Here is a 230686-nt window from a genome sequence, read left to right as displayed (position 1 = left end):
GACGTGTTGCTAACGCCCCCAGTTCGCTTAGGGCATCGGGCATCCGTTGTTCTGCTGTGAGAAAATCAGGGAAAGAGGCTAAGATACGCCCTGCCAATGAGATATCTTTGGCTTCAAAGTTGATACCTGAAGAGGCGCAAAAGCGTTTGATGATAGGCAGTAGCGAATGCGTAGCTAAATAGGGCGACTCATCGGTAATGGTATAGATAATGTTTTTCATTTTTATCTTTTATTCAATTCAACAAAAGGTCTTTCGGTAGCCCCTACGTATATTTGTCGTGGACGACCGATAGGCTCTCCTCCTTGGCGCATTTCCTTCCATTGGGCAATCCAACCAGGGAGACGACCAATAGCAAAAAGCACAGTGAACATCTCTAAGTGCATACCCAAGGCTTTGTAGATGATACCCGAATAGAAATCTACATTAGGATAGAGATTACGCGATTTGAAGTACTCGTCTTCCAAAGCTACCTTTTCGAGATGTTTGGCAATGCCAAAAATAGGATCGTCGATTCCCAAAGCGTTGAGCACCTCATCGGTAGCCACTTTGATGATTTTAGCCCGTGGATCGAAGTTTTTGTATACACGGTGCCCAAAGCCCATCAGGCGGAAAGGGTCATTTTTGTCTTTTGCTTTATTAATAAACTTATCGACATCGCCTCCGTCTTTATGAATTTCTTCAAGCATTTCAATCACCGCTTGGTTTGCCCCGCCGTGAAGACGACCCCAAAGGGCTGAAACCCCAGAGGAAATACTCGCAAACAGACCTGCCTCGGAAGACCCCACCAAACGCACGGTAGAAGTAGAGCAGTTCTGTTCGTGGTCGCCGTGAAGGATGAGCAGTTTGTTGAGGGCACTCACTACCGTAGGGTTGATTTTATATTCCTCAGTAGGGATTTCGAAGAAGAGGCGCAAAATGTTCTCGATATAGCCCTTGCTATTGTCGTAATAATTCAGCGGTAAGCCCTCGCGTTTGCGGTACACCCAAGAAGCGATGATAGTTACTTTGGCAATGGCTTTACAGACCGCTTGATACACGTTTTTAGGACAATGCACGTTTACCGGCACAGGATTAAAAGCGGTGAGCGCACTAGTAGCTGATGCCAATACCCCCATAGGGTGAGCCGAGCGCGGGAAACCGTCCATAATATGGCGCATATCCTCGTGAACAAGGGTATACTTGTGAATTGTTTTTTTGAAATCGTCATACTGTTCGGCAGTGGGGAGTTCTCCAAAAATAAGAAGATAGGCTACTTCGAGGAACTCGGCTTTAGCAGCTAAATCTTCGATATTATAGCCACGATAGCGCAAGATGCCCCGTTCGCCGTCGAGAAAGGTAATGGCACTCTTGCAAGAACCCGTGTTTTTGTAACCCGAATCCAAGGTTACCAAACCAGTGAGGGCACGCAATTTTTCGATATTAATCGCTTTTTCGTTTTCGGTGCCTACTACGATAGGAAATTCGTATTCTTTCCCTTCAAAAATCAGTTTTGCTGTGTTTTCCATAGTACAATTTGTTTTTTATTTTTGGGCAAAGTAAGAAAAATTATTTCACATTTACAAATAAAATAGCGATAAATCTATCTTATTTAACAATCTTTAACGTTTTATGATTAAAATATAAGACAAATATATCTATAACGAAAATAGCGATGGAAATAAAGGGGTGCAAGTCGCACGGGTGAGAGAAATGAGGAAATGGGAAAATGAGAGAATGAGGTGCGAGCCGCACGGGCAGTGTGAGCCACACGGGCAGGAAAAAAATTAGCAAATTAGGAAATGAGAAAATGGGATGCGAGCTAGAGGAATGAGGCTGTGCCTCAGAAATCAAACAAAATTTAAACAAAATCAAGGCTACGCCTTGTGAAATGCAGGAGAAGCGACAGGCAGTCGTAGCACGACGGGCAGTAATGGAGTTCTCGGACGATTCAGACTTGTCGGACATAAGTAAGAAGAGATTAAAGGCTTTATTGGGAAGAGCTAAGGAAATGGAAAGATATCGGAGAAGTTCGGAAGAGAGCTGAGAGAAATTTTGGTGAAAAAAGGGTGTAAGATGGGTGGGGTTAGCTTATAGAGAGCTTATAGGAAGCTTATACGAATCTTGGACGATTGGTATAGAAAGGGTATGTAAAAAGTTGATTAATAATATAATACAACAAGGCTAAAAATGGCAAAAAGAGGGTTTCGAGGCGAAAGAAAGAGGAAGAGGCAATAGGAGGGAGTGTGACGAAAAATCAAAAGAAACCTCCCCCTTAGCCCCCTCCAAAGGGGGAATGTGGTGACGGAAAAGCGGAGGAAACCTCCCCCTCTCACATACTCCGCTCTCGCGGACTTCCCTCGAAGAGGGGGAATTAGGGACGGAAAAAGTGAAGGGAATGTAGGTTCGTAGCATAACGGGAAATTATCTTTGGCAAAGTGTGTACGAGCCCAGCGAAGGGTACGAGCTACAAGCTCGCACCAGCAAGGGACGAATGACGAAAAAGGGGGAATGTGGCGACGGAAAAGGAGAAGATAAGATGAAGTGAACTGGCTCCAAAGGGGAATGTAGTGAGGGAGTGAGGGGTATATCTGATTGACAAATTTGCTCATTTGGTAATTGTTTCTTACCTTTGCACTTTGAAATATAAAGTACTGATGACAGATAATCAATTTAAGAAATATAACCTCATTGTGGGGTGGACTGTTTTTGCCGTAGCTCTTATCACTTATGGGCTTACGGTAGAACCTACTGTTAGCTTTTGGGATTGTGGCGAGTATATTGCTACCTCAGCGAAATTGGAAGTGGGTCACCCTCCCGGAGCGCCTTTATTCCAAATGATGGGCGCTTTTATAGCTGCTTTTGCTCCCAACTCGGATAAGATTGCGCTGTTTGTGAATTATATGTCGGTTTTATCGAGTGCTTTTACGGTTCTTTTCTTGTACTTCATCATTGTAAATTTGACCAAGAAAATCGCTTTAAAAAGAACCGATTCTGTTGAAGAAAAAACGCCTGCTACGCTTACCCAAGGGCAGTTTATCGCTGTTTTGGGGAGTGGGGTTGTAGGGGCTCTTGCCTATACTTTCTCGGATAGTTTTTGGTTTAACGCGGTGGAAGCAGAAGTGTATGCAATGGCAATGCTATTTATGTCGGCTATGTTTTGGCTGGGCATTAAGTGGACGGACAGTTTGCACGAACCACGTGGCGACCGCTGGTTATTACTGATTTCGTTAGTAGTGGGGCTTTCGTTTGGGGTGCACTTTATGGCGTTACTGACCATTCCTGCCATTGGTATGCTTTATTTCTTCAAGAGTAATTACAAGAAAACGGTAGTGAACTTCATCATTGCTAATGTAGTTTCTATCGCTATTTTGCTGTTGATATTTAAACTGATATTACCTTACACGTTGGCGTACTTTGGTTATTTGGAAGTATTTTTTGTGAATAGCTTCGGTATGCCGTTCAACTCAGGGACTATTATTGCGGGACTCTCGGTTATTGCGTTTTTCTATTTTACGCTGAACTACGCTTATAAGCAAAACAAAGTGCGCTTGCAAACGGGCATTTTATGCTTGTTGTTTGTGTTTATAGGGTTTTCGTCTTGGCTAATGATACCTATTCGCGCGAATGCTGATACGGTTATCAATGAGAACAGTCCGACTGATGCGCGTTTGCTATTAGCTTATTACAACCTTGAACAATACCCCGAAACGCATTTGTTCTACGGTCCTATGTATTCGGATAAATACGCTGGATTAGACGAAGAGAACCCATATGAAGATGCGAAGCCAAAATACGAGCGCGATTATGCCTTAGGCAAATACATCATCGTAAATCAGTACAAAAACGCTCAGATGGCATCGAATAGCAAACAAGAGGGTGTTTTGCCGAGAATGTGGAGTGCGCAACACGCGGCGAATTATATGAAGCTCACAGGGCTACTTACGTTTAGAATAAAAGAAGAAGCGTATAACGAGCCGAAGCTCTATCAGTTCTTACAAGAAGTGCAAAGGCAAATGCAAATACAACCGCTTCCGCCTGAGCGTTACGACCAATTTCTTACCGAATATCGGGACTATATAGAAGTAGAGAAGCCAAGTTTTTGGAAGAATATGCACTACTTGTTCGAGTATCAGTTTGGGTATATGTACTTCCGCTATTTTGCTTGGAACTTTATAGGCAGGCAAGATGATGTGCAAGGCAAGATGGAGAATGACCACGGCAACTGGCTATCGGGCATTAAGCCTATTGATAGTTTGCGCCTTGGGTCGCAAGACAACCTTCCTGCCGACGTGCTGAACAATAAAGCTCGTAATACTTACTATTTCCTACCTCTGCTCTTAGGACTCTTAGGGTTATTTTTTATGGCGACGAAGAGCGAACGCCAAACGTGGGTAGTGATGATGCTTTTCCTCTTTACGGGCTTGGCAATGAAAATATACCTGAACGAACGACCGTTTGAACCGCGAGAGCGAGATTACCCGTTAGTAGGTTCGTTCTACGCTTTTGCTATATGGATAGGAGTGGGTGTATACGCGTTATTCCACGCACTTAGGAAGGTGCTTTCGCCACGAATAGGAGCGCCTTTGGCAGTGGTAGCGAGTTTGCTTGCTGTACCTGTGCTGATGGCAAGTGAGAATTGGGACGACCACAACCGCTCGCAAAAGTATTCGGCAGAGTTTATTGCGGACGCTTATTTGAGTTCGGTAGCTAAAGATAAAGACGCTATGATATTCACCATTGGCGATAACGATACGTTCTTACTGTGGTATGCTCAAGAAATAGAAGGCTATCGCACCGATGTGCGGATAATTAATACCAGCTTGTTGCAAACGGATTGGTATATCGACCAAATGAAGCGCCAAGCATACCAAAGTAGTCCTATTCCAGGTGAAATGGTGCACAAACAATATGCTCACGGGGTACGTGAAGGGGTGTATTTCCAAAAACGTACCGAGAACCGCTGGAACATTAAAGACTTTGTGAAATGGGTAACCAGCGATGACCCCAATACACAGCTTAGTAGCAGTAGTAGTGAAAGTAGAACTTTTAACTACTACCCTACAAACAAAATACGGATTCCTGTAAATAAAGAAAACGTACTAAAGAGCGGCATTGTAAGACCCGAAGATGCTGATAAAATAGTAGACTATATAGATATCACGCTTCCTAGTGCCATCGATAAAGCACGTATTGTGATGCTGGATATTTTGGCTTATAACGATTGGAAACGCCCGATATACTTCTCCGGAGGTAGTATGGACTCTGCTGAGTATATCTGGATGAAGGAGTACTTACAATTAGATGGACTGGTGTACAAACTTGTGCCTATTAAAACAGAAATCGATAAGAAGCACCCCTTTGATATGGGTCGTATAGACAGTAACTTGATGTACGACATCATAAAGAAATGGGATTGGGGCAATATGGGTAAAGCAGGTATTTACTTAGACCCCGAAACACGTAAGAACAGTATTATCTTCCGCGGTAATTTGGCACGTCTTACCGAAAAACTGATAGAAGAAGGCAAATTAAATAAAGCCAAAGATATCTTGGATATCGGAATGAAGCATATGCCTTTGGAGGCTTATGGCTATTACTTCACTCTCGATCCTTTTGTACAAGGTTATTTTAAGGTAGGTGAGAAAGAAACCGCTCGTAAATTAGCCTTGCAGATATTTGGGAAATATCAAGAAGAACTGAATTATTACGCACACTTATCGCCAGATGAGCGATATGCTAATACTGCCAGAATACAGTATACCATAGACCGCTATGGAGAATTATTATTGCTCATAGCGCCTTTGGATAAGGATTTTTACGAAAGACAAGTAGAGGTGCTCAGAGCGAAGGCGAGTCCGTTTATGAAATCGCAAGAGCTTGATGAGTATATGAAGATGCTAATCGATGAGGAGGAGGATACGCTTGTTCAGGCAGGAGCAGAGAAAGATAGTGGAGAAGAATGAAAATATCAGTAGTTATCAATACCTATAATGCCGAAAGGCATTTGGCTACTGTGCTGGAAACCACAAAACACTTCGATGAGGTAGTAGTGTGTGATATGCACAGCACCGATAATACTATTGCAATAGCCGAACAATACGGCTGTAAGATAGTATATTGCAGACGCTATCCGTATGTAGAGCCTGCACGTAACTTTGCTATTGCACAAGCTCAAAACGAATGGATATTAGTCATTGATGCCGATGAAACAGTACCTGAAAAACTGAGAGAAGAGCTCTACAAACTCACTGAAGACCCTGATTTAGGAGGTGTTTATATTGCTTTTAAAAACTATTTCATCGATGAATATATGCGCTCCGCCTTCCCCGATTTCAAACTGCGATTTTTTAGAAAAGAAGGAGCCTATTGGTCAGAAGAAATACATTCAACAGTAAAAGTAAAAGGAAAGGTAATAAAATTACCAAGAAGCCGTAAGGATTTAGCTTCAGAACATTTAGCAAACGATTCGGTAGCAACCATTTTAAGTAAGAACAACATCTACAGTACCCAAGTAGCCGAGCGGCATAAAGGCAAAAAAATAGGATGGATAAAACTATTGTTTTCACCTCTATTTTGGTTTATAAAATACTATTTTATTAAAAAAGGCTGTTTAGACGGTAAACGCGGCTTTATTTTTGCGGTACTCAAAGCACAATATAAATTCTCTTGTTTAGCAAAAATCTATGAATTTCAGCAACAAAAAAATTATCTTGGTAATGCCTCCTGACTTTGGGGTTTACAAAATGCTCGAAGACCATTTGAAAAAAATGAGCTTTAGTCAAGTTTCTGTGCTTGCTCCTACTTTCCGATACAAATTTAAAGACCGACTCTTAAACTTTATGCAAAAGAGCCTTTTTAAAAATCGAGCCTATAAAAAACAACTCATTGATATCTACTACAACATCGAAGTATCTAATACTCTTAGCTCTTTTGCTGAAGGTAGTGTGGATTATGCTATTGTAATACGCCCCGACAAACTAAATGCTGCAACTATATCCCGCTTGCACTCTGTGGCTAACAAAGTAATAGCTTATCAATGGGATGGTCTTGCTCGCTTCCCTAAGGTTTTTAAAGTAATTCCTCTTTTCAAACGTTTCTTTGTATTTGACCCCGAAGATTACAACCGTTATAAGTATCAGTACCCTAACTTATTGCTTTGTACAAATTTCTATTTTGATACCTCCGAAGAAAAAACTCTTGTAAATAAAAATGAAGTAATGTATGTAGGGGTATATATACAAAACCGCATAGATTCTTTGTTGAAAATAGTAAATAAATTGAGTGAATATACACAACTAAGTCTTAATATAAATCTGTTCAACAGAGGTAAAGACCCTCTTCATCACCCTTTTATCACATTTTTCTCTAAAGGAATAAGTTATACCCAATACTTAAACATCACTAAAAAAGCTGCTATATTATTAGATATAAAAACTATAGAACACAGCGGACTCTCATTTAGAATATTCGAAGCTATTAAATACGAGAAAAAACTCATTACCGATAACCCCAGTGTGAAACAATATGATTTCTATCACCCTAATAACTTTTATGTGTTTGAAAACGATAATTTTGAGGGGCTTACCGAGTTTCTAGAAAATGAATATGTACCTTTAGTTAAAAATATTAAAGAAAAGTACAGCTTTGAAAATTGGGTAAAGTGTGTATTGAGTTAGTTCTGCCAATACTTAAAGCGAGGAGCTAATAGTATAAAAATCATTAAAGGAACTAGTAGGTAACCACATTCAAAAGCGTGAAAAAGCACATCTGTGTTCATAATGGGTAAAGAAATGAGTAACAAATATTGTTTAAGAATATCTTTAGAGAAAATAATAGTTATCAACCATCCTATGAAAACCCCCAGCCCTACAAGTCCAGTGTCTATTATAATTGCTGCAAAATCATTGTGCACATAACCCAAAAAACCATCCATTATATATCGTTGGTAACCAGAGCCATTACCTATCCATAAATTAGCTTCTTGAATTGCTTTAAAAACTCTACCATACATTTCATTGCGACCAGAATCAAAAAAGTAGGATGTGTGAGCAACTAAATACCATACCCCTATAATTGTTGTAAGTCCTACAAAAATAAACAGACTGTATTTCACAACTTTACTGAGATATTTCTCTATAAAAAGATACACAAAGAAAGCTACTACTATAAACCAACTAATAATAACTATTCGTGCTTGTACCATCAATGCAAAACAAAAAACTAATATGCCATAAGTTATGAGTTCTGGAGTGCTAATCAACTTCTTATCTTTTCTCCATAATAATCCTCCTAATCCTCCTATTGCTAAAATAATCCACGAAATAAAACTAAAATGCTTGAACTTAGACCAAAATAGTATTTCATAATAAGGAAAATAAGCTTTGTTTAAAGTTATAAAGTTAAAAAAGTGTTGATTCTTATCAGCACTAACAGCAAAAGAATAAAAGATTAGATTAGCTACTAACAAAAGTAAAAATCCTTTAAAACAAATAGTTATAAAACTCTCTTGCTGCTTTTTACTAACCGAGAAGCCTAATAGAACAATAGGAATAAGCAAAGAAAAGATAATGTTCTCACCTTCAAATAATGTTTTTACGCCATAATCAAAGTCTTTTGCCCAAAAAAGTCCTATGATTTTTATGAGTATAAAAAGCAAAAATAATAAGATAGAAAGGGAGGGTTTTATAAAATTACGATGAACAATTCCATATAAAGCACATAAGAAAAGTAATAAAATATCTAACCGAAAGGTGATTTTGTGCTTATATGTCCATAACAATACAATACCACTCCCTACAATGGTGATGATATTTCTGAGCCATTCTCCTCTCTCAAATAAAGAAGCGTGATGTAAGTATATCCAGCATAGTATTAGTGCTATGCTGTATAGAAAAACACTATAAAATAATGCTTTTTGAGTAGTTTCATTCCATATAGGAATGTTAATTTGTAAAAACAAAAAAGTCATTACTAGAGGAAGTCCAGAAAGTAATAAAAAATAGTTATTTTTTAATAAGTTTTTCATTAGTTATTTATAGTTTTTTGATAGTATAACAAGCTATTTTCAACTGTTTTTTCAAAATTGTATTGTGTGTGAATAGTTTGTCGAGCATTTTTAGCTATAGTTTTGTTTAGCACATCATCTTGAAAAAGTTTTACTATATATTCATAATATTCATCCTCTTTCTTCGCTATAAAACCATCTTTAGTATGCGTTATAATATCTCTAAATGAAGGAATATCAGCAGCTACTACAGCTTTACCGAGTTCCATTGCTTCACAAAGAGCAAGTCCAAAAGTTTCTCCTTGCGAAGGAAAAATAAATGTATCTGCTTCTTGTAAGATTATTTTGAGTTCTTCGCCCTGTAGATGTCCGTGGTTGATTACATTTTTCTGTTCGCCTAAATTATTTTCCTTCAAGTAGTTTTCATAATTTTTTCCTACAATATGCAAGGTAGCAGTAGGAAATTTTTGAAGTATTCTTTTAAAGACATTTAAAGCTATGTCAAAACCTTTTTTTGTAGTTACCGAACCAAAGAAAAACAGAGAAAAAGGGAGTGTTTCAGAAAGGTTTTGTGCAGTGGTGGTTACCCCATTGGTGATGATTGTTCCTTTATTACCAAAAGTTTCTTCGTACATTCTTTGAGAATTTTTAGAAACACAAATTAGATGAGAAGCTTTCTTTAAAGCCTCAGTTTCTATCACTTCTACTCCTAAAGAAGCCTTATAACCAAAATATTTCTTCAATATTCTATAACAGCCGTGAGTTCTTACTACATAGGGAGTTTTTAGCTCATCTAAGAATAGAGAAGCTCCCTCCCAATCGTGAGTTTCTATCACATCGGGATAAATATCCTCTTTTTGTAAAAACTTTTGAAGTTGTTGTGTAAGATTTTTTATTTCTTTTTTAAAAAAATAGGCTTCTAACGAAGCTATCTTGAGTCGTTTTCCTAACGACCTAAAAAGCTCTTGTACAAAATGCTTTTTAAAGTAGTTTTTCTTTGTAAAATGAAGGTGTAAATTATCTTGGCGCTCATTTAAATCTACATTGTTATCACCAAAAACTATTACCTTATAACCCTTTTCTAAAAGAGCAGTTACATATTTTTTGTAAAAAGAACCTGTTCCTCCTGCTGCCGAAAGCTTAGGGTGTGCATATTCTCTTGTGAATATTAATATGGTTTTCATTATCTAATTTATTTAGTATTTCAACATCTACCTTGGTATCAAACTTCCGTGCAAAAAACTTTTCTTTTTGAGAGGTAAGTTCCTCAAAATCATCTTCCTTAAAAAGCACAGGTAATTCAACACCTTCTCTTTCCCAATTTATATAAGTAATTGAAGGTTTTATTTTTATATCTTTATAGGTTGTTTGTAAGTTTACAAGAACAGATTGAAAATAAATCTCATCGGGGCAAGAGGTATATTGAAAATAATCATCTAATATCTGTCGGTTTTCTTGAATATAAGTTAGTAAAGTATAAAAAGTTTTTTCACAGAAAGCCCACCATTGGCTACCTGCATATTGTTGGATAAAAGGAGCTTTTCTTTCTTGAGCTCTATAAATAATCTTAAAGTTTTTCTTTGAAATTCTCCTTTTGAGCAAATGCCATAGAATAGTAATTTTTTGTCCAATAGAACTACGAAAAAAAGGAGGATAGCAATCACTATTACCTCTCCTTTCAGAGTGTAATATTTGATAATGTTTCAACTTATCTTTTACCATTTTGCTATTCCAATTTACTTCCAAAGGTAAAAAACTCATAAAGTCATATTCCTTATTTTTTTGCAAAAAAGCATCTAATTCTGTGATAGGTTTTATAGGATAATCTTGCCCACTCATCAAGATAAAAAAACCTTTACTATGTGCTTTTGCAGCAGCCTCCATTAAATAAATAGTAGCAATAACTATAGAAAAACCTCCCCATACACAAGGCTCTCTTTGAGGTATAAATACAATATGTTCGCCTTGTAATTGTGATGTAAAAGGTTCTATAGGAGTTTTAGCATCTAAGTGAATAAAAAACTTAGAGTTACCATCGTCTAAAGCCTTTATCATTCGGCAAAGTTGTTCAGGATTTCTATGGGCAAGTATCAAGTAATTTTTCTGCATAAATAAGGTAAAAGTTATTTGATTTGTAAATTATCTAACTTGTCTAAAATAGTTGTATCCACCCTGGTATCAAACTTCCGTGCAAAAAACTTTTCTTTTTGAGAGGTAAGTTCCTCAAAATCATCTTCCTTAAAAAGCACAGGTAATTCAACACCTTCTCTTTCCCAATTTACATAAGTAAGTGAGGGTTTTATTTTTATATCTTTATGGGTTGTTTGTAAGTTTACAAGAATAGACTGAAAATAAATCTCATCGGGGCAAGAGGTATATTGAAAATAGTCATCTAATATCTGTCGGTTTTCTTGAATATAAGTTAGTAAAGTATAAAAAGTTTTTTCACAAAAAGCCCACCATTGGCTACCTGCATATTGTTGGATAAAAGGAGCTTTTCTTTCTTGAGCTCTATAAATAATCTTAAAATTTTTCTTTGAAATTCTCCTTTTGAGTAAATGCCATAGAATAGTAATCTTTTGTCCAATTGAACTGCGGAAAAATGGAGGGTAACAATCACTATTGCCTCTCTTTTCTGAGTGCAATATTTGGTAATGTTTTAATTTATCTCTTACCCTTTTCATACTCCAATTTCCCCAAGCTTCCAAAGGCAAAAAACTCACAAAATCATATTCCTTATTTTCTTGCAAAAAAGCATCTAATTCCGTGATAGGTTTAATGGGGTAATCCTGCCCGCTCATCAATATAAAAAAACCTTTACTATTTGCTTGTGCTGCTGCTTCCATCAAATAAATAGTAGCAATAACTATAGAAAAACCTCCCCATACACAACGCTCTCTTCGAGGTATAAATACGATATGTTCGCCTTGTAATTGTGCTGCAAAAGATTCTATAGAAGTTTTAGCGTCTAAGTGAATAAAAAACTTAGAATTACCATCGTCTAAAGCCTTTATCATTCGGCAAAGTTGTTCAGGATTTCTATGGGCAAGTATCAAGTAATTTTTCTGCATAAACAAAGGTAAAAGTTATTTGTTGATTTCTAGTTTATCTAATCTATCTAAAATAATAGCATCTATCTCCATATCAAACTTCCGTGCAAAAAACTGCTCTTTAGCAGAGGTGAGCTTCTCGAAATCCTCTGTTAGGAAAACATTGTTTTTCCTAAAGTAATTTACATAAGTAAGCTGATTTTTAAGAATAATCTTTCTACCCTCTTCCTTCAAATTCAACAATATTGAATGAAAATACACTTCGTCTGGAGAAGAGGTGTATTGGTAATACAATTCCAATTCTTTGCGATGTTTCTGTATATAAGAGAGTACATCGTAGAAAGTATTTTCAGAAAATACCCAAAACTGACTACCGGCATACTGTTGAGCAAAAGGGGCTTCTCGCTGAGGGAGCTGGCATAATTTTTTAAAGTTTTGTAAGGAAAGCCTACCTTTGAGCAAATGCCATAGTGTCCTGCCTTTTTGAAATAAAGAACTATGTGAGAAAGGAGCATAACAATTGCTATCGCCTCTTGTCTCGGAGTGTAGAATGTGATAATGAGCTAACTTATCCTTTACCATTTTGGGCTTCCACTTCTGCTCTAAGGGAAGATAATCTATAAAATCACAATGAGCGTTTTCCTCTAAAAAAGCATCTAACTGAGCAATAGGTTTAATGGGGTAATCTTGTCCGCTAAGTAGTATAAAAAAACCTTTGCTCTGCGCTTTGGCAGCAGCTTCCATCAAGTGAATAGTAGCAAGCACAATCGAAAAATCCCCCCATATACAACGCACTCTTTCAGGTATAAATATAATATGTTCATCTTGTAACTGTGCTGTAAAAGGCTCTATAGGAGTTTTAGCATCTAAGTGAATAAAAAACTTAGAATTACCATCATCTAAAGTCTTTATCATTCGAGCGAGTTGCTGTGGATTCTTATGAGCGAGTATCAAATAATTCTTCTGCATAGAAAATAAAAATAAAAATTCTTCTTCTGCAAAAGTATAACATCTTGATGAGATAACCAAAAATAGTTCCTCTTCCTCCCCTCATCTTTTGTTTAAAACACTGCCCACCTACACTCTTTCTCAACTTTTTTCGCCTTTCCCTTCTCTCTATCCACTTTTTTCACTACCTTTGCCCCCGAAATCTATTACTCACAGATCCAGTGTTTACTGGTTTTACCTATTTTAAATGAATAAACTACTCATTCTCGGAAGTATCGCTTTCGACCAAATAGAAACTCCTTTCGGAAAAAGCAACGCTATTATGGGGGGCTCGGCTAACTATATAGCCCTTGCTGCCGCTCAGTTCGAAGTCCCCTCGGCTGTCGTCTCTATCGTAGGCGACGACTATCCACAAGACTACTTAAACCTCCTCACTCAGCGTCATATCGACATATCGGGCATTGAGATAGTGCACGGAGGAAAAACGCTCTTTTGGAGTGGCAAGTATCGTAACGATATGAACCAACGCGACACCCTCGACACCCAACTGAACGTGCTTGCCAATTTTAAGCCCGTAGTACCCGAAGCCTTCCGCAATGCCGAAGTGCTCTTACTCGGCAACCTCCACCCTACTCTGCAAATGGACGTACTCGACCAGATGCTATCACGCCCCAAATTAGTGGTGATGGACACAATGAACTACTGGATGAACCACACTTGGGACTTGCTAATGGAGGTAGTCGCCCGCGTAGATATGATTACAATCAACGATGAAGAAGCTCGCCAACTTACCAAAGAGTATTCACTCGTGAAAGCCGCCCAGCGCATTATGGCAATGGGAGTGAAGTTCGTGGTGATTAAAAAAGGCGAACACGGGGCGCTATTATTCCACGACGACAAAGTGTTCTTTGCGCCAGCACTCCCCTTAGCCGAAGTATTCGACCCCACAGGTGCCGGAGATGCTTTTGCTGGCGGACTCGTAGGCTATCTCACCAAAACCCGCGACTATTCGTTCAGCAATCTAAAAAATGCTATTGTTCACGGCTCGAACATCGCCTCGTTTTGCATCGAGAAATTTGGAGTTGAGCGCCTGCTTACCCTTACCCAAGACGAGCGTCTCACCCGTTTACAACAATTCCGTGACCTTACTCAATTTGACATTCAACTTAAGTAAGAGATAAGAAGTAAAAGTGTTATCTGTTGCCTCTTATCTCTTACCCCTTACCTAAAAAGATATGCTTTACAAAAGAAGTAGCGAACTATTCGCAGCCGCACAACAAGTACTCCCTGGCGGAGTCAATTCTCCCGTACGCGCTTTCAATGCCGTAGGGGGACACCCTATTTTCATCAAAGAAGCCCAAGGCGCTTACCTCACCGATGAGGACAACCGTAAGTACATCGATTATATCGCCTCTTGGGGACCTCTCATTTTAGGACACGCCTACCCTCCGGTAATTGAGGCAGTAACCGAGCGCGCCAAGAAAGGTACTTCTTTCGGTATTCCTACCGAAGTCGAAGTCCAAATCGCCGAATTAGCGGTCTCAATGGTGCCTCATATCGATAAAATCCGCTTTGTGAATAGCGGAACTGAAGCTTGTATGAGCGCTATACGCTTGGCTCGTGGCTATACCGGTCGTGAGAAGATTATCAAGTTTGCCGGTTGTTACCACGGACATTCCGATGCTTTTCTCATTGAGGCTGGTAGTGGTGGCGCAACTTTTGGTAGTCCCAATAGTCCTGGCGTGACTCAAGGCACGGCTAAAGATACGCTTTTAGCAAACTACAACGATTTAGCCTCCGTAAAAACCCTCTTTGAAGCCAATCCACAGCAAATCGCTTGCGTAATTATCGAACCCGTAGCAGGAAATATGGGCTGTGTGCCTCCTGCCGAAGGTTTCTTGGAAGGATTGAGACAACTCTGTACCGAAAACGGAGCGCTTTTGATATTCGATGAAGTGATGACCGGCTTCCGTTTGGCAAAAGGCGGAGCGCAAGAGGTCTTTGGTATCAAAGCCGATATCGTTACCTTCGGAAAAGTGATTGGTGGCGGACTCCCAGTAGGGGCTTTTGCTGCTAATAAAGAAATTATGAGCTATTTAGCTCCCGAAGGTCCCGTGTATCAAGCAGGGACTCTTAGCGGAAATCCTTTGGCGATGAGTGCTGGATTGGCAATGCTCACAGCGCTGAATGAACAACCTGAGGTGTTCGACAGTTTAGCGAAAAAAACAGCTTACTTGCACGAAGGCTTTGAGAACGTACTGAAACGCGCAGGGTTCCCTTACCAAATCAATAGCTTTGGGTCGATGTTTACCCTCTTCTTTGCCGAAGAACCCGTAACCGATTTCGCCAGCTCAGCTAAGAGCAATACAGCACGTTTCCGCAAGTATTTTCACGGAATGCTACGCGAAGGTATTTACTTACCTCCAAGTGCTTTTGAAAGTTATTTCCTCAACGACGCCCTTACTTACGAAGATTTAGATAAGACCATCGGAGCTCTCAACAGAGTAATTATGGAGTTGTAACACTCATAGTTAGCGTCATACTACACTTTGTCAAAGTCTCTAACCGCACGTACTGCTACGATACTTTTTGGCAAAGTGTTTTTTTATTATAGCTTATGAAAATTGGTTTGCGAATTTTCGTCCTACACTTTGAAAAGAAACATTCTCTTGTTACATATCCAGCTGTGAGTCCTCGTTGGCTACCTTCAAAGGGGGAATGTAGTGACGGAAAAGCGACAAGCGGGGAAATTAGTAAATTAGGAAATGAGAGAATGAGAAAATGAGAGAATTAGAAAATGGGTAAGTGGAGAAAATAGTTCTTTGAGCTGTAGGATTAGTGAGACAGGTAGGACAAGAGTATTGAACAAGTGGAACTTGTGGGACGAGTTTGAGGGTTTAATTTCAGGCAGAAGCTTTGATAACGGTTGTGGTAAAGAGATTGAAAATCAGGGGTTGTATTATATTTAACAAAAACTTTAACATTATTTTAACATATGGGGGGGGTAAATTCGTACTTTTGCTCTAAATTAATTTATAAAAGAAAAAAAATGTACAGAATTATTACCACTATTGCAGTGGCGTTTGCTACTATTACAGCGGTTAACGCCCAAGAGTTTAAAGTAGGAGCTAAAGCAGGATTACTTTTTCCTACAGTTTCTAATATTAAAACTACTTTTACCGATTCTGAAGGGATAGCAGCCATTGAATATAAAACAGGCTTTAAGACAGGCTTTCATTTTGGAGGTTTTGTAGAATACGGCTTTAACGACCATTTATTTGTAGAAGGAGGTATAGACTATTCTTTTCAAGGAGCTAAATTGAAATCACTTGAAGCTACTACCATAGATAACAATGGTAAGATTGACATTCAAAAGGAAGATATTCAAAAGGGGAAATGGAATACGCAACAGCTTAATATTCCTCTTTGGGTGAAGTATGATATTGCTGGTTTTCGCCCTAAAGTAGGGGTAAACTTAGGTTACTTAACTAAAATAGAGATAAAAGGAGAAGGAGATAACCAAAAAGAAGAGACTCAATCACTTCCGCCTAAGAAAAGGTTTGACTTTGGTTTAGGTTTGGGTGCTGAATACAACTTGCCTTTTGGCTTATTCTTCGACGCTACTTTCAATTTAGGACTTACTAACTTATCTAACGAAAGTAAAACAGAATTAGACAATCAAGGAAGAGTTTCTTCCTTCCGTCCTTCTGTAGAATTTAAAAACCGTGTAATCCAAATAGGTGTAGGATATAAGTTTTAAAAGAACATTATACTTAAAAGAAAAGACTGCTGTAAAAAGCAGTCTTTTTTTGTTAAAGTACCTATCAAGAGTTAAACAAATTAATTATAAATATAATTCTTTACTCAGTTATAGATTTCCGACTCACTTATGAGCCCCCGAAGGGGGACAAGCCACAAATAGGGTTACTTGGTTGAAAAGAAACATTCTCTTGTCACAAACTCCGCTATCGTGGGGCACATACCCAGCTGTCGCTGGCTACCTTCAAAGGGGGAGTGTAGTGACGGTGCGAGGTTGTAGCACGACAAGCGGGGAAATTAGCAAATTAGGGAATGAGAAAATGGGATGCGAGCTAGAGGAATGAGGCTGTGCCTCAGAAATTAAACAAATTTTAAACAAAATCAAGGCTACGCCTTGTAAACCAGCAGAGGGATTGTTAGTTTATTCAACTTTGCCCAAGTTTGAAACTTGGGCAAAGTTTGAGATGAAAAAGCGATAGTTGGGACTGTTAGGAGGATTCGGAAGATATCGGAGGAGTTCGGAAGAGAGGAGGGAGGTTTTTTGGTGAAAAAAGGGTGTAAGGAGGGTGGGGGTAGCTTATAGAGAGCTTATAGGAAGCTTATACGAATCTTGGACGATTGGTATAGAAAGGGTATATAAATAATTGATTCATAATATAATACAACAATGCCAAAAATGCCAAAAACGGGGTTTCGAGGCGAAAGAAAGAGGAAGAGGCACTAGGCCTTAGGCCATAGGCACTAGGGGGAGTACGACGGAAAGGAGAAGGGATAATTAGGGAATTAGCAAATTAGAAAATTAGTAAATGGGGAAGTGTGAGGGCTTAGGCAATAGGCAATAGGGGATAACCTCTCCCTATCCACATACTCCGCTCTCGCGGACTTCCTCAATGAGGGGGAATGTAGTGACGTGACAAGAGGCTGTATGGAGCGTTAAAAGAGCGTTAAAATATTTGCTATTAGTTGTCAGTTATTATTTGTTTTATATCTTTGCGCCCTAAAAGTAACATAAATGACTATTCAACAGATTCAGAATGAGCTTATTGAAGACTTTTCGCTGTTTGATGATTGGACGCAACGTTACGAATATCTGATAGAATTAGGCAAGTCGTTACCACTTATTGACGAAAAGTACAAGACGGAGGAGTACCTCATTAAAGGCTGTCAGAGTCAGGTGTGGTTACACGCCGAAGAGCAAGATGGCAAGCTTATCTTTACCGCCGATAGCGATGCGATTATCACCAAAGGGATTGTTGCTTTATTAGTGAAAGTGTTCTCTGAACAAACGGCTGAGGATATCCTAAAAGCGGATATGAGTTTTATTGATAAAATAGGACTGAAAGACCATCTATCACCTACTCGTGCGAATGGGTTGGTGAGTATGATAGGGCAAATGAGGGGATATGCTGCTAAGGTGTTAGGGAATAGATAAGAAGGAATACACCTGGCGGTGTAGAAATTAAACAAGTCTATTCAAATCAAACAGATATATTTTTATTAGATTTCTGAGGCGTTAGACTTATCTCTTTAAAAAGAAAAATTAAATGACTGAAGAAAGAAAAATAGAGCAATTGGGCGAGAAAATCGTTGAGGTGCTCAAGACAATATACGACCCTGAAATACCCGTAGATATTTACGAATTGGGGCTTGTTTATGACGTGTTTGTGAACGAAGACTTCGATGTAAAAATATTAATGACTCTCACTTCGCCTAACTGCCCCGTGGCAGAGTCTCTCCCAATGGAGGTGAAGGAAAAGGTACAAAGTATTGACGAAGTGCACGAAACGATTGTAGAACTCACTTTTGACCCGCCGTGGAATCAGGATATGATGAGTGAGGTGGCGAAACTTGAATTAGGATTTTTGTAAAAATTATAAATAAATCACTTATGAAAAGACTTTTATTTTCAACTTTACTATTGTCTTCAGTAGCTGTATTTGCTCAGGAAGACCAAACGAATGACGGTGTAGCACAAGACCCTACGGCAGCTCCAACAGAGGAAGCTCCTGCTCCTCGATGGACAAAGGGAGGTAACGCTTCACTGATGTTCTCGCAAGCCGCCTTCAACCACGATTGGACAGGAGGGGGAACTAACAACGTAGCAGCAAGCCTTGCGGTGAGCTATGCTTTTAACTACAAGAAAGACAAATGGGCGTGGGATAACAACGTATTTGTTGATTACGGGATTACTAAACTTGAAGGTGATGACTATTCAAGAAAAACCACTGACCGTTTTGAGGTGAACTCAGTACTCGGTTACCAATTGAACAACCCACAGTGGTACTATTCATTCTTCTTGAACTTCAAAACACAAATGACCGATGGTTACAAATATGAGAGCACAGGTCGTACGCTCATAAACCAAATGCTTTCACCTGGATACTTACAATTTGGTCCTGGTATGTTGTGGAAGAAGAGCGATAACCTAAAAGTAAACTTGGCTCCTGCAACTTCTAAAATCACGACTGCTAAAAGCCGTTGGACAGAAACAGGTCCTTTCTACGGTGTTGAACAAGGAAAGAACATTCGTTATGAACTCGGTTTCTACTTGAACGGTTATGCTAAGTTTACTGTAATGGACAATGTATCTTTCGAGAATATCCTCAGCTTGTATAGCAACTATCTCGACAAACCACAAAACGTAGACTTGGATTATACTGCAAACATTGTGATGACTATCAACAAGTACTTATCAGCTAACTTTACTTTCCAAGCTATCTACGACGACGACGCTGCTAAAGCTTTCCAAATTCGTGAAGTATTGGGCTTAGGAGTAAACTACAAATTTTAGTGTGAGGTACGAGTCGCACACACAATTGTAGCACGTTAGCAATTAGTAAAAAATAGAGAAGGGACTACCTTAATGGTAGTCCTTTTTTGTTTTGTTATAGAGAGGTTGCGGATTATTCGGAAGAAGCATTTGTAAGAGCTAAGATTGGTATTTAGAAAAATAGTAGTACCTTTGCCTCACACATTATTGCTGAATTAGAGAAGAATTGGAAAAACTAATTGCATACATACAAAAAACAGTTCCTGAGCTAAAAATACAGGAACAGACGCTTAGAGAGGCTTTCCAAAAAGAGAGCGTTGCTAAAAATGCCTTGCTGTTAGACTTCGGACAAGTGTGTGAGCATTATTACTTTGTAAACAAGGGAGCTCTTAGAATATACTTTTACGATGAAGGAGAGGAATACACGAGCTGGATAGCTTTTGAAGATTACTTTTTTACAGAGCAAAATAGTTATATAAATTGTTTACCTTCTCGTTATGCTATTACAGCTATTGAAGAGACTGAAGTACTGAAAATACATAAGCAACAAATGCATTCACTTCTACAAAATAGCTATGAGTGGCAACAGTTCTTCATACAGAATGAGCAACAAACAATATTACGGCTGATGGAAACTATTGAACTCTTCCAAAGACAATCCGCTAAAGAGCGATATGAAGCCTTGTTCAGCTTTCCTGCCTTTATACAAAAAGTGAAACAAAAAGACCTTGCCACAATGCTCGGAATGACTAAATATTCTATCAGTAGGCTAAAATCTTACAAGTAAAGAGAGGAAGTTGCCAAATAGCAACTTTTTTGTGTATTGCTATGCGTAATTTTGCATTTATAAAACAAATGTAAAATGAACCAAGAAGAACAATACAGTTTTAGTCCGCTGGACAGCTATCAGTGGATAAAGAAAGAGGCTTTTGCTTATATAAAAGCCCAACAATGGATAGATGAAGCGTTGTTTGAAGACTTTTTAAACACTTTTGAAGATTATTTTAAGCACTCATTACAAAAAGTATCTCATCTTATCAAGAATGAGTTGGACGAAGGGAATGTGCAATTTGCGGTTTTAGTAGTAGCTTTGTATGAAGCTTTTGTGAAGATAGGCAAGGACGGAAAAGAGGCTTTCAAATGTGTGTGTCTTGCTATCAATGAGCCGATAGCTCCTTTTATGGAGCAGAATACTGAGGCTTTCTTAACAGCTTCGGAGTACCCTTTTAAGGCGATCGTGGAGATATCAAAAGCACGAGAAGCGTATTATTTTGGCAAGAGTTTTGGCTTTGAACGCCTTATAGACGATGATTACGGTTATGTATTGCAAATTAAAAAGTGTTTGTTTCACGAAGTACTAAAAGCTCTTGAACATACTTTTTTGCAGAGAATTATATGCCAAGTAGACTGCGGTTGGATAAAAGGCATTAAAACAGAACTACACAACTTACATTTTGCACGACCCACTACTTTTGCTACGGGCAATACCTGCCAAATGTGGTTTATAAAAGAAGAAAAAACAGAAGATATACAATGACCCTAAACCTCGATTTCCTCAGTCAGTATTTTACCGAAGTACATTTCGATAAAGATGCCCTCATCACCCGTGCAGGCGATGTGGAGCACTCGCTCTATTACCTCAGCGAGGGCATCGTGCGCTTCTTTTATTACAACCCCACAACCGACAAGGAAACGACGGTGGATATTCTCTTTGCTGAGCAGTTTTTTATGTCGTATGCCTCGTTTGTAAAGCGTGAACCTTCCCTCTTCTCTATTCAAGCACTCAAAGAGGTTACTGCCTATAAAATAGGGCGTGAACACCTTGAACACCTCATAGAGCAGCAAGAGTACCTACAAATAAAAGCTGATATTTTGGAACATCTGCTCATTGAAAAGATGCAACGAGAAGCGCAGTTTTTATTGCAATCACCCGAAGAGATTTACTGCAATCTATTAGAGAAAGACCCTAAACTTATCCAGAATATCCCGCTGAAATATATTGCTTCTTATATTGGCATTACCCCCCAAGCGCTGAGCAGGATTAGGAAAAGAATATTTTAATGGTTAATTATCGTTATTTTATTTTTGTAAAGTATAGCATTACTAAGTTATTTTGGCTTTGTGTGCTGTAGGAGAACTTGGTGTTATTATCTGAAAAGACAAACGGCAAGTCTACTTAGTTTTGAGAATTGGTAACGTTATAATATTTGACACCCTCTTTTGCCTAGTAAAATGAATAAAGTTGTGGCAAGGAGCGCCGAAAAAATAAGTTTTCTCATAGAATTGTTATTTTAATGCGCCACACACACATAACAAATTATCCTTTGTCAAATGTTCTTTGTTAATTACTTTTACATTCTTTCTATATTTTTCGTTACCACTTTCTTTTTATTTTGTTGTTTATCAAACAGCTACATTTTTACTTATCTATATTTTCACTATCCAATGTTTTTAGTATATCTTTAACGTTTTATCTTTGCGCCAGAATCAGGTATTAGGGGATAGGTGTCAGGTGTCAGGCACAAACTCTTACCTCTTAACTTTTAACTAAAATGAAAGGAAAACAAAGAACTTTATTAAACAGTATTGGCAAGCTCGCCTTGCTACTACTTTTTAGCTTGCTTTCTACCGCCCTTTCTGCTCAAAATAAAAAGATTAGCGGAAAGGTAATCGATGAAAAACACCAGCCTGTGCTGGGGGCATCAGTAGTGGTGAAAGGCACTACCAAGGGTACTACTACCGATTTCGATGGGAATTTCACGATAGATGTACCTGCTAAAGCCACGCTATCGGTTTCGTTTATAGGGTATCACACCCAAAATGTAGCGGTAGGCAACCAAAACCAACTCACTATCGTGCTCAAAGAAGAACAAGAGCAGTTAGACGAGGTAGTGGTGGTAGGTTATGGTACTGTCCGCAAGAAAGACCTTACGGGAGCGGTTACTTCGGTGTCTAACAAAGCCCTCAAAGAGAAACCTATTGCCAACGCAGGGGAAGCGCTCCAAGGGCGTGCTGCTGGGGTGCAAGTAACCTCAGCGGGAAAACCTGGTGACAATGTGTCTTTTCGCATTCGCGGTATCAGTACAATTAACAATAGCGAACCGCTACTGGTTATCGATGGGGTACCTACCGACCTCGGTATCAACGCGCTCAACGTAGATGATATAGAAAATATCGACGTACTAAAAGATGCTTCGGCAACTGCCATTTACGGTTCTCGTGGTGCTAATGGGGTGGTGCTTATCACTACCAAAAAAGGAAAAAATGGCGACGGAAAACTGTCGTTCAGCACCAATGTAGCCCTTCAACAAGCTACCAACTTACCCGTGATGCTCAACGCCCGCGAGTTTGCTTCTTTTCACAACGAAATGATTGCCAACTACAACCGCACCCCTGGGGTAAGTCCGCTTACACAACGCCCTGATTTCGCCAATCCTGAGGACTGGGGTGAAGGCACCAATTGGCTCAAAGCGCTCTTCCGTCCTGCTTTTATGCGCAACTATTCGCTTTCATACTCAGGCGGTAACGACAAGAGCAATTACTACGTATCAGGAGGTGTGTTCGACCAAGATGGGATTATCCTCAACACTTCTTACCGCCGTTATACAGTGCAGTTCAACGGCGAGTCGCGCGTAAAACCGTGGATTAAGTTTGGCAACAACCTCACCCTCAGCCACGACGAAAAGAAATCGGGCGACTACAACATCCGTATGGCGATGGCTTCTTTGCCTACACAACCTATTTACAATGAAGACGGTAGTTACTCAGGTCCTGATTCGCCTGCCCATCAGTACAGCGATATCCGCAACGTGATAGGTACTGCCCTTATCAACGGACAAAACACTACCAAAGGCTATAACATTTTGGGGAATATCTTTGCCGAAATTACCCCTGTGAAACATTTGGTATTCAAAACTACTGGAGGTCTTGATTTTAAATATTGGGACAACCGCAGTTTCTCTCCTAAGTACAACTGGAAACCAATACCTAATCCGCTCTCTAATCTCTACCAAGATGCTAATAAGAGTACTACCCTCCTATGGGATAACACACTCACTTATACCAATACTTTTGCCCAAAAGCACTTCCTCAATGTGATGGTGGGCACCAGTACACAAAACAACGTGTATAGCAAAATCAATGCGAGTGTGAGCAACTTCTTGAGCGACCAGCAAAACCAACTCAGCAAAGGCTTGGAAAACCCTACAGTAGGTGGCACAATGAACGATTGGGCTATCCTCTCCTTCATCGGGCGACTCAACTATACCTATGCCGATAAGTACTTGCTCACTGCTACCGTGCGTCGCGATGGTTCTTCGCGTTTCTCCAAAGAAAACCGCTGGGGTACTTTCCCTTCATTCTCTTTGGCGTGGCGCGCTTCAAACGAGTCTTTCTTTCCTAAAAACGACTATGTAAACGATGTGAAATTGCGCGTGGGTTACGGTATGACTGGTAACCAAGGCGGTATCGATAACTATGCTTATTTCACCAAATTGCGCACAGGGCAATATGTGTTCAACAACAATTTAGTTTCTACCCTCTATCCTCACGTGATGCCTAACCCTAATGTGAAATGGGAAACCGTAGAGCAATTCAACGGGGGTATTGACCTCGCGCTACTCAAAAACCGCTTGAACCTCACTTTCGATGCCTATATCAAAAACACCAGCGATATGTTGGTGCCAATGGCGGTATCAGTAAGCTCTGGCTATTCGGATATTGCAGTACCGAGCATCAACGCCGGTAAAGTGGAAAACAAAGGGGTAGAACTCACAGTATCATCAGTGAATGTGAATAAAAAAGATTTCCAATGGAATACTGATGTAAACGTATCGTTCAACCGCAACAAAATCGTGAAGATGAACGATGGTGTGCCTTTGTTCACTGGTTTCGAGGCGTTCCTCACCAAATTGCAAATCCTCTCCGAGGGTCATCCTGTAAACGCTTTCTATGGCTATGTAATGAACGGACTTTTCCAAAACCAAAGCGAGGTAGACAACTATGCTACCCAAGTCGAAAATGGTACCGCCCCTGGTGATGTGAAGTTCCGCGACCTCAACAACGACGGGGTCATCAATGCCGAAGACCGTACTTATATCGGCAATCCGTTCCCTGAATGGACGTTCTCTATGAACAACAATTTCAACTACAAAAACATTGATTTACAAATATTTTTACAAGGCGTAGCAGGCAACGATATCTACAATGCCAACCGTATATGGCAAGAGGGAATGTCGGTACCACAAAACCAAATTGCCAAAGTAAAAGACCGTTGGACTGGCGAAGGCACTAGCAATAGCATTCCGCGTGCTATCTATGGCGACCCCAACCAAAATGCGCGTCACTCTACCCGCTTTGTAGAAGATGGTTCGTATTTGCGTATCAAGAACGTAACTTTGGGGTATACACTTCCTAAAGAGGTTACTCAAAAATTCCATACCGATATGTTGCGCATATATCTGTCTTGCCAAAATCTCTATACTTTCACCAAATACAGCGGTATGGATCCCGAAGTAGGCACTGGTGGCGTTGATGGCGGTACTTACCCTGTAACCCGCACAGTTAGCTTTGGATTAAACGTGCAGTTTTAGGTGTCAGGTGTCAGGTAATAAAATATAACACAATTATAAACAAAAAAATTACCCCTATGCAGCCTTTGTGGCTTGCCCCCTCTCCCAAGGAGAGGGGAACGGGGGAGAGGAATTAATATTATGAAAAAGATATTATACATCACCCTATTGGCATTTCCGCTCTTCACGGCTTGCTCTAAGTTTTTGGACAAGACCCCTTATGAAGATTCAAGTGCTGAAAACATAAGCGATGCGGCATCGGCAATTGCCCTTACCAATTCGGCTTATAAACCCTTGCAACGCTCTAACCTCTACAATATGCGCCTCTGGACGCTCGACATCGTAGCAGGTAATAGCATCGTAGGCGCTGGAGGTGGTAACGACGGACTCGAAACCATCACTCTTTCCAACTTCAACGCAACTGCCGATAACCCTTTGGCGCTCGAAATATGGCGCGGTTGTAACCCTGGTATTCTCTATTGCAATACGGCTCTAAAAGCTTTGCTTTCTGCTAATATCCCTGAGGATATCAAAAACCGCTGTATCGGTGAAGCCAAATTCCTCCGCGCGCACTACTATTTCCTTTTGGTGCAACTCTTTGGCGATGTGCCTCTTCAGCTCGACCCTAAAGAGAGTTTGACTAACAAAACGCCTTTCCGCCAAAGCAAAATGAAGATATACAACGAGGTGATTATCCCCGACCTCAGAGAAGCTTTCAACCTATTGCCTACACGCGAGCAATATAGCAATGCCGATAAAGGTCGCGCTACCAAAGGGGCTGCTGCGGGTATGCTCGCCAAAGTATACCTCACTTTAAGTAGATATAGCGAAGCTCTTGAAATGTGCAATGCTGTCGAAAACCTCGGCTATACCCTCAATCCTGATTATTCCGATTGTTTTGGCGCTGCCGAACACAACAAAAACACTGCCGAGTCTATCTTTGAAATTCAGTATTACGGACTTACCAAAGATGATTTCTGGGGCGAAGAAAACCAAGCCTCTTGGCTCAGTACTTTTATGGGTCCCCGCAACAGCGGTTGGGTAGGGGGTGCTTATGGGTGGAATCAGCCTACACAGGAGTTTGTAGACCAATACGAGGCTGGCGACCTCCGCAAAGATAAGACGATTCTCTACGAGGGTTGCCCTAATTTTGAAGGGAATGCGTACCGCGCTTCAATGTCTAACACAGGGTATAACGTGCGCAAGTTTTTAGTGCCACTAAGTCAGTCTCCCGACTTCAATACCAACCCTGCCAACTTTGTAGCGCTCCGTTTTGCCGATGTGCTCCTAATGAAAGCGGAAGCTCTCAACGAATTGGGTCGCACCACCGAAGCTGAAGTGCCTTTGTACAAAGTGCGCACCCGTGCTGGGCTTACCCATCGCGCCGATATAGAGAACCTCACCCAAGCGCAAATGCGTGAGAAAATACGCCACGAACGCCGTATAGAACTCGCTTTTGAAGGGCATCGCTGGTTTGATATGATTCGCTGGGACAACGGTCAGTATGCACTCAATTTCTTGCACTCCATAGGCAAAACCAACGCCCGCGAGAAACACCTGCTTTTGCCCGTCCCTCAAAAAGACCGCGACGCCAACCCTAACCTTACCCAAAACCCAGGTTGGTAAGTGCGAGCCGCACGGGCAATTAAAACAAATTACTTAATTAACAAATAAAAACAATTTCACCCTTGTCGCTTTTGCGGTTTCCCTCCCCCTCGCCTTCGGAGAGGGGGAGAACGGAGGGGGTGAGGACACAAACTAATATGAAACCATACTATCTAATATTAACCCTCTTACTGCTCCTTACGGGCTGTAAAAAAGAGGACTATATGGAACTCTTCAAAGAGGGAAAACCCTTTGAATTGAAGGCTCCTAAAGAAAACGTAGCCTTAGATGCTGCCAACCCCGAACAAGAAGCGATCATGTTCACTTGGACGGCGGCTTCCAATCGCGGCACTAATGCCGCTATCACCTATACTTTCCAAATGGATGTGCAAGGCAACAACTTTGCGGGAGGTATCAGCGAGAATGTAGGTCGTGAAGCCTATGAGAGAGTGTATAAAAACGAGGAACTCAACAACCTCTTGCTCAATACTTTCAAGGTTGCGGCAGACACCGAAGTTACGATGGAAGTACGCATCATTGCCCAAGTAGCCTCTGGCGAGGGAATGAAACAACATACCAATGTAAAGACTGTCGTTTTCAAAACACATACCCCTATCAGCAATACGTTGTATATCATCGGTAGTGCTGCTCCTCACGGTTGGAGTGCCGATCAAGCCGAAGAGATGAAACCTGTTGAGGGTACTCCTAAAGCCTTTGCGTGGTCAGGACGATTGTCCGCTGGCGAAATCAAGTTCATCACTACCAAAGGTCAGTTTATACCATCGTATGGCAAAGGCAGTAATAATAGCGAATTGCACTTCCGCAAAACCGATGCTGATACAAGCGATGAGAAATTTGCGATTGCCGAAAGTGGTGTCTATACCGTAAAAGTGAACCTCATCAACCTCACCATAAGCATCACCAAAGGCGAAGCGCCTGAATATACCGAGTTGTGGTTCGTAGGTGAACCTACCGGTTGGAGCTTCAAGAAAATGACTGTAGACCCTACCGACCCATTTGTGTTCCACTACAACGCCGATTTAGGCAACGGAGGTGAGTTCAAAATAGGCACTAAAGAAGGTGATTGGTCAGCAGTATTTTTCCGTCCGAAAGAAAATAATACTGCTGAGGGTAGCGACCTCCCCGTGAAGAAATGGGCAGGCGACCCCGATAACAAATGGAAAATTTCAGCAGGTACTTACAAGATTACGCTCAACACTCGTACAATGAAGATTGACATTGTGCCTTTCACCCCTTATGCAGGAATGTATATGATTGGTAGCGCTACCGATGCTGGTTGGGATATCAACAATCCTATCGCAATGACTGTCGATAGTGGCAATCCTAATGTCTTTACGTGGGAAGGCGACTTGAAAGCGGGCGAACTCAAATTCTCTTGCGACAAGAAAAGCGATTGGGGTGGCGACTGGTTCTTGGCTGCTAAAGCTGATAAAGCACCCGCTGGTGTGGAAGAACCGATGATTTTCAGCGCCCACGGCTCTAACCCCGATAACAAGTGGAAAATCACTGAAGCAGGCAGCTACAAAATCACCCTCAACCAACTTACCCAAAAGGTGATAATCAAAAAGCAGTAAGTTGAAAAGTCTCCACATACCCAGCTGTGTGCACTCGCTGGCTTCCCCCAAGGGGAGGGAGTTTAAGAGAGTTCAAGAACAAAACATCTTTATACGTGTTAAACAACCCTCCTTTCCGTTCGCATCTGCGGATTGCCCCTCTCTCCTTGGGAGAGAGGGAACGGGAGAGAGGAATAATTATTAATTGAAAATGAAAGTTTTATATACTTTATTCTTCGCCACTACGCTCAGCCTCTTCTCTTGCGAGAAGAACGACACACCGAGCAATAACCCTATTACTTATGGCGAAACTTATTTGAAAATAGATATCAGCACCGATAAGGCGGTCTATACCCCTGGTAGCACAGTGCGCTTCTCCTTGGCGAGTATGCCCTCTGGCTCCTACAAAGTACGCTACTCTTACTTAGGAGAAGTTATTAAAGAAGAACCTCTTACCAGCGCCTCTTGGCAATGGGTAACCCCTGCCGATGACTATCGAGGTTATTTGGTGGAAATCTACCAAGAAGCTGGCGGTAAACAAAATACTTACGGCAGTATCGCTGTGGATGTCTCTTCCGATTGGACAAAATTCCCCCGCTATGGCTTCTTGTCCTCTTACGGCAAAAACGAGCCTATCGAGAAGAATATCGACTTTATGAATCGCTGTCACATCAATGGTATTCAGTTCTACGACTGGATGTACGACCACCACAAACCGCTGGCTGGCACTCCTCAAAACCCTGCTAATGAGTGGCCAGACCTCTTCAAACGTCCCACTTTTCTTTCTACTGTACGTGGCTATATCAGCGCTGCTCATAGCAAGGGTATGAAAGCGATGTTCTACAATTTGGCTTTTGGGGCGCTCAAAAATGCGGAAGCCGATGGTGTGTCTAAAGAGTGGTTTCTCTACAAAGACAACCAGCACAAAGAGAAAGATGCGCACGTGTTAGGCGACTTTGCCCGCAGTAGTATCTATCTCACTAACCCTGGCAATGCGCACTGGCAAAACTACTTAGCAGGGCGTAACAGCGATGTCTATGCCGTTTTTGGTTTCGATGGCTATCATATCGACCAACTCGGGGGACGTGGCACGGTGTACGATTACAATGGCAATAGTGTAGACCTCTTGCCTCAATACGCTTCGTTTATCAATGCGATGAAAAGCGCACACCCCGATAAACGCCTTGTGATGAACGCGGTAGGGCAATACGGTCAAACCGAAATTGCAGGTACCAATAAAGTGGATTTTCTTTATACCGAAGTATGGGACGAAAAAACCTACGACCAATTGGCAAAAATTATCCTCGACAACTACAATCGTAGCAATAAACAACTTAAAACGGTATTGGCTGCCTATATGGATTACGAAAAATCTAAGAATGCAGGTTTTGTAAACGAACCTGGTGTATTGCTCACCAATGCTGTGATTTTTGCCTTCGGAGGGGCTCATTTAGAGATAGGCGAACACTACCTCGCCAATGAGTATTTCCCTAACAAAAACCTTCAAATGAAAGCCGACCTCAAAAAAGCGCTCATCACCTACTACGATTTCTTGGTAGCTTACCAAAACCTCTTGCGCGACGGCGGTAGCTATACCTCAGTACAAGTAACTGCCGAAAATGCAACCATAGCGGCTTGGCCTGCTGCGAAGGATAAAGTGGCGGCTCTCACCAAAACCGTGAACGGCAAGGATATAGTGCACCTCATCAATTTCAACGGGGTAACCTCTATGGACTGGCGTGATATCAATGGTACTCAAAAGAAACCTACCACAGTAACCGACCTTAAAACTACCGTTGCTGTAACTGCACAACCCAAAAAAGTGTGGTTCGCTACCCCCGACCTCTTTGGCGGTGCTCCTCGTGCCGTAGAATTTACCTATAACAACAACCAAATCACCTTCACCCTCCCCTCCCTCAGCTATTGGGATATGGTGGTGATAGAGTATTAATGAAAAAATTAGCAGATTAGCAAATGAGAAAATTTGCTAATTTGCTAATTAATAAATTTGCTAATTTATGAGATTTCTTACTTTCATAACAATAACTATCCTCTCCTGTGCTACAGCAGTAGCACAGGAGTTATTTTCGCCTAACAAAGCGCTGAAACTCTCTTTTTCGCTCAACGCGGAAGGCACTCCTGTCTATTCGCTTTTTTACAAGGGAAAAGAAGTAGTTAAACCGAGTAGATTAGGTATTGAACTATTTAGCTCCAATGAAGTGAAATTTGGCGCCGAAATCACCAAAAAAGAGGGGGCAAACACCTCTCTCTACCATAACTTTGAAGTGGTGAATACCCAAAATACAACCGTTGATGAAACTTGGCAACCCGTATGGGGCGAAAGCCAAAACATTCGCAACCACTACAACGAGCTATTGGTGAGCCTCAAACAGAAGGACACCAACCGAGAGATGAACCTGCGTTTTAGATTGTTTGATGACGGCTTAGGGTTCCGCTATGAGTTCCCCGAACAAAAACAAATGCCTTACTTTGTGATTAAAGAAGAACGCACCGAGTTTGCAATGACGGGTGATCACCAAGCGTGGTGGATACCAGGGGATTATGATACCCAAGAGTACGACTATCAGCAATCACGCCTCTCCGAAATACGCGCTATCAACCAAAAAGGGCGTCAGGCAAATTTAGCACAAACAGGCTTTTCAGATACGGGCGTACAAACCGCTTTGATGCTCAAAACTGACGATGGTTTGTACATCAACCTGCACGAAGCTACTTTGGTGAACTACGGGGCGATGCACCTCAACCTCAACGACAAGACCTTTGTGTTCCAATCGTGGATTACCCCCGATGCTAACGGCGCCAAAGGTTATATGCAAACCCCTGCCCAAACACCTTGGCGTACAGTAATTGTAAGCGATGATGCCCGCGATATTTTAGCTTCCGATATCACCCTCAACCTCAACGAACCTTGTGCTTTGGCTGATACCTCTTGGATTCACCCAATGAAGTACGTAGGAGTATGGTGGGAAATGATTACCGGTATGAAAGAATGGTCGTATACTTACGATGTACCCAGTGTGCATATCGGTAAAACCGATTACACCACCCTCAAACCCCACGGCAAGCACGGGGCTACTACCGAGAACGTGAAGAAATATATCGACTTTGCCGCTGAAAATGGTTTTGATGGTGTACTGGTAGAAGGTTGGAACATCGGGTGGGAAGATTGGTTTGGACATTCCAAAGATTTGGTATTCGACTTCCAAACGCCTTACCCTGATTTTGATATCGAAGCTATTCACCAATACGCCAAAAGCAAGGGAATTAAGATGATTATGCACCACGAAACCTCCTCGTCTATCCGCAACTACGAGCGTTTTATGGATAAAGCCTATCAGCTGATGAACAAATACGAATACCCCGCCGTAAAAAGCGGTTATGTAGGGAATATCATTCCGCGAGGCGAAAACCATTACAGTCAGTGGGTGAACAATCACTACCTTTATGCTATTAAAAAAGCCGCCGACTACCGCATTATGCTGAATGCGCACGAGGCAGTGCGCCCTACGGGTTTGTGTCGTACCTATCCTAACCTCATAGGCAACGAGTCGGCGCGCGGAGGCGAGTACCAAGCCTTTGGCGGTAGCAAGCCCAATCACGTGTGTGTGTTGCCCTTCACCCGACTCATTGGCGGACCTATGGACTATACCCCTGGCGTGTTTGAAATGGACATCAGCAAGAACAACCCCAACAACCATTCACACTGCAATGCCACTTTGGCAAACCAATTGGCATTGTACGTAACGATGAGCAGTCCGCTGCAAATGGCTTCCGACCTTCCAGAGAACTACCGCCGTTTTTCCGATGCTTTTCAGTTTATCAAAGAGGTTGCCCTCAATTGGAGCGAAAGCCACTATTTAGAAGCCGAACCAGGGGCTTATATCACTGTGGCACGCAAAGCCAAAGGCACTCGCAATTGGTTTATAGGCAATACTGCCGGCAAGGATTTTACTTCCAAGATTCATTTCAGTTTCTTAGAGCCCAAAACTACTTATGTAGCCACTATCTATGCCGATGCCAAAGATGCCAACTATCAAACCAATCCGCAAGCCTATACCATTCAAAAAGTATTGGTGACCAACAAGAGCAAGCTCACCCTGCACTCAGTAGCAGGAGGGGGTTATGCCATTAGTTTGTACCCCCTCACCGATAAGGCACAAGCCAAAGGATTAAAAAAACGATAGCAATTACAGTAATAATAGTGAAATAGAAATCTGTCCGAAAAGTTTTGTTTTGTGAGGGCGATTTGCAAATCGCCCCTACAATGTAACTAAAAGCAATTGATTATCATAATCAACTTTGCCAAAGGTGTGAGCCACACAGGCAAAAACTTTGACAAAGTATAGTGATGCAAATGTGATTTTGAGACTTTTCGGACAATCTATTTATTTTTTGTAACCACCAAAACAAATTTGCTAATTTGCTAATTTTTCTTACTTTTGCCTCTGAAAATTAATGTTTGAAAATGAAGTACAAAAGCCTTATCATAACCCTCCTACTACTCCCCTACTGTGCTTTGGCTCAAATGGGGCAAAATCAAAAGCTCATTCACAACCTCACTGCACTTATCAAACAGAAAGATAACTACACCCAGCAAAAAGAACGCAAAATAAAGGAAGCTATCGACTTGTTACGAGTGCCCAAAGCCTCTGCTGAACAACGCTATGCTATCAATCAACGCCTCTTCGACGAGTTTAAAACTTATATATCCGACTCGGCAGTGTACTACGTGAAAGAGAATATCCGCATCGCTGAAGAACTCCAAAAACCCGACCTCCAAAACGATTCCCGCCTTTCCCTTGCCTCTCTCTACATCATTTCGGGCAACTACTTAGATGCTGCCGACCTGCTCAGGGCTATTGATAAAGAGCAACTGCAAAAACCTCAGCTCATTCAGTACTACAACTGCTACCTCAACCTCTACAACAACTACGCTTTCAACAACCCCGATGCCAAAACCTATATCGCCAAAAGCAATGCCTATCGCGACCTCCTCCTCAATTTAGTCGATAAGAATTCCACTCACTATATCCTTCTCTATGCCGGTGTGCTTACCGATGCCGGCAGGTATGACGAAGCCGAAAAACTCCTTCTCGACCGCTTTGCCCTAATGCACACCGATGAACACGAAAAAGCCGTATTAGGCTATGTGCTCGGCACGCTCTACAAAAAGAAAAAGAATGTCCCTAAACAAATAGAATACTTTGCTATTTCGGCGAGTTGCGACATCAAAGATGCTATTAAAGAAAACGCCTCGATGCTCGAACTTGCCTCAGCGCTCTTTCAATTAGGCGAAGTAGAAAACGCTTACACTTGCATCAAATCGGCGATGGAAGACGCTACTTTTTGTAACGCTCAACTGCGTTCCGATGAGGTGATGAAGATTTTCCCTATCATCGAAAAAGCCTATCAGGAACGCATTCACAGTCAGAATACCAAACTGCGCAACGCCTTGCTGTTAGTAGGGTTGTTTGCCATTTTCCTCATCATTGCCGTAGTATTGGTTACCCGCCAAATGAAGCGCATTGCCAAAATACGCAAGGAACTCTACCACAAAAACCAAGATTTAGAGCAACTCAACGAACACCTGCGCGAGGTAGTAACCCAACTGAACGAAAGCAACGAAGTAAAAGAAGCCTATATAGGCGAGTTTTTCAACTTGTGCTCGGTGTACATCAGCAAATTAGAGAAATACCAAAAAATGCTTACCAAAAAGGCAAAAGACCGCAATTGGGACGAACTCAACAAAGTACTCCGCTCTACCGAGATGATAGAGCAAGAGCTGAAAGAGTTCTACAAGCTGTTCGACGATATTTTCTTGCATCTATTCCCCCACTTTATCACTGAGTTCAACGCTCTATTAGCCGAAGACGAGCGTTTTGCCCCCAAACCTCACGAAATGACCCCCGAGTTGCGCATCTTTGCCCTTATCCGCTTAGGCATCACCGATAGCTCTAAAATAGCCACTTTCTTACATTATTCCACCAATACCATCTACAACTACCGCACCCGCGTGCGCAATAAAGCTATCGTACCGAGAGAAACTTTTGAAGAAAAAGTAATGAAAATAGGCAAGAAATAACACAAAAAGTAAGCTACTTTATTGCTAATCATTTCTTTTTTTGTACCTTTGTGGCGATAAAATAAAAACAACCAAATACAATTAGTATAAAGAATGAAAAAAATAGTAGTAACTGGCGGGTTGGGCTTTATTGGCTCTCATACCGTTGTAGAATTACAAAACGCAGGCTTTGATGTGGTTATCATTGATAACCTTTCCAACGCCCAAGAAAATGTAAAAGACCACATTGCGAAAATTACAGGTAAAATGCCCGTATTCGAGAAATTCGACCTGCGTAATAAAGCTGATGTACAAGATTTCTTCAAGCGTCATCGCGATGTGCAAGGGGTGATTCACTTTGCTGCCTCTAAAGCGGTAGGTGAGAGCGTGGAGAAACCACTTTTGTATTACGAAAATAACCTTACCAGCCTTGTATACCTCTTGCAAGAACTGAGCAAGTTACCCAAAGCACACTTCATTTTCAGTTCGTCTTGCACCGTGTACGGTCAGGCAGATGAGTTGCCTATCACTGAGAATGCTCCTGTGAAAAAAGCCGAATCACCTTATGGTAACACCAAACAAATCAGTGAGGAGATTATCAGCGATACTTGCAAGGTTACTCCTTCGCTCAATGCGATTGCCTTGCGCTACTTTAACCCCATTGGGGCACACCCTTCGGCTGAAATAGGCGAACTACCCTTAGGCGTACCTCAGAACTTAGTGCCTTATATCGCCCAAACGGCTATAGGTTTGCGTGAGAAACTCTCGGTTTTCGGTGGCGACTACCCTACCCCCGATGGCACTTGCATTCGCGATTATATTCACGTAGTGGATTTGGCGAAAGCTCACGTGATTGCGCTTCAACGTTTGTTAGAAAGCAAGAATACTGAAAACTATGAAGTTTTCAATATAGGAACTGGTAAAGGTAGTACTGTTTTGGAAGTAATCCAAAGCTTTGAACGCGTATCGGGCAAGAAATTGAACTACCAAATTGTAGGACGTCGTGCTGGTGATATCACCGCTGCTTATGCTAACACTGATAAGGCTAACAACGTACTCGGTTGGAAAGCCCAAAGCACTTTGGACGATGCGATGCGCTCGGCTTGGCAATGGGAACAGAAAGTGCGAGGTAGGTCGGTGCGAGCCGCACAGGCAGGAGAAAAATTAGCAAATTAGGGAATTAGGTGTGAGCCACACGGGCAGTCGTAACACGACAGGTAGTAATGGAGTTCTCGGACGATTTGGTCTTGTCGGACAGAAGTAAGACGAGATAGAAGGCTTTATTGGGAAGAGTTAAGGAGATAGAAAGATATCGGAGAGATTCGGAAGAGGTGATTCAGGGAAAAAGTAAAAAATGAGCTATAAGATGGGTGGGGTTAGCTTATAGAGAGCTTATAGGAAGCTTATACGAATCTTGGACGATTGGTATAGGAAGGGTATATAAGTAGTTGATTCATACTGTGATACGACAAGGGTAAAAATGTTAAAAACGGGGTTTCGAGGCGAAAGAAAGAGGAATAGGCACTAGGCCTTAGGCCATAGGCACTAGGGGATAACATCTCTTTATTCACTTACTTGGCTATCGTGAACAACCTTTTAAAGGGGAATGTGGTGACGGGAAGGTAGTACGAACCACATAGGCAGGTATGAGGTTGTAGCACGACGGGCGATTTATTACCATTAACTTTGCCAAAGTTTGAAACTTTGGCAAAGTGTTATGACGCATAGGCACTAGGGGATAACATCTCTTTATTCACTTACTTAGCTATCGCGGACAACCTTTTAAAAGGGGAATGTGGTGAAGGGGCAAAGATAAAAAAGTTAATAACAATTTTTGGATTAAGAAAGGGAAGGGACTGACTGAGGAAACTCAGATAGTCCCTTTACCGCTCATTATATGATTAGATTATGAACGAGCTTTTAAACGATTTTTCTAATACACACTTCATAGGAGAACTCTCCCTTGGGGTAGTGTGCTTCCGCTTGCTTTTAGCAATAGTCTTTGGCGGATTGGTAGGCTTCGAACGTGAACGCAAGCACAAGCCCGCTGGCTTTCGCACGTATATACTCGTGTGCTTTGGCTCTGCGGTAGTTTCGATGATTCAAGACCAATTACGCATTAGTCTTATTGACTTTAACGCACATTTTCCTGAACTGGCAGCTCTTTTCAAAAGCGATTTAGGGCGTTTGGGTGCGCAGGTAATTAGCGGGATAGGCTTTTTGGGGGCTGGTAGCATTATTAAAGAACGCGGAGAAAGTATTGCGGGAATGACTACCGCAGCGGGTATCTGGGCTACGGGTTGCGTAGGCTTGGGTATTGGCTGGGGTTTTTACAATATCGCTGTGGTGGCTATTACTTTTATGCTTATCATTATGATATTTCTCAAAAGAGTGGAATCACAGCTCATTAAGAGAAATTTTGTAGGAGTTTTTCAGGTTACTTATGAGGAAGAAGAACTAAATGTGGCTGAAACTATAGAAATCTGCTCGGCTATTTTCCGACGCAAGTCAATGAGTATAACAAAAGTAGAAAAGGACGTCGAAAATCACACGCTTACCTTTACGATTGCTACCGCTGATGTTTTGAGTATAGGCAGTGTGGTGAGTTTGCTTTCGGCTAAAGAAGGGATTGCGGCAGTTTCGCAAATACAGTAAGAGCGCATCGGTATGTACGATTTTATTATTATAGGCGGAGGCTTAGCAGGTGTTACTTTTGCTAACTTTTTGGAAAAACACGGCAAGAGCTTTTGTTTGATAGCCGACCGCTCACAAGTAGCTAGTTTGATTGCGGGAGGAGTGTATAATCCGGTAGTTTTAAAGCGATTTACTCCCATATGGCGAGCCGAAGAGGTAATGAGTATGATTGAGCCGTTTTATACCGAAATAGAGGCTAAAACGGGTGTTTCTTTTCATATATCAATGCCTGTGCTCCGAAAGTTTGCTTCGGTAGAAGAACAAAACAACTGGTTCACTGCTGCTGACCAACCTTTGCTTTCGGGTTACCTCAGCACTACATTAGTGCCCGAAACCAATCCCGCAGTACCAGCTCCTTTTCTTTTTGGAGAAGTAATGCGTACAGGGAGAGTGGAAGTGAAGAAGTACTTATCGGAATGCCTCAGGCATTGGCAGGAAGAAGGAGTTTATCACGCTAAGACTTTCGATTATGAAGCACTTGAGATTTGCGATACACACGTGGTATATAGGGGAGTGGAAGCCCGCAACATCGTGTTTTGTGAGGGCTGTGGCATTAGTAAAAATTCTTATTTCAGTTCTTTGCCAATGCGCCCTTGTAAAGGTGAGACCCTTACCTTTTACGCTCCCGATTTACAGTTGCACACTATCCTAAAAAGTGATGGTAGTATCATTCCGTTAGGGGGTGATACTTATATTATGGGAGCAACTTATGACCCCGAAGACCTTACAGATACTATTACAGAGGGGGCTCGCAAAGAACTATTAGAGAAACTGCGCAAGATGGTGCGTTGTTCTTTTGAAATTATCTCACACCAAGCGGCTTTACGCCCCACGGTAGCTGATAGGAGACCTTTAATAGGAAGCCACCCGTTGTATCCTCATCTTTGGGTGCTGAACGGCTTAGGGACAAGGGGAGTGCTCAATGCACCCTTCTGTGCTAAGATACTTTATGAAGCGGTGTACGAAGAGAAAGAGATTCCTAAAGAGATGAACATAGCGCGTTTCGCTAAACGACTTAGAAGATAAAAAATAGGGAAGAGTTGTGTTCTGCAACTCTTCCCTATTTTTTCTTAATACTTAACCTTTTTAAAGGTCTTTCCCAATGTCTTTTCGCCAGTAAGCACCTTCAAACTGTATCTTACTGATATTGTCGTAAGAGTGTTGTAAGGCTTCTTTGAAATCATCGCCAAGCGAAGTAATGGCGAATACGCGACCGCCAGCGGTGAGGAGTTTGCCGTCCTTCAAAGCAGTGCCTGCGTGGTATACAGTGCTCCCAACAGCTTTTTCTGTGCCTGTAATCTCTTTCCCTTTCTCATAATTCTCAGGATATCCACCCGATACCATTACCACCGTCGTAGCACTCTGGTGGGATACTTTCAGCTCTTGTGAAGCCAAAGTGCCGTTGTAAAGAGATTGGAAAAGCGGAATGAGGTCGCTTTCTATACGGGGGAGAACAGCTTCGGTTTCGGGGTCTCCCATACGCACATTGTATTCTATCACGTAAGGCTCGCCGTCTACTTTTATGAGTCCGATAAACACAAAACCTTTATATACGATACCTTCCTTGTGCAATCCTACAATAGTAGGTTTTACGATGCGCTCTTCAATCTTCTGCATAAAGGCTGTATCGGCGAAAGGCACCGGCGAAACAGCCCCCATACCGCCTGTGTTGAGCCCTGTATCTCCTTCACCTATGCGCTTATAGTCTTTGGCGGTAGGCAATATCTTATAGTCTACCCCATCGGTGAGGACAAAGCAACTGAGCTCAATGCCTTCGAGGAATTCTTCAATCACCACCTTAGTGCTTGCTTTCCCAAATTTTTCGTTGATGAGCATACGGCGCAATTCGGCTTGGGCTTCTGTTAAGTTATCTAAGATAACAACTCCTTTACCGGCAGCCAAACCATCGGCTTTCAGTACATAAGGGGCTTTCATCGTGCTGAGGAAAGCACAACCTTCTTCCACTGTATCCTTAGTAAAGCTCGCATATTTAGCTGTGGGAATATGGTGACGTACCATAAACTCTTTGGCGAACTCCTTACTGCCTTCAAGAGTAGCGCCTTGCTGTGAGGGACCTATCACTTGCACGTGAGCAAGGGCAGGGTCGGCAGTAAAGAAATCGTACACTCCTTGCACTAAGGGGTCTTCGGGACCTACCACTACCATTGCAATCTGTTTTTCGAGTACAAAGGCTTTCAGCGCGGGGAAGTCGGTAGGGCTGATAGCCACATTGGTAGCTACAGTATGGGTACCCCCATTACCAGGGGCAATATACAAGGTGTCGCATAGCGGACTTTCGTGTAGTTTTAGGGCAAAGGCGTGTTCGCGACCGCCAGAGCCTAAGATAAGTATATTCATTTTTTAATTTGGTGCGAGCCACACAGGCATATAATCTATACTATTTGCTAATTTTCTCATTTGCTAATCTTACAAAACGGTATGGGTTGCATTTTATGTTGGTTAGCACGGTTGAGGCGGGTATATATCTCGAATACTTCACGCTCTCTACCACTAAATTCCTCAGCTTTTTTGCCCTGCTCGGTTTGGAGCATTGCCCATTCAAGCTCATCGTAAGTAGCTTTCAGTTGGTCTTCATCGCTACGGTCGTCGCCAAAAAGCCCGTCGGAAGGTTTTGCTTTGAGAATACTTTTTGGGATATGCAGATACTCACCGAGTTTGTACACTTCACTCTTCATCAGGTCGGCTATGGGGCTTATATCTACCCCACCATCGCCGTATTTGGTAAAGAACCCTACTCCAAAATCTTCAATCTTATTGCCCGTGCCTACTACTATATAGCCTTCGAGTCCTGCAAAATAGTAAAGAGTCGTCATTCGCAGACGTGCACGAGTGTTAGCAAGTGCCATTTCGTAAGTAGATTTATCAGTAGGGGGTATTTGTGTCACAAATTGGTCGAATACAGGAGTGAGGTCTACCCGCAGGTCGCTCACATTAGGATAATGTGCTTTGAGAAACTCTATATGCTCCTCAGCGCGGCTCACGTGGCTTTCAGCTTGGTGAATAGGCATTTCGAGGCAGAGAGTAGGCAAGCCCGTACGCGCACAAAGGGTAGAGACGACTGCCGAGTCTACCCCGCCCGATACGCCTATCACTAACCCTTTTACACGAGCGTTCTCGGCGTAGGTCTTTATCCAATTAATTATTTGAGAAGCTATATTTTCCATTATATTGAAGTGTTTAACTCTTATGGCGACAAAAATACTACATAATTACCAAATCAGCAAATTTATCATTCACCATTAGAAAAGCCTTTCGTCTAAAAGACTCAAATACTCTTTCTCGGTAACGATTACGTGGTCTAAGAGTTTGATGTCTAACATATCACCTGCTGTTTTTACTCTCTGGGTGAGTTCGATATCTTCCTTGCTGGGGGTGATGCTACCCGAAGGGTGGTTGTGCACTAATATCAACGCAATAGCTCCTTGCTCCAACGCTGTTTTGAAGAGCAGTCGAACGTCTACGGTAGTATGGGTAATCCCTCCTGAAAAAAGTCGTGCTTTGTGTATCACACGATTGGTGCTATTGAGGTAGAGTACCCAAAATTCTTCGTGGGGCAACTCGCCTATGAGAGGTTGCATTAGGGTAAAAACGTTATGAGCTACCTCTATTTTAGGCTGTAGTTCGGGAGTTTCGGCAGTGCGTCGCCTACCCATTTCGGTAGCGGCGAGAATGGTAATCGCTTTTGCCTGCCCAATACCTTTGAAGGCTTGTAGTTGTTGCAAGCTCTGTTTGCCCAAAGTCGTCAAGCTATTATTCACCGAAGCCAAAATGCGCCTACTCAGCTCCACAGCACTCTCATCCGCCGACCCCGAGCCTAATAGTATCGCCAAAAGCTCGGCATTACTAAGGGCTGTTTTACCTTGGGCAATCATCTTCTCACGCGGTTTATCGGTATCCGCCCAGTTTTTAATGGTCATAATTTAGTTAGGGGTTTAAGGTTGTTTTAATAATACTCTATGATTCTCTTTTTTGTAGTTGTGAGTTTGCCATCTTCGTATTCTTTGACTACAATAGCACTGCCTTGGGTATCGTATTCATACTGGTAAGTGGTAGTAACAATAAGACCAGTAAAATATTTCTGCTCACGCTTTTCTAAATAGCCCTTGCTGTTGTAAGTATATGTAGAAGTTAAAAAAAGCTCATCTTTACTACCTGAGTAAAAGGCTCCTTTAATGACTTGTCCTTTTTTGTTATAGGTTAGTACATTTTTCTGTTTATTTCCGTCCTTGTGTTCAATATTTATTTCAGTCTTTAGATTGGTATGGTCATAAGTGTAGTTCATTACAATCTTTTCGTCATCTTTTTTAAAAACATCTGTTCGGGTAAGCTCTAAGCCTTCTGGGTTTAGCTTACTTATGCTTTGGTATAGGATATCTCCATCGCTGTTGTAAGCGGTTGTTTTCACTTCGTCAGCAGAGCGAGTAACATATATATTTCTGGGCGTCTGTTCAGCCTCGTTATCATCAGGAGGGGTTAAGTGAATCGCTTCAGTATAATAGCCTTTTTCATCAAAAGTATACAATACTGAATCAGAGGCTTTGGTTTTCTCTTCAAAATAAACTCTATCAACATTGCCGTAGTAATAGGTTAGTTCGAGCATTTGTTTTACTTTGCCGTGCAATTGGTTTTCTTCTAAATCTGTAGAAGGTTTAATGTGTGTTTTACAGCCTACAAAGGCTATTAAAATCATTGAGATAATTACTGTTCTTCTCATAAGGGTTAGTTTTTAGTTATTAGAGAGTATTGGATAATCTTCGGGTATATTGTTCATTTCTTGATATTTCTTGTTGTTACTCACATACCCAGCTGCACCAACTCCCTCGCTTTACCTGAGACCTGAAACCTGTTACTTGTTACCTATTACCTGATAACTTATTCGCCAGCCAGCTCACATAAAACAGCTGAAAGCTGTGATAAAGCATTATCGGCAAGAGGAACATCACTTTGTTATCGTCAGGAATACCCAATACCATCATAAACAAACTCCCGTGTACTAACGATTTCTTCGAGCCACAAAAAGTAGTAGTAATCGTATCTTCGCGGTTAAAGTGCAAACGGTGCGACGCCCATTGCAAGAGATAGTATACAATGAAAAACATACCCACCACTGCTACTGCGATAATCGCAAAAGTAATCGGTGGGACACTGCCAAATATACGGTTTACAAAAGCGGTCGAAAAGCTCTCGTAGACAATCAGCAGGATAATAAGCCTATCAAACTTGCCTATCAGTTTGCCGTAACGCTCTATAAACTTCTTGCACAGCGGATTAAGCAAGAGCCCTAATACTATCGGCAACAGTACTTTTAATAATAATTGCTGTATAATTGCTACTTGGTCTACTGCCCCACCACTATTGCTTTCCATAAAAGGGTGCATTAGCATAGGGGTAGCAAAGATTCCTATGAGCCCCGAGATAGAAGCGTTAAAAATCGCTGAGGGCACGTTCCCTTTTGCGATAGACACCATCACTACCGATGACGATACGGTAGACGGCAAGCAAGCCAAAAAGTATATCGAAAGCCACAACACGTAGAATTCTGTGCCCTGTGCTATCTTGTAAAAAGGCATTACCAAGAGCGGAAACAGCACAAAGGTAGCTATTTGTACCAGCAAGTGTAGCTTCCAGTTCTTAACGTCGTTCAGCACTTCTCGCAAGTTCAGTTTGAGTCCGTAGAGCAGGAAGATAATCACAATCCCCCAATCGATAAAGGTTCCTAAATTAAAGTATGCGTTATAGCTTTCTCGATAAGGAATAAGGTAGCCCATAAGTACCATTAGTACCAAGAGCCACAAGAATGCGTTTTTAACAAAAATTTGTGTAAGTTTGTCATTTGCTTTCGTTTTAACTATTGTTTTTGTTCCCGTAAAAAACTGATATTTAAATATTTATATACCTTTTCTATACCCATCGTCCAAGATTCGTATAAGCTTCCTATAAGCTCTCTATAAGCTAAGACCACCTTTCCTGTACCCTTCCAAGTATTCTGAACCGTTTCGTTTCTTTTCGTCTCCATCTACCAATCTGTTAATTTCCTAATTCTCTAATTTTCTCATTTGCTAATTTTTCCCGCATTTATCAACTATCAAAGCTACAGCACCGTCACCCGTTACATTACAAGCCGTGCCAAAGCTATCCATCGCTATATAAAGTGCAATCATTAGTCCCTGTTGCGCCTCATTAAAACCAAGAATACTATTCAGCACCCCCAAAGCAGCCATAATAGCCCCTCCCGGTACCCCAGGGGCAGCAATCATCACCACCCCCAGCATCATTATAAAACCAGCAAACAGCGAAAAGTCATAAGGCATTCCTTGAAGCATCATCAGGGCAAGCGCACAAGCCGTAATCTTCATCGTACTGCCCGAAAGGTGAATCGTAGCACAAAGCGGAATCACAAATCCCGCTATCCGTTGCGAAATGCCTAATTTCAGTGTCTGCCTCAACGTTACAGGAATGGTAGCAGCCGACGATTGTGTACCCAAAGCCGTCGCATAAGCCGGTAGCATTGTAGCCAGTGCCTTAAACGGATTCTTCCCTGCAATACTTCCCGCAATCAGGTATTGGATAATGAGCAAAGCAATGTGCATCACAAAAAGAACCAAAATCAGTTTAAAGAACACCTTCATTATTGCCATTACCTGTCCGTTAAAGGTAATTTCAGCAAAAATACACATAATATAAATAGGCAATATCAGTATAATAGCCCTAACGATAAGCCATTTCACAATATCGCCAAACTCTTTAATCACCTCTGTAAGTTTTGATTCTTCTCTAAACGACAACCCAATCCCGATGATAAAAGAAAACAGCAAAGCACTCATCACATCAGCCAAAGGAGGCATCTCAATGGTAAAATAAGGAGGCAAACTCTTTCCTTTATCTACAATGGCGCCCAATTGTTCCCCCTGCAATAGCGAAGGAAAAAGAGATTCGCCCACCAAGTAAGTAGAAAAACCCGAGAAAAGCGTAAAAGCATACGCAATTCCTATGGTAATAAGCAGTAATCTACCTGCATTTTTACCCAAATCACTAATCGAAGGCATAATAAGCCCTATCAAAATCAGCGGTATTGCAAACTTTAAAAAGTTGCTAAACAATACCTGAAAAGTAATAAGAATGCGGTACAACCATTCAGGTGCATAATAGCCCAACGCTATCCCAAACAGGATACCACAAACCACCTTAAACAAAAGATTATTAAAAATATTTTTCATTTTTTTATATATTTTCGTGTATGATAACCGTCACCAACTCCCCCTTTGGAGGTAGCCAGCGATAGCTGGGTATGTGTAAGGGGGAGGTTTATAATCAATTAGTAAATTCAACCCTTGATTGGTATTATAATAAAAGTTGAGTATCTATAAAAGAATAACGTGGCAAATATACAATATTTTCACCTTCCTTTGCTAAAACAAGTTCTGAAATTCAATAAGAAAAAGAAAATTTAAATCTTATATCTGTTGATAATCAACATTATAAAATTCTACAATAAAATATTTTTCTAAAAAAGAATTACAAAGATTTGTCCCTTTTTAAAAAAGTCCCTACATTTGCACAATATTTAGGTTTCTGCTCATAGGTCTCATATTTCAGACCTCAGCTTCTGAAACCATAACACCACAACCTATGGCTTAATGCCTATGGTCTAAACAACTAAAAATAAAAAAGAATGTTACAAAAAGGAAAAGTAGCACAAGTAATTGGACCTGTGGTCGATGTAGAGTTCGCTTCTGATAATGAACTCCCACGCATTTATGATTCCTTGGAAATCACAAGACCCGACGGTACCAAACTCATATTAGAAGTACAATCGCATATAGGCGAAGACGTAGTGCGCGCCATTTCTATGGACTCCACCGAAGGACTTAGCCGCGACACCGAAGTGATTGCCACAGGCAGTCCTATCAAAATGCCCGTAGGGCACGATATCTACGGTCGCCTCTTCAACGTAATTGGTGACGGGGTCGACGGGCTCGGCAACCTGCCCAAAGACGGCGACAACGGCTTGCCTATCCACCGCGAAGCTCCCAAGTTCGAAGAACTCTCCACCACTACCGAAGTACTCTTCACCGGTATTAAAGTCATCGACCTTATCGAACCTTATGCCAAAGGAGGTAAAATCGGTCTGTTTGGCGGTGCGGGTGTAGGTAAAACGGTGCTCATTCAAGAATTGATTAATAACATCGCCAAAGGACACGGCGGTCTATCAGTATTCGCTGGGGTAGGCGAACGTACCCGTGAAGGAAACGACCTGCTACGCGAGATGCTCGAATCGGGCATTATCAAATATGGCGAAGGTTTTATGGAATCGATGGAAAAAGGCGGTTGGGATTTGAGTAAAGTAGACCGCAAGGCACTTAAAGAATCAAAAGCTACTTTCGTTTTCGGGCAAATGAACGAACCTCCTGGAGCACGTGCTCGTGTAGCCCTCTCAGGGCTCACTATTGCCGAGTACTTCCGCGATGGTGCTGGCGAAGGTCACGGTAAAGACGTGCTTTTCTTCGTCGATAATATCTTCCGTTTCACCCAAGCAGGTTCTGAGGTATCCGCCCTTTTAGGACGTATGCCATCAGCGGTGGGTTACCAACCTACGTTGGCTACCGAAATGGGTGCGATGCAAGAGCGCATCACCTCTACCAAGCACGGTTCTATCACCTCAGTACAAGCGGTATACGTACCTGCCGACGACCTTACTGACCCCGCTCCGGCAACTACCTTTGCCCACCTCGATGCGACCACCGTATTATCGCGTAAAATCGCCGAGCTCGGTATCTACCCTGCGGTAGACCCTCTCGATTCTACTTCGCGTATCCTTACCCCCGAAATTTTGGGTAAAGAGCACTACGAGTGCGCACAACGCGTGAAAGAGCTCTTACAACGTTACAAACAATTGCAAGACATTATCGCTATCCTCGGTATGGAAGAGCTTTCAGAAGACGATAAAGTAGCCGTTGCTCGTGCACGTCGCGTACAGCGTTTCTTGTCACAGCCTTTCCACGTAGCCGAGCAGTTTACAGGCTTACCAGGAGCTTATGTAGATATCAAAGACACTATCAAAGGCTTTAATATGATTCTCGACGGCGAACTCGACCATCTTCCAGAAGCTGCCTTCAACCTTAAAGGCACTATTGAAGAAGTAATCGAAGCAGGTGAAAAAATGCTTGCCGAAGCACAAGCTAGTTAATAAGAAAATTAGCTAATGTTAAATAACAACAAAAAAGCCCGTATGGCTCGCACTTATGTTAGTAGAAATCTTTACTCCTGAAGCCCTTTTGTTTAAAGGTGAAGTAACCTCGGTGAAGGTGCCTGGGGCTAAAGGAACATTTGTAATATTAAATCACCACGCCCCTATCATCTCATTGCTTACGGAAGGCGAGGTAAAGCTCTTTGAGGGCAAAAAAGAACTGCAACATTTCACTATTACAGGAGGTACCTTGGAGTGCAACCAAAACAAAATAGTGATTTTAGCAGACTAAAAGAAAGTTTTTTTTGTTTCATTGTAATTAAAAATTAAATGTAAATAACCGACTCTTGTAAATAAAGCAGTCGGTTATTTGTTTTTTGCTTTTCTGAAAAGAATGTTATATCTTTGCATTGTCAAATCTATAATCAAATACACTTATTAAAATAATAAATATAACATAACTTTCTTGTCTCTTAACTAAGTATTTTTATGAGCCCACAAACTATACAGAAATTCTCTGATGAGTTCCTTCCCGAAGAAAAGGAACTTATCGTGCTCATTGAAAGTCCTACCAATGGAGCAACTTATTATAATGGAGCTTGGGTACCTTCTAACGAGCCTTTGGCATATATTGATGTAAAAACAGGTGAACTTTGCGAAGAGAATATCCGTTTGGAATGGTTGGTAGCTGATGAAAGTAATTGGCAGTATTACTTCGCTCCGTTAGAAGTTTTCCGCATCAAAGTACGCCCTAAGAAACCTGAATTCTCACACCCTGAGCAACGTTGCTTTTTGTTGGTAGCAGTCTTAGAAGATAACGTAACCGTACCTCGTTTCGACCCTATTATTGAGGAATACAACACCGAAGTTACTTATGAAGATGAAGACTTTAGTTTAGAACTCAACCGAGAATACGATTGGTTTGAGGGTGAAATCCTCTACACCGATGAAGAAGTGCAATTCACCGTAGAAACTACCGAACTAAGTGAGCTACAAGATATCTTAAAATCTTTCAAAAATGCTACTAAGGGCAAATTCTACAGATGGGTAGCAACCCTCAAAACCTTTGCCACTGAAAAGCTTACTCCCTTAGCTAACAAATGGCAAAAAGAAGCAGATGCTACTGCCCCTGAGATTACTCCCGAGCGTTTTGCTCAGCGTATGAGTATCACAAGTATCATTCTTTTTGAGGAGGAACGTTTCTGTATCTATTTTGATGACGACGATATGTTCTGGGGGCACGCCATTGCCGTATACGGGAACCTCAACGGCGAGCTCGAAGAGGCTACTATCGAGGGGTAAAATGATTGACAAACAAATAAACCCTATGGACTCACAGTTTCTCATATACCAAAATCAAGAAGGAGATGTTAAGATAGATGTACGCTTCCAAGATGAAACAATATGGCTTTCACAAGCCGAAATGTCTGTTCTTTTTAGTAAAGATAAGCGAACTATAAGCGAACATATTTCCAACATCTTTAAAGAAGGAGAATTAGATGAAAATTCAGTTATCCGGAATTTCCGGACAACTGCTACTGATGGAAAAGAATATTGGGTAAAATATTACAATCTCGATGTGATCATCTCAGTAGGTTATCGAGTAAAATCACAACAAGGAACGCGTTTTCGTATTTGGGCAACTCAGCAACTCAAAGAGTATTTAATCAAAGGTTTTGTGTTAAATGACGAGCGTTTTAAGCAAGGTACTGCGATGAACTACTTCGACCAGCTCCAAGAACGCCTCCGCAAAATACGAATCTCTGAACGGTTCTTCTATCAAAAAATTAAAGATATATACAAAACCAGTATAGACTACAACGCTCAAGATGAGCAAACCATAAAGTTCTTTAAAGTAGTGCAAAACAAACTCCTATGGGCGGTTAGTGAGCAAACAGCCGCCGAGATAGTCTATAATCGTGCCGATGCCTCTTTGCCCCTTCTGGGAATGCAATCCTACGACAAAACAGCTACTGCCACTATTAAAAAAAGTGAAGTAAGCATCGCCAAGAATTATCTCAACGAAGAGGAAATAAAGCTTTTGGGCTTGCTTGTAGAACAATATTTAGCTTTCGCCGAAACTATGGCACAACAGCAAACGCCTATGTATATGAAAGACTGGATAGCCCGCTTGGATATTATCCTGCAACTCAATGGCAGAGAGCTCTTACAACACGCTGGTAAGATTTCACACCAAATGGCTATAGAGAAATCTGCTCAAGAGTATGAAAAATACCAAACTAAGCAACGCCAAATAGAACGTGAAAACAGCCTTAAAGAATTGGAGGACGACCTGAAACAATTAACAAATTAATCCTTTTCTTCCTTAATCTAAAAAACAGTGATTTCAAAAAATACCATAGATAAAGTATACGACCAAATGCGGGTGGAGGAAGTCATTGGCGACTTCGTTCAACTCAAGCGTGCAGGGTCTAATTACAAAGGATTGAGTCCGTTCTCCAACGAGCGAACACCCAGCTTTATGGTCTCGCCCGTAAAGCAAATATGGAAAGACTTCAGTAGTGGCAAAGGCGGGAATGCTATTGCCTTCCTAATGGAACACGAGCACTTCACCTACCCCGAAGCTATTCGCTATTTGGCTAAAAAATACCATATCGACATTGAGGAAACTCAGCAATCTACCGAAGAAAAAGCACAAGCCGATGAGCGCGAGAGTCTCTATATTGTCTCAGAATACGCCCAACAATATTTTCAGGATACCCTCTTTAATACCGAAGCCGGTAAGGCTATCGGTATGACCTATTTCAAAGAGCGCGGTTTTACGGAGGAAACAATCCAAAAATTCCGCTTAGGCTTCTCCCCCGACGAGTGGACTGCCTTCACCGATAACGCCCTTGCCAAAGGCTATCAGTTGGAGTTCTTAGAAAAAACGGGACTCACCATCGTCAATGCCGACCGTAAGTTCGACCGCTTCAAAGGGCGTGTAATGTTCCCCATTCACTCTATGAGCGGACGCGTATTGGGCTTCGGAGGGCGTATCCTCACCAACGACAAGAAACAAGCTAAATACCTCAACTCTCCCGAAAGCGAGATTTACCACAAGAGCAAAGTGCTCTATGGAATCTTCTTTGCCAAACAAGCCATCGCCAAAGCCGATAACTGCTATTTGGTTGAAGGCTATACCGATGTGATTCAAATGCACCAAAAAGGCATCGAAAATGTAGTAGCCTCAAGCGGAACAGCACTTACGCAAGACCAAATCCGCCTCATTCACCGTCTCACACCCAACATCACGGTGCTGTACGATGGCGATGCCGCTGGCTTACGTGCTTCCATTCGTGGGGTAGACCTCATCTTGGAACAGGGTATGAATGTAAAAGTCTGCACCTTCCCCGAGGGAGACGACCCCGATAGCTTTGCTCGCAAAACTGCCTACGAAGACCTCGTGCTATACCTCGAAAACAACGCCACCGATTTTATTCGCTTCAAAGCCTCCCTCCTAATGCAAGAGGCGCAGAACGACCCTATCAAAAAAGCCGAAACCATACGCGATATGGTAGAGAGTATCTCTAAAATCCCCGACCTTATCAAGCGGGAAGTATATGTGCGCGAGTGCGCTACCATTATGGACATCTCGGAACAGGTGCTCTTCTCTACTTTGGCGCAAATTCTCAAAAAGGACTTTTATGAAGGACAAAAAGTAGAGCGCAAGCAATCTACTATGCAAGTGGTACAAACGCCAGAAGAGACTCAAAAACGCACAATAAACCGTTTGGAGGTGTTAGAGCACGATTTAATAAAGATTCTTCTTTCTAAAGGGAATGAAGATTGTGTTTTCACCGATACTATTCTGGTAGAAGAAGAAAACGGCGACCTTAAAGAAAAACAAGTACAGCAAACTCTCAAAGTTTACGAAAAAGTATTCCTCGAACTTCAAGAAGACGAAATAGAGTTCGCTAACCCCGATTTTAAGCAGATATATGACCAACTAATGACAATGTTCCAAGAAGATGCTTCCTATGATGTGAGTAGGCTTGCAAACGAACTTCCTGTGGAACTCAGTGCTAAGGTATCCGATTTGGAAATGGAAGACGAGTTTAGACATTTAGACAATTGGTTAAAACGAGATATTGTCGCAAAGGAGAAAGACAGAGACCTCAACAGAATTATCTCGGATATCATTCTAAATATTCGTTTGCTATTAATAATGCACCTCATCAACAATTTAGCAGAGAAAGTACGTACTGAAATAACAGATGAAGAACGCAAAAGCATTATGGAAGAGGTCATAGGATATAACCAACTAAAAACAATATTAGGCAAGCGCTTAAATGTGATAGTAAATTATTAAATCTTCACCTTTTTGCCATTCTTCATTATTTTTGTACTTTTGCACTTTGTAATGAAAACTATAATATTTAGAAATTATTTGCTTTATGTTACTTGCAATTTACTTTTGCTTGCCAGAAAGACATTCTCTTAGAAGAAAACAGCAAGGAATACCAAAAGCTATTCGTCCGAAGAGTCTGACAAGCCCTATAACTAACCTCTTAAGAACTAACGTCTAAAATATATATGAAGCCCATTGAACGAGCGGCACGCCTTTTTGCCGATATCAACGAACTGCTAATTTCTAGCGGTGCCAATACCCGTAGGGTAGAACGCAATGTAGAACGCATTTCTAATGCACTGAACTACCATTGCGAGAACTTCTATTCGCATTCGGCTATCGTGCTAACAATACAGGACAAAAGCACAGGCGAAAAAGAAACTATCGTGCGCTCTATCCCGCATCACGGAGTAAACTTCAGTGCGATTTCCGATATCAGTATCCTATCGTGGGAGGCTATCGAAAAGAAACTCCCTATTGAGGAAATCGAAGAGCAGGTAGCTACCATCAAGGCACGCCCACATTACAATATGTATGTAATGTGGTTCTTCGTATCAATAGCAGGAGGCTCATTAGCCTACGTATTTGGCAAAGAAAACGCAAGTTATGCCGAGTTCGCTATGTCGTTTCTCGCTACTTTATTAGGGTTAGCAGGCAGACGAGTGTTGCAGTTGCGCAAGTTCAATGTGTATATCTGTTGGGGTTGGGCTGCTTTCGTATCGGTGGCTGTGATGAGCATCTTCCGCTTGCTTGGCGTACAAGACTATCACAATGCCTTGGCAGCTTGTGTATTGTGGTTAGTGCCTGGGGTACCTCTTATCAATGGCTTTATCGATATGCTCTCAGGCTGTATTGTAGCAGGAATTGCTAAACTCACTCACGCTGCTATTTTAGTGTTTATGATTTCATTAGGTTTTTATTTAGCTTTACTATTATTCGGTTATGAACTTCCTTGATATATTTTTAGGTTTAGCAGAACGCATCTTTTGGTCGATGTGGATTTCTATCGGTTTTGCTTTATTGTTTAACACACCACGTCGTGCTTTATGGATAACAGGTGTATTAGGCGGTATAGGGTGGGGTATTAAGTTCATTCTATTAGCAACCTTAATGCCCGAACAAATCGTGATTACTTCTTTTCTGGGAGCTTGTGTGGTAGGGCTCTTAGCCGTGTATTTCGCCCACCGTGTACACACACCTCCTATTGTGTTTACCATCCCCGCCGTAATTAATATGATTCCTGGTAAATACGGCTATGAGTTTATGATGAAAATCATACAAATAGTAACCGTTGAAACCCCACAAGACGAAACATTAGATTTACTCTACCAAACCTTCAAACTCGGTTTACAAACAGGCTTTATTACTATGTGCTTAGCCTTTGGGGTGATTGCTCCTATGCTGTTATTTAACACCTATTCGGTAAAAGGTAAAGACCTAAACGACCTCATCAAACGTCGCCTCTTGCGCAAGAAAGCTGAAGGCAATTTACCAAAGGAAGAAGTGGAGAATGAACCGATATAGTTAATTAATAATTGACAACTAAAAATGGAAAATATATTACAAAACATCGCCTTAGTACAACAACGTATTGCCAACACTTGTGAGCGCGTAGGTCGCAAGCCGGAGGAAGTAAAGCTCCTCTTGGCTACTAAAACGGTAACTCCTGAGCGCATCAAAGTAGCATTAAATGCAGGATATACACTCATCGCCGAAAACAAAGTGCAAGAGCTCAAGGAGAAGTATGAAGCGCTGAAAGACACTCTACATACCAATCATTTTATCGGTCATTTACAAACGAATAAGATAAAAGATATTTTGCGTTACGAGGTGAGTTGTGTAGAATCGGTAGACCGCCTCGATTTAGCCCAAAAACTCCACAACCGTTTGGAGAGTGAAGGCAAAGAACTCGATATCTTTATTCAGGTGAATACGTCTAACGAAGAAAGCAAGTTTGGTGCCGACCCCTCTGAGGTGCTCAATCTTGTAAAGCAAGTGGCTACACTGCCTACCCTACATATCAAAGGACTGATGACTATCGGTCTGTTTAGTGCCGAAACCGAAAAAGTGCGCGCCTGCTTTAAACTCCTTAAACATCTCCAACAAGAGATTATTGCTCTCAACCTCCCTAATGTAGACCCCCGAGAACTCTCAATGGGAATGAGTGGCGACCTCGAAACCGCTATTGAAGAAGGTGCCACTATCGTGCGCGTTGGTACCGCTATCTTCGGTAAGCGCATCTACCCCGATAGCTACTATTGGAACGAAAAATAGTCGTTAGCTGTTAATGATTATTCTTTAAGCCTTTAGCTATCGGTATCGAACACATTCGAATAGTCTGACTCGTTCGTATCAAAACTTTGGCAAAGTTTCAACTGTCCTTCGTGCTACGACCTCCCTCCATTTTCTAATTTTTCTTCCTCTTTTTCTTATTCCACTGGCGCGAGCTTTTAACTCGTGTCCTTATTATTAATTTCTTAATTTTCTGATTTTTAACTTCTAACACCTAACATCTAATATATTTCATAAATAAACCTTAAAAAAGTTTTCGTTTTTGTTGTGTTTTATATTTTCTTTATTTACTTTTGCCCCACTATTTACTAAATACAGTAGTTAATAGGAGAAATAAGTAATTTCTAACAACTAATTCCCTTCTCCTATTCCCTATTTTCTAAAATAATAAATAACTAAAAATAATGGAACACCAAAATCAACAAAACAAAAGTTACGCATTACCCATTGCGATGATGTTCGCCTTATTCTTTATGATATCATTCGTAACGGGCTTACAAAATCCTTTCGGGGTAATTGTAAAAAACCAATTTATGGCAAGCAACCTCGAATCACAATTGGGGAACCTAGCCAACTTTATCGCTTATGCTTTTATGGGGATTCCCGCAGGGCTAATGCTACAACGCATCGGTTATAAGAAAACTGCTTTAACAGCTATTGCCGTAGGCTTCGTTGGCGTTTGTATTACTTTCCTTTCAGGTAATATGGGTAGCTTTGGAGTATACCTCACTGGGGCATTTATCTCAGGCTTCTCTATGTGTATGCTGAACGTGGTAGTAAACCCAATGCTCAACACCCTCGGTGGTGGTGGCAAACGCGGTAACCAACTCTTGCAATTCGGAGGGGCTATCAACTCTATTGGGGCAACTATCGTGCCCGTATTAGTAGGGTACCTCATCGGTACTATAAGCGCCGGTACCTCTATTGCCGATGCCAATCCTGCCCTCTTCTTAGCAATGGGTATCTTCGCTTTGGCATTTATTGTACTTGCCCTAATGCAAATACCCGAACCTCACGCAGCGGTAAAACAAAAAGATGTAACCGATAAACACAGTCCACTATCTTTCCGTCACTTTATATTAGGAGCGATAGCTATCTTCCTTTACGTAGGGATTGAAGTAGGAATTCCCAACATCGCAAACCTTTTTATGACCAGTAGTCCAGAAATGAACGGCTTAGCAATAGATACCACTATTGCAGGTTCAGTAGTAGGTACTTATTGGTTCCTGATGTTCATCGGTCGTCTTACCGGAGGTTCATTAGGAGCGAAGTTTTCAAGCAAAGGAATGCTTACTTTTGTATCTTCCTTAGGAATTCTTTTTGTTATCTTAGCTATATTAATACCCGAAACACAAATGGTAAATATGCCTGTGTTCAAATCTGATATTTCTTTTGGGTTAGCCGAAGTGCCAATAAGCATAATGTTTCTCATTCTTTGTGGCTTGTGTACCTCAGTAATGTGGGGAGGTATTTTTAACCTCGCTACCGAAGGTTTAGGTAAATATACAGCCGCTGCCTCAGGTATCTTTATGGCGATGGTATGCGGGGGTGGTATTTTGCCAGCTATCCAAGGTTGGGCTGCCGATGCTTTTGGTTATATCCAAAGTTACTGGGTAATTGTATTAGCATTGCTATTCCTCTTGTATTATGCCCTCGTAGGTAGTAAAAATGTAAATACCGATATCAACGTAGATTAATAATCAAATTTCCCTAAGTTAGAAGAAAGACTGCTCCCACTTTTAGTGGGGCAGTCTTTCCTATTTTCTCTCCTAAAATTTCTTCAAGCTTCTCTCATACAGCAAATTTTCCCTTCGTTCTATCTTCACTCAAAGCCCGTCATTCGCAATTTGCTATTGATTGAGTATTATTAGTATTTCTAATATTGTGGCGTTAAATACGTTTTGTCTTTCCTTGTTACAATACTTTGCCAAAGTTTTAAATTACCTATGTGGCTCGCTCCTTTGGCAAAGTTATACTGTATCTCGTGTTACGACCTCCCATTACCTTCGTGATTCGTCATTCACCCCTCGTCATTTCTTTCGCTTCCCTGTCGCTACATTTCCCCTTTGAAGGTACCCAGCTGTCGCTGGGTATGTGTAAAGGCGGAGGTTTCTATTACACTTTTCCCTTATTGCCTATGGCCTAAGACCTCACACTTCCCCATTTACTAATTTTTTAATTTGCTAATTCTCTAATTATCTCTTCCCTTTTCCGTCACTACATTCCCCCTTTGAAGGGGGCTAGGGGGAGGTTCCTTTTAATTTTCCGTCATACTCCCCCTAGTGCCTATGGCCTAAGGCCTATCACCTATTCCTTTTTCTTTCGTCTCGAAACCCTCTTTTTACCATTTTTAGCCTTGTTGTATTATATTATTAATCAATCATTTATATACCCTTTCTATACCAATCGTCCAAGATTCGTATAAGCTTCCTATAAGCTCTCTATAAGCTAACCCCACCCTCCTTACACTCTTTTTTCATCAAAAATCCTCCCTCCCCTCTTCCGAACTTCTCCGATATCTTCCGAATCCCTCAACCCTCTACATTTGCTAATTTACTAGTTTTCTCATTCTCTCATTTCCTAATTCAACAGCCTGTGTGGCTCACACTGCCTGTGCGGCTCGCACCTTTGGCAAAGTTAATTATCAGCATTTCTGGCATTATTGGCATTATTTGGCATTATCAGTATTATTTCTTACCTTTGCCCCACTTTGTTAATTATCAATTGTCAACTGTCAATTATTATGAGAGTAGTTATCACCGGAATGGGTATTTATTCCTGTATAGGCACTTCACTGGGCGAGGTGCGCGATTCGTTATACCAAGGAAAATCGGGTATTGTTTTCTTGCCCGAACGCAAAGAATACGGCTATCGGTCTGCGCTGACGGGATTTGTAGAAAACCCCGACCTAAAAGGACTCTTAGGTCGTCGCGAGCGTATTTCTATGGGGCAAGAAAGCGAGTTCGCCTATATGGCAACCCTCGAAGCCCTTAAAAATGCCGGTATCGATAGCGATTTCTTACAACAAAACGAAGTGGGAATCCTCTACGGCAACGACAGTGTAGCCGAGTCGGTAATTCTTACAAACGATAAGATAAGAGAGAAGAAAGATACTACCCTCGTAGGCTCTGGGGCGGTATTCCGTACGATGAATTCTACCGTAACGATGAACCTCTCTACTCTCTTCCAATTGCGAGGGGTAAATATGAGTATCAGCGCAGCTTGTGCCAGTGGGTCGCATTCGGTAGGCTTAGGCTACTTACTTATCCAAAGTGGTATGCAAGACTGCGTAATATGTGGCGGAGCTCAGGAAATCAACAAGTACAGTATGGGCAGTTTCGATGGTCTTGGGGTCTTCTCAATGCGTGAGGACGAACCCACTTTGGCTTCTCGTCCCTTCGATGCCGGTAGAGACGGCTTAGTACCCAGTGGAGGGGCAGCTACTTTGGTGTTGGAGAGTTACGAGTCGGCGATGAGGCGTGGGGCAACCCCAATTGCTGAGGTGGTAGGCTACGGCTTTTCGTCTAATGGCGGACATATCTCTACACCCAATGTAGAAGGACCAGCCCGTGCTATGGCACGCGCCCTCAAAAATGCAGGGATACAAGCCAGTGAAATCGACTATATCAATGCGCACGCCACTTCTACCCCCATAGGCGATGCTAACGAAGCAAAGGCTATTTATGAGATTTTTGGCAGTAATATTCCTGTGAGTTCCACCAAATCAATGACCGGACACGAGTGCTGGATGGCAGGAGCTAGCGAAGTGATATACTCAGTGCTGATGATGCAAAACAGTTTTATAGCTCCTAATATCAATTTTGAAACCCCCGATGAAGCTTCTGCTAAGCTAAATATTATTCCCGAAACTGTAGAACGCCCTATTAAAGCCTTTTTGAGCAACTCTTTTGGCTTCGGAGGTACTAACTCAGCGTTGGTAGTAAAAGCGTTTATTTCTTAAACTCTAAACGTCCTCCTGCAATAATTTCTTCATAAGTAATATATCCTCTATTCAGCGGTTTGTCGTTGAGTAGTGTTTTTGCTTTGCTGTTTTTTCTTTTTTCAATCGTAAAAGTCTTGCCGTTCTCTAAATGCAACGTAGCTTTATCGAATAGCGGTTCACTTAGATAATACCTGCTGTTGGCAGGGTTAAGAGGATACAAACCTAACGCGGAAAGCACATACCAACTGCTCATTTGTCCGCAGTCCTCATTACCACAATGTCCGTCGGGTGTATTTTTGTATTGAGTGTTCAATATTTCGGTAACGCGCTGGGTAGTTTTTTCGGGGTGAGCTGTAAAGTGATAGAGGTAAGCCACGTGATGACTCGGTTCGTTGCCGTGCACATACTGTCCTATCATACCAGTACTAAAAATAGGCAGCTTTTCATCGGCGGTAACTGCCAAAGTGAACATCGAGTCGAGTTTTTGTTCAAAAGCCTTAATGCCTCCCATTGCATTGCGCAATCCTTCGATATTTTGTGGCACAAACCAACGATAATGCCAAGCGTTGCTTTCGCAGAAGTATTTACTATAATCTTTGGGGTTAAAAGGCTTGATAAATTGCCCTTTGCTATCCTTAGGGCGGAAGAAAGTTGTTTTTTCGTCGAAGAGATTACGCCAGTTCTCAGCGCGTTTGGCAAAGTAAGCTTCATCTTCTTTTTTATTCAAAGCTTTGGCGAATTGTGCAATACACCAATCGTCGTAAGCGTACTCTAAGGTTTTGGACACCGACCAGTTTTCATCAGATTTATCTAAATCGTAAGGCACATAACCATATCGCTTATATAAGTCGATTTCGCGTTCGTTTACCATTGCACTTTGCTTGCAAGCCTCATAAGCCAAAGGAATATCCATCGGGATTTTCTTAAAATACGCATCTACGATAATAGGCACAGCGTGATAGCCTATCATCATATTGGTTTCTCCTCCTTGCATACTCCACACCGGTAGCGCACTATTTTCGCGGTAGTGTGCCAAAAAACTACTGATAAAATCGGCGGAGGCTTCGCGGTGTAACAAGGTATAAAGCGGATGAGCCGCACGGAAAGTATCCCAAAGAGAAAAAGTATCATAACGCTTTTTGGGTGCATCGACATCGCTGAAAAGATTAGGCGCCAACATCGATTGGTAGAGCATTGTATAGAAGATCGTTTTTTGCTCCTCAGTACCGCCTTCTACCGTAATCTTCTGCAACTGCTTCTCCCATAGATTGCGAGCTGTCTCGCGATAGTCGTCGAAAGCAAAATGAGGTGCTTCAACTTCCATATTTTTATACGCTTCTGCAATGCTATGCATAGAGAGAGCTGTTTTCACTACAATGGCTTCATTATCGGCGGTAGCATAGCGGAGTACAATTTTAGAACGGTTGCTCTTGCCGTTTTCTTTTTCTTCTGTAAATTCTTTATCAGCAAAGGGTTTGGAGAGTTTGATGACGAAATACACCTTTTGGTTACGTGCCCAACCGGTAGAAAAGCGATAGCCTTCCAAAGTTGTATTATCCACCACTTTTAGATAGGTTTCGGTAGGTTTATCCCAGTTGATGCTATAACCTAAATCTATTGTAATTTTAGACTGTTCGTCTTTAGGAAAAGTATAGCGTTGCACTCCTACACGAGGAGTGGCGGTAAGTTCAGCTTTGATACCATAACTCAACAAATCGACGCTATAATAGCCTGCCGTAGCGGTTTCGTGTTTGTGAGAGAAATAAGAGAAGGGCAAACGATTGTTTGCCTCTATGCGCTCGTTAAACCTGCTATTGGTAGGCATTATCAGCACATCGTAGAGGTCGCCCGCACCCGTACCTGAGAGGTGGGTGTGTGAAAAGCCAGTAATGATGCTATCGGGATAGAAGTAACCCGAAATTCTGTCCCAGCCAGGGATACCTATATCGGGGCTTAGTTGCACCATTCCGAAGGGAGTCATCGCTCTTGGGTAGGTGTTACCGGTACCATCGGTACCGATAAACGGATTTACGTATTTGGTGAGTTGCTTTTTAGGCAACTCTTTTTGTTCTGACGCGTTGTGGCAAGCCGTAAGAGCAAATGCTAAAAGGTAAAAGTATGGTTTCATATAGGATTGAGAGTTATGAGTTGCAAAGATAGGAAAATAATTGGGAAATGAGAGAATGAGGTGCGAACTTGAATTAGAGGAATGAGGCTGTGCCTCAAAAATTAAACAAATATTAAACAAAATCAAGGCTACGCCTTGTAAAATGGGGTGCAAGCTTGTAACTTGCACCAGACGAGGTTAACTTTGGCAAAGGTGCGAGCCGCACAGGCAATTTGAAACTTTAGTAAAGTTTATAACATTACTCATTTGCTAATCTTTAAATTTGCTAATTAGCTAATTTTTTTTCTCATTTCGTTGAGTTTCATCAGTGCCTCTACGGGGGTGAGGGTGTTGATGTCGAGACTGAGTAAATCTTCTTTTAGGGCTTCTAAGAGTGGATCGTTCATATCAAAGAAGCTCAATTGCATTTCTTTTTGGGCGTTTTTAACCACTTCGGCAGTGGGTACTACATTATGACTCTCCTCGAGCTTTTTAAGCATTTTATTCGCCTTCTGAATGACATATTGAGGCATTCCCGCCATCTTCGCTACGTGTATGCCAAAACTGTGCGCTGAACCACCCTCGGTGAGTTTGCGCAAGAAAAGTACGCTGTCTTTGGTTTCTTTTACCGATACATTGTAATTCTTGATGCGCTCGAACTGCTCACTCATCTCGTTAAGTTCGTGATAGTGGGTAGCAAAAAGGGTTTTGGCTTTGCTGGGGTGCTCGTGCAAATATTCGGCGATTGCCCACGCTATGGAAATACCATCGTAGGTGCTGGTACCACGCCCGATTTCGTCCAAGAGCACCAAACTTCTATCGGAGATATTGTTCAAAATAAGGGCTGCCTCATTCATCTCGACCATAAAAGTAGATTCACCCATAGAAATGTTATCGCTTGCTCCTACGCGGGTGAATATCTTATCGACGATACCTAATTGAGCGCTGGCAGCAGGTACAAAACTACCTATCTGTGCCAAGAGGACTATCAGGGCAGTTTGTCGCAGGATAGCCGATTTACCCGACATATTAGGTCCGGTAATCATTATGATTTGCTGGCGTTCGCGGTCTAAATACACATCATTAGCAATGTAGGGTGTACCAACGGGTAGTTGCTTCTCAATCACAGGGTGGCGACCGTCTTTAATCTCAATAGCATACCCCTCGTTCATCTCGGGACGGTGATAGTTGTTTTCCATCGCCAAAGTAGCAAAACCACAGAGGCAATCCAGCTGACCGATAAGCGTGGCGTTCGTTTGTACCTGACCGATATATTCACTGATAAAAGCAATCAGTTCGGCATATAGCGATTGTTCTAACTGAGCGATTTTTTCTTCAGCACCTAATATTTTAGCTTCGTATTCTTTGAGTTCTCCGGTGATATAACGCTCGGCATTCACAAGGGTTTGCTTGCGTATCCAATCCGCGGGGACTTTATCTTTATGTGTGTTACGCACTTCGATATAGTAGCCAAACACGTTGTTGCTATCTATTTTCAGAGAAGGAATACCTGTGCGTTGGCTTTCGCGCAAGAGCAAATCGTCTAAATAACTTTTACCCGAATGCGAGAGTCCGCGTAGTTCGTCCAATTCTGCCGAAAAACCTTTGGCGATAGCATTGCCTTTGGCTATGTTCACAGGGGCATCTTCATTGAGTGTTTCGGCGATGCGCGCACAGAGTTGTTCGCAACTGTGGAGTTTGTCGCCCAAAAGGGTAAGCGATTCATTGGCAGAAGCCAAACACAACTGTTTTATCAGGGGGATATGTTCCAAGGAAGCGCGCAATTGCACTACCTCCCGCGGATTGATTTTCAGGGTAGCGACTTTAGAAATCAGTCGTTCGATGTCGCCCATACGGCTGAGGGCTGTTTTCACCTGCTCTAATACATCGATGTGTTTCAAAAAGTAATCGACCACCTCGTGACGCTGACGGATTTTGTCTAACTTCTTCAGTGGTAACGCCAACCAGCGTTTGAGTGTACGACTGCCCATAGGCGATAGCGTTTTATCAATCACATCGAGCAAACTCACCGAGGGGGTGGTATTGCCCGCATAGAGTTCCAAATTGCGAATGGTGAACTTGTCGAGCCATACGTAAGCCTCTTCGGCGATGCGCTGAATGGCAGTAATGTGTTGGAGTTGGTGGTGTTGGGTTTCGGATAAGTAGTAGAGAATAGCCCCTGCGGTAAGAATCGCTTCGGTGAGTTCGTCTACACCAAAGCCTTTGAGAGAGTTGGTTTGAAAGTGTTTGGTGAGTACCTGCTGGGCATAATCGTCTTTAAAGACCCAATCTTCCAAGTAGAAACAGTGGAAGTCGTCGCCAAAATGCTCAGCAAATTCCTTTTTTTGGTGTTTAGCAACGAGCAGTTCGCTGGGGCGGAAGTTCTGTAAGAGCTTATCGATATAGGTTTTATCGCCTTGTGCTACCAAGAACTCACCGGTAGAAACATCGAGAAAAGCTGCACCGCAGCCTTGTTTGCCCAACCATACCGAGGCTAAGAAGTTGTTGCTCTTGCTTTGCAATATATCGTCGTTGAGGGCAACTCCTGGGGTAACGAGTTCGGTAACACCTCGCTTTACGATGCCTTTCACAAGTTTAGGGTCTTCGAGCTGGTCGCATATTGCCACGCGGTAGCCCGCTTTTACGAGCTTGGGAAGATAGGTATTGATAGAATGGTAAGGAAAACCCGCTAATTCACTGCGCTCGGTGCCGTTGTTGCGGTTGGTGAGCACAATGTCGAGGGTATGAGCGGCTTTTACGGCATCTTCACCGAAGGTTTCGTAGAAATCGCCTACCCTAAACAGCAGTAAAGCATCAGGATATTTGCTTTTTATCTGATTGTACTGCTTCATCAAGGGGGTTTCTTTTGCCATATTTTTTAGTGAAAAAGTGAAAAGTTTATGAGGAATATTTATTATTTCTTATTTTTATAAAAAAGCTCTGAATGACTACCTATTCTATCTAACATAATTGTTTTTTCAGTATCATCTTGTTCCCAAATAAGTAGTAAGTCAGGTTCTATATGACATTCCATACAACCTTTATAATTTCCTGTTAAAAGATGAGGTTTTTTATCCATTGGGATACCTTCAGAACCTTTTTCTATCAAAATATTAATTATTTCTATAATTTTTGATAGCTTAATAGGTTAGTTTTTTATATTTTTTTAGCTCCTTTTTAAAGGTCGTAGCATAAACAATACGATACAAATCTTTATTTTCTTTTGTGTCATTCATCTTCTTCAGATAAGATATCGTTAATCAATTCTTGAGCATTTGTATAACCTTTTACGAGTCCCTTTTTATATTTAGCGAGTTCTGTTCTTCCTTCCTCAATAGCTTTTATAGTTTCTTTATTAGGAATATATTCCTCTACAGGTTCCGCTACTATAGTAGGTTCTACTATCACATTATATTTCTTGAAAAGAGATTCAAACATAGGCACGTCTCCCTCAGGGATACTCACATTGTAATTGACCATTTTATTGTAATTTACAGTTCTCATATTCTATTTTTTTTTGCAAAGATAATAATAATTTGCTAATCTGCTAACTTTACATTTGTCTATTCTATAGCGGCAGTGGAGTTATACTTTTGGATAAGAGTGATAAAAATCGTTTTTTGATAGGTCAGACTTGTTGAACAAATCGGATAGGTTAGAGAGAGCGGAAGGAAACGGAGAAATTCAAAAGAAGGGAAGTAGGGTTTTTTATGAAAAAAGGGTGTAAGGAGGGTGGGGTTAGCTTATAGAGAGCTTATAGGAAGCTTATACGAATCTTGGACGATTGGTATAGAAAGGGTATATAAATGGTTGACTCATAGTATAATACAGCGATTCAAAAAATGGTAAAAACAGGGTTTCGAGGCGAAAGAAAAGGGAAGAGGTGATAGTCCTTAGGCCATAGGCACTAGGGGGGAGTATGACGGAAAAGGGAGAGAATGACGAATGACGAATGACGAAAAAGAGGGAATGTGGCGACGGAAAGGGGAATTAATGATGGAAAAGTGTAATGGTAATCATTATTGGGTAGGGTATTTATGAGCTAATTTTACAAATTTGCTCGTTTGCTAATTATCTTCTACCTTTGCACTTTAAACTTGTGAAGACTAATTGCTATGAACACGTGGAACATCATCGTAGAGGGCTTTAATAAAGCTGAGGTTACCAAACACGAAAGTATTTTCAGCCTTGGAAATGGGGCTATGGGAATGCGGGCTAACTTTGAAGAGGACTATACGGGCGATACACTTCAAGGGAGCTACATCGGTGGGGTGTATTACCCCGATAAAACCCGAGTGGGTTGGTGGAAAAACGGCTACCCTGAGTACTTTGCCAAAGTACTCAATGCGCCCAGCTGGATAGGACTGCACATCAAAATAGACGGGGAACTATTAGACTTAAACACTTGTTTGGAGGTAAAAAACTTCCACCAACAACTGAATATGAAAGAGGGTTGGTACGAGCGAAGTTTTACGGCTACACTTCGTAACGGTGTGGAAATTGCTGTAAAAGTGGTGCGTTTACTCTCGTTGCGTTATGATGAAATAGGAGCTTTACGTTATGAGATTAGTCCTCTTAATGCTGATACTTCCATAGAAATAGAAAGTTACTTAGACAGTGGTATTAAGAATAATGATGCTAACTGGGACGAGCATTTTTGGAATACTTTGGAAATTTATTCGGAAAACAACTGCGCTACTATACTTGCTGAAACTAAAAAGACAGCCTTTAAAGTGCAAACCTTTATGGAAAATCATCTTTTTATAGAAGGAAAAGAACTGAATATCAGTGGAAAAGAAAATAGAAAGGAGAACTATATAGGGTTGCAGTATGAAGTAACTGTTAAGCAAAACCAAACCTTTCGTATTGAAAAATATGGTGGCTATACACCTTTGACAAAGTCTAAAACTTTGTCAAAGGTGCGAGACACACAGGCATTAACATTTGAGGAGTTATTGGAGATGCAGAAAGAAGATTGGGCGGCGATATGGGAGACATCGGATATTGTGATTGAAGGTGATGAGAAAGCGCAACAAGGTATCCGGTTTAATATCTTTCAGCTCAACCAAACGTATCAGGGCAAGTATGCCCATTTGAACATAGGACCTAAGGGTTTTACGGGGGAAAAGTACGGTGGTAGTACCTATTGGGATACTGAGGCTTATTGCCTGCCTTTTTATATGGCTACCAAAGGCGCGGAAGTAGCTCGCAATCTGCTGTTGTATCGCTATAAACAGTTGCCACAAGCTATTGAAAACGCCCAAAAACTTGGTTTTACTGACGGGGCTGCACTCTACCCTATGGTAACGATGAACGGTGAAGAGTGCCATAATGAATGGGAAATTACCTTTGAAGAAATACACCGCAACGGGGCGATTGCTTTTGCGATTTATAACTATACCCGTTATACGGGCGATGAGTCGTACCTGAAAGAATATGGAATGGAAGTGCTTATTGCTATTGCACGTTTTTGGGCACAGAGAGTTAATTTTTCAGAAGAAAAGAAACAGTACGTAATCTTAGGGGTGACAGGACCTAATGAGTACGAAAACAATGTGAACAATAATTTCTATACGAACTATCTTGCCTCTTGGTGTTTGAGTTATGCAGCGACTATGGCACTGAAATACAAGAGAGAAAAGCAATGGGTGACTATTAAAGAATTGAAGGAGTGGAGTGATATTGTGGAACATATGTACTTGCCTTATAGCGAAAAGTATGATGTATACTTGCAACAAGACGGTTTTTTAGATAAAGACTTGAAGCCTGTAAGTGCGATTCCTACTGGGGAGCGCCCGCTCAACCAACATTGGTCGTGGGATAGAATATTGCGTTCGCCTTATATCAAACAGGCAGATACGTTACAGGGGTTTTATTTCTTTGAAGAGCGATTTACCAAAGAACAACTCCAAAAGCACTATGAGTTTTATGAGCCTTTCACCGTACACGAGTCGTCACTTTCACCTTGTGTGCATAGTGTCCTCGCATCAGCCTTAGGGAAGACAGAGGAAGCCTACGCGTTCTACCTGCGTACAGCTCGGCTTGATTTGGACGACTACAACAAGGAGGTACACGAAGGGTTACACATCACCTCGATGGCAGGCACGTGGCTCAGCATTGTAGAGGGCTTTGCTGGTATGCGTGTAAAGAACGGTGCACTAACGTTTATGCCTCGCTTGCCTAAACAATGGAAGCGTTTATCGTTTAAAGTGATATTTAGAGGAGAGGTAAAAGAAGTGATTATTTAAATGACAAAAGATTACCTTCTTTATCTATATTTACCTCTCTACCTTTCTTTATGAGGATATAGTAATAATCTTCCCATTCCTCATTGCTTTTAGTATAGGGTTCAGCCTGTTCATATTCAAAAGGAATGATTGTATTACCGAGATTATCAATCATTCCCCACTTACCTTTATACTTCACCATTGCCTTTTTACTATCGTTGAAATCATCAGCGTCATCATATACAAAAGGCAATACTACTTTACCTTTAGTATTTAAATAGCCATACTTATTACCTTGTTTAGCGCGAGCCAGACCACCGAAAAAGAGGTCTATTTCGTCATACCAAGGGGTGAGTGTTTCGTTATTAGTACTAAGAAGTTTCTTCTTATCATTGAGTTGTACAATAAAAACACCTTCGGAATACGAAATAAAGTTATACTCAGCAGGAATGAGTTCTTCACCCGAAGGGCGTATCACCCCATATAAATTATTAATAGTAACATCATAAAAAGGTATTTCGGCAGAAGGGTAGATGTTGATATAATCATACTTCAAAGGTGCTACGACGGTACCTTCGGCATTTACGAGTCCGTATTTATTATCTTTTCTTACCATTGAAATTCCGTTTTGAGACGGATATACCTCATCGTATTTTCTGCGCCAATCGGTATTACAAGCCGTACAGAACAAAGCTAAAGTAATAATAAATAGTCTTTTCATAAGTATATGTATTTTTAATATTAGTATTTTATTTCTCTTTCTGTAAATCCTACGATATATCCATTGACGAATACAATGCGAGTAACCCAATTACCTTGCTTATCAAAAGTATGTTCAAACTTCTGGTTATTTACGCCGGTAGGAATACCTTTTTTATCATATGTATAATGCATTACATCGGGTTTGGTGTTTCCCTCAGCAATACTGCGTTCCACTACCCTACCCTCACGGTCGTAACGCACTGAGATGCGCATCTCGGTAGGCGGATTTCCTTCGGTTACCATTTTGAGCAAAGTGCGTTGGTTATTTTTATCAAACTCCTGGAATACCTTTGCTTTGCTATCGGGTGTTACTAAGAGACCTTCGGTAGGGTTACCGTTGGCGTCCCACTTATTAAAAGTATAGGTTTGTGTAGGCGAAGCGCTACCCTCCATCATTGTACGATAAGTTACTAAATGCCCTTGGTTATTATATTCATAGAGTCCTGTAGAACTCTGTATACCTCCGTGAGCCATTCTCAATATTTTCACTTGTAGAGGTTTTTGCTTAGCATTGTAAACATAGTCGTAACGCAAAGTAATACCACTGTATTTTTGTTCTAACTGCAAGGTGTTTCCTTCTTTATTAAATTCATAATAATTTTCGGTTGCAAGACGTTTTTGTTTAAGATTACCTTGAAAGACATCATAAGTACGTTCGACAAGAGCTTTTACTTTACCATTGAGTTCTTTCTCCAAACGTGTAGCTGGAGTATTGATAATTTGTGCCATTCCGATAAAAGGAAATAACAACAGGATTAAAAACTTTTTCATACTGATATATTATTATTTTACGCCGACAAAGGTAATAAATATTTTTAAATAAAGCTACATATTTAATTCATAAATGTTCCACGTGGAACATTTATGAATTGGCGATTGAGAATTGATAATTAAGAACTCATTTGTTTATCTGCTATTTTCTCACTACTTTTGCCGCATACTTTTTACTTATATGAATCGGTTTATAGTAAATAGATATTTAGTTCCTAAGGGTTTTAGTGGTATTACCCTCTACCCTTTTATATTTACTAATGACCCAAAACTATTGAAAGATGCACAATTCATCAACCACGAACGCATACATTTAGCTCAGCAACGAGAACTCTTGGTAATATTTTTCTATATATGGTATGCTGTAGATTTTATACTGAAATATATTAAGTATAAAGATAAGAAGAGAGCTTACCATAATATCATCTTTGAACGTGAAGCGTACGAGAATGATTACAACTTTGAATATTTGAAGAAGAGAAAAACGTTTGCTTTCTTACGAGGTAAAAGGTAATAAGTGAAAGACAAAAAGTAAGTATATAAGAAATGTTCCACGTGGAACATTTTCAATTGATAATTCATAATTGATAATTGACAAGTAGTAACTAACGACTAAACACTAACAACTAATGACAATTAAAGATTACAGCGTATCACAAGAGGATTTTACCCTCGTATATGATTCATTATTAAAACTTTACCGCACTACTCCCCTACCTAATAACCTTAAAAAATACTATGAGAGTGAGGATTATATTTCGCACACAGACAGTCGCAGAACACTATTTGATAAACTCTATCAATGGGTGAAAAATTATAACTTAAAGCACAAAATAAAACTCATCAAACAATACAAAAAAGGAAATGTTCGTCTGCTTGATATAGGTGCAGGTACAGGCGACTTTGTGCGTAGTGGTAAAGAGTATGCACATTGGGAGACTATGGGCATAGAACCCAGCGAGAAAGCACGTACCAAAGCAAAAGAAAAAGGAGTTTTGTTACAAGCTGATTTTAGTAACCTCCTCCCCCACTCTTTTGATGTGATTACTATGTGGCACGTATTGGAACACGTACCCGATGTAACACAAGAAATACAGCTCATCAGTAATTTACTGAAAGAAGATGGTTTAGCTGTTATAGCTGTACCTAATTATCGTTCGTGGGACGCACAGCACTATGGAGCCTACTGGGCAGCTTATGATGTACCCCGACACTTATGGCATTTTTCTAAGGATAGCATTGAACAACTTTTTGCCAAAGAAGGTTTTGAGTTGCTTGCCACCCACCCTATGCTTTTTGATGCCTTCTATGTGAGTATGCTTTCCGAGCAATATAAAACAGGAAAGAAACATTTTCTTAAAGGTTTCATCAACGGAGTCCGTTCAAATTATTATGGTTGGAGAAAAGGAGAATACTCATCGCAGATTTATGTTTTAGGCAAGAAATAAGAAGTAAGAGCTAAGAATTGTCTATTTTTTTATATTTCTGAAACTAAAAATAGTAAAAACTTAAAATAAGACGTTTTTATAAGACTTCTCAACTATTAACCTATACTTTATTACTTTTTAAAAAATAATACTTTAAACAAGCTGTAATAAAGTCAGTTTTGATAAAGTAGACTTATAGAAAAGTGTTTATAATATAAAATAAATTTATACAAGGTAAAAGAAGGTAGTAAAATGTTTCAGGTGAAACAAGGTGTAATGAATAGTGACAAAAGAGAGTATTTTCACTTTTTTAGTAACAAAATTAAAAAATATTTCTTTTACACGTAAAACTTTCTTACTTTTGCCACGTAATTCAAATTAAACATTATAAAAATGAAAAAACTCATCTTAACAGGCGTAGCACTGCTCGCCCTTACTGCTTGTACCGACAAGGTGGCGTTTGTAGATAACTCTAAACTTCTAAACGACTATCAAGAAAAAAAAGACATCGAGGCAAAACTAAAAGGACAAATTAGTGCCTACGAACGAAAACGCGACAGTATTTCAATGGCGTTCCAAACTGAAGCGCGTGCTTTCGACGCTCAGGCCAAAACTCTCCCTCAGAACGTAGCTCAGAAAAAATACAACGAACTGATGCAAAAAAGCCAAATATTGCAACAACATTTGCAACAAGAAGAACAAAAAATACAAATGGAAAGCCAAACTCAAATGGATTCTTTACTCAGCAAAGTGAAGAAAAATATTAAAGAGTACGGAAAACAAAAAGGTTACACCTTTATTCTTGGTGCTAATGACGGCGGCAGCGTGCTCTACGGTACTGAGAAAAAAGATATTACCAAAGAAGTTACTGAATACTTAAATAATCAGTACAAAGGTAAGAAGTAATAAGGCCACAGGCATTAGACCATAGGCAATAGAAAATAGACTTTGTCAAGAGGTAAAGACCCGTGTGGCTTACAACTTTTGACAAAGTTTTTTATACACTGCTTGTGCGAGTCGCACTTAATCAGTTAATTGTAATACGTTAGGAAAGAATGCTTGTAGTATTAAAAAAACTCCAAAGACTAACAATATAATGCTAATCGCGCGTTTGATTTTGTAGATATGAAAAGCAGTAAGTCGGTTTTTGAGTTTTTTAGCAATGAGAATTTTAAAAATATCTATTGCAAAGTATACTAGGATAATAGAAGTAAAAAACACCAATATCCTACTGGCATTCATATCAAGCTTAGGACCAAAAACAATAATAATTCCTAACCAAAAACCCAAAACGCCTATGTTGATGAAATTCAGTAGAAAACCTTTGATAAAGAGGGCTACATAGTTCACTTTTTCAGCTACTTGTAAATAGGCATTCTCTTTGTTATCTATTGTTTTCTTGAAGTCTTTTTTCAGTTTGATGAACGAGATGAGTCCGTAAGCTATCATTATGAGTCCACCGGCGAAGAAGAGCTTAGGGTCGTCCTTGATTTCGCGTAGCAAACTGCTGGTAGTGAAATAGACAATGAGAATGAAAACAGTATCTGCCAGTACTACTCCTGAATTGAAAGCAATAGCTGCCCTAAATCCTTTGGTAATGGCTGTTTCCAGCAATACAAAGAACACAGGACCTATGGTAAAAGCTAACAACAAGCCCAAAGGTAATGCAAGCAATACATCCGCAAACATCTATTTCTACCTAAAATTTGATTAACTGCACAAAAGTACTAAAAAACTGCTGAATTACAAAAAATAAGGGAGAAGTTTTTAGCACCTCTCCCCTACTCTATTGGTTTTGTGATAATTATTAACTATGGCTTAATAACCTCATTTATTTGTTTGAGAGTTTCTTCATCTTTCAAATCAACTAACATATGAAGGTCATCAGAAAGATAAAAAGTTTTTACATCAGGTACATAAACCATATAAGTCTTGCAAACAGTTCCACAGCCACCAGCTTCAGCACAGTCATAAAGCAACTGTCCACAACTATAATCTCCATTACAACCCTTTGTCCAATCTCCACCTTTAGCACCTGAACAAGCTACTGTATATTTATCTTTCTTGCGAGAAACTTTCTGGTCTTCATATCTACCAGCAACATCAAAACCTACACCCCAGCTTGATTCAGCAATGATACTTGACAAGAAAGTGATGGTATTGTCATCTTTGTTTAATTTGTATGAGATAAGTAATACTTTCTCATTTGGAACAAAGTCTACTGATTTTTCTGATACAGTTTCAAAGAACTCTTTATAAGTCATTGACTTATTTTGCAAATCTTGCAATGAATTTTGATTTTTATCCTTAGAGCAAGACACTAATACTACTGCAAAAAACAGTACAAACAACGAAAATTTTATTATTTCTTTCATACTAATTAAATTTAAAATTATTAATTTAATTTTCTTTGCACGTTCTTTTTTATGAAGACAGTAACCCGTAGCTCAGTTAAGGAATAATACTAATAGTTAGCCCATTCTATATAAATATACCTTCAATAAAATCATTTCATTTCTCCATCATACATACCATTATTAAAGATTAATGATACAAAGGTATAAAAATATTTTATAAAACAAAATAAAATAGATATTTGTTTTAAAAATAAATATAAAAAAAGTATTATAATCTAAAAAATAAAAAATAATAGAATATTATTCTATATCATATATTAGTAAAATTTTCTATATTTCTAAAAATCTAACTACCATAAAAGGTTTAGTTCTTCAGATGTTTTAACAGAACATACCGCATTGCGTCGTAGAAAAGAGCAGTGGATAGATGCCCTGTGTTCCAGATTTCCACTTTCAGATCTCCATAAGCGGGAGCGTGCTGGTGAAGTGGCAAAAACAAATCATATCGTGCCATCACTGGAAATACATTTGGGGATTGATTTTCTTGCCATTGGGCTGAGAAATTTAGGTGATGTGTAATGATTTTGTTTCGCTCGATTTCGCTTTCAGTAGCCTTTTTCTTTGGGAAAATAAAAAACTTTTCGTGTGCCACTGTTCCTACTATCGGCACATAGAAATCTGCCGAATTATATGCCACTCGATGCCTGTTTGCTATCACAGCCCCCAAGCTAAATCCGCCAATTTCGATAGTCTGTACTCCTTTTTGTCGTAAAGTGTGAATCAGCTTTTCGGTTAATTTCACACTTGTTGCCATCGTTGCCATAAAGGTCGATAGGTTCGCTGTGCCCTGTTTCAAAGCCCCTTTTTGCTTATGAAAAGGAGTTCGGACTACGATTAGGTTTATACCTAAATCGTTCAGTATCGCTTTTTTGAAAATCTTAGAAAAAATCCCGTAAAAAGGATATTCCGATGCTCCGTGATGAAAAATGAGTGTATTGGAAGTGTCTGAATCCCATTTGTATACTAAAAATGCGGGATCTAAGACACCTGCTTTGGTAGAAGCTTTTACCTCGTATAATCCTTCTTTGTTCCAATCGGGAATTTCTAAATTTATAGCTTCCAAGTGTTCTGTAAAATCGGCTGTTTCTACTCCGTTAGGAAAATAAACAGGTTCGGAATAAGCTACTTTGTCTACTAAAAAATTCAGATTAAAAGCAGGAATTTCTTTTTTAATCGCAGAATCTGATGCTTGTACGAATGTTTTATCTATTTTTTCGTAAGACGGATTCCGAAACAACCACAGAAGACCAATTGCTAAGAAAATAATAACTGACGATAAAAATAAATATATCATCTTTTTGATTTTCATTGTTTTCAAATTTGTATTCAACTTTGCCAAAGTGTGAAACTTTGGCAAAGTGTAGTGACGAGCCGTACGGGCAAGAAACTTTGGCAAAGTGTAGTGATGCAAAAGCAACTTTAACTGCTTGTCGTGCTACGACTAATCAATCAGTTCAAAGTCTAATTGCTTTTTCATTAGGTCGGTGTTTTTCACACGTATCATTACTTCATCACCAAGCTGATACATTTTGCCAGTGGCTTGCCCTACCAAGGCGTATTGTTGTTCGTCGAAAGTGTAATAATCATCTTTGATGTCGCGAGCACGTACCAATCCTTCGCATTTATTCACGGTAATTTCTACATAAATACCCCATTCGGTTACGCCCGAAATCACTCCTACAAACTGCTGATTCTTATGCGCTTCCATATATTTCACCTGCATATATTTGATAGAATCACGCTCGGCTGAGGCTGCTAAACTCTCCATTTGTGAGGAGTGTTTGCATTTGGTTTCATATTCGGCTTCAGGTTGTGAGGGGGCGTTATCTAAATAGAGTTGCAAAAGACGGTGTACCATCACATCGGGATAACGGCGTATAGGTGAGGTGAAATGGGTATAATAATCAAACGCTAAACCGTAGTGCCCTATGTTTTTAGTAGTATAAGTAGCCTTTGCCATTGAACGTATTGCCAAGGTATCGACTAAATTCTGTTCTTTTTTACCTTTTACTTCTTCTAAGAGATTATTAAGTGAATCAGTAGTGGTTTGGCGATTTTTCAAATCCAAACTATAGCCAAATCGTCCGATGACTGTGTTGAACTGTTGTAGTTTTTCGGCATCGGGTTCATCGTGTACGCGGTATACGAATGTCTTTTTCATTTTGGCTACATACTCAGCTACCTTTCTGTTAGCCAAGAGCATAAACTCTTCAATCAGTTTGTTGGCTTCCTTGCTTTCTTTGAAATATACTCCTGTAGGGTTGCCATTCTCATCGAGGTCGAATTTCACTTCTACTTTATCAAAAGTAATAGCTCCTAAACGCATACGCTTGCCGCGAAGTTTTTCGGCTAAAGTATTGAGTGTGAGAATAGCCTCTACCACATTGGCAGGGACAGCTCTATCGGTATCGGTAATGGAAGTTTCGGCAGAAATGGTGTACCCCTCCCCTACTTTGGCTTGTTCTATTACTGATTGTGCTTCTTCGTAAGCAAACCTAAATGACGAGTGTGTTACAGTGCGTCCTATCCAAATATCTACTACTTCGGCTTTCTTATTCATCTCAAACACTGCTGAAAAGGTGTATTTATCTTCATCGGGGCGGAGTGAACAAGCGAAGTTACAGAGGATTTCGGGTAACATTGGCACTACCCTATCTACCAAATATACTGAAGTAGCGCGGTTATAGGCTTCTTCATCTAATATAGTGCCTTCTTTCACGTAGTGTGATACATCGGCGATGTGTACCCCTATCTCGTAATTACCATTCTCTAACAATTTGAACGACAGTGCATCATCAAAGTCTTTTGCATCACGAGGGTCGATAGTAAAAGTGAGGGTTTCACGCATATCACGACGACGAGCAATCTCCTCATCAGTAATAGAAAAGTCTAACTTTTTAGCAAAAGCTTCTACCTCTTCTGGATAGGTATAAGGCAGACCGTATTCGGCTAAGATAGAGTGCATTTCAGTAGTTTGCTCTCCTGGTTTGCCGAGTATCTGTTCCACTACCCCCATAGGAGAATCGCTTTTGTCTTTCCAATCTTCAATGCGTACAATTACACGGTCGCCGTCCTGAGCACCATTGAGTTTGTCTTTCAACACAAAGAAATCGGTATACATACGAGCATCAGTAGGGACGACAAAGGCGAAGTTCTTGTGCATTTGCACAGTACCTACAAAGCGCACTTTGTTGCGTTCCAACACCTTGCTGATTTCTCCTTCCATCTTATTGCGATTTCTAAAACGAGGGAATACATACACTTCCACCAAATCACCGTGGAGGGCTTTGTTTAGAAAATTTTGTGCTACAAAAATGTCGTTGTCTAAACCATCAACTATTACATAACCATTACCGCGCGTACTCACATCAAGCGTACCCACATAATAGTGTTGCATAGGGATAGCTTGATACTTTCCACGGTCGATTTCTACAATGCGTTTTTTCTCTTTCAGTTGTACGAGTTGTTTCACCAGCATATCACGACGTGGTGCATCGGTAATGTGGAGTTTGGCAGCGATTTGCTTGTAGTTAAAGCTCTCTTCGGGGTGTTCTTGTAACACCGAGAAAATCGCTTTGATAAGCTCTTGCTTGTTGCGTTTAGCTAAGCTCTTATTCTTTTTAGGTTTTCCTGATTTGCCTTGCTTTTGAGTTTTATTTGTTTTTTTCATATTGCAAAAGTAAATATTTTTGAGTTATCAACAATCACCAAATTATAAATTGAAAAAGATTTCTTTCTAAAAAAAGAAGGGTTATTATTATGATGACGTTCATAAGAGGGATAAAATTAGGCTGAAAAACTTGCTTTTTTCAGTTTAAGGATATTATGATTAGTTATCAACAATAAAAAGTGATTTACGGTTTTTTAAATGAATATTTTAAGCAAAATTGTTGATAACTCTTTTTGATATTATGCACAACTTTTTGTTGAGAACTTTTCATTGGGCAGATTGTTCATAACTGACAAAAAGTAGTGGATATTTTATAAGAAATAAATTTGCTTTTTTCATCTTCATTTTTGTATACACAGAAAACATAAAAGAGCAAATATTTTAGTGTTTTTTCTTCCTCAAGTTATGCACAATTTAAGAATGGACAATGAACAATACCGATAAGGATAATGAACAACACTTAAATAAAAAAAGTAGGAACGAATATTATCCGTTCCTACTTTAAAAAAAATTGAATATCTCCACAATGAACTATACTTCTTCTTGATCTTTCAAGTGCTGAATGTATTGTGCTTTTTGGATTTCGGCTCTTCTACGTACAGAAGGTTTAGTGAAATGTTGTCTTTCACGTAGTTCACGTACTACACCTGTACGGTCGAATTTGCGTTTATAACGTTTTAAAGCTTTATCGATGCTTTCTCCGTCTTTTAAAGGAATTATTAACATAAAGATACACCCCCTTTCAATTTTCAGGGCGCAAAGATATGAAGTAATTAGCAAACGAGCAAATTTTTTAAGTAGAAAATTTTAGATTTAAGTTTCAGACCTTAGATAAGTCCGGCTTGTTCGACTTGTTTGATAACTAATGGTTGAATACTGTCATCACTTTCAAAAAACCGGTATTCAGGGAGAATTTTCTTAAAGACTTCTTGCAATTGATGAGAATAGAGTAGGGGAGTACCAAAAGAAATAGCAATGCCGTGAGCGATGAGCTCTTGTGCTACTTTTAGGTTTTTTCTGAAACCGTGTAATATCCATAACTGTTGTGAGCGGGTGCGCTTGCGGAGTTGTATTACTTCGGCATAAGCTTTCACACAGTGAATGATAAGTGGGAGCTCTAAACTTTCGGCTAATTCTATGTGTCTTAAAAAGATTTCTTGTTGTAAGGATAGGGGAGAGGTAACGTTCTTATCGAGACCACATTCACCTATAGCCCAACAGTTGGAGTGCTGGACTAAGGGTATAAGTGCATTCCACTGCGCCTCGAAATCGTTTAAAAACCAAGGGTGAATACCTACTGAGAAAGGTTCGCTGGTATCGGCGGTAAGTGGATACTGATTGCGAATCACCAAAGTATCGGAAGTTGAGTGCTGGGTATGCGAATGAACGTCGAGGTACATTTCTCAGGTAATAATAGGTAAAATCCGTTATTGCGGAGTATATCAGTAATAAGTATTATTTGGGTGCGGCAAAGAGTTGCGTCCAATATTTACCGCTACGAGCAACACCTACTTCGGTAACTTGGGCATTCATAATATTAGCGCAATGTCCTGGACTTTCGAGCCAACTTTTCATTGCTTCTTCTTCATTTTGTTGTCCCATAGCTACATTTTCAGTCCACGTAGCCCATTCATAACCAGCGTTAATAAGTCTCCCTCCAGGATCTTGTCCGTTTTTACTATGATGAGTTAATACGTTGCGTTTAAGCATATCGTCACTATGGGCTTTGGCTACTTTTTCTATTGTTTTATTCCACTTTACAGGAGGTACGGGTTTAAAATAATTACTACCACAATTGCAACCTTTTTGTCGTTGCTGATTGATAAGAGTGAGCATCTTTTCAGAGTTCAAACCTGTGGTCTCACTATCTTGTGATTTACTACATTGTAGTGATAGGAGCGCTAAGAATAAAAAGAATAGTTTTTTCATCATTGATATTTAATATTTTTCTTTGTTCTTTAACTGTTTTAACCAGATTTTGAAAGGTTGTTATACAACACTTTTGGTGCAAAGGTAATAAAAATAGAGCTACTAAGCAAGAAAAAAAATAGAAAAAATTTGCTATGTAATAAAAAAGTTGTACTTTTGTCGCCGGCAAGTCCTACACGACCAGCTCCTGAAAAATCCTCCAGGGTGGGAACACAGCAAAGGTATTCGGTTGTAGCGGTGCGATGTAGGTAGCTTGCCACTTTTTGTTTATAGGGGTAAGCTATTAGGTTAGTTCATTCCTCTTTGGCGTGCGATTTGTTCATAGGCTTGTTGTACTTGTTTGAACTTTTCTTCGGCGCCTTTTTTTATGGCTTCATCTTCAGTAATCACTCTATCGGGGTGATATTTTTTTGCCATATTTCTGTAAGCTTGTTTTACTTCGGCATCAGTAGCTTGGGGGCTTATACCTAAAATAGCATAAGCATTTTCATTGGGAGTTTGGGTATAGCTATTACTACCATAAGTGTTAGCAAACATTGCTTTGATGCTTATAAAATCACTTTTTTCTATCTGGAAGTAATAGGCTATTTGCTCTATTTGTTGTACTTCGTCTTGGCTTACTACTCCATCGGCTTGAGCAATACCAAAGAGAAAATAGAGGATTTGCAAGCGTGTTTCGTAGGTAGTACGCGCTCGTACGTACATTGCTACTCGGGGAGCTTCTATCTGGCGTCCTTTTATTAGTTCATTAAAACTGCGAAACACGGCATTGGCGCGTTCTTTACCATAAAGACGCACAAACTGCAAACGCACGAAATCTAATTCGGCTTGGGTAACACGTCCGTTGGCTTTGATAACTAAGCTACAAAGTGAGAGGAGATTCAGCTCGAATGTAGCGGGTGATATGTTTTGCTGAAATGGGTTGCGAAAGGACTGCTCGGTGGGTAGCTGTTGGGTGAGTTGTCTAAAAAGCCAAAAGAAAAAAAGAAATATAAGAATAGAGAATAAGCTCATACTATATAAATTTTAATAATGCCAATAATACCAAAAATGCCAATAATACTAATAATTAAATATGAAGCTAATTTACTAATAATATGTGATTTCTCTTTCTACGATATATACTAATTTGTCTTCCAAAAAACATTTCTTCTCTATCCAATTACCTTTTTCATCGTATTGATAAGAAAAGGTATAGTTTATTTTCTTTGCTTTATTATGGGTCTTCTTTTCGAAGATTAAGAGCATTTCAGTAGGAAAAGGCTCCTTTTTATAGGTATATACTGTTTCGAGGCTTTTATTCTTTTCGTTGGATTTGGTTATTTGGTGGGTAACGAATCCGTTTTTATTATACTTTGTCTTCTTGGTGTATTTTACTGATTTATCGGGATTGTAGACTTTGGTTTCGAGTTGGTTATTCCTCTTGTCGTACTTATATGAAGAGTAGTTTTTGATACTTTCATCGGTGTTGTAATAAGTAGCATAGGTAGGGTAACTGCGTTTGTTTGTATCACTTGAAAGTACTAAATATTCCTTACCTGTTTTAGGGAAGTAGACAGTTTTCTGCATTTTTTTCTCTTTATCGTCATAAGTAAGGGTGTACTCACGCAATAGAGTATCGGTTTCATCGTATACTTTTAAGTTTGTTTCTCGGTTATTATCGTCGTAAGTTACTTCTGTTTTAAGGTTGAACACATTTCGGTCGGCAAACATAATTTGTTGGACAACATATCCTTGTTCATTGGCTAAGAGAAACAGATTTTCATCGTAATAGAATTTCTTTACAGCTGTTTTTTGAATGCGGTGTTTTTTGTTTTCTTTTACTTGATAGGGGATAACGCGCACGGATTTTACGTTGCCTTTTAAAAAGAGTTCTTTGAGCAAAAATATGTTCTGCCCAAAGGTATTAGTGGCTGTTAGTAGGGCAATGAGAGTATAAATATATTTCATAATAATTTGTTTTATGGGGGCAAAGATAGGAGGTAATTAGCAAATGAGCAAATTTGGAAAATTAGAAAATTTGGAAATGAGAAAATGAGAAAATGAAGAAGAGTCTGGTTAGGAGCTCTCGGGGAGACTCGGGAAAGTGAGCCACACAAATAGTTTTTAAGAGAAATAGGGATAAGAATTTTCAAAAAGAAAAATTTACTATTGTATAGGTAGCTTGGACGAACCTTAAACGAACCTTGAACGAATGTTGGACGATAGATGGCGCTTTTTTGGGAGGAGGCATTTTGTAAAATGGAGTTTTGATGGAAAAATGTACTACTTGTGTTGCTTGTAGGGTAGGAAAATGTACTGAGTAGGGGAGAGGGCATTTGGGTATGGCTGGAATTTAAAAAATATAAGGCGAAGGGTAGCGGTAAAAGTGTTGAAAAAGAGGACATAGAAGCAGTTTGGGAAAGTTGAGGTATACAGCTTAATACATTAATTATGAATAAATTAAAGGAGTTATATGCAGTTTTTTTAGTTTTTTTATTTGCGTAGTTCATTTTTTATTTGCACCTTTGTAAGATTTTTTGATACACTTGCGCCTTAAATGGCTTGGTGTTTGTGAACTAAAAAATGTAAAAACAGAAACAGAAAACTTATGATGAAGAAAGTCCTTTATTTTTCATTTTTTGCACTTCAGCTTTCGGTATTCACGTCTTGTAATGATACCCCTAATGCTGAGAAGGCAACAGCTTCGGCTACTGTTGAGGCACCTAAACCTCCGGTGTATGAATTTGGTTTCAACCTGAACGATTACACGATAGTGAAAGATACGATTAAGCAAGGTGATACCTTTGGTAAACTATTAGAAGAGAACAATATAGGAGCGGTGGATATTCATAATATCACCCAAAAAACCAAAGGAGAGTTTAACCCTAAGAATATACGTACGGGTAAGGTTTACGCTTTTTTGTACGATAAAAAAGACCCCTCGAAACCCCATAGCTTTATCTATCAGCCGAACGTTACAGATTACGTAGTGGTGCGTCTTGGAGACTCGGTTCACGCTTACAAAGCGCAACGCAAAGTAACGATTGTGGAAAAGGCATTGGCAGGAAATATCAACAGCAATCTTACGGTTGATGCCCTTGCGGCGGGTATCAGTGCGAATGCTACTTACCAAATGGGACAGATTTTTGATTACACCATCGACTTTTTCCGCTTGCAAAAAGGTGATAATTTTAAGATTATTTATGAGGAACGTTATGTGGACGACACTATTTTTGCGGGAGTTGAGAAAGTGAAAGCGGCTTATTTTGAGTGGCAAGGGAAACCTTATTACGCTTTTAACTTCACTACCGATTCGGCAAAAGGCACAAATGGCTATTACGACGAAAAGGGGAATATGATGAAGCGAATGTTTTTGAAATCGCCTTTGGATATCTTCCGCATTACGTCTAAATTTGGAATGCGTTTTCACCCTGTGCTTCACCGTATGAAGGGACATTTTGGTACCGACTATGCAGCACCTACGGGTACGCCTATACGGGTGACGGCAGCAGGAACGGTGATTGAGGCGGGCTATGGTTCGGGTAATGGTAACTACGTGAAGGTGCGCCACAACAATATGTATACAACACAGTACTTGCATATGTCGAGAATATTGGCACGCAGAGGACAACAAGTATCGCAAGGACAGGTGATTGGACTTGTGGGAAGTACCGGCTTGGCAACAGGTCCTCACGTGTGCTATCGTTTCTGGAAGAATGGAAGACAAGTAGACCCACTCAGAGAGAAGTTACCAGAATCGGTGCCTATTGATGCGCGACTTAAAGCTAAATATTTGAAGGAGATTGCGCCACTAAAAGAACAGCTTGATGCGCTAAAAGCGACCCCTATTGAAATGGAAGAGGAGGTAACGAATGTACAAAAGCAAACGGTGTCGTAACAATGGTTAATGATTAGTGATTAATGGTTAATTAAACAGAAATACAAATGAAAAAGTTTATTTTTTATCTATTGGCTCTTGTGGGCTTTACCGCCTCAGCACAAGTATATGAATTTAAGGTAGTAACCGCTATTGAATCGGTGGTACCTTCGGGAGCAGGACGTTCGCGACTTATCTCGGCTAATGAAACACGCAATTATAAAGAATTTACCACTACGCGCTCGGAAGAAGGAGACGAACGCAACAAAAGCGACCGTGATGAGATTCGCGTAAAGGGCTTTGATGAGACCAAACTCCTCAACTTCTTTAATCTCGGGGGGATTCGTTTTCAGAACATCGCTGCCAACGATGCTCTTCACTTCTAAGTTGAACACTATGAGTGAAGAAGGATGGGAACTTGCTTTTGTTACCAGTGGAGTAGAGAGCAATGCAGGAAGCAATGATTCTACAGGTATTTTTATCACCCGTTTTGTGTTTAAAAGACTGAAAAAGTAAGTTTCATTAAGTAATTTGTCAATTAGCAAATTAGCTAAAGGTGAGGCGTCATTATTTTGTAGTTTTGCACTCTGAAACATAATCTAAAACAAATAGTGAAGTGAGTAAAAAAGAAAAATTAATTGACCGTATTCAAGAGCTACCAAAGGATTTTATAAAAGATGAAAACACTCAACTATAAAGGCTTTATAGGAAGCATCGAAAAAGAAGAAGATAATACTTTCTATGGAAAAGTATTAGGCTTAGATAAAGATACGCTCATCACCTATCAAGGAGACTGCTTAGAGGACTTAAAAAATGACTTTATGGAAGCAGTAGATGACTATATTGCTCATTGCAAGGAATATAATATTCCTTTACAAGACAAAAAGACTTCTACGCTAAACACTTTTGTAAGAGAAACTTTACAAAAGGCAGCTGTAATGTAAGATAATAATACAATTCATTATAAGAAAAATGTTAAAAAATAGTAATCCAACACAAACCAATGCTTGGAAAGCATTGCAAAAACATTTTGCGGAAGTAAAAGACCGCCATATGCTTTCTCTATTTGAGAAAGACCCCGCTCGCGGGGAGAAATTCGCCATCAAATGGCACGACTTCTATGTAGATTATTCTAAAAACCGCATAGACGAAGAAACCCTTAAACTCCTTGTGCAACTCGCCGAGGAATGTGGTTTAAAGGACGCTATTGGCAAATACTTCGGTGGCGACCTTATCAACAACACCGAAAAACGCGCCGTATTGCACACCGCCCTTCGCGCGCCCGAAAATAGCGTAGTAAACGTAGATGGCAAGAACGTAATGCCCGAAGTAGCCGCTGTAAAACACAAAATCAAACAGTTCAGCGAAGAAGTCATCAGTGGCAAACGCAAAGGTTATACTGGCAAAGCTTTTACCGATGTGGTAAATATTGGTATTGGTGGCTCTGACCTCGGTCCGGCAATGGTAACTGAGGCGCTTAAATTCTACAAGAATCACCTCAACGTACATTTCATTAGCAATGTAGATGGCGACCACGTGCTCGAAACTATCAAGCACCTCAACCCCGAAACTACCTTGATAGTGATTGTATCTAAAACTTTCACAACACTCGAAACCCTTTCGAACGCGCTTACTGTAAAAGAATGGTTCCTAAAATCGGGTAGCGAAAAAGATATTGCTAAACACTTTGTAGCGGTGTCTACTAACTTGCAAGAAATCGATAAATTCGGCATCGACCCTGATAATGTATTTCCTATGTGGGACTGGGTAGGCGGACGCTTCTCATTGTGGAGTGCCGTAGGTCTCAGCATTGCCCTATCAGTAGGCTATGACAATTTTGATAAGTTGCTCAAAGGAGCTCACGCTATGGACGAGCATTTCCGCACAGCTCCTTTTGAGAAGAATATTCCAGTAGTATTGGCATTGCTCAGCGTGTGGTACAACAACTTCTACGGAGCTGAAAGTCAAGCTATCATTCCTTATACTCAGTATTTGCACCGCTTGGCAGCGTATCTACAACAAGGTATAATGGAAAGTAACGGTAAACAAACCGACCGTGATGGCAACCCTGTAAGTTACCAAACTGGGGTAATCATCTGGGGTGAACCAGGAACGAACTCTCAACACGCGTTCTTCCAGCTTATTCACCAAGGTACTAAATTGATACCTACTGATTTCATTGGCTTTAAACACTCATTGCACGGCAATACCGACCACCACAACAAGCTAATGGCTAACTTCTTTGCACAAACCGAAGCTCTTTTAAAAGGTAAAACCGAAGCCGAAGTGCGCAAAGAAATGGGTGACAAGGTAAACGAAGCCTTAGTGCCCTTCAAAGTGTTTACAGGAAACCGCCCTACAACCTCTATCCTCATCGATAAACTCACCCCTGAAAGTTTGGGTAGCCTTATCGCTATGTATGAGCACAAGATATTTGTAGAAGGCGTGATTTGGAACATTTACAGTTACGACCAATGGGGCGTAGAGCTCGGCAAACAGTTGGCAAGCAAAATCCTTAAAGACATTGCCGCTACCGAACTTTCTGCTCACGACAGCTCTACAACCAATTTACTAAAACAATTCAAAAAATAGAATTTCAAAGACGAAAGGCGAATTACGAATGACAAACCACACGTAATTCGTCTTTCGTAATTCGTTATTACAAATGATTCACATTAGAACAGCCGAAGAAATAGAACTACTACACCAAGCAGCCCAAGTAGTATCACGTACTTTGGGGATAATGGCAAAAGAAGTAAAACCAGGGGTAACCACCCTATATCTCGATAAAATCGCCGAAGAGTACATCCGCAGTCAAGGGGCTATCCCAGGATTTTTGGGTTTGTATGGCTTCCCTAATACCCTATGTATGAGTCCTAATGCGCAAGTGGTACACGGCATTCCTAACGACCGCCCATTGCAAGAAGGCGACATCATCTCAATAGATTGCGGAGCATTGAAAAACGGTTACTATGGCGACCACGCTTATACTTTTGAAGTAGGCGAAGTAGCCCCCGAAGTAAAAGAACTATTGCGCGTAACGAAAGAATCGCTGTACATAGGTATCCGTCAGTTTCGTGCGGGCAATCGTGTAGGTGATGTAGGGCACGCTATACAACAACACTGTGAGGCACACGGTTATGGAGTAGTACGCGAACTCGTCGGGCACGGCGTAGGACGCAAAATGCACGAAGACCCCGAAATGCCTAACTACGGCAAACGAGGTAGTGGTAAAAAGTTTAAAGACGGAATGGTAGTAGCCATAGAGCCGATGATCAATATGGGTACCAAGAGCATACGCCAACTCAAAGATGGTTGGACAATCCTCACCGCCGATGGCAAGCCTTCTGCCCACTTTGAACACGATGTAGCGCTCATCGATGGTAAACCTAAATTGCTCTCCACCTTTAAGTACATATACGAAGCCTTAGGCATTAAAAGCAATGAGGAGGACGAGTTTTTGCTCAATTAGATGAATGAACACTTTTATTTCCAATATCTCTGACAATTCTGAATCTTACGTAAAGGTTTTAGAAACTGAACTACTTTTTATAGATGAAGGCTTAGAAGAGACAAAAAGATGTCTTTATTCCTCATAATGAAGTAATGAAAGGATTACGAGAACTCATAGAGAATTGGAAAAATGGAAGATCTAACGATTATTTGGTTGCCAAAAGCTAAAATTTGTGAAATGCTTGAGTATAATCCAAGAATAGGAACAATAGTAGATAATAGAAAGGATGTAAGAAGAGTAATTGTACTTCGTAATTTTTCAATTTTTTACCAAATTATAGAACAAAAACAAGTGATTGAAATTATATCTTTTTGGGATAACAGAAATAACCCCGAGAAGTTAAATCTCAATAGAATATAACTCAAAAACTTATAACTAACGACAAATAAATGTACAGAACGCATACTTGTGGAGAGCTACGTCTCTCTCACGAAAAACAACAAGTAACCCTCAGCGGATGGGTACAACGCGTCCGCAACAAGGGATTTATGATTTGGGTAGACCTACGTGACCGCTATGGCATCACCCAGCTTATATTCGATGAAGAACGCACTGATAAAACAGTTTTCGAGCAGGCGAAAACCCTCTCTCGTGAGGACGTGATTCAAATTCAAGGTACTGTTATCAAACGCGAGGCTGCTAACACAAATATTCCTACCGGAGAGGTGGAAATCCTCGTTACAGCACTCACCTTGCTCAACCATTCCGAACTCCCTCCTTTTACCATTGAAGATAATACCGATGGCGGTGAAGACCTCCGTATGAAGTACCGCTATCTCGATATACGCCGTACCCCTGTGCGCGATAACCTTATTTTCCGCCACAAAGTGGGGATAATGGTGCGCAACTATCTATCCGAACAAGGCTTTATAGAGGTAGAAACCCCTGTACTTATCAAATCAACACCCGAAGGCGCTCGTGACTTTGTGGTGCCTAGCCGTATGAATGCTGGTGAGTTCTATGCACTTCCACAATCACCACAGACCTTTAAGCAGTTACTAATGGTAGGCGGATTAGACAAGTATTTCCAAATTGTAAAGTGCTTCCGTGATGAAGACCTCCGTGCCGACCGTCAGCCAGAGTTTACCCAAATAGACTGCGAAATGTCGTTTGTAGAGCAAGAGGACATTATCCAAACCTTTGAAGGTTTGGCAAAACACCTCCTCAAAGAACTTAAAGGCTTAGATTTTGGGGTTTTCCCTCGTATGACGTATGCCGAGGCGATGAAAACTTATGGCAACGACAAACCCGATATCCGTTTCGGTATGAAATTCGGCGAACTCAATGATCTCGCGCAACACCGCGATTTCAAGGTATTCAACGAAGCCGAATTAGTAGTAGGTATTGCCGTTCCTGGTGCCAACAACTACACCCGCAAAGAGATTGATGCTTTAGTAGAATGGGTAAAACGTCCGCAAGTAGGCGCTTCCGGAATGGTATATGTAAAATGTAATGAAGATGGTAGCTTCAAATCATCAGTAGATAAATTTTATAACGAGGACGACCTCAAGGCGTGGGCAAAGCGCACAGGCGCCCAAGCAGGCGACCTTATCTGTATTCTTTCAGGCAAGGCAAATAAAGTACGCGGGCAACTCAGCGCCCTCCGTATGGAACTCGCCGAGCGTCTCGGCTTGCGCAACCCCGATGAATATGCTCCTCTATGGGTAGTAGATTTCCCTCTTTTGGAGTGGAGCGAAGAGGAAGAACGCTTCTTTGCAATGCACCACCCTTTCACCTCGCCTAAACCTGAAGATATTCCGCTACTTGATACCGACCCAGGTGCTGTACGTGCCAATGCTTATGACCTCGTGCTCAACGGTAATGAAGTAGGCGGAGGTTCTATACGTATCTTCAACCAAGAATTACAAGCCAAGATGTTCCAGCTATTAGGCTTTGCCCCTGAGCAGGCACAAGCACAATTTGGCTTCTTGATGAACGCCTTCCGATACGGCGCTCCTCCTCACGGTGGCTTGGCTTTTGGCTTCGACCGATTAGTAGCACTGCTCGGCGGACAAGAAACCATACGCGACTTTATCGCTTTTCCTAAAAACAACAGCGGTCGCGATGTGATGATTGATGCCCCTTCGCTTATTGATGAGGCACAACTGAAAGAACTCAATATTCAATTAGCAAATTAGAAAATTTGTCAATTAGCAAATAAAAGGCTGTCGCAAACTAAAATTTGTGACAGCCTTTGTTGTTTTGTGAAAAATAATATTACTTTTGCAATGTAAAACGCTAAAAATAAAATGTATATGAAACAAGTTTTAAAAGCAGTAGGCTTAGTGCTCTTACTACTCACCTCTTGTAGTAAAGAGGAATCTAACCCTAACAATGGGAACGGTAACGGCAATGTTACCCCACCCGTAGAACAAAAAGCAATTGTGATCACTTCGTATAGCAAAAACTACGGCTATGCAGGTGATAGCGTGGATATTTTAGGCGAAAATTTTCCTAAAAAAGAACAATGTAAAGTAACTTTTGGAGATACTGAAGCTACTATCATCTCAGTTTCAGTCGATGGCAAGAAACTCACCCTTGTATTACCCCGCAGTAGTACCTATTTGCCAGAGTTGAAATTCTACTTTGGCGAAAAAACTGTGGTAGACAACAAAGTAACCAATGACTATGAGCAAAAAATAGGTATTATTGACAAGGCTGTAGGACAATGGATAAAAACTCAATGGGAAAAAATATCCTCAGAACATCATAGTAATTTTATGAAAACCCAAATTGTGGGTGAATATTTATACTCCACTCAAATATGGGGAGGAGCTGCAAATCTTGTCATTTTTAGCAAAGATAATGGTATTTCTTGGAAAAGATGGGAGGATACAGGTCCTTTTAATCACGAATCAGATTTCTATGTTACTCCTAATAATGAAGGTTTTAATGTATATGATTTTAAGATATACAAAGTTCCTTATGGTGGTACAGAAGACCCATTTCCTCTCATTAGGGCTGGAAAATATTTTTTTAGTAAAAAGGGTATCAAGTTCAATAGAGTGGTTTGTGATGATGAAATGAAAAATATTATTATTGTCTCAATAGATGGTGATGTATATAAATCAACTAACGGAAAGGATTTTTATTCTGTAAGAGAAGTTGAAAAATCTGATCGAAGAATGGATTATCAGTTTCTTGCTTTTAAAAGAGATGTAAACCATATATGGATTGGAGGACTTATCAATAAAGGTATGGCTACTCCCAAAATATTATTTTGTAATGGTAATAACGAGCAATGGACAGAATATGTATTTCAAAATGAACCAGATGGGATGGCTGTTGCTGTAGATTTTCCTACTAATCAAATAGGCTATTGTTTAATATCTGGATCAGTTGACAAAATATACAAATCTACTGATGGGGGGTATTCTTGGCAAAAATTACCTTTTGAATTTCCTATTGATATACGATCCTTAGCTTTTCAAGATGAAAATATAGGCTGGGTATCATTAGACAAAGTCATCTATAAAACCACTGATGGAGGCAATACTTGGCAAAAAGAGTTTGAAGCCGAAAGCAATATCAAAAAACTTTACTATACTCAAAATGTGTTATACGCTTTTGCCGAAAATGGTTTGCTATACCGCTACTATTTTAAATAGTGAATTTGCAGACTTAAAATAGAACATCGATTTTTGTATTGAAAACGGATTAGATATGGTAGCTTTTTGCCATTAGTGAAAAGTGAAAAAACATTTTTCGTAATTTGTATTTTGTAATTCGTAATTATTTTGTATCTTTGCCTTAATTAAAAACAAAAAATGAACAGTATGAAAAGAATTTTATTAGTGGTAGCTGTTGTTTTTGCAACTGTTACCTACGCACAAACCGGAAAAGGAAACTGGATGGTAGGCGCTGATTTGGGTCTTTCATTTCAATCTAAAAATGTAGTAGAGAAAGATGATCAGGTACAATATATGGATCAAACCATAACTACTTTTAAAATTACACCTAACTTTAACTACTTTGTGGTTAATAACTTAGCAGTAGGGTTAGGAGTGGGATATGAACACTCAAGAGACAAAAGAGCTAATAGTAGTTGGGATACGGAAACAAATACCCTTATAATTGCACCTAATATGCACTACTACTTCCCTGTGGGAGGAAATTTAGCGCCTTTTGTAGGGGCAAGAGTAGGTTTTACAAGTAGAAAAAATCCCTCAGGGATTGGTGCTGGTGAATGGAGAGGATTGGTAGTAGGTGGTAAAGCAGGTCTTGCTTACTTTGTAAACCGAGGAGCTGCTATTACAGCTTATGCAGAGTATGACCATTTTTCTTTAAAGCATACAGAAAACACTAAACGCAAAACCAAAGAGGGTGTTTTGGGTGTAGGTATAGGTGTTGCCTTGTTCTTCTAAGTAGAAAATCCTTCATAATTATAAATATGGGGTGTTTTAAAAAGTAGCGATATTTTTTAAGACACCCTTTTTTAGTTGATTTAATAAAAGTGTAGTTTACGCTACAGAAAGTCTTTCAATTGACAATTGATAATTGATAATTGACAAATGTGATGGGCACTGATGGGCAACTTCGTTGCTGGATTTACACGGATTGTGATACAAACGTAATTGTAAATCAGTGTTGTATGTTTTGAACAGGTGTTAAATAAACTTTAAACGGAACCATAGTGGGTTTTCAGTGGCTCTACAGTGGCTCTACAGTGGTTCTACAGTGGCTCTACAGTGGCTCTACAATGAAGGTTAATTAAATTATAATTGAACATTGATCGAGTTTATAGTGTTGCTATCTACTAATGTGACTCATTTTGTTGGTTAGATTTGTTGGACAGGTGTGGACACACGGGTAGCCGTAGCACGGCGGACGATTAACTTTGGCAAAGTGTATACAGCAAACGAGATTAATAATTAGAATTACATATTGAACAGACGTTATGGTATAACCATTCTAAAAGATAAAACAAAACGAAAAATTTCTTTAAAAAAATTTGCACATTCGAAAATAAGTTGTACCTTTGCCTTATTAATAACAATAAAAATATAGAATAGTATGAAAAAATTTTTATTAATCGTAGCAGTTGCTTTTGCGAGCGCTACATATGCACAAACTGAAAAAGGAAACTGGATGGTAGGCTCTGACTTGGCTCTTTCATTTAACTCTGTTAAAGAAACACCTCGTTATGACGGAACATCAGGTAATGTACAAACGCAAAATACATTTAAGTTTGTACCTAATTTAAATTATTTTGTAATTAATAATTTAGCAGTAGGTTTAGGTTTAGAGTACCAAAGTACTACTACCAAAGTAAAACCTGTAGCAGGTTCAGAAACAAAGGGAACAACTTCTGCGTTTGTTATAGCTCCTAATGCACATTATTATTTTCCTATCGGTGGCAACTTAGCACCTTTTGTAGGAGCAAAAGTAGGATATGCTTGGGCTTCAGCAGGAGATAATAATAGTGATAAAGAAAGAGGATTGGCATTAGGAGTAAAAGGAGGTATGGCTTACTTTGTAAACCAAGGTGCTGCTCTTACAGGTTATGTAGGTTATGACTATATGAACTTGAAGAACAAACAAGACAATAAAGCAGAAACGAGAATAGGCAACTTCGGTGTTGGTATCGGGGTAGCTTTGTTCTTCTAAGCTGAGAGATTTTATAACTAAATAAGAATATGGGGTGTTTTAAAAATAGCAATATTTTTAGGCACCCTTTTTTAGTTAAGAGTGAAAAGTACGGCGTTTGCATTTAAAGACCTAACCTCTCATTCCCCCTCAGACCCCGTAGCACTATCGTATTGTAAAACGCACTAAATAGAAGTAATACTTAGAATTATTTTGAAAAATGGGAACAGAAGTTTTAACAAAAAAATCTTATACCCCTACCCCTGAAATAGAAGGAAAGGTAGAAAAACTTACAGAGGAAGAACGTCAAAGAATAGAATGGGCTCTCAAGGAAGAAGCCTTAGGCTTAGTTGTTTCTAATGAAGAAGTAATGCGAGAAGCAAGAGAATTGTTATGCCAACGAAAAAGAAAATAAATTGGACGCATACTGCAAAAATTGAGTTCAACGAAGAGATAATTTATTGGATAGATGAAAAAGAAAATTATGCTTATGCCGAAAGAATTATAAATGAAACTGAAAAGGCACTATCTTTTATAGCAGAAAATCCATATAGTTGTACTCCAACAGACTATGAGAATATCCGCAAAGTATTTGTGCTAAATCGGTACATCATATTCTTTAAGATAAATCAAGAGGATATAAGAATATTATATTTCTTTAATAAAGACGACAACCCTAAGAAGATAAAACTATATTAGTTTAATAAAAGTAATTGAATATGAAACACAAGTTATTTCCTGCAGCACTACTTCTTTTAGTAGCCTGCAACCAAAACCCTAACAACACTAACGACGAAAAGATGAACTATCCTCAAACACGTATGGATAATACCGTCGACACTTACTTTGGCATTCAGGTGGCTGACCCTTACCGTTGGCTCGAAGACGACCGTTCTGCTGAAACCGCTCAGTGGGTAAAAGCCCAAAACGATTTTACGTTTGGTTATCTCTCTAAAATACCTTATCGACAAGCAATAAAAGAGAAACTCGAAAAACTCTGGAACTATGAGAAACTGAGCGCTCCTTTTACCGAAGGTGATTATACCTATTATTACAAGAACGATGGCTTACAAAACCAATCGGTGCTCTATCGCAAAGATAAAGAAGGCAAAGAAGAAATTTTCTTAAATCCGAATACTTTTTCTAAGGACGGAACAACTTCATTAGGAGACATCGCTTTCTCCGAAGATGGTTCGTTAGTAGCTTATCTCATTTCAGAAGGCGGTAGCGATTGGCGTAAAGGGATAGTGCTCGATACGAAAACTAAAAAGGCAATAGGTGATACCTTAGTAGATATAAAATTTAGTAGTATCGCGTGGAAAGGCAATGAAGGCTTCTTCTATTCCAGCTACGACAAACCCAAAGGGAGTGAACTATCAGCAAAAACTGACCAACACAAACTTTATTATCACAAACTCGGCACGTCTCAAAAGAGTGATAAGCTCATTTTTGGTGGCACACCAGCTGAGAAATATCGTTATGTGTCGGGCACAGTATCCAATGACGGGAAATATCTGTTCATTTCGGTTGCCAATGCGACTTCAGGTAATAAACTATTTGTAAAAGATTTATCTAATCCTAAATCTTCTTTGGTAACTATTACCAACAATTTCGATGGAGATACAGGATTTGTAAATAACCAAGGCACAACGCTCTTTTTAGAAACCAATATCAATGCGCCTAACGGTCGCTTAGTGAAAGTAGACTTTAAAAATCCACAGCCAGAGCATTGGCAAGATGTTATCCCTGAAACCAAGAATGTGCTCAGTATTACTACCGCAGGCAAATACTTATTTGCTAAATATATGGTAGATGCTCTTTCTCAGGTAAAACAATACGACTACGAAGGGAAGCTCATTCGCGAAGTGAAGCTCCCCAGTATAGGTAGTGCGGGAGGTTTTTATGCTAAAAAAGATGAAACACACACCTATTTTAGTTTCACCAATTACGCATATCCTACCCAAATATACAAAATGGATTTGGCAACAGGAGCTACTGAACTCTATTGGAAACCCGCTATTGCTTTTGATGCCACTCACTACGAATCTAAGCAAGTGTTTTATACCTCTAAAGACGGCACAAAAATACCAATGATGATTACCTATAAAAAAGGAATCAAACTCAACGGTAAAAATCCTACCTTATTATATGGATATGGAGGGTTCAACATCAGTTTGATGCCTACATTCGGTGTTGCCAATGCGGTGTGGTTGGAACTCGGGGGGGTATATGCTGTTCCTAACTTACGTGGAGGAGGTGAATATGGTAAACAATGGCACGATGCAGGCACTAAGATGCAAAAGCAAAACGTGTTCGACGATTTTATAGCAGCTGCTGAATATCTTATAAAAGAGAAATACACCTCTCCCCAATACCTTGCTATCAGAGGAGGCTCTAACGGAGGACTCTTGGTAGGAGCCACTATGTTACAACGCCCCGACCTGTTTAAGGTAGCTTTACCCGCAGTAGGTGTACTCGATATGTTGCGTTATCACACTTTTACTGCAGGAGCGGGCTGGGCTTATGATTATGGTACATCTGATGATAGCAAAGAAATGTTTGAATACTTAAAAGCCTATTCACCCTTACACAATGTAAAACAAGGAGTAGCTTATCCTGCTACCCTTATAACAACAGGAGACCACGACGATAGAGTAGTACCTGCTCACAGTTTTAAATTTGCTGCGGAATTGCAAGCAAAACAAACGGGCAACAACCCTATTCTTATACGAATAGAGACTAATGCAGGGCACGGAGCAGGGACACCAGTGAGCAAAACTATAGAACAAAACGCCGATTTGCAAGCATTCACTCTTTGGAATATGGGGATTAAAACACTCCGATAAAGAGTAGGGGAGAGGAAAAAGGAAAATAGCTTCGTAACAATATTACACAATTTTTTATACTATTTAGTAGCCAAAAGTGTTTACAAAAGAAGTATTAAATAGGGTAAAAAGTAAACTCATTCTTTTACTTTTTTTTTACATTTCAAGGGGTAAAAGGGGTTAAAATGTAAAAATAGTGTTAAAGTTTGTAGGTTATTGAAAAATATTGTTGAATAAATTTTGTGTGTATAAAATAAATGCGTACGTTTGCGCCCTAATTAAATGTGAATTTAAACAATGTTTATGGCAAGAAGAATATTTGTAATGCTACTTGTACTATTAGTACTAGCTGCGTGTAAGCGTGGCGGTGGCGACAGCAAAGGAGAGCTTGTAGGTGTTAAGGGGAAGAGCTGGAAACAGCCCGCTCCTTACGGTATGACGCTTATTCCGAGTGGTTCTTTCATTATGGGTAGTTCCGATGATGATAAAACTGCGAGTTTTAACGCACCAGTGAAAACTGTGAGCGTGGGGTCGTTCTATATGGACGAAACCGAAATCACAAATAGTGAGTATCGCCAGTTCGTGAATTGGGTTCGCGATTCAATTATCCGTACTCAGTTAGCTGAAATGGCGGAACAAACCGGTCAGACCCAAGGCAGTGGAGGTATCGGTGAATATGCATACTTAGATGCGAACACCGAGAAGATGAATGCTTATCAGCAGTATCTTCAAAACACATATGGCGACCAAAAAGCACGAAAATTGAACAAGAAAGTAGCACTTATTTGGGACACTAATAAATTCCCAGATGAATACTACTCGGAAGTAATGGACAAAATGTATTTGCCCGAGGAAGAAGCTTACAATGGCAAACGCATTATGGACGTTCAGAAGTTCGAGTTTAAATATCAATGGCTTGATATGGATAAAGCCGCTCGTACTCGCGGTAACCGTAAAGACTTCATTAAAGAGGAAATCGTGAAAGTATATCCTGATACTACTGTATGGATTCGCGACTTCAACTATTCTTATAACGAGCCAATGCACAACGACTATTTTTGGCACGAAGCCTATGGCGACTATCCTGTGGTAGGCGTTAGCTGGATTCAAGCCAAAGCCTTCTGTGAATGGCGTACTCTTAACAAAAACTCTTATCAAAAATCAAAAGGTGATTACACTGTAAACTCTTTCCGTTTACCAATCGAATCGGAATGGGAATACGCAGCACGTGGAGGTCTGCCAGGAGGTACTTATCCTTGGGGAGGTCCTTATACCTATGATGATAGAGCTTGTTTCCTTGCAAACTTTAAACCAATGCGTGGTGACTATGCTGTTGATAATGCACTCTATACCGTAGAAGCTAAGTCGTACGAACCTAATGGTTACAACCTCTACAATATGGCAGGTAACGTATCAGAATGGACAAACACCTCATATGACCCCAATTCATATGAATATATGTCTACAATGAATCCTAACGTACTTGATGACAAGAATCACCGTAAAGTAATACGTGGAGGTTCTTGGAAAGACGTTGCCTTTATGTTGCAAGTAAATACTCGTGATTATGAGTACCAAGACTCAGCCCGTAGTTATATAGGGTTCCGTACCGTACAAGATTTTATGGGTATCAGCGACAAACAACAGGCTAAATCAGCAAGAGGATACAGATAGAATTAAAAGAAAAATCAAAAAAATTAACTAATAAATTTAACAAATAAAAAAAAGTCTTATGGCAGGAAGTAGATCAACAAAGAAATTGTTTAATATGGTTTATGGTATAGGTGCCTCAGTTGTAATTATCGGTGCCTTAGCCAAAATTTTGCACGTGGATATCTTAGGTATCAGCGGTGGCGTATTGTTAGCAGTAGGGATGGGAACAGAAGCATTCGTCTTCTTCTTCTCAGCTTTTGAACCAATAGATGAAGAGTTCGATTGGTCATTGGTTTATCCTGAGCTAAAAGGAGGTGCTCCATCAGGACGCCAAGGAGCTTTGGCTTTACAGTCAGGAGAAGATAAGATTCTTAGAGAATCATTATCACAAAAATTAGATGGTATTTTAGCAGAGGCTCGTATCGATGCGAATATGATGCGTTCATTGGGAAGATCTATTGAAAACTTCGCAGAAGCAAGTAAAGAAATCGCTCCAGTGGCTAATACGATGGTGGCTACTCACAAATATGGTGAAGAGCTTTCAGCAGCAGCATCAAATTTAGAGTCATTAAACAGCCTTTACAAATTACAATTAGAAAGAACAGAAAGACAAGTATCTGCACAAGCAGGTGTTGTTGATAACTTAGATTCATTAAATCAGCAAATGCTTACGTTTAAAGACAACTTAAGATCTTTGAACACTATCTATGGAGGAATGTTATCTGCAATGGGCGGCGCACGATAAGAGTAATTATTTATTAACTTATTAAAAAAATAGCTTATGGCAGGTGGAAAATTAAGTCCAAGACAGAAGATGATTAACCTGATGTACTTAGTATTCCTTGCGATGATCGCATTGAATATGGGCAAGCAAGTACTAGATGCATTCGGGTTAGTGAATCAAAAGTTTGAATCATCAAACAAAAGAGCTAATGAAGGCACATCTAATGCTTTAGCCGAATTAGCAAATAAAGCAAATGAGAATCAAGCTCAATATGGTGAGATATATGAACAATCCAAACAAATAAAAGAACTATCAGATGGATTGTACAGCTATATCCAAGATATTAAAACCAAAGTAGAAGATGTAATTGGTCAAAAAGACATTCCTGTAAATCAAAGAAACTATCAGGCAATGGATCAGTCAGATTTTACTGACAATTATTTCTTTGCTGAGGGAGCACAAGCTAAAGCTCACGCAAGTGAATTCATTGAAAAAATGAAAACCTATCGCGAAGGAGTATTAAAAGTATTGGGAGATAATCCAGCTTATAAAGCTTTAGCCGATAAAGTAAGCGTGAACTTTAATACTGACGACGTAAAGAATAGAGAAGGCAGAACCGTAAAATGGTTAAATTTTAACTTTGAAGGGTTTCCTTACGTTGCAACTTTAGCAAAACTCTCAATGATGCAGTCAGACATCTTAACTACTCAACAAGAATTTTTCGATACTGCTTTGGCAGGTAGTTTGAAGTCACAAGTTTCAATGACTAACTATACAACTTTACTTGAACAAGGTAAAGGAGCGTATTACCAAGGTGAGAAATTCGATGGTTCTATCGTATTGGGTAGAAAAGACGCTACTACACGTCCTAATGAAGTAGACATCGCTATCGACGGTAGAAAGTTAGGAACAAGTGAATACACCATTGAAGATGGTCGTGTGAAATTAAACATTTCAGCAGGTAATACAGGTGACCACAAAATTACAGGTAACTTGTACTTCGACCAAGACGGAAAACGTATTGCTGTACCTGTAGCACAATCTTTCTCTGTAATTCCTAAACCAAACTCAGCAGTTATTTCAGCTGATAAGATGAACGTGGTGTATCGTGGTGTTGCTAACCCTATCACTATCTCTATGCCTGGTGTTCCTGATAACAAAATTTCAGCATCAGCACCTGGTTTATCTAAAGCGAGTGGTAGTGGTGCTTGGGTAATGCGTCCAGGACAAGGTAGAGAAGTTACTATTCACGTAACAGGTGAGCTTGCAGGACAAAAATTCAGCTCTTCTAAAATGTTCCGTATTAAAAATATCCCACGTGCTGTAACCAGCTTGGGCGGACAAATAGGAAACGCTAAATTACCAAAAGCAAACGTATCTGTAATGCCAGTGATGGCTGTTTTGGAAGACTTCGACTTCGACTTGAAACTACAAGTAAACGAATTTAAAGTGTTTATTCCAGGACAACCAAGTGTATACGTGAAAGGTAGCAGAATGAACGAACAAGCAAGAGCAGCTGTTCTAAGAGCTAAACGTGGTGATAAAATTCAGATATTTGACGTGAAAGCAAGTATCATCGGTAACTCTGAGCTCAGATTGCCTCCTGTATCACCAATTGTAGTTGAAATAACAAACTAAGACAAACCATTATTATGCACGTAAAAGATATAATATTATTATTGCTTTCAGTATTTGCATTTCAGCTCTCCAAAGCTCAGGTAAACATCTTAAACGCAAAAGTAGCAAGCGAAATAGGTGTTAAATCTGAAGCGCGAATAGAAGCTGATAATGACAAACCACTACCTTATGGCTATGTGGACGACCGCGATATCCTTTGGTCAGTAGAGGTATGGGAAGTAATCGACCTCAACGAAAGAGCTAATTTTCCCCTCCTTTTCCCTACTGATACCTTGGAAATAGATGCTTATCGTCGCTCATTGTATGATGTACTTTTGAAGAACATCAAGAATGGCAAAATTCAAGACATCTATGTAGATTCTTATTTTACTCAAACAAAAACAGCAGAGTCAATAGAAGCATCACTATCAAAAGTAGATACTTTAGATGTAGGCTATGAGCAACTTAACGCAGGAGAGGCTCTTTCTCCTGAATATGTAACTCATAGAAACTTAGAGTCTGCAGATATCGCTCAGTACCACATCAGAGGTATTTGGTATTTCGACAAACGCCAAGGTGAATTAAAATATCGTTTGCTCGCGTTAGCTCCTGTAGCTCCCGACGTAAACTTTATAGATTCTGATGACTCTACTATGTCGGCATTAGTACCTCTATTCTGGGTATTCTATCCGCAAGTACGCGATATTTTGCACGAAGCGAAAACCTTTAATAGGAAGAATGATGCTCGCCCTGTCTCTTTCGATCACGTTTTAAATGCACGAATGTTCAGTTCCGTGATATTTAAAGAGGCGAATGTATACGGCGACAGAAAAATCAAGGAATTCCTTCCTGATAATGCACTCTTCCAATTGTTAGAAGCTGACAAAATTAAAGAGAAAATTCGCGACAGAGAGCAAGATATGTGGACAAACTAATTTTAAATTCACAGAAATATTCTTTAAACTGCTTTGAAAGAGCGTTGCTATCAAAAGCAATGCTCTTTTAAAGCAGTTTTTTAATAGAAAATAAATTTGTAAACTATGGATATCAAAAATGCACAATTAGCAGTTGATAATTGGATAAAAGAACACGGGGTTCGCTATTTTAATGAACTTACCAATATGGCACAGCTCACTGAGGAAGTAGGAGAGGTTGCCCGTATTATAGCTCGCCGTTATGGAGAACAGTCCGAGAAAGAAAGTGATAAAAACAAAGATTTAGGCGAAGAACTTGCCGATGTAGTATTTGTTGTGCTTTGCTTAGCCAACCAAACAGGGATTGACTTGCAAGAGGCTTTCGATAAGAAGATGCTAAAAAAAACACAACGTGACCACGACCGTCATCACAATAATGAAAAACTAAAATAATTACGCTACATTATTGTATTTATCATTAGATTTTGTATCTTTGCCCTATTAAAACAAGTAGTATAAAATGGCTAAAACAACAAAAGATAACAAGGAAATGAGTGTAGAAGAGGCTAAAAAACAAGCTCTAAAACTCACCTTAGAAAAATTAGACAAAACCTATGGCAAAGGAACTGTACGTGCCTTAGGCGATAATCCTGTCGAAGATGTAGAAGTTTACTCTACGGGTTCTATCGGGCTCGATGCCGCTTTAGGCGTTGGAGGATATCCTAAAGGGCGCGTAATCGAAATTTATGGACCTGAATCTTCTGGTAAAACCACCCTTACACTGCACGCCATCGCCGAAGTACAAAAAGCTAAAGGGACAGCTGCTTTTATCGATGCTGAACACGCTTTCGACCCTGTTTACGCACAACGCTTAGGTGTAGATGTTAAAAATCTACTAATTACTCAGCCTGACAGTGGTGAACAAGCTCTTGAAATCGCCGATGCTCTTATTCGTTCCAATGCAGTAGACCTCGTAGTAATCGACTCGGTAGCAGCACTTACTCCCAAAGGTGAGATTGATGGCGAAATGGGAGACTCTAAAATGGGGCTTCACGCCCGACTAATGTCTCAGGCTTTACGCAAAATCACCGGTAGTATTAGCAAAGCAAAATGTATCGTTATTTTCATCAATCAGTTGCGTGATAAAATAGGTATTACTTTTGGGAATCCCGAAACTACTACAGGAGGTAATGCACTTAAATTTTACGCCTCTGTGCGTATAGATATCCGTAAAGACGGAGGACCTCAAGGAAGCGCTGCTATTAAGGACAGCAATGGCGAAATCATCGGTAATAAAACCAAGGTGAAAATAGTTAAAAACAAAGTAGCATCGCCTTTTAAAACCGCTACTTTCGATATTATGTTTGGCTTAGGCATCTCTAAGTCTGCTGAACTTCTTGAGTTAGGCGTTGAGGCTGATATCGTAGATAAAAGCGGTGCTTTTTATAGCTATAAAGGCACCCGATTAGGTCAAGGACGTGATGCCTCTATTGCAATGCTTAACGACAATCCAGAAATAGCTGAACAAATAGAAGTAGAACTACGCGAATGGCTTAAACATAATGAACTCTCTTCTAATCCTAAAAAAGGTAAAAAGAGTACTAAGGCTAAAGATAAAAAGGCAGTAGAACCTGAGTATTCTGAAGAGGAATACGATGAAGCCGACAACTATGACGAAGAAGATGATTAGTTAAACACCAATATAATTGAGAAAGGCTGTGCAGAACGTTCTGCACAGCCTTTCTTTTTTAATAATTGAAACAATTATTTCTTTGCAAAAGTAAGGAGTACGCCTCCTTGTTCATCGGTAAGCAACAGTTGGTCTCCTTTTAGTTGGTATTGCCTTACCTTTTGCATAGCCATACCAAAAGCATCAGCAACCTCCATTTTTTCTGCACAAAGCATTAGTGTAGAAGCTAAATCACCAAATACAAGTTCTTTATCGGTGAGGGTTTTAATACTTCCCATAAAGGTATTACAGCTGTCAGAGCCGTTCACCTTCATTTCACTGATATTGAGTTTTAATGTAGGCTGTGCCTCAGGAGTGATAGCCTTTTCTCCCATACTCACTAGTTTCCATTCGCCTTGCAAATCAAACCGAGAGTCTTTTACCTTTTCTATTTCGCGCACCAAAGTATAAGCAACATTTGGCGCACCGGCGGAGGCGTCCTTCAGCGGTTTTTCGCTTACTTCTATCTTTTTAAAGTAGCCTTCTTCAAAGGTAAAACCTTCAATAGGAGCACAAAAAGCCTCCCATTGTGCTTTACTCAAATTATCGCCTTTGTACACTTGCAAGCATTGCATTTTGCCAGCTCCTGCACTGCTTTCTACTTGGGAGCTATTTACCCAATATACCGCTTGGGTACTGGTAGAGCAACTCCCCAATCCTATTGCTACGCTCAGTAGCGTCATAAACTTGATTTTCTTCATTGCAAATATTTTATATATTTTTTTAACGTCAGTTCAATATAACAAAAACGCCCGTCGCGTTGCGACTATTTGATGTATTTCTTCAGCGTTTTCATTAAATCATTAGCTCTTAGGTTATCTCCTTGCGACAATAAGTTTCCTTCCGGGTCTATGAGAAAAGGCGCAGGGATACTCGTTACCCCATATTTCTCAGCGGTTTTGCCATCGCTGTCCCACACATTATGCCACACCATTCCTTCTATTTTGATAGCGTCCTGCCAAGCGTCTTTATCCTTAGGTCTATCTATCGATACTGATAGAATTACAAAATTCTTCCCTTTGAACTCTTTATACGCTTGTTTGAGGTATTTGTTTTCCTTCTTGCAAGGCATACACCACGAAGCCCAAAAGTCTACCAGCACATATTTACCACGTAACGAAGATAACGCTAACTTTTCACCATTAGGCTGTGGTAAGTTAATTTCAGGTACAAGGTTATGGCGTTGCAACGCTTGTGCAAAGGATTCCGCAGTTGCCAAAAAGAAAAGTGCTAAGGCTGTAAATAAAAATCTTTTTCTCATTCGTAATCTTGTTTTTTAGTTATTGTCTTTGCTCATACAAAAACCTGACCAAAGTCGTAGTACGACAAGCAATTCTTCATATCAGAATTAACTACTAACCACTAATCATTAAAAATATCCTCCTTTTTTACGGTCTTCCATCGCCGCTTCCGTTACTTTGTCGTCTATGCGGGTCTCACCGCGTTCCGAAATACGCGAAGCAGTAATCTCATTCACCACCTCTTCAAGAGTCGCTGCATTGCTCTCTACGGCAGCAGTACAGGTCATATCACCTACCGTGCGATAGCGCACACGCTTGTTTAGGATAGTATCGTTTTCATCTATCTGGATAAAAGGCGACACTGCAATAAGTCTACCTTCGTACTCAATCACCTCGCGATTGTGCGCAAAATAGATAGAAGGAAGTGCTATTTTTTCTTGCTGAATATAATTCCACACATCTAACTCCGTCCAGTTCGAGATAGGAAATACCCGCACGTTTTCGCCTTTCTGTATCCGACCGTTGTAGATGTTCCACAGCTCCGGACGTTGCAACTTAGGGTCCCATTGACCAAATTCGTCTCTTACTGAAAAAAAGCGCTCTTTGGCACGTGCTTTCTCTTCATCTCTACGCGCCCCTCCTATGCAGGCGTCGAAGTGAAACTCCTCAATAGTGTCCAATAAAGTGTGTGTTTGCAACCAGTTACGAGAAGCAAACTTACCTTTGGGCTCGGTAAGTCCTTTCGCTTTAATAGTGTCTTCTACTTGTCGCACAATCAGTTCCGCACCTATGCGTTTAGCAAGGGCATCGCGATATTCAAGAGCTTCGGGGAAGTTATGACCCGTGTCGATATGTACCAAAGGGAAAGGAATCTTCATAGGAGCAAAGGCTTTCATTGCCAAGTGCACCAAGGTAATAGAGTCCTTACCACCACTAAAAAGCAAGGCAGGACGCTCAAACTGCGCCGCTACTTCGCGCATTATGTAAATACTTTCAGCTTCTAATTGTTTTAAATGTTCTTTATTCACGATTGTTGATTAGTTAGAACCCCAAATTAAGGGTTAATATATGTTTTATAAATATTCTTGTTCGTGTACGATAGCCATCTTTATTTCCCTTATCAGCAAAAATAGTATTATGATAACTAACGTAACTTAGAAAGCACAAAGGTAGTACATTTTTTTTGATTTCAAAAATATACTACCTTTTAACAATTGTTTTCTGCTCTTTTCTCCTTTTCCGTCACTACATTCCCCCTTTGAAGGAAATCCACATCGTCACTCGTCACTCTTCATTCTTCATTCGTCATTTCTTCCCTTTTCCGTGATACTCCCCCCTTTGAAGGGAAGTCCGCGAGAGCGGAGTATGTGAATAGGGGGGATGTTATTCCCTAGTGCCTATGGCCTAAGGCCTATCACCTATTCCTCTTTCTTTCGCCTCGAAACCTCTTTTTTAACATTTTTAACCCTGTTGTATTATATTATGAGTCAATCACTTATATACCCTTTCTATACCAATCGTCCAAGATTCGTATAAGCTTCCTATAAGCTCTCTATAAGCTAACCCCACCCTCCTTACACCCTTTTTTCATCAAAAATCCTACTTCCCCTCTTCCGTTCTTCTCCGTTTCCTTCCGCTCTCTCTAATTTATCCAATTTGTCCGACAAGTCTGATCTATCAAAAAATGATTTTTATCACTATTCATTTTCTAATTTCCTAATTTCCATTTGCTAATCTGCTAATTTTCTCCCGCCCGTGTGGCTCACACTGCCTGTGCGGCTCGCACCTTTGGCAAAGTTGAATAAACTAACAATCCCTCTGCTAGTTTACAAGGCGTAGCCTTGATTTTGTTTAAATTTTGTTTGATTTCTGAGGCACAGCCTCATTCCTCTAACTCAACCTCACACCCCATTTTCTCATTTCCTAATTTACTCATTTTCTAATTTTTCTAATTTCTGAGATTTACGCCCAACCCACATTCATTAACAAAAAAACAAATGGCAAACTTTGTACAACTACAAAATCTACCATTTGTTCCTGTGTATAACCAAAATGTTTATTTATTAGCTTTGCAATATCCTAAAACAAAATCTTCTATCAAAACAAAAAAGACCTTATACATAGTGTTTCCTATCTTAATATCCGTCTCCTTGTCATTAGGAAAAAAGTCTTTTACCCTCACATCGTTTAGGGTAAGTGTAGGTTTGTTGTGAATTTTAAAACCTACTTCTTTGGCACACCACGTCATTGTAAGTTTCTGAATGATGTTATGAATCGAATAATTCGCTGAACGATAATTCCATTGAGTGAATTTATGTGCAATACGCAATATTTTCTCTCGTTTCTTCTCAATATCCACCCCCACAGGTTTATTACTTATCATCACGACAACTTTATCAAACGAATGACTAATCGAAATAAAATCTTTTCCCTTTAAAAAAGGCTTCCCGTAAGCATTGTAATGCAAAGAATTGGGGGCGTGTCCTAACTGAGTTAGCAATAAACGCGTAGCTAAAAAGTTCTTTTTAGCCCTCTCATTGCTAATGGCATTGTAACTCTCCTTTTGTTCAGGAGTAAGAGGAGTTTCTTCTTCCAACACAGCAAGCTCCTCCCTTACCTCCCAAATGTACAAGGTGGTTTTTTTATCTACTTTTATGGTGCTCTCTAATGGCATATATAATTCCCCTCCTAATTTCGCACAAAGATACTGAAAAAATCTTAATTCTTACAAGTTATATAAACCACCTCTGTATCTTTTTCTTTTCTTTCAGAAATCAATAATATGTTAAAACAACGCCCTTATAATGAGCTTATTTAGCATCATTTTAATAGTTCATAAACAATGAAGACGTTAATTTGTGTTACAAGCATAACTTTTATTCTTTTGCTTTCCTATCAAAAGTTTAACAAAAGATTAACGCTCTTAAACGAAAAAAAGTCTTCACGATGAGGAAAAATCGTGAAGACTAAAAAATAAAATATAACTTTTAAAAAAATAAAAATGATAGCAAATTCTTATTTATAAAGAACTTTTTTTACTGCTTTTACTACGTCGTCAGCATTTGGCAAAAACTCTTTCAAAAGTTCTGAAGAGAATGGTGCTGGCGTATCAGTGGTAGTAATGCGTTGTACAGGCGCATCAAGATAATCGAAGATGTGCTCTTGTACTTGATAAGTAATTTCAGAAGATACACTGGCAAAAGGCCACGCTTCTTCCAAAATCACTAAGCGATTAGTTTTCTTAACCGATGCGAATACCGTGTCAAAATCAAGCGGACGTACAGTACGCAAGTCGATGATTTCACACTCAATACCTTCTTTGGCTAAAATATCAGCAGCTTTATGCGCTTCTTTAATAATTTTACCGAAAGAAACGATAGTTACATCAGTACCCGCACGCTTAATATCGGCAACGCCTAATGGAATAGTGTATTCTTCTTCTGGCACTTCACCTTTATCGCCGTACATTTGCTCAGATTCCATAAAGATAACAGGGTCGTTATCACGGATAGCCGACTTCAAGAGTCCTTTTGCATCGTAAGGCGTAGAAGGAACTACTACTTTCAATCCAGGGCAGTTAGCATACCAGTTCTCAAAGGCTTGAGAGTGGGTAGCCGCCAACTGACCAGCAGAAGCGGTAGGACCACGAAAAACGATAGGAATATTAAACTGACCTCCTGACATCTGGCGCATTTTAGCCGCGTTGTTAATGATTTGGTCAATCGCTACTAATGAAAAGTTGAAGGTCATAAACTCTACAATAGGACGGTTACCATTCATAGCAGCCCCTACTGAGATACCTGCAAAACCACCTTCGGCGATAGGGGTATCAATAATACGTTTAGGCCCAAATTCATCGAGCATTCCTTTAGAGGCTTTATAAGCGCCATTGTATTCGGCTACCTCTTCACCCATCAAATAAATAGACTCGTCGCGACGCATTTCTTCACTCATCGCTTCGCAAACGGCTTCTCTAAATTGTATTGTTCTCATTTATATTTATTAAATAAGGTATATAACTAAAATTTCTGTTTTGAAAGCACAAAAGTAATAATAATTATTTAATCTCCTAATTTTTTACTACTTTTATTTTCTATATATTATCTAAAATGTTATATATCAAATATTTATTATGTTATTTACCTTATCTCTAATCTCACCACTCTCTGGTTAAATCGCCTATAAAAATACGAAATCTTATATAGCATACGGAAGATAAAAGGGTAGCGTCCTTGGTCGTACTTACTCATAAAATACTCTTTCGCCACGTGCAACTTAGGGTGCCACTGCTCCATCGCCTCGCTATACTTTTCACTCCATTGAAATTCAGGACGCCTGTCTTTATCCATTGCTTTTAGTGTATCGTGGTTCTTAGCGTGCCCTACTAAGGCATAAGCGAGCATATCGAAGAGAAGAGTAGCCTCAGTAAATGCTTCACAGAGATGTATCATAAAATCTTTTACCTCAAACGGAGGGAAATACATCAGTACCCCCTCAACAATAATGAGTATCGGCTTGTGGTGAGCTTTTACTTTTTCTATCCATTCGGTATCAAAGAGAGACATTTCTAAAAAACTACGTCTTTCACTCTCCTCAAAAAACTGACGCCGGATAGCAATTACCTCAGGCAAATCGAGGTCATACCAATGGGTAAGTTCCGGACAGCCCAAACGCTCATAACGAGCATCGAGACCCGTACCCAATTGTATTATTACTGCGTCGGGGTGTTGCTCTATAAAAGCACGTGTTTCTTTGTCTATTAGGTGAGCGCGCACACACACGCCTGCTTGGGAGAATTTAGCTTTCTTGAACCGGCTAAAATCATAGTCTATTTTGTTTATAATCTCAGCAGCCTTCTCATCGCGTAACAGCGGTTGAGGTTCTTTATTTTCAGTAGCTTTTGCCCATAAAGTAATGAGCATTGTTTCGGGTATTTTGTTCATAGGTGTTAGAGGTTAGAATCAGACCTGTCGAACGAGTCGAACAGGTCTGATTCTAAAAATTAGAACTCGTGAAAGAAAGCGGGGTTTCCAGTAGTGCTAAGCACTTGTTCTACAGTTTCAGTAGCAGGGTTGAAATCGAATAAGCCTCTTTTATCAGTACCGAAAGCACCAAAGAGTACTCTATCTTTCAGTTTGGTGATGAGAATACTATGTCCGTCAGTAAGCGGAACGCCCCTTATCTGGCTGATAGATTTGTTGTTGAAATTTATGAGTACTGCTATAGCGTTTTTAGCAGTATAGGGGTTTGCGCCACCGAGTTCCACGATACCCACATAAGCTACAGCTTTACCATTGCCTATATACTGGCAGTTATACACGCTAGCAGGCTTGTAAGGCTTGTATTTAGTGCCTGCAATAGGAGTAGTAGAGATATCCCACGATTTGCTACTGTCGAATTCAGTCTTGCCTTTGGGAATACAGAGGAAACCGCATTTAGTATTGTCTTTGGAATATCCAAAATAACCTGCGGTAGCTATATAAAGGTCACCTGCTTCATTGGTAAAGAGCATTCCTTTACATTGTGCCATAGGGCGAGTGGGGAAAGTGAGTTTGGTAGTGGTTTCCGATACTACTTTTTCTACCACATCAGTTTGAGGGTCGATGATAGCCACATCACACTGTTGGTAGTCGGCGTAAGGTTGCCAACCTGCACCAGGGTTGATTTGGTTGAGACATAGGTAATACTTGCCATCGCGAATAATACCCATAGCAGGCTCAGGACTACTGTCGCCGTGAGCATACTTAGCGAGGTCGATTTCTCCTGTTTTTTGCATTGTCTGTGGGTTGATAATCCACACCACGCCTTGTGTGTACATAGGCACATAGGCTTTGGTAGCACTTACTTTTTCGAGATGACCTACCATCGAATTAGAAAGCCCTGCGAGATTTGCTCCTTTGGTGAGCTTTTTGGTAGTAGGGTCGTAAGTATATTGGGTGATACCGCCGACACCTTTCATAGTGTCGAAGAGGTAGACACTTTTCCCTTCTACTTGTACCGAAGAGCCAAACTCTACTTGCTCAGCTTTGGAGTTATCAATAGCGATACCTCCTGCCATTTTATGAAAGATTTGAAGGTAAGAACTACCACTCATACCATCGGGGTTTTTGACAGAAGTTTCTAATAAGAAATCACCTGTATAAACCACATTACTTGGTGGTATGGGAGCAGGGGTAGGGTTGTCGTCTTTCTTGCAACCCACCGAGAGAAGTGCTAAAGAGCACACAGTTAAAAATACTTTTGAATACATAAAATTAGTTTTTAGTTATTATTATTAGTTGTTAGACTCGTCTGACCTTTAAAAAGTAGCAACCCTATAAACATCAAGGCATTACCCAAGCTGATAGCCGATACATTCAATCCGTTTTTAATAGCCGAATCTGGTAACAAATAGGCTATAAGATGAATGATGCCAATACCTATAAACATATTGAAAAAGGCTGCTACGCGAGGATAAACGGTCTTTTTCCTTACAAAAGCTATGAACTGTGAGATGTTCATCAGTAGGAAAAAGACGATAAAAATGTAATAGCAAGGCACTAATACATTATTAGAAAAGGTAGTAGCTATATTGTGAGCTAAGGTTGCATCGGTGGGGTAAAGCTGTTTGTAGATAAGCATCACCACAGCACAATTAAGGTGCACCCCACAAGCTGCCATTACCAGCCACCCCCAGATACCTACTTTGTAAAGCTTTGAGAGCGTTTCACTACCTTCTTTCATCAACTTGTAAATTTGCCAATACCCTATGCTCTGCAGAGGGATACCTATCACACCTAAGAATCCTCCCCACATAATGCGCGATAGGGGTAAGGTAAGTGAGAAGTTCATTAGTGATTTTTCAGGGTTTTCTACCTGAATGTACCCCAATAGCATATCACCGGAAAAAGTAATAAGTGATGCTATTAAGCCTAAAATAAATCTTTTTTTCATATATAATTGTTTTTCATCTCTTGCTTCACTTTTTATAGCCAGCCAATCAAAATTGGTTTGTAAAATTTTCGTCCTACGCTTTAGATTCGCTTTAAATTCGCTTTTAATTTATTGTAGACCCACTGTAGACCCACTGTAGACCCACTGTAGACCTACTGTAGACCTACTGTAGAGCCACTGTAGAGCCACTGAAAGTATAGTTAAAGTATATTTTTAGTTCGGACGAGAGGGAGTTAGAATATTACTCTTAGCTTCACCCCTCCATTGATTCCCATTAATGGGCGGTTAAATTCTGATAAGGTCTTTTCATTCGTTATATTCCGCACTTTCCCCGAGAGGAATACTTTATTATTCAAGAAACTGTGCTCAAAACCTATATCAATGGTCGTACTGCGCGGAATGCGGCGTTTCTGCAATTGCGTCATTTCAAAATCATAGTAATATTCTTCTACGAAAGCAACATCGGCAAAAAGGCGTGTGTTTTGCCCCGTGCCACCAAAAAGGTTCTCGCGGTGGAACTCCAAGCCTGCATTCGCCATTAAGTATGGTATATTAGGCATACGTTTGTTTTTAGTAGGGTTAGGCACGGTGCTTTCTGGCTCGTAAGCACGTGTATCGCGCAGGTCTTGATAAGTAGTGTTGCCGTATAGATAAAGCGAAGGCAATACATCGGCTTTGGCTTCAAACTCTACCCCAAGAGTACGCATCTCACCAAAATTCTGGTATTGTGCCCCTATGAGTCCGGCAGTATAACGTATCATATCTTGCAAATACATATAGAAGAAGTTCATTTCTATCTGAGCATTGGTAGGGTGCTTGCCTGTAAGGTCGAACAGCAAACCGAGGTTAGCGCTGAGGTTACGCTCTGGCAATAAATCAGGAATGGGGATTACAGCTATACCATCGCCTAAGAGCTCCGTTTCCGAAGGAATACGCACCTCATAACCAGCAGAGAGTTTTCCCATTAGCGAAGGCAGGAAGCGGTAACGCATCGCATTATTCACCCCAAAATCGCTTTTGCTTACATCTACATCGTACTTACCGGGGACGAAGAGTGGCGCCATTTGGGTGTGCATAGTGTACATATAATGGCGTACTGTGAGCGAGTTCAAAAACACGTCGTTAAGCGTGCGGAAGTCGTATGTAAGTCCGCTTATCCAACTGCGCATTTGCGAATCGAAATTCACTTGCTTACCCAGACTCAGGGTCTTTAAGTCGTCTTTGGGCGTACCGTTTGCCATAGAAAACACACTGTTGATATTCAGCGAATGGCGTTCAGTAAGAATGTACTCTAAATTGGTTTTATTAATAAAAGTGAGCTTTTTATCGTCAGAGTCCGATGGATAGTTATAACCTGCCTCACCGCCATAGCGCGAAGGGGTAGGGTAGGAGCTACCGTCCCACTCATAGCGACGGGTGGCTTTGTCGATGAAGTTCATTTTGGTAAGTACCAATCCGTTGAACATATCGAGGTTTAAGCCTTCTGTGAGGAAATTATCTTTTTCGAGTTTATTAGAGAGCCCCGTCATTAACGACTGACTATGGGCTTCTCGTATATCGTATTCAATACCTTGAATTTCCTTATAGGTTTTGACGAACACGGGTTCTAATTCTACTTCGTCGAACCACCATTTCTTTGCTTTGAAGCTCCCGCCAATGATGAGCTTGCGGTACTTATCGTGGTTGCGGGTGATGCGCAATCCTTCTTGAAAAGGAGAATCGAAAGTGTAGTTATTATCCGATGAAGTATAACCCCCACCAATACCGAATACCAATCCACGCTGTTTGAGGTTGCGTTTGAATACCCCTTGTGCCTTATGGGTGTTGTAACTTTCATATCCATAACTGAGGTCGGCATATTTATCGGGGTATTCGCGAATAACGATATTGATAGCTCCTCCAAGCGATGAGCCCCCGAAGCGTGCTGGTACTACTCCTTTGTAAATCTCAATACGGTCAATCATATCTATGGGGATATCATTGATATCGATATAATCCGTTTGCTCACCTAAGGGCAATTCGTCTATAAAAAAGCCTATGCGTTTGCCTTCTAATCCTCTTACTGAGATACGTGAACTACTGCCCACCCCTCCTGAAGAACGCAAAGTGATACCTACGGTTTTTAGAAGAATGTCCTGTACACTGCTTACCGTACCTCGTAGGTTACTCATATCAATTACCGTTACGGGCATACTCTGCTCTTTCTTTTGGTGAGCGATACTCTTGCCCGAAACAGTTACTCCGCTTATTTCTTCGGCTTGTTCTTTCAGCGATACATCTGAGCGCATCTGTCCTTTCACACTGATTTTCTTTCCAAAGGTTTGATAACCGAGGAAACTAAACCACACGGTATAATTCCCTTCGGGCAAATGTGCCAATCGATATTGACCGCGTGCATCGGTGCTTACGCCTTTGTTTAGTTCTTTGATGTAAACATCGGCACCTATTAAAGGTTGGTGAGTTACTTTATCGGTAACCGTACCAATGAGTTCGGCAGTGTTTTGAGCTGATATAGAAAGACTGAAGAGTAGTAGTAAAAGAAAAGTTTTGTTTAACATAGATATCGGTTTTTGCTTCTCAAACTTTGGCAAAGTTGAATAGACTAATAATCAGTATTTAATCGCTTGCTAACTGCTAACGACTAAAAAACTAAAGGCTAAAATATTTGGTGGTTTGAAATATGTTATTTACTTTTGTTCTAAACAACAGATTTCAGAGCGCAAAAATACAGCAAAAAGGAAGTGCGATTGTTTAATTTCCTTAGCAAAGTTTTACATCTGAATAGCAAATAAAGTGATTGGTTGTTTGTAGCTGGCTAGTGGTGCTGACGGCAAACAGCTGATGAACGTGATAAACGACTGATGAATATGATAAACGAAATAACATTACCTTTGGCAACCAACGAAGAAGAGGTACAAAATTATTACGAAAGAGTGAATGAACAAATGGGGGTATTCCAATTGGAACAACAAGCCTTAGGCAATCATACTTACTACCGATGGCAAGTACAAATGAAGGAAGAAGTGACTTTTGTGGGACGTATGGATATTCCTTCAGTGCGTCTTTATTTTGTAACCCGAACCCACAAAGGTATGGCAGTGCAGATAGACGGGCTAAATTGTATCAGTAAGGCGGGGACTCACAATATCTTTTTTGGTAAAGAAGAATGCTTGGGCAAAGACTTGTTGCATAAAGATGATATTATAGAAGTGATTACGGTTGCTATCAGTGCTGAGCAATTTGCGCAAATAGCTACTCAATACCCCGAAACTTTTATGGCGTGGTACCAGCGCTATGAGCGGGGTGGTAACTTTATTCTTTCGCCTGAACAATCACTTCCTACTGACTTTGCTATGCAAACCGTTCTTGACCAACTGCAACACGCTTCTCTTTTAGGCAAGGCAGCACGACCTTATGCCGACCTAAAAGTGCAGGAACTTTTTTTGTTACAATTACATCAATACGAACAGCAACAGCTACAAGTATACCAATACTGCAAAACCCAAACCGATGTGCGGAAGATGTACGAAGTGCGCGACCGCCTTACGGCTCAGTTGGACGTTACGCCTTCGATAGCTGAATTGGCACGTGCCGTAGGTGTGAACGAAAAGAAGTTGTGTTATGGTTTTAAAGAGGTATTTGGCACTACTGTTTTTGGTTATCTATACGACTATAAAATGGAGTTGGCACAACAACTGCTCCTTCACACCGATAAGAGTATAGGTGAAATCGCTCTCACCTGTGGGTATGATTATATATCGCATTTTTCGACTGCCTTTAAGAAGAAGTTTGGTAGAAATGCAAAGGAGGTAAGAAATAAGAGGTAAAAAAAGACTGTCTATGGTTTTTAGACAGTCTTTTTTATAAAAATTTTTCTATGAAGGCTTACTAGAACTTGTAACCTACCCCTACTTGGAATACGCGGTTTTTGAAATTCAAAGTAGGAAGTTTATATCCGTTTTCTGAATACGATTTAGTCGATAAATCGGTAAGACCTAAATTAAAGGAAGCATCGAAAAAGAAACCAGAATCGAAGTTGTATTCAGCACCAAAGCCTAATCCTAAATCGAATTTCTTGTCGAGAGTTAAAGGTTCATTGTCTACATTTACTAAACCAAAATTCGAATTATCTTTACCGCTGGCTTTAGCTTTTGACACAAAACCTAAGTTCACCCCTATTTTAGGGCGGAACCCATTGAAGTCGTATTTAATCCAAAGGGGAATGTTGAACTGCTCGATTTTCAATTTACCGTCCTTAATATCTAATTCTCCAAGCGAAATGTTGTTGATGCTACCACTTAAAGAATTGATATTAGCTCCTTGGAAAGCATAGTCAACACCAGCTTCTACCCATAATTGTTCGTTGAAGCCATATTCGATAAAAGCTCCGAAGTGAAACCCAGGGGTGTAAGAAGAACTAAATTTGGCGGTTCCTGTAACTCCTCCTACTGAAACTGAAGTTTCAGGGTCAGAAACATTGGACATCAAAAAGCCGGCTTTAGCACCTACTTTAAATTCTTGGGCGTTAGCCGTAATGATAGTGGCGATTGCCACAACAAAAGTAATAAATGTTTTTTTCATTTGTAATATGATTTAATGGTTTTTACTTATGGTTATTAATATCTCTGAGCTCTTTGAGTTTTCAGAGGGGTAGTAGAATAGTAAATTAAATGAAGTGTGATATAAAATTTGGATTTCTGATGAGTTTTTATTTTGCAAAGATAAATAAAAAAATTTAATTAGCAAATTTGGAAATGAGAGAATGGAGTAAATGCCAATAATACCAGAAATGCCAATAATGCCACTAATCAACTTTTCCAAAGGTGTGAGCCACACGGGCAGTGCGAGCCGCACAGGCAGTGCGAGCCACACGGGCAGCCGTAGCACGGCAGGCGGGGAAAAATTAGCAAATGGGGAAGGGTTGAGAGGTTCGGAAAATATCGGAAGAGTTCGGAAGAGGGAAGGGAGAGTTTTTGGTGAAAAAAGGGTGTAAGGAGGGTGGGGGTAGCTTATAGAGAGCTTATAGGAAGCTTATACGAATCTTGGACGATTGGTATAGAAAGGGTATATAAGTGTTTGACTAATAGTATAATACAGCGATGCGAAAAATGGTGAAAACGGGGTTTCGAGGCGAAAGAAAGAGGAAGAGGTACTAGGACTTAGGCCATAGGCACTAGGGGAGAACATCCCCCTAACCCCTTTCAAAGGGGGAATGTGATGATGGAAAAGGGAAGGAATGACGAGGAACGAATGACGAATGACGGAGGTAATAGGAGGAATGTGGTGACGGAAAAACGAAGGTAAAGAAGCGGTAAGGCGAGGCTAAAGCGAAGTTATTGCTTGTAAAAAAGTCTTTGTAGCGCCTTGTTTTTCGTTTATATATTGGCGATTGATATTGCCTATAGCGGTGCGCTTTTCGGGTGAAGTAACAAGGTTATTCATCACCTGGGCGAATTCTTCTTTACTGCTTACGGAGAGAACGCCTCCTAAGGTGACTAACTCCTTTGCTTCATTGAACTTTTCATAATTCTTACCGATGATTACAGGTACCCCAAATACGGCGGGCTCTAAGACATTGTGTAAGCCCGTAGTGCCCATTCCGCCTCCTACATAGGCTATATCGGCATAGCTGTACACTTTGGTGAGAATGCCTATGGTATCGATGATGAGTACGTCGTAATCAGAAAGGTTAAGAGAGTCTTTCTCGGAGAATAGGGCAACTTTACGGTTTAACTTCTGCTGGTTGTATTTGAGTTCTGCGATATCGGTAGGGTGAATATTATGAGGGGCAATGATGAACTTCACTGGGGCAGTGCAAGTGTTGATATACTGCAAGTAAATGTCTTCGTCGGTAGCCCACGAACTACCGAAGACCACACATAGATTGTTTCCTTTGAACTGCTCTACAAAATCTAAATGGTTGTCTCGTTCCAATATTTCGGCTACACGGTCGAAGCGGGTGTCGCCACTGACAGTTACATTATTGAAGCCTAAGTTTTTAAGTAGTTGCTGAGAAAGCTCGTTCTGCACAAAAAAATGAGTAAAGCAATGCAGGGCTCGGCGCATCATTCCACCGTAAGGCTTGAAGAAGATTTGATTTTTGCGAAAAATACCGGAGAGCAAATAAGTGGGTACTTGTGCTTTTTTGAGCTCAGAAAGGTAATTGACCCAAAACTCGTATTTCACAAAAATAGCCATTGCAGGATTTACCATTTGCACGAACTTGCGGGCATTAGCAGGTGTATCAAGAGGAAGATAGACCACTATATCGGCATCGGGGGTGTTTTTGCGCACCTCGTAGCCTGAGGGAGAAAAGAAGGTAATGAGTATATTATAGCCTTGTTTTTTCAGGGCTTTAACAACGGGCAAACCTTGTTCGAACTCGCCGAGAGAAGCGGTATGTATCCACACATAGCGGGTATGAGGGTCGAGTTTTGCGGTAAGGGTAGTCCATACGGTTTTACGTCCGCTTACAAAGAGGTGTATTTTTTTGTTGAATAGGGCAACGATGGGGAGGATTGCCTTGATGATATAAAGAGAGAATGTATACATTTTAATGATGAATTACGAATGACAAATGACGATACAAGGCGCAAAGGTAGTAAAAAAGGGACAATAAAAAAAGCGCAAGCCGTCGGCTTGCGCTTTTTCACTTGTTATATTTATCTGTTTACAATGAGTTTTCTTTAGTGAATTTTACGATTTCGGAAATACGTCCGAAAGCAACGCCCACTACTGTATCGGCAGCGCCGTAGTACACTGCTACTTTGTCCTCTTCGATAGAATGCAAGGCAGCACAAGGGAATACCACATTAGGCACATCGCCGGTAGTTTCGTAGAGAGTGGCAGGCGCCAAGAGGTAAGGCTGTGTACGAGCGATTACCTTGCTTGGATTGTTGAGGTCTAACAAAGCAGCCCCCATAGAATAGCGGAAACCGTTGCAAGTGTTGATTACCCCGTGATAGAACAATAGCCAACCATCTTTTGTTTTGATAGGCACAGCTCCTGCTCCTATTTTAGTACATTGCCAAGCGCTATCTATAAAAGGTGTTACTTTCATCACGCAGCGGTGTTCACCCCAGTATTTCATATCGGGGCTATAGCTGATGAAAATATCACCGAAAGGCGTATGTCCGTTATCACTTGGGCGGCTAAGCATTGCATATTTACCATTGATTTTCTCAGGGAAGAGCACCCCGTTGCGGTTGAAAGGCAAAAAGGCATTCTCGCATTGGAAAAACTCTTTGAAATCAAAAGTATAGGCAATCCCGATAGTAGGACCACAATAGCCATTACACCAAGTTACCCAATAGCGGTCTTCGATAAACGTTACGCGAGGGTCGTACTTATACTCAGAATGAAGGAAATCAGTATTACCACCTTTCATCACGATAGGTTCGTGGTTGATTTCCCAGTGGATAGCATCTTTACTGAAGCCAGCAAAAATGTTCATTTGCACTGCTTTGTTGTCGCAGCGGAAAACCCCTGCATAGCCGTCGCCAAAAGGTACAACAGCCGAGTTAAAAATACTGTTAGAGGTAGGGATATCATACCTACCGATAATAGGGTTTTCAGAATAACGCCACATTACATCGGTACAACCCGCAGGGCGTTCTTGCCAAGGAATTTTTTGACTCATTATTTTTGTTTTAGTTATTAGTTATTCTGTCTTTTTGCTTGTCGTACCACGACCTACAATTACACTGTTTTCTTAATTAATTCTGTGATAAACGCTATTTGCTCGTCGTCAAGCTCGGTGTGCATAGGCAGAGAGATGACTTCTTGTACTAATTTATTAGTAACACCAAAATCAGCTTCGTTATAAGAGTTGCGGGTATAGGCTTTTTGGGCGTGCAATGGTATAGGGTAGTAAATACCAAAAGGCACTCCTTTTTCACCCAATACTTTGGCGAGTTCATCGCGTTTGCCATTGGTAATACGGAGAGTATATTGGTGGAACACGTGGTCGTTACCTTTGGCAATTACAGGGGTAATGATATGAGGATTGCCTTTCAGTGCTTCGGTATATTTGCGAGCTGCTTCACGGCGGCGGGCGTTATAATCGTTTAGGTGAGGGAGTTTGGCGCGCAATACTGCTGCTTGTAAAGAGTCGAGACGAGAGTTTACCCCTACTACATCGTGGTGATAACGCACATACATACCGTGATTTACGATACCGCGAAGAGTGTAAGCCAAGTCGTCGTCGTTAGTGAAGATAGCCCCTCCGTCGCCGTAGCAACCTAGGTTCTTAGAAGGGAAGAAAGAGGTTGCCCCTACGTGACCGATAGTTCCTACTTTTTGTTTGTGTCCATCGGCAAAAGTGTAATCGGCACCAATGGCTTGCGCATTGTCTTCAATCACAAAGAGGTTATGTTTTTTAGCCAAAGCCATAATAGCTTCCATATTGGCTGGCTGACCGAACAAATGCACGGGTACAATAGCTTTCGTGCGGGGAGTAATCGCTTTTTCAATTGCCTCGATGTTGATATTGAAAGTATCATCGTATACATCTACGAGTACAGGGGTGAGTTTTAGTAAGGCAATCACTTCCACAGTTGCTGCGAAGGTAAAATCGGCAGTGATAACTTCATCGCCTTCTTTGAGTCCGAGACCCATCATTGCTATTTGTAGGGCATCAGTACCGTTGGCGCAAGGGATTACGTGTTTTACCCCCATATAGTTTTCCAATTCCTTTTGAAAGGCTTGTACCTGAGGTCCATTAATAAAAGCGGTGGTGTTGAGTACTTCTTCAAAAGAAGCTTGTACGTCGTTTTTAATTCTTTCGTACTGACCTTGTAGGTCAACCATTTGTATTTTTTCATATGTCGAATATTATTAATCCTTAGTTTTTAATCCTTAATAGTTAGTGTTGCTTTGCCACGACTTTTGTCAAAGTCCTAATAGCCCGTCGCACTACGACTACGTAATGCCTACCGCGCCACAGTTCTATAGCCATTAAACACAGCCTTCCACAGTGCAAAGATACAAAAATATTTTGAATTATATAAAAATATTCCCTTCTTAATACATAAGGGTTGACTCACCTTCGTAAGCCAACCCTTATGATATTAAAAAAACTTCTTATTCCTAAAAATATTTCAACTTCTGTGTGAAAATCGTTACACGCTGACCGTTAACCGACATTGTTTTCTTTGTCCAGTTGTTCTTCTTGTCATACACAAACTCGTAAGTCTCTGTTTTAGTAACGTTACCATCTTTGTCAAAGTATTTAACCTCCACCTCATTGTTGTTTTTGTCAAAAGCTGAAACAACTCTCTGTTTCAAAGCGTTATCTTTGTCAAACACTTGCTTTTCTACCATATTCCCTTTGGCATCGTAAGTATATACCGTTTTGCTGGTAAGCTCGTCCTTTGTAAATTTAGACTCTTCCGATAGTTTCCCCTCAGGAGTATACTTATAAGTCGTTTTATCTTGGCACATTCCTGCTATACAATCCGTGCGTTCTACAAGCTGATTCTGTTCGTTATAAACATTTATTCGGCTCATAAAAATATTCCCGTCGGGCGTCTCTACATCGTGCTTGGTAAGGTTCCCTTTTTCGTCATACTCATACACATTCTTAGAAAGCAACGTGTTCGAATCATCTCTCGAAGCCGACTCTATCATATTCCCGTCTTTGTCATACACATCCACGAATTTAATCGTCATTCCATTTTGCTTCGATTGCATTTTCACAACAGTTCCCTTTTTGTCAAACTGCGAAAAAAGCTCAGAGTTCATCGGTATTTCTTCTCCGTTTTCACCAATTTGAATACCCGATTGCACAACCGTTTTTACTTTCCCTTTCAGCTGAGCACGCTCCCAACCATTCTTTTTCTGACTCTGCCCAAAAGCGACAGTAGTAGCTAATAAGGCAATAGCTATGATTCTTTTCATAATAATGTTCTATTTAAAATAATACTTTTTTGGGGCGCAAAAGTACAAAAGATTTCTAAATGTACCAATACACCATATCCTCCTATTCACCAAAACTATGCCAAAACAAAGTAAAATAAGAATAACAAAGCTCCTCTTGTTATATTTATAACTAAATAACCATTGTTTGTTTCTCTTTTTAAAGAATTTTTCTACCCTTATTTAACCTCAATTCGATATAATAAAATACTATTTTCAATCACCCGTCGTACTATTTTCAATCACCCGTCGTACTACTTTCAATTGCTTGTCGTGCTACGACCTCACACCTTTCCCGTCCCTAATTCCCCCTTTGAACGGAAGTCCGCGAGAGCGGAGTATGTGTAAAGGGAGAGGTTTGTCAGCTTTTCCAGCTTGTCCCCCTTCGGGGGTTCGGGGGTCTACCGAATAAATGATTCGCTACAATTCCCCCTTTGAAGGTAGCCAGCGACAGCTGGGTATGTGTAAAGGGGAATGTCATCACCTATGCCTATGTCCTAAGACCTCACTCTTCATCATTTACTAATTTGCTAATTCTCTAATTATCCTTCCTTTTCGCGCCATACTCCCCCTATTGCCTATGCCCTAAGGCCTAGTGCCTATTCCCTTTTCTTTCGCCTCGAAACCCCGTTTTCACCATTTTTAGCCTTGTTGTATTATATTATGAGTCAATCACTTATATACCCTTTCTATACCAATCGTCCAAGATTCGTATAAGCTTCCTATAAGCTCTCTATAAGCTAACCCCACCCTCCTTACGGCTCATCTTTTACCTTTTATCTAAACTCTCCCTTCCGAATATTTCCGATATCTTTCTTTCTCCTTAGCTCTTCTCAATAAAGCCTTCTATCTCGTCTTATTTCTGTCCGACAAGTCCGAATCGTCCGAGAACTCCATTACTGCCCGTCGTGCTACGACTGCCTGTGCGGCTCGCACCTTTGGTAAAGTTGAACAAACTAACAATACCTCCGCTGGTTTACAAGGCGTAGCCTTGATTTTGTTTAAATTTTGTTTGATTTCTGAGGCACAGCCTCATTCCTCTAATACAAGCTCACACCCCATTTTCTCATTTTCTCATTTCCTCATTCTCTAATTTTCTAATTACAAGCGGTTCTTCTCTTCTTCTCCAGCTCCTTGTCCTTTATACTTGCTTTGGGTGGTATTGAAATTGTAACTCAGTCCTACTTTAAATCCAAAATTGCTGTAATTCTGAGCAGTACTATTACTAATGTACGGATTTTGTACGCGTGTGTGCTCATTGAGACCGTTATAAGGGTCCGAAATTACGGCATACACTGTAAGCGATTGGTGGAAGAACATACGGGCAACCCCTACGACTATTCCGCTCATATCCTTGTAGGCGTAGACTTCTCGGTTTGAACCTTTGTTCATATAAATAAACATCGCCAAGATTAACCAGTTTTCAGTAGGAGTAATTTGGTTCATCATTTCTACCATAAACCTACCTTCACTGGTGTAAAACACATTGTTAGCAAAAGGTTTTTTATAAGTGAGCGTAAGTTTAGGCATCCATTTGCCTATTTGGGTTTGCGCATTGAGCACACATTTCAGTTCGCTAAAATCGTCGTAATTGCGAAGGGTTTTTTCAACGGCATCGGGATTGATGCTTGAGAGTTGGTAATCGGAATAAATACCCTTGTGAATATTCGAATAACTTACCGAAGCCGAAATAGGACCATAAGTAGCCAAGGCATTCCATTCATCAGTAAGCTGAGGCACAATATATGGGTTTCCGCGATTGTACAAGAAAGGAGAACTATAACTGTTGTAGTCGCTGAGCTCATAAAAAGCCGGACGTTTGATTTTGCGTGCATAACTAAAGGTCAGTTGAGTTTTATCCCAAGGGAATGCGATAGAAATATTGGGTAACCAATCGCGGTAGGTCTTGCTTTTTACGGGGCTCTTTTGTCCGTTTTCGTAATAACCAAAGTCGGCGTACTCGTAGCGCGTACCGAGTTTCAAACTCACTTTTTTAATAGGGTAAGAGAAGCTCACAAAACCAGCCGAACGCGTTTCGGTATTCTTAATATCCGAAGCCGAAAGCACATTATCGGTATAGTCCTCAGTGCGATGCAGGTCGCTTGCCTCTACGCCATAGTTTATAGCGCCCTTGCCAAGGGTTTGCAAGAAAGTAGTTTTGAGTCCCCACCAATCGGAAGCAGCATCGGAATGGGTGTGCACATTACGAGAGGTTGTGCTGAGGAGGTTGTGCTCCACGACATCGGAAGTGTTATCGGAACGCTGACCGATATAATCTACATCGGTTTGCAGTTTCAGTTTGTCAGTAATTTTGCCTTCGTAATAGGCATTAATGCCTAACTTTTTATCTTGGCTAAAGCGGTCGTATTCATTGAGCCCTTTGGCAGTAAGGAGGTTATTTTTGAAGGTAGTGGTCTCTTGGGTGCTAAACCTGTGTCCTACCCAAGGTTCTACACTCCCTCTCACACTTGCGCCTATGGAATGTTTGTCCGAAATCTCGTGTGCTACCCCTATTTTAGCATTTATTCCTTTGGCATTACTCCTGTTAGTTTCGTCGCTTGTTACCCGCCAATCATTGCTCTGGGTATGCACTTGCAAATCCTGATAGAGGTCGGCATTTTTCTTGTTGAAGTTGTTGAAGTTACCTATAGTAGTAAACCAGTCGGTTTTGCCTTTGCGATAGTTGAGACTAAGCCAAGTAGTTATCATAGCTCCTTTTTTTAACACATAGTTTTCATTTTCAACCGACCCGCTGAGTCCATCGCCTTGTTTCTTTTTCAGTTTGATATAAATTACCGCACCCACCGTATTGTCGTGTTCCGCACCAGGTTGGGTTTCCAGCTCTATGCTCTCAATATCTTTGGGCGATAACTGATTCACCTCATCTAAATTGCGCACCCTGCGGTTATCGATATAGAAGATAGGATTGCCTTTGCCAAACACCTCATAACCTCCACCGGTGTAGGAAGTGCTCACCCCAGGCAAGAAGTTGATAAGCATTTCGGCTTTGGGTAGGTTCTGCAAGGTCGATTGCGCCACATTGGTACTGATGCGCGTACCCTTCTGTTCTAATATCGGGCGATGAGCTGTTACCACTACTTCTCCTAACTGATTGGTAGCAGGAGTCAAAACAATGGTGCCCAAGTTGCTCCCTGAGGGCGTAAATACCACCGTTTGATATTCCAAATGCGTAATTTTGATAACCACCTTTTTACCCTCAGCGGCATTGGGTAGTTCAAAAACACCTCGCTGATTGCTTATTGCCCCTTTTACAAGGGTAGAGTCGGGGAGAGTCATTAGGAGCACATTGGCAGCACTCACAGGCTTTTTTTCAGTATTCAATAAGGTTCCTTTAAAAGAAGATTGTGCAAAGCCATTGGCAGTTACTGCTAAAAGCAGTGATAGAATAATCTTTTTCATTGTTTGTATGGTTTTTGGTTACTAAATGTAAACTAATTAATTTCACGGCGCAAAGATATAACAAATAAAAGTATTATGCAATACAAAGTACCATAAAAATAGCGTTATGATATCATTATTTTTCCATTACGCTGATTATCAATTATCTTTTCTTGATTATTTTTTAAAGAAGAGCGCTAATATCTTTCACTTTCTGCTCTATAAACGAAGAATTTTCAGAAAGGTTGGAATAAGAAGTAAAAAACTTTGCCAAAGGTCGTAGCACGACAAGCTACTTCGAACTTCAAAGTTTATACTGCAAAAAATGCTTGTCGTGCTACGTCTATTCGTTGTTCTCAATCGTCTTATAAGCCTCTATAATACTGCGTACCAGTGGGTGACGCACAACATCTCTGTCGTCTAAGTGAAGGAAGGCGATACCCCGTACTTTTTGAAGGATAAGCATAGCTTCTTTAAGTCCGGAGGAAACTTTACGAGGTAGGTCTATTTGTCCAGGGTCGCCGGTAATCATAAACTTGGCATTGCGCCCCATACGGGTGAGGAACATCTTCATTTGGGCGTGAGTGGTGTTCTGTGCCTCGTCAAGGATTACAAAAGCGTTGTCTAAGGTGCGCCCGCGCATAAAGGCAAGAGGCGCAATCTCTATGATTCCTGCCTCAATAAAGGCGTTGAGTTTTTCGTGCGGAATCATATCGCGCAAGGCATCATAGAGGGGTTGCATATAGGGGTCGAGTTTCTCTTTGAGGTCTCCAGGAAGAAAGCCGAGATTCTCGCCTGCTTCCACTGCCGGACGAGTGAGGATAATCCTACGCACTTGTTTTTCTTTAAGAGCTTTTACGGCTAAGGCAACGCCCACATAGGTCTTACCTGTACCCGCAGGTCCTACGGCAAATACCATATCGTTTTGGTGCATCAGCTCTACTAATTTTACTTGATTGGGGGTTTGCGGACGTATGATTTTGCCATTCACGCCGTGCACAATAATGTCCTCTTCGCGCACTTTTTCGCTCTTCTCAGTATTAGTAGCCGAAAGAATACTATCGATAGTGCGCTCGTCTAAGCGATTGTATTTCGCGCAATAGGCGATGAGCTTTTCCATTTGTTTCTGAAAATCTTTTAGCAAATGTTCTTCGCCAAAGACAATAAGTTTAGACCCCCGTGCTACGATTTTCAGCTTCGGGAAGAGCGTTTTGATGTATTTGATATTATTTTCGTCTTCGCCACAAAACACTTGGGCGCTCACGTCAGTAAGTTCTAAGTTTAATTCGTTCACTTTATTTAGTTATCAGTTAAGAGGTATGAGTTAAAAGTTTTGGCAAAGATATGAAAAAATTGTCAATTAGCCAATTTGTTAATAAGCAAATCACTCGTTAGATAAATCCGCACCCTCTGCCCTGTCCGACAGCTCTCCCTAAGTCTCTCTCTAATTTACTAATTCTCTCATTTCCTAATTTTCCTCTTTCCGTCCCTAATTCCTCTTTGAACGGAAGTCTGCGAGAACGAAGTATGTGTAAAGGAAGAGGTTTGTCATCTTTTCCAGCTTGTCCCCCTTCGGGGGTTCGGGGGCTTACCGAATAAACGACTCACTACATTCCCCTTTTCCGTCACACTCCCTCCTACTGCCTATGGCCTAAGGCCTATTGCCTATTCTTTTTCTTTCGCCTCGAAACCCCATTTTTCCTATTTTTTGTGTTGTTGTATTATATTATGAATCAACTTTTTATATACCCTTTCTATACCAATCGTCCAAGATTCGTATAAGCTTCCTATAAGCTCTCTATAAGCTAACCACACCCTTCTTATAGCTCATTTTTTACTTTTCACCTCAACGCCCCCTTCCGTTTCTTTCTGATACCTTCCGAATCCCCAAACACTTCCCCATTTGCTAATTTCCTCATTTCCTAATTCTCTCATTTCCTAATTTCCTCATTTTTCCAATTTGCTCATTTTCTAATTACTTCTTACCTTTGCAAAAAATATTAAATAAGATGAAAAAATTAGTTTTATTCCTCACCATTTTGTCCGCTTTGCTATCAGCCTCTTGTAGCAAAAGCAACTCCGATGAACCTACCCCCAACCCCAACAACCCTATTGTTCCCACTCCACAACCCAACCCTAACCCGCAGCCCAATCCACAACCCAATCCGCCTACCCCTTCCCCTTCCGATAAAAAGATACTTACAGGTACCTTTATACAGCTTTTTGAAAAAGGTGATTGGAGCGAGGCTCAATGGGACAATTTTTTAGGCGAAATTAAAGACTTGGGTATGAATACCCTCATCGTGCAACACATAGGATATATAAATCCTTCTAATAACCTCACTTGGTTCGATTCAAACAATAACTTTACTACCACCAAAATTAAACCTACCCTACAACGAATCCTCGCCTCAGCTCAGCGTAAAGGCATAGAAGTGCACATAGGCTTGCTCTTTGATGAAAGTTATTGGCAACACCAAACCGATGCGTCGTGGCTACAAACTCAAGCCAATTATTGTATTGCTATTGCTGAAGATATCCAACGCCAGTTTGGTACTCACCCAGCCTTCAAAGGGTGGTATATCCCACACGAACCCGAGCCTTATGCTTATAATACCGATGATAAGATAGCTCTTTTCAGAGAGAAATTTATAGACCGCATCTCTAATCGTTTGCACCAGCTGAATAACAAACCCGTTTCAATTGCTGCCTTTTGGAATAGTGCACTTTCGTCTCCCGAACAGTTGCAACACTTTATGGCTGAACTCGCTAAGAGTAATTTAGAAATCATTATGTTACAAGATGGGGTAGGGGCACAACACGTAACCCTCAACCGCCTTGCTGAGTACTACCAAGCGGCTGAGCGCGGACTATTTCAGGAAAACAAAAACTATAAAGGCGTATTTTGGTCAGACCTCGAAACTTTTGCCTCACCTAATGGTCAGGTACCTTTTCATCCCGCCACTTTCGATAGAGTCAAACAACAACTCACTACCGCCTTCTCCATTCCCAAAGTAACCAAAGTAGTATCTTTTGCATATTTTGACGATATGTACACCCAAAGCCCCAATAAAACCCAAGCTGATGCTCTACGTGAAGCTTACAAACAATATATAAAAAACAAATAACAATAAAATTAGCTATAAAAATGAAAATAGCCATAGGAAATGACCACGCAGGAGTCGATTATAAAAAAGCCATTGTAGCTTTTTTGGAAAGTAAAGGAATAGAAGTACTCAACTGCGGTACTGATACTTCTGAAAGTGTAGACTACCCCGATTTTGGTCACGCCGTAGCCAAAGCCTTAGAAGAAAACAAAGCCGACCTTGGTATTGTGATTTGCGGTAGTGGTAACGGCATTGCAATGACCGCCAATAAGCACCCTCACATCCGCTGTGCCGTTTGCTGGACAAAAGAGCTCTCTGCTCTTGCTCGTGCCCATAACAATGCCAATGTGCTAAGTATTCCCGCCCGCTTTACCGCCATTGAGCAAGCCGTAGATATAGCCAAAACCTTTCTCAACACCCCTTTTGAAGGCGGTCGCCACGAAAGAAGAGTAAAAAAGATTTAAATCGCATTTGCGTCGCTACACTTTGCCAAAGTGTGCAACTCGCACCTTTGGCAAAGTTAATTATAATCAATTGCTTTTAGTTATATTGTAGGGGCGATTGGCAAATCGCCTTCACAAAACAGAGCCTCTCAGACAGGCTTTTTTTGAAGAAGTAAATAATACTTTGTTAAATAAAAAAGATTTTATACTTTTGCCAAAAAATAGTAGTATTATGAATACAATCACATTACAAGCAACTATCAATGAAGCTGATTTCCCTACTTTCTTAAGTTTGTTCGAAAAGTTCAAAGTAAAAACAGTTCTTTTGAGTAAAAAAGAAGGGAAAAAAACATATCCTATTGAAACAGCTATTCCTAACGAGGAAACACAGAAAGCTTTTCAGGAAGTGAAAGAAAAAGGTCACCTTATGAAAAAATATAAAGACGTTAGACAGCTTTTTAAAGATATAGATGATGAACAGCTTTGAAGAAGAAGAAATAATTTTTGATGTTGTAGCAACTGTAGCTTTCAAAAAAGACAAAAAAAGATATAGTAAAAGCTCTAAGAAGATTGAAAAAGTTCTTAGTGTAATTGATATTTTACAGAGAAAAGGAGTAGAAGGTATTCCTAATGAAATGAAACCTCATTATTTAAAAGGGCAATATAAAGACTGTTTAGAATGCCATATAGAAGGAGATTTTCTTATTATATGGATACAAGATAATGAAGAAAAAGTAATCTATTTGATGAGGCTTGGAAGTCATTCTTAATTATTTAAGTAGAAAGTGTCCTTGCAGACAAGCACTGTTATCGGCACTATAAAAGCGAATTATAAGCCCCTTCCTTTGCGATGGGGCTTTTTTTAAATATGAATAATCATTGGTTAGAACGTACAGAGCTTTTAATTAAACAACAAGGTATTACCACTTTGCAAAATGCCCATATCCTCATTGCAGGCTTAGGGGGCGTAGGCTCTTATGCTGCCGAATTTGTAACTCGTGCAGGCATAGGAGCTCTCACTATTGTCGATGCTGATACTGTTTCCCTCTCTAATATCAACCGCCAGTTGCCCGCTCTTCATTCTACGATAGGGCAAGCCAAAACCGAAGTGATGAGAGCACGTCTTTTGGATATCAACCCCGAGCTGAAACTCACCGTCATTCACGAATTTCTCACCCCTGAGCGCGCTTGGGAAATCGTAACACCCGACTTCGATTATGTCATCGACTGTATCGATAGTATTACCCCTAAGCTGAACCTTATTCTTGCAGCTAAACGCAAACACGTAAAGCTCGTGAGTTGTATGGGCGCGGGAGGTGCTACCGATGTTTCCCAAATAAAAGTAACCGACCTGATGAAAACGTATAACTGTCCGTTGGCAAAGTTTATTCGCAAACGGCTCAAAAACGAGCGTATTCACTCAGGTATAAAAGCCGTATTCTCTTCCGAAATAGTTTCCAAGGACTCTATGCAACGCACCGAAGGTCTCGACTATAAAAAGTCTTTCTATGGTACCATTAGCTTTATGCCAGCCGCTTTTGGGTTATACGCTGCTGCTACTGCGGTAAATTACCTATTAGCAAAACAACAAAATAAAGAAAATGTTAATTTATAATGTGAATCAATGTTTGAGAAATGATTGTCTCTGATTTACAATTTCATAGTCGCTTTTGCATCACATCTCCCCCTTTGGAGGAAGCCAGCGAAAGCTGGGTATGTGTAAGGGGGAAGGTTTATAATCAATAAGTTAATTCAACCCTTTGTTAAAACTAAGCAAAGAAAATCATCAACTTATAATACAATCAAGTGATTTTCATTTATAACAACGCTGAGGTATGACTTTCTTTAAAACTTAAAAGTCCTTTTTTATGTTGATTATGAAAATCTTACATTTCTCAGTTTCATTTATTTTCTAAAAAAATTGCTTTTTTTAAAAAGAAAGCGTATTTTTGCCCCAAATATACAAAGTTCGCTGTTTGATGAGTGATTTAAAAAAGTTGGTAGCGTTATTAGAAGAGAAAGCCATTGTCTTACAGAGCAAATTCAATAGTCTTAGGGAAGAAAATGGCAAGCTAAAACAAACCATTGAAGAACTTCGCAGTGAGAAACAGTCGCTGGAAAGCACTATCACTACACTGAAAGAGAAGAACGAAACACTCGCCATAGCCAACCGTATATTAGGCAGTAAAGATAATAAAAGAGAAACTAAATTGAAGCTCAATACGCTCATTCGCGAAATCGATGCGTGTATCACTCAGCTTACTAAACAATAGCAATGGAACAGGACGGATTGAGAATTAAACTTTCGGTAGCCGATAGGTTATACCCTTTAACCATTGCTCCACAACAGGAAGAGGGTTTTAGAAAAGCCGCTAAAAAGATAAACGATATGATTCAAGATTTTGAAACCGTTTATGAACTACGCGATAAACAAGATGGCTTAGCAATGTGCGCTATCGCTTTGGCAAGAGAAATAGAACAAGCCAAACTCAACGAAACGCACGAAGACGAATCCCTCAAAGAAACCTTAGCACAGGTATACAACGCCTTAAACCAAATAGGTTAAAAACACGTTCCTTTACATAGAAAACTTACTGCCTATATTGATTGTCCTTTCGGTAAACTCAACATTAACATTTCACAAAAGGGAGAGTTACAGCGGCTAAAGCGCGCCGGTCTTCAGTTGCCGGATACTTGCCCCACTGAGTATCCCTAAACCTGTTTTTCAGAGTTTTACGTGAAACATATTAATCAATATAGGCATTTTTTATATCAATATTTTATTTTTTAAACAACAAAGATGGATAGTACAGTTATTATAAGTATTGCAGTTTTTATTATTGCCCTTTTCATAGGGTTCGCTATCGCCAAATCGCTGGAAAAGAAGAACGCCTCTAAAATCATTCTCAACGCTAAGAATGAAGCCGACGTTCTTCTGAAAAATGCTAAAGCCGAAGCTGAAAATATCAAAAAAGACAAGATATTCCAAGCTAAAGAGAAGTTCCTTGAACTAAAAGCTGAACACGAAAAAACAATCTCCGCCAAAGATAAAAAAATGGCAGAGGCTGAGAAGCGTATACGCGATAAAGAGTCGCAAGTGTCCAATGAATTGGCACAAAATAAGCGCTTAAAAGATGAGTTGGAAAAGAAAACAGAAGAAGCCGACTTTCGCTTGCAAACTCTCGACAAAAAACAAGAAGAAATAGACCGCCTACACAAAAGTCAGGTACAACAATTAGAGGTTATTTCAGGCTTGTCTGCCGAAGAAGCTAAGAAACTACTCACCGATTCATTGCGCAGTGAAGCCCAAGCCGACGCGATGGCTTATATCCAAAATACCATTGAGGAAGCCAAGCTCACTGCTCACCAAGAAGCGCGCAAAATCATTATCAACACCATTCAGCGTATAGGCACTGAGGAAGCAGTAGACAATTGCGTATCGGTATTCAATCTCGAGTCTGACGAGGTGAAAGGTCGTATCATCGGTCGTGAAGGTCGCAATATTCGTGCCCTCGAAGCAGCTACTGGGGTCGAAATCATTGTAGACGATACCCCCGAAGCGATTATCCTCTCTTGCTTCGACTCGGTACGTCGCGAAATCGCACGTCTTTCTTTGCACAAGCTCGTAACCGACGGGCGTATTCACCCTGCACGTATTGAAGAAGTGGTTGAAAAAACTACCAAACAAATAGAAGAAGAAATTGTAGAAATAGGTAAACGCACCGTAATTGACCTCGGTATCCACGGATTGCACCCCGAGTTAGTAAAATGTGTAGGACGTATGAAATACCGTTCGTCATATGGGCAGAACCTCTTGCAACACTCACGCGAGGTAGCTAAGCTTTGCGGAGTAATGGCAGCCGAGTTAGGCTTGAACCCTAAACTTGCCAAACGTGCCGGACTCTTGCACGACATCGGTAAAGTACCGCAGATAGAAAGTGAGACTCCTCACGCACTCCTCGGTATGGAATGGGCAGAGAAATACGGCGAAAAACCCGAAGTGTGCAATGCTATCGGGGCACACCACGACGAGATTGAGATGACCTCCTTGCTTTCGCCTATTGTACAAGTATGCGATGCTATTAGTGGAGCACGTCCCGGAGCACGTCGCCAAGTACTCGATTCGTATATACAACGTCTCAAAGACCTCGAAGATGCTGCTTTCACTTTCCAAGGTGTGAAGAAAGCCTATGCAATCCAAGCAGGTCGTGAGTTACGTGTAATCGTAGAAAGCGAAAGAGTAACCGACGATAAAGCCGCAGAACTATCATTCAACTTATCGCAAAAAATCCAAACCGATATGACCTACCCAGGTCAAGTAAAAGTAACGGTAATACGTGAAACTCGTGCTGTGAATATCGCGAAGTAAAGTTATATGAATTATATACAAGACTACCTATATCAAATTATCGCCACTGCCATTGCATTGGTGGTCTTTATTGCTTTGCGTTACTTGGTGAACTCTATCATCAATAAGTTCGGAAAAAAAGCGGAGTTCGTAGAGAGTCGTACTCATTTGGTAAAGAAGTATATAGACTATTTTATTTATGCGTTAGCTATCCTTACCATTGTCTCTATTTGGGGAATAAAAACCGAACAACTCTTCCTTTTTGTTACTTCGATACTTACTGTAATAGGGGTAGCGTTTTTTGCCCAATGGTCGATTTTGAGCAATATTACAGCGGGAATTATCGTGTTTTTCTCTTCTCCGTTTAGAATAGGTGATACTATTAAGATTTTAGATAAAGATTATCCTATCGAGGCTAAAATAATCGATATAAAATCTTTCTATACTCTTTTGAAAACAACAGAAGGCGAACAGATAAGTTTGCCAAATAATCTTTTGCTCCAAAAAGGGATTGTAATTGTTTCGGAAAAGAAATATGCGGTGAAGATAAAACCGTAAATTGCTTACGTGCTTTGCTAATAACAAAAACCCTAATATATGCTGACCAATTACATCAAACGTTCCGTGATTATAGCCATCGCATTGGCGGTAGGCTTTTTGCTCTATGGGTTGCTTCCTTATGAAGAGCCTACTAATAAAGGCTTGGCACTCCTTGCCTTTGTCGCTATCTTATGGCTTACCGAAGCCATACACATTACCGTTACAGCACTCTTAGTTCCTGTATTGGCAATACTCTTGGGCTTAGAGAGTACCAAAAGTGCCCTACAAGCTTTTGCAAACCCTACAATCTTCCTATTCTTTGGAGGTTTCGCTATTGCTACTGCCCTGAGCGTACAAAAGCTTGACAAGTACATCGCTCATAAGGTGATTGCTATAGCCAGAGGTAATTTCCTGTTGGCGGTATTTTTCCTCTTTTTGGCTACGGCTTTGCTCTCTATGGGTATCAGTAATACAGCTACTGCTGCAATGATTATCCCTTTGGCAATGGGTTTACTTAAAAACATCGACTACGAAAGTAATAAAGGTACGTATGCTTTTGTGATACTCGGGGTTGCTTATAGTGCGAGTATAGGAGGTATGGGTACCTTGGTAGGTAGTCCACCCAATGCCATTGTCGCCTCTCAACTGAATATCACATTCTCAGAATGGTTGCGCTATGGTATGCCTACAGTATTAGGTTTAATGCCTTTGATGATTGGTACGTTGTACGTAGTGTTCCGTCCGAAACTAAACATTAAAATCACCTCTACTGAAGGTGTAGTAGATAAGCTCAACGGCAAGCAGTATCTCACCATTCTCATCTTCCTTATCACAGCCCTTTGCTGGATATTTAGCGACCTGATTAACGAAACGCTCACTTCTTTTATAGGCATCGAGAAAATCAAAGACTTTGATGCAGTGGTTGCAATGATTGCTGCCGTGTTCGTATGTTTCTTTGGTGTGGCCGAATGGAAACAAATACAAGAAAACACCGATTGGGGTGTGCTAATGCTCTTCGGAGGCGGACTCTCACTAAGTGTTATCCTTACACAATCGGGAGCGAGTAAGGCATTGGTAGACTCTGTGCAGTTTCTCATCGCTGATAGCAACTATTTTGTAATAGGACTTATGGTAGCTACCTTTATCATTTTCCTAACTGAATTTACCAGTAATACCGCCAGCGCAGCTCTCTTAGTACCTATCTTCATATCGGTAGCCGAAAACTTAGGAGTTAATCCTTTGGGTCTTTCACTTATCATAGGTATAGGAGCCTCTTGTGCCTTTATGTTACCTGTAGCTACGCCTCCTAATGCCATAGCTTACGGCACGGGCAAGGTAAGTCAACGTGATATGATAAAAGCAGGTTTTGTATTGAATATTCTTTGTATTATCTTTATATCAGTAGTAGCCTACTACTTTTGGAGATAATAGTTAATGATTAATGATAATAAAAAAGCGGTCTACTGACCGCTTTTTTATTTCAAATATGTTTGAAATCTATTTATTGTATTAGCAATTAATCATTGTTTTACCAACCTGGGTTTTGTTGCCAGTTGGCTCTACCTTTTTCATAGAGAATGTCACTTGGAGAAAGTGGCCAAACCATTTTATAATTCCCCGCAGGGATATTAAGCTGGTAATACTGGTCAGCAGGGTCTGAAACAATAGCACTGAGGTTCTGAGGAGTACCACGTACTACGCCCAAATTCCAACGCTTGATGTCTGCCATACGGAAGCCCTCGAAAGCAAGTTCGCGGTTGCGTTCGTTTTGAATCTCTGTCCAAAGGTCTGTATAGGTTACACTACCAATACCACGAGCGGTGCGCAATCTGTCTAAGTAGGTTTTAGCATTAGTTTGATCGCCGTTTTTATAAGCAGCTTCAGCGGCTATGAGGTATATTTCGGCAATACGGAACACTTTAGGACGGTGCATATAAGTAGACGAACCATTGGGTGTTTGTTTTAGCAAAGGGTTATCGGGGTATTTATTCACCAAATACAAATCGTTGAAAGTAGCACTACCATAGTTAGCGAAAAGTTTTTTAATATAAATAGACTTACGGTAGTCGTTGTCGTTATACAAATTTACGAAATCTTGAGTAGGTATTGCTTTTGGTAAATACTTTATCTCAAATCTACGCAATCTGTAGTTCCATTCTCTTTGGTATCCTAAATAGACATCGTTAGCTGAAGGCAATTCGGCGGTATTCCCTACATCGTATTTAGCGTAAAGCTGTACAATGCTTTCTGCAGTATCATCATCTTTCCATACTTTTTCTAAATCACTACTGCTACTTACTAAACTATAACGACTGCCAATAATTGAAGTAGCTGCAGCATAAGCCTCTGCCCACTTGCCTCTATAAAGCAATACTCGCGCTTTGAGTGCTGCAACTGCATCTTTGGTAAACTTCTCTGACCCTAAAGCACCTGTTACATCGCTAAGACGTGTTTCAGCTTGTGCTATATCAGCTAAAATAAAATCGTAAGTTTCGCCTACTGTGCTTCTGTTAGGGAAGTTGTTGATAGTAGGCCCGCTTAGCAAAGGCAATCCATAAGCTGAAGCCTCGTCGGTAGGGCAATAATGCGTAAGCAGATAGGTGTAGTAATAAGCACGTGCCAAATACAATTCGCCCATATTGTGTTTTATCTGTGCCGCATCGGTGCGGTAATTTTCTTGGGGAATAGTAATAGTAGGAATCCCTCTAAACCTATATTTATATTTTGTATTGCCCCCCAATAGCGTTGCCAAATAGTTGCTGTAGCTGCATTATTGACAGTAAACAACGTCCAGTTTTGAAAGTTTGTAATTGTTTCGTTAGTACCGTCTCTTAGAGCCATATTTAGGAAATCAGCTTGCAAGTCGGTAGCATACATAGCACTTCCATATATGTTTGTACGCAACTTACCATACATACCATTCACCCAAGATTGAGCATCTTGTACGGTTTTAAAAGAGTTAGCTTGGCTCAAATCTTCATAAGGTTGTTGGTCGAGGTTGAAACAGCCGGTAAAGAAGAGAGGAGCTACTACTAAAGTTATTATTTTATAAATCTTTTTCATTGTTTTACATTTTTAAAAATTAACATCTACCCCTAAGGTAAATTGACGAGAAGGAGGATAGCCACCTGATGAAATAGCATTATTGTACTCAGGGTCTGCACCTTCGTATTTGGTAAGCGTAAAGATATTGCGGGCGGTAGCATATAGGCGTACTCCTTCAAAGAAATTCAATTGTTTGATCACTTCTTTCGGGAGGCTATAGCTAAGGGTAATATTTTTTAAACGCATAAATGAGGCGTCTTGTATCATACGCGCATCCGATGAATTTACGAAAGTGGTAGTGTTTATCTTAGGGTGGCGGGTGTTATCACCTGGATTTTTCCAATAGTCTAATATTTTTCTACTTAGGTTGTGATCTCCAAACTGGTCAGGATTTTCGGTGTACTTCATATCGTAGTTCCACTTATATTTTTCCAACGAAAAAGAGAATGCCATATCGAGCGAGAAAGTTTTATAGCTGATATTCCAACCGAATCCACCATTGATAGGAGCTTGCATTTTCTTGCCTGTGGTTTGTCCTAATTTACTAGAGTCGTAAGTAGTTGTTACTCTATTATCATCAGTTACTTGCTCCATACGGTCATCACCTGGTATGTAATACTCCATTTGTCCGGTGGTAGGGTTTACGCCTTTGGGGATAACAGCTGCCCATTCAAGGGCACGACCTAATTTATACCCTATTTCAGAAGAAGGAACCACATTAGAGGTTTTATTGCCAAAAAGAGCAGTTATTTCTTGCTTGTTATAGTTTACGTTGAAGTAAGGACGAATGCTCAAGTCTTGATTTTCACTTCTGTAGACTACTGATGAGAAGGTGAAGTCTATCCCACGGTTGCGCATACCCCCTGCATTGTCAAAGAATTGATTTTGCCCTGAAGTACTATTGAGCTCTCGACTTGAAATCATATCGTAAGTCTCGCGGTCGTAGTACTCGATATTGAAAGAAGTTCCTCTATCAATCACAATATTAAGCCCTACAGTAGTTTTACGTTGCTCTTCCCAACGTAGATCAGGATTACCCAAGCTACCTACTGTATAAGCTGTTTTACCTTGATAGAAATTATCTGGTTTTATAGTAGTGATATGTTTGTAGCCTCCTAAAGCATTTCCTGAAAGCCCTGTACTGAAGCGCAAATTGAGGTCTGAAAGCCATTTTACATCTTTTAAGAAGTTTTCTTGTTTTAGCTTCCACATCGCGCCTATCGCCCAGAAATTACCATAATGATTGTTCTTACCAAAGGCTGACGAACCATCACGGCGCATTGATAGGTCTAAGAAGTAACGAGTGTTATAAGAGTATTCTACTCTTCCGAAATAAGAATTGAAAGTACTTACAGTCTTTTGGTCTTCTATTCTTTTATCTTTACTACCGTGTCGGAGCATTGTTAGCCCTTCTGAAGGTTGTCCGAAAGTAGTAGCATCTAATTGTTTACTGCTATTTTCAACCGACTCTTGTCCTAATAACACATTGAAGCTATGTTTTTTGTTTTCTCCTAACAGGAAGCGATATTCTAACGTGTTAGTAATTGTTTTTCTGAGTGTACGACTGTTAGACACTGAAGTGTAAGGATTAGGGTCATCGAAAAACTTATAATCTATAAACGAAGGTAACTCTTTTAGTTCTGATTCGCCATACCCGTATTGTATCCCTCCTTGTGTTTTGAATATGAGGTTTTTAATAGGCTCTATAGAGACGAATCCCGAAGGCAAGAAGTCATCGGAGAAAGAGTTGCTAGGGTGTGTTTCGGCATAGTAGTCGGGGTGGTAGAAACCAGCTGAACGACTGGTGATTCCAGGGATATAGTTTTTGCGACGACCATCTTCGTAAGTAGGACTGTAAAGTGGCAAAGCTATCACCTTAGGTGTATTGAGGGTGGAACCTCCTTCGCGCTCGGTATGTCCTGCTGCAAATGAGAAGCCTGTTTTTAACCATTTAGTAATTTGGGTATTGATACTACCATTGACAGTATAACGACGGTAATCGCTGCGAGGTGCTGTAGAACCCTCTTGGCTGAAGTGCCCAAACGACAAATAATAAGTACTATTATTAGTACCTCCTGAAATAGAGACATCAGTACGTATCAATGGTACAAAATCTCTAAAGAAAACCTTATCCCAACGGGTATTGTAAGGATTATCGGCTAAAATTTTATCTGCTGACTGTCTCGCTACATCCTTGCTTGAACTGAACTTACCTACAGCCAAGTTTACTGCTTCAGGATTTTTTCTATCCAAAAGTCCATATACTCGCGTGGGGTCATCATATCGTCAAAAAACTTACGGCTAGCGTTGGTAAGCGCTGTAAAGCCGAGTTGGTGACTGATGGTTACGCTTGTACGCTCGTTATTACGCCCTTTTTTGGTAGTGATAAGTATCACCCCATTGGCGGCACGTGCTCCGTAGATAGAGGTAGAAGCCGCGTCTTTAAGTACCGTAATACTCTCGATATCATTAGGGTTGAACCTGCTCATCACACTACTGCTTACGGCTATTCCGTCCATTATATAAAGAGGTTCTTGGGTTCTCTCACCTCGTAGTGCGCCTTGGAAGTTGTTATACCCGTGGATAAGAATATCGCTATTGCTACCAGGGCGACCTGAATCGCTGGTTACCACTACCCCTGCTAATCGTCCTTGTAAGGCATCGGATACGCTGGCTACCGGAGCGGCACTCACATCTTTACCTTGTACTTGTGCGACTTGTGCGACGGTGCGGCTGGCGAGCTTAGGAGCTCCATAGCCGGTAACCACCATCTCTTCAAGCTCTTGTACATCTTCTTTAAGAACTATGTCTAATCGTTTGGTGGAGGCGGTTATTTTTCTCTCTACTGTCTTCATTCCTAAAATCGAAAAACTCAACGTTTCTCCCACTTTGGTTTGGATAGTATAATTCCCGTCTATATCGGTAGCGGCACCGTGCTGGGTACCCTTGATTAATACCAATACACCTAATAAAGGCTCACCTTTTTCATCTTTTACAGTACCTGAAACCTCTATGTTCTGTGCTGTAACACTAAAAATTACCAGCAAGAAAAGAGCCCAAGAGTACAACAATCTCAGTTTTGTCATCTATATTTAATTTTGCGCAAAAGTAGTAAAAAGGTTTCAATAATGCAAGAGTTTTTAACACAAGTAAATACATTTGTTAATTTTTAATGTTTTAGGACTCTTTTATTGGTATTTTTAACCGTCTTATCCGTTGTATATTAAATATTGTTTTTGTACCTTTGCCCCGCTGTAAGAAAACCGCCTAAATGTTTCTTTATGTCGAAAAAACTATTGATAGCTCTTGCTGTTCTATTATGCCTTGCGGGCATTGTCTTTCTATTCTTCAAAACTACTAATCAGGAGGCGTATACCTCCGTAGATGATATTAATAAAGAAACTCTTCAGGGCTACATAGGTTCGGCTTCCTGCAAGCAGTGTCACCTAAAAGAGTATAATGAATGGACGCTCTCCGACCATTACAAGGCAATGCAAATCGCTAACGATAGCACCGTACTCGGCAATTTCAATAACACTACCTACACCGCCGATGGCATCACTTCTCGTTTCTTCAAGCGCGATGGCAAATTTTTTATCCATACACAAAGCGAAGATGGCTCTTACAAAGACTATGAGGTATTGTATACCTTTGGTTATTACCCCCTACAACAGTATATAACCGATTTTCCTAACGGCAAAAAGCAAGTCTTCCGTCAGTCGTGGGATAGCCGCCAAAACAAGTGGTTTCACCAATACGCAGGCGAGGTGATTCCTCCCGATGATTACCTGCATTGGACGCAAGCGGGACAGAATTGGAACCTAATGTGCGCCTCTTGCCATAGCACCAACCTGCAAAAGAACCTCAACCCTTATACCGACTCCTATCACACTACTTATAGCGAACTTACCGTAAGTTGTGAATCCTGCCACGGAGGGGCTAAAACGCACGCCGAGAGTAAGGGGAAAACTCGCACGTTTGTCCTTGCCTCGCAAACCCAAGAACTCAATGCCTGTATGCCTTGCCATACGCGTAGGGGAGAGGTAACCCAACACCACACTATGGTAACAGAGGTAATGGACGAATATCTGCCCGAAGTGCCCGTAACCGACCTTTATTTTCCCGACGGACAAGTGTTAGGTGAAAACTATAAATATTCGTCTTTCTTGCAAAGCAAAATGTATCACCAAAACGTGCGCTGTACCTCTTGCCATTCACCTCACACAGGCAAGCTGAAAGCCGAAGGTAGCAAAGTGTGTTTGCAGTGTCACGCACCTAAGTACGCTTCTCAGGCACACACGTTCCATAAGGGCAACCCAGCCGAAACCGATTGCCGTGTGTGCCATATGCCTACCCGCACTTATATGGGCAACGATGTGCGCCACGACCACAATTTCTACGTCCCTCGTCCTGATTTGTCTGCTCAGTATGGCACACCCAACGCTTGCAATGCTTGTCATACCGATAAAACCGCTGGGTGGGCAGCCGAAGCTGTTACCAAGTGGTACGGCAAACAGCGCAAACCGCATTTCGCCGAAAATCTTATTAAAGGAAGTAAAGGAAATATCACCGCACTCAGTAGTCTGTTAGAAGACAAAACAACGCCCGCCATTGTGCGTGCAGGAGCCATTCACTATCTGGGCAATCACCCTTCTGAGAAAAGCTTTGCGCTTATTAAAAAAGAACTTCATAATCCTGACCCACAAACGCGTTATCGTGCCGTGGTGGCTATTAGCGAATATCCTCTGAATCTCTATGAAAATGATTTGTTACCCTTACTTACCGATAAGGTGAGGGCGGTACGTATGCTCGCAGCCAATGCCTTGCTCACCCAAAAAGGATTAGAGGCTTGCAGGGTCTATAACCGATTTGAACAAGCACACCAAGAGTACAAGGAGTTTGTGCTCTCACAGTCCGATTTTCCATTAGGGAGCGCTACGGCAGGCGACTATTTTGTGAAGATAAACGATACCGATAACGCCATTCGTTTCTACGAGCGCGCTCTGCTGAAAGACAAACAGCTGAACTACATTCGCCTAAACCTCGCCGTTCTTTACAGTGGCAAAGCCCAAAACGACAAGGCAGAAAGCTTCTTAAACGAAGCCTTGAAGTACGAACCCAAAAACGCCCAAATCTATTACGATTTGTATTTGCTCTATAGCGAACTTGGGCGCGAGGCAGAAGCCAAAGTTGCGCTTAGTAAAGCCAAAGCCTTAGGAATTAAGGGCAGGTTTTAATCCTTAAAGCATACCGCTTACAACACTCCTACCGCTTACAACCACCCCTTCTCCGCTTCTTACTCATTAACCATTAACCATTAATCACTAATCATTAAATCCTAATTGGTATATTTTTTGCAATGGTCTTGTTACTATGAAAATACAATTAAAACGCGTATACGAAACGGAAAGCCCTGAGGACGGCTTTCGTATCTTAGCCGATAGGCTTTGGCCTCGTGGCATCAAAAAAGAAGTACTTCATTTAGATTTTTGGGCGAAAGAGGTAGCTCCTTCTACAGCTTTGCGCAAACGCTATCATCAAGACGGCAAATTCGAAGATTTTAAAGCAGATTATACCCAAGAACTCTTGGCAAACCCTGCTTTTGCATCTTTCTTAGAGATGCTTAAACCTCATAAAGTAATCACCCTCCTCACCGCTTCTCAGCTGATTGAAAAAAGTGCCCTCCCCATACTCAAAGAGGCAATCTCCAAAAACTCCCTAAAAACCTCTTAAAATAACATTAGCCGAGTATCTGACTATCAATAGCCGAGAGTGTGTATAGAAGAATATTTTCCCCACATTACCTCCGTTTTTCCCGTCTCTAATTCCCCCTTTGAAGGTAGCCAGCAAGAGATTTTCATCACATTTCCTTCGTCATTCGTCTCTCGTCATTCGTCATTTCTTCCCTTTTCCATCATACTCCCCCTATTGCCTATGCCCTAAGGCCTAGTGCCTCTTCTCTTTTCTTTCGCCTCGAAATCCCGTTTTTACCATTTTTTGCATCGTTGTATTATATTATGAGTCAATTGTTTATATACCCTTTCTATACCAATCGTCCAAGATTCGTATAAGCTTCCTATAAGCTCTCTATAAGCTAACCCCACCTTCCTTACGGCTCATCTTTTACCTTTTATCTAAACTCTCACTTCCGAATATTTCCGATATCTTTCTTTTTCCTTAGCTCTTCTCAATAAAGCCTTCTATCTCGTCTTATTTCTGTCCGACAAGTCCGAATCGTCCGAGAACTCCATTACTGCCCGTGTGGCTCACACTGCCTGTGCGGCTCGCACCTTGGGCAAAGTTGAATAAACTAACAATCCCTCCGCTGGTTTACAAGGCGTAGCCTTGATTTTGTTTAAATTTTGTTTGATTTCTGAGGCACAGCCTCATTCCTCTAATACAACTTCACACTCCATTTTCTCATTTCCTCATTTCCTCATTTTCTCATTCTCTAATTTCTCCCCCGTCTGTGCGGCTCGCACCTCGTACCTAAAAACCACAAAATCACCATATTTGTTTTTATTTCTTTCTTTTTTAGTAAATATTTTTTTTGAAATAATTTGCACATTTATTCTTTTCTTTCTACATTTGTAGTGTTTTTTAAAACCTAAATACCTTCCAAAAGAGAATACAATAAATTTTAACTGTATAATAAGATGAGAAAAACATTATTATTCGTAGTCTTGCTATCGGTGATGGCAACTACATTCGCACAAGAGAAAATCAAAGACGTAAGAACCAAACCCGACCTCTACTTCTTGCAAATCGGTGAGGTGGCAAACAGTCTTGAACTCTTACCTCCTCCTCCTCAACCAGGTAGTATCCTCTTCCTTAACGACGAAGCCCAATACCAATGGGGCTTAATGCAACGCCGTACCCCTCGTGGTGAGCAAGCCGTATCCGATGCTCGTGTAGAGGGTCCTGGTGTGCCTAATGCTTTTTCCGAAGCTTTTGGCATCAAGATTTCTAAGGAAACTACTCCCGAAATCTTCAAACTCGTAGTAAATATGCGTGAAGATGCAGGCGACCTCGCTACTCGTGCCGCCAAAGAACACTATATGCGCGTGCGTCCGTTTGCTTTCTACGAAAAGACCACTTGCAATCCCGAACAACAAAAAGAACTCTCTACTAATGGTTCTTATCCCTCTGGTCACACCGCTATTGGGTGGGCTACCGCTTTGGTGCTTGCCGAAATCAATGTGGATAGACAAAACGAAATCCTCAAACGCGGATATGAAATGGGACAAAGTCGCGTGATTTGTGGTTACCATTTCCAAAGTGATGTAGATGCCGCTCGTCTCGTAGCAAGTGCCGTAGTAGCGCGTCTCCACGCCAATGATGCCTTTATGAAACAACTCGAAAAAGCTAAAAAAGAATTTGAAGGACTTGTAAAAAAAGGCAAAGTAAAGAAAAGTGAACGTATGACTAAATAAAATAAGACTATGAAAAAGATATATTTTATGATGTTCAGCCTAATGGCTGTGGGCTATACCTATGCCCAAGAAGAACCAACCACCGTTACCGATACCACCGAACCTATGCCCGCTACACCTGTACAGGAAGCTCCTAAACCCGAAGAAAAGTTAGAAGTAAAACCCGGAGGACGTATTTTATTGGACGCTGGTTATTTCAATGCCAATGAGCAAAAAGATAAGTTTGTAAGTGGGGTAGCTATCCCCGATGTGCGTATGGGCTTAGGCGTACGCTATGGTAACTGGAAAGGAAAAGTAGATATTGGCTTTGCTTATGGCAAAGTTTCTCCTAAGGATATCTTTATCGAATACGGTTTCAGCAAACACACACTTTTGCGTGGAGGTTATTTCGTACATCAATTCGGTATGCAAAGTGCCACCAGCTCTTCTTTCAAAATATCGATGGAAGAACCCCAAAGTAACGAGGCGTTCTTCAACTCTCGTCTCATTGGTTTGATGCTCTTGCATCAAAAAAATGACTTTATGGGTACTTTAAGCCTCTTTGCCGAAGGCGAAACAATGAAACAAAGCTCTGATAAAACAGGAGACCAAGGTATGGGTATGATGAGCCGTTTGCTATATCGTCCTATGCGTGAAGAAGGTAAGCTATTTCACGTAGGTATATCAAGCGCTTTTGAAACACCACGTTATAATAGCGACGCGACACATAACCACAACTCTTATGTACTCAAAACACCATTCCCTACTCGTATCGCCAAGGTTACTGCCCAAGAAGCGATTATTGATAACGCTACTTTCCTCTACAAGTTCTCTCCCGAACTATTAGTGGCAAGAAACCGCTTGGCGTTAGAAGCACAGTATTACTATGTGAATGTAAATCGCAAGAGTGGATTTGAGAATTTCAAGGCAAGTGGTGCTTATGGTATGTTCCGTGCTATCGTAAAAGGAAGCCCTTACGAATATACTGATATTGATGGAGGTATCGCTACCCCTAAACCAGGAGCTATGGAACTCGTTGCCGGTTATAACTATACCGACTTATCCGATTCTAAAGCAGGAATCTTAGGAGGTCACCTCAACGATTATTCGCTTACCTTCAACTATTATATCAATAAGTATATGATTTGGCGTGTACGTGCTTCCTACACCGGTGTTACTTACCGCGCAGGAGTTCCCGACACCAATCTAAGTCTTATCGAAACACGTTTGCAAATTAAATTCTAAGTGTGAGCTGCACGGGCAATTGTAAAAGGACTGTTTGAAAAGTTTTTATAGAGGTATAATTGTGGATTGTCCCCTTTTGGAGGGGAACGGGGGAGGTTTATTATCATATAGTTATAAAAGACCTCCCACCATATAGCAGTCACAAACTTTGCCAAAGTTCGTAGCACGAGATGCAATTAAAACTTTGCCAAAGTTACAAAGTTAAAGAATATAATTATCTAATTAAAACACAGTATGAAAATAAGAATCATAACTCTACAAGCATTACTACTCCTCTTGTGTCCGCTCTTAGCGATGGCACAGCTCAACCGCTCCGAAAGCTTCAAAAGCCAATACAAGCTCAAAGAAGTGGTTATCCTCAGCCGTCATAACATTCGCTCCTCACTATCAGTGAACGGGAGTACCTTACAAAAAATGACGCCTCACGAGTGGATAAAATGGAGCGCTGCCCCCAGTGAACTTACTCTTCGTGGGGGAGCACTCGAAACCATTATGGGTCAGTTTTTCCGCAAATGGACAGTAGCCGAAGGGCTCTTTGCCGAAAATGCTGTTCCCTCTGTTGATGAAGTGAATTTCTATGCTAATAGTATGCAACGCACCATTGCGACGGCACAATATTTCTCCTCAGGATTTATGCCCGTAGCTAATTTGCATATCAACCACCGCTTTACCCCCAGCAAAATGGACCCTGTGTTCTTCCCTGCGCTTACCAAAAGTAGCCCTGCTTTCAAAGCACAAGCAATGAAAGAAATTGCTGCTATGGGAGGTAAAAAAGGCATTGTGGGCATCAACGAGGGTTTGAAAGACTCTTACCAACTCTTGGAAAAAGTACTCGATTTGAAGAACTCACCAGCTTGTAAATCCGGTGAAGTGTGTGCTTTCAACGATTACAACACCCAGTTGAAACTCGAAAAAGGCGATGAACCTAATATGAAAGGTTCGTTGAAGTTAGCCAACTCCGCTTCCGATGCTTTTATTTTGCAATATTATGAAGATAAAGACCCTGTGCAAGCAGCATTTGGCAACAACCTCACCACCTCCGACTGGGAAAAAATCGCTAAGGTAAAAGATGTCTATGGCGATGTGCTTTTCACCGCTCCTATTGTAGCCGTGAACGTAGCGCACCCTCTTTTGGTGTATATGAAAGACGAGCTCAACGCTAAAAACCGGAAATTCACATTCCTTTGTGGTCACGATTCTAATATTGCCAGCGTGAATGCAGCTTTGGAAGTAGAAGAATACAGTTTGCCCAAATCTATTGAGAAGAAAACCCCAATAGGTAGCAAACTCGTGTTTGAAAAATGGGTAGACAACAGCGGTAAAGAGTTTGTATCAGTAAACATCGTATACCAAACCACCGAACAATTGCGTGGCATAGAGCTATTGGATATGCAAAATCCACCAGTAGTATTTCCTTTAAAGCTCAAAGGCGTGAAAGCCAATGCCGATGGTCTCTACACGTTAGAAAGTGTAAACGACCGCTTCGACAAAGCTATTCGTGCTTACGAAGCTATCAAATAGTATAGTATATTTATTAAAACAATAAAAAGCTGTCCTGAGATGGGACAGCTTTTTATTGATATCTTTGAGGTTCGTATAAGCTAAGCCTATTTGGAAAAAGAAAGCTTTATCACACATTTGAAAAATGTTTTTTTAAGATAATTGCTTGATTTCTTTTAATACCTCAGCATTGACAATCTTTCTTTCCTTATCAAAAAACCAGCCGTACTTATTGAAGTAATAAATAGCGGATTTGATATGGGCTTTCAATAGTTTGATATTTTTATAGGATGCTTTTTGATATTCGTGTACAACAACGGCTTCGGGGAAGAAGATGGTTTTGTAGGCACGATGGATGCGACGGTTGAGGTCGAAATCTTCCATATACATAAAAAAGTGCTCATCGAATAATCCTACTTTCTCAAGGGCTTCGGTGCGCAAGAACATAAAACAACCCGAAAGGATGGGGATGTTCATTGTTTTGTTATAACTAAAAGCGTGTAACTCAAAATGTTTGTTGCTTTTATCTCTCCATTTTTTAAAAGGGATAAAACGTCTAAAAATGAGGTCGATAGGAGAGGGGAGGAGTTTGCAAAGGTATTGCAATTGACCATCGGGATAGATGATTTTTGGCATTATATTGCCTACCTCGGGGTGCTCATTCATATAATGAGTGAGTTTTTCTAAGACACCTTCTTGTATTACAATATCAGGATTTAAGACTATGTGATAGGGCTGCCCTTGCTCTATAGATTTTTTGATAGCAATATTATGAGCTTTGCCATACCCTATATTCTCGTTGTTGAAAATATAGTGTATTTCCTTATCGGGGTACATCGTTACAACGCTTTTGAGCTCATCGGTAGGCGAGTTGTCGACAAGGAACAACTGTAGCGCCTCACTTTTGCAAGCAAAGTAGCTATCAATGACCTTTTTGAGAGGTGTGAGGTCGGTTTGGTATAACACTATGGAGGCTGAGAGTTTCATTAGTTTTTGCAATATAGTTCTAAATACTGATTACTCATATTTTCAATGCTATAATCATCTATGGCACGTTTGTATATATTTTCAGCGTACTGTTGTTTATTGTTAAAGGCTTTTGCAATAGCCTCGGATAGAGAGGCTATGTTGTCTAACTCATAGAAAACTACTTCTTCTTGGTTGTATTGTTCTTTAAAGATGGCTATATTAGAACATACAGTAGGTAATTTGCATTGTCCTGCTTCAATAAGTGAGAGGCTAAACCCCTCGGAATAAGAGGTCGCAGCATATACATCAAAATACTTTAAGTAACTAATAGCATTCTTTTTGTAGCCCAAGAACCAACAGCGATCGTACACGTTTTCTCGCTTAGCTAAGGATTTTAAATTTTCTAACTCTATGCCATCTCCTACTATGATAAAGAAATAATCTGGGAGGTGTTTTAGGACTAATATAGTTTGGTGTATTCCTTTTCTTTTGGTGAGTAAGCAATGGGTTCCGATGACCTTAAATTGCTTTTTAATGTTTAATATTTGAGATTCTTCCTCTACTTTAGCATCTATTTTTTCTTTGTGATAAGCTCTTCCATTATAGATCACTTGATATGGTTTGTGAATTCTATTTTTATAAGTATCAGCCATTAAATAGGTAAGATAGACAATAAAGTCTTGTTTATTTAATATTTTCACCCATATTTTTTCGAATATATAGGCTATAAGTTTGTTGTAATTGCCTTTTAAGTTATCGTAAATAATTTGGTGTAAGGTAGATATGAACTTACATTTATCAGTTTTTTTTCGGTGATACCAAGTGTAAAGATCGGGTCTAAGAACGTGAGTATGTACCACATCATACTTATTGAAATCTATTTTCTGAAAGAAAGAAATTCTATAAGTATTACAAGGAAAAGAAAGAGCATTTTCTCTTTCATCAAAATAATATACATCTATTAAAGCCACTTTATTTATAAGTCCCTCAATAATATCTTTAGTGACAATCACAGGGCCTTCGTTGATGAGAGAGGGGATTATAAATGCTATTTTCATATTACTCTTGTCTATTTTTCTCTATTTAATTTATCCTAAAATAGTTTTTAACCAATTATCTATATACAATTCGTCTGTAACAGAATTTCTTTCTTGTTTTTCAAAAGGTGATAATTCTATGTCATTTATGTCAAAAGTTTGAGCCCAACTTTTGTTGTATAAAGGATCTTTTTCAATAGATTTGTTAGTTGTCAATATTTTTTTCCCTGCGCCATAAGTTTCTGTAACCCTCATAGATAGTCCTGTTTGTGCAGAGTGATTGATATCTACTACTATATCACATTTGGATAGACAATCTATATATTCCTCTCGATTCATAGGTGAAAAAGACAGAAGAGACTTATCTAAAGGGATACGCAATAAATACTTATACTTAAAAAAAGTACGATAGGGGATGTAACAGAACTGTTTTACAGTTAAGTTATTTTTTTTACAATAGTCTAGAATCTTTGCTATGGCATCATATCGTTCCATAGTAAATGAATTAAAAAGGAAAAAATCATACTGAGTAGGGACTTTATCATCTCTTATTTTCTTGATATCGTCTGTATAAAATAATTGTAGAAATTTTAAATCTTTTCTCTGTTCAAAATCTTTATAATCAAAAGTATACGATTTATCAAAACAAGGAATTAAATATTCGTAAGGATACCTTTTCATAGAATCCCATTGGTACATTGTGGTTCGTATATTGGGGAATTTCTTTTTTAATTTTTTAATAAAAGAAACAGGCATTTTATTCCCTTTAATCACAAAGAGATCTGTAATAGTTTCTTCTTTTTTTACTTGTTGCCATATAAAGAAGAAATATATTTTTTGATATAGATTGATTAGTTTAGGGTGTATGTTGTTTAGGAGGGTATATAACCCATTGGTTTTTCGTTCGGGGAAAAAAAATGTTTCTCCAAACAACTCCCTTAACTTTTCTGTGATTATTTTATGATAATCATAAAACTCAGGAGCAATAAATATTATTTTTCTTTTCTCCATAGGGTTGTACATACTTTTTTCAAGCTATTAGTTTTGTTTTTTGATGTTAGAACTTAGTGTCAAACATATATTTTATCTCTTCTGCCTAAGAAATTTATAAATAATTTTTAAAAGTCTTGTAGGGAGTATTCTTAAACTTGCTCTTAAGGTAAAAATAAAAAAATTAGGGAGCAAAGGTTGTAGTTTTAAACTACGTTTAAGTTTGAATAATTGCCACTCTCCTTTGATATATTCTTTTCCTCTTCTTCTGGAGAGCATACTATCACCAGCTCGCACTAATACTAAGGCATCACCTAAGTTCCCTACCTCATATCCTTTAGCAATTACACGTAACCATAAATTGTAATCTTCTAAAAAAAGATGGTGTTGATAACCTCCTACTTCTTCAATAATATTTTTACGGAAAGCTACTGCCACGTGATTAAACGGACTTCTTGAAATCGCATATTTTTTAATTTTCTCATTACCTATAGGTACTTTTCTATAACTTGAAATAGTATTTTTATCTTCTTTAAATTCTGCTATATATCCACTAAGTAGAACTACATTAGGGTGTTGAGTTATAAAAGCTACTTGTTTTTCAAAACGATTAGGCAAACAAATATCATCTGAGTCCATACGAAACACCCAATTATAAGAGCAGTGTTTTAACCCCTCATTCAGGGCCTTTCCTAATCCTACATTTTGTGGAAGACGAATAATTTTAATAGGTAAAATAGTAATAAATTGTGTTACCACTTCCTCCAATTCAGGGGTAATAGCTCCATCAAAAACCATTACAATCTCAGTAGCTGGAAGTGTTTGATTTTTTAAACTCTCCAAGCATTCTCTTAGAAATTCTGGTTTTTCTTTATGGTATAATGATAATAGGACAGAGAAATTCATAAAATTACGTATTTCTATATTTTTTAGCTATTAGAAAAAAAGACAACAAACGATAAAGAGCAAAATAAAGAGACAATATGAGAAATATTATAGTGTATTTATTAAAAATTATTATACATAAGAGAAAGCTTATAAAAACTAATAATATATAATAAAAAACTCTGAATCTGTCAAAGTTAGGAATTTTTATGTAATTACTTGTATAGAATCTACTTTTTGAGGAGAATTCAATAGTAACACATAAAGGATATACAATCCATAATAAGAAACAAAAGAAAATATCTTGTTCTATAAAAGAAAAAAAAGCAAAATATCTAAAAAAAATTAAAAGGGAATAGGACAAGATATTCCAATGATTTCGTATGTTATTATGTATAATATAAAGAAATGAAATTCCTCCGAGAGTATAAAAAACCGGATTTATATAATAGGGATATGATAGATAAATAATACCTATAATGATACTTAAAAATAATATTCTAATACTATAAATAATTAATTTATATTTCTCATAGTATTGAAAATCTTCTTTTTTTAATCGTAATGTTGGATTTATCTCCTTTTTAATCACCTCGCAATCATTATAGATATATCCTATCTCATAAGTAAAATAGATAGAAAATATAAGAAGAAATGTAAATATAAATTCTATATTTGATAAATAGGAAACAATAAAGATAGAAATAATATAAGTAAAAATCCAAGCAATTCTAGAGATATTACTTTTTAGTCGTGAATAGAACAAATAATAAAAAGGTAAGAATATTCTCATTTTAGTATGTATAGGTAACTTTCATATTTTTTTTCTTCCAGTAAGCCATATTATTCTTGGTAGATAATATAATAGGTCTTTCTGCTTTCTTTAGTAAATCATAATCAGATTTGTTATCTGTAATTACATAATTAATTTTTTTATTTTCAAACAGAATATGTTTTTTGTACAAAATATCTTTGCTAAGTTTTCCTGTACAGATATCATTCTTATCAAATTCTAAAATAGAAGAATCATATTGATTGATGCCTAATTGGACAGCAACTTCTTTTATGATAATATCTAAACTTGCTGAACATAATATTTTTTCTTCGTCTTTTGGTAATGTAGAAACTAAACTGAAAGAAAAATCAATTTTTATATTAGTTAAAACTTGATTGTAAAAATCATTAGCTAATTGTTCTAATTGAATTTTAGAAAATCCTTTTAATAGAGAGATATATAGATATCTATAAATATCATATTTCAGCAACTTCCCTATTAGTACTAAAAGAGACTTTATAATATATATATTTAGTATTCTATACTTTTTTCTTTGCTTTTTCTCCATCACAAAAGAGATAAAGTCAAAAGTCGTATTTGACTTATATAACGTCCAGCAAACATCAATTATATTAATTTTCATATTTCCTATTTAAGTAGTCCATCATAAATGCCTTTATTTATTTTATAAAAATATTCTTTTCTTGGAGAAATACACAAAGGTAAATAAAAATACTTAAAAGTATATTTGATAAGATTTGAGATTTTCCAATACAATGGTACATAATTCCTTTTTAAGAGTTTGAAAAAATTTCTATATCTATAATATTGACGAAAAGGAGAATGTATAGCTATTTTTTTTACTCCAATAGAAAGATCTTTTTCCCCTAATTGATGGCTTAAAAAAATATCTTCACAAATAAAAAAGCGAAAATTCGCTCTATGTGTAGCTCTCCAACACCATTCAAAATCAACAGCATCAATAAATAAATCTTCTTCCATATTTCCAACTATCTCAAAATTTTGTATAGGAATAAAAGAAGCAGAACTAATAATTTCTGTAACCTCAGTAATATTTGGAAATACTTCTTTACCTTTTTGATAGTCCCTTTATATATTTTCTTTTCTCTCCTATTGTATGGACGAGGAGCAATTCCTCCTACTTTTATTTTTTTTCATAGAGGAATTTATATTTTCTATAAAGGTGCTCTACTAAATCTATAGGAGGAATGCTATCTTGATCAAAGAAAATGATAAAAGCATATTTATTTTGTTTAAAATAGTTTATACCAATATTCTGGGCTGTTGCGATTCCCTTATTCCCTCCTATGAAATGATACACAATATTTTATACACAGAAAAATCTACCTCTTGTGCATTAGAAGAGTTATCAGCTATGAAAACTGTATCTACTTGTTTATAAATACTTTCTAAAACTTTATGAGTTACTTCCCAATTGGGGTTGTATAACACTATTATACAACCTATTTTTTTGTTTTCGTTCATTGCTAATACTGATTAATATTAAAATAACAACTATCTGAGTTGTGTCTAAAATATAAGGATTAGTTGTTGCGTATACAATATAGCACAAATACATAAAAAGTAAATCTTTATAAAAGATTTTTTTTATAGCAAGGAATAATAAAAAAGATATAAAAATAAGAGAGTTTATGAGTCCTAATTGATTAAAAAAATACATTGCTTGTATCTCAAAATACAAATTATCTGTATAATCACGAAAAGAAGTTTTTATCATTACATTATTACCTAATCCTTTTCCTAATAACAATGTAGAAACATCTTTTTGTACATCTCTAATAAGTACATCTACTTGATCATTTCTAGTTCCTAATGAATAATCACTTTTTCTATCTAAAATCTCTTGAGTGTATTCTATAACACTACCTATACTCAATGCAAATATAAAAGAAAATATGATAATTCTATTTATTAGTTTTCGTTTGTGTAAATTATTAAATAAGTACCAAAAAACAAAGAATACAAAAATTGCTATTAAATAAGCAAAATTACCTGCTATTATACTACTGATAAGAAGTATAATTTGCAATGTTCTCCTATGCTTAAATGTATAATCTTTTAAAAATGTGAGAAAAAAAGCAAAGGGTATTAAAGCATTTCCTTTTATCTGCACCCTATAAAAAAACCCATCATAAGTATAGACATCTCCCCATCCTTGGCCTTGAAAAAAGAATCTCAAAGGTAAATAGTTATTTATAGAAAAAAAGAGATTCATAATAGCTTCTATAGCTATTAAAACAAAGCATTGTAGTAAAATAAAGAAAAAAAAGATTCTTTTAGTAGTAACAAGAGGTAAATATACCCAATGAGATAGTAATAGGCACAATATAATAATATAAAACCTAAAAACTAAATTAATAGAATTCTCCCTTATCAAAACAGCATAAGCTAATAGGAATATTGACCATATAAATATCAGTTTTATTGTTTTTCTTGACGATATATCTATAGTTTTATTCTTCCAAAAAAAAGAAACGAATAGCAACCCTATTAAAAACATATTACCCAAAGTAGAGTATGCATTTAGAGGGAACTGCCTTGTAAGAAAAAGAACTACTCCAGCAAATAGAAAGTTAATTACTAAGGATTTACTTATCTTCATAAAAAAAATCTTTAACCCAATTTTCTATAAAAAAAGAGTCTATAAATTCCTTAGGATAAGGAATAAAATCTTTTTCAAAAAAAGATTTAGGTATTTCTAAGTTTTCTCTATTAATAATTAGAATATTATTCTCATTATAAAAACTATAATTAGCGATGTCCTTATTAGTAGTTATTAGTTTTCTATTTATTCCAAAAAGAACTTCTATAGTACGCATTGTTAATCCTGTTTGTAAAGGATGTGCTAAATCTAATATAGCTCTTGACTGTGTACTATATTTGACAACTTCTTTTGGGGAAATGGGTTCCTGTATTGTCATACTGCGCACAGTTCTAATTGATTTAGAGATGTAATAACTCATTTTTCCTACAAATATAAAAAACTTTACCTTTAATTTTTGTTCCTCTAAAATTGAAGCTATTTTTTGTAACAAAGTAGCTCTATCGGAATGTGCCCATCCTATGAAAAATAAATCAAATAAAAAAGAGTGATTACTTTCATCTCTTTTATACTCTGAACGATAAAAAAGAGGTTTAAATTTTAGCTTGTTATCATTCAAAGCATCTACTCTATCAAAAGAATATATAGTGTCAAAATAAGATTCTATTTTCTTATAATTAGACATTCTTTTTATAGAATCCCAAAGATACAAAATAGTTTTGGCGGTCTTATTTTTTTGACGAATAATTTCTAAAGATTTAGGTGTGATAACGCCTCCTTTGATAACAAAAATAAAGTCATAATTTTCTTTACATTTTGTAGCAATAAGTATAGAGTGTTTACTTTTAATTCTATTAGATATACTTCTTATTTTTAAATGATTTGATATTGTATAAGTGATTGTTTTAGGTGTTTCACAAAAATAATCAACCTCAAATCCTAATTTTTCAATAGCTTGCTGAATAATTAGATCATAATCATAAAAGCCTATACCTATGAATAAAACTCTCTTTTTCATTTATACAATCCTTTGGCTTTCATTTCGTCTATAGACTGTTGGTACTTATCTTCTTCTACTTCTTGAGTGTTTACCCAATCAGTGAATTGTTTTAGTCCTTCTTTAAAAGATATTTTAGGTTCAAAGCCTAACAATTGTCTTGCTTTAGTGATATCGGCATAATTATGGCGGATATCTCCTAAGCGATAGTTGCCCGATATAGTAATGGGTACTTGTATACCATAATTGTTTGAAAGCTCTGTCGCTACAGTGATCACATCAGTAGCTACTCCTGTTCCTACATTGAATACTTGGTTGTTAGCTGTTTCTTTTTCTATACCCAAAACGGTAGCATCTACTACATCGCTGATAAATACAAAATCGCGTGTTTCTTTTCCATCTTCAAAAATATTGATGCCATTGCCATTTTTTATTTGGGTAGAAAAAATGGAAAGAATGCCTGTATAAGGGTTTTTAAGAGATTGACCTGGACCGTATACATTTTGGTAACGGAAAGCCACCCCTGCAATACCTATAGTAGGACATACAGTCATTACCAATTGTTCTTGTACCTGTTTGGTGATGCCATATACTGAGGTAGGGCGAATGATCGCATCTTCGGTAGTAGCAACTAATTCAAGCACATCTGAATGATTTTGAGGGTCTTTTACTTCAAAATCACCTTTTTGCATATCCTCATCGGTACGTTGTAGAGGATAAACAAAGGTGTTTTTAGTTTTATTGTAGTACTTGCCTTCTCCATAAATAGCACGAGATGAAGCAACTACTACTTTTTTTACCGAATGTTTCTCATTGGTAAGAATATCCAATAACAAAGCTGTAGCTCCTATATTGACATCAGTATAATGTTGTATTTCATACATTGATTGCCCTGTACCAGTCTCCGCAGCTAAATGTACAATCACAGTATTTTCGGCAATAGCTTTTTGCAAAGTTTCGCGACAAGCTACTGTTCCTTTAATAAGGTGTACCTTATCCTTAATACTTAGGTATAAAGAAGAGGTTTCTTCAGGGTTTTTGCCGTGAATTTGTTCTGATAGGTTATCGAGTACTGTTACTTGGTGTCCTCTTTTGAGGAGCGTTAGAGCGAGGTTAGAGCCTATAAAGCCAGCACCTCCTGTAATAAGTATTTTTTCCATTAGTCTATAAAATTACCGTTGTTATCAGTTTTTTTCCATTTTTGTTGTTCAAAGCAATAGCGCTTTATTATTTTGGCAGGAGCCCCTACGATTACGCAATAATCGGGGAAAATACCCGATACAACACTATTAGCTCCTATTGTAGTATGTTTACCTAATTTTGTATTAGGTAGTATTACTGCATTATTGTATATTTTACTATCTTCTCCAATTATTACTTCTCCCACTTCAATATCTTGTTGTTCAATAGGAATAGTAGTATCTTCATAAGGATGATGAATATCTGTAATAGTCACGGAAGCAGCTACAGCTGTATTTTTACCTATTTTTATTTGGTTAGCACAAGTTAGGTGTAGAAGCTGTTGGATAGTTACACCATCTTCAAATATAATCTTAGGGGTATACGTTTGTTTATTATATTGACTAACTCCTTCTATTCGACAAAACTTCCAAATATAGACTTTTTTTCCACACTCAATATACTTTTTTGTTATTTTTAGCGGAGAATCAATAAAAGTTCCTTCTCCTAAATATTTAAAAAAAGGTTTGTTTAGTAAGAACCATAGTCTTTGTTTGAAAAAATAGAATCCTCTTTTTACTATTTTATTTGTTAATCTACAAAACATATCAAAATTTATTTTATTTCATATCCTCCTTATAATAGTTACTAAATTTCTTATGGGTATATTAAAGACTTTTAATAGTAAAATGAAGTATAAAGATAGTAATAATATTTTAAACAGTACATTCCACCAAGAGAAAATCATATCCAAACCATAAAATAACCCAAAAGTAATGGTTATAAATAACAATAAAGCAAATATAGGTGCTTTTAAATTCTTTTCCTTACAGTCCATCTTGCTATAAAGAATAAAATTCATTAGGGCAAAGGACACTGCTGAAGAGATAGCTGCTATATAAATACCTCCATATCTCATTAACGAAAGGTTGAAAGTTACACTTACTATAGCTCCTATAATAGTAGCACCTCCCATTACTTTTGTTTTCTTTTCAGCAATAATGATTCCTCCAGAAATTACATTTTGTCCTGTCATAATAACCCCTATCATCAAAATAGGCACTAATAAATAACCTTCATAAAATTCTTTAGAAGCCATTATTTTAAAGACTTCTTGGCTAAATAAGGTAATGAACATAGCCCCCATATATACCACAAAAAAGAAAGTGTTTTGTGTTTTTTTAATAAAAGGATCAAAACTATCCTTTCCATAATGTTGAAATATTTCGGGCTCTACTGCTTTATAAAACCCTTGTATTACAATATTGAGTGTAAGTGCTAAAGTATATGCTAAACTATAAATTCCTATTTGTGACATTGGGACAAACCGTTCTAAAATAATTCTATCTGAGAGGCTCAATGCTAAATAAGCTAAAGCTCCTGGTAGCAAGGGAGTTGAAAAAACAAGCCCTTTTTTCAGTTCTGTAAAATTGAAATTAAGGGTTGCATTGCGTACAATAATCACCCAATAGACAAAGAAAAAAGGAATGAGACTGAATAATCTGCCATAAAAATGTCCTAATATTCCCCACTTAAAAACAACAATTAACAGAAATATTAGCAACATTTGTAAGACCGTTCTACTCAGATTCAGAATAGTAAACCATTTAGCTTGTTGTTTTACGCGATATAGTACCAAAGGTATTACAGAAAACACTTCTAAAAAATTTGAAATGACAGCTAATTTAAAATAAGGGTCCCAAGGCACTTGTATATGGTATTTTTCAATAACAATAGGCAATAATAAGTAAGCTAACAAAGAGAGTAAAAGGTTTATCCCTGCGATAATGATATAAAAATTACCTAATAATCGTTTCCTATAATTTTCATCTTCTTTTTCAAAATAGAAACGTAGTACATAAGTATTGAGTGAAAGTACACAAAGTACAAAGAGGAACATCACAAAGGAGTTGGTATAGCTGATAATCCCATAATCTGTCTTAGAAAGATAATGGGTATATATAGGTAATAAAAAGAAACTTACTAATTTAGGGATAATCTCTCCTATTGCATACCAAATTGATTGTTTCAATAGTTTACTCATAATGCATTTAGAAAGGCTTCTTTATCAAAAGGAGCAAAAAATGTCACATTTTTATCTGTTACTATTTCAGTATTAAGAGCTGAAATAAAATCTTCAACTGTATCTACCAAATACAAATTTTTTCTATCAAAAATATGTTTATGATCTTCATAAGGGAATTCTTTCAAAAGGATTACTCTTCGTTCAGATTGTAATGCCTCATAGATAGTAGTAGATATGATTGTAAAAATAGTATCACATTTTCCTATCAGATCGCTTACAGAAAATTCATTGCTAATAACTTCTACATTCTCAAATTCTCTTAGGCTTTCTATATAATACTCTTTTTCATCAAATTGATTAGGATGTAATTTGAAAAAAATGGGGATATTTTGAGTCTTTTTTTGAAAAGCATCATTTTTTATAAAATTTAAAAGTTTTTTTCCAAAAATATTAGCAGAAATTATTAATATAGCTTTTTTAGGTTTAGTTAAGCTATTAATTTTTATAGAATTATATAAAAAATCATTACCTATAGGCACAATATTAACATTAGGTAGAAAGATATCTTGAAACCAAAATGGAGAAAAAGAAAAAATAGTATCAGGTAGATATACTTTTTCATTTAAACATTCTGTTGGATAATTATATGCCAAATGGTTTTTATATACCACACCGTGTTGAAATTCAAAAAATTTTATATTTAATTCTTTAGCTGCTTTTATAAGTCCTTTTTGTATTCCATTTTGAGTCATAAAAATCTCTTCCACTTTATGTCTCTTTAATATTTTCTTAAAAAAAGATAAATCAGAATAGTAATGGTTCAATATAGCATTAAGATATTCATTGCTAAGTTTTGTTTCTCCAAAAGAATTATTTAAAAGATTCAAAACATTCGTAAAATCAAAATATTTCTTCCTAAATAATTTGTAATAAATGTTTTGAGGTAAAAAATAGGTGCCTTTTAAGTTAGGGGTAAAAGACTCTATTAATAAAAGTTTTTTTTCTTTTAATAAATCATAAGAGAGCTTTAGAATTCTGTCTACACTTCTTCTATGAACGTCTTTATCTCTAGAAGCTAGATAAAATAAATATTGTTTTTTTGAGTAGTCAAAAAAAAGAAAGATAGAATTAAGTATTCTTTTTAAGATCAACAAATAGTTTCTCTTTTTTTTCTTTTTAATCAAGGGGTCTTCCTGCCATATTAATTTGATATACACATAATATCTAATGATATCCCAATAAAAGGTTCCTTTTGAGTCTTGTAGATCAAAAAGATTATTTCTTTTTTCAAAATCTAAAAATTGAGCAGCAATATTTCCTTTGATATTCATTTGTTTTTTAGCTTTCTACAATGTAAAACCATCATCTACTACTATATTCTGTCCGTTTACGAACTCTGATAAATCAGAAAGTAAGTATAGTACGGTGCCTGAAATGTCTTTGGCATCTAGCATTCCTTTGTTTAAGCAAAACTCTTTATAAGCTTTTAAGAAAGTCTCAGGTTGTTTATCTTCTATGCCTCCTAAGGTAATGGTATTTACTCTAATATTTTTCCCCTTGAAATATTTAGCCATATATTTAGTAATATGTATTAAGCCTGATTTAATAGCAGCGTATTCTACAGGATTTGTCATTTGAGTATTATTATAAATTTCAAAACGGGGAGCTACTACCCCATAAATGGAAGCTAAGTTGATAATGTTACCATAGCCTTGTTCATAGAAATACTTGGCGAATTGCTGTGAAGTAAGGAAATAACCGCCTAAGTTCATTCCTACATTTTCACAAAAATCGTTATAGGTTACCTCAAAAAAATCATTACCATAATTCTTATTACGAGGATAAGCACTATTTATGAGAGCATCTATTTTACCAAACTTTTCTGAAATAGAGGTTATAAGTTTCTGTATAGAGTTGATGTCAGTGATGTCTATTTGGGCAGGTATAATATGCTCCATACCCAATGCTTCTACAGCTTTTTTAGCTACCGAGAGTTCTCGTTCTGCCATAATAGCAATAGCTCCATTAGTGGCAATTGCTTGGCAAAACTCTTTGCCTAATAAGCCTGCACCCCCTGTAATCACTACTACTTTGTCTTTTATTCCTGTAAGCATAATTCTAAGATTTTATTAGCTTCAACAATGGTGTTGAATTTTGTTTGTTTGTTTAATATTTCTTCTACAAAAAACTGCATTTGAGCAGTATAGGTTTGTAATGACAATTGACTTGATTGAAAAACAAGTTTATCATTATATGAAATAGTATTCTTCAATAAATCTACCAGATAAGTACCCTCTTCAGTGAGTACCTCAAGAGTACGTTTGCTTTCCCTTCTATAATAATTCAATACTACAGACACTGAAAAATCATCATATTCCCATAAATAGTTAGCATAATCGTAAGCGGTAATATTTAGAGATGATTTATTACTAAAGAAAGATTGGGTATGAATAGGAACTCCAAATAGCCAATACACATAATCTAATTCGTGAATAAGGTCAATATGTACGCCCCCTCCCATCTCTTTGTTGGCACTATACACTTTCCTAAAATCTACATTAGGTCGCCAATCAGGCAAATAAGAACCACAATACACATTTACTTCATTCACTCTTTTGCCTATGAGCAAATTTTTTATTTTAACAATACTTTCCAGAAAACGCAGATTACAAGCCACATAAGTTAGTATTCCTTGCCTTCCAACCTCCATTACCAAATCATTAGCTTCTTTAGAGAGGGCTCCAAAAAGAGGTTTCTCTATAAATAATGGTTTTTTGTATCTGATAACTTTTTGGATAGTATCATAATGTACAGCAGTAGGATTTGATATCAAGATGAATGAAAGCGTATCAACGGCTATCTCATCCATATCAAAAATTTCAATAACCCCCTTTATTCCTTTAGAGGGTTCTCCTTTCCTCCGAAGTGCATAAATTACTACAGAAGGATAAAGCTCTTGCAATGCTTTGATGTGCTTCAGAGCTATGGATCCTAAACCTATGATAAGTACTTTCATCTATCTAATAGTTAAAATCAAAATCCAATCTTTTCTGAGTTAATAAAAACGACATAAACTCAAAATCAATAGGTTCATCTAAATCAAAGCACAAGTGTGGTACTACATACACCAAACTTTTATCTGTAATCACACGCTCGCAATTGTGGTCAAAGAAAGCTCTTTTGTAATAATAAAAAGAGGCATTCATATCAAAAACCTTTGGAGCACTTTGTCGTGTTAAAAAGCTTCCTTTTTTGCAGAGTTCATAAAAACCCTCTTTATTTTCTTCTACCATATTAAAGTAAGGATTTCTATGGCAGGGACTTACTGAAAAAATATTGTAAGCCTCAGTGTTTTGCTGCAATAGAGCTAAAGCTTTTTCTAAATCCTCTACACTTCTTAAAGGAGCTGTAACATCCATATCCAACACATAATCGTATTTCTTATGGTGTTTTTGCTCCATAAAGTTCTTTACATCTACGATTACGCCTAATTTCCCAGCTGTATCTGTAGCTAATACTTCAGAACGTGTATAGTCAGTCTCTATATATAAGCCTTGTTTTTCTACTACATCCTTTATTTGTTGGCTATCTGTAGAAAGTACAATATCTACCTTGTATTTGTATTTTTCTTTAAAAGCATTAGCCGTTTTTAGAGTGTAGTATATCAGAGGTTTCTCGTTGATAACTTTGATGTTTTTGCCAGGGATTCCTTTAGATCCTCCTCTTGCACAGATGGTGATTAATATTTCCATAGTATAATTTTATTTTTCTAAATGCTTGATAAAATCTTTTGCTCGCTCATAGTCTACAGCCTTCCCGATATCTATCCAATAGCCTATGATAGGATCATATACTAATTTACCTCCTTCAGCTACTAATCGTTCCATTATATCGGTAATGTCACAATATTTCCCTTTTTCTATAGTAGAAATTAAAGAGCGTTTTAGGATATAAATACCTGCATTAGAGTGGTATATAAAGCTCGGTTTTTCTTTAAAGCTAGTTACCTTTCCTTCTTTAGTTTCAAAAACTGCATAAGGAATATCTACTTTGTACTCAGTAGAAGCTACTGCCATATCTGCACTTTCATTGATAAGCTTTAAGTAAAGGGACTCGAAGTTTACATTGGTAAACAAGTCGCTATTCATCAACAAAAAATGTTCCGTATTTAGGTTGTTTATTAGTGCTAAAGCGCCTGCAGTACCTAAAGGTTCGTCTTCCCATACATATTCTATAGTAATTCCTTTTTGGTTACCGTCGCCTAAATAATCTACTATTTGCTGTCCCAGATATTTTACAGAGATATAAATCTTTTTAATTCCAAAACTAATGAGCCTATCTATGTTATGTTCTATGATGGGTTTATCGCCTAATAGCAACATTGGTTTAGGAATGATATCAGTGAGTGGACTGAGGCGTTTACCCCGCCCTCCAGCCATTATTACTGCTTCTAAAGGAAGTTGGGCTTTGGTATATTCTAAGTCTATCAGTTCTACCATTTTTCCCTCCTGATTAAGGATAGGTAGTATTCTTATATCAGACTTCCTATATTTATCAAAACTTTGATAAGTGTCTTTTTGTAATAAGTGTTTAAATTCTCGATTACAAATATCACCTAACCTCTTCGCTAAGTTTTGTTCATTGACAATAGAACGACGTATATCGCCATCAGTAACTGAACCTACAACTCTATTATTATCATCTATTACAAAGAGAATGAGTCTGCTAATTCCTTTCAGCTGGTTTAGTTGCTTGAGACCTTCTACTAAGTTTTTTTCCTTATGTATTAAAATATCTTTTCTCATAAAAAATTAGAAATCAATATTGTAAAATGATTTTTTTATGGAAATATGATTATGTTCTTTGATAATTTGTAAAATCTTTTCAGCAGCAGAGCCATCACCATATAGCATTTCTTGTTGCTGTATTTTTTCTCTAAACTGTTTATTGAGAGCAAAAGTAATACTTTTTCTGATATCCTCCAAAGTATGTGTGCTATTAATAACACTCTCACAATTGATACGCCCCTTCTGTCTATCGCCTATATTGATAGTAGGAATGTGAAAAGCAGGTACTTCTGTCATTCCGGAAGAAGAATTTCCTATGACAAAATCTACAAATTGTAAGGCTGATAGGTAACGCAACTGCCCTAATGATTTAAAAGCGACAGCTTTATCTTTATGGGTCTCTACATACTCAATAATCATTTTATTGATGATACGTCCGTTCTTATCTGAGTTAGCGTGTGTAAAGATAAGAGCAGTGTCTGTAAGTTCATCAAGGGCTGTTAGTATATTTTCAAATGTTTGTATAGGAGGTTCTTTTTCAAGTGTTACAGGATGATAGGTAATGAGTACATTTCTTTTATTAAGTTTGAAATCAATAGATTTTTCAAAAGCCTGTCTATCCAATAACTCTATTTTTTTTATACTATCTAAGCCTATAGCTCCTACATTAAATACTGTATCAGGGTGTTCTCCTAATTGTATTACTCTTTTTCGATAGACTTCTGTAGAAGTGAAGTGTAGATGACTAAACTTAGTAATACTATGCCTAATAGCTTCATCATACGCCCCTTCAGTAGTTTCTCCTCCGTATAAGTGTGCTATGAGGATATTTGCCATAGCAGTAGCGATCACTGCCCCCAATATTTCTGTTCTATCCCCTAATACTACTACCAAATCGGGCTGTAGCTCATCAAGGACATCGGCGAAGCCTGAAACGGCTAAGGCAATGCTCTTTGAAATGCCTACTGAAGTATCTGACGATAGCAAGCATTCTACTTTTTTATCTACAGTAAATCCTGCTGCTATTATCTCATCTAAGGTATAACCAAACTCAGGAGAGAGATGCATGCCAGTAGCGATGAGTTGTAATTGTAGCTCAACATCATTATTGATAAGTTCTATCAAGGGGCGTAGCAAGCCAAATTCGGCTCTTGTACCTGTTATGACACAAATTTTTCTCATAGCTCAATTAGGTCGTCTTCTTCAAAATCTTTTTTAGCTATTTTACCTATTACCTCATCCCATTGCATAGGAGAAATACCCGTGCCAGGACGTTTTACTGTTAAGTTTTCAACGGTAAAAGACTCTCCTTTCACTATTTTTTTTGCAGCTACAATACTTTTACGAGCAATAGCTTTATTTTTAGCTTCAGATTTTGAAACTTCTTTCAGTCCAGAACCTCCTATGGCTTTTTCTATATTACGAATAGCCGTTACCATAGCTTTTAGTTCCTCAGGTTCGAGCGATGCTTTATGATCGGGACCTGGTAAGTTTTTATCTAAGGTAAAGTGTTTTTCAATAACCGTAGCTCCTAATGCTACAGCTACAATGGGGACTTCTATTCCTAAGGAATGGTCGGAATAACCTACGGGCACTCCTAATTCTCTTTGGATATGGAGCATAGCTTTTAGGTTTACATCCTCCATAGGGGTAGGGTATTCGGTATTACAATGCAATACAGTGATTTTATCTTTGCTTACCCCGTTATCAGTCAGCACTTTTACGGCGTCTTTTATTTCGGTTATAGTAGCCATCCCTGTAGAAAGTATCACTTCAGTAAAAAGAGTTGCTACTTTTCTTAAATAGGGCAGGTTGGTAATTTCACCTGAAGGAATTTTAGCGATGGTAATTCCTAACTCAGCTAAGAATTCTAACGATTCGAAATCAAAACCTGTAGAGAGAAATTGTATACCTTTTTGCTGACAATATTTTTCTAATTCTACAAACTGTTCAAAATTCAGTTCAAGTTTTTTAACCATTTCCAATTGACTTTCAGAACTATTCTGAGTATTTTCTATCTGATATTCAGCCTTAACTGCATTTTTAGAAATACATAGCTCTGTTTTAAATGTTTGAAACTTGATATAATCAACGTTAGCTTCTACAGCTTTGTCTATAAGTTTTTTAGCATTATTGATGTCTCCGTTATGATTTACTCCAGCTTCTGCTATAATTATTACTTTTTTCATTAGTATCTATATTTAAGTAATCGTTTGTCTATTTTATTGGGATTATTTTTCTCCCATATTGATATAATTTGGTCGTATACTTTTTGATTATGTATTTTCTTCCCTATATAAAACATCTTATTTTCTTTAGAGAATCCTGACTTAAATTTAAAGAGAGAATCTTTTATATCTGAGGATGTTCCTCCTCCAAAATGAAAATATTCACACTTCATTTCCTTAGCTATTTTTATTGCTGTGTCTAACAATAAATTATTAGACGCTAAATTTGAATACTCTTTTTTACGACCAGAAAGATGATAATGCGCATAATTATCACTATACATCAGAAGCATTCCGCTAATTATTTCATCATCAATTTTAGCCAAAAGTAATTTACTTTTATCTTTGAGATCATCAAAGAAAACAGAGAAATATTTATCACTAAAGAAATAATAATTGTCAGCATTTACATTTTTCATAGTTTCATTGTATATGTCAAAAAAAGATTGAAAATCTTCTATTTTCTCAGAAGCTGAAATATGTATATTGTTCTTTATGGCTTTTCTAATCATATTTCTATTAATTGATGAATATGATTTATCCCATATATCTTGTATATCTTGAGATAGATCAAGTACTATGGTACTCCTATCTTCCAAAATATCAATGAAACCATTACTAAACTCTTCTGTTTTTATCAAAGGATGAAATCTACAAAATTCAGCTATAATTTTTTCATTTTGACAATACTCATAGAAAGAGTTGAAAAAATGTTCTTTAAAATTCTCTATATCATTAATATCATTATGGATAATACCATTATATCCATAAACACTTTGTATATCTTTGTATCCTTTAAAACCATAGTTGGAAGGTACGTTGTTAATTAGAAAAGGATACATTGCAATATTACTATTTTTTTCAAATAAAAAACATATCGCTTTACCATCACCATTTTCTTGATAAGCTTTGTAATATTCAGGGGTGAAATAAATATCTTTATTATGATTAGGTATCATACAGAGATATTTATTCCATTCTTCTTTATTCGATAAGTCTAATATTTTAATCATTATTTATTTTTCTCACTCCACTGGGTATATTCACTACTCTTGCTTCCAACCATTCGGCATTGCTGAGGTCAGTTTTAGGGCAATCTTTAAACATTGGTAGACGGTTCATTAGTTGCCATATTGGGCGACTCATTACCCCCTTTGCATTTGTTTCGGTAAGGAAAGCGTCGCGCTCTTCTTTGTTGTTTAAGATAATGGCATTGAGCCAATAGTTGCATTTTTCGTATTCACGTTCGGCAAAAAAGGTAATGCCTTGTTTTTCGAAATAAGCTTTATAGGCTTCGGCTGTAGCGCGTTTGTTGGTTAAAAAGCCCTCTAACTGTTCTAATTGGGCTACCCCTAAGGCAGCATTGATATTGGGCATACGATAATTATAACCTATTTCATCGTGTACGAACTCCCAAGCGTGAGGTACTTTGGCTTGGGTAGTGAGGTGTTTGGCGTGTTTGCCTATACTCTCATCATTGGTGAGTATCATACCGCCACCTCCTGTAGTAATGGTTTTATTACCATTGAAAGAAATACCTCCTATTTTGGCGAATGTGCCTAAATGTTTACCTTTGTAATAACTACCGATGGCTTCGGCAGCATCTTCTACTACGTCTATATGATAACGATCGCAGATAGCTATAATTTCTTCTATACGGCAGGCGTGTCCAAAGGTGTGCATTGGCATACACGCTTTGATACGTCGGTTTGTTTGCTTATGGTAGCATTCGTTCCCTCGTAGTTCGGTGTTTTCTTTTAAAAAGTGTTCTAAAGAGGTAGGAGAGAGTCCCATTGTATCTTTATCGACATCTACAAATACGGGTACAGCTCCTGCATATACGATAGCATTAGTAGTAGCTATAAAGGTTAGCGGTTGAGTGATTACCTCATCACCTGCTTCTACCCCACTGAGTTTTAGTGCTATGTGGAGGGCATTGGTTCCATTCACACATACTACAGCGTATTTTGCATCTGTATAGGCAGCTATTTTTTGTTCGAAGAGGTCTACAAACTTTCCTACGCTTGATACGAAAGTAGTATCGATGCACTCTTCTAAATATTTTTTTTCGTTCCCTGCAAAAGTAGGGGCGTGTAGAGGGATAAAAGCCTTTTTTTCGCCGTAAAGGTCGCGTATAAAAGATATGGTTTCGGGTATGTTCATTGCCTTAATTTTCTAATTACATTTTGCTATCCAAATACTTTCCTGTCTCTTGGTGGTCGAAATTTACTAAGAATGTTTTCATCAGCAGGGTGATGTCTTTTTTCTCAGTAGTAGGATTGTCAAATAGTTGGGTTAGCTTATCTATAAAACTTTCTATTTCAGTTATTTTTTTAAATGATTGCAAACTAATCACACCTAAAGAGGTGTATTTGTCTAACGCTACTTGTTCTCCTTCAGTATAAAATTCCTCGTAGGGTTTTTCGCCTGTGGTATCGCTTTTTGAGAAATAAACGGGATACCTTTTATCGGTTTCTTTTCGGCTTTCAGCCTTAGCAATAGCTTCAGCTTCACTCTTGCATTCCAAAGGGGTATAGCCTAAGTCTTTTAATAGCTGGGAGGCTATTTCTGAGAAAGTAAGTACTTGTTCTTTCTTCAGTTTAGGGAAGTATATTTGTCCTGTACTTCCTAATATACAAGCCATTAAGCAAATTTGTCCGCTTTCTTCGGGTGATACAAAATAACGGGTTACATCTGAAGGGGCTGATAGCGGTTGGTTTTTAGCGATACGCTCTAAAAAACCAGCTGGCAAGGAGCCATTGGAGAAGGCTACATTGGCAAAGCGTGCTGTAGTTACGGGGAACTTATGAGCATAAGCCATTATCATATCTTCCATTATCTTTTTGCTACCTCCCATTATGTTCACAGGGTTAGCAGCCTTGTCGGTCGATACACAGAAGAAATGTTCAGGAGGATAGTCACATAATAAATCTAAGAATTTTTTAGCGTTTACGACATTGTTTTTCAATAAGGCTTCTACCGAATATTTATCTTTTTCACTTCGTACGTGCTTGTGAGCTGAAAAGTTAGCTACTATATCAAACCCACCACGTGCTTTGAACATTTTTACAAAAGTATCATCGGCGTAATTCATAGGGTAGGTTACATAGTCGGTAGGCACTGTAAAGGCGGAAGTACTACGCAATTCGCGAGTGAGTTCGGTAAGTCCGTTTTCACTAATATCTACTACTACCAAAGTTTTAGGTTTAAAAGGTAGTAACGCTTTGATATACGAGCTCCCAATAGAACCTGCTCCTCCTATTACCAATACACTTTTGTCTTCAATAGCCTTAGTTAATGCTGATTGATGAGTGTACAAATCTGCCTGAAACATACTCTCAGGGCGCTTGGTAACATATTTCGATATAAAATGTTCTATATTTAGCATTAAATAATTTCTTTGTGTTTATTTTTTAAAGTGAGTTTATTTATACTCCTATTTGTACATACTCCCAACCCTTGCTTGGTAACTTAAAGGCATTATACTGATTCCTTCCATCGAAAATTACTTTTTCTTTTAGCATTTTAGCTATCTCGTCGAAATCGGGCACGCGGAACTCTTTCCATTCGGTAAGCAACAACAAAGCGTCCGCACCTTTTAGGGCTTCGTATTTACTATCTACGTAGGTTACGGGTATATCTTTTAGGTAACATATCTTTGCCTCGTGTACCGCTTTGGGGTCATACGCTTGTACTTTGGCACCATGTTTTATAAGCTCTTTGATGATGTAAATAGCAGGAGCTTCGCGCATATCATCGGTTTCAGGTTTGAATGAAAGCCCCCATATCGCAAAAGTCCTACCACTGAGGTCTTCGCCGTATTTCGCAACTACTTTCTGAGCGATTACGTACTTTTGTCGATTATTTACATTGTCTACTGATTCAATCAGTTCTGCTTTGTAATCTACCTCTTCTGCTAATTTTTTAAGTGCCAATACGTCTTTCGGGAAACAAGAACCTCCATAGCCACATCCTGGGTAAATAAAGCTATAGCCTATCCTGCTATCAGAACCTATCCCTATACGCACTTTATTTACATCAGCCCCTACACGCTCACAGATATTCGCGATTTCGTTCATAAATGAAATCTTAGTAGCCAGCATAGTATTCGCAGCGTATTTAGTCATCTCTGCCGAACGAATGTCCATCGTGATAAAGCGTTCGTTTTGTAAAAAAAAAGATGAGTAAAGGGCTTTCATCTTAGTAAAAGCCTCCTCGCTATCAGCCCCTATTACTACACGGTCAGGTTTCATAAAATCCTGAATTGCTTTGCCTTCTTTTAAAAACTCGGGGTTGGACACCACGTGAAATTTGTAATTCACTCCGCGTTTATCCAAGGCTGCTTGCACAGTAGTGCGTACCTTGTCGGCAGTGCCTACGGGCACGGTCGATTTGTCTACTACTATTAACTCTCCTTGCATTGTCTCACCTATCTGTTGGGCTACCGAAAGCACATATTGTAAGTCTGCCGACCCATCATCACCCATAGGCGTACCTACAGCTATAAAAGCTATCTCAGCATCTTTGATTGCCTCCGCGAGGTCAGTAGTGAAAAATAGTGTTTTAGCTAAATTGCTCTGTACCATTTCTTCCAATCCTGGCTCGTAAATAGGAATCACACCTTGTTTGAGCTTCTCTATTTTCTCAGAGTTTACATCTACGCAAGTTACCTTGTTGCCCATCTCAGCGAAACAAGTCCCTGATACTAACCCCACATATCCGGTGCCTATGACTGCTATTCTCATTCTATTTTCTTATCTAAGGTTTCATATTCGGAGTTATTGCTTTTAAACTCCTTTACTATTTGTTTTAATAAACGCACTACTTCTCTCTTATCGCCTTGCGTAGCTACTTCATACATTTGGGTAGTGACTGCCTCTATCTCAGTAAACGACATTGAAGGGTCTTTGCTAATCATTATTTTCTTGTGGTGCGTAGGCATTGTTTTAGTACTGTCACTTAATAGTTCTTCATAGAGTTTCTCACCAGGACGCAAGCCTGTGTACACGAGCTTGATATCTACGTTTGGTTCATAGCCTGATAGTTTAATCATACGAGTAGCAAGGTTGAGTATCTTCACGGGTTCACCCATATCAAAAACAAATATCTCGCCACCTTTGCCCATAGTTCCTGCTTGAAGTACCAACTCACACGCTTCGGGTATAGTCATAAAGTAACGCACTATATCAGGGTGGGTGATGGTTACAGGACCTCCTTTTTCTATCTGTTTCCTAAAATGGGGGATTACCGACCCATTAGATCCCAACACATTGCCAAAACGAGTAGTGATAAAAGCTGTTTTATTGCCTTCTTTGTTTTGTAAGGCTTGTACAAAAAGCTCTGCCACCCTCTTTGAAGCTCCCATTACATTAGTGGGGTTTACAGCTTTATCAGTGGATATCATCACAAAGTGAGGTATTTCATATTTGTTAGCCAAAAGTGCTACATTTTTAGTCCCTTGTATGTTTACTAACACAGCTTCGTGCGGATTCTCTTCTATCATCGGTACGTGCTTATAGGCAGCCGCGTGATACACTACTGAAAACTTATGTGCTTTAAACACACTTTCTAAACGTTCACAGTTAGTGATATCGGCTAAAACAAATTCAAAAGCGATATCCGGAAAACTCTCTTTAAGTTCTAACTCTATGTCGTATAGAGGCGTTTCTGCTTGGTCGAGCACAACTACTAAGGCGGGGGTGAAGGTAGCTATCTGTCGTATTAACTCACTGCCAATAGACCCTGCTCCTCCTGTTACTAATATATTTTTGTGGTAGTGTTTTTCCCGTACATCTTCGTTATCTAATACTATCTGTCTACGTCCTAAGAGGTCTTCTATTTGTATTTTATGAAGATTAAATCCTTCTTTTTCTGGACGTAATTTCTGTAATGCGGGGGTTTTGAGTATTTGCAAACCTTTGTCTAAACACACATTCACCCAAAAAGTCATCTCTTCTTTCGAAAGATGGTTCTTGTTTATGAGCACCCCATCAGCCTCTAATTCTTCACAAGGAGTATCTATAAATTTATCTTTTGAGATAATAGGCCTACCCAATAGTGTAGCCTGTTTAGGATTCGTACGCCCTGTAAGAAAACCTACTACCGAATAAGGAATCGCAGCATTGCCTATAATCCCATTGGCGAAAGCTACTGCTTCATCATCTATCCCCAAGATGAGAATACGCCTCTTAGAAGTACGCCTATTAATTTCTTTTACTAAATAAAAAAACTCTTTTACCGATAACCTAAATACAAATAGTATGATGAACGACACTGTAAAATATATCAGTAGAATAGGGTTCAACAACACTTTTTCGTCTATAACGTGCAGACTTATCTTGTTGGCAATAAACATTGCTATTACCGTGCACCCACTTGAAAGCAGAATGCGAAACAAATCTCTAAAAGTAGAATACCGTATAATCCCTGAATAAGTACGGAAGATGAACATAAAAAAGATGTTCACCCCGATAACTAATAAATAGCGTTTGTAAAGAGGAATACTGTCGGGAATATATACCCCCAAGCGTTCTACTACAAAAAAGGAAAAGAATAGAGCTATAAATAGCAAAAACACTTCCATACATACCACTATCCAACGTGGGGTGTAACGGGCAGTAGCTAAGTTTACCAAAGTGCTATCACTATATGTATGTGCTTGAGGCATTGTTTTAAATATAAATGGATAAATTTGCACAAAGGTACAAAATTCTTTTTAATTTTATAGAGACACTTTATAATTTCTTAAAAACGCCTTTTATTCTCTCTCGGTCTGCATCAGTAAGATTAGAACCTGAGGGCAAACATAACCCATTGTCAAACAGTCGTTCACAGGTCTTTTTACCATAGTAAGGAGCTGAGGCAAACACAGGTTGCAAGTGCATAGGTTTCCACAAGGGGCGCGTTTCAATATTTTCTTCCAAAAAGGCTAATCGCAAGTCTTCTCTATCAAATCCTGTTTTAGTTTTATCAATGGTAATAGCCGAAAGCCAATAATTACAAAAGTAATCTTCATTGGGCTCTGTAAGTAATTTTATTCCTTCAATTCCTTTGAACAAATCGGCATAAAAAGCGTGCATCTTTCGGCGAGCTTCAATGCGCTGTGGCAATACCTCCATTTGTCCGCGACCTATGCCTGCCGTAATATTGCTCATACGGTAGTTATACCCTATGTGCGAATGCTGGTAGTGAGGAGCGTTGTCGCGCGCTTGGGTGCTCAAAAATACAGCTTTATCTTTCTCTTCTTGAGTGTGACATACCAAAGCCCCTCCTCCTGAGGTAGTGATAATCTTATTGCCGTTGAACGACAGTACCCCAAACCTACCAAAAGTACCACAAGGTTTCCCTTTGTAAGTGCTTCCTAAGGCTTCGGCGGCATCTTCCACCAATGGGATATCATACTTTTTACATAGAGTGAGCACCTCCTCTATTTTGAAAGGCATTCCGTAGAGCGATACAGCTATTACTGCTTTAGGCTTCTTGCCTTTCTTGATGCGGTCTTTAATAGCTTCTTCTAAGAAAACGGGAGAGAGATTCCAGGTGCTCTCTTCCGAGTCTACAAACACGGGCGTAGCTCCTTGGTATACGATAGGGTTAGCAGAAGCTGAAAAAGTCATCGATTGACAGAGCACCTCATCGCCTGCTTGCACCCCACACTCTATAAGAGCTAAGTGCAAGGCTGCCGTACCCGCCGAAAGCGCCGATACTTTCACTCCATTGCCTAAAAAGTGCTGTAAATCCTCTTCAAAGCCATTTACATTAGGACCTAAAGGGGCTACCCAATTCTCCTCAAAGGCTTGATGGATATATTTAAGTTCGTTTCCTCCCATATGTGGAGAAGAAAGCCATATTTTTTCTTTCATACTATTATCTTTTTATAAAATCCCCAGCATTTATAATACTTTGTTCAGCAATTGTTATGCCATTTGAAATGGTTGCATTACTACCTATAAAAGTCCCTTTACCTACTACAGTATCTCCATTTACTGTAGCACAAGTAGAAATGTGACAAAAATCACCAATTTGCACATTGTGTTCGATATTTGCTTTTGTGTTGATAATACAATGTTTACCTATTTTTGCCTTGGCATTGATGATGGCATTATGCATTATAACTGTTCCCTCGCCTATAGTAGCATATTTTGAAACATAGGCTAAAGGAGATACCACTGTGGCTAATCTTGCTTTACAAGACTCTAATAACAAGGCAATATCTTCTCTTACAGAAGATGATTTTATTTGACCTACTGTTATTAAGAAAAATACTCCTTCAGTAGATAATTCCTTCACTAAATCTCTATTGCCTAAAATAGGATAACCTAAAACATCTCCTTCCTTTGTGTCATCTAAAATTCCTTTGATATTGTATTTATCTTCTTGTTCAACAACATCAATTACGGAAAGACAATGACCTCCTCCTCCTATCAGTATAATATTGGGTTTGTTATTTTCTCCTTTCATTTATAAAAAATACTTGTTGTATTACAAACTGCTTGTCGTGCTACGTCCCCCTCTAAACTCCTCCATTGTAGCTTGTCCTTCTTGTGATATCCCTTCGCGTATAAACACTTTCTTCACCGTGAGAAACAGTATTTTAAGGTCTAATACGAATGATTGGTGGTCTACGTACCACACGTCCAACTCAAATTTCTTTTCCCAGCTGATAGCATTGCGCCCATTCACTTGCGCCCAACCAGTGATACCTGGTTTTACCTCGTGCCTACGCTTCTGAGTCTCATTATACAAAGGTAAATACTGAGGTAATAACGGTCTCGGACCTATAACCGACATATCCCCTTTCAGCACATTCAGCAACTGCGGAATCTCATCCAGCGAAGTCTTCCGTACAAAAGCCCCTATCTTAGTGAGTCGCTCAGCATCAGGCAAAAGCTGTCCGTTAGCATCACAACGGTCGTTCATTGTTTTGAACTTGATAATCCTAAAAATGCGTTCTCCTTTCCCAGGTCGTAACTGATAGAAAAACGGCTTTCCGTCATTAGCAAACCACAACCCCACTGTCACCACCACAAAGATAGGGCTTAGCACAATAAAGGCAATCAGTGCTGTAAGGAAGTCTAATACCGGTTTTATAATATTCCTATACATCTATTTTCTCCAAAAGATAAGTATATACCCTCTCAAGCGCCTCATATCTATTTCAAAGTAAATCTTTTCTTCTTTACTTTTACCATTCCAAAACGAGGTTTCCTACCCAAATGTACTATAGTACCGTCGGGTTTTTCTTCCACCAACTCTCCGTCTTTCACTGTGAGGTTACTCAGTCCTAAAGCTCTGTTTTCACGAATTGCCTTCTGAACAGCTTTATGAAAAACATTGTTTAAAGCACTACTTGATATCTCTTGCTTCATAATCTTATTTTAACATCAATTCAATATAATATAACACTGACTTACAATCTTTTTTGCGTTACACACTTTGCCAAATCTAATCACCCGTGTGTCTCACACCTGCCTGTCGCACAACACTTATTAACCATTAACCACTAACCATTAATCACTACCTTAAACAGCGTATGGCTATTGCCACTGCCTAAGTTGTCATAGATATCCACAACCTTTAAACCAGCGCGTTCCACGCATTTTATCATATCACCCGAATAGTACATCTTGCTATTGCCGTTTGCCATTGCCGTAAAATACACACTGATTTGGGTAAGGCAATACGCCCCCGTTTCGTGTTGTTGTCTGTCCCAATAGGCTTCCAGAATATACAACTCGGTATGAGCGTCCATCGCAGCAGCTGCCCTACTGAGAATACTCGTTACTTCCTCCTCTGAGAAGCAATCCAAAAACTGACTCATCCATATCACGTCAAAACCTTTCGGGAAAGGCACAGAGGCGTCCAACAGATTAGCCGGATAGCCTCCAATACGGTCAGCTCCTTCTTTGCCTGCGATATTGTTTTTCATCAAACCCAGTTGCTGAGGTAAGTCCATAATGGTTACCTGCACATCGGGGTTAAAGCTCACGGTCTTTAACGCAAAGCGTCCCGTATTACCTCCCACGTCTAAGAGCGTCTTTACAGGACGTTTAAAAATGATATTTAAAGCATCTTCAAAAGAGTAATCAGAATAGTAATGGTCAAAAGCAAACCACTTTTCTTGCGCCTTTGGAGGCAATTGGGAGAGCCCCTCATAAATCGTAGGCCAAGACCCAAACACTTTAAGTCCCGCAGGTTTCCCTTCTTTAAGCGCTTCTTCAAGGTGAAATAACCCTTCGTAGCACACCTCTTGAATGAATTCCATATTCACACGGGTGCTCTTGTCGCGAAGCAAAAACCAACCTGCTTTCGATATCGCAAAGCGGTCGCCCTCTTTCAAGAGTACCGTACCTATGGAAAGCGACGACTCCAAAAGTATTTTCACAGCATAGTCACTCAGCTGTGTTTTAGTCGCCACCTCCTGCATTGTCAATCCTTCAGGGGCATTGCACAAAGCCTCGAACACGCCGAGTTTTACCATTAGATGTGATATTTGGAACACCACAGGCGCAAAAGCAATCTCTTGAGCCAAGCGCTGAGCTTCCAAAGCCGTTTTTTGTTCAGTAGTGTATTGTTTTCTGATTGCTGGTGTTAAATTCATATGCTTAAATATCTCAGTTTAACAATTAAGGTGCAAATGTACAAATTAAATAGCAAATAGCAATAAAAAGATTTTTCAGCTATCTGCCACCCTTTCGTTTCTTAGCTCTTTTCTTGATTATTCCTTTTTCTTGTTAACATTTATTTAACACGTGATATTCAATAAATTAACGCCTTTTCTATACCAATCGTCCAAGATTCGTGTAAGCTTCCTATAAGCTTTCTATAAGCTAAGACCACTCTTTTCATTTGTCCATTTGTTAATTCTTTCTTACCTTTGCCGTCGAATTTAATGTGTTTTATTTTGCCTACCTTTCCCAAAACCGAAAAACTCTGCAAGCGTGAAGCCATTCAGCAACTCTTTGCCCAAGCCGAGGCACTTACCTGCTATCCGCTTAGGTTGTTGTACGCCCCTGTTAGCAGTTTAGAAGCTCCTTACCAACTGCTTATCAGTGTGCCCAAACGCACTTTCAAGCGCGCAGTACATCGCAATTTGCTAAAACGACGCCTGCGCGAAAGCTACCGACTCCAAAAACACTTATTGCCCGTAAAAACCAAAAAGTATGCCCTTGCCTTTCTCTATATAGGGAAAGAACTCACCGATTACGCCACCATTTACAAATCCGTAACCCAACTCATAGAAGATTTTTCTCATCAACTCACCCAACAGTAACCCATCGCTTTTGCGCTCCACCTCCCCCCTTTGAAGAGGGGTTAGGCAGATGTTTAAATTACCCCCTATGAAAAAGATTATCATTTTTGCCTCAGGTTCAGGCTCCAATGCCGAACGTATCGCTACCTATTTCCACCAAAAAGGCACTGCGCAGGTAAGCCTTATACTCTGCAACAACCCTCAGGCAGGCGTACTCACGCGTGCCAAACGCTTAGCCATTCCCTCTTTAGTCTTTAACCGACAAGCGTTCTATGAGTCGGATATCGTCCTCAATGTCCTTAAATCCCAGCACCCCGACCTTATCGTGCTGGCAGGATTCTTGTGGAAAGTACCTGCTTATCTCACTGAGGCTTATCCTCATAAAATCATCAACATACACCCTTCTCTTTTGCCCAAATTCGGCGGTAAAGGAATGTATGGCTCACACGTGCACGAAGCCGTCATTGCCAATGCCGAAAAAGAAAGTGGCATCACCATTCACTATGTAAACGAACATTACGACGAAGGTAATATCATCTTCCAAGCCAAAACAACCGTACTCCCCACCGATACTCCCGATACCTTAGCCGAAAAAATTCACTTATTAGAATATGAGTATTTCCCCAAAATCATTGAAAAGTTATTATAGCTCAACAAGTAAATATGTTCTACACGAATAAAGTGAATCAAGAGTAGAAAAAAAAATAACATATTGTTTATTGTATATTACAATATTAGAATCGCTTTTACGTTACATTGTAGGGGTAGTTTGAAAAAACTCTTTGAAAACAAACCTTTTCAGTCGCCCCTGCTTTTAAATACTCTGAGAAAATCCTATTAATTCCATAATTTGCTAATTCCCACACTCTTACCTCTTACCTCTTACCTCTTACCTCTCAAAAATTTTGCAGTTTCAAATATTTGTCGTACTTTTGCGCCCTAAAAATAAAAGTGTCGTTTGATGACACTATTAAGGAATGTTTAATTTTTAATAAAAATCACAAAGAGTGGACACATTAAGCTACAAAACCATCTCTGCCAACAAAGCCACTGTAAATAAAAAGTGGGTCTTGGTAGATGCTGATGGACAGACTTTGGGTCGCCTTGCCTCTAAAGTAGCCAAGCTACTTCGCGGTAAGTACAAACCCGAATTTACCCCTCACGTTGATTGTGGCGATAACGTAATTGTTATCAACGCCGAGAAAATCAACCTTACAGGGAACAAATGGGAAGATAAAAGCTATCTTCGCCACACTGGTTACCCAGGAGGACAACGCTTCACAGGAGTAAAACAACTCCTCGACAAACACCCAGAACGTATCATCGAAAAAGCTGTAAAAGGTATGTTGCCAAAAACAAGATTGGGTGCAGCAGTTTTACGTAATTTAAAAGTGTATGCAGGTACCGAGCACAAACAAGAAGCTCAACAACCTGTTACCATTAACTTAAACGATTTGAAATAATGGAAGTAATTCACACCATTGGTAGACGAAAAACCGCCGTAGCGCGTATCTACCTTAAAGCAGGTAACGGTACTATCACCGTAAACAAACGCGAACTCAACAATTATTTCACTACCCCTACATTGCAATACAAAGTAAAACAAGCCCTCAGCCTTGTAGGTGCTGAAGATGCTTACGATGTAAAAGTAAACGTGTATGGTGGTGGTATCACCGGTCAAGCCGAAGCCGTTCGTTTGGCTATTGCTCGCGCACTTTGCGAACTCAACGCCGAAAACCGCGCAGTATTAAAACCTGAAGGGCTCCTCACTCGTGACCCTCGTATGGTTGAACGTAAAAAATTCGGTCAGAAAAAAGCCCGTAAGAGATTCCAATTCTCTAAACGTTAGTGTTAGTGAATATTTAATAGTTAAAGGAAAAGAGTTAAAAATGAATATTTATTCTTATCTCTTACCTCTTATCTCTTACCTAAAAAAACAATTTGCTCCTTAGTTTAGCATCCAAATGGCTCAGGCGGTTATTCCTTTTTTATAAAACCTCTCCAAGCTATTGCTAATAGTAGGAACGTAAACTATTTAAAAAGAAATGGCAAATAACATAGAAATTAAAGATTTATTAGATGCAGGCGTACATTTCGGTCACCTTACCCGCAAATGGAATCCTAATATGGCTCCCTACATCTATATGGAACGCAACGGTATCCACGTAATCAACTTGTACAAAACCGCTGCTAAAATCGAAGAGGCTACTGAAGCCCTCAAAAAAATCGTAGCCTCTGGCAAAAAAGTGCTTTTCGTGGCTACTAAAAAACAAGCTAAAGACGTTGTTGCTGAAAAAGCAACTTCAGTAAAAATGCCTTACATCACCGAGCGCTGGCCTGGTGGTATGCTTACTAACTTCGTAACCATCCGTAAGGCTGTAAAGAAAATGTCGTCTATCGACAAAATGAAAAAAGACGGTACTTTCGATACCCTTTCAAAACGTGAAAAACTACACGTAGAACGTTTGCGCGAAAAACTCGAGAAAAACTTAGGGTCTATCGCCGATATGTCTCGCCTTCCTGGTGCCCTATTTGTAGTAGATACACTCCGTGAACACATCGCTGTAAAAGAAGCGCAAAAATTAAACATTCCTATTTTTGCAATGGTAGATACAAACTCCGACCCTCGTGAGGTGGATTTTGCGATCCCTGCTAACGACGACGCTTCTAAAGCTATCGAAAAAGTGCTTTCTTACATCACCGAAGCTGTAAACGAAGGTCTTTCTAGCAGAACTGCTGACGCTAACAAAGAAGCTGAAGCAGCCGAATAAATCAAATAAGTTTTGACAAAGTCCCTAACTTTATCAAAGCCCTAAAATTATTTTTTAACTCACTTTCACCAGCTTCTCCCTCCCCTAGGGGGAGGGCTGGGGAGAGGATAAACATTAATAAAAATGGCAAATATTACCGCCGCAGACGTAAATAAACTCCGCCAAGCTACCGGCGCAGGTATGATGGACTGTAAAGCTGCCCTCATCGAAGCCGAAGGCGATTTCGATAAAGCAATCGAAGTATTGCGCAAAAAAGGTCAAAAAGTAGCAGCTAAACGTGCCGACCGCGATTCTAAAGAAGGTGCTGCTATTGCTCAAGTAAACGCTAACCACACGGTAGGTGCTATCATCTCTCTCAACTGTGAGACCGACTTCGTAGCCAAAAATGCCGATTTCGTAGCCCTCGCTAAAGATTTAGCTGATCTCGCCCTTACTGTAAATAGCAAAGACGAACTCCTTGCCCTTAACTACAAAGGTATTACCGTAGCCGAAAAACTCCTTGAACAAACAGGTGTGATCGGTGAGAAAATAGAACTCGGTGCTTTCGAAAAAGTAGAAGCACCTTTCGTAGGTTCTTACATCCACCACGGTAACAAAATCGCTGCAATCGTAGGCTTATCAGCTGCTATCACCGATGCTGCCGAAGTAGGTAAAAACTTAGCGATGCAAATCGCTGCTATGGGTGCTGAAACCCTTTCTTACAAAGATTTCTCTCCTGAGTACATCGCTAAAGAAACCGAAGCACGCATCGCTATTATCGAAAAAGAAAACGAAGAGTTACACCGTTTGGGCAAACCACTCAAACACGTACCTCAATACGTTTCTCAAGCACAACTCACTCCCGAAGTATTAGCTAAAGCTGAAGCCGATGCTAAAGCTGAATTGAAAGCTGAAGGTAAACCAGAACAAATTTGGGATAAAATCCTTCCTGGTAAGATACAACGCTTCATCTCCGATAACACTACCCTCGACCAAGAGAAAGCGCTCCTCGACCAAGTGTACATCTACGATGAAAGTAAAAAAGTATCCGATTTTGTAAAATCTAAAAATGTAGAGATTACAGCTTTCAAACGCGTAGCTTTGTAATTTATATATTTAAATGACATAGTTAAAACTCCTCTTACTATTGAGTAGGGGGAGTTTTTCTTTAACTACTAATCGCTAGAAGGAGCAGATACTAATAGTTCTATTCATCTTCTCATATTTGATGAAATGGGCTTAAAAGTATATGAAAATGAACATTATGGCAAAAATGGCGATTATTTTAGAGGTTATGCTAATGCCAAAGGTTTTATAGGGAATAGCAAAGCTCTTCACGGCACTTATTTCTATATCGTTCGTTACAGCAAGTGCGGGAAAGAAGAACAACAAAAAGGCTTTTTATATGTGAGGTAAAACTTCATTTTCTTTTGAAAAGAAATCTTTTTAATAAAAATTTCTTTCGTTTTCTTTGTATGTTTCAATAATATTAACTACTTTTGTCGCTCATTAATATATTTGCGTAACTAAATAATTCATTAACACATAATTCATAACTAATTAAATATATTATGGACGTAAAAAAAATAATGACCTCCTTAGAGGCGAAACACCCTGGTGAAAAAGAGTACTTACAAGCTGTACACGAAGTGCTTGAATCAGTACAAGAGGTGTACAACCAGCACCCCGAATTTGCCAAAGCTAAAATTATAGAACGCATCGTAGAGCCCGACCGCATTCACACCTTCCGCGTGGATTGGGTAGACGATAAAGGCGAAGTGCAAAGCAACCTCGGTTACCGCGTGCAGTTCAACGCTGCCATAGGCCCTTATAAAGGTGGTATCCGCTTCCACAAAGCTGTAAACCCTTCAATGCTTAAATTCCTCGGTTTTGAACAAACTTTCAAAAACGCCCTTACTACCCTACCTATGGGGGGTGCTAAAGGGGGGTCTGATTTCGACCCTACCGGTAAATCTGATGCCGAAATTATGCGTTTCTGTCAAGCCTTTATGCTCGAACTTTGGAAATACATAGGTCCTGATACCGACGTGCCTGCTGGCGACGTGGGTGTAGGCGGACGCGAAATAGGCTATATGTACGGTATGTACAAGAAATTAGCCCACGAGTATAACACTGGGGTACTCACCGGTAAAGGTATCAACTGGGGAGGTTCGCTCATTCGTCCTGAAGCTACAGGTTATGGCGCGCTCTACTTTGTAGACCATATGCTTAAAAAACTCGGCAAAGACATCAAAGGACAACGCGTAGTAGTATCAGGTTTTGGTAATGTAGCCTGGGGAGCCTCACAAAAAGCAACCCAGTTGGGTGCCAAAGTTATCGGACTTTCAGGCCCCGATGGTTGTGTAGAAGTACCTAATGGTATGACTCACGAAATGATTGACTATATGCTCGAACTCCGCGCTTCTAACCGCAACATTGTAGCTCCTTTTGCCGAAAAATTTGCTAAAGAAAGTAAGTTTACCGCAGGTAAAAAAGCGTGGACTATCCCTTGTGATATTGCCTTACCTTGTGCTTTCCAAAACGAATTAGACGGCAATGACGCTCAAATGCTTATCAAAAATGGTGTAAAACTCGTAGCCGAAGTATCGAATATGGGTTGTACTCCTGAGGCAATCAAAGTGTTCCAAGATGCTAAATTGCCTTTTGCCCCAGGTAAAGCAGTGAATGCAGGAGGAGTAGCTACTTCAGGTCTTGAAATGACTCAAAATGCAGCGCACCTCGCGTGGAGAGCTGAAGAAGTTGATGCTAAGTTACACCAAATTATGGAGTCTATCCACAACGCTTGCCTCAAATATGGTCAGGAAGATGGTTATATTAACTACGTGAAAGGTGCTAACATTGCAGGCTTTATGAAAGTAGCTCACGCAATGCTCGACCAAGGCGTGGTTTAATTTTATGAACAATTGATAATGAACAATCAACAAAAAAGCTGCTTCTTAAAATGAGGCAGCTTTTTTTAATCCATTTACTTCTTATGAATAATCTTTATATATAAATACCGATTTCTTTCGATTTTCTTCTCACTTTTCACCCTCTAACCACTCACTTTTAACTATTCACTATCAACTACTTATACAACCTTTCTATACCAATCGTCCAAGATTCGTATAAGCTTCCTATAAGCTCTCTATAAGCTAACGCCACCCTTCTTACACCCTTTTTTCACCAAAAACCTTGTTAGTCTCCTTCTGAAAAACTCCGTTTCCTTCCGATAGTTCAGATATGTCACTTTTAGGGGTATACACTTTGCCAAAGTTTTTGCCTGTGCGGCTCGCACCTCATTTTCTTATTTTCTAATTGTCATTCACTCATTTCTTAACCCAAGTTCATTTTTCCATCGCTTTTTCACCGTTACTTTGCACTGTAAAACAAAAACAACTTAAAAATGAACTTAAAAATGTTTAGTATCACACTTCTTATGACGTTGACTGCCTTAAAGTCCAACGGTCAAAATCCTGACCTCCTCACATTGGTCACTGCGGCTACACAAGCCCCTTCAGGTCACAATTCTCAACCTTGGTTCTTCACTGTTGAGAACAACCGCATCATTATTACGCCCGATTTTACCAAAGCGCTCCCTGCCGTAGACGGCAAACACCGCGAACTGTTTATGAGCTTGGGCTGTGCTCTGGAAAACCTCTGCCTAAAAGCCACCGAATTGCACTATCACACTCAGGTACAACTCACCAGCGAAGGTATCATCACCGTGCTTTTGCAAAAACGAGAAGATGTAACCCCCAGTTCCTTAGTAGCTGTCATTCCTAAACGCCAAACCAACCGCTCGGTATACGATGGCAAACGCATCGACGCTCCTTTGCTCCAAAGTTTAGTAAGCAAAGCTATGGACGATACGGGAGCAAAGCTCTACACTTTCGCCAATGGTTCTCCGCTTTTTGCAACACTCACCGAAGCAGTAATGCAAGGCAATGCCGTGCAAATGGCTGACCCCGCTTTCAAAAACGAACTCCTCTCGTGGATACGCTTCAACAAAAAGCATTCTGAAAGCACTCACGACGGACTCAGTTACGCAGTGCTCGGCGCTCCTAATCTCCCTCGTTGGGTAACCGAGCCCATTGTAAAGGCATCATTAAAAGCCGATAAGCAAAACAAAACCGACTTGAAAAAGATACAATCTTCCTCCGATATAGTGCTTATCACTTCTGAGAAAGACGATATCCGCACCTGGATAAATACAGGTCGTTTATTAGAACGCTTTTTGCTCGTCCTTACCGAAGCAGGCATCGCCAATGCTTACCTCAATCAGCCGTGTGAAGTGCCCGAACTCCGTGCGCAACTGCAAGCCGATTTACCCATAGCAAAAGCCTATCCACAAATCCTCTTGCGCATCGGTTATGCGAAGCCCGTAGCTTATTCCAAGAGAAAAGACATCAAAGAAGTTAGCAAATTTAAAAATGAGTAAATTAGCCAATGCATAGTAGCACTCTATAAGGTATCATAAAAAGCTTGGTTGTCACTTTTAGTCACTACAATTCCCCCTCTTTGAGGAAGTCAGCGAGCTGGCGCAGTTGAGTATGTGAATAAGGGGAGGTTTATAATCAAATGGTTATAAACCTCCCCATCGTTTTTGTGATATCAACTTTGGTACGCTACCAATTTGCTAATTACCAAATTTGCTCATTTGCTAATTATACACTACCTTTGTCCCCTCAATCACCCTTTGTTTGATTTTGAAAAAGATTTGTAAAATTTCTGAGGCGCAAGCCTCATCTTGAAAAATGCAACAAGAATCCCAAATATACGGCATTCGTGCCTTGATAGAAGCCCTTAAAGCAGGCAAAACCATCGATAAAGTCTTTTTGCAAAAAGGCTTACAAGGTAGTTTGTTTAGAGAGCTAATGCCTCTACTGCAAGAAGCCCAAGTGCCCGTGCAGTATGTGCCCGTTGAGAAACTGAACCGCCTTACCAAGAAAAACCACCAAGGGGTAGTGGCGAACCTCTCCCCCGTAGATTATCACAATTTTGAGGATTTGGTAATCTCAGTTACCGAAAGCGGAGCCACACCGCTTTTCCTCGTGTTAGACCACCTTTCTGATGTGCGCAACTTTGGTGCGATTATCCGCACGGCAGAGTGTACAGGCGTCTCGGGCATTATCATTCCTAAGCGTGGCAGTGTGAGTATCACCGCCGATACTGTCAAAACCTCGGCTGGAGCTGTGTTTCGCGTGCCTATCTGCAAGGTCGAAAACCTCGTAGATGCGGTCTATTACCTGCAAGGCAGTGGCATTAGGGTAGTGGCAGCGACCGAGAAGACTAGTCAATTGCTATACGCCGAAGACTTTACGGTACCTACCGCTATTGTGATGGGGGCGGAAGACGTCGGGGTATCGCCAGCAGTACTTAAAGTAGTAGATAGCAAAGCCAAATTGCCAATGGTAGGCGATATTAGTTCGCTAAACGTTTCGGTAGCTTGTGCTGTTTTCTTGTACGAAGCTCTCAAACAACGACTCTAATCTTCCAACCCCTATCTCCTAAAACCGATGAACCGCCAACAAACCCGAGGTGTCCTTTTTTTGCTATTGCTCATCATAGCACTACAATTTGCCTTTCGTAATCTCAGCTTTAACCGCACTTTCGTCCCTACTGAAACTACTGTACTTCAACGGGAGATGGACTCGCTAAGAGCTCTTGTTTCCTTGCCTAAAAAAGATACCATTTACCCCTTCAATCCCAATTTTATCACTGACTACAAAGGCTTCAAACTCGGACTCACTCCAGAGCAAATCGACCGCTTGCAAGCTTTTCGCGCACAGAATAAGTATGTCAATTCTGCCGAAGAGTTCCAACAAGTAACCGGTGTGCCTGACAGTCTTCTGCACAAAATAGCCCCTTCGTTTAAGTTCCCCGAATGGGTGAAAAACCGCAGAACTTCTTCTTATGTCTATGAAAAATACCCCCAAAAACACTACCCCAAACAAGATATCAACACCGCAACTGCCGAAGAACTGATGAAAATCTACGGTATAGGCGAAGGCTTTTCTAATCGCATCTTGAAATACCGCAACAAATTGCACGGCTTTACCTATATCAGCCAAGTGGCAGAAGTCTACGGACTCGAAAAGGAAGTGTACGAACGAATAGCCGATTGCTTTGAGGTACAAACAACACCCGTGATAGAGAAGAAGGACATCAATACTCTCAATATGTATGAACTCAGCAAAATTCCTTATGTGAAATACGGAGAAGGCAAGAAGATAGTAGGCTTGCGTTCCGAGCTCGGTACGCTCAAATCCTTCGACGACCTTTTGCAAATAGAGGGTTTTGATAAACAACGTATCGCCCGATTGCAGTTGTATCTCTATATCGAACAGTAGCCTTCAAGATAATTAAAAAGAAATTCGTTCTTCTTTAACACTTTTCTTTCAATAAGTAAACTTCCTCTTTTTACCAACTGAAATTCAACTAACCAACGCCCTTCCTTCGTCTTTCCTTCGTCTTAGGTTCGTCTTAGGTTCGTCTTAGCTTCGCTTTACCTTCGGTTGAGGTTCGCTTGTTCTTCAGAAAACCTAAAACACTTATTTATTTGTTCTACAGCTGATTAATATGTTTTATGGTATAAAATACCTAAAAGTATTTTCCTTGTTTAATACTGAAAAAAATGCAGCCATATAACAAACTTTAACATTTTTTCTTCAATCTTATTGCCACTATACACCATTTTTATTGAATAACACTTCACTAACAATTAACACTCTCCTTTTCACCCTCTGATTAAAAAAACGTAATTCGTAATTCGTAATTCGTAATTATTTTATATCTTTGCCCCTTGGTATTAGAATAAGCATATAACGAATGAATTTTAACTATTCTGAAACACAACGAATGGTAGCCGATGCGGCTAAAGAGTTTGCCGAAAAATATATCCGTCCACACGTGATGGAATGGGACGAAAGTCAGGAATTTCCTGTGGAGGTATTCCGCAAAGCAGGCGAACTTGGCTTTATGGGCGTTTTAGTACCCGAAGCCTACGGTGGCTCAGGTCTCGACTACCACGATTATATCGCGATTGTGGAAGAAATCTCAAAAGTCGACCCTTCTATAGGGCTCTCAATAGCAGCTCACAACTCTCTTTGTACCAATCATATCCTTAGCTTTGGTAGCGAACAGCAAAAACAACGCTGGTTGCCCAAATTGGCTTCAGGTGAATGGATAGGTGCTTGGGGCATTACCGAACACAATACCGGTTCTGATTCCGGAGGTATGGCTACTACCGCTGTAAAAGACGGCGACGAGTGGATACTGAACGGTACTAAAAACTTTATTACTCACGGCAAAACAGGACAGATAGCCGTAGTCATTGCTCGTACCGGCGAGAAGGGTAACAAACACGCCATCACAGCCTTTGTAGTAGAACGTGGTACAAAGGGTTTTAGCAGTGGTAAAAAAGAAAACAAACTTGGTATGCGCGCCAGCGAAACCGCCGAAATGATATTTCAAGATTGTCGTATTCCCGATGCCAATCGTTTGGGTGAAGTAGGCGACGGCTTTATTCAAGCAATGAAGATATTAGACGGCGGACGTATTTCTATCGGTGCTCTTTCTTTGGGTATTGCCAAAGGCGCTTACGAAGCCTCCCTCAAATACGCCAAAGAACGTATGCAATTCGGTAAACGCCTCATCGACCTACAAGCCGTCGGTTTCAAACTCGCCGATATGGCTACCGAAATAGAAGCTTCCGAACTGCTCTTGCACAAATCGGCTTTCCAAAAGAACAACGGTCAGCGCGTAACCCTATCGGGGGCAATGGCGAAGATGTACGCCTCCGAAGTGTGTGTGCGCGTAGCTACCGAAGCCATTCAAATTCACGGTGGTTATGGTTATACGAAAGATTTTCCGGTTGAAAAATTCTTCCGAGACTCCAAATTGTGTACCATAGGCGAGGGAACAACCGAAATACAGAAATTAGTCATCAGTCGACAAATAGATAAGAACTCATAATTAAAAACGAACGAATATGTTATCCAATTCCAGCAAGTATGCCATTAATGCAGTAATATACCTTGCCGTACACTCGTCGGCAAGCCATAGAATAGCTCCCAAAGACGTGGCAGAAGCGCTACATATTCCTACGCCTTTTTTGGCAAAAATATTGCAAACTTTAGCCCGCAAAAAGGTAATTAGCTCCAACAAAGGACCTGGAGGAGGCTTTTGGCTCTCCGATGAGGAAAAACAAGCTCCTTTAATGACCGTTGTAGAGCAAATAGGTGAAGCCGATAAGTTTATTGCCTGTGCGATGGGCTTCAAAGAGTGTTCATCAGAGAAACCCTGTCCGTTACACGCTTCTGTACAGCCTTTCAGAGATAATTTTATGCGAGAACTTACCGAGAACTCCATAGCCTCCTTTGCTCAAAAAATTGCTGATAAAACTGCTTTCTTATCACCTACGGAGTAATGATGCTAGTCGCACGAGCAATTATCTATTTACAAATTTATCGTAGTATATAAACTTAAAAATTAATTATATTATGGAGAACGGGAAACTCTTTAACATTTTAGGTTGGGTAGCAATGGCTGCCTCTATTAGTATGTATGTGTCATACATACCACAAATCAGTGATAACCTTGCAGGACACAAAGGGAACCCTATACAGCCTTTGGTAGCAGCAATTAACTGCTCGTTATGGGTGATATATGGCTTTTTCAAAAAACCCAAAAGAGACTATCCTATATTATTAGCGAACTTACCAGGTATTGTCTTTGGTTTATTTGCCTTTGCAACTGCTTTGTAATTAGGTTGTCACACACTTTACCAAAGTTTCTTGCCCGTGTGGCTCGAAACTTTGGCAAAGTTGAAAATACTTATTACATTTTACGTCAAATCCTAACACTTAAAAAATAATAACAAATGAGAACAGGAACTTTAACCATTGAACCTCCTAAAGGAATATCCTTAGAAGAAGCTAAATTAGCACTTAAAAGTTTAAAATTTAAGATACTAAAAGTAACAGATGATACTGAAATGACAGAGCAAGAGTTCTTTAGTATGATTGATAAGGCTCGTGCTGAGAAAAAGACAAAAGTTAGTAAAGAACAAATGCGTAAAATGCTTTTAGAAGAACAATGGAAGATTAACCCCCTACACCCTTGTTAATTGTCAATTGTCAATTGTTAATTGAAAAGATATGTTACAACTAAACACTATTAGAGAAGAAAAAGACCGTGTGCTCTCCGGTCTTAAAAAGCGCAACTTTAAAGAGTTGTCTCTCATAGACGATATTATCGCCTTAGACGAAAAACGCCGTAGCACTCAGCTTTCATTAGATGAAACACTGGCGAAATCCAATAACCTTTCTAAGGAAATAGGCAACCTCTTCAAAGCAGGTGAAACCGATAAAGCCAATACCCTTAAAGAGCAAACCGCTACCCTTAAAGAAGATATCAAAACCCTTACCGATACTCTCAACACTACCGTAGAGGAGCTTAACGATTTGCTCTACCGCGTGCCTAATATCCCTAATGAGTTGGTGCCCGAAGGTACTTCCGAAGCCGACAATGTAGTGGTATTCGAGGCAGGCACTATTCCTGATTTAGGTAAAGACGCTCTTCCTCACTGGGAACTCGCCAAGAAGTACGACCTCATCGATTTCGAGTTAGGCGTAAAGCTCACTGGTGCAGGCTTTCCTGTGTATAAAGGCAAAGGAGCAAAACTGCAACGTGCTCTCATTACCTACTTCCTCGACAAAAACACCGAGGCAGGCTATAACGAATACCAAGTGCCTCACGTAGTAAACGAAGCCTCAGGCTATGGCACCGGTCAGTTACCCGATAAAGAAGGACAGATGTACCACGTAGGGGTAGATAACCTCTACCTTATCCCTACCGCTGAGGTGCCTGTAACCAATATTTTCCGCGATACTTTGCTCAACGAAAGCGATTTGCCTATCTGCTGTACCGCCTATACGCCTTGCTTCCGTCGTGAAGCCGGTAGCTATGGCGCTCACGTACGCGGGCTCAACCGCTTGCATCAGTTCGACAAGGTAGAGATTGTACGCATTGAACACCCCGACCGCTCTTATAAAGCACTCGAAGGAATGATAGAACACGTAAAAGGCATTCTCAATGAGTTGAAACTCCCTTACCATATCTTACGCCTTTGTGGTGGTGATTTAGGCTTTACCTCAGCAATTACTTACGATTTCGAGGTATATTCCACCGCTCAAGAAAAGTGGTTAGAGATAAGCTCAGTGTCTAACTTCGAAACCTTTCAAGCAAACCGTCTTAAATTGCGTTTCAAGGACGCCGACGGTAAAAACCGCTTAGCACATACCCTCAACGGTAGTTCTCTTGCCCTTCCGCGCGTATTAGCCGGTATTTTAGAAAACTACCAAACCCCCAATGGTATTGTAGTACCCGAAGTCCTCAGAAAATACACAGGCTTCGATATTATTAGTTAGTGCGAACTACATATTATACAACTTTGCCAAAGTTTCAAATTTTGGCAAAGTTTTTTATTACCTATCGTGTTATGGCTCGTGCTACGACCTTCTATATTATTATTTGAAAAGATTATTTTGTATTTTAAATATTATTCATAACTTTGCGCAAATAATTTTACTCAATGAAAGAAACTACTGTAATTGCCCTCACTAAAACGCAACTCCCCTCTTGGATAGCCGATTTTAATACCAACGAAACCCTTAAAAAACAGCACATCATCATTACCCTCCCCGAAGAGGAACACTGGTTAAAGAAAGACCTCAAACCACTCGTCGCCTTTGCCCAACAGCACAATCAGCAACATCACAAATCAGTGGTGGTGGTGCAACGTGCCTTAGCGCTCGAAGATTTTGAACTCACCCTGCATATCGCTCCTACCCTCCAAGAGGCGTACGACCTTATTGAACTCGACGAAATAGAACGCGACTTATGGAAGTAACTATCTTAGGTTGTCACAGTGCGACCCCTCGCTCCAATGCCCGCCCTTCGGCTCAACTACTCGAAATGCGCGGTCATCTGTTCCTCATCGATTGTGGAGAGGCTACCCAAATCGCCCTCCGCAATGCCAATGCTAAGTTCTCCCGCATCAAGCACATCTTCATCTCTCACCTCCACGGCGACCATTTCTACGGACTCTTCGGACTCATCTCTACTTTCCAACTCCTCGGTCGCGAAGCCGAAATGCACATCTACGGTCCTAAGGGCATCAAAGAAGCCGTTTTGCTCATTCTCAAACTCGGTGGAGCTTATACTCCTTTCCCCTTGCATTTTCACGAGCTATCTTCCAAAACCTCCGAACTCTTATACGAAGATGACAAAGTACTCGTGCGTACCATTCCGTTGCAACACCGCGTCTATACCAATGGTTTTCTCTTTCAAGAAAAAGAAGGCGAACGTCGCCTAAATATCGACGCAATTGCTGAGTATCCCGAGATACAAACGTGCGACTATCAGAACATCAAAAACGGTAAAGATATAACATTAGAAAACGGCAAAACTATTGCCAATACCGAGCTCACCTTCGACCCTCACCGCCCGCAAAGCTATGCCTATTGTAGCGATACTCTTTATTTCGAAGCTTTGGCTACCGAAATACAAGGTGCAAGAGTCGTGTATCACGAATCTACCTTTTTAGAGATAAACGAAGAACTCGCAGTTAAAACAATGCACTCCACCGCCTACCAAGCAGGACTCACAGCAAAGAATGCCCACGCCGATGCCCTCATTTTAGGGCACTACTCCTCTCGCTATCCCGATGTCAATCTCTTCAAGCAGGAAGCACAAGAAGTCTTTAAGAACGTCTTTTTAGCCGAAGATGGCAAGAAGTTCATTTTCGATAATTGACAAACAGAAGAAAACATCACTACACCCCCATTCTCTTGGAAAGCTCTCAATACTTTTTCCCTTTCCACATTCCCCCTTTGAAGGTAGCCAGCAAGAGATTTTCATCACATTTCCTTCGTCATTCGTCTCTCGTCATTCGTCATTATTTCCCTTTTCCGTCATATTCCCCCCTAGTGCCTAAGGCCTAATGCCTAGTGCCTGTTCCCTTTTCTTTCGTCTCGAAACCCCGTTTTCACCATTTTTTACATCGCTGTATTATACTATTAATCAATTATTTATATACGCTTCCTATACCAATCGTCCAAGATTCGTATAAGCTTCCTATAAGCTCTCTATAAGCTACCCCCACCCTCCTTAAACCTTTTTTTCGCCAAAACCCCTCTCAACCTTCTTCCGAACTTTTCCGTTTCCTTCCGAAAGCTCCTAATGGTTCCAACACATCGCTTTTTCATCTCAAACTTTGGCAAAGTTCTAAACTTTGCCAAAGTTGATGTTCTAAAAAGTTACCTCACAAGGCTTAGCCTTGATTTTGTTTAAATTTTGTTTGATTTCTGAGGCACAGCCTCATTCCTCTAACTCAACCTCACACCCCATTTTCTAATTTTCTAATCTGCTAATTTGCTAATTTTCTATGCCTGTCGTACTACGACTTGCTAATTTGCTAATTACGTCGTATCTTTGCACTTTATATCAAAAGTTTGTAAGGCTCCTGCCACCAAAAATGTATATCCAGCATTATAATATAGTAACCCCTTTAGGCTTCGACCTCCCTACCACCGCCCGTTTGTTACTGCGCGAACGCTCAGCTATTGCCCGTTATCCTATGTACGGACAGCTCACCGATGTTTGCCTTTCTAAGATTGGCGACGGAGCTATCGAAAGCCGATTTCAGCAGGTGGTAGAACGCAATGACTTTTCACGCTTAGAAAAGCTTCTGCTCTTGGCAATAGCACCTATTTTTCATAAAATCAAAATCACCCCTCGAACCGCTCTTATCCTTTCCTCTACCAAAGGCAATATTTCAGCGCTTGCCGATGGCGATAGCGCTCCTCTGCTTTCAACTTTGGCTCAAAAAATGGCTAATGCCATAGGGGTAACCACTACTCCCATAGTCGTTTCCAACGCTTGTGTCTCAGGAGCAATGGCTCTCTCGGTAGCCGATAGACTCCTAAAAGCCGATGCTTTCGATAATGCCATAGTATTAGCAGGCGATGAGATAAGCGAATTTGTGCTTTCGGGCTTTCATTCCTTTCAAGCGATGAGTGCACAACCTTGCAGACCTTATGATGCTCAACGCGATGGTATTACCTTAGGCGAGGCTACCGCAGTGGCTTATGTAACCCGTGAGGCAACAGGCGCTAAAGCACAACTTTTGGGTAGCAGTTCTATCAACGATGCCAACCATATTTCAGGACCTTCACGCACAGGCGAAGGGCTTTATTTAAGTGTCCTAAACGCCCTCGATGAGGCAAAGTTACGCCCTGAACAGATAGACCTCATCAACGCTCACGGCACGGGCACCCTTTATAACGACGAGATGGAGAGCAATGCCTTTATGCGCGCCGGACTCTTGTCTCCTCCGCTAAACAGCTACAAAGGTTACTTCGGTCATACCTTAGGTACTTCAGGTTTGCTCGAAACCGTACTCACCATCGAATTTGCTCGCCATAAAATCCTCTTAAAGAGCCTGAATTATGAAACCTTAGGTGTTTCACAGCCCATTAATGTATTAAAACAAACCCAACACACAGAAGTAAAACACCTCCTAAAAACTGCCTCAGGTTTTGGCGGAAGCAACACAGCATTAGCAATAAAAGTGAATAATGAATGAAAACTTGTACGATAGAAAATAATACCATAACTCTCAACGACTCTGTGCTTTTCTCCGATAAAAGTACTTCTTTCGTCGATTTCTCAAAAAAGCCCTCAAAGCCCTGCAAATGGATTATCCCAAGTTCTTCAAAATGGATAACCTCAGCAAGCTCGCTTTTTTAGCAGCCGAAGTCCTCTTGCGTCCGTTTTCGCAGTCGGAGAAAAATAGCGTTGCCCTTGTATTCGCTAATCGTTCTGCCAGCCTCGATACCGACCTTAAACATCAAGCTACTATCGCGAACCCACACGAATATTACCCCAGTCCCGCTGTGTTTGTTTACACCCTACCCAACATCTGTTTAGGCGAGATAAGCATACGCCACCAGCTGAAAACCGAAAACAGTTTTTTTGTATTCGATAGCTACGAGCAAGCTGAACCTTTTCTACAACAGTATAGCCAAGCTCTATTAGCCCAAGGCAAAGCCCAAAGTGTACTAATGGCGTGGGTAGAGTTCTTAGAGGGCGATTATAGAGCCATAGCAACTTTAATAGATTAGTAAAATTAGCTAATTTTCAAATTTGCTCATTTGCTAATTCTTCACTATCTTTGCCCCCTAATAACTTATTTATAATGGACGCACTTATTTTAGAACTCAAGAACAAAATTATTGAAGTACTCAACTTAGAAGAAGTAACCCCGAGGATATCGATGAAAATGAACCTCTCTTTGGTACTGGCTTAGCCCTCGACTCTATCGATGCTCTCGAACTTATTGTACTACTCGACAAGAATTATGGTATCCGCTTAGACGACCCTAAAAAAGGAAAAGAAATCTTCCAATCGGTGAAAACAATGGCTGATTACATCACCGCTCACCGCACCAAATAGCGATGCCGAAAAAAGTAGTCATCACGGGAATGGGTATCAACTCTTCGATAGGTAACACTGTCGGAGAGCATTTTTATGCCCTTACCCATCGCCAAGCAGGTATCAGCAAGATTGAAAATGTAGCAACCATTCACGCCGACCACATCAAGGTAGGCGAAATCAAACGCACGAACGCTGAACTTATTACTGCTTTGCGATTACCCGAAGTGAACGCCTATTCACGCACCTCTCTCTTGGGGATTATCGCCTTACAAGAAGCCATTACCAATGCTGGTCTTACCCAAAAAGACCTCTCTCACTGCGGACTTATTATGGCATCTACTGTTGGGGGTATGGATATGACCGAAAACTATTTTTTCCGCTATGGCGATGACGAACCCCTGCGGCGCTATATCACTACTCACAACATAGGCGAGGTAACTCACCAAATCGCCGATTATGTAGGCATAAAAGGTGTTGTAACCAGCGTGAGTACCGCTTGCTCTTCTTCGGCAAATGCCATCATAACGGCTATCAACCTGCTTCGCACCGGCAGAGCCAATTGCCTCATTGCTGGTGGTGCCGATGCTCTCTCTAAATTCACTATCAACGGCTTTAATACCCTGATGATTCTCTCGGATACCGACTGCACTCCTTTCGACCAACATCGCAAGGGTTTAAACTTAGGGGAAGCAGGTGCTTTTTTGGTATTAGAAACTGAAGAAAATGCCCTACAACGCGGGGCTACTATATTAGCAGAAATCAAAGGGTGGGGCAATGCCAATGACGCTTATCACCAAACAGCCTCCTCCGCCGATGGTGAAGGTGCATTTTTAGCAATGCAAAAAGCCCTACAAACAGCAGGATTAACCCCCGCAGATATCGATTATATCAATGCGCACGGCACTGCTACCGTAAACAACGATCTCTCCGAAAGTCGCGCCTTAATGCGTATCTTTGGCGAGCACGTCCCCGATTTTAGTTCTACCAAAGCCTTTACGGGACATACTTTGGCAGTAGCTTCGGCAGTAGAAGCGGTATTTAGTGTATTAGCTTTACAACACGGGGTGGTATTCCCTAACCTCAACTTCAGCACTCCAATGGAAGAAGTGTCTATTCGCCCACAAACCGAACTGAAATACAAACCTATACAGCACGTGCTTTCCAACTCTTTTGGCTTTGGAGGCAACTGCTCGACGCTTATTTTAGGTAAGAGATAAGAGGTAAGAGGTAAGAATTGTCTTATCCTTAAAATAGAGTTGCAGAAAAAACGGTAAAAATATGTGATAGGACAAAGAAAAACAATAGTTTGGCACAGTAATTATTCTTTGTTTTTACTTTTGTTAAAAAGTTAAACTTTGTTAATTATTTGTTTGTTTGGTTCTTATTATATAGGTTTGTACTCTAATCTTAAAAGTAATCATATTATGAAACAGACTCTTAAAAACAACTTGATAGTCGTATCGCTTTACATTTTAGCGGGATTTATCTTCAACGGATACCTACCTTATATGTTAGTTGTATTCTTAGTACTATCGGCAACAGTTTCTTACTTTTTGTTCAGAAGAAAAAGTAAAGAGGAAACACGCAAGGGATTATTGCTTATGCACGTTCCTTTTCTGTTAATTTTAATGGTAGCTGCTTTGTTTCTCAACAATATAAGGGTAGTACTTCCTTATTTGCTTTTTGTACCTGCTGTTGTATATTTAACGTATTGCGCTATATTTTCAGAAAGAAAAGTGCTGTTTTTTGCAGGAATCATAGCCTTATCTGTTATTAGTGTCGCTACCTACAACGGAATTTCAGGAACAAATGAAATATTTGATGTAAGCTACTACTCGAGATTCATTACACAAAAATAAAATTAAGAAAAAGCCCGATTTATTACCTAAAATCGGGTTTTTTATTGCTTTTTATAAGGGAAGGAGTAGATATTCTTCACTTTTTTTAACTACTTATATCTCTTATCTCTTACCTATGTTACAATTATTCTATCATTCTTCCTTAGAAGCGGGTACTGATGAGGCGGGGCGTGGTTGTTTGGCGGGTCCCGTAACAGCAGCAGCTGTGATATTGCCCCCCGACTTCAAAAACGACCTTCTCACCGACTCTAAACAACTCACCGAAAAACAGCGCAACCTCTTGCGACCTATCATTGAGCGCGAGGCAGTGGCTTATGCTGTTTGTCACGTACTCCCTGCCGAAATAGACGAGCTGAACATCCTTCGCGCTTCTATCACGGCTATGCACCGCGCTATTGCTCAGCTCAAAATAACCCCTGATTTTATTGCGGTAGACGGCAATAAGTTTGTGCCTTACCAGAAAGTACCTTACGCTTGTGTGGTGAAAGGCGACGGCAAAATACAAACCATTGCAGCAGCTTCGATACTTGCGAAAACCTACCGCGATGCCTATATGGAAGACCTTGCCCAGCAATTTCCTGAGTACCATTGGCAGCAAAACAAAGGTTATCCCACTCCCGAACACCGCAAAGCTATCGCCGAGCACGGCGCTACTGAGCACCACCGCAAAACATTTCAATTACTGCCCGTAGAACAGTTGAGTTTGTTTTAGGGGATAGGAAAAGCCAGCTCCCCCAGCTGGCTTTGCTGTTTTATGGGGTAGTTTTTAGGGACGGGAGGGGTTCCAGAAGTCTAAGAGATTTTTGATAGCTTCTTTGAATAATTCGGGGGCTTGCACTCCTAAGATGAGCTGTCCGTTTTGGTTGAGTAGGAAACCGATTTCTATTTCTATAAGTTGGGTTTCGGTACTTCCGTAAAGGACGACTGTACGAATGATTTTGCGGGGGTTGTAGTATTTTTGGATATAGTGTTTTTCTATGTAGTCGTAGTTGGCAAGTTCGGCAATGCCTTTATCACGGGATTGGTATTTTTTGCCTTCTATGTTGATAACTTCACAGCGGGCAAAATCAAGTAGGATAAGGTCGGGGATGTGGATGATTTGATTTTTATCGCCTGCTTTGTACTTAGTGCGGTCTTTGTATTTGGCAAGGGGGATGGGCTCTCCTTCTTTGGGTACGAAATAGCTTTTTTCGCAACCTGCGTGATTTTCGAATATGGAATATCCTTGGGTAAAGTTTTCGACTACCAAGTGGATAAAGATAGTGCCGAGTTTTTCGCCATCGAGGTCGTAATGCCAATATTGTGGTGCAAAAGAGGCTTTGGGGAGGGTAAGCCCTTGTATAGATAGATTTAGGGCATTGGCTACTTGTACGAATTTGTTTTTTGGGGTAAGGTGTTTTTGTGAGAGTCCGTGTTGGGTAATGGTGATGGTGTGTTCCCAACCTAAGTGGCGTAGGGTAGCGGCTATGGCACTAAGGGCGCCTATATTGGGGTCGTGGGCGAGGCTATCGTTTTTGAATAGTCTGCCTGATATTTCTATAAGGTTGTGTTTTTGGGTGATGAGTATAGGGGTATTACCTGCAGGGGCACGGCGCATTTTAGCTTTTAGGTCTATGACTTCTTGTACTGAGGTAAAGGGGGTAAATAGCTTAGAATCTAATTTTTTGCCGAGTATTTCTACTCCTAAGGTAAGGAGGAGTTTGGTGCCAAAGATGTAGGTTTCGGTAGGTTTTTCTTTTTGCTCTATTTGGAGGGCATAGAGCATTATTTTTTTGGTGTTTGGGTAATAGAAGTTAAGGAAAATGAATTTGGTAATGCGCTGATATACGCCTGTATTACGGCTTTCTTTGTCGTCTGTTTTGGTTTCTTCGATGGCGTAAAGGGGGGTATCGGTAGGGGTGGGTATGTTTTGTTGATAGAAGATGAGAAAATCGGCAAAGCTGGAAGTGCCTGATACTGTTTTGATAAATACTTTGTTTACGATATTGGAGCGGAAGCCTATGAGTTCATAAGTAAAAGAGAATGTATCTTTTTCTAAGATGGGTAGGATACGTAGGTTATCGATAAAGCAAGGTGCTTTTTGGTCGGTGCTAAATTTTTGTAGGATAGTAGCAAGGACACTGATTTTTGGGCGTTCTTCGGTGAGTATGTATAGGTTTTTCATTGGTGTTTTAGGATATATAATTGTTCTTGTATATATTTTTTAGTTTGGCTTTCGCCGTTGTTGTTGCTTTTGAAGCGTTGGTAATCAAACTGGGTTAAGGTTACTTTCCCGTATTGGCTAAGGGTTTGGATAATGGCTTCTTGTGGCATTATGCCTTCGGAATTATAGCTTAGCACGAGGGTTTTGTACTTGCCTTGTTGGGCGATTTTGTCGAGCTCTTCGAGGGCGGTGTTTGGGTTGCAAAATAGTGATTTTTGCTCTGTATAGTTGCGCATACCTGTAACTCCTTTTATAGAGGGGTTGTCGTACTTAGCAATGGTTTCGATAAGGTGATAGTTTGGGGCGTACTGGCGTGCATTGTAGGGTGGGTCGAGATAGAAGATATCGGCTTCTATTTTGTTTAAGAGTGTTACTGAATCGGTGTTATGGACTTGGTTTTCTTTGTGGTTGTTGAGTAGTTTAATGGGGCGTAGGGTAAGGGGTTTTACGGCTCGTGGGTCCCATTTTTTGTGAAATGCGGCGTATATGCCTGCTACATTGGCGTAGAAGGATACACTCTCGATAAGGCAGGCGAGGAGGACGAAATATTCGTTTTCGGTGATTTTATTTTTTTGGTGCCATAGTTCTATTTGCTGACGAATGGCGTCTATTTTTCGTCCATTTTCATTGGAGAAATACATTCGTGGGGTGGGCAGGTGGGCGGTGCCTTCGGGTGTATAATTTTGGAAGATAAATCCTTCGACAGGGAAGATATTATCTAAGAATGAGAGTACTACCTCGAGGTTGGAGGTAAAGAGTTTATGTGGGGTATGGGGTAGTTCAGTGGCTAAGGTACTGAAAGGATGGGTGTTGTTATTAGCTATATAGGCTTTTTGCAGGACATAGGAGAAGTACATCAAATCGGAAGTGGTGATTTGGTATCCTTTGTGTTTGAAATATTGGCTTACACTGGTGGTACCTGCAAAGACATCGAAGAGGGATTCTCCTTGTATTTGCTGGGAAAGTAGGGTATAGTGTATTTTATCACAAAGGTTTTCTTTGTTGCCGATGTATCTCATATTTTTTGTAAGTTAGAGAGTAAAGTTTCTATATTTGTTAATTCATTATCATAGAGAACATAGTTATTTCGATATCCTTGATTTTGGATTCTATCTTTACTAAGAAAATCCTCTCTGGTGGCATAGCCTATAATGTCAACCTTGTAAGGCGTTATATCTTTATGTAGTCTAACTGAGATGTATATATCTTTAGGTTTGTTTTTCATCTGCTCTACCATTTCTAAAGTTCTAGTATGAAAGCTTTCTGTTCTAGTTTTTACATCTACTTTAAGTTCTTTTCCATCAAGAGAGTAGACGATAAAGTCATAAAAATCAGCTTCATCAAAAGAGGTGGTATCCTCTTTGAACTTTATGTTTCGTTCGGTAAAAAATTGCTTGATAGCTTTTTCTCCTAATTTTCCTTCAAACATTTTTCTTTCTTTGGCTTCTAATCCTCCTTCGTGAAAGTCGTGCCGGTTAGAGGTGTAACTTCTGGATTTTAAAGCGTAATCTTTAGCTTCTTTTTCAAGGGGTTGTGATATAATTATTTCCATATTAAAATGATTTTTTAGATACATAATTAGTAATTAGTACTTCATCGGAAGCGTTTTTGTTGCGTATAAGGGTTTGATAATTGGCATTGGCGTAATGGGTGTTGATGTGATTGACTACATATTGGGGGCGGGTGTGAAGCCATTCTTTTAGGATGGTATTTTCTTTTCCTTTGTGTTCTAATACATTAGAAAGGGCAAATTTGATGCCTCTTGCATTGAGTTGGTCTAAAAGGGCAAGTAACTGATGTTCTGTTTTTTCATTCCATCCTTTAAATCCTCGTTTGCCGTCGTTATAGGTGCCTGTGGTGATGAGATAGGGGGGGTCGGCATACAGAAAATCATCTTGGGTAAGGAAAGAATAATCAAATTCGGTAAAGCAGAGGCTTGAGAAAATGGGTTGTGTTTCCTTAATTTCGATAATAAACTGCTCAAGATTGTGCTTCATTGAGGGGTTAAAACTGCTTCGGTTTTTACCGAAAGGGTTGTTGAATTGGTGGTTATTGTTGAAGCGAATTTGGTGGTTAAAGGAGTAGGCTATGAGGACAAAGAGGTCTAAGGGGTGTTTGTGCTGGTTGTAGGTATTGCGTAGTTTTTTGTAGGCTTCTTCATTGGTAAGGGAGAGCCCAAGGGTGTCTATTCTGTTTTGGATATAAGAGAGTGTACTTTCTAATTCGTTTTGCTGAAAGTAGCGATACATTTCTATAAGGAAAGAAAGATTATCATTGAAATAGATTTTGTTTGCTTCTACATTGATACCTACATTGCAACCTCCTGCAAATATATCGACAAAGTTGTTGATATACTTTGGGAATAGGGGGAGTATTTGGTTTAATATTTTTGTTTTTCCTCCTATGTAATTAAGAGGTGATTTTATTCTTTGATAGGTGTATGTAAGCATTTTTTGAGTGATTATTTTTTGGGGACAAAGGTAGTAAAATAATAGCAAAAGACAAATGGATTAGTCGTTTGTTATTTGTTATTGATAGTTGGTTTATTGTTTTTATTTAGTATAGGGTTTTGCGTGATATGAAGAATCTTTAGAAGATAGAGATTAGGGGATAAAAAAACTTTGCAAATTTTCAAAATTACTTATTAGCCCATTAGTTGATGATATCAAAACCGGTGTATTTTCTTAGGAGTTCAGGGACTACAATACCTTCGAGGGTTTTGTAGTTTTCTAAATTATTTTTATGTATATAACATATTATTAATGTAAAAATAATGTCTGTTTACTCTTTTAATAACACTCTTCCATATTTTTTTGTCTTAAACTTGCATTGGAATTACGTCAGTTTGGAATAACATAACAAAACTTTAATTTGATATCAGTTTTACATATACAAAACTGATTTACAACTATATTTACATCTCATTCTGTGTAAATTCAGCAACTAAGCCACCTATCAATACCCATCACAACTGTTAATCATCAATAACCTTAGAGAAAGCTTTGAGTAACTCTCAAGATTCACACAACCAATCAATAACCAGCATATAAAAATCCCTACAAAAGTTTACTTTCTTTTGTAGGGATTTTGTTATGTTATTACATTTTATGTATCCAGAATTCGGGGTTGAGGCGGGTAGTGTTTTTATATATAAAGAACTTCATTTCAGTCTTGCCATTGCTATCGGTGAAGATTTTGCCAAGAGGCTCTTTGGCTTTTACCTTATCTCCTTTCTTTACATACACATCAGTGAGATTGTAATAAATAGTGATGTAGTTACCGTGTCGCACCTGCACCACTTTGTTACTTCCTGGTATCGATTGTATGGCTGATACTTCCCCTTCAAACACACAACGGGCTTCTGAACCCTTTTCAGTAGCAATGGTTACCCCATTATTGTAATGTTGCAACTCAGGATATACAGGGTCGTAATACACCCCAAAACCTTGCGATTTGTAGCCCTTTGCCACTGGCCAAATAAGATTACCCTTGTTGGCTTCGAAGCTATCGGCTACTTTACGCGATTCGGGAGTAAGTACAAAAATAATTTCAGTATTGGAACCTGAGGAAGGAGAAGAAGTAGTTTTAGGGGCATTTTTTCCTCTGTTTAAAGCAGCTAAACGCTCTTTCTCACGTTTATTTGCCTCTATAATAGCTAAACGAATCAGGCGCTGTATTTCGCGGTCGATAGCGTTAGCTTGTTTTTGTTTTTCGCGTATCTGTGCTTCGTAGTTGCGCTCTGCAGCACGGATATTGGTAGCCAACACTTCCAGTTCCTTTTTCTCAGTCTCCAAAGTAGCTTGCTCTTGGCGTTGCTCTTCCAATACTTGGTTTTTAGTATTGCGTTGGGCTACCAAAGTATTGTTGATAGTCTTTATTTTATCAGTCTTTTCTCGTATGAGGCTCACCTGCTCTTTGCGATAGTTGGCATACTGTTTCATATAAGCCAATCGCTTGTAGGCTTGCGAAAAACTTTCGGAAGAGAGCAAGAACAGCAATCGGTTTTGTGCCGATTTACTTTTGAACGACTGTTTGATAATCTTAGCGTATTCGCCTTTGTGGTATTCCAATTCTTTTTTGAGGGTACGCAGTTGTTCCTCGTTGTCAGCTATTTCTTTAGAAAGCAAATTCGCCTGTTGCTGATTGATTTGTATTAGGCGTGTGCGCGCTAATATCTTCTCATTAGCAACTTCTATCTGCTGAATGGTAGTTTTGTGTTGCTGACTTTGTTGTTGGCGTAAAGCGGACATCTGCTTGATTTGTTCGAGCAGTGCCTTCTTGCGTTGTTCTAATTCTTTTTGCTTAGTTTGCGCTGTAAGGAGTAGCGGAAAGCAAAGCAAAAGCAGTGTAATTTTTAGTATATTCATAGGTCGTAGCACGACGGACAGTTTAACGTATTTTTAACTTTGTCAAAGGTGTGAGCCACACAGGCAAGAACTTTGGCAAAGTTTGAGACACATTTGTTACTTGTTTATTGTTATTTCTTTCATTCCCGATGGGATTTTAAAAGGGAAGGACAGTTTCTTATCTAAATCCAATCCTTTGAACTCTAAAGTGATTTGGGTGCTATTTTCTCCCTCGCTGGCAACTATCTTAATGGAGAGAGGTAATAAGAGTTCCCCCACTTGCTGATAGCTGTAAGTTGCTATTGCCTTTTGGTTTGCTCCCAAATGATTTACTTCGGTAACCTCCACACGGTAATTATCAGGAAAAAAGCGGTAAATCACTTCTACGGGCGACTCGCCGGTGACTTCAATATTATAGCGGTTGTTGTCCTCAGGGAGGAGCTTGATAAAACCTTCGCTTTTAAAGTTGAGACTGTAAAGCGCATTGCCTAATAATAGGTTCTGTAATTCGTTAAAACCTACATCAATGCCTAACAGTTTGCTGATATAACTAAAATCACCGCTGAAAAAAGAACTGTCTAAACGGTTATAATATTCGGCTTTTTCGGGGGTGATGAGCGCTTTGGCTACTCCCAAAGGAGCGGATACCCATATTGTTTTGTCTTTCTCCATACGGAAAGATAGAGGCAAACTCTGCTCATTCTTACCGTCTTTATAAGTTACTTGCAGGTTAGCGCTAAGTGTTTTAAAAGCAGGAAACGATTTTAGGTGGCGGTTGATAATTTCTTTGGCTTGTTTATCAACGCTTGTTCTACCAGCGGGAGTTACTACTGCTTGTTTGGTTTTACAGCTCACCAATAGCAAGACTGTAAGGATTAAGATGATTTTTTTCATAATATGTTATTTCTCAATGAGACTATTTGCTTAATTACCTCCGGTGCTTCCGAAGCCTCCGGCACCTCTTTCAGTTTGTGAAAGCTCGGTTACAGTTTCAAAAGTGGCTTTCTCATACTTGGCAAATACCATTTGGGCAATACGGTCGCTGTGGGCAATGGTAAAAGGTTCATTGGATAGGTTTACGATAGGAACTTTTACCTCGCCACGATAATCACAATCGATAGTACCTGGGCTGTTGATTACTGTAATGCCGTGCTTGATTGCCATACCGCTACGCGGACGCACTTGTGCTTCATAACCTTCGGGTATTTCTAAGAATAAGCCGGTAGGCACGAGGGTGCGCTCTAAGGGTTGTAAGGTGATGTTGCTGTTAGGCAAATTAGCTCTTAGGTCTACGCCTGCGGCTCCTTCGGTTTGATATGAAGGGAGCTCGTTATTTGATAGGTTTTTTATCTTTACTGTCATTTTTTAGTGGGTTTCAACTTTGGTAAAGTTTGCGGTGTTTATTACTAATTACTTGTTGCGCCACAATTCTTGCGGTGTATTCATTCTTGATGTTTTCTTTTATTATTGGGTGCAAAGATACGACGTAATTAGCAAATTAGCAAGTCGTAGTAGGATAAGGGTTAAAAATTAGGAGCGAGTCCTTAGTCCATAGGCACTAGGAATTGCGACGCAAAAGCGATAGGCAGAGAAAATGAGTAAATGAGAAAATGGGGTGTGAGGTTGTATTAGAGGAATGAGGCTGTGCCTCAGAAATCAAACAAAATTTAAACAAAATCAAGGCTTCGCCTTGTAAAGTAGCTTTTTGAAACATCAACTTTGGCAAAGTCTTAAACTTTGCCAAAGTTTGAGATGAAAAAGCGATGTGTTGGGACTGTTAGGAGAATTCGGAAGAAAACGGAGATTTCCAAAAGGAGGTTGGGAGAGATTTTGGTGAAAAAAGGGTGTAAGAAGGGTGGGGTTAGCTTATAGAGAGCTTATAGGAAGCTTATACGAATCTTGGACGATTGGTATAGGAAGGGTGTATAAGTAGTTGACTCATAGTATAATACAACAATGCAAAAAATGGTGAAAACGAGGTTTCGAGACGAAAGAAAGAGGAAGAGGTGCTAGGCCTTAGGGCATAGGCACTAGGAGGGAGTGTGACGAAAAAGCGGAGGAAACCTCTCCTTTTACACATACCCAGCTGTCGCTGGCTACCTCCAAAGGGGGAATGTGGTGACGGAAAGGAGAAGGGATAATTAGAGAATTAGCAAATTGGGAAATGAGAAAATGGGGTGGTGCGAGCCACACGGGCAGTTAAATTAGGAAATTTGAAAATTAGTAAATAGGGTAGTGTGGGGTCTTAGGGCATAGGTAATAGGGGGAGAGTATGATGGAAAAGGGAGGTGTGGGTTGATGGGAAATATAGTTAAACCGAAGTTGGGGTATAATAGAAAAGCACTTACAAATGTTTGTAAGTGCTTTTGTTTTGAGGGTGGTCCCAGTTGGGCTCGAACCAACGACCCTCTGATTATGAGTCAGATGCTCTAACCAGCTGAGCTATGAGACCTGTCTGTTTTTAATTAAGACGGTGCAAAAGTAGTATTTAAAAATGAATTGACCAAATTTATAGGGAATTTTTTCGAGAAAAAGGGTAAAAATAAGTGGTGAAGGCTTTGGCTATTTGAAGAGAATGTTTTATTTTTGCGCTGTAAAAACAATTCATTACATTGGTAAAACTGAATTATGAAAAGAGTTATTACTTCGCTATTCGTAGCTTTTATTACGCTTTCGGCGTTAGCTCAAGACCGTAAACTGACGGTTGCCGAAGCGGTTTTTCACGCGGTACAAGACCCTTCTTCTGAAATGGGATACCGCTTGCTCTCTCCTGAAACTTTGGATAATTTGCAGTGGATTGAGGGCACTGACCTGTATCTATACAGCAAAGGTGATACGTATGAGATTTTCAACCCCAAAGGTGAAAAAGTGGGCGCTATTGGCAGTGAGCTCACAATGGGGTTTGAGTGGTTGCAAGGCTACTTGCGAAACAGTGGTTCGTTGCCTCCTATCACCTATATCGATAAAGAGGAAATGGTTTTAAAAGTGGATAATACTTATTACCGTTACAATTACGAGCGCAAGAATGTGCTCAGTAGTATCACGCTACCGAAAGGGGCTGAAAACGCTGAATACAATCCTCTTACAAAATCGGTGGCATATACCTTAGATAATAATTTGTATTTGGCTACTGAAAAGAATGAAAAACAAGCGGTTACTGCTTTTACTGATGCGAATATTGTAGCGGGTAAATCGATTCACCGCAACGAATTTGGCATTAATAAAGGCATTTTCTTTTCGCCCAAGGGCAATTATTTAGCTTTCTATCAGAAAGACGAAAGCAAGGTGGCTGATTACCCTTTGGTGGATATTACCACTACTCCTGCTACCTTAAAAGCGATTAAATACCCGATGGCAGGTCAGCCGAGCGAGCAGGCAGCAGTAGGGATTTACGATTTCCAAAGCGGGAAGGTTTCTTATTTAGACATCAATACTACCGATGAGCACTTTCTCACGAATTTGGCTTGGAGCCCTGATGAGCGATATATCCTTTTGGCGGAAATAAACAGAGCGCAGAACCACTTTGCCTTAAACCGTTACGACGCACGTACGGGCAAAAAGGTAAATACAATTTTTGAAGAGCGCAACGCTAAATGGGTAGAGCCCGAAAAGCCTGCTGTGTTCTTGCCGAACAACGCAAATGAGTTTTTATGGCTAAGCGAGCGCGATGGTTTTACAAATGTATACCATTACAATGTGAATGGCAAACTCATTAAGCAAATTAGCAATTTCCGTTGGGTAGTGCAAGATATTTTAGGTTTCGACGCACAAGGGAAATACCTATTTATCACCGGTACAGGTGCTGACCCACGTGAGCAACATTGCTTTAAGATAGAGCTTAAAAACCCTAAAAAGGTGAGTGCTCTTACTCCCGAAGCAGGAACTCATAACGTACAGCTGAGCAGTGACGGAAAATATCTTTTGGATAGCTATAGCAGTATCAGCGTTCCACAAAATATAGACCTTGTAAGTACGGATAAAGGCAGTAGACAGCGTTTGCTTACGGCTAAGAATCCGCTGGAAGGTATTGCGGTAGGTACCACTGAGTTTGTAACGCTGAAAGCCGAAGACGGTACGCCTCTTTACGGTAAATTGCACAAACCTAAGACTTTTGACCCTAACAAAAAGTACCCTGTGCTGATTTATGTATATGGAGGACCACACGCCCAACAGGTGAAAAACGAATGGTTGGCAGATACTTACTTGTGGTTACACGCTTTTGTAGAAAACGAACAGTATATTGTGTTTACCTTAGACAACCGCGGTAGTGAAAACAGAGGTTTTGCTTTTGAGAGCGTAATCCACCGCCGTTTGGGAGAAATAGAGGTAAAAGACCAGCTTAAAGGGGTGGATTATTTGAAGAGTCTGCCTTATGTAGATGGCAATAGGATAGCAGTACACGGCTGGAGTTTTGGAGGATTTATGGCTTCGAGCTTGCTCACTCGTCACCCTGAAATATTCAGAACTGCTGTGGCAGGAGGGGCTGTAACCGATTGGAAGTATTACGAAGTGATGTATGGCGAGCGCTATATGGACACCCCACAAGAAAACCCAGAGGGTTACGAGAATAGCCGAGTGGGCAAATACCTCACGAATTTGAAGCGCCCACTACTATTTATTCACGGCAGTGTAGACGATGTAGTAGTGCCTCAGCACCTGATGAGTATTACACGTGAGTCTATCAAGAAAAACGACTTTATAGAGTTATTTATCTACCCGATGCACGCACACGGCGTACGGGGTACTGACCATATCAATCTTACAGAAAGAATTATTGATTATGTGAAGAAACACAATCAGTAGTTATCAGAGGATAAGCGAAGGGCTGTCGGCAATGCCGACAGCCCTTCGTTGTTTTTTAATACTCTTTAAGAGTTGGCTATAAGTCTTTCTAAAGCCATTCCTCTTGAACCTTTGATGAGTATTAGGGTGTCTTGAAAAGAAAGATTCTTAAAGACCTCTTGAAATTCCTCAAAGGTTTCATACTGCGGATAAGGTGCTTTAGTTTGTTTAAAATTCTTTCCGATGAGGTAGATCCCTGCCCATTGGTGCTCTTTGAGTTTATCGACAATGCTTTGATGCTCCTGAGTAGCGTAATCGCCAAGCTCAAACATATCGCCGAGAATAAGCACTTTATTAGAGAAGCTATTCATAGAAAGGAGATTGTCGATAGCAGCAGTCATACTGCTAGGATTGGCGTTATAGGCGTCGAGCAAAACAGTATTACTACCCCATTGCAATAGCTGACTGCGATTGTTTTGAGGAATATAGCTCTCTATGCCCTTCTGAATAGCCTTTGTAGAGAGTTTGAAGTAACGCCCAAAAGCTACCGAAGCAGCAATATTAGTGAAGTTATAGCTTCCTACCAGATGAGAAGTTGCGACAGTGGGAGTATCACTAAAGCCTTCTATATTGGCAGGAAATCCTTCTGTGGTGGTTTGTAGGGACGAGTCAGCAAACTGTATTTTCACGGGTTGAGTGCTGAGACATTGCACAGAGACGTTTACCCCTTCGCCTACTCCAAAACTGTACACATTGTTATAGTTTTCCAAAAGTGCTTCGGTGATAGGATTATCGGCATTGGCAATAATGGTTTTATGGTGTGTTTTGAGGTAATCATAGAGCTCGCCTTTGGTTTTTATGACGCCTTCAAAAGAACCAAAGCCTTCTAAATGCGCTTTACCAATACTGGTAATATAGCCATAGTCGGGTTCAGCAATAGAACATAGGAAGGCTATTTCACCTGGGTGATTGGCACCCATCTCCACAATAGCAATATCGGTTTCTGGTCTAATTGTGAGCAAAGTGAGAGGTACTCCTATATTGTTGTTTAGGTTGCCTTGTGTAGCTACTATGTTCAGTTGTTGTGATAATACCGACTTGATAAGCTCCTTTGTGGTGGTTTTTCCATTGCTACCGGTAATACCAATAACGAGTGTTTTTAGCTTCCTGCGGTGATAAGTAGCGAGCTGTTGGAGTGTAGTGAGGACATCGTCTACCAAAAGTGTTTTATCGGCGATGTGATAAGCGGGGTCATCAATTACTGCATAGCAGGCTCCTTTGGCAAGAGCTTCTTGAGCAAAGGTGTTGCCGTTAAACGAAGCTCCTTTTAAGGCAAAGTAAATACTATTAGGTGTTATATTGCGGGTATCAGTACTTACGCCCGCTGAATTTATATATCTTTGATAAAGCTCTTCTATCATAAACTATTAGTTTCTTTTATAATGCAAAACTACAGCGTTTTTTTGAGTTAAACAAATTGTTTCTCTTACTTTCTGTAAAAAAAGAAAAGAGCCCTCTTGAAAAGTTCAAGAAGACTCTTTGCCTATGAAATATTTTATGGTTTTTATCCTTTAGGAGTTTTATGGTTCTTTTTGGCTTTTGAACCTACACGGCTCATAGCGTTGCGGAACCCTATATAATCAGTAGCGATGTACTGAGGTAAGAAACGACGTTGTGCTGGGTCAAGCCAATAAGCACGGTCTCTCCAAGAACCTCCTTTGTATACGCGTACTTCGTCGTCGATAAGTGAAGTGCGGTCGTTAGAAGTATCATAGCCCTTACCGCTGATATCGCTACCTGGTCTTTTAGGACGAGGAGCATTGTACATTGAGTTTGTATACTCTGAACCTTCTGCCATCAAGTCATTTTGGTTGCGATAGTTGCGTGTAGATGATTTATCACCATCGTGATAACTACGGTTATCGGAGTGTGTAAAGTTATAACGCAAATAGGTTTCGTTTGAGTCGATAGGAACAGTAGCAAGATTTCCTGGCAAATTACGAGCGATAATTTTACCGTTCATCAAAGTGTCATACTTCACATTCTCAGGAGTTACTACTATCTGTTTTCCGTCTTCACCAATAGCGTGTTTCATATACACGTTACCGCGATAATAGTTGAAATCTGTTATTTCATCATCAACAATAGGACGATAAACATCGGCTACCCACTCGGCTACGTTACCTGCCATATCATACAAACCAAAGTCATTAGGTGGGTAAGTTTTAACTGCTACAGTAATATCACCTTTATCATCTGACCAACCTGCCAATCCGCCGTAGTCACCCTTACCTTGTTTAAAGTTAGCTAAGAGGTCTCCACGAGTTCTACGTTTGGTAGAACGAGTGTATTGGCTATCCCAAGGGTATTTCTTTCTACCTTGCAATGAGTTATATTCACGAATACCACCCAAAGATTTGGCAGCATATTCCCACTCTACTTCAGTAGGCAAACGATACTCAGGCAATAAAATACCGCTAGTTTGTTTAGCATAAGTTGCTTCTCCTTCTTTATTAGTTTTCTTACCTCCCATTTCACCAGCTATCTTACCTCCGTAAGTTTGTGATGGAGCGTTTAGGTAAGTATCGGTACTAAATGTGCTAGTAGCATCTACTTGGTAACGAGCATCTTTTGCAAGATAACCATCACGTTCCAAGATTGCCTCGTTCACACGGTCAGTACGCCAAGAACTAAACTGTACTGCTTGCACCCAGTTTACCCCTACTACAGGATACTCAGCATAAGCAGGGTGACGCAAGTAATTGCTAACCATTGCTTCATTAGCACTTAGAGGGCTTCTCCATACTAAGGTATCAGGAAGGGCACCTATATATATATTTCTATATTGCTCTTCATCTGGTGGGAACACACGTTTCAACCAATCGAGGTATTCCATATACATCTTGTTGGTTACCTCTGTTTCGTCCATATAAAAAGACTGTACGTGTTGTTGGGTAGGTGTGTTATTCCAGTCGTGCATTATGTCGTCTTCCACCTGACCCATAGTGAAGGTACCTCCCTCAATGAGCACAAGACCAGGACCTGTCTCTTGGTCTTTAAAATCTGTATTGTATTGAAAACCACCTTCTTTCGCGTTGATTTTCCAACCTGTCGCACTTGATGTGTTCTTATCAGTCTTCTTGCCACAACCTGCGAGCAACAATCCTGCTAAGGCCATATAAACAGGTACTTTTAATAAATTTCTTTTCATAGTAAAAACACTTGTTAGCATAAAAATTCGGGCGCAAGATACTACTTTTTTTTAATGTAGTATCATCTTTTCTCAATTTTAACTATATATTAATATTCTATTTTTTGTGTATTTTTTATATATGTTTGATTTATAGTTTTATACACTCTCTTCTCTCCTTCTCTTGTTTCTTATATTTCCTCTTCTCCCTCCCTATTTTTTAACAATTCTTTAAGTATTTTGTTTATAACATTTGGTTCTTATCAGCTAAAAAGACCAATAACAACGACAAAAAGAACGCTATAATAGGTGCTATCATCCACATCGCAAAGAATCGCTTTACTTGAGTCTTGCGAAAAATATTCTTATGTCCCATCTTCGCTACGCCTATTCCTAAGATAGCTGCTACATTCACTTGTACCAATGAGGTGGGTATTCCTTTTACAACCGAAGCTAGTAACAACAAGCTCCCCGATATAAATGCGATAATCACCGCTTCAAACTTCCCAAAAAGTATTATTTCCTTCCCTGTATTCTTCAGTATCTTATGTCCAAAAAGCGAAGCGCCAATGCCAAAACACGGTGCTACCACCAAGGTAGCCAACATCAAGATAACAATATGGTCGCTCTCGCGAATGTGTAGCTCGTTAATCGTCATTGTATACAAAGGTCCCGTCGCATTAGCTACGTTGTTAGAGCCTATCGCAAACGATACGTACAAAGCCATTATCACCAACGCCACATCCCAAATACGCTTCTTGTTCTCATTTTGCGCCCGCTGTATCGTCAGCCCTCGCCTGCGCATCGGCTGGTAAATGTATTTCCCCGCAAAATAACTCAGAAAATAAGCAATCACAGGTAATATAAACCACGCAGGTATAATCTCCATAAATAGCCTATTCGTGTCTAACTTCTCAAAATACAACGCTGGTGCCGCTAAGGCTAATACTGCTGCCTGACTGGTGGACTGCGGTATCCCGGAAATGTTCGAAATAAGCATAGTTACCGCTATCGAAAATAAGGCTATCGATACCACCGTAAAATCCAAATACTCCGAGGGTAATATGCCACTCCCCATCGTACCCGCCGTTTTCTTCCCTGCCAAAAACGCCCCTACAAACACCATTATCCCAAATAACCCCGGGATAACAGTCTTTCTAATCACATTAGCGCCGTAGCTTGCCGAGAATGCAGGAGCCGTACCGCTACCTCCCATCGTAATGGCTACTGCCATTGCAATGAGAAACGGAATAAGTAATTGGCTGTATATGGGTGTCATTCTTTATATCAGTTTTTCTCCGCAAAAGTATAAAATCTTTTTTAAATAACAATACTTTTTCTGCAAAAAAAAAGCCCGATATTACTATCGGACTTTTCCATTAACCAACCAAAACTTTAAATTATGAAAACTATTATTTGAAGTTTTACAATGAGCTACCACCCTCATTGCGTCGGCAAAGGTACGGCGTTTTTTTTAACTACCAAAACAATTCCAGAGTTTAACAAAACTTTAACGCACCTATAATGTCTTTATCACTGATTATCAGCGTTTAGTGTCTTTCTTTTATTTCTTCTCCAATTTATTTATCTCCGCAAGTTCTGCCTCTGTAAGTTTCTTAAATGTATACTCATACGTTCCTTGATTATCGTCATCATCTTTATCTATAAATGAAATAACAAGCCTATTCCCTCTTACAAAAAAGTTCTCAGGAGTATCGTCTTTTTTAATAATCGTACCATTAGAAGCAGTATAAGGCACCGCTCTGCCTTTTTCAAACTCGCAACGATTAGTATTATTATTGAAGCCAAAGTCATAATTAGTTACTGTATTGGCGCTATAAATATCTACTTGTTTATCTTCACAGGGTTCTTTTTCGATAGGTTGTCCATTAAAGGTAGCTTTTTCTATCTGCCACGCCCCTATGAGTGCTTTGGGGTCGGTAGTTTTTTCAGGAGCTTTATACTCCATCGCTCTAAGGGCTGTCAATTCTTTTTCGCTGATTTTCTTATAGGTATATGAAAAAGAACGCTTCCTCCCTTGTTCATCTAATCCAGTTCCGTTTATCTCAAATTTAGTTTCAGTCACAGTAAAAGTAACTGTCTTACCTTCAATTGTAATAGTTGTCCCCGATATAGTATAGGGTTTTATTTCTTGTTTTTTATAGGTACAATTATATTCATCATACTTTTTAAAGATAAGCTCTTCTACTGTGTTTTCAGTAAAAATAACAGCATCTTTTAAATAGCACTCCGAAAACGCTAACTTCTCACCATCAAGAGTTGCCGATTCCATTTGCCACGCCCCTATCAGTTGTTTTTTGTAATCAGGAGCTTTATACTCCATCGCTCTAAGAGCTGTCAATTCTTTTTCGGTAATTCTTTTATAGGTAGTGGTAGAAGGCTTTTTGTTTCCTTGTACATCTGTATAGACTCCCTCTATCACAAGTTTACCCCCAGTAATGGTAAAAGAGGTAGTACCATCTTTGGTTGTAAAGGTGTTCCCAAAAAGAGTGTAAGTCAAAAGGTCTTGTTTCTCATAGGAGCAATTACCATCTCTTTTCTTAAACGAAAGACGTTCTATTGTCTTTTCAGTAAAAACAATCGTTTCTTTCAGTGTACATTCTGAAACCGTCTTCGGTTTCCCGTCTATGGTAGACGATTCCATTTGCCACGCTCCTATCAGTTCGACAGTTTTCTGTGGAGGCTCAGGCGTTTTATCATCTTTGCTTCCGCAAGACGAAATCATTGTGGCAAGGGCAACAAATGCCCCAAATAAAAATTTCTTCATATGTGTTAGTATTTTTAGTTTGAGGGCGCAAAACTATAAAATTAATTTATCTTCACCAAAAAATCGTCATAATACCCCACCTCCGAGCCCCTCCCAACCTCTCCAAAACCTTTTACAACCCCCTATTGGTCACCACATTCCCCTTTTAAAGGAAGTCCGCGAGAGCGGAGTATGTGAGAAGGGAGAGGTTAGTCTCCTTTCCCAGCTTGTCCCCCTTCGGGGGTTCGGGGGCTTACCGAATAAATGACTCGTCACAGTTCCCCCTTTGGAGTGGATTAGGGGGAGGTTTCCTCCGCTTTTCCGCCACACTTCCCCCTACTACCTATGCCCTAAGGCCTAGTGCCTATTCCCTTTTCTTTCGCCTCGAAACCCCGTTTTTGTCATTTTTTGCATCACTGTATTATACTATGAGTCAATTACTTATATACCCTTCCTATACCAATCGTCCAAGATTCGTATAAGCTTCCTATAAGCTCTCTATAAGCTAACTCCACCCTCCTTACACCCTTTTTTCATCAAAACCCCTCCTTCCCTTCTTCCGTTCTTCTCCGTTTCCTTCCGAGTCCTCCAACCCTCCACATTTGCTAATTTTCAAATTTGCTAATCTACTAATTTTTCTCTGCCCGTCGTGCTACAACTGCCTGTGTGGCTCGCACCTTTGCCAAAGTTGAATAAACTGGTAATACCTCCGCTGGTTTACAAGGCGCAGCCTTGATTTTGTTTAAAATTTGTTTAATTTCTGAGGCACAGCCTCATTCCTATAACTCAAACTCACGCCTCATTCCCTAATTCTCTCATTTTCTCATTTCCTCATTCTCTCATTTCCTAATTTTCTCATTTGCAAATTTCCTAATTCTCTAATTTTCTCATTTCCTAATTATTTCATACCTTTGCACTTTCTTAACTTATTATTTTAATAAAACAATGGCTCGTGTATTAACAGGCATTCAAAGTACAGGTACTCCCCACTTAGGAAATATCCTCGGAGCAATCCTCCCCGCAGTGCAAATGGCATCAGACCCTTCTAACGAATCGTTTCTGTTCATCGCCGATATGCACTCCCTTACTCAAATAAAAGACGGTGCGCAACTCCGCGCCAACACTTATAGCGTTGCTGCCACTTGGTTAGCTTTCGGTTTAGATACTGATAAAGTAACCTTCTACCGCCAGAGCGATGTACCCCAAACCGCTGAACTCTCGTGGTACTTGGCTTGTTTTTTTCCTTACCAACGCCTCACCCTCGCCCATTCGTTTAAAGACAAAATGGACTACCTGCAAGACGTAAATGCTGGGCTCTTCACTTACCCTATGCTAATGGCAGCCGACATACTCTTGTATGATGCTGAGGTCGTACCTGTGGGCAAAGACCAGTTACAACACCTCGAAATTACCCGCGATGTAGCTTCTCGTTTCAATCACCAAATGGGCGAAACTTTCGTATTGCCACAAGCTAAAATAGAGGAGAAAATAATGATTATACCAGGTACCGACGGCGAAAAGATGAGCAAGTCACGCAACAATTTCATCAATATTTTCTTGCCCGAAAAACAACTCCGCAAGCAAATAATGGCAATCCAAACCGATAGTACTCCTTTGGAAGCACCCAAAGACCCCGATACTTGCAACGTGATGAGGCTCTACCGCCTGTTAGCTTCTCCTGAGCAAATACAAACAATGGAAGAGGCTTACCGTGCAGGAGGTTATGGCTTCGGTCAAGCCAAACAAACCCTTTACGAACTGATATTAGAAAAATTTGCTACCCCACGCGAGCGCTATGTTTACTATATGGAGCATTTAAGCGAACTCGATGCTATATTAAAAGAAGGTGCTGCCAAAGCACACCGCGTAGCCGATGAAACTTTGCGCAGGGTACGCACCAAAATAGGATATTAAAATGACAAAATTAAAAGCTGGCGTCCTCGGTGCAGGACATTTAGGAAAGATACATTTGCGATTGCTCAACCAATCCGAAAAATACGAACTCGTAGGCTTCTACGACCCCGATGAAGCAAACGCTAAAAAAGTAAGCGAAGAGTTTGGCTACAAGCGTTTCGATAGTATAGAAGCGCTTATCGCCGAATGTGATATGGTAGATGTAGTAACCCCTACCCTCAACCATTTTATGTGTGCCGAAAAGATTATCAAAGCAGGCAAACATCTCTTTATCGAAAAACCTATCGCTACTACGGTAGAAGAGGCTGAAGCTATGATTGCTCTTGCCAAAGAACACCACGTGAAAGGGCAAGTAGGACACGTAGAGCGCTTCAATCCGGCTTTTATCGCCGTACGCGACCAAATTCACAACCCTATGTTCATCGAGGCACACCGCTTAGCTGAGTTCAACCCTCGTGGTACCGATGTGCCCGTAGTGCTCGACCTGATGATTCACGATATCGATGTAATCCTAAGTGTCGTAAAATCTAAGGTGAAACACATTTCGGCAAGTAGTGCAATGGTCATCAGTCATTCCCCCGATATTACTAATGCACGCTTGGAGTTTGAGAACGGTTGTGTAGCCAATATCACTGCCAGTCGTATCTCTATGAAGAATATGCGCAAAAGCCGTTTCTTCCAGAAAGACGCTTATATATCCGTAGACTTTTTGGAGAAAAAAGTAGAGGTAGTGAAGATGAAAGACGCCCCAGAAGTACCAGGTGATTTCGATATGATACTCCAAAATGCAGAAGGAGAGCGCCGTCAAATCTATTTCGAATACCCTGAAATACATAATAACAACGCTATCTTAGACGAGCTCGAAAGCTTTGCCAATGCCATTGTAAACGATACGACCCCTATGGTTACTCTCGAACAAGGCACCGAAGCCCTCCGGATTGCCAAGAAAATAGTAAGTTTATGAAACATATCATCACATTGCTCGCTTGTGTGGGACTAGTTTTCTCCCTAAAAGCACAATCTACTACCGATTTTAACATTAGGTACGAAACCTTTATCAAAGGGGATATCAAAATTATAGGGAATAACATTCTTAACCGTAAAGAGAAACGCAATAGCCCTAACGACCCTTATAACGACCGTAGTCCGAAAGCTAAACTCAACGACGAGTTCGATATGCAATACATCGATATCGATGCCGACCCTAATACGTTTTCATCTAGTAGTGCCAATTTCTCTTACGAAGGAACAGGCGGAAAGGTAGCTTATGCAGGTTTGTATTGGTCGGCTACCTATCCATATACTAAGGGCACCCTAAGAGGTAATAAAAATATCCCTGTTGATTCCAATAGAGAAGACGCCAGTAGTATACTGCTGAAAATACCCGAAACCAATACCTATACTCCTATCGCTGGTGAACTCATTTACGACGGACGCACCGACGATGAGCTAAAAAATTCAGCACCTTATGTGTATTACGCCAATATCACCAATCTTTTAGCTCCGGCAACTAAAATAGAAGGCGATTATACCGTAGCCAATGTAAAAGCTGCTTTGGGGCAAATAGAAGGCGGTTCGGCAGCAGGCTGGGCGTTAGTAATAGTATACGAAAATCCTGATAGCAATGTAAAGAAAATCATTACTTATGATGGCTTTTCGGCTATTACTAACGAAGCTTCCAAAACCTTTACTTTTAGTGGATTTAAAACCCCTGAGGCAGGCGACTTTAAAACGCGTATTATGGGAGTAGCCCTCGAAGGCGACTTTAATATGGCAGGTGATAATGTAGCCATTGGTGTACCTACCAGCGGTAAAACCTCCTCTTTGGAAAGCAAATGGCGCCCTAATCAAAACTTTTTTAGCAGTGCCATTACAAATAACGATGAGATAGTAAAAACACGCACCCCTAACAGCGAAAACACCTTAGGCTTTGATATCTTCCGTATGGATATCAAAAACGACAATCAATACCTCATTCCTAACAACACCAATTCATTAGATTTGAGTTATACACGTAGTCGCGACCGTTATTATTTGTTTCTTACCGCTTTGGAGATAGAAAATAATCCAAAGGAGATTACCCATTTACACCGTTCAACGAGAATAAGCAAACTGAAAGTCACCGATACTCAGCAGGGTTATTATGTGGTAGTGGGAGTCTTCTTAAACTTCAATAATGTAAACAAACGGGTAGAAGAAATGAAGAAATGGGGGTATGATGCCCAAGTGTATTACAATAAAGACCAAGTACTAAACTACATTTATATAGCCCGTTATAATACCTACGACGAAGCTATGAAAAAGGTAGAAGAAGTACGAGAAAACACCGAAATTCCCGACCCGTGGATATTAGATGTGGCTAATTACGAATAATAAATGCTAAACAAAGATACACAGATAGCCTTGCAGAAAGGGGAACTCCTCCCCCTGATGGAGGCTTTTTATACCTTACAAGGCGAAGGTTTCTACAAAGGAACAGCCGCTTATTTCATTCGCTTAGGTGGTTGTGATGTGGGTTGCCATTGGTGTGATGTAAAGGAAAGTTGGCAAGCCGAAGCTCACCCCTTAGTGCCCGTAGATACCATTGTAGCCGAAGCCTTAGCACACTCCAAAACTATCATTATTACAGGGGGTGAACCACTGATGTGGAACTTAACTTTACTTACCGAAAAACTGAGAGCAGGAGGTGCTCGCACTCATATAGAGACCTCAGGAGCACATCCGTTATCAGGCTCTTGGGATTGGATATGCCTATCGCCTAAAAAAATAAAACGTCCCGTAGGAGACGTTCTTCAAAAAGCTAATGAGCTCAAAATGGTAATCTATAACAATCACGATTTTATTTTTGCCGAAGAAATGGCAGCGCAAGTATCGCCTGAGTGCTTACTTTACCTCCAACCCGAGTGGAGCAAACGCGCTGAGGTAATGCCTAAAATTGTAGATTATGTAATGGCACATCCTCAGTGGAAAGCCTCTTTACAAATGCATAAATACCTTGAAATTAGGTAATTAGATAATGTGATAATTAGAAAATGTGAAGCTATCCAATCATTTGCTAATTTCCTAATTTGCTAATTTTGCAAGGTAATCAAAATGCTCTCCTTCGGCGATGAGTTCGCATTGTAAACCTACTGAAATTGCTACGTTTTGTAAAGTGTTGTAATCTACATACATCCAGGGGAAGGGATTTTCTTTTTCTCCTTTATACTTCACCACATAATCCACTTCTCCGTAATAATCAAAATAGAGCGGTATATCATAACTGCCATCGGGGTTCTCATCGAACATATAGATAATATCAGAAGAATCGGTGAGGATTTGTCCGTGTGGAGCTAAGAGAGTTTCCAGATGAGCATAAAAAACGCCCATTTGTTTCAATCGTCCGCACATACCTGCGCCATTCATCAGTAAGAGAATGGTGTCGTACTGCCCTATTGTTTCCAATACATTCTGCACTTTGGCGTTGCGTAAACCTCTCAACAAGCACGCCTCAATAGCCTTAGGCGATAGGTCGATAGAATGTACTTCAAGCTTACGCTCGTTCTGCAAATAGAGTCCGTGAGAGCCTGCTCCGCACCCCACTTCCAATACTTTACCTTTCGCCATTTGTAGGGCTTTTTGCTCTAACGCAGGCATCTGTTCAAAAGAGCGAAACAAATAAGGCAAGGGCAATACATCTTCTTCGGAAATGGTAGTTTCCGTTTTAATATCTTCAGTATATTGCCCTTGCTGATAATCTAAAATAGCTTGTCCGAATAAGTCTTTCATTAGTTATCCCACTCCAATAAACGGCGTTCGCCTTCTATTTTCTGAATATCGGTAATATCTTGCGACATTTCAATCACGCCTTTGTAGTTCTTATCCTTGTCGCGCACTGCAAAATAACGCACATAGATAAGGCGACCGCGATAATTGAACCAGAAATTAGCTTCGTTTTGAGTACCTGCTTTAAAGTTCTCTACGATTTTAAGCACCGTGCCCACACTCTTAGGCGGGTGACAGAACTTCACTTCACGCCCTATAATACCGGCACTGCGAGGGAATACGCGTTCTTCGCCACGGTTGTAGAAAATCACGCGGTCGTGTTCATCTACAAAAGTGATATCAATAGGGAGGGTTTTAAGCAAGAGGTTCACCTGTTCAACAGTCATATAACCCTCGTCGTAATGCGTAGCATCGTCGCTAAACTGCACATCGGTGCGGCGTTCGGTATCCATTGAAGGGTGTACGTACACAGGCTCATTGGGGTTGTTGTTAGGGTAAGGTGCAGGTTCTTCTTTCAGCATCCAACCTATTTCCTCTTCGCCTTTGCGCATTTCAATCCAATCTTCTTCGGTGAGTAATTGCAAGGCGTTTGGGAACAGGATATTCGCTTCTACATTTAGCAAACGACCTAAGTTATCTTCGATATAGTGCACATTGGTTTGCGCCGCATCAAGGTCTTTTTCTTCTAAGTTTTTGCGTACCAAACGGAAGATATCGCGAATGGTATCGTGGAAAGACCACATATTCTGTGAAGGATTCGTCCAACCGCGTTTTTCCAAGAAAGGGAAGAGCTGGTTTTCTTTGCGAGCAAAGTGTTTTTCTACCGTTGCCAGATGATTAAACACGTTGTAAAATTTCTGATAGTCGGTATGAGGGTCTATGCTGAGCAACTCGTCCATAAGTGAGTAAATGAGTTCAGCTTCAAGCATATAGGTATGCACTGGGTGTCCTGCGGGTAAAGTTTGTTCCATAAATGATTTTATTTTAGGACGCAAAGGTATGAAATAATTAGGAAATTAGAAAATTAGAGAATTAGATACGAGCCGTACAGGCAGTCGTAGCACGACGGGCGGGAAATTAACAAGTGAGAGAATTAGCAAATGAGTAGTGATAAAAATGTTTTTTTGATAGGTCAGACTTATCGAGCAAATCGGGCAGGTTAGAGGTATAACAATAACTCTTTCTTATCAATCTGGGAATTCTAGTTTTAGTTGTATGTACATTGGCTTCTTTACTTCTTCTTTTTCGGGTTCGTTGTTGAGGTGAGAAAGCGAGATACCTAAGAGTCGTACTGATTCGGCAGGGCGTTCTTGATAGAGCAGTTCTTTGATGTGCAAGAGTATGTCGTCTTTACTACTTATGAAATCTTTAAGGGTTTTACTGCGCGTTTGCACCGTAAAGTTACTGTATTTAATTTTCAGAGTAACAGTTTTGCCGGCTACTTGCTGTTTGTCGAGACGACGGGCTACGTCTTCGGCTATATGTTCGAGTTCGCGTAGCATATACACCTCGCTGGTGAGGTTCTCGGCAAAAGTTTCTTCTGCACCTACTGATTTGCGTATTCTGAAAGGCTGTACCTCACTGCGGTGAATGCCTCGTGAGAGTTCGTAGTAATAATGACCACTATTACCAAAATTCCGCTCTAAGAACTCCAATGATTTCTCGCGCAAGTCCCTTCCTTTAAATATCCCCAGCTGGTACATCTTCTCGGCTGTTACTTTGCCTATACCGTAGAACTTGCGCACATCGAGTCTGTCTAAAAAATCTTGCACTTCGGCTTCGGTGATGGTGGTTTGTCCGTTGGGCTTACGGTAGTCGCTGGCGATTTTAGCGATAAACTTATTTACCGAAATGCCTGCCGAAGCCGTGAGTCCGGTTTGTTGGAAGATGCGTTGGCGAATCTCTTGGGCGATAAGGGTAGCCGAAGGGTTGCCCTTTTTGTTTACGGTTACGTCTAAGTAAGCTTCATCAAGGGAAAGAGGTTCGACCAAATCAGTATATTCGTGGAAAATAGCCCGTATTTGCATCGATATTTGCTTGTAGCGCTCGAATCGAGGTTTTACAAAAATGAGATGTGGGCACAGTTTGCGCGCTTGTGCCCCACTGATAGCACTACGCACCCCAAACTTGCGCGCCTCGTAGCTGGCAGTAGCTACCACACCGCGTGGTTCCCCTCCGCCTACTGCAATTGCTTTCCCACGCAGTTCGGGGTAGTCAAGCTGTTCTACCGAAGCATAGAAGGCGTCCATATCGATATGTATGATTTTTCTGTTCAAGGGATTAGGATTCAGTTATTAGATTGCTTCAAACCTCTTGCCTGGAAGGGGTTTTATCACTCCTTTGATTTCCATTTGAAAGAGGAGATTAGAGAGTTGGTAGATGGGCATTTGGCACCCCAAGGCGAGCTCGTCTAAACTTTGTTTACCATTGGCTTTGAGAAATGCGCTAATAGTTTCTTCCTCAGGAGAAAGAGTTACAAAAAGTTCTTGCTGTACGGCTTTTGGGGCTGGGGTATCCCAACCTAACTGATAGATGAGGTCTTTGGCTGAGGTGAGTAGGGTTGCTTTACCGTTGCGTATCAGTTCATTGCACCCCATACTATACGGGTCGGTGGTGCGCCCTGGCACGGCAAATACTTCGCGGTTGTAGGAGAAAGCTATATCGGCAGTGACTAAGCTACCGCCTTTTAGTCCGGACTCAACAACTACGGTCGCCTGTGAAAGCCCTGCGATAATGCGATTACGGCTGAGGAAATTCTTTCTATCGAAGGGACTCTGGCTACTGAAATCGGTGATGAACCCGCCGTTTTCTTCCATTGCCTCACAATACTTACTATGAGCAGCGGGGTAGATAGTATTGAGTCCGTGGGCAAGACAAGCCACCGTTTGTAGGCGGTGTTTCATCGCTGCCTTATGGGCGGTAATATCTACTCCATAGGCATAACCACTGACGATTACCACATCTAACGAGGCGAGTTCTTCGATGAGTTTTTCGCAAAAAGCTGTGCCATAGCTGGTAATATTGCGAGTGCCTACAATACTGAGCAGTCGTTTATTTTGCAAGTGGATATTTCCTTTTTGGTAAAACAGTATTGGGCTGTCTACACACTGTTTGAGTGAGGAGGGATACTGTTCATCGGTATAGGTTATAATACTGATGTTTTGCTTTTGAGTGAATTGCAATTCGGTTTCTGCTTCGTGCAAACACCGAGCACTGAGTATGTTTTGAGTAATCTTAGAGCCAATACCTGTTACCTTCTCTAAGGCACTTTTGGGTTGAGCGAATACGTTTTGAGCACTTCCAAAGTGAGAGATGAGTTTCTTGGCAGTTATATCGCCTATGAGAGGGATTTTCTTTAAGGCAATAAGATACAACAAATCGTCTTTCATAATAAAGTATTAATGCGTAGTGCAAAGGTATAAATATTTTTTGAAATGGATATAATGGGAGAAAGGCCACAGGCCATAGGCCTTAGGCACTAGGAGGTGATAGGGATTAGAAAATGAGGAAATTTGGAAATGAGGAAATGAGAAAATGAGGAGGTGTGAGGCATTAAGGCATAGGCAATAGGCACTAGGCCTTAGGCACTAGGGTAGCGACGGAAAGGCGTTAGGCATTAGGGGGAATGTGGGGACGGTGATTGTACACGAATGTTTTTGTAATATTCTCTCTTTAAAATAAAAAAAGAAGTATATTTGCGGGCTTTTGCGTATTTAACTGTATTTGGCTTTGAAACATTTGGTATACGACAGTACTTTTGAGGGGTTCCTCACAGCAGTATTTGCTGTTTTTGAGTATCGTTACAACGAGGTGACTATTGTAGCGAGACATCGGTTTGCGCCTTTGCTTTTTGGCGAGGAGGAAACGGTGTATACCGATGCTAATAAAGCGCAACGGGTGCTTACCAAAATAGAACTGTGCTGGGGTAAAGAAGGGGTGGCGATTGTGCTAAGGGCTTTCTTATCGGAAGAAACACATATGGAAGACTACTTATTGGAGGCTATTAGACTGATGGTGAAATACCCTGAGGGGAAAGTGTTGGAGAACTTTGCCCATAGGGCTATTGCTTCTATACGCAAAGCGGCTAAGAGTGTGGGTCGTGAAGTGCACCGAATGAAAGAGTTTGTGCGCTTTGAAAAGGTAGGCGAACTTTATTTTGCCAAAATAGTACCTGAATATGACGTGTTGCCACTGGTTGTTCCTCATTTCAAAACGCGTTTTTCTGACCAACAATGGGTACTTTACGACCCTGAACGGGGGTATGGTTTTATTTACAATCTGCACGAGGTGTTGCCTTTTACTCCTGTGGATAAGCATTTTGGAGTGCTTACTCCGGCTACTGCTGATGCTTATAAAACACTTTGGAAGACTTATTTTCAGCATATTAACATAGCCGAACGCAAGAATGCGAAATACCAACTGAGGAATATGCCGAAGCGCTATTGGCAGTATTTACCGGAAGTGTAATTTAGTTTCTTTCAAAATAATTTGTGTAGTTCGACTCTATTTACTACTTTTGTCGCCGTTAAAAAACTGTTGAGGCCTTAGAACTTAGGCCCTAGGCCTTAGGCCATAGGCACTAGGAGGGGAATGAGGAAATTAGAAAATGAGAGAATTAGAAAATTAACATATTAGTAAATGGAGTAAATGCCAATAATACCACTAATCAACTTTGGCAAAGGTGCGAGCCGCACAGGCAGTGTGAGCCACACGGGCAAAAATTTTGGCAAAGTGTATACCCCTAAAAGTGACACATCTGAGGGAGCGAAAGGAAACGAAGATTTTCAAAAGGAGGAGTTGAGGTAAAAGGTAAAAGATGAGCTGTAATTTGGGTGTGGGTAGCTTATAGAGAGCTTATAGGAAGCTTATACGAATCTTGGACGATTGGTATAGGAAGGGTATATAAATAATTGATTTATACTATAATACAACAACACTAAAAACGCCAAAAACAGGGTTTCGAGGCGAAAGAAAAGGGAATCCTCACCCCGTCCCTCTCCCAAGGAGAGGGGGAATGTGGTGACGGGAAATTAAAAGAAACCTCCCCCTAGCCCCCTCCAAAGGGGGAATGTGGCGACGGGGAAGAGAATTAGTAAATTAGAAAATTTGGAAATTAACAAATTTGTGAGAGGAGTTTAGTGGGTGTGTGGTGGTGGAAAAGGGATTGAAAGATAGTTTTTTGACCTGTCGGACTTATGGGAGGAGTGGGACGAGAGTGATGACTTTATTAATGTATATAAAATGTATATAAGAGGTATTGTTTACCAATAAGACCGTTTATGAAAAAATATGTAATAGCGTGGGGGTTCTTCCTCTGCTGTTTTGTGGGCGCTTTCGCCCAAATGATTAGTGTATCGGGCAAAGTAACCGATGTGACAAACCACCCTTTGGAAGGTGCAGCAGTAGTAGTTAAAAACGACAATATACTGCTATCTATGGGAACCCTTACCGATATCAAAGGGGAATTTCGGATTTCTGCAAAAGCAGGAGAAGTGATAAGGATTTCGTACTTAGGTATGAAATCTCGTGAATTTACCGTTTCGGGTGAACAACCTTTCTTAAAAGTGCATTTGGAACCGGAGATTATCACTTTAAGTTCTACCGATGTAGTAGCTACGGGCTACCAAAATCTTCACAAAGAGCAAACTACTTCGGCTTATACCAAAATAAGGACAGACCAGCTCAACCGTCAGCTTAATAGAACCGTACAAGAAGCTATTGAGGGGCAAATAGCAGGTGTGCGCTTTACAAAAGACCCTTTTACAGGGAAAGAGGTGCCTATACTGCGCGGGGTAGGTACTTTTTCGGGCAATGTGGGCTATTCGCCTTTGGTGGTGATTGACGATATCCCTACCGATACGCCATTAGAAGATATCAACCCCAAAGATATCGAGTCGGTAACGGTACTGAAAGACGCTGCTGCGACGGCTATCTACGGGGTACGCGCTGCCAATGGGGTGATTGTGATTGTTACCAAAAAGGGCTTGCAGAACGGTTTGCGTATCAACGTGCATACCGACCTGTTTTATACTTTCAAACCCAATATGAGCCGTATGCGCTACGCTTCGACGTCCGACCTTATTGACCTCGAAACGGCTTTCTACCAAAGCAAATTGGCTGATAGCAATGGCAATGTAGATGACCTTTTTGCTTCCTACGGAGAAATTGGGGGCAGACAAACAGTGAGGTATTACTCGCCTCTCTTCCAGCTATACCGCGACCAAGCCAAAGGAAAACTCAGCCAGCAAGAGGTGAATAGTACGCTTAACGAGTGGCGCAACCGCGATTACCTTCGCGACTTCAAGCGTTATGTGTGGCAACCTATCATCAGCAAACGCTACAATATAAGCGTAGAAAGTGGTAATAACCGCAGTCAGAATTACGCTTCGTTGCAATATGAAGACACCGATGAGCGCATCGTTACCGAAAAGACGCGCGCTCTCAACCTTTATTTAAAAAACACTTACCAGCTCACGCCTTGGCTAAAAAGCACCATAGGGGTGAATGGCAGATATACCGCTGTTGATGCCGTAGCTGAACAAGTGCGGAACTTGTATACCGATTACTTAAAGCAACCGCGTTACACTCGGCTATTGGGAACGAATCCGTATGCGGGTTTTAATTTAGTTGCCCCCATAAACGGACATATTTTAGAACAAATTGCGGGCAACGACGCTTTTCGCTCGTATAGCTTCAATTTATTGGAATCGATAGCGCAAGAACATCAAAAACAGTACAACCTCAGTTTGCGTCCGTTTGCAAATCTGCAAGTATCTATTATCAAAGGTTTGCAATACCAAAGCTATTTTCAATATGAGTTAAACACTCACAACAGTGAAACTTTCTTTGACAAAGACACTTATTATATGCGTTTGCGCCACAACCAATTGGTAAAACAAGATGCTACTACTCAAAAATTCTCTTCTGAACTGCCCGAAGGCGGTTATTACGAACAGGAGAAAGGGCAAACACAGCATTATACCTTCCGTCAGCAGTTGGATTTCAATCGCACTTTTGCGGAGGCACACAATGTGACAGCGCTATTGGGCTTCGAGATGCGTCAGCACTACACCCCGCGCAATACTAAGGAAATGCAATATGGTTACGACGAGCAAACGCTCTCCTTCCCTACCCTGAACTGGAAAGACCTCTACAATCCTGGTGTTACTAGCTATCTCTACGGCAGGCAGTCGCTATCGCTGAGCCGTAATCAGCAAAGCGAGACCAAACACCGCTTTATCTCTTTTTATAGCACGTTGGGCTATTCATACGATCAGAAATACAACCTCACAGGGAGTGTGCGCGTAGACCAAGCTGATATGTTTGGGGCAGACCCCAAGTACAAATACCGTCCCCTATGGTCAGTAGGCGGTAGCTGGAATTTGCATCGCGAAGATTTCTTCTATGGTAATGTGGTAAACTTGCTAAAACTGCGCCTTACCTATGGTGTAAGTGGTAATGTAGACCAAACTACTACCCCTTTCTTACGCGGACGTTTGCTTACCGATGTGCGAGGCGCTTACCCTAGCCAACAGTATTTACAGTTCAACGATACCGATTTACCTAACCCTAAATTACGTTGGGAAAAGACTGAAACCACCAATTTAGGTATTGACTTCGGTATGTGGTATTGGCTCTCAGGAAGTATCGACCTTTATCGTCGTTACAGTTCCGACCTTTTGGTACTGACCGAACTCGACCCTACCGTAGGTGCTCAAAGACGACTCATCAATAACGGAGCTTTACTGAACAAAGGAATAGAAGTGAGTTTGAATGCTACACGTGAGTTAGCCAAAGATTTGCAACTTACTGTAAGAACTACTTTTGCCTACAACAAAAATACCATTGAGAAAGTAAGTAGCAAGCCTTCTAATGCTGTGGAATACGCTCGTAACCCCTTGCGTTATTACAAACAAGGAGACGACTTTAACTCGCTTTATGCCTATCGATACAAGGAAACCACCAATGGTTACCCTATTTATTTAGATGAAAACGGCAACCCTAATACCTCTTTCGACGCCAATGGTGTGCCCACTATTAAAGATATCAAAAGTGAAGATGCCCTCGTAAGATTGGGAACGATGAACCCGACCTTTAACGGAGCCCTTAGCTTGCAACTGCGCTATAAAGCTTTTGAGCTCGGTACGATGGTTATATATGCGGGTGGACATAAACTTCGCAAAGACACTTATTCCATCAATCAAGAAAACGAAACCCATCGCGATATTACCCAACGTTGGACAACTACGAACCCCACCGATATGCCCCGTATGTCGTTCGACTATCCAGCGACTTTGAGACGCACTGCTAATACGGTGAATACTCTTTGGCAACTCGGCGACAATCACGTGGTAAACGCCGATTATATCAAATGGCGCAATGTGTTATTTTCGTGTTATATTCCTAAAAACATTTGCGAGAAATTGCGCTTACAAGAGGCTAAAATCACCGCTCAGCTCAATAACCTACTCACTTGGTGTGCTGCTGGCGACGATATAGACCCCGAAACCTATCACCTCAACTCTGGAAGACGCGCTCTGCCCGTAGCAACAGCTGCGTTTTTCGGTATATCATTTAGTTTTTAGCCAGCCGTGGTAGCCGTGGCACGACAGGCAGACAGTTTGTATACCTTAATAATTTTACAATGAAAAGAATTGCAACCATCATATTCATAGCCCTGTTTTTCAGCGCTTGCGACAAATACACCGACCTCACTCCCAAAGGTGAAAAGATTATCAACACCGCCGAGGAATACTACGATTTGGTAGTACTCCCCACTAAAAACTACCCTCCTTTTAACTTCCGCACTCTGGTAGACGACAATTGGGTAAAGGAGAGTAGTATCATCGGTAAGGCACCCGACCTGAACAGTATTAATTTTTATTACGAAGAGAATGCCCCACGTGCCGATTACATCGAGTCGTCTCCCTTTTATAACAATGTATACAGCTATATAGGTAGGTGGAATATGATTATCACTACCGTTGATAATGCAAAAGGCGATGCCTCACTAAAAGCACGTGCCAAAGCCGAAGCGCGCTTGCTAAGAGCTTTTGATTATTTTATGCTGGTAAACGTTTACGCCAAAGGCTACGACCCTACCACAGCAGCTACCGATGGTGGTGTGTGCCTAATGCGTGAATTCGACTTAGAAGCTCACCCTACCAAAGCTACCATAAAAGAAGTGTACGATTTTATTCAAGAAGATATCGAGGCGGCGTTGCCCCTTTTGCAAGAACACCCTGTGAATGTATATCACCCCTCATTAGCTTTTGGCTATGCCTTGAAAGCCAGAGTGCACCTATTCAGAAGAGAATATCAGCAGGCATTAGTGGCAGCCCAAAAGAGTCTGTCGTACAACAACCAACTGATAGATATGGTGGCTTATGAGGCAAGTCCTACCCCTATCACAGTAGATAAAAACCCCGAAGTGCTCAACTTAGCCTATATGAACGGATATACCGAGATGAACTCTTGGTACATCTACCCCGTGAGTCCTGAGTTTTGCAACCTTTTTGATACCGAAAACGATATGCGGTTCAAGCTTTTCTTCAATAAGAACCACCGTTATAACGATAAAGGTTCCGGTACTGCCAACTGGGATATGCCCGCCACTAAGTTCTTCTACCCTACCGTAGGAATGAAAACAGGTGAGATGTACCTTACTTTAGCCGAGTGCAAAGCGCGCTTGGGCAACCTCAGTGGGGCGATGCAAACTGTAAATATTCTGCGTAGCAAACGCATAAAAGGCAGTGGTGCGACCCTCGCTACCCCTGCTACTACTGAGGAGACCGTAAAACTCATCATCGACGAGCGCCGTAGAGAGCTCGCTATGGGCTTTAATCGCTTTTTCGATTTAAAACGATTGAACACCGAGAGTGCTTATGCCAAAACCTTGCAACGCACCTTCCCTCTGGTGAATACCACTGTACCGCAACGCACCTATACCCTGCCTCCCAATTCGCCTATGTACATCGTTCCCTTTCCTAAGGATGTAATGGAGAAGAACCCATCGCTTACACAGAATTATTAATCAAAATAACGACAACTGCCCACCGAAAAGCTCCTTATGCTTGTTGTGGCTATTAGCGATAAGCAAATGACGAAGTTTGGCGGGCTCCATAGTGCCTGCCAACGGCGTAGCCCCGCTACAAGTGATGAAGTATTTTGCTCTGTTTAAGGTTACCCCTATCTGTTTGAGCGAGTAATACGTGAGCTTCTGAAAAGTACGCGCCGCAAGTATCTTTTGTACCGACCGTACTCCCACCCCTGGAACGCGCAAGAGCATTTCACGCGGAGCCGTGTTCACATCTACGGGGAAAAGATGAGGGTGACGCAATGCCCACGCTAATTTAGGGTCTATCTCCAAATCGAGGAACGGTTGCCGAGCATCTAAAATCTCATCAGGAGCAAAGCCGTAGTAACGCATCAACCAATCGGCTTGGTATAGGCGGTTTTCTCTCACTATGGGCACTTGGCTGTGGATAGACGGCAACCTACTGTCCTGCAATACAGGCACATAACCCGAATAATACACCCGCTTCATTTCAAGCTTGTCATACATATAGCTGGCAACCTTTATAATCTTATGGTCGGTTTCGTCAGTCGCGCCTATAATCATTTGGGTGGTCTGTCCGGCAGGCGCAAACTTAGGCGTATGCTTAAACTTCTTCTTTTCAAGCGAATGCATTGCCAACTCGTTCTTCACCTGTTGCATCGGGGTAAGCATCTGCCGGTGGTCTTTCTCTGGCGCAAGCAGTTTCAACCCCTCTTTGGTAGGTATTTCAAGATTAACGGACAGACGGTCGGCATAAAGTCCTGCTTCGTGAATCAGTTCTTCGCTTGCCCCAGGTATTGTTTTCAGGTGAATATAACCGTTAAAGCGCTCTTCTGTCCGCAACTTCTTAGCCACACGCACCAATCGTTCCATCGTAGTATTAGGGTCTTTGAACACTCCCGAACTCAAGAACAGCCCCTCGATGTAATTCCGTCGGTAGAAATTAATAGTAAGGTCTACCACTTCCTGCACACTAAAAGCAGCGCGCTGTATATCGTTACTGCGTCGCGACACACAATAAATACAATCGTAGATACAGTGGTTCGTAAGTAAGATTTTGAGCAAAGAAATACACCTGCCGTCCTCAGTAAACGAGTGGCAGATACCGAAATTCGCAGCGTTACCCAATTCACCTTTCACCGCCTTACGAGCACTCCCACTACTCGAGCAAGACACATCGTATTTGGCAGCATCAGCAAGGATAGCTAGCTTTTCTTTGATACGTTCAAAATCCATTTAATTTATTTTAGCATAACGAATCACGAGTGCAAATATACTACTTTCTCTTGAAATACTACACAAACAAACTTACTTCAACTCATCGCAATAAAAACTAATACGTCCCCCTGTGTCGCCTATCTCGATGCTCTCGTCATACCAACTCACTATTTGTAACTTAAAATAGCGCAACCCATCGGCTGTGCGGATGATATAAGTGTGAAACGAGGGAGTATAAGAGGGAGGCGGCCCTGAGAATACCAACGCCTTATTGAGTAACGGATTAGCATTGGTTTTGGTTTGTTGGGGGCCTTTATTGGGGTCAAACCAAGGGATACCTGTGATATTATGGGCTACGGTATAGCTTATCCACTCGCGTTGTGACATAGTGATAGACACGTTGTCGGTATCTACTACCCATTGTAGGTCATGAGGCAATTGCGAAACACTCGTCCAGCGGTCATACCCCTGAAAGCCCATATCGGCAACTCCTCCGTGTCCGTTGCCACTGGTGCCGCTATTGGTGCGAAGTTTATTACCGCAGAATGCTAAATCCCAATCTAATCTATTTTTCTGATTGCCTTCTATAATATCGGCATTCACTTGGTAGGCATTGAATATCTCACCTGTACGGAGGTTATAGTATATCCAATCGTTGGTGACATTATTGATGTACCCCGAACGACGCGGTAGCACTTTGCCTGTAAAAGGCAGAGCCTCATATTTCACACAAGCCGTACTCAACAAAGCTATCAGTATACTATATAAGATTCTTTTCATATTTGCTAATTTAAAAATCGATCTCTACCTGCACAAAAAACCTACGCCCTGCAGTAGCAGGAATGTTGAACATCGTTACGCCAGAGCCCAAGGTTGAAGGTTTATAATCGAAAATATTATTTGCCCCGACGTTCAGCTTGTAATGCTTCAAAAAGCGTTGTTGTACATTTAAGTTGAAGAGTGCGTAAGCAGGCAATTCACAACGAAAATACGCCTCTTTGCTCACAGGGCGCCGTTGCGTACCACCACCGTATAAAGGTACTTCTTCCTGTACCGTAATGCGATCTTGCACATCAAAGGTTTTCTTACCCATCATACTCATCGTCAGGTTTGCCGATAGGTCGTAGTTGTCGCGATACCATTTGTATTCAAGCCCTGCGGTAGCGGCGTGAGGCGAGGTAGTGTTGATGCGCAAGCCTTCTGTTTTACTTACATCTACATACGAATAGGAAGCGTTGAGCGTAAGGGCGGGTACTATCTTCCAGCGGGTGAGCAGGTCAAAGCCTAAGAGCCGTTGCTGACTGAGGTTCATATACTCGAAGTTATACTGAAACTCGTAGATTTTCCACACCCCCTCTATCTTATCCTGAAACTGATTGATAAAGGCATTCCCCGAAATAAAGAATTTAGGCACCGCATATTCAGCTCCTACCGAAAAGTAATGGTTTTTCTCGGGTTGTAACATCTCATTGCCTATAATTTGAAACATTCCTAAGTGATCCCAATTAAAAAACAACTCTTTAATAGAAGGCGAACGATAGCCTTTGGCGTAATTCAAGCGGTACGAAAGGGCTTCGGTAGGCGAGAATTTTATGGCTACTTTCGGCAGTGCCATCGTACCAAATTGCAGACTGTAATTGGTGCGCAATCCGGCTTCCACTTGCCACTTAGGACTTATGGTATAGGTGTCCTGAAAGAAGAACTCCCATTCCTTCAACCCTCGTGTGAGCATACGATTAGCTGCAAAGCGGTCGCTGGTGAGGTCGTCTTGAAAATAGTCAATCCCCAAAATGAGGCCGTGCTTTTTGAAGTATTGCGAGGTGAGCGTGAGGCGCGGTTGCATAATCTTAGAGTCATACACCTTTTTATCTACATCACGGCGTTCGTGACGTTTGTAGCGCTCGTAAAAGTCGGTATGGAAAGTGCCGTGTAGTGCGAAATAGTTTTTAAGGCGGTAGGAGAGTTTTAGCCCTCCGGTGAAGTCTTTGGTTTGCGAGAAATAGAGGTCTTGCACCATATCATACGAGTTCATCAAAAAGCCCGTGCCATATAGCTGTATGCTTAAGTTTTTACTGTCGTAATACAGTTTTTGTGAAGCCGAGAGATGCTCAACCCCCTCAATACCCATTGGCGGACGCAAAAAGGTGGCTTGCACTACAGTATCTTTACTGAGAAACGGATTGGCTTCTTTGGTATACACCTTGCGATCGGGTTCTTTTTGGTAAAGGTAATACGCATCCTGACTGCTGAACCACACATCCGTTTGGGTAGTGAATTTCCCTATCTTTGCCCCTGCCGATACCCAGGATTGCAGGTTGGGCTTATCGGCATTCTTTTCAAACATATAGAGAAAATCGCGCCGCTCAGGGTTGTGGTAATTGCGTTCGTTCATCTCGGCGTGTCGCGAACCTACCGTAATAGCAAAAGGCTTATCCGTTTTCTTGGTGATAATGTTGATGACTGCTCCTGCTGCCCTCGAACCGTAGAGGGTAGACGACGCCCCTTTCATCACCTCAATACGTTGTACAGCATGCAGATTGAAGCGCTCGTAATCGAGGTTGCCCGCCATTTCACCCGTCATACGCTCGCCATCCATCAAGAAGAGGATATGGCGCGCATCCAAGCCTTGCATACTTATCTCGTTGCCAAAACCTACCTTTTGGATATTCATCCCAGGGGTTTCCTGCATCAGCGCCTGCTGGATATTGCTATAACCCGCTTTCACTAACTCCTGTCCCGTGATGACCTGCACCACCGTAGGTGTTTCTTTGGTGGGGCGCACGGTAGCACCCGTCGTTCTACCTGTGAGTGTAGTGCCCACCAATTGGGTAGTTTCCTCGCTGAGGTATACCGTGAGCTCGTTTTCTGCGTTTAGCGTACCTTTTAGCAGTGTGTAGCCCAGCGACTGCACCGTGTAATGCAGCACACCCCCCTTGCGCCTTTTCAGGAGGGCAATGCCATTGTCATCGGCAATGCTGTGTTGTAGTTTGTCACTATAAGCAGGCTCGGTATAACTCACCACAGCAGCAGCTATAGGCAAGCGGGTACCCTTGTCGAGCACCCGCATACGCACCTGTTGGGCTGAGAGGATTCCTCCTAATAGAAATAGTAAAATGGATATGGTGATTCTCATTAATTTAAGGTCTTATAGCTACTTCTTTGGCATAAATGGTAAGTCCTAATTCTTTGTTAAGGTAAGAGAAGGAGGTTATTTTTTTCTCTACATTCACAATCATTCGCACTTCGCCTTTAGCAGAAGTTTTAAGCGTTTGTGTACCCGTAGCGTCCCAAAGAGTAGTGGTTACTTCCACTGCTTTGAGTTTGGTTTTATCGGTATTGCCTTGCCCGTAGATAGCTTCTTCACTTTTAGTAAGCACATCTATAAAACGCGCTTTGCCACTGAAACCCAATTGCAAGTTCACTCCACTCACTGCCGTTTTGGCAAGCGATAGTTGCATACGCCCTGTTACATTGTTAGGCTCTTTACCATCCCACACAAAGGTGATAGGCAAGGCTACCTCTGTAGTTTTACCTTCGTAGGTGAGTTTAGCCGTAATAGTTTGGGTAGCACCCAAAAGCGTAATGGCTTGCTGGTTGTTATCACCGAGAAATCTTTCACCCCCTGTGTCTAATTTTTTTTCTGCCAACGCCTCTTCGTAGGCATCGAGTTCTTCCTGAAAGCGCGCTAAGCGAGAGCGGTCAATTTTTTGTTTAAATATCGTACCCACTACGTTCATCATATTGTATTGGATTAAGAAATACACCTCGTGTGTATCTACATTGAAGAAGCCCGTAACAATGGTACTCCCTTCTTTAGTGATAGTGGGACCTTGGTAATTGTCAGGTATATAAGGGGTAGTTACGGCAGCTTTATCGTAGAATTTTATCCAATTGCCTACGTATTCCTGTTTGTCCCAATAGCTGAGTTCCATTACTTCCAAGGAGGCTTGCATACTCACCGGAAAAGGCATAGTGCCCGGTTGTATTTTTTCGAGGTGCATTTTGAGGCGTTTGCTGGGCTCGTCCCAAGTAAAAGTAAATTTAGTAGGTACGCCCGAAGGCAATAAAGACTTGTCCGTACCCGCCAATTTCACGTGTTGTCCTAATACCATATCGCCTTTTAGTACGCTGATAGCTGTTTGCAGTTTAGGGTCAGTATTTTCAATAGGCTTGTTTTGTTCTTCTTTTTTGCAAGCCAAAAGAGTAAGCCCTATAAATAATAAAAGTATTTTTTTCATAGTAAGGTGCTTTTATGGATTAAGGTTCTAGTTTGGTTCGTACACCTCTAAAAGTTCCTTTTAACGTCATTTTTGTATAAAATATTTCAAACTCAGAAGACATATCAAATTCTAAATAGTTTTTACCATCTTCTCTTGTGAATTTCCCATTCATAATTAAAGGAAATTCAAGAAAATTCATACGAAGTCCATATTGTGAAGTAACATTAAATACTCGGCCATTTTTTATTGTTATATTTTTGACAAAAATATTACTCCCTCCTAAGTATTCATTAAAAACAAAATTCCTAATGCGGAGATTGACATTATAAGGTCCTTTGTTAATAGTAACCACAACATCTTTTTTAGGAATGAAAACATTATTGCCATTGAAAACGAGATGTAAATCACCCGTATAAGTACCTGATAAAAGGTATTCGTTAGGATTGATTTGAGTAAAAGTGCTTGCTTCGGCATTTGCTACTGTCTTAGGAAGTCCTTGGGTAGATAGCTCTTCTTTTTGGCAACCTATAAGGACTACTACAACAAATATACTGAAAAATATTTTCTTTAATAACATATTATATAAGTTTTAAAATTAAACATTTAGAATAACATTCAAAGAGTAATAAAAGCCAGAGAGCAACAATTGTAGTTGTTACTTTCTGACTTTTAAGAGTAGGAAGTAGAGGATTAGTTTCCTAACTGTTGTTGGTCTCCCTCAAAATGTACATAAGCAGTAAAGATAGTAATATAGAAGAATATTTTTCCTTCACTATGAATTCCTACCTGTAATTTATAGCGACCGTCATTAGTTGGAGTAAAAGAACCTTCCATAGAAGTAATAGGGTAAGGGGTCTCTCCAAGAATAGGAACTGTTAAGAGCACTCCATTTGAGATATTGGAGGCTTTAAAAGTACCATCACTATTTAGTTTAATGCCTTTAGCATCTATTTCAATAGTACCAGGCATCTCCCCTACTTTAAAAGGAGGTAAATGCAAACTGAACTTACTGTTATTATACTTACTTACAGTAAAAATTTGGTTTAACACCTTACCCCTATTTCTACCTCTCATTACAACCTTATCGAGGGTTCCTTTATACTCTCCTACTACATCGTTTACTGTTATAGTAGTTCTTTGCCTTTCAGCATTTTGCTGAACAGCTGCTTGACCATTGGTAACTAATCCTGTCTCAGCAGTATTTAGTTCCTCTTTTTGGCATCCTACGAATGCCACCCCTGCGATTGCTGTAAAAGCAATCATTTTTAAAAATGAATATTTCATATAGATAATGTTTAAAAGTTACTAATTCATTATTTAAACTCATTGTAAATAAGTTTTGTGACACAAAGGTACAAATAATTATTTATTGTGCAACTTTTTTTGCTTATTTATTTCTCTTTTTATGAGATTTAAGAACAAATCATCTGCTTTATTTTCCTTAGATTGAATATGTGAAGCTCTACCTGTATCTTCTTCATCTTCATCATATAATGGAAGATAATCATATACTTTTAAAGAAGGGGCATCATTAAATCTCGCTACACCTATTTTTTTATCAGGGATATATGTTTCAACAAATTTTTTGGTTTCTGGTCGATTAAAAATCTCTTCAGTAGGAGTAAAAAATAGTGTGCCATTCGTGTTGTCTTTTTCTCCACGAGATAGATAGTATAAAAATTTCTGAGTAGGATAAATAACTTTAGCAGAGATACC

General features: G+C 40.1%; 191 protein-coding genes, 1 tRNA gene, 1 other RNA gene and 8 pseudogenes (2 of these 201 only partly in view). 103 read left to right on the top strand and 98 right to left on the bottom strand.

What is annotated here, in order from left to right:
- Both AM608_RS07980 and AM608_RS07975 read right to left on the bottom strand, forming a co-directional pair.
- Nucleotides 1-220 carry the start of an NADP-dependent isocitrate dehydrogenase gene (locus tag AM608_RS07980; protein WP_053581365.1) on the bottom strand. The gene continues 1988 nt to the left of window position 1, outside the view, so only the first 220 of its 2208 coding nucleotides appear in the window; the start codon lies at nucleotides 218-220; its stop codon lies beyond the left edge, outside the window.
- 2 nt (nucleotides 221-222) lie between these two features.
- Nucleotides 223-1506: a citrate synthase gene (locus AM608_RS07975; RefSeq protein ID WP_053581364.1), complete on the bottom strand. Its 1284-nt coding sequence runs from the start codon at nucleotides 1504-1506 to the stop codon at nucleotides 223-225.
- Nucleotides 1507-2634: 1128 nt separating this feature from the next.
- On the opposite strand from AM608_RS07975, the gene AM608_RS07970 reads away from it, so the two are divergent.
- From AM608_RS07970 to AM608_RS07960, 3 genes are read left to right on the top strand one after another with little or no spacing between them, the layout of a single operon-like run.
- A complete protein-coding gene (locus tag AM608_RS07970) occupies nucleotides 2635-5943 on the top strand; it encodes a DUF2723 domain-containing protein (RefSeq protein ID WP_053581363.1) in 3309 nt (1102 codons plus the stop codon).
- On the top strand, nucleotides 5940-6707 hold the full coding sequence (locus AM608_RS07965; RefSeq protein ID WP_053581362.1) for a glycosyltransferase family 2 protein: 768 nt from the start codon (nucleotides 5940-5942) through the stop codon (nucleotides 6705-6707). The genes AM608_RS07970 and AM608_RS07965 overlap by 4 nt, the downstream gene beginning before the upstream one ends.
- The gene (locus tag AM608_RS07960; RefSeq protein WP_053581361.1) at nucleotides 6664-7656 is read left to right on the top strand and encodes a hypothetical protein; all 993 of its coding nucleotides are present in this window, start codon (nucleotides 6664-6666) and stop codon (nucleotides 7654-7656) included. Before AM608_RS07965 ends, AM608_RS07960 begins: the two co-directional genes overlap by 44 nt.
- Here the strand turns inward: AM608_RS07960 and AM608_RS07955 are convergent.
- The 5 genes from AM608_RS07955 to AM608_RS07935 form a co-directional block, all read right to left on the bottom strand.
- Nucleotides 7653-9005, bottom strand: a complete 1353-nt coding sequence (locus AM608_RS07955) for a hypothetical protein (RefSeq protein WP_053581360.1) — start codon at nucleotides 9003-9005, stop codon at nucleotides 7653-7655. The two genes, AM608_RS07960 and AM608_RS07955, sit on opposite strands and share 4 nt — an antisense overlap.
- Nucleotides 9005-10168 (bottom strand): glycosyltransferase family 4 protein, encoded by a 1164-nt coding sequence (locus AM608_RS07950; protein WP_053581359.1) that lies wholly within the window; start codon nucleotides 10166-10168, stop codon nucleotides 9005-9007. Before AM608_RS07950 ends, AM608_RS07955 begins: the two co-directional genes overlap by 1 nt.
- Complete coding sequence (locus AM608_RS07945) at nucleotides 10125-11093, bottom strand: beta-1,6-N-acetylglucosaminyltransferase (RefSeq protein ID WP_053581358.1); 969 nt, start codon at nucleotides 11091-11093, stop codon at nucleotides 10125-10127. Before AM608_RS07945 ends, AM608_RS07950 begins: the two co-directional genes overlap by 44 nt.
- A gap of 14 nt (nucleotides 11094-11107) precedes the next feature.
- Nucleotides 11108-12001, bottom strand: a complete 894-nt coding sequence (locus AM608_RS07940) for a beta-1,6-N-acetylglucosaminyltransferase (RefSeq protein ID WP_253273533.1) — start codon at nucleotides 11999-12001, stop codon at nucleotides 11108-11110.
- Nucleotides 12002-12070: 69 nt separating this feature from the next.
- Complete coding sequence (locus AM608_RS07935; RefSeq protein ID WP_053581356.1) at nucleotides 12071-13003, bottom strand: beta-1,6-N-acetylglucosaminyltransferase; 933 nt, start codon at nucleotides 13001-13003, stop codon at nucleotides 12071-12073.
- Between the two features lie 226 nt (nucleotides 13004-13229).
- On the opposite strand from AM608_RS07935, the gene AM608_RS07930 reads away from it, so the two are divergent.
- From AM608_RS07930 to AM608_RS07845, 18 genes are all read left to right on the top strand, one after another.
- Nucleotides 13230-14156 carry a PfkB family carbohydrate kinase gene (locus tag AM608_RS07930; RefSeq protein WP_053581355.1) on the top strand — a complete coding sequence of 309 codons (927 nt, stop codon included), beginning with the start codon at nucleotides 13230-13232 and terminating at the stop codon, nucleotides 14154-14156.
- Nucleotides 14157-14217: 61 nt separating this feature from the next.
- A complete protein-coding gene (gene hemL / locus AM608_RS07925) occupies nucleotides 14218-15504 on the top strand; it encodes a glutamate-1-semialdehyde 2,1-aminomutase (protein WP_053581354.1) in 1287 nt (428 codons plus the stop codon).
- Nucleotides 15505-16031: 527 nt separating this feature from the next.
- Entirely contained in the window at nucleotides 16032-16742 is a 711-nt protein-coding gene (locus tag AM608_RS07920; RefSeq protein WP_053581353.1) for a porin family protein, read from the top strand.
- A gap of 1011 nt (nucleotides 16743-17753) precedes the next feature.
- Nucleotides 17754-18173 (top strand): SufE family protein, encoded by a 420-nt coding sequence (locus tag AM608_RS07915; protein ID WP_053581352.1) that lies wholly within the window; start codon nucleotides 17754-17756, stop codon nucleotides 18171-18173.
- 112 nt (nucleotides 18174-18285) lie between these two features.
- On the top strand, nucleotides 18286-18609 hold the full coding sequence (locus AM608_RS07910) for an iron-sulfur cluster assembly protein (protein WP_002674499.1): 324 nt from the start codon (nucleotides 18286-18288) through the stop codon (nucleotides 18607-18609).
- A 20-nt stretch (nucleotides 18610-18629) separates the two neighbouring features.
- Entirely contained in the window at nucleotides 18630-19532 is a 903-nt protein-coding gene (locus tag AM608_RS07905) for a DUF3078 domain-containing protein (RefSeq protein ID WP_002674497.1), read from the top strand.
- A 205-nt stretch (nucleotides 19533-19737) separates the two neighbouring features.
- Entirely contained in the window at nucleotides 19738-20298 is a 561-nt protein-coding gene (locus AM608_RS07900) for a Crp/Fnr family transcriptional regulator (RefSeq protein WP_053581351.1), read from the top strand.
- Nucleotides 20299-20373: 75 nt separating this feature from the next.
- Nucleotides 20374-21048: an L-2-amino-thiazoline-4-carboxylic acid hydrolase gene (locus AM608_RS07895; protein WP_053581350.1), complete on the top strand. Its 675-nt coding sequence runs from the start codon at nucleotides 20374-20376 to the stop codon at nucleotides 21046-21048.
- A complete protein-coding gene (locus AM608_RS07890) occupies nucleotides 21045-21572 on the top strand; it encodes a Crp/Fnr family transcriptional regulator (RefSeq protein WP_015782158.1) in 528 nt (175 codons plus the stop codon). The genes AM608_RS07895 and AM608_RS07890 overlap by 4 nt, the downstream gene beginning before the upstream one ends.
- Before the next feature lie 491 nt (nucleotides 21573-22063).
- Entirely contained in the window at nucleotides 22064-25102 is a 3039-nt protein-coding gene (locus tag AM608_RS07885; protein ID WP_053581349.1) for a TonB-dependent receptor, read from the top strand.
- 120 nt (nucleotides 25103-25222) lie between these two features.
- Nucleotides 25223-26707, top strand: a complete 1485-nt coding sequence (locus AM608_RS07880; RefSeq protein ID WP_053581348.1) for a RagB/SusD family nutrient uptake outer membrane protein — start codon at nucleotides 25223-25225, stop codon at nucleotides 26705-26707.
- A gap of 137 nt (nucleotides 26708-26844) precedes the next feature.
- Nucleotides 26845-28281: a SusF/SusE family outer membrane protein gene (locus tag AM608_RS07875; protein WP_053581854.1), complete on the top strand. Its 1437-nt coding sequence runs from the start codon at nucleotides 26845-26847 to the stop codon at nucleotides 28279-28281.
- 190 nt (nucleotides 28282-28471) lie between these two features.
- Nucleotides 28472-30211, top strand: a complete 1740-nt coding sequence (locus AM608_RS07870; RefSeq protein WP_053581347.1) for a glycoside hydrolase family 66 protein — start codon at nucleotides 28472-28474, stop codon at nucleotides 30209-30211.
- Nucleotides 30212-30278: 67 nt separating this feature from the next.
- Complete coding sequence (locus AM608_RS07865; protein WP_053581346.1) at nucleotides 30279-32465, top strand: glycoside hydrolase family 97 protein; 2187 nt, start codon at nucleotides 30279-30281, stop codon at nucleotides 32463-32465.
- A gap of 281 nt (nucleotides 32466-32746) precedes the next feature.
- Complete coding sequence (locus AM608_RS07860; RefSeq protein WP_053581345.1) at nucleotides 32747-34363, top strand: DUF6377 domain-containing protein; 1617 nt, start codon at nucleotides 32747-32749, stop codon at nucleotides 34361-34363.
- 93 nt (nucleotides 34364-34456) lie between these two features.
- On the top strand, nucleotides 34457-35518 hold the full coding sequence (galE, locus tag AM608_RS07855; protein ID WP_053581344.1) for a UDP-glucose 4-epimerase GalE: 1062 nt from the start codon (nucleotides 34457-34459) through the stop codon (nucleotides 35516-35518).
- Between the two features lie 732 nt (nucleotides 35519-36250).
- A complete protein-coding gene (locus tag AM608_RS07850) occupies nucleotides 36251-36997 on the top strand; it encodes an MgtC/SapB family protein (protein ID WP_053581343.1) in 747 nt (248 codons plus the stop codon).
- A 12-nt stretch (nucleotides 36998-37009) separates the two neighbouring features.
- Nucleotides 37010-38062, top strand: a complete 1053-nt coding sequence (locus tag AM608_RS07845) for an FAD-binding oxidoreductase (protein WP_053581342.1) — start codon at nucleotides 37010-37012, stop codon at nucleotides 38060-38062.
- A 60-nt stretch (nucleotides 38063-38122) separates the two neighbouring features.
- On the opposite strand, the gene purD is transcribed toward AM608_RS07845, so the two are convergent.
- The 6 genes from purD to AM608_RS07815 all read right to left on the bottom strand — a co-directional run bounded on the left by purD (nucleotide 38123) and on the right by AM608_RS07815 (nucleotide 44274).
- Nucleotides 38123-39394 (bottom strand): phosphoribosylamine--glycine ligase, encoded by a 1272-nt coding sequence (purD, locus tag AM608_RS07840; RefSeq protein ID WP_053581341.1) that lies wholly within the window; start codon nucleotides 39392-39394, stop codon nucleotides 38123-38125.
- A gap of 56 nt (nucleotides 39395-39450) precedes the next feature.
- Nucleotides 39451-40221, bottom strand: coding sequence for an NAD(+) synthase (nadE, locus tag AM608_RS07835; protein ID WP_053581340.1), 771 nt, complete (start codon nucleotides 40219-40221; stop codon nucleotides 39451-39453).
- A 75-nt stretch (nucleotides 40222-40296) separates the two neighbouring features.
- Nucleotides 40297-40974: a DNA repair protein RadC gene (radC, locus tag AM608_RS07830; protein ID WP_053581339.1), complete on the bottom strand. Its 678-nt coding sequence runs from the start codon at nucleotides 40972-40974 to the stop codon at nucleotides 40297-40299.
- 26 nt (nucleotides 40975-41000) lie between these two features.
- Nucleotides 41001-41771: a hypothetical protein gene (locus AM608_RS07825; protein ID WP_253273460.1), complete on the bottom strand. Its 771-nt coding sequence runs from the start codon at nucleotides 41769-41771 to the stop codon at nucleotides 41001-41003.
- Between the two features lie 139 nt (nucleotides 41772-41910).
- Nucleotides 41911-42825 (bottom strand): bile acid:sodium symporter family protein, encoded by a 915-nt coding sequence (locus AM608_RS07820; RefSeq protein ID WP_253273459.1) that lies wholly within the window; start codon nucleotides 42823-42825, stop codon nucleotides 41911-41913.
- A 291-nt stretch (nucleotides 42826-43116) separates the two neighbouring features.
- Nucleotides 43117-44274 carry a dicarboxylate/amino acid:cation symporter gene (locus AM608_RS07815; protein WP_053581336.1) on the bottom strand — a complete coding sequence of 386 codons (1158 nt, stop codon included), beginning with the start codon at nucleotides 44272-44274 and terminating at the stop codon, nucleotides 43117-43119.
- 455 nt (nucleotides 44275-44729) lie between these two features.
- On the opposite strand from AM608_RS07815, the gene atpD reads away from it, so the two are divergent.
- From atpD to AM608_RS07765, 10 genes are all read left to right on the top strand, one after another.
- Nucleotides 44730-46244: a F0F1 ATP synthase subunit beta gene (atpD, locus tag AM608_RS07810; RefSeq protein WP_002674457.1), complete on the top strand. Its 1515-nt coding sequence runs from the start codon at nucleotides 44730-44732 to the stop codon at nucleotides 46242-46244.
- Nucleotides 46245-46299: 55 nt separating this feature from the next.
- Entirely contained in the window at nucleotides 46300-46536 is a 237-nt protein-coding gene (gene atpC, locus AM608_RS07805; protein WP_053581335.1) for an ATP synthase F1 subunit epsilon, read from the top strand.
- Nucleotides 46537-46733: 197 nt separating this feature from the next.
- A complete protein-coding gene (locus AM608_RS07800; protein ID WP_053581334.1) occupies nucleotides 46734-47546 on the top strand; it encodes a DUF2262 domain-containing protein in 813 nt (270 codons plus the stop codon).
- 1 nt (nucleotide 47547) lies between these two features.
- Nucleotides 47548-48558 carry a virulence RhuM family protein gene (locus AM608_RS07795; protein WP_053581333.1) on the top strand — a complete coding sequence of 337 codons (1011 nt, stop codon included), beginning with the start codon at nucleotides 47548-47550 and terminating at the stop codon, nucleotides 48556-48558.
- A gap of 27 nt (nucleotides 48559-48585) precedes the next feature.
- Nucleotides 48586-50556: a DNA primase gene (gene dnaG, locus AM608_RS07790; protein ID WP_053581332.1), complete on the top strand. Its 1971-nt coding sequence runs from the start codon at nucleotides 48586-48588 to the stop codon at nucleotides 50554-50556.
- 224 nt (nucleotides 50557-50780) lie between these two features.
- Entirely contained in the window at nucleotides 50781-51551 is a 771-nt protein-coding gene (locus tag AM608_RS07785) for a threonine/serine exporter ThrE family protein (protein WP_053581331.1), read from the top strand.
- The gene (locus AM608_RS07780; RefSeq protein ID WP_002674440.1) at nucleotides 51538-52119 is read left to right on the top strand and encodes a threonine/serine exporter family protein; all 582 of its coding nucleotides are present in this window, start codon (nucleotides 51538-51540) and stop codon (nucleotides 52117-52119) included. Before AM608_RS07785 ends, AM608_RS07780 begins: the two co-directional genes overlap by 14 nt.
- Before the next feature lie 24 nt (nucleotides 52120-52143).
- On the top strand, nucleotides 52144-52869 hold the full coding sequence (locus tag AM608_RS07775; protein WP_053581330.1) for a YggS family pyridoxal phosphate-dependent enzyme: 726 nt from the start codon (nucleotides 52144-52146) through the stop codon (nucleotides 52867-52869).
- 422 nt (nucleotides 52870-53291) lie between these two features.
- Nucleotides 53292-54584, top strand: coding sequence for an MFS transporter (locus AM608_RS07770; protein ID WP_009411503.1), 1293 nt, complete (start codon nucleotides 53292-53294; stop codon nucleotides 54582-54584).
- Between the two features lie 1046 nt (nucleotides 54585-55630).
- Nucleotides 55631-56848, top strand: a complete 1218-nt coding sequence (locus AM608_RS07765) for a beta-ketoacyl synthase (RefSeq protein WP_009421460.1) — start codon at nucleotides 55631-55633, stop codon at nucleotides 56846-56848.
- On the opposite strand, the gene AM608_RS07760 is transcribed toward AM608_RS07765, so the two are convergent.
- The 4 genes and pseudogenes from AM608_RS07760 to AM608_RS07745 form a co-directional block, all read right to left on the bottom strand.
- Nucleotides 56838-58958, bottom strand: a complete 2121-nt coding sequence (locus tag AM608_RS07760) for a GH92 family glycosyl hydrolase (protein WP_053581329.1) — start codon at nucleotides 58956-58958, stop codon at nucleotides 56838-56840. The two genes, AM608_RS07765 and AM608_RS07760, sit on opposite strands and share 11 nt — an antisense overlap.
- 269 nt (nucleotides 58959-59227) lie before the next feature.
- Nucleotides 59228-61810: a DNA mismatch repair protein MutS gene (mutS, locus tag AM608_RS07755; RefSeq protein ID WP_053581328.1), complete on the bottom strand. Its 2583-nt coding sequence runs from the start codon at nucleotides 61808-61810 to the stop codon at nucleotides 59228-59230.
- A 41-nt stretch (nucleotides 61811-61851) separates the two neighbouring features.
- Nucleotides 61852-62173 (bottom strand): annotated as a pseudogene (locus AM608_RS12785) (type II toxin-antitoxin system YafQ family toxin).
- Nucleotides 62166-62441 (bottom strand): hypothetical protein, encoded by a 276-nt coding sequence (locus AM608_RS07745; RefSeq protein ID WP_002674416.1) that lies wholly within the window; start codon nucleotides 62439-62441, stop codon nucleotides 62166-62168. Before AM608_RS07745 ends, AM608_RS12785 begins: the two are co-directional and overlap by 8 nt.
- A gap of 611 nt (nucleotides 62442-63052) precedes the next feature.
- Here AM608_RS07745 and AM608_RS07740 point away from each other — a divergent pair.
- Nucleotides 63053-65185 (top strand): family 65 glycosyl hydrolase domain-containing protein, encoded by a 2133-nt coding sequence (locus tag AM608_RS07740; RefSeq protein ID WP_053581327.1) that lies wholly within the window; start codon nucleotides 63053-63055, stop codon nucleotides 65183-65185.
- Here AM608_RS07740 and AM608_RS07735 read toward each other — a convergent pair.
- Both AM608_RS07735 and AM608_RS07730 read right to left on the bottom strand, forming a co-directional pair.
- Nucleotides 65178-65885, bottom strand: coding sequence for a WG repeat-containing protein (locus AM608_RS07735; RefSeq protein WP_053581326.1), 708 nt, complete (start codon nucleotides 65883-65885; stop codon nucleotides 65178-65180). The genes AM608_RS07740 and AM608_RS07735 overlap by 8 nt on opposite strands.
- Before the next feature lie 20 nt (nucleotides 65886-65905).
- Entirely contained in the window at nucleotides 65906-66697 is a 792-nt protein-coding gene (locus AM608_RS07730; RefSeq protein WP_053581325.1) for a hypothetical protein, read from the bottom strand.
- A gap of 181 nt (nucleotides 66698-66878) precedes the next feature.
- Between AM608_RS07730 and AM608_RS07725 the strand changes: the two genes are divergently transcribed.
- From AM608_RS07725 to AM608_RS07715, 3 genes are all read left to right on the top strand, one after another.
- On the top strand, nucleotides 66879-67211 hold the full coding sequence (locus tag AM608_RS07725; RefSeq protein WP_053581324.1) for a hypothetical protein: 333 nt from the start codon (nucleotides 66879-66881) through the stop codon (nucleotides 67209-67211).
- Between the two features lie 115 nt (nucleotides 67212-67326).
- Nucleotides 67327-68145, top strand: a complete 819-nt coding sequence (locus AM608_RS07720; RefSeq protein ID WP_053581323.1) for a class I SAM-dependent methyltransferase — start codon at nucleotides 67327-67329, stop codon at nucleotides 68143-68145.
- A gap of 372 nt (nucleotides 68146-68517) precedes the next feature.
- Entirely contained in the window at nucleotides 68518-69030 is a 513-nt protein-coding gene (locus AM608_RS07715; protein WP_048747861.1) for an OmpH family outer membrane protein, read from the top strand.
- Between the two features lie 117 nt (nucleotides 69031-69147).
- Here AM608_RS07715 and AM608_RS07710 read toward each other — a convergent pair whose 3' ends face one another.
- From AM608_RS07710 to AM608_RS07680, 7 genes are all read right to left on the bottom strand, one after another.
- Nucleotides 69148-69813 (bottom strand): LysE family translocator, encoded by a 666-nt coding sequence (locus AM608_RS07710; protein WP_016478315.1) that lies wholly within the window; start codon nucleotides 69811-69813, stop codon nucleotides 69148-69150.
- Nucleotides 69814-69935: 122 nt separating this feature from the next.
- Nucleotides 69936-70499 (bottom strand): hypothetical protein, encoded by a 564-nt coding sequence (locus AM608_RS07705; protein WP_053581322.1) that lies wholly within the window; start codon nucleotides 70497-70499, stop codon nucleotides 69936-69938.
- Nucleotides 70500-70845: 346 nt separating this feature from the next.
- Complete coding sequence (locus tag AM608_RS07700; RefSeq protein WP_253273457.1) at nucleotides 70846-71835, bottom strand: hypothetical protein; 990 nt, start codon at nucleotides 71833-71835, stop codon at nucleotides 70846-70848.
- A 147-nt stretch (nucleotides 71836-71982) separates the two neighbouring features.
- Nucleotides 71983-74211, bottom strand: a complete 2229-nt coding sequence (gene rnr / locus AM608_RS07695) for a ribonuclease R (RefSeq protein WP_053581321.1) — start codon at nucleotides 74209-74211, stop codon at nucleotides 71983-71985.
- Nucleotides 74212-74742: 531 nt separating this feature from the next.
- Nucleotides 74743-74937 (bottom strand): 30S ribosomal protein S21, encoded by a 195-nt coding sequence (rpsU, locus tag AM608_RS07690; protein ID WP_002674401.1) that lies wholly within the window; start codon nucleotides 74935-74937, stop codon nucleotides 74743-74745.
- Nucleotides 74938-75038: 101 nt separating this feature from the next.
- Nucleotides 75039-75611 carry a TatD family hydrolase gene (locus AM608_RS07685; protein WP_053581320.1) on the bottom strand — a complete coding sequence of 191 codons (573 nt, stop codon included), beginning with the start codon at nucleotides 75609-75611 and terminating at the stop codon, nucleotides 75039-75041.
- Between the two features lie 55 nt (nucleotides 75612-75666).
- Complete coding sequence (locus AM608_RS07680) at nucleotides 75667-76143, bottom strand: CAP domain-containing protein (protein WP_053581319.1); 477 nt, start codon at nucleotides 76141-76143, stop codon at nucleotides 75667-75669.
- Nucleotides 76144-76303: 160 nt separating this feature from the next.
- On the opposite strand from AM608_RS07680, the gene ffs reads away from it, so the two are divergent.
- Nucleotides 76304-76402: signal recognition particle sRNA small type (gene ffs, locus AM608_RS11715), an RNA gene on the top strand.
- A gap of 26 nt (nucleotides 76403-76428) precedes the next feature.
- Here ffs and AM608_RS07675 read toward each other — a convergent pair.
- Nucleotides 76429-77154 (bottom strand): molecular chaperone DjiA, encoded by a 726-nt coding sequence (locus AM608_RS07675; protein ID WP_053581318.1) that lies wholly within the window; start codon nucleotides 77152-77154, stop codon nucleotides 76429-76431.
- Between the two features lie 75 nt (nucleotides 77155-77229).
- Nucleotides 77230-78090, bottom strand: coding sequence for a hypothetical protein (locus AM608_RS07670; RefSeq protein WP_053581317.1), 861 nt, complete (start codon nucleotides 78088-78090; stop codon nucleotides 77230-77232).
- Between the two features lie 640 nt (nucleotides 78091-78730).
- Between AM608_RS07670 and AM608_RS07665 the strand changes: the two genes are divergently transcribed.
- The 19 genes and pseudogenes from AM608_RS07665 (at nucleotide 78731) to recA (ending at nucleotide 98522) form a co-directional block, all read left to right on the top strand.
- Entirely contained in the window at nucleotides 78731-80020 is a 1290-nt protein-coding gene (locus tag AM608_RS07665; RefSeq protein ID WP_053581316.1) for a peptidoglycan DD-metalloendopeptidase family protein, read from the top strand.
- A gap of 47 nt (nucleotides 80021-80067) precedes the next feature.
- A pseudogene (locus tag AM608_RS07660) lies at nucleotides 80068-80515 on the top strand (hypothetical protein).
- A gap of 161 nt (nucleotides 80516-80676) precedes the next feature.
- Entirely contained in the window at nucleotides 80677-80943 is a 267-nt protein-coding gene (locus AM608_RS07655; protein ID WP_053581315.1) for a hypothetical protein, read from the top strand.
- Between the two features lie 28 nt (nucleotides 80944-80971).
- Complete coding sequence (gene pgi, locus AM608_RS07650; protein ID WP_053581314.1) at nucleotides 80972-82591, top strand: glucose-6-phosphate isomerase; 1620 nt, start codon at nucleotides 80972-80974, stop codon at nucleotides 82589-82591.
- Nucleotides 82592-82664: 73 nt separating this feature from the next.
- On the top strand, nucleotides 82665-83471 hold the full coding sequence (gene map / locus AM608_RS07645; RefSeq protein ID WP_053581313.1) for a type I methionyl aminopeptidase: 807 nt from the start codon (nucleotides 82665-82667) through the stop codon (nucleotides 83469-83471).
- Between the two features lie 171 nt (nucleotides 83472-83642).
- Nucleotides 83643-83873, top strand: a complete 231-nt coding sequence (locus AM608_RS07640) for a type II toxin-antitoxin system RelE/ParE family toxin (RefSeq protein WP_053581312.1) — start codon at nucleotides 83643-83645, stop codon at nucleotides 83871-83873.
- Nucleotides 83874-83902: 29 nt separating this feature from the next.
- Nucleotides 83903-85651: an aspartate--tRNA ligase gene (gene aspS / locus AM608_RS07635; protein ID WP_053581311.1), complete on the top strand. Its 1749-nt coding sequence runs from the start codon at nucleotides 83903-83905 to the stop codon at nucleotides 85649-85651.
- Between the two features lie 117 nt (nucleotides 85652-85768).
- On the top strand, nucleotides 85769-87121 hold the full coding sequence (locus AM608_RS07630; protein ID WP_253273456.1) for an IPT/TIG domain-containing protein: 1353 nt from the start codon (nucleotides 85769-85771) through the stop codon (nucleotides 87119-87121).
- Nucleotides 87122-87280: 159 nt separating this feature from the next.
- Nucleotides 87281-87877, top strand: coding sequence for an outer membrane beta-barrel protein (locus tag AM608_RS07625; protein ID WP_016478304.1), 597 nt, complete (start codon nucleotides 87281-87283; stop codon nucleotides 87875-87877).
- A gap of 649 nt (nucleotides 87878-88526) precedes the next feature.
- Nucleotides 88527-89120: an outer membrane beta-barrel protein gene (locus tag AM608_RS07620; protein WP_009422379.1), complete on the top strand. Its 594-nt coding sequence runs from the start codon at nucleotides 88527-88529 to the stop codon at nucleotides 89118-89120.
- Between the two features lie 199 nt (nucleotides 89121-89319).
- Nucleotides 89320-89514 carry a hypothetical protein gene (locus AM608_RS07615; RefSeq protein ID WP_053581309.1) on the top strand — a complete coding sequence of 65 codons (195 nt, stop codon included), beginning with the start codon at nucleotides 89320-89322 and terminating at the stop codon, nucleotides 89512-89514.
- Nucleotides 89493-89798, top strand: coding sequence for a type II toxin-antitoxin system RelE/ParE family toxin (locus AM608_RS07610; protein ID WP_053581308.1), 306 nt, complete (start codon nucleotides 89493-89495; stop codon nucleotides 89796-89798). Before AM608_RS07615 ends, AM608_RS07610 begins: the two co-directional genes overlap by 22 nt.
- Nucleotides 89799-89818: 20 nt before the next feature.
- Nucleotides 89819-91945: a prolyl oligopeptidase family protein gene (locus tag AM608_RS07605; RefSeq protein WP_053581307.1), complete on the top strand. Its 2127-nt coding sequence runs from the start codon at nucleotides 89819-89821 to the stop codon at nucleotides 91943-91945.
- 276 nt (nucleotides 91946-92221) lie between these two features.
- Nucleotides 92222-93598, top strand: a complete 1377-nt coding sequence (gene gldK / locus AM608_RS07600) for a gliding motility lipoprotein GldK (RefSeq protein ID WP_002674370.1) — start codon at nucleotides 92222-92224, stop codon at nucleotides 93596-93598.
- A 58-nt stretch (nucleotides 93599-93656) separates the two neighbouring features.
- Nucleotides 93657-94322, top strand: a complete 666-nt coding sequence (gene gldL / locus AM608_RS07595; protein ID WP_002674368.1) for a gliding motility protein GldL — start codon at nucleotides 93657-93659, stop codon at nucleotides 94320-94322.
- A gap of 36 nt (nucleotides 94323-94358) precedes the next feature.
- Entirely contained in the window at nucleotides 94359-95939 is a 1581-nt protein-coding gene (gene gldM, locus AM608_RS07590) for a gliding motility protein GldM (RefSeq protein ID WP_009410501.1), read from the top strand.
- Between the two features lie 14 nt (nucleotides 95940-95953).
- Nucleotides 95954-96853 (top strand): gliding motility protein GldN, encoded by a 900-nt coding sequence (gldN, locus tag AM608_RS07585; RefSeq protein ID WP_053581306.1) that lies wholly within the window; start codon nucleotides 95954-95956, stop codon nucleotides 96851-96853.
- 105 nt (nucleotides 96854-96958) lie between these two features.
- Nucleotides 96959-97285 carry a nucleotide pyrophosphohydrolase gene (locus AM608_RS07580; protein WP_002674362.1) on the top strand — a complete coding sequence of 109 codons (327 nt, stop codon included), beginning with the start codon at nucleotides 96959-96961 and terminating at the stop codon, nucleotides 97283-97285.
- A 67-nt stretch (nucleotides 97286-97352) separates the two neighbouring features.
- On the top strand, nucleotides 97353-98522 hold the full coding sequence (gene recA, locus AM608_RS07575) for a recombinase RecA (protein WP_009410503.1): 1170 nt from the start codon (nucleotides 97353-97355) through the stop codon (nucleotides 98520-98522).
- A 74-nt stretch (nucleotides 98523-98596) separates the two neighbouring features.
- Here recA and AM608_RS07570 read toward each other — a convergent pair whose 3' ends face one another.
- The 9 genes from AM608_RS07570 to AM608_RS07530 all read right to left on the bottom strand — a co-directional run bounded on the left by AM608_RS07570 (nucleotide 98597) and on the right by AM608_RS07530 (nucleotide 109293).
- Nucleotides 98597-99262: an META domain-containing protein gene (locus AM608_RS07570; RefSeq protein WP_053581305.1), complete on the bottom strand. Its 666-nt coding sequence runs from the start codon at nucleotides 99260-99262 to the stop codon at nucleotides 98597-98599.
- 65 nt (nucleotides 99263-99327) lie between these two features.
- Nucleotides 99328-99822, bottom strand: a complete 495-nt coding sequence (locus AM608_RS07565) for a TlpA disulfide reductase family protein (protein ID WP_053581304.1) — start codon at nucleotides 99820-99822, stop codon at nucleotides 99328-99330.
- A gap of 108 nt (nucleotides 99823-99930) precedes the next feature.
- Nucleotides 99931-100830, bottom strand: a complete 900-nt coding sequence (gene cysD, locus AM608_RS07560) for a sulfate adenylyltransferase subunit CysD (RefSeq protein WP_002674358.1) — start codon at nucleotides 100828-100830, stop codon at nucleotides 99931-99933.
- Nucleotides 100831-101858: 1028 nt separating this feature from the next.
- Nucleotides 101859-102476, bottom strand: a complete 618-nt coding sequence (locus AM608_RS07555) for a 4'-phosphopantetheinyl transferase family protein (protein ID WP_009418518.1) — start codon at nucleotides 102474-102476, stop codon at nucleotides 101859-101861.
- Nucleotides 102477-102817: 341 nt separating this feature from the next.
- Nucleotides 102818-103795, bottom strand: a complete 978-nt coding sequence (locus AM608_RS07550; protein ID WP_009418524.1) for a pyruvate dehydrogenase complex E1 component subunit beta — start codon at nucleotides 103793-103795, stop codon at nucleotides 102818-102820.
- Between the two features lie 146 nt (nucleotides 103796-103941).
- Nucleotides 103942-104745, bottom strand: coding sequence for a class I SAM-dependent methyltransferase (locus AM608_RS07545; protein WP_053581303.1), 804 nt, complete (start codon nucleotides 104743-104745; stop codon nucleotides 103942-103944).
- 59 nt (nucleotides 104746-104804) lie between these two features.
- A complete protein-coding gene (locus AM608_RS07540; RefSeq protein ID WP_053581302.1) occupies nucleotides 104805-106052 on the bottom strand; it encodes a hypothetical protein in 1248 nt (415 codons plus the stop codon).
- An 11-nt stretch (nucleotides 106053-106063) separates the two neighbouring features.
- On the bottom strand, nucleotides 106064-106735 hold the full coding sequence (locus AM608_RS07535) for a DUF6796 family protein (RefSeq protein WP_053581301.1): 672 nt from the start codon (nucleotides 106733-106735) through the stop codon (nucleotides 106064-106066).
- Nucleotides 106736-106968: 233 nt separating this feature from the next.
- Nucleotides 106969-109293, bottom strand: coding sequence for a TonB-dependent receptor (locus tag AM608_RS07530; RefSeq protein WP_053581300.1), 2325 nt, complete (start codon nucleotides 109291-109293; stop codon nucleotides 106969-106971).
- A 303-nt stretch (nucleotides 109294-109596) separates the two neighbouring features.
- Between AM608_RS07530 and AM608_RS07525 the strand changes: the two genes are divergently transcribed.
- On the top strand, nucleotides 109597-110562 hold the full coding sequence (locus AM608_RS07525; protein WP_053581299.1) for an AraC family transcriptional regulator: 966 nt from the start codon (nucleotides 109597-109599) through the stop codon (nucleotides 110560-110562).
- A 61-nt stretch (nucleotides 110563-110623) separates the two neighbouring features.
- Here the strand turns inward: AM608_RS07525 and AM608_RS07520 are convergent, their stop codons facing one another.
- From AM608_RS07520 to AM608_RS12550, 8 genes and pseudogenes are all read right to left on the bottom strand, one after another.
- The gene (locus AM608_RS07520; protein ID WP_053581298.1) at nucleotides 110624-111316 is read right to left on the bottom strand and encodes a porin family protein; all 693 of its coding nucleotides are present in this window, start codon (nucleotides 111314-111316) and stop codon (nucleotides 110624-110626) included.
- A 741-nt stretch (nucleotides 111317-112057) separates the two neighbouring features.
- Nucleotides 112058-113287, bottom strand: coding sequence for a 3-deoxy-D-manno-octulosonic acid transferase (locus tag AM608_RS07510; RefSeq protein ID WP_053581297.1), 1230 nt, complete (start codon nucleotides 113285-113287; stop codon nucleotides 112058-112060).
- A 118-nt stretch (nucleotides 113288-113405) separates the two neighbouring features.
- On the bottom strand, nucleotides 113406-114374 hold the full coding sequence (locus AM608_RS07505) for a glycoside hydrolase family 130 protein (protein ID WP_009417204.1): 969 nt from the start codon (nucleotides 114372-114374) through the stop codon (nucleotides 113406-113408).
- A 59-nt stretch (nucleotides 114375-114433) separates the two neighbouring features.
- Nucleotides 114434-115543: a DegT/DnrJ/EryC1/StrS aminotransferase family protein gene (locus tag AM608_RS07500; RefSeq protein WP_053581296.1), complete on the bottom strand. Its 1110-nt coding sequence runs from the start codon at nucleotides 115541-115543 to the stop codon at nucleotides 114434-114436.
- A 279-nt stretch (nucleotides 115544-115822) separates the two neighbouring features.
- On the bottom strand, nucleotides 115823-116632 hold the full coding sequence (locus AM608_RS07495; protein ID WP_053581295.1) for an RHS repeat domain-containing protein: 810 nt from the start codon (nucleotides 116630-116632) through the stop codon (nucleotides 115823-115825).
- Nucleotides 116633-117751: 1119 nt separating this feature from the next.
- Nucleotides 117752-120070 (bottom strand): outer membrane beta-barrel protein, encoded by a 2319-nt coding sequence (locus tag AM608_RS07490; protein WP_053581294.1) that lies wholly within the window; start codon nucleotides 120068-120070, stop codon nucleotides 117752-117754.
- Nucleotides 120071-120392: 322 nt separating this feature from the next.
- On the bottom strand, nucleotides 120393-121343 hold the full coding sequence (locus tag AM608_RS07485) for a PhoH family protein (protein ID WP_053581293.1): 951 nt from the start codon (nucleotides 121341-121343) through the stop codon (nucleotides 120393-120395).
- A 97-nt stretch (nucleotides 121344-121440) separates the two neighbouring features.
- Nucleotides 121441-121653 (bottom strand): annotated as a pseudogene (locus AM608_RS12550) (hypothetical protein); the annotation flags it as partial.
- A gap of 405 nt (nucleotides 121654-122058) precedes the next feature.
- Here AM608_RS12550 and AM608_RS07480 point away from each other — a divergent pair.
- The 10 genes from AM608_RS07480 (at nucleotide 122059) to AM608_RS07435 (ending at nucleotide 129915) form a co-directional block, all read left to right on the top strand.
- Nucleotides 122059-123177 (top strand): DUF4434 domain-containing protein, encoded by a 1119-nt coding sequence (locus tag AM608_RS07480; RefSeq protein WP_053581292.1) that lies wholly within the window; start codon nucleotides 122059-122061, stop codon nucleotides 123175-123177.
- A 20-nt stretch (nucleotides 123178-123197) separates the two neighbouring features.
- Nucleotides 123198-123620, top strand: a complete 423-nt coding sequence (gene rpiB / locus AM608_RS07475; RefSeq protein WP_053581291.1) for a ribose 5-phosphate isomerase B — start codon at nucleotides 123198-123200, stop codon at nucleotides 123618-123620.
- 211 nt (nucleotides 123621-123831) lie between these two features.
- A complete protein-coding gene (locus tag AM608_RS07470; protein WP_053581851.1) occupies nucleotides 123832-124086 on the top strand; it encodes a hypothetical protein in 255 nt (84 codons plus the stop codon).
- Entirely contained in the window at nucleotides 124073-124369 is a 297-nt protein-coding gene (locus AM608_RS07465) for a type II toxin-antitoxin system YafQ family toxin (RefSeq protein WP_053581290.1), read from the top strand. The genes AM608_RS07470 and AM608_RS07465 overlap by 14 nt, the downstream gene beginning before the upstream one ends.
- Before the next feature lie 98 nt (nucleotides 124370-124467).
- On the top strand, nucleotides 124468-125214 hold the full coding sequence (locus tag AM608_RS07460) for a ThiF family adenylyltransferase (RefSeq protein ID WP_053581289.1): 747 nt from the start codon (nucleotides 124468-124470) through the stop codon (nucleotides 125212-125214).
- A 364-nt stretch (nucleotides 125215-125578) separates the two neighbouring features.
- On the top strand, nucleotides 125579-125872 hold the full coding sequence (locus AM608_RS07455; RefSeq protein ID WP_002674144.1) for a hypothetical protein: 294 nt from the start codon (nucleotides 125579-125581) through the stop codon (nucleotides 125870-125872).
- 2 nt (nucleotides 125873-125874) lie between these two features.
- The gene (locus AM608_RS07450; protein WP_009410520.1) at nucleotides 125875-126165 is read left to right on the top strand and encodes a cell division protein ZapA; all 291 of its coding nucleotides are present in this window, start codon (nucleotides 125875-125877) and stop codon (nucleotides 126163-126165) included.
- Nucleotides 126166-126399: 234 nt separating this feature from the next.
- Nucleotides 126400-127968: a ribonuclease Y gene (gene rny / locus AM608_RS07445; RefSeq protein ID WP_053581288.1), complete on the top strand. Its 1569-nt coding sequence runs from the start codon at nucleotides 126400-126402 to the stop codon at nucleotides 127966-127968.
- Nucleotides 127969-127974: 6 nt separating this feature from the next.
- Nucleotides 127975-128505: a mechanosensitive ion channel family protein gene (locus AM608_RS07440; RefSeq protein ID WP_053581287.1), complete on the top strand. Its 531-nt coding sequence runs from the start codon at nucleotides 127975-127977 to the stop codon at nucleotides 128503-128505.
- A gap of 39 nt (nucleotides 128506-128544) precedes the next feature.
- Nucleotides 128545-129915: a DASS family sodium-coupled anion symporter gene (locus tag AM608_RS07435; protein ID WP_053581286.1), complete on the top strand. Its 1371-nt coding sequence runs from the start codon at nucleotides 128545-128547 to the stop codon at nucleotides 129913-129915.
- A 100-nt stretch (nucleotides 129916-130015) separates the two neighbouring features.
- On the opposite strand, the pseudogene AM608_RS07430 reads toward AM608_RS07435, so the two are convergent.
- Together AM608_RS07430 and AM608_RS07425 are read right to left on the bottom strand one after the other, a co-directional pair.
- Nucleotides 130016-131550: pseudogene (locus AM608_RS07430) on the bottom strand (RagB/SusD family nutrient uptake outer membrane protein).
- Between the two features lie 12 nt (nucleotides 131551-131562).
- A pseudogene (locus AM608_RS07425) lies at nucleotides 131563-134618 on the bottom strand (SusC/RagA family TonB-linked outer membrane protein).
- Between the two features lie 195 nt (nucleotides 134619-134813).
- Here AM608_RS07425 and AM608_RS07420 point away from each other — a divergent pair.
- The 5 genes from AM608_RS07420 (at nucleotide 134814) to AM608_RS07400 (ending at nucleotide 141710) form a co-directional block, all read left to right on the top strand.
- On the top strand, nucleotides 134814-136769 hold the full coding sequence (locus AM608_RS07420; protein ID WP_053581285.1) for a multiheme c-type cytochrome: 1956 nt from the start codon (nucleotides 134814-134816) through the stop codon (nucleotides 136767-136769).
- A gap of 136 nt (nucleotides 136770-136905) precedes the next feature.
- Complete coding sequence (locus AM608_RS07415; protein WP_053581284.1) at nucleotides 136906-137265, top strand: DUF488 domain-containing protein; 360 nt, start codon at nucleotides 136906-136908, stop codon at nucleotides 137263-137265.
- Nucleotides 137266-138188: 923 nt separating this feature from the next.
- Nucleotides 138189-138965 carry a phosphatase PAP2 family protein gene (locus AM608_RS07410; RefSeq protein ID WP_053581283.1) on the top strand — a complete coding sequence of 259 codons (777 nt, stop codon included), beginning with the start codon at nucleotides 138189-138191 and terminating at the stop codon, nucleotides 138963-138965.
- A 9-nt stretch (nucleotides 138966-138974) separates the two neighbouring features.
- Nucleotides 138975-140189 (top strand): OprO/OprP family phosphate-selective porin, encoded by a 1215-nt coding sequence (locus AM608_RS07405; RefSeq protein WP_053581282.1) that lies wholly within the window; start codon nucleotides 138975-138977, stop codon nucleotides 140187-140189.
- Between the two features lie 234 nt (nucleotides 140190-140423).
- Nucleotides 140424-141710 (top strand): histidine-type phosphatase, encoded by a 1287-nt coding sequence (locus AM608_RS07400; protein ID WP_053581281.1) that lies wholly within the window; start codon nucleotides 140424-140426, stop codon nucleotides 141708-141710.
- A gap of 132 nt (nucleotides 141711-141842) precedes the next feature.
- Here the strand turns inward: AM608_RS07400 and AM608_RS07395 are convergent, their stop codons facing one another.
- From AM608_RS07395 to AM608_RS07260, 28 genes are all read right to left on the bottom strand, one after another.
- Nucleotides 141843-142676 carry a glycosyltransferase family 2 protein gene (locus AM608_RS07395; RefSeq protein WP_053581280.1) on the bottom strand — a complete coding sequence of 278 codons (834 nt, stop codon included), beginning with the start codon at nucleotides 142674-142676 and terminating at the stop codon, nucleotides 141843-141845.
- Nucleotides 142676-143716, bottom strand: a complete 1041-nt coding sequence (locus AM608_RS07390; protein ID WP_053581279.1) for a glycosyltransferase family 4 protein — start codon at nucleotides 143714-143716, stop codon at nucleotides 142676-142678. Before AM608_RS07390 ends, AM608_RS07395 begins: the two co-directional genes overlap by 1 nt.
- A 30-nt stretch (nucleotides 143717-143746) precedes the next feature.
- Nucleotides 143747-144706 carry a hypothetical protein gene (locus AM608_RS07385; protein WP_157466287.1) on the bottom strand — a complete coding sequence of 320 codons (960 nt, stop codon included), beginning with the start codon at nucleotides 144704-144706 and terminating at the stop codon, nucleotides 143747-143749.
- A 72-nt stretch (nucleotides 144707-144778) separates the two neighbouring features.
- A complete protein-coding gene (locus AM608_RS07380) occupies nucleotides 144779-145591 on the bottom strand; it encodes a glycosyltransferase (protein WP_053581277.1) in 813 nt (270 codons plus the stop codon).
- Nucleotides 145592-146364: 773 nt separating this feature from the next.
- A complete protein-coding gene (locus AM608_RS07375; RefSeq protein WP_053581276.1) occupies nucleotides 146365-146988 on the bottom strand; it encodes a haloacid dehalogenase-like hydrolase in 624 nt (207 codons plus the stop codon).
- Nucleotides 146989-146993: 5 nt separating this feature from the next.
- The gene (locus AM608_RS12545) at nucleotides 146994-147347 is read right to left on the bottom strand and encodes a hypothetical protein (RefSeq protein WP_253273455.1); all 354 of its coding nucleotides are present in this window, start codon (nucleotides 147345-147347) and stop codon (nucleotides 146994-146996) included.
- A 436-nt stretch (nucleotides 147348-147783) separates the two neighbouring features.
- Nucleotides 147784-148989, bottom strand: coding sequence for a hypothetical protein (locus AM608_RS07365; RefSeq protein WP_053581275.1), 1206 nt, complete (start codon nucleotides 148987-148989; stop codon nucleotides 147784-147786).
- Nucleotides 148976-149947, bottom strand: a complete 972-nt coding sequence (locus AM608_RS07360) for a hypothetical protein (protein WP_053581274.1) — start codon at nucleotides 149945-149947, stop codon at nucleotides 148976-148978. Before AM608_RS07360 ends, AM608_RS07365 begins: the two co-directional genes overlap by 14 nt.
- Nucleotides 149944-151086, bottom strand: coding sequence for an NAD-dependent epimerase/dehydratase family protein (locus tag AM608_RS07355; RefSeq protein ID WP_053581273.1), 1143 nt, complete (start codon nucleotides 151084-151086; stop codon nucleotides 149944-149946). Before AM608_RS07355 ends, AM608_RS07360 begins: the two co-directional genes overlap by 4 nt.
- Nucleotides 151086-151712, bottom strand: a complete 627-nt coding sequence (locus tag AM608_RS07350) for an acyltransferase (RefSeq protein ID WP_053581272.1) — start codon at nucleotides 151710-151712, stop codon at nucleotides 151086-151088. Before AM608_RS07350 ends, AM608_RS07355 begins: the two co-directional genes overlap by 1 nt.
- A gap of 18 nt (nucleotides 151713-151730) precedes the next feature.
- Nucleotides 151731-153149, bottom strand: coding sequence for a lipopolysaccharide biosynthesis protein (locus AM608_RS07345; RefSeq protein ID WP_053581271.1), 1419 nt, complete (start codon nucleotides 153147-153149; stop codon nucleotides 151731-151733).
- Entirely contained in the window at nucleotides 153146-154462 is a 1317-nt protein-coding gene (locus tag AM608_RS07340; RefSeq protein WP_053581270.1) for a hypothetical protein, read from the bottom strand. The genes AM608_RS07345 and AM608_RS07340 overlap by 4 nt, the downstream gene beginning before the upstream one ends.
- A 15-nt stretch (nucleotides 154463-154477) precedes the next feature.
- A complete protein-coding gene (locus AM608_RS07335; protein WP_053581269.1) occupies nucleotides 154478-155245 on the bottom strand; it encodes an oxidoreductase in 768 nt (255 codons plus the stop codon).
- On the bottom strand, nucleotides 155230-156147 hold the full coding sequence (locus tag AM608_RS07330; protein ID WP_053581268.1) for a Gfo/Idh/MocA family protein: 918 nt from the start codon (nucleotides 156145-156147) through the stop codon (nucleotides 155230-155232). Before AM608_RS07330 ends, AM608_RS07335 begins: the two co-directional genes overlap by 16 nt.
- A gap of 4 nt (nucleotides 156148-156151) precedes the next feature.
- On the bottom strand, nucleotides 156152-156883 hold the full coding sequence (locus AM608_RS07325) for an acylneuraminate cytidylyltransferase family protein (RefSeq protein WP_053581267.1): 732 nt from the start codon (nucleotides 156881-156883) through the stop codon (nucleotides 156152-156154).
- Nucleotides 156884-156892: 9 nt separating this feature from the next.
- Nucleotides 156893-157936 (bottom strand): nucleotidyltransferase family protein, encoded by a 1044-nt coding sequence (locus tag AM608_RS07320; RefSeq protein WP_053581266.1) that lies wholly within the window; start codon nucleotides 157934-157936, stop codon nucleotides 156893-156895.
- Between the two features lie 6 nt (nucleotides 157937-157942).
- On the bottom strand, nucleotides 157943-159100 hold the full coding sequence (neuC, locus tag AM608_RS07315; protein WP_053581265.1) for a UDP-N-acetylglucosamine 2-epimerase: 1158 nt from the start codon (nucleotides 159098-159100) through the stop codon (nucleotides 157943-157945).
- Nucleotides 159097-160107 carry an N-acetylneuraminate synthase gene (gene neuB / locus AM608_RS07310; RefSeq protein ID WP_053581264.1) on the bottom strand — a complete coding sequence of 337 codons (1011 nt, stop codon included), beginning with the start codon at nucleotides 160105-160107 and terminating at the stop codon, nucleotides 159097-159099. The genes neuC and neuB overlap by 4 nt, the downstream gene beginning before the upstream one ends.
- The gene (locus AM608_RS07305; protein ID WP_053581263.1) at nucleotides 160107-161159 is read right to left on the bottom strand and encodes a GNAT family N-acetyltransferase; all 1053 of its coding nucleotides are present in this window, start codon (nucleotides 161157-161159) and stop codon (nucleotides 160107-160109) included. The genes neuB and AM608_RS07305 overlap by 1 nt, the downstream gene beginning before the upstream one ends.
- Nucleotides 161152-162309, bottom strand: coding sequence for a LegC family aminotransferase (locus AM608_RS07300; protein ID WP_053581262.1), 1158 nt, complete (start codon nucleotides 162307-162309; stop codon nucleotides 161152-161154). Before AM608_RS07300 ends, AM608_RS07305 begins: the two co-directional genes overlap by 8 nt.
- Before the next feature lie 16 nt (nucleotides 162310-162325).
- Entirely contained in the window at nucleotides 162326-163534 is a 1209-nt protein-coding gene (locus tag AM608_RS07295) for a UDP-N-acetylglucosamine 4,6-dehydratase (protein WP_053581261.1), read from the bottom strand.
- Nucleotides 163535-163574: 40 nt separating this feature from the next.
- A complete protein-coding gene (locus AM608_RS07290) occupies nucleotides 163575-164891 on the bottom strand; it encodes a UDP-glucose/GDP-mannose dehydrogenase family protein (RefSeq protein WP_053581260.1) in 1317 nt (438 codons plus the stop codon).
- Nucleotides 164888-166813 carry a nucleoside-diphosphate sugar epimerase/dehydratase gene (locus tag AM608_RS07285; protein ID WP_053581259.1) on the bottom strand — a complete coding sequence of 642 codons (1926 nt, stop codon included), beginning with the start codon at nucleotides 166811-166813 and terminating at the stop codon, nucleotides 164888-164890. Before AM608_RS07285 ends, AM608_RS07290 begins: the two co-directional genes overlap by 4 nt.
- 67 nt (nucleotides 166814-166880) lie before the next feature.
- Nucleotides 166881-168008 carry a DegT/DnrJ/EryC1/StrS aminotransferase family protein gene (locus tag AM608_RS07280; RefSeq protein WP_053581258.1) on the bottom strand — a complete coding sequence of 376 codons (1128 nt, stop codon included), beginning with the start codon at nucleotides 168006-168008 and terminating at the stop codon, nucleotides 166881-166883.
- A gap of 4 nt (nucleotides 168009-168012) precedes the next feature.
- Nucleotides 168013-168606 (bottom strand): acetyltransferase, encoded by a 594-nt coding sequence (locus AM608_RS07275; protein WP_053581257.1) that lies wholly within the window; start codon nucleotides 168604-168606, stop codon nucleotides 168013-168015.
- 21 nt (nucleotides 168607-168627) lie between these two features.
- Complete coding sequence (locus AM608_RS07270; protein WP_053581256.1) at nucleotides 168628-169251, bottom strand: sugar transferase; 624 nt, start codon at nucleotides 169249-169251, stop codon at nucleotides 168628-168630.
- 47 nt (nucleotides 169252-169298) lie between these two features.
- Nucleotides 169299-169514 carry a hypothetical protein gene (locus tag AM608_RS07265; protein ID WP_053581255.1) on the bottom strand — a complete coding sequence of 72 codons (216 nt, stop codon included), beginning with the start codon at nucleotides 169512-169514 and terminating at the stop codon, nucleotides 169299-169301.
- 134 nt (nucleotides 169515-169648) lie between these two features.
- Nucleotides 169649-170746, bottom strand: coding sequence for a class I SAM-dependent methyltransferase (locus AM608_RS07260; RefSeq protein WP_053581254.1), 1098 nt, complete (start codon nucleotides 170744-170746; stop codon nucleotides 169649-169651).
- A gap of 291 nt (nucleotides 170747-171037) precedes the next feature.
- Between AM608_RS07260 and AM608_RS07255 the strand changes: the two genes are divergently transcribed.
- The 24 genes and pseudogenes from AM608_RS07255 to AM608_RS07135 all read left to right on the top strand — a co-directional run bounded on the left by AM608_RS07255 (nucleotide 171038) and on the right by AM608_RS07135 (nucleotide 191220).
- Nucleotides 171038-171418, top strand: coding sequence for a ribonuclease P protein component (locus AM608_RS07255; protein WP_053581253.1), 381 nt, complete (start codon nucleotides 171038-171040; stop codon nucleotides 171416-171418).
- 67 nt (nucleotides 171419-171485) lie between these two features.
- Nucleotides 171486-172046 (top strand): phosphoribosylglycinamide formyltransferase, encoded by a 561-nt coding sequence (gene purN, locus AM608_RS07250; protein WP_053581850.1) that lies wholly within the window; start codon nucleotides 171486-171488, stop codon nucleotides 172044-172046.
- 358 nt (nucleotides 172047-172404) lie between these two features.
- A complete protein-coding gene (gene rplM / locus AM608_RS07245; RefSeq protein ID WP_002674296.1) occupies nucleotides 172405-172860 on the top strand; it encodes a 50S ribosomal protein L13 in 456 nt (151 codons plus the stop codon).
- Nucleotides 172860-173246, top strand: a complete 387-nt coding sequence (rpsI, locus tag AM608_RS07240) for a 30S ribosomal protein S9 (RefSeq protein WP_002681865.1) — start codon at nucleotides 172860-172862, stop codon at nucleotides 173244-173246. Before rplM ends, rpsI begins: the two co-directional genes overlap by 1 nt.
- Nucleotides 173247-173442: 196 nt before the next feature.
- On the top strand, nucleotides 173443-174168 hold the full coding sequence (rpsB, locus tag AM608_RS07235; RefSeq protein WP_009413949.1) for a 30S ribosomal protein S2: 726 nt from the start codon (nucleotides 173443-173445) through the stop codon (nucleotides 174166-174168).
- A gap of 123 nt (nucleotides 174169-174291) precedes the next feature.
- Entirely contained in the window at nucleotides 174292-175254 is a 963-nt protein-coding gene (gene tsf / locus AM608_RS07230) for a translation elongation factor Ts (protein WP_053581252.1), read from the top strand.
- Nucleotides 175255-175326: 72 nt separating this feature from the next.
- Nucleotides 175327-175563, top strand: a pseudogene (locus AM608_RS07225) (gliding motility-associated C-terminal domain-containing protein); the annotation flags it as partial.
- Between the two features lie 155 nt (nucleotides 175564-175718).
- Nucleotides 175719-177059, top strand: a complete 1341-nt coding sequence (gene gdhA / locus AM608_RS07220; RefSeq protein WP_053581250.1) for an NADP-specific glutamate dehydrogenase — start codon at nucleotides 175719-175721, stop codon at nucleotides 177057-177059.
- Nucleotides 177060-177553: 494 nt separating this feature from the next.
- Nucleotides 177554-178588: a nitroreductase gene (locus AM608_RS07215; RefSeq protein WP_053581249.1), complete on the top strand. Its 1035-nt coding sequence runs from the start codon at nucleotides 177554-177556 to the stop codon at nucleotides 178586-178588.
- A 316-nt stretch (nucleotides 178589-178904) separates the two neighbouring features.
- On the top strand, nucleotides 178905-179639 hold the full coding sequence (gene rlmB / locus AM608_RS07210; protein WP_053581248.1) for a 23S rRNA (guanosine(2251)-2'-O)-methyltransferase RlmB: 735 nt from the start codon (nucleotides 178905-178907) through the stop codon (nucleotides 179637-179639).
- Nucleotides 179640-179666: 27 nt separating this feature from the next.
- Nucleotides 179667-180500: a helix-hairpin-helix domain-containing protein gene (locus tag AM608_RS07205; protein WP_053581247.1), complete on the top strand. Its 834-nt coding sequence runs from the start codon at nucleotides 179667-179669 to the stop codon at nucleotides 180498-180500.
- Nucleotides 180501-180978: 478 nt separating this feature from the next.
- Nucleotides 180979-182124 (top strand): acyl-CoA dehydrogenase family protein, encoded by a 1146-nt coding sequence (locus AM608_RS07200; protein WP_015781992.1) that lies wholly within the window; start codon nucleotides 180979-180981, stop codon nucleotides 182122-182124.
- A 16-nt stretch (nucleotides 182125-182140) separates the two neighbouring features.
- Nucleotides 182141-182578 carry an Rrf2 family transcriptional regulator gene (locus tag AM608_RS07195; RefSeq protein ID WP_053581246.1) on the top strand — a complete coding sequence of 146 codons (438 nt, stop codon included), beginning with the start codon at nucleotides 182141-182143 and terminating at the stop codon, nucleotides 182576-182578.
- Nucleotides 182579-182651: 73 nt separating this feature from the next.
- Nucleotides 182652-182915, top strand: coding sequence for a SemiSWEET family transporter (locus AM608_RS07190; protein WP_009412761.1), 264 nt, complete (start codon nucleotides 182652-182654; stop codon nucleotides 182913-182915).
- Nucleotides 182916-183031: 116 nt separating this feature from the next.
- Nucleotides 183032-183277, top strand: a complete 246-nt coding sequence (locus AM608_RS07185) for a hypothetical protein (protein WP_053581245.1) — start codon at nucleotides 183032-183034, stop codon at nucleotides 183275-183277.
- 31 nt (nucleotides 183278-183308) lie between these two features.
- Complete coding sequence (serS, locus tag AM608_RS07180; RefSeq protein WP_048747941.1) at nucleotides 183309-184580, top strand: serine--tRNA ligase; 1272 nt, start codon at nucleotides 183309-183311, stop codon at nucleotides 184578-184580.
- 164 nt (nucleotides 184581-184744) lie between these two features.
- Entirely contained in the window at nucleotides 184745-185062 is a 318-nt protein-coding gene (locus tag AM608_RS07175) for a hypothetical protein (protein ID WP_048747942.1), read from the top strand.
- Complete coding sequence (locus AM608_RS07170; protein ID WP_015781996.1) at nucleotides 185053-185967, top strand: ribonuclease Z; 915 nt, start codon at nucleotides 185053-185055, stop codon at nucleotides 185965-185967. Before AM608_RS07175 ends, AM608_RS07170 begins: the two co-directional genes overlap by 10 nt.
- 721 nt (nucleotides 185968-186688) lie before the next feature.
- Nucleotides 186689-187798 (top strand): beta-ketoacyl synthase N-terminal-like domain-containing protein, encoded by a 1110-nt coding sequence (locus AM608_RS07160; protein ID WP_053581243.1) that lies wholly within the window; start codon nucleotides 186689-186691, stop codon nucleotides 187796-187798.
- Nucleotides 187795-188336 (top strand): annotated as a pseudogene (locus AM608_RS07155) (3-oxoacyl-ACP synthase). Before AM608_RS07160 ends, AM608_RS07155 begins: the two are co-directional and overlap by 4 nt.
- Before the next feature lie 74 nt (nucleotides 188337-188410).
- Nucleotides 188411-188667 (top strand): annotated as a pseudogene (locus tag AM608_RS07150) (phosphopantetheine-binding protein).
- A 2-nt stretch (nucleotides 188668-188669) separates the two neighbouring features.
- Nucleotides 188670-189866 (top strand): beta-ketoacyl synthase, encoded by a 1197-nt coding sequence (locus AM608_RS07145; protein ID WP_053581242.1) that lies wholly within the window; start codon nucleotides 188670-188672, stop codon nucleotides 189864-189866.
- A 207-nt stretch (nucleotides 189867-190073) separates the two neighbouring features.
- Nucleotides 190074-190508: a hypothetical protein gene (locus tag AM608_RS07140; protein ID WP_053581241.1), complete on the top strand. Its 435-nt coding sequence runs from the start codon at nucleotides 190074-190076 to the stop codon at nucleotides 190506-190508.
- A 115-nt stretch (nucleotides 190509-190623) separates the two neighbouring features.
- The gene (locus tag AM608_RS07135) at nucleotides 190624-191220 is read left to right on the top strand and encodes a ribonuclease HII (protein WP_053581240.1); all 597 of its coding nucleotides are present in this window, start codon (nucleotides 190624-190626) and stop codon (nucleotides 191218-191220) included.
- A 54-nt stretch (nucleotides 191221-191274) separates the two neighbouring features.
- On the opposite strand, the gene AM608_RS07130 is transcribed toward AM608_RS07135, so the two are convergent.
- The 8 genes from AM608_RS07130 to AM608_RS07090 form a co-directional block, all read right to left on the bottom strand.
- A complete protein-coding gene (locus tag AM608_RS07130; protein WP_053581239.1) occupies nucleotides 191275-192672 on the bottom strand; it encodes a hypothetical protein in 1398 nt (465 codons plus the stop codon).
- Entirely contained in the window at nucleotides 192669-193730 is a 1062-nt protein-coding gene (locus AM608_RS07125) for a DNA adenine methylase (protein ID WP_053581238.1), read from the bottom strand. The genes AM608_RS07130 and AM608_RS07125 overlap by 4 nt, the downstream gene beginning before the upstream one ends.
- Nucleotides 193727-194263: a hypothetical protein gene (locus AM608_RS07120; protein WP_157466285.1), complete on the bottom strand. Its 537-nt coding sequence runs from the start codon at nucleotides 194261-194263 to the stop codon at nucleotides 193727-193729. The genes AM608_RS07125 and AM608_RS07120 overlap by 4 nt, the downstream gene beginning before the upstream one ends.
- Nucleotide 194264: 1 nt before the next feature.
- Nucleotides 194265-195161 (bottom strand): Dam family site-specific DNA-(adenine-N6)-methyltransferase, encoded by an 897-nt coding sequence (locus AM608_RS07115; protein WP_053581236.1) that lies wholly within the window; start codon nucleotides 195159-195161, stop codon nucleotides 194265-194267.
- 648 nt (nucleotides 195162-195809) lie between these two features.
- Nucleotides 195810-197078 (bottom strand): murein hydrolase activator EnvC, encoded by a 1269-nt coding sequence (locus AM608_RS07110; protein ID WP_009409901.1) that lies wholly within the window; start codon nucleotides 197076-197078, stop codon nucleotides 195810-195812.
- Nucleotides 197079-197174: 96 nt separating this feature from the next.
- The gene (locus AM608_RS07105) at nucleotides 197175-197951 is read right to left on the bottom strand and encodes a DUF4292 domain-containing protein (RefSeq protein ID WP_053581235.1); all 777 of its coding nucleotides are present in this window, start codon (nucleotides 197949-197951) and stop codon (nucleotides 197175-197177) included.
- Between the two features lie 30 nt (nucleotides 197952-197981).
- Nucleotides 197982-198419, bottom strand: coding sequence for a dUTP diphosphatase (gene dut, locus AM608_RS07100; protein WP_002674355.1), 438 nt, complete (start codon nucleotides 198417-198419; stop codon nucleotides 197982-197984).
- Nucleotides 198420-199435: 1016 nt separating this feature from the next.
- Nucleotides 199436-199509 (bottom strand) — tRNA-Ile (locus AM608_RS07090).
- Nucleotides 199510-199685: 176 nt separating this feature from the next.
- Between AM608_RS07090 and AM608_RS07085 the strand changes: the two genes are divergently transcribed.
- On the top strand, nucleotides 199686-201860 hold the full coding sequence (locus AM608_RS07085) for a DPP IV N-terminal domain-containing protein (protein ID WP_053581233.1): 2175 nt from the start codon (nucleotides 199686-199688) through the stop codon (nucleotides 201858-201860).
- A 65-nt stretch (nucleotides 201861-201925) separates the two neighbouring features.
- On the opposite strand, the gene murF is transcribed toward AM608_RS07085, so the two are convergent.
- From murF to AM608_RS07065, 4 genes are all read right to left on the bottom strand, one after another.
- The gene (murF, locus tag AM608_RS07080; protein WP_053581232.1) at nucleotides 201926-203260 is read right to left on the bottom strand and encodes a UDP-N-acetylmuramoyl-tripeptide--D-alanyl-D-alanine ligase; all 1335 of its coding nucleotides are present in this window, start codon (nucleotides 203258-203260) and stop codon (nucleotides 201926-201928) included.
- Between the two features lie 143 nt (nucleotides 203261-203403).
- Nucleotides 203404-205071 carry a gliding motility lipoprotein GldJ gene (gldJ, locus tag AM608_RS07075; protein WP_048747955.1) on the bottom strand — a complete coding sequence of 556 codons (1668 nt, stop codon included), beginning with the start codon at nucleotides 205069-205071 and terminating at the stop codon, nucleotides 203404-203406.
- Nucleotides 205072-205273: 202 nt separating this feature from the next.
- Nucleotides 205274-206308 carry an inorganic phosphate transporter gene (locus AM608_RS07070; protein WP_016478265.1) on the bottom strand — a complete coding sequence of 345 codons (1035 nt, stop codon included), beginning with the start codon at nucleotides 206306-206308 and terminating at the stop codon, nucleotides 205274-205276.
- Between the two features lie 285 nt (nucleotides 206309-206593).
- Nucleotides 206594-207817 carry a lipocalin family protein gene (locus AM608_RS07065; protein WP_053581231.1) on the bottom strand — a complete coding sequence of 408 codons (1224 nt, stop codon included), beginning with the start codon at nucleotides 207815-207817 and terminating at the stop codon, nucleotides 206594-206596.
- Between the two features lie 924 nt (nucleotides 207818-208741).
- Here AM608_RS07065 and trpS point away from each other — a divergent pair.
- From trpS to AM608_RS07045, 4 genes are read left to right on the top strand one after another with little or no spacing between them, the layout of a single operon-like run.
- Nucleotides 208742-209710: a tryptophan--tRNA ligase gene (trpS, locus tag AM608_RS07060; protein ID WP_053581230.1), complete on the top strand. Its 969-nt coding sequence runs from the start codon at nucleotides 208742-208744 to the stop codon at nucleotides 209708-209710.
- 1 nt (nucleotide 209711) lies between these two features.
- Entirely contained in the window at nucleotides 209712-210674 is a 963-nt protein-coding gene (locus tag AM608_RS07055) for a Gfo/Idh/MocA family protein (RefSeq protein WP_002674080.1), read from the top strand.
- A complete protein-coding gene (locus AM608_RS07050) occupies nucleotides 210671-212083 on the top strand; it encodes an SPOR domain-containing protein (RefSeq protein ID WP_053581229.1) in 1413 nt (470 codons plus the stop codon). Before AM608_RS07055 ends, AM608_RS07050 begins: the two co-directional genes overlap by 4 nt.
- 3 nt (nucleotides 212084-212086) lie before the next feature.
- The gene (locus AM608_RS07045) at nucleotides 212087-212719 is read left to right on the top strand and encodes a 7-carboxy-7-deazaguanine synthase QueE (RefSeq protein ID WP_053581228.1); all 633 of its coding nucleotides are present in this window, start codon (nucleotides 212087-212089) and stop codon (nucleotides 212717-212719) included.
- A gap of 54 nt (nucleotides 212720-212773) precedes the next feature.
- On the opposite strand, the gene AM608_RS07040 is transcribed toward AM608_RS07045, so the two are convergent.
- The 4 genes from AM608_RS07040 to dprA form a co-directional block, all read right to left on the bottom strand.
- Complete coding sequence (locus AM608_RS07040) at nucleotides 212774-213478, bottom strand: bifunctional 2-polyprenyl-6-hydroxyphenol methylase/3-demethylubiquinol 3-O-methyltransferase UbiG (RefSeq protein ID WP_053581227.1); 705 nt, start codon at nucleotides 213476-213478, stop codon at nucleotides 212774-212776.
- Nucleotides 213478-214446 (bottom strand): DUF438 domain-containing protein, encoded by a 969-nt coding sequence (locus tag AM608_RS07035; RefSeq protein WP_053581226.1) that lies wholly within the window; start codon nucleotides 214444-214446, stop codon nucleotides 213478-213480. The genes AM608_RS07040 and AM608_RS07035 overlap by 1 nt, the downstream gene beginning before the upstream one ends.
- A gap of 216 nt (nucleotides 214447-214662) precedes the next feature.
- On the bottom strand, nucleotides 214663-215751 hold the full coding sequence (dinB, locus tag AM608_RS07030) for a DNA polymerase IV (protein ID WP_082315840.1): 1089 nt from the start codon (nucleotides 215749-215751) through the stop codon (nucleotides 214663-214665).
- A gap of 18 nt (nucleotides 215752-215769) precedes the next feature.
- Nucleotides 215770-216864 (bottom strand): DNA-processing protein DprA, encoded by a 1095-nt coding sequence (gene dprA, locus AM608_RS07025; RefSeq protein WP_053581224.1) that lies wholly within the window; start codon nucleotides 216862-216864, stop codon nucleotides 215770-215772.
- 334 nt (nucleotides 216865-217198) lie between these two features.
- Between dprA and AM608_RS07020 the strand changes: the two genes are divergently transcribed.
- The 3 genes from AM608_RS07020 to AM608_RS07010 all read left to right on the top strand — a co-directional run bounded on the left by AM608_RS07020 (nucleotide 217199) and on the right by AM608_RS07010 (nucleotide 223508).
- Entirely contained in the window at nucleotides 217199-217942 is a 744-nt protein-coding gene (locus tag AM608_RS07020; RefSeq protein ID WP_082315839.1) for a TIGR03915 family putative DNA repair protein, read from the top strand.
- Between the two features lie 812 nt (nucleotides 217943-218754).
- Nucleotides 218755-222060: a SusC/RagA family TonB-linked outer membrane protein gene (locus tag AM608_RS07015; RefSeq protein WP_053581223.1), complete on the top strand. Its 3306-nt coding sequence runs from the start codon at nucleotides 218755-218757 to the stop codon at nucleotides 222058-222060.
- A gap of 59 nt (nucleotides 222061-222119) precedes the next feature.
- The gene (locus tag AM608_RS07010; RefSeq protein ID WP_053581222.1) at nucleotides 222120-223508 is read left to right on the top strand and encodes a RagB/SusD family nutrient uptake outer membrane protein; all 1389 of its coding nucleotides are present in this window, start codon (nucleotides 222120-222122) and stop codon (nucleotides 223506-223508) included.
- Here the strand turns inward: AM608_RS07010 and AM608_RS07005 are convergent, their stop codons facing one another.
- From AM608_RS07005 to AM608_RS06975, 7 genes are all read right to left on the bottom strand, one after another.
- Nucleotides 223509-224768: a putative DNA modification/repair radical SAM protein gene (locus tag AM608_RS07005; RefSeq protein ID WP_053581221.1), complete on the bottom strand. Its 1260-nt coding sequence runs from the start codon at nucleotides 224766-224768 to the stop codon at nucleotides 223509-223511.
- Between the two features lie 72 nt (nucleotides 224769-224840).
- Nucleotides 224841-225530 (bottom strand): HmuY family protein, encoded by a 690-nt coding sequence (locus AM608_RS07000; protein WP_002674066.1) that lies wholly within the window; start codon nucleotides 225528-225530, stop codon nucleotides 224841-224843.
- A gap of 10 nt (nucleotides 225531-225540) precedes the next feature.
- A complete protein-coding gene (locus AM608_RS06995) occupies nucleotides 225541-227883 on the bottom strand; it encodes a TonB-dependent siderophore receptor (RefSeq protein WP_053581220.1) in 2343 nt (780 codons plus the stop codon).
- Nucleotides 227884-227887: 4 nt separating this feature from the next.
- Nucleotides 227888-228988 (bottom strand): DUF4903 family protein, encoded by a 1101-nt coding sequence (locus AM608_RS06990; protein WP_053581219.1) that lies wholly within the window; start codon nucleotides 228986-228988, stop codon nucleotides 227888-227890.
- A 19-nt stretch (nucleotides 228989-229007) separates the two neighbouring features.
- On the bottom strand, nucleotides 229008-229547 hold the full coding sequence (locus AM608_RS06985; RefSeq protein WP_053581218.1) for a calycin-like domain-containing protein: 540 nt from the start codon (nucleotides 229545-229547) through the stop codon (nucleotides 229008-229010).
- Between the two features lie 113 nt (nucleotides 229548-229660).
- The gene (locus AM608_RS06980) at nucleotides 229661-230254 is read right to left on the bottom strand and encodes a calycin-like domain-containing protein (RefSeq protein ID WP_053581217.1); all 594 of its coding nucleotides are present in this window, start codon (nucleotides 230252-230254) and stop codon (nucleotides 229661-229663) included.
- Nucleotides 230255-230332: 78 nt separating this feature from the next.
- Nucleotides 230333-230686: the end of a leucine-rich repeat domain-containing protein gene (locus AM608_RS06975; RefSeq protein ID WP_053581216.1), read on the bottom strand. It continues 1218 nt past the right edge of the window; the window shows 354 of its 1572 coding nt (coding positions 1219-1572); its start codon lies off the right edge, out of view; its stop codon occupies nucleotides 230333-230335.

The sequence above is a fragment of the Capnocytophaga sp. oral taxon 323 genome (genome assembly GCF_001278825.1).
Lineage (GTDB): Bacteria > Bacteroidota > Bacteroidia > Flavobacteriales > Flavobacteriaceae > Capnocytophaga > Capnocytophaga ochracea.
Note: the sequence above shows the minus strand (reverse complement) of the source record. Positions and strands in the feature narration are given on the sequence as shown.

What these genes read in the sequence shown, in the direction of transcription:
- AM608_RS07975 (WP_053581364.1), bottom strand. Translation starts at nt 1,506, where the DNA reads ATGGAAAACACAGCAAAACTGATTTTTGAAGGGAAAGAATACGAATTT.
- AM608_RS07970 (WP_053581363.1), top strand. Translation starts at nt 2,635, where the DNA reads ATGACAGATAATCAATTTAAGAAATATAACCTCATTGTGGGGTGGACT.
- AM608_RS07965 (WP_053581362.1), top strand. Translation starts at nt 5,940, where the DNA reads ATGAAAATATCAGTAGTTATCAATACCTATAATGCCGAAAGGCATTTG.
- AM608_RS07960 (WP_053581361.1), top strand. Translation starts at nt 6,664, where the DNA reads ATGAATTTCAGCAACAAAAAAATTATCTTGGTAATGCCTCCTGACTTT.
- AM608_RS07955 (WP_053581360.1), bottom strand. Translation starts at nt 9,005, where the DNA reads ATGAAAAACTTATTAAAAAATAACTATTTTTTATTACTTTCTGGACTT.
- AM608_RS07950 (WP_053581359.1), bottom strand. Translation starts at nt 10,168, where the DNA reads ATGAAAACCATATTAATATTCACAAGAGAATATGCACACCCTAAGCTT.
- AM608_RS07945 (WP_053581358.1), bottom strand. Translation starts at nt 11,093, where the DNA reads ATGCAGAAAAATTACTTGATACTTGCCCATAGAAATCCTGAACAACTT.
- AM608_RS07940 (WP_253273533.1), bottom strand. Translation starts at nt 12,001, where the DNA reads ATGATAAAGGCTTTAGACGATGGTAATTCTAAGTTTTTTATTCACTTA.
- AM608_RS07935 (WP_053581356.1), bottom strand. Translation starts at nt 13,003, where the DNA reads ATGCAGAAGAATTATTTGATACTCGCTCATAAGAATCCACAGCAACTC.
- AM608_RS07930 (WP_053581355.1), top strand. Translation starts at nt 13,230, where the DNA reads ATGAATAAACTACTCATTCTCGGAAGTATCGCTTTCGACCAAATAGAA.
- hemL (WP_053581354.1), top strand. Translation starts at nt 14,218, where the DNA reads ATGCTTTACAAAAGAAGTAGCGAACTATTCGCAGCCGCACAACAAGTA.
- AM608_RS07920 (WP_053581353.1), top strand. Translation starts at nt 16,032, where the DNA reads ATGTACAGAATTATTACCACTATTGCAGTGGCGTTTGCTACTATTACA.
- AM608_RS07915 (WP_053581352.1), top strand. Translation starts at nt 17,754, where the DNA reads ATGACTATTCAACAGATTCAGAATGAGCTTATTGAAGACTTTTCGCTG.
- AM608_RS07910 (WP_002674499.1), top strand. Translation starts at nt 18,286, where the DNA reads ATGACTGAAGAAAGAAAAATAGAGCAATTGGGCGAGAAAATCGTTGAG.
- AM608_RS07905 (WP_002674497.1), top strand. Translation starts at nt 18,630, where the DNA reads ATGAAAAGACTTTTATTTTCAACTTTACTATTGTCTTCAGTAGCTGTA.
- AM608_RS07895 (WP_053581350.1), top strand. Translation starts at nt 20,374, where the DNA reads ATGAACCAAGAAGAACAATACAGTTTTAGTCCGCTGGACAGCTATCAG.
- AM608_RS07890 (WP_015782158.1), top strand. Translation starts at nt 21,045, where the DNA reads ATGACCCTAAACCTCGATTTCCTCAGTCAGTATTTTACCGAAGTACAT.
- AM608_RS07885 (WP_053581349.1), top strand. Translation starts at nt 22,064, where the DNA reads ATGAAAGGAAAACAAAGAACTTTATTAAACAGTATTGGCAAGCTCGCC.
- AM608_RS07880 (WP_053581348.1), top strand. Translation starts at nt 25,223, where the DNA reads ATGAAAAAGATATTATACATCACCCTATTGGCATTTCCGCTCTTCACG.
- AM608_RS07875 (WP_053581854.1), top strand. Translation starts at nt 26,845, where the DNA reads ATGAAACCATACTATCTAATATTAACCCTCTTACTGCTCCTTACGGGC.
- AM608_RS07870 (WP_053581347.1), top strand. Translation starts at nt 28,472, where the DNA reads ATGAAAGTTTTATATACTTTATTCTTCGCCACTACGCTCAGCCTCTTC.
- AM608_RS07865 (WP_053581346.1), top strand. Translation starts at nt 30,279, where the DNA reads ATGAGATTTCTTACTTTCATAACAATAACTATCCTCTCCTGTGCTACA.
- AM608_RS07860 (WP_053581345.1), top strand. Translation starts at nt 32,747, where the DNA reads ATGAAGTACAAAAGCCTTATCATAACCCTCCTACTACTCCCCTACTGT.
- galE (WP_053581344.1), top strand. Translation starts at nt 34,457, where the DNA reads ATGAAAAAAATAGTAGTAACTGGCGGGTTGGGCTTTATTGGCTCTCAT.
- AM608_RS07850 (WP_053581343.1), top strand. Translation starts at nt 36,251, where the DNA reads ATGAACGAGCTTTTAAACGATTTTTCTAATACACACTTCATAGGAGAA.
- AM608_RS07845 (WP_053581342.1), top strand. Translation starts at nt 37,010, where the DNA reads ATGTACGATTTTATTATTATAGGCGGAGGCTTAGCAGGTGTTACTTTT.
- purD (WP_053581341.1), bottom strand. Translation starts at nt 39,394, where the DNA reads ATGAATATACTTATCTTAGGCTCTGGCGGTCGCGAACACGCCTTTGCC.
- nadE (WP_053581340.1), bottom strand. Translation starts at nt 40,221, where the DNA reads ATGGAAAATATAGCTTCTCAAATAATTAATTGGATAAAGACCTACGCC.
- radC (WP_053581339.1), bottom strand. Translation starts at nt 40,974, where the DNA reads ATGACCATTAAAAACTGGGCGGATACCGATAAACCGCGTGAGAAGATG.
- AM608_RS07825 (WP_253273460.1), bottom strand. Translation starts at nt 41,771, where the DNA reads ATGAGAAGAACAGTAATTATCTCAATGATTTTAATAGCCTTTGTAGGC.
- AM608_RS07820 (WP_253273459.1), bottom strand. Translation starts at nt 42,825, where the DNA reads ATGGGCTACCTTATTCCTTATCGAGAAAGCTATAACGCATACTTTAAT.
- AM608_RS07815 (WP_053581336.1), bottom strand. Translation starts at nt 44,274, where the DNA reads ATGAAAAATATTTTTAATAATCTTTTGTTTAAGGTGGTTTGTGGTATC.
- atpD (WP_002674457.1), top strand. Translation starts at nt 44,730, where the DNA reads ATGTTACAAAAAGGAAAAGTAGCACAAGTAATTGGACCTGTGGTCGAT.
- atpC (WP_053581335.1), top strand. Translation starts at nt 46,300, where the DNA reads ATGTTAGTAGAAATCTTTACTCCTGAAGCCCTTTTGTTTAAAGGTGAA.
- AM608_RS07800 (WP_053581334.1), top strand. Translation starts at nt 46,734, where the DNA reads ATGAGCCCACAAACTATACAGAAATTCTCTGATGAGTTCCTTCCCGAA.
- AM608_RS07795 (WP_053581333.1), top strand. Translation starts at nt 47,548, where the DNA reads ATGATTGACAAACAAATAAACCCTATGGACTCACAGTTTCTCATATAC.
- AM608_RS07785 (WP_053581331.1), top strand. Translation starts at nt 50,781, where the DNA reads ATGAAGCCCATTGAACGAGCGGCACGCCTTTTTGCCGATATCAACGAA.
- AM608_RS07780 (WP_002674440.1), top strand. Translation starts at nt 51,538, where the DNA reads ATGAACTTCCTTGATATATTTTTAGGTTTAGCAGAACGCATCTTTTGG.
- AM608_RS07775 (WP_053581330.1), top strand. Translation starts at nt 52,144, where the DNA reads ATGGAAAATATATTACAAAACATCGCCTTAGTACAACAACGTATTGCC.
- AM608_RS07770 (WP_009411503.1), top strand. Translation starts at nt 53,292, where the DNA reads ATGGAACACCAAAATCAACAAAACAAAAGTTACGCATTACCCATTGCG.
- AM608_RS07765 (WP_009421460.1), top strand. Translation starts at nt 55,631, where the DNA reads ATGAGAGTAGTTATCACCGGAATGGGTATTTATTCCTGTATAGGCACT.
- AM608_RS07760 (WP_053581329.1), bottom strand. Translation starts at nt 58,958, where the DNA reads ATGAAACCATACTTTTACCTTTTAGCATTTGCTCTTACGGCTTGCCAC.
- mutS (WP_053581328.1), bottom strand. Translation starts at nt 61,810, where the DNA reads ATGGCAAAAGAAACCCCCTTGATGAAGCAGTACAATCAGATAAAAAGC.
- AM608_RS07745 (WP_002674416.1), bottom strand. Translation starts at nt 62,441, where the DNA reads ATGAGAACTGTAAATTACAATAAAATGGTCAATTACAATGTGAGTATC.
- AM608_RS07740 (WP_053581327.1), top strand. Translation starts at nt 63,053, where the DNA reads ATGAACACGTGGAACATCATCGTAGAGGGCTTTAATAAAGCTGAGGTT.
- AM608_RS07735 (WP_053581326.1), bottom strand. Translation starts at nt 65,885, where the DNA reads ATGAAAAGACTATTTATTATTACTTTAGCTTTGTTCTGTACGGCTTGT.
- AM608_RS07730 (WP_053581325.1), bottom strand. Translation starts at nt 66,697, where the DNA reads ATGAAAAAGTTTTTAATCCTGTTGTTATTTCCTTTTATCGGAATGGCA.
- AM608_RS07725 (WP_053581324.1), top strand. Translation starts at nt 66,879, where the DNA reads ATGAATCGGTTTATAGTAAATAGATATTTAGTTCCTAAGGGTTTTAGT.
- AM608_RS07720 (WP_053581323.1), top strand. Translation starts at nt 67,327, where the DNA reads ATGACAATTAAAGATTACAGCGTATCACAAGAGGATTTTACCCTCGTA.
- AM608_RS07715 (WP_048747861.1), top strand. Translation starts at nt 68,518, where the DNA reads ATGAAAAAACTCATCTTAACAGGCGTAGCACTGCTCGCCCTTACTGCT.
- AM608_RS07710 (WP_016478315.1), bottom strand. Translation starts at nt 69,813, where the DNA reads ATGTTTGCGGATGTATTGCTTGCATTACCTTTGGGCTTGTTGTTAGCT.
- AM608_RS07705 (WP_053581322.1), bottom strand. Translation starts at nt 70,499, where the DNA reads ATGAAAGAAATAATAAAATTTTCGTTGTTTGTACTGTTTTTTGCAGTA.
- AM608_RS07700 (WP_253273457.1), bottom strand. Translation starts at nt 71,835, where the DNA reads ATGATATATTTATTTTTATCGTCAGTTATTATTTTCTTAGCAATTGGT.
- rnr (WP_053581321.1), bottom strand. Translation starts at nt 74,211, where the DNA reads ATGAAAAAAACAAATAAAACTCAAAAGCAAGGCAAATCAGGAAAACCT.
- rpsU (WP_002674401.1), bottom strand. Translation starts at nt 74,937, where the DNA reads ATGTTAATAATTCCTTTAAAAGACGGAGAAAGCATCGATAAAGCTTTA.
- AM608_RS07685 (WP_053581320.1), bottom strand. Translation starts at nt 75,611, where the DNA reads ATGTACCTCGACGTTCATTCGCATACCCAGCACTCAACTTCCGATACT.
- AM608_RS07680 (WP_053581319.1), bottom strand. Translation starts at nt 76,143, where the DNA reads ATGATGAAAAAACTATTCTTTTTATTCTTAGCGCTCCTATCACTACAA.
- AM608_RS07675 (WP_053581318.1), bottom strand. Translation starts at nt 77,154, where the DNA reads ATGAGCTTATTCTCTATTCTTATATTTCTTTTTTTCTTTTGGCTTTTT.
- AM608_RS07670 (WP_053581317.1), bottom strand. Translation starts at nt 78,090, where the DNA reads ATGAAATATATTTATACTCTCATTGCCCTACTAACAGCCACTAATACC.
- AM608_RS07665 (WP_053581316.1), top strand. Translation starts at nt 78,731, where the DNA reads ATGATGAAGAAAGTCCTTTATTTTTCATTTTTTGCACTTCAGCTTTCG.
- AM608_RS07655 (WP_053581315.1), top strand. Translation starts at nt 80,677, where the DNA reads ATGAAAACACTCAACTATAAAGGCTTTATAGGAAGCATCGAAAAAGAA.
- pgi (WP_053581314.1), top strand. Translation starts at nt 80,972, where the DNA reads ATGTTAAAAAATAGTAATCCAACACAAACCAATGCTTGGAAAGCATTG.
- map (WP_053581313.1), top strand. Translation starts at nt 82,665, where the DNA reads ATGATTCACATTAGAACAGCCGAAGAAATAGAACTACTACACCAAGCA.
- AM608_RS07640 (WP_053581312.1), top strand. Translation starts at nt 83,643, where the DNA reads ATGGAAGATCTAACGATTATTTGGTTGCCAAAAGCTAAAATTTGTGAA.
- aspS (WP_053581311.1), top strand. Translation starts at nt 83,903, where the DNA reads ATGTACAGAACGCATACTTGTGGAGAGCTACGTCTCTCTCACGAAAAA.
- AM608_RS07630 (WP_253273456.1), top strand. Translation starts at nt 85,769, where the DNA reads ATGAAACAAGTTTTAAAAGCAGTAGGCTTAGTGCTCTTACTACTCACC.
- AM608_RS07625 (WP_016478304.1), top strand. Translation starts at nt 87,281, where the DNA reads ATGAACAGTATGAAAAGAATTTTATTAGTGGTAGCTGTTGTTTTTGCA.
- AM608_RS07620 (WP_009422379.1), top strand. Translation starts at nt 88,527, where the DNA reads ATGAAAAAATTTTTATTAATCGTAGCAGTTGCTTTTGCGAGCGCTACA.
- AM608_RS07615 (WP_053581309.1), top strand. Translation starts at nt 89,320, where the DNA reads ATGGGAACAGAAGTTTTAACAAAAAAATCTTATACCCCTACCCCTGAA.
- AM608_RS07610 (WP_053581308.1), top strand. Translation starts at nt 89,493, where the DNA reads ATGCCAACGAAAAAGAAAATAAATTGGACGCATACTGCAAAAATTGAG.
- AM608_RS07605 (WP_053581307.1), top strand. Translation starts at nt 89,819, where the DNA reads ATGAAACACAAGTTATTTCCTGCAGCACTACTTCTTTTAGTAGCCTGC.
- gldK (WP_002674370.1), top strand. Translation starts at nt 92,222, where the DNA reads ATGTTTATGGCAAGAAGAATATTTGTAATGCTACTTGTACTATTAGTA.
- gldL (WP_002674368.1), top strand. Translation starts at nt 93,657, where the DNA reads ATGGCAGGAAGTAGATCAACAAAGAAATTGTTTAATATGGTTTATGGT.
- gldM (WP_009410501.1), top strand. Translation starts at nt 94,359, where the DNA reads ATGGCAGGTGGAAAATTAAGTCCAAGACAGAAGATGATTAACCTGATG.
- gldN (WP_053581306.1), top strand. Translation starts at nt 95,954, where the DNA reads ATGCACGTAAAAGATATAATATTATTATTGCTTTCAGTATTTGCATTT.
- AM608_RS07580 (WP_002674362.1), top strand. Translation starts at nt 96,959, where the DNA reads ATGGATATCAAAAATGCACAATTAGCAGTTGATAATTGGATAAAAGAA.
- recA (WP_009410503.1), top strand. Translation starts at nt 97,353, where the DNA reads ATGGCTAAAACAACAAAAGATAACAAGGAAATGAGTGTAGAAGAGGCT.
- AM608_RS07570 (WP_053581305.1), bottom strand. Translation starts at nt 99,262, where the DNA reads ATGAAGAAAATCAAGTTTATGACGCTACTGAGCGTAGCAATAGGATTG.
- AM608_RS07565 (WP_053581304.1), bottom strand. Translation starts at nt 99,822, where the DNA reads ATGAGAAAAAGATTTTTATTTACAGCCTTAGCACTTTTCTTTTTGGCA.
- AM608_RS07555 (WP_009418518.1), bottom strand. Translation starts at nt 102,476, where the DNA reads ATGCCATTAGAGAGCACCATAAAAGTAGATAAAAAAACCACCTTGTAC.
- AM608_RS07550 (WP_009418524.1), bottom strand. Translation starts at nt 103,795, where the DNA reads ATGAGAACAATACAATTTAGAGAAGCCGTTTGCGAAGCGATGAGTGAA.
- AM608_RS07545 (WP_053581303.1), bottom strand. Translation starts at nt 104,745, where the DNA reads ATGAACAAAATACCCGAAACAATGCTCATTACTTTATGGGCAAAAGCT.
- AM608_RS07540 (WP_053581302.1), bottom strand. Translation starts at nt 106,052, where the DNA reads ATGTATTCAAAAGTATTTTTAACTGTGTGCTCTTTAGCACTTCTCTCG.
- AM608_RS07535 (WP_053581301.1), bottom strand. Translation starts at nt 106,735, where the DNA reads ATGAAAAAAAGATTTATTTTAGGCTTAATAGCATCACTTATTACTTTT.
- AM608_RS07530 (WP_053581300.1), bottom strand. Translation starts at nt 109,293, where the DNA reads ATGTTAAACAAAACTTTTCTTTTACTACTACTCTTCAGTCTTTCTATA.
- AM608_RS07525 (WP_053581299.1), top strand. Translation starts at nt 109,597, where the DNA reads ATGAATATGATAAACGAAATAACATTACCTTTGGCAACCAACGAAGAA.
- AM608_RS07520 (WP_053581298.1), bottom strand. Translation starts at nt 111,316, where the DNA reads ATGAAAAAAACATTTATTACTTTTGTTGTGGCAATCGCCACTATCATT.
- AM608_RS07510 (WP_053581297.1), bottom strand. Translation starts at nt 113,287, where the DNA reads ATGTATACATTCTCTCTTTATATCATCAAGGCAATCCTCCCCATCGTT.
- AM608_RS07505 (WP_009417204.1), bottom strand. Translation starts at nt 114,374, where the DNA reads ATGAGTCAAAAAATTCCTTGGCAAGAACGCCCTGCGGGTTGTACCGAT.
- AM608_RS07500 (WP_053581296.1), bottom strand. Translation starts at nt 115,543, where the DNA reads ATGGTTGACCTACAAGGTCAGTACGAAAGAATTAAAAACGACGTACAA.
- AM608_RS07495 (WP_053581295.1), bottom strand. Translation starts at nt 116,632, where the DNA reads ATGAAAAGAATCATAGCTATTGCCTTATTAGCTACTACTGTCGCTTTT.
- AM608_RS07490 (WP_053581294.1), bottom strand. Translation starts at nt 120,070, where the DNA reads ATGAAAAAGATTATTCTATCACTGCTTTTAGCAGTAACTGCCAATGGC.
- AM608_RS07480 (WP_053581292.1), top strand. Translation starts at nt 122,059, where the DNA reads ATGAAAAAATTAGTTTTATTCCTCACCATTTTGTCCGCTTTGCTATCA.
- rpiB (WP_053581291.1), top strand. Translation starts at nt 123,198, where the DNA reads ATGAAAATAGCCATAGGAAATGACCACGCAGGAGTCGATTATAAAAAA.
- AM608_RS07470 (WP_053581851.1), top strand. Translation starts at nt 123,832, where the DNA reads ATGAATACAATCACATTACAAGCAACTATCAATGAAGCTGATTTCCCT.
- AM608_RS07465 (WP_053581290.1), top strand. Translation starts at nt 124,073, where the DNA reads ATGAACAGCTTTGAAGAAGAAGAAATAATTTTTGATGTTGTAGCAACT.
- AM608_RS07460 (WP_053581289.1), top strand. Translation starts at nt 124,468, where the DNA reads ATGAATAATCATTGGTTAGAACGTACAGAGCTTTTAATTAAACAACAA.
- AM608_RS07455 (WP_002674144.1), top strand. Translation starts at nt 125,579, where the DNA reads ATGAGTGATTTAAAAAAGTTGGTAGCGTTATTAGAAGAGAAAGCCATT.
- AM608_RS07450 (WP_009410520.1), top strand. Translation starts at nt 125,875, where the DNA reads ATGGAACAGGACGGATTGAGAATTAAACTTTCGGTAGCCGATAGGTTA.
- rny (WP_053581288.1), top strand. Translation starts at nt 126,400, where the DNA reads ATGGATAGTACAGTTATTATAAGTATTGCAGTTTTTATTATTGCCCTT.
- AM608_RS07440 (WP_053581287.1), top strand. Translation starts at nt 127,975, where the DNA reads ATGAATTATATACAAGACTACCTATATCAAATTATCGCCACTGCCATT.
- AM608_RS07435 (WP_053581286.1), top strand. Translation starts at nt 128,545, where the DNA reads ATGCTGACCAATTACATCAAACGTTCCGTGATTATAGCCATCGCATTG.
- AM608_RS07420 (WP_053581285.1), top strand. Translation starts at nt 134,814, where the DNA reads ATGTCGAAAAAACTATTGATAGCTCTTGCTGTTCTATTATGCCTTGCG.
- AM608_RS07415 (WP_053581284.1), top strand. Translation starts at nt 136,906, where the DNA reads ATGAAAATACAATTAAAACGCGTATACGAAACGGAAAGCCCTGAGGAC.
- AM608_RS07410 (WP_053581283.1), top strand. Translation starts at nt 138,189, where the DNA reads ATGAGAAAAACATTATTATTCGTAGTCTTGCTATCGGTGATGGCAACT.
- AM608_RS07405 (WP_053581282.1), top strand. Translation starts at nt 138,975, where the DNA reads ATGAAAAAGATATATTTTATGATGTTCAGCCTAATGGCTGTGGGCTAT.
- AM608_RS07400 (WP_053581281.1), top strand. Translation starts at nt 140,424, where the DNA reads ATGAAAATAAGAATCATAACTCTACAAGCATTACTACTCCTCTTGTGT.
- AM608_RS07395 (WP_053581280.1), bottom strand. Translation starts at nt 142,676, where the DNA reads ATGAAACTCTCAGCCTCCATAGTGTTATACCAAACCGACCTCACACCT.
- AM608_RS07390 (WP_053581279.1), bottom strand. Translation starts at nt 143,716, where the DNA reads ATGAAAATAGCATTTATAATCCCCTCTCTCATCAACGAAGGCCCTGTG.
- AM608_RS07385 (WP_157466287.1), bottom strand. Translation starts at nt 144,706, where the DNA reads ATGGAGAAAAGAAAAATAATATTTATTGCTCCTGAGTTTTATGATTAT.
- AM608_RS07380 (WP_053581277.1), bottom strand. Translation starts at nt 145,591, where the DNA reads ATGAATTTCTCTGTCCTATTATCATTATACCATAAAGAAAAACCAGAA.
- AM608_RS07375 (WP_053581276.1), bottom strand. Translation starts at nt 146,988, where the DNA reads ATGAAAATTAATATAATTGATGTTTGCTGGACGTTATATAAGTCAAAT.
- AM608_RS12545 (WP_253273455.1), bottom strand. Translation starts at nt 147,347, where the DNA reads ATGGAAGAAGATTTATTTATTGATGCTGTTGATTTTGAATGGTGTTGG.
- AM608_RS07365 (WP_053581275.1), bottom strand. Translation starts at nt 148,989, where the DNA reads ATGAAGATAAGTAAATCCTTAGTAATTAACTTTCTATTTGCTGGAGTA.
- AM608_RS07360 (WP_053581274.1), bottom strand. Translation starts at nt 149,947, where the DNA reads ATGAAAAAGAGAGTTTTATTCATAGGTATAGGCTTTTATGATTATGAT.
- AM608_RS07355 (WP_053581273.1), bottom strand. Translation starts at nt 151,086, where the DNA reads ATGGAAAAAATACTTATTACAGGAGGTGCTGGCTTTATAGGCTCTAAC.
- AM608_RS07350 (WP_053581272.1), bottom strand. Translation starts at nt 151,712, where the DNA reads ATGTTTTGTAGATTAACAAATAAAATAGTAAAAAGAGGATTCTATTTT.
- AM608_RS07345 (WP_053581271.1), bottom strand. Translation starts at nt 153,149, where the DNA reads ATGAGTAAACTATTGAAACAATCAATTTGGTATGCAATAGGAGAGATT.
- AM608_RS07340 (WP_053581270.1), bottom strand. Translation starts at nt 154,462, where the DNA reads ATGAATATCAAAGGAAATATTGCTGCTCAATTTTTAGATTTTGAAAAA.
- AM608_RS07335 (WP_053581269.1), bottom strand. Translation starts at nt 155,245, where the DNA reads ATGCTTACAGGAATAAAAGACAAAGTAGTAGTGATTACAGGGGGTGCA.
- AM608_RS07330 (WP_053581268.1), bottom strand. Translation starts at nt 156,147, where the DNA reads ATGAAAGTACTTATCATAGGTTTAGGATCCATAGCTCTGAAGCACATC.
- AM608_RS07325 (WP_053581267.1), bottom strand. Translation starts at nt 156,883, where the DNA reads ATGGAAATATTAATCACCATCTGTGCAAGAGGAGGATCTAAAGGAATC.
- AM608_RS07320 (WP_053581266.1), bottom strand. Translation starts at nt 157,936, where the DNA reads ATGAGAAAAGATATTTTAATACATAAGGAAAAAAACTTAGTAGAAGGT.
- neuC (WP_053581265.1), bottom strand. Translation starts at nt 159,100, where the DNA reads ATGAGAAAAATTTGTGTCATAACAGGTACAAGAGCCGAATTTGGCTTG.
- neuB (WP_053581264.1), bottom strand. Translation starts at nt 160,107, where the DNA reads ATGAAAAAAGTAATAATTATAGCAGAAGCTGGAGTAAATCATAACGGA.
- AM608_RS07305 (WP_053581263.1), bottom strand. Translation starts at nt 161,159, where the DNA reads ATGATTAAAATATTAGACTTATCGAATAAAGAAGAATGGAATAAATAT.
- AM608_RS07300 (WP_053581262.1), bottom strand. Translation starts at nt 162,309, where the DNA reads ATGAACATACCCGAAACCATATCTTTTATACGCGACCTTTACGGCGAA.
- AM608_RS07295 (WP_053581261.1), bottom strand. Translation starts at nt 163,534, where the DNA reads ATGCTAAATATAGAACATTTTATATCGAAATATGTTACCAAGCGCCCT.
- AM608_RS07290 (WP_053581260.1), bottom strand. Translation starts at nt 164,891, where the DNA reads ATGAGAATAGCAGTCATAGGCACCGGATATGTGGGGTTAGTATCAGGG.
- AM608_RS07285 (WP_053581259.1), bottom strand. Translation starts at nt 166,813, where the DNA reads ATGCCTCAAGCACATACATATAGTGATAGCACTTTGGTAAACTTAGCT.
- AM608_RS07280 (WP_053581258.1), bottom strand. Translation starts at nt 168,008, where the DNA reads ATGAAAGAAAAAATATGGCTTTCTTCTCCACATATGGGAGGAAACGAA.
- AM608_RS07275 (WP_053581257.1), bottom strand. Translation starts at nt 168,606, where the DNA reads ATGAAAGGAGAAAATAACAAACCCAATATTATACTGATAGGAGGAGGA.
- AM608_RS07270 (WP_053581256.1), bottom strand. Translation starts at nt 169,251, where the DNA reads ATGTATAGGAATATTATAAAACCGGTATTAGACTTCCTTACAGCACTG.
- AM608_RS07265 (WP_053581255.1), bottom strand. Translation starts at nt 169,514, where the DNA reads ATGAAGCAAGAGATATCAAGTAGTGCTTTAAACAATGTTTTTCATAAA.
- AM608_RS07260 (WP_053581254.1), bottom strand. Translation starts at nt 170,746, where the DNA reads ATGAATTTAACACCAGCAATCAGAAAACAATACACTACTGAACAAAAA.
- AM608_RS07255 (WP_053581253.1), top strand. Translation starts at nt 171,038, where the DNA reads ATGTGTTTTATTTTGCCTACCTTTCCCAAAACCGAAAAACTCTGCAAG.
- purN (WP_053581850.1), top strand. Translation starts at nt 171,486, where the DNA reads ATGAAAAAGATTATCATTTTTGCCTCAGGTTCAGGCTCCAATGCCGAA.
- rpsI (WP_002681865.1), top strand. Translation starts at nt 172,860, where the DNA reads ATGGAAGTAATTCACACCATTGGTAGACGAAAAACCGCCGTAGCGCGT.
- rpsB (WP_009413949.1), top strand. Translation starts at nt 173,443, where the DNA reads ATGGCAAATAACATAGAAATTAAAGATTTATTAGATGCAGGCGTACAT.
- tsf (WP_053581252.1), top strand. Translation starts at nt 174,292, where the DNA reads ATGGCAAATATTACCGCCGCAGACGTAAATAAACTCCGCCAAGCTACC.
- gdhA (WP_053581250.1), top strand. Translation starts at nt 175,719, where the DNA reads ATGGACGTAAAAAAAATAATGACCTCCTTAGAGGCGAAACACCCTGGT.
- AM608_RS07215 (WP_053581249.1), top strand. Translation starts at nt 177,554, where the DNA reads ATGAACTTAAAAATGTTTAGTATCACACTTCTTATGACGTTGACTGCC.
- rlmB (WP_053581248.1), top strand. Translation starts at nt 178,905, where the DNA reads ATGCAACAAGAATCCCAAATATACGGCATTCGTGCCTTGATAGAAGCC.
- AM608_RS07205 (WP_053581247.1), top strand. Translation starts at nt 179,667, where the DNA reads ATGAACCGCCAACAAACCCGAGGTGTCCTTTTTTTGCTATTGCTCATC.
- AM608_RS07200 (WP_015781992.1), top strand. Translation starts at nt 180,979, where the DNA reads ATGAATTTTAACTATTCTGAAACACAACGAATGGTAGCCGATGCGGCT.
- AM608_RS07195 (WP_053581246.1), top strand. Translation starts at nt 182,141, where the DNA reads ATGTTATCCAATTCCAGCAAGTATGCCATTAATGCAGTAATATACCTT.
- AM608_RS07190 (WP_009412761.1), top strand. Translation starts at nt 182,652, where the DNA reads ATGGAGAACGGGAAACTCTTTAACATTTTAGGTTGGGTAGCAATGGCT.
- AM608_RS07185 (WP_053581245.1), top strand. Translation starts at nt 183,032, where the DNA reads ATGAGAACAGGAACTTTAACCATTGAACCTCCTAAAGGAATATCCTTA.
- serS (WP_048747941.1), top strand. Translation starts at nt 183,309, where the DNA reads ATGTTACAACTAAACACTATTAGAGAAGAAAAAGACCGTGTGCTCTCC.
- AM608_RS07175 (WP_048747942.1), top strand. Translation starts at nt 184,745, where the DNA reads ATGAAAGAAACTACTGTAATTGCCCTCACTAAAACGCAACTCCCCTCT.
- AM608_RS07170 (WP_015781996.1), top strand. Translation starts at nt 185,053, where the DNA reads ATGGAAGTAACTATCTTAGGTTGTCACAGTGCGACCCCTCGCTCCAAT.
- AM608_RS07160 (WP_053581243.1), top strand. Translation starts at nt 186,689, where the DNA reads ATGTATATCCAGCATTATAATATAGTAACCCCTTTAGGCTTCGACCTC.
- AM608_RS07145 (WP_053581242.1), top strand. Translation starts at nt 188,670, where the DNA reads ATGCCGAAAAAAGTAGTCATCACGGGAATGGGTATCAACTCTTCGATA.
- AM608_RS07140 (WP_053581241.1), top strand. Translation starts at nt 190,074, where the DNA reads ATGAAACAGACTCTTAAAAACAACTTGATAGTCGTATCGCTTTACATT.
- AM608_RS07135 (WP_053581240.1), top strand. Translation starts at nt 190,624, where the DNA reads ATGTTACAATTATTCTATCATTCTTCCTTAGAAGCGGGTACTGATGAG.
- AM608_RS07130 (WP_053581239.1), bottom strand. Translation starts at nt 192,672, where the DNA reads ATGAAAAACCTATACATACTCACCGAAGAACGCCCAAAAATCAGTGTC.
- AM608_RS07125 (WP_053581238.1), bottom strand. Translation starts at nt 193,730, where the DNA reads ATGAGATACATCGGCAACAAAGAAAACCTTTGTGATAAAATACACTAT.
- AM608_RS07120 (WP_157466285.1), bottom strand. Translation starts at nt 194,263, where the DNA reads ATGGAAATAATTATATCACAACCCCTTGAAAAAGAAGCTAAAGATTAC.
- AM608_RS07115 (WP_053581236.1), bottom strand. Translation starts at nt 195,161, where the DNA reads ATGCTTACATACACCTATCAAAGAATAAAATCACCTCTTAATTACATA.
- AM608_RS07110 (WP_009409901.1), bottom strand. Translation starts at nt 197,078, where the DNA reads ATGAATATACTAAAAATTACACTGCTTTTGCTTTGCTTTCCGCTACTC.
- AM608_RS07105 (WP_053581235.1), bottom strand. Translation starts at nt 197,951, where the DNA reads ATGAAAAAAATCATCTTAATCCTTACAGTCTTGCTATTGGTGAGCTGT.
- dut (WP_002674355.1), bottom strand. Translation starts at nt 198,419, where the DNA reads ATGACAGTAAAGATAAAAAACCTATCAAATAACGAGCTCCCTTCATAT.
- AM608_RS07085 (WP_053581233.1), top strand. Translation starts at nt 199,686, where the DNA reads ATGAAAAGAGTTATTACTTCGCTATTCGTAGCTTTTATTACGCTTTCG.
- murF (WP_053581232.1), bottom strand. Translation starts at nt 203,260, where the DNA reads ATGATAGAAGAGCTTTATCAAAGATATATAAATTCAGCGGGCGTAAGT.
- gldJ (WP_048747955.1), bottom strand. Translation starts at nt 205,071, where the DNA reads ATGCTAACAAGTGTTTTTACTATGAAAAGAAATTTATTAAAAGTACCT.
- AM608_RS07070 (WP_016478265.1), bottom strand. Translation starts at nt 206,308, where the DNA reads ATGACACCCATATACAGCCAATTACTTATTCCGTTTCTCATTGCAATG.
- AM608_RS07065 (WP_053581231.1), bottom strand. Translation starts at nt 207,817, where the DNA reads ATGAAGAAATTTTTATTTGGGGCATTTGTTGCCCTTGCCACAATGATT.
- trpS (WP_053581230.1), top strand. Translation starts at nt 208,742, where the DNA reads ATGGCTCGTGTATTAACAGGCATTCAAAGTACAGGTACTCCCCACTTA.
- AM608_RS07055 (WP_002674080.1), top strand. Translation starts at nt 209,712, where the DNA reads ATGACAAAATTAAAAGCTGGCGTCCTCGGTGCAGGACATTTAGGAAAG.
- AM608_RS07050 (WP_053581229.1), top strand. Translation starts at nt 210,671, where the DNA reads ATGAAACATATCATCACATTGCTCGCTTGTGTGGGACTAGTTTTCTCC.
- AM608_RS07045 (WP_053581228.1), top strand. Translation starts at nt 212,087, where the DNA reads ATGCTAAACAAAGATACACAGATAGCCTTGCAGAAAGGGGAACTCCTC.
- AM608_RS07040 (WP_053581227.1), bottom strand. Translation starts at nt 213,478, where the DNA reads ATGAAAGACTTATTCGGACAAGCTATTTTAGATTATCAGCAAGGGCAA.
- AM608_RS07035 (WP_053581226.1), bottom strand. Translation starts at nt 214,446, where the DNA reads ATGGAACAAACTTTACCCGCAGGACACCCAGTGCATACCTATATGCTT.
- dprA (WP_053581224.1), bottom strand. Translation starts at nt 216,864, where the DNA reads ATGAAAGACGATTTGTTGTATCTTATTGCCTTAAAGAAAATCCCTCTC.
- AM608_RS07015 (WP_053581223.1), top strand. Translation starts at nt 218,755, where the DNA reads ATGAAAAAATATGTAATAGCGTGGGGGTTCTTCCTCTGCTGTTTTGTG.
- AM608_RS07010 (WP_053581222.1), top strand. Translation starts at nt 222,120, where the DNA reads ATGAAAAGAATTGCAACCATCATATTCATAGCCCTGTTTTTCAGCGCT.
- AM608_RS07005 (WP_053581221.1), bottom strand. Translation starts at nt 224,768, where the DNA reads ATGGATTTTGAACGTATCAAAGAAAAGCTAGCTATCCTTGCTGATGCT.
- AM608_RS07000 (WP_002674066.1), bottom strand. Translation starts at nt 225,530, where the DNA reads ATGAAAAGAATCTTATATAGTATACTGATAGCTTTGTTGAGTACGGCT.
- AM608_RS06995 (WP_053581220.1), bottom strand. Translation starts at nt 227,883, where the DNA reads ATGAGAATCACCATATCCATTTTACTATTTCTATTAGGAGGAATCCTC.
- AM608_RS06990 (WP_053581219.1), bottom strand. Translation starts at nt 228,988, where the DNA reads ATGAAAAAAATACTTTTATTATTTATAGGGCTTACTCTTTTGGCTTGC.
- AM608_RS06985 (WP_053581218.1), bottom strand. Translation starts at nt 229,547, where the DNA reads ATGTTATTAAAGAAAATATTTTTCAGTATATTTGTTGTAGTAGTCCTT.
- AM608_RS06980 (WP_053581217.1), bottom strand. Translation starts at nt 230,254, where the DNA reads ATGAAATATTCATTTTTAAAAATGATTGCTTTTACAGCAATCGCAGGG.